Raw genomic sequence first — 225,569 nt, 5'->3', positions numbered from 1 at the left:
GGCTTCCGCTGTTCGCATGTGGTCTGTTCGTGTCTCGCCAGCTGGGACGGGTGGAGCGGGTACGGGCCCGCGCGCTCCTGGGCGTACGGGTGGACGAGCCGACCCCGATGCCCGGACCGGGGCGCGCCGGCGGGTTCTTCCCCTGGCTGTGGGCCAGCCTGAAGGACGCGGTGGCGTGGCGGACCGTCCTGTTCGAACTGGTGCGGCTGCCGTGGGCGGTGCTCACCTTCACCGTGGCGCTGACCGGGCTGTTCGTACTGTGGCCGGTGCTGCCGTGGGTGGCCCGGGGGCTCGCGAACGTGGACCGGGCGATGGTCCGGGGCCTGCTGTCCCCGTCCGACGAACTGGAGCGGCGGATCGCGGAGCTGGAGTCCGACCGCGGCGTCGTGGTGGACACCGCGGCCGCCGACCTGCGGCGCATCGAGCGGGACCTCCACGACGGGGCGCAGGCGCGGCTGGTGGCGCTGGCGATGGGGCTGGGCCTGGCCAAGGAGAAGCTGCTGGAGGACCCCGAGGGGGCGGCGGCGATGGTCGACGAGGCGCACGGCGAGGTGAAGCTGGCCCTCCAGGAGCTCCGTGACCTGGCGCGGGGCATCCACCCGGCGGTGCTCACCGACCGGGGTCTGGACGCGGCGCTGTCCTCGGTGGCCTCGCGGTGCCTGGTTCCCGTGAAGGTGTCGGTGGACCTGCCGACGCGGCCGGCGGAGGCGATCGAGGGGATCGCGTACTTCGTGGTGTCGGAGCTGCTGCAGAACGTCAGCAAGCACGCGGGTCCGCAGGCGCGGGTGGCGTCGGTGGAGGTGTGGCGTTCGGACCGGCGGCTGCTGATCCGGGTGTCGGACGACGGGCGCGGCGGAGCGTCTGCCCTGGCCGGGTCGGGACTGGCGGGGCTGGCGGAGCGGCTGGGGGCGGTGGACGGGGTGCTGGTGGTGGAGTCCCCCGAGGGAACGGGCACCACGGTGACCGCCGAGCTGCCGTGGAGGGGGCGGGGGGTCTAGTGCCGCGTCAGGCAACGTTTGCCCGTTGAGGAGCGGCGTCCGGTGCGTGCTCTCGGTGCGCCGGCCGGAAGCGCTCGTACTGGACGTACTTGGCTTTCGGCCGGTGCGGCGAGAGTGCGTGCCGGGCGTTGCGACGGGGCGAACGTTGCCTGACGCGGCACTAGCGGCTGCGGCCGTGGCCGCGGGCCCGCTGTGGCGCGGGGCCGTTTTCGGCTGCGGCGCCGTGGCCGCGCCTCAAACGCCGGCGGGGCTTGAAGTGGTGCCGCGCCGTGGCCGCGCGCTGGCCCCGTAGGGCAGTTCGGAGAGGGGGGTTAACCCCCCTCCCGGGAGGCCCACCTGCCGGATGGTTCGGGGGTCGGGGGCGCGGGAGGGTTGGGGGACAACGTGGAATGGAAGGGCGGGTCGGGATCATGGGCAGCAGCGCACGGGGCGGCAGCGGTATCGGCAAGGTGTTGCGGGCGCCCGTCGAGGGGCGGATGTGGCGGGAGTTCGGGTACCTGTTGGTCGGGCTGCCGCTCAGCACCCTGTACTTCTCGCTCGCGATCACCGGCGTCAGCCTCGGCGCCGGGCTGCTCGTCACCTTCCTCGGGGTTCCGGTCCTGGCCGGTGTGCTCGCCATGTGCCGCGGGTTCGGGCGGATCGAGCGGGCCCGGGTGCGCGGGATGCTGCGCCAGGACATCGCCGAGCCCGCGCCGATCCGGGCGGAGAAGAGCGGGGCGCTGGCCGGCATGGGGGCGCTGCTCAAGAGCGGGAGCGCCTGGCGGCACGTGCTGTACTCGCTGATCCACTTCCCGTGGGCGGTGTTCGGCTTCTGCGTCGCCCTTGTGTTCTGGGCCTACGGGTGGGCCCTGCTGCTGTACCCCCTCTGGTTCTGGGTCTTCCCGGCGTTCACCGACCAGCCGGGGCTGGTGCTCGTCCAGGACGGGGAGTACACCTTCACCCTGGCCGGGCCCCTGATGATCGCGCTGACCTGCGTGACCGGGCTCGGGTTCACGCTCGCCACCCCCTGGGTGGTCCGCGCCCTGACCACCGTCGACCGCGTGCTCGTCGCCGGGCTGCTCGGCCCGTCCCGGCTGGCGCACCGCGTCAGTGAGCTGGAGTCCGACCGGGGGGTGGTCGTGGACACCGCCGCCGCCGATCTGCGGCGCATCGAGCGGGACCTGCACGACGGGGCGCAGGCCCGGCTGGTAGCGCTGGCCATGGACCTGGGGCTGGCCAAGGAGAAGCTGACCGAGGACCCGCGGGCCGCCGCCCGGATGGTGGACGAGGCCCACGGCGAGGTGAAGATCGCCCTGCAGGAGCTGCGGGACCTGGCCCGCGGGATCCACCCGGCGGTGCTGACGGACCGGGGGCTGGACGCGGCGCTGTCCTCGGTGGCCTCGCGGTGCGCCGTGCCGGTACGGGTGGCCGTGGAGCTGCCCTCGCGTCCGGCGGCGGCGATCGAGGGGATCGCGTACTTCACGGTCTCGGAGCTGCTGCAGAACATCAGCAAGCACGCGCAGGCCCGTACGGCCGGTGTGGACGTGTGGAAGTCGGGCGAGCGGCTGCTGATCCAGGTCTGCGACGACGGCCGCGGCGGGGCCTCTGCCCTGGCCGGGTCGGGACTGGCGGGGCTGGCCGAGCGGCTCGACGCGGTGGACGGGGTGCTGGTCGTGGATTCCGTCGAGGGAACGGGCACCACCGTGACGGCCGAGCTGCCCTGGCGCGCCTGAGTCGCGCCTCGCGGGGTCCGCCGCCCCGGCCACCTGACCGCCGGGCCTCCCGCAGGTCCTGCAACACGGCCGGACCGGCGGCCCCCGTACCCTCCGTTCGGCCCCCTCCGGCGGGGGACAAAGGCCTGACTTTCGGGCCCGCTGCGCGGAGTGCTCCCTTCCACCCCCGAAAACACGGTTCCCACGCCCACGCGTTGATCGCAGTCAGCCTCCATCCCGGTACGAGACTGGGATGCTTGGCTGTGTCAGGGGCAAAGGACACGAGTGGACGCGGGAGCTTCGAAGTCGTGGAAAACAGGGTGCGTGTGGTCATCGCCGAGGATTCAGTGCTGCTGCGTGAGGGCCTGACCCGGTTGCTGACCGACCGGGGGCATGACGTCGTCGCGGGCGTCGGGGACGCGGAAGCCCTGATCAAGACGGTGGCGGACCTGGCGGCCGAGGATGCGCTGCCGGACGTGGTGGTGGCGGACGTGCGGATGCCGCCGACCCACACCGACGAGGGCGTACGGGCCGCGGTGCGGCTGCGGCGCGACCACCCCGGCATAGGGGTGCTCGTGCTGTCGCAGTACGTGGAGGAGCAGTACGCCACCGAACTGCTGGCCGGTTCCAGCACCGGGGTGGGGTATCTGCTCAAGGACCGGGTGGCGGACGTACGGGAATTCCTGGACGCCGTGGTGCGCGTGGCGCGGGGCGGTACCGCCCTGGACCCGGAGGTCGTGGCGCAGCTGCTCGGCCGCAGTCGCAAGCAGGACGTGCTGGCGGGGCTGACCCCGCGGGAGCGCGAGGTGCTGGGGCTGATGGCCGAGGGGCGGACGAATTCCGCGGTGGCCAAGCAGCTCGTGGTGAGCGACGGCGCGGTGGAGAAGCACGTCAGCAACATCTTCATGAAGCTCGGCCTGTCGCCGAGTGACGGGGATCACCGGCGTGTGCTGGCCGTCCTCACCTACCTAAGGTCTTGATCAACTGACACTCTGTCAGTTAAGGCCGGATTCGGACCGACCGCCGAGAGGGCGGTCCAGATAATGAGCACCCCTGGGAAGGAATCCCTACGGACGTAGGGTTGACCTTGGGCAGTGCTCACGCCTCGAAGGAGGTCCAGTTCAGTGACCAGCCAGGTCAGTAGCCCAGCCGAGCATTCCGACGGGGCCGAAAACGCGGTCGTCGGCGAGCAGCGGACGCCCCCGGGCCCGAACAGCGGCGATCCGAGCAGCGGCGATCCGAGCAGCGGCAGCCCCGCGGGCACCGACAGCCCCGCGGGCCACCCCAAGGAAGTACGCAAGCTCGATCGGGTGATCATCCGCTTCGCGGGTGACTCCGGTGACGGAATGCAGCTCACCGGTGACCGTTTCACCTCGGAGACGGCGTCCTTCGGGAACGACCTCTCGACGCTGCCGAACTTCCCCGCCGAGATCCGGGCGCCCGCCGGCACCCTCCCGGGTGTGTCGAGCTTCCAGCTGCACTTCGCCGATCACGACATCCTGACGCCGGGCGACGCCCCGAACGTCCTGGTGGCCATGAATCCGGCGGCACTGAAGGCGAACATCGGGGACGTGCCGCGCGGCGCGGAGCTCATCATCAATACCGATGAGTTCACCAAGCGCCCGATGGCCAAGGTCGGCTACGAGACCTCCCCGCTGGAAGACGGCTCCCTGGACGCCTACAACATCCACCCGGTGCCGCTGACCACCCTCACCATCGAGGCGCTCAAGGATTTCGGGCTCCCCCGCAAGGAGGCCGAGCGCAGCAAGAACATGTTCGCGCTGGGCCTGCTGTCCTGGATGTACCACCGGCCCACCGAGGGCACCGAGAGCTTCCTGCGGCAGAAGTTCGCGAAGAAGCCCCAGATCGCCGAGGCGAACGTGGCCGCCTTCCGGGCCGGCTGGAACTTCGGCGAGACCACCGAGGACTTCGCCGTCTCCTACGAGGTGGCCCCGGCCACCCGGGCCTTCCCGACGGGCACCTACCGCAACATCTCCGGGAACCTGGCCCTGTCCTACGGCCTGATCGCAGCCGGGCAGCAGGCCGACCTGCCGCTCTACCTGGGCTCGTACCCGATCACCCCGGCCTCGGACATCCTGCACGAGCTGAGCAAGCACAAGAACTTCGGCGTGCGCACCTTCCAGGCCGAGGACGAGATCGCCGGCATCGGCGCGGCCCTGGGCGCGGCCTTCGGCGGCGCGCTCGCCGTGACCACCACCTCCGGTCCCGGCGTGGCCCTGAAGTCCGAGACGATCGGGCTGGCGGTCTCCCTGGAGCTGCCGCTGCTGATCGTGGACATCCAGCGCGGCGGCCCGTCCACGGGCCTGCCGACCAAGACGGAGCAGGCGGACCTGCTCCAGGCGATGTTCGGGCGCAACGGCGAGGCCCCGGTCCCGATCGTGGCCCCGCGCACCCCGGCGGACTGCTTCGACGCCGCGCTCGACGCGGCCCGGATCGCGCTGACCTACCGGACTCCGGTGTTCCTACTCTCCGACGGGTACCTCGCCAACGGCTCCGAGCCGTGGCGGATCCCGGACGTGGCGGACCTGCCGGACCTCGCCGTGCAGTTCGCCTCCGGCCCGAACCACGAGCTGGCGGACGGCACCGAGGTGTTCTGGCCTTACAAGCGCGACCCGCACACCCTGGCCCGCCCGTGGGCGGTCCCGGGCACCCCGGGGCTGGAGCACCGGATCGGCGGCATCGAGAAGCAGGACGGCACGGGCAACATCTCGTACGACCCGGCCAACCACGACTTCATGGTGCGCACCCGCCAGGCCAAGATCGACGGCATCGAGGTCCCCGACCTGGAGGTCGACGACCCGGACGGGGCGAAGACCCTGGTCATCGGCTGGGGCTCGACGTACGGGCCGATCACGGCCGCCGTACGCCGGCTGCGGATCGCCGGCGTCCCCATCGCACAGGCCCATCTGCGCCACCTCAACCCCTTCCCGAGGAATCTGGGAGCGGTTCTGGAGCGTTACGACAAGGTAGTGGTGCCGGAGATGAACCTCGGGCAGCTCGCGACCCTCCTCAGGGCGAAGTACCTGGTCGACGCACGGTCGTACAACCAGGTCAACGGCATGCCGTTCAAGGCCGAGCAGCTCGCCACGCATCTCAAGGAGGCCGTCAATGACTGAGCTGACCGACACCCCGACCCTGCTCTCCCTGGTGCCCAAGGCGGCCGCCCAGCAGTCGATGAAGGACTTCAAGTCGGACCAGGAGGTCCGCTGGTGTCCCGGCTGCGGTGACTACGCGGTGCTCGCCGCGGTGCAGGGCTTCATGCCCGAGCTGGGTCTGGCGAAGGAGAACATCGTCTTCGTCTCGGGCATCGGCTGCTCCTCGCGCTTCCCGTACTACATGAACACCTACGGGATGCACTCGATCCACGGCCGCGCCCCGGCCATCGCGACCGGTCTGGCCACCTCGCGCCGCGATCTGTCGGTCTGGGTGGTCACCGGTGACGGGGACGCGCTCTCCATCGGCGGAAACCACCTGATCCACGCCCTTCGGCGCAACGTCAACCTCAAGATCCTGCTGTTCAACAACCGGATCTACGGGCTGACCAAGGGGCAGTACTCCCCCACGTCCGAGGTCGGCAAGATCACCAAGTCCACGCCGATGGGTTCGCTCGACGCGCCCTTCAACCCGGTCTCGCTGGCGATCGGCGCGGAGGCCTCCTTCGTGGCCCGTACGGTCGACTCCGACCGCAAGCACCTCACCGAGGTGCTGCGGGCGGCCGCGGACCACCAGGGCACGGCGCTGGTGGAGATCTACCAGAACTGCAACATCTTCAACGACGGCGCCTTCGAGGTCCTCAAGGACCGCGAGCAGGCCCAGGAGGCCGTGATCCGGCTCCAGCACGGGCAGCCGATCCGCTTCGGCGTGGACAACGCCAAGGGCGTGGTGCGCAACGTGGCCACCGGTGACCTGGAGGTCGTGGAGGTGACCCCGGAGAACGAGGCCCGGATCCTGGTCCACGACTCCTCCTCGACCTCCCCGACCAACGCGTTCGCGCTGTCCCGGCTGGCCGACCCCGACACGCTGCACCAGACCCCCATCGGGGTGTTCCGCAACGTGGAGCGGCCCGTCTACGACACGCTCATGGCCGAGCAGCTGGAGACGGCCGTGGACCGCAGCGGCAAGGGCGACCTGGCCTCGCTGCTGAGCGGGAACGACACCTGGACCGTCGTCGGCTGAGTCCGCCGCGCGGCTCCCGTACGGGTGCGAAGAAGCCCGGACCCCGAGGAGGGGGTCCGGGCTTCTTCTTGTCCTCGGACCCGTCGGTCCGGTCGAGCATCACCTTCGCGGACTTTCTAAAAGTTAGCGCTTACCGTAGGGTGGTGTTTATGAGCGGCCGCGCCCCGAGGCCCCTACCAAGGAGATCCCCATGAGCATCGTCGTCACCGGAGCCACCGGAGCCCTCGGCCGCCTCGTCGTCGCGGACCTGCTGACCCGCGTGCCCGCCGACCGGGTCGCCGTCGTGGTCCGCGACGCCGCCAAGGCCGCCGACCTCGCCGAGCTCGGGGTCGAACTGCGCATCGCCGACTACGACGACGCCGCGAGCCTGGCCGGAGCCTTCCGGGCCGGCGACCGGGTCCTGCTGATCTCCGGCAACGAGATCGGCCGCCGGGTCGCGCAGCACACCGCTGTGATCAAGGCCGCGGGCGAGGCCGGAGTCGCGCAGCTCGCCTACACCGGGATCCTGGGCGGACCCGAGGCCGACTTCGAGCTGGCCGCGGAGCACCGGGTCACCGAGCAGGCGATCCTCGACTCCGGGCTCCCGTACACCTTCCTGCGCAACGGCTGGTACCACGAGAACTACACCCGCAGCCTGGCCTCCCACCTGGAGCAGGGCGCCCTGGTGGGCAGCGCGGGCGAGGGTCGCGTCGCCTCCGCGGCCCGCGCCGACTACGCGGCCGCCGCGGCCGTGGTGCTGACCGGCGAGGGCCACCTGAACCGGGCCTACGAGCTCTCCGGCGACTCGGCGTGGACCCTGGCGGAGTACGCCGCCGAGCTGTCCGCGCAGGCGGGGCGCGAGATCGCGTACACCGAGCTGCCGGCCGAGGACCACCAGAAGGTGCTGATCGGCGCCGGGCTTCCCGAGGGCTTCGCCGCGGTCTTCGTCGACGTGGACGCGGCCATCCGGCGCGGCCGGCTGGGCTCCACCGGAGGCGACCTGGCCCGGCTCATCGGCCGGCCGACGACCCCGCTGGCCGAGGCGATCGCGGGGGCCCTGGCCACCGCGTGACGGCGGGGGCGCCGGGGCGGGTGTCATGAGTATCTCGCTGAGACGGTAATGACTTCCGGCCGCTGCGGCGCTACCTTCATGAGGTTGGCTTGATGTAGCTCTGGAGGACCCGTGAAGGCAGAGAACGACCAGCGCACGGGTTTGCTCTACGGATTCGGCGCATACGGAATGTGGGGCCTCGTGCCCCTGTTCTGGCCGCTCCTGCAGCCCGCCGGAGCCATCGAGATACTCGCCCACCGCATGGTGTGGTCCCTGGCCTTCGTGGGGCTGGCCCTGCTGGCCCTGCGCCGCTGGGGGTGGATCGCGGAGCTGGTGCGCCAGCCGCGCAAGCTCGCGCTCCTCGCAGTGGCCGCCGCCCTGGTCACCGTGAACTGGGGCGTCTACATCTGGTCCGTCAACAACGGCGCGGTCGTAGAGGCGAGCCTGGGCTACTTCATCAATCCCCTGGTCACCATCGCCCTGGGCGTACTGGTCCTCGGCGAGCGGCTGCGCCGCGCGCAGTGGGTGGCGGTCGCGATCGCCGTCACCGCCGTGCTGGTCCTCGCCGTCGGGTACGGGCGGCCGCCGTGGATCTCGCTGATCCTGGCCTTCTCCTTCGCCCTGTACGGGCTGATCAAGAAGAAGCTCGGCATGGGCGGCCTGGAGTCGCTGACCGCCGAGACCGTGATCATGTTCCTGCCCGCCCTCGGCTACCTGCTGTGGCTCGGCGCACGGGGCGAGTCCACCTTCACCGCCCAGGGCCCGGCCCACGCCCTCCTGCTGGCCTCGGCCGGGCTGGTCACCGCGATCCCGCTGGTCTGCTTCGGCGCGGCCGCGATCCGGGTCCCGCTGTCCACCCTGGGGCTGCTCCAGTACATGGCCCCGGTATTCCAGTTCGGGCTGGGCGTCCTCTACTTCCACGAGGCCATGCCGCCCGCGCGCTGGGCCGGCTTCTCCCTGGTCTGGGTCGCCCTGTCGATCCTCACCTGGGACGCCCTGCGCACCGCGCGCCGCAGCCGCGCGACGCGGCTCGAAGCCGTCACGGGCCCGTCGGCGGCCCAGGCGGCGCCTCCGGTCGCTCCTCCGGCCCCGGCGCGCGAGCCCGCGTAACCGTCCCCGGATCCTCGCTCCTCAGCCCGCCGTCGGCTGCTCGTCCCACGGCCGCCCCGTCGCCGCGAGCAGGGTGCCGGGCGCCAGGCGGGCCACCACCAGGGCCACCGCCTCCTCGGCCGTGTCGACCTCTTCGTCCACCGGCGGGTTCGCCCCGAGGACGCGGAACCGGCCGTCGCCCAGCGGCATGACGTACGGGGCCACCCGGGGGTAGATGCGCTCCGTGGTGGGGGCGAAGTGCAGGTTGTAGTGGCTGGTGTGCGGATAGAACTGCCGCAGCACCGGATCCGCCACGGCCGCCTCCATCAGCGCGATGGTGCCGCGCCGGCCCACCCCTGACCCGTACACGGCCCGGTACCACTCCCACGCCAGCCGCAGGCCGAGCCACCGGGCCTCCACCTCGGCCGCGGGGCCGCGCCGGCGCGCCTCGGCCATGTCGGGCAGCTCCGGCTTCGGGGGCAGCGGCCGCCGGGGCGGCCGGGGCGTGTCGGGCTCACTCATCCCCCCAGTGTGCCGACCTCTTCGCGAAATACGACCGGATCCGTTCGGTTTCCGAACAAGGCTGACCGGATTGTGTTCTTGACGAGCAGTCATACTCCCCGTGAACATCAGGCTTGCACTGACGCACCACGCTCACCAGTTCTCCCCGCACGTTCCGCACACATCCCCAGTACGGAAGCCCGGAGCCCCCACATGAGCCCGTCCGTCCCCCGGCGCCTCGCCGCCGTGACCGCCGTCGCGGTCGCCGGCCTGTTCGCCGCCACCGCCCCCTCCGCCCTCGCCGCGCCCGGCACGGTGACCGCACCCGCCGCGGTCTCCGCGGTCGCCGCAGCGCCCACGCCGCCCGACATCCCGGTCGCCAACGTCAAGGCGCACCTGGCGCAGCTGCAGTCCATAGCCACCGCCAACGGCGGCAACCGCGCCCACGGCAAGGCCGGTTACAAGGCTTCGATCGACTACGTGAAGGCCAAGCTCGACGCGGCCGGATTCACGACCACCCTGCAGACCTTCACCTCCAGCGGCGCCACCGGCTACAACCTGATCGCCGACTGGCCGGGCGGCGACCCCAACTCGGTCCTGATGTCCGGCTCGCACCTGGACTCGGTGAACGCCGGCCCCGGCATCAACGACAACGGGTCCGGCTCGGCCGCCATCCTGGAGACGGCGCTGGCCGTCTCCCGCGCCCAGCTCCAGCCGACGAAGCACCTGCGGTTCGGCTGGTGGGGCGCGGAGGAGTTGGGGATGATCGGCTCGAAGTACTACGTGAACAACCTGCCGGCGGCCGAGAAGTCGAAGATCTCCGGCTACCTCAACTTCGACATGATCGGCTCGCCGAACCCGGGCTACTTCGTCTACGACGACGACCCGACCATCGAGCAGACCTTCAAGAACTTCTACGTGGGCGTCGGCATCCCGACCGAGATCGAGACCGAGGGCGACGGCCGCTCCGACCACGCGCCGTTCAAGGACGCGGGCATCCCGGTCGGCGGCCTGTTCTCCGGCGCCGACTACACCAAGACGGCGGCCCAGGCGCAGAAGTGGGGCGGCACCTCCGGCAAGGCCTTCGACGCCTGCTACCACGCCTCGTGCGACACCTCGGCGAACATCGACGACACCGCCCTGGACCGGAATTCGGACGCCATCGCCTACGCGGTCTGGAACCTCGGGGCGGCCACCCCGGTCCCGCCGGGCCCGTCCTTCGAGAACACGGCGGACGTCAACATCCCGGACTCCCCCGGAGCCGCGGTGACTTCGCCGATCACGGTCTCGGGGGTCACGGGCAACGCCCCTGCCACCCTCAAGGTGGACGTGAACATCGTCCACACCTACGTCGGTGACCTGGTGGTCGACCTGGTCGCCCCCGACGGCTCGGTCTACAACCTGCGCAACCGCTCCGGCGGCAGCGCGGACAACATCGTCCAGGGCTTCACGGTCAACGCGTCGAGCGAGGTGGCCAACGGGGTGTGGAAGCTCCAGGTCAAGGACCTGGCGGCGCAGGACACCGGCTACATCAACAGCTGGAAGCTCACTTTCTGAGACTCCCGGCAATGGACTGCCGAATGGTCTAGTCCTCTGGGGCTCCGGCGTGATCTGATCGGATCATGCCGGAGCTCATCGCCGCCCTGTTCACCCTGATCGCGCAGGCCGCCGCCGCCGTCAACCCCGCACTCCTCGTGCGCGGACGACGGCGGCTGCGGCGTCTGTCGGACCACGCGCAGGGCCGGCCCGTCCACGTCCCCTGCGGGCCACCGAGCTGCGGCTGCACCCGGACGAGGCTCCGATGGTCCTACGAGTCCTGCGCGAGGCCCCGTAGCGAGGCCGAGAGCGGCTCCTGGATGCGGGCCCGTAGTTCCTCGGCGACGGCCGCGACATCGGCGCGCCCCAGCTTCGCGGCCTCCACCAGATCGCCGAGCTCCTCGGGCGAGGGCAGCTGCTTGGCCCCGGCCACGCGCAGGTACGAGCGGGTCGCGGCGGCGGCGTAGAACTCGTTCATCGGGGATTCCAGCGCCGGGCACACCGCGAGGGTGTGCAAAAACGCGGCGGCCCGCCACGCGGTGTCCGGGGCGGGCTGTTCGGGGACCAGGACGAGGTCGTTCTGGTGGCGGGCGACGGCGGCGGCCACTCCGGAGGGATCCCACACGGCGGGATCGGACGGGAGGTGGTGGGCCAGAGCCGTCCAGGCCCATTCCATGGTGATCTTCAATGCCCGAACCGCTCCTGGAAGTAGCCCCAGTGGTCGGCGAACTCCTCGATCCCGGACAGGAAGTTCTTCCGGTCCTCGTCGAGCTCGCGTTCCGTGACTTCGGTGATCAGCGCGGTGACCGTCGTGCCCAGGGCCGCCGCGCGCGCCTTCAGGCGTTCGTGGAACTCTTCTTCCAGGCGGATGGTGACGTGTCTCGACATGCTTTTCACGGTACAGCGGGGCCGCTGTACACAGGGCCGGAACGGTCGAAGGGTGGGCAGGGACACAGTCCCCGTCCACCCTTCGGCACCCCCGCGGGCACCCCCGTAGCCACCCGTGGTGCTACGCCTACTTGTTGGCGTCGGCCGCCTTCACCAGCGCGTCCTTGGTGACCGCGCCGACGTAGACCTTGCCGTCGTCCGTGATCAGCGCGTTGACCACGCGGGTCTTGAAGATGCGGCCCTCGCCGAACTTCCCGGAGACCTTGTCCCCGAGTGCGTCGAGGAACTGCTTGGCCTCCTTCGGCGCGTTCTTGTCCTTGGCCTTGTTCTCCAGCTCGGTCAGGCCCTTGGTCTGGCCGGTGTCGATCCGGGCGATCGAGGTCCAGCCCTCGCCGATCACCTTCGTCTCGCCCTTGCCGCCCTCGGCTCCGCCGAGCAGGCCGTCGAGGCCGGGTACGGCGCCCAGGGCGCCCAGCCCCTTGTCCTTGCCGTCCTTGCCGTCCTTGCCGTCCTTGCCGTCCTTGCCCTCGCCCTTGCCGGCCTCGCCCTTGGCGTGGTCACCGGGGCCGCCCTCGTTCACCTTGGCGCCCTTGGGCGGGGTGAAGGCGAAGGTGTCGGCGGCGGGCTTGGCGAAGTCCACCTTGGTGAAGCCGGCGTCCACGATCGGCTTGCCGCCGTCCGTGGAGAGCACCTGCACGCGCAGCGGCACGCCGTTCTTCGCGTCCACCGCGATCTTCACCGAGGAGATCGTGGAGCCGGAGGCCTTCGGCTTGAGGACCAGCTGGTAGGCGTCGCGCCCGGCCACCTGGGCCGTGTCGCCGACGCCGATGTCCGTGGTCGGGCCGGCGGCCTCGATGACCTCCTTGGCGACCTCCTGCGGGGACGCCGCGAGCCGGTCGCCGGTCTTGCGCTCGGAGCTCTTGCCGTCCTTGGCGTCCTTGCCCGCCTCCGCCGGGGCCTTCTCGTGGAAGGCCTCGTTGGACTTGGAGTCGTATCCCCAGACGTCGGCGCCGTTGTGGACGAGCGTGTACTCGTCCTTGCCGTCGACGAAGGTGAGCTTCTGGTGGTCCGGTCCGTCGGCGGCCACCTGGAAGGTGTGGGTGCCGCTGGCGAGCTGCGCGACCTTGTCCTGCGGATCGGCGGAGCCCCCCGTGACCCCCGAGCCGCCGCCGAGGCCGCTGAGCATCCCGGACGCCATGGACGGCAGCCCCAGGTCGGTGCTGATCTTGGCGTTGCCGGACAGCTGCTGGACGTCCGAGGCGGCGATCTTCTCGATGAGCTGCTGGGCAGTCACCTTCGGAAGGTCGGGACCACCGGAGTTCGCGAAGGCCGGAACCATCGCGATCGTGCCGGCGACCACACCGAACACCGCGACCGGTACGGCGTACCGGGCGGCCTTGCGGGTCTTTGCGTTCGTTGCCATGTCTGTCTGCCCTACCTCTGTGTGTACGGCGGCGACCTACCCGTCTTTTCCACCCCGCGCCGCCACTCTCACCCGATCTGGTGGGGATGTGCCTCTATCTGACCAAAGTGCGGGGCCCAAAGCGTCAGACCCGGGAGCCAACTGCGCGTACGCCCCAGGGATGACACGAGGAGGGCCCGGCACCCCCTACCCGTAGGGGATGCCGGGCCCTCGCCCCTGTTCCTTCGGCCGAAGCCCGTACCGCGTCAGTCGGCGTCGGTCGGCGTCAGCCCGCGCGGTGCACCACGGCGTCGCACAGCTCCACCAGGGCCGACTTCGCGAAGCACTCCGGCAGCGGGGCCAGCATGGCCCGCGCGTCCTCGGCGTACTGGACGGTGTCCCTGCGGGCCTGCTCCAGGGCCGGGTGGACCCGTAGCCGCGACAGGGCCTCGGCGTGCCGGGCGTCGTCCGTCAGATCGCTGTCCAGGAGCCTTACGAGGTCCAGGTCGTCGGGGTTGCCGTCGCGGGCGGCCATCTCGCGCAGCCGCAGCACGGGCAGCGTCGGGATGCCCTCGCGCAGGTCGGTGCCAGGGGTCTTGCCGGACTCGTGCGAGTCGGAGGCGATGTCGAGGACGTCGTCGGCCAGCTGGAAGGCGAGGCCGAGCCGCTCCCCGTACTGGGTGAGGATGTCGACGACCATCTCGTCGGCGCCGGACATCAGCGCGCCGAAGCGGCAGGAGACGGCGACCAGCGAGCTGGTCTTGCCGGCCATGACGTCCAGGTAGTGGTCGACGGGGTCGCGGCCGTCGCGCGGACCGGCCGTCTCCAGGATCTGGCCCGTCACCAGCCGCTCGAAGGCCTCGGCCTGGATCCGGACGGCCTCGGGCCCGAGGTCCGCCAGGATGTGCGAGGCGCGGGCGAAGAGGAAATCACCCGTCAGGACGGCGACCGAGTTGCCCCATCGGGCGTTGGCGCTGTCCACGCCGCGGCGCACGTCCGCCTCGTCCATGACGTCGTCGTGGTAGAGCGTGGCGAGGTGGGTGAGCTCCACGACGACGGCGGAGGGCACGATTCCGGGCGAGTAGGGATCGCCGAATCGGGAGGCGAGCATCACCAGGAGCGGCCTGAACCGCTTGCCTCCGGCGCGCACGAGGTGCTGTGCGGCCTCGGTGATGAAGGGGACTTCGCTCTTGGTGGCTTCCAGCAGACCCGCCTCGACGGCGGCCAGTCCGGCCTGGACATCGGTCTCAAGAGCCTGGTCCCGCACGCTCAGTCCGAACGGCCCGACGACGGTCACGAGGGGTACTCCTGTCTGCTGACGATCACGTTGACGATCACATGGATTGTCGATGTGTCGCTGCCATCACTCAAGCCAGCGTATCCGGTCTGTTTTCGATCACCCAGGGCGCCTGCCCGGCCACCGCCCGCGCACCGCCCGCGCATCGCCCCATCTACCCCGGTATGTTCTGGAGAAGCCGAAACAACCGGAGAATGCGTTTTGTCCAGAACTGCGACCGAAATAGACGAGCTTCCGGACCCGGAGGCCGACCAGCCGCCGCCCGGAGACGACCACGCCTTCCTCGGCCACCCCCGGGGACTCGCCACGCTCTCCGGACTGGAGGTCTGGGAGCGCTTCTCGTTCCTGGGCATGCAGGCCATCCTCGTCCTCTACTTCGCGGACACGGTGGCCAACGGCGGCCTGGGGATGAACCCCGGCACCGCGGCCTCCGTCTCGGCGGCCTACGGGACCATGGTCTACCTCGTCTCCGTCGCCGGCGGATGGCTCGCCGACCGGATCCTCGGTTCCTACCGCGCCGTGCTGTGGGGCGGCATCCTGATCGCCTGCGGCCACTACTCCATGGCCGTGCCGACCGCCGCCATGACCTGGGTGGGCCTCGGCCTGATCAGCGCCGGCACCGGCCTGCTCAAGCCGAACGTGGCCAGTATGGTCGGCAAGCTCTACGCGACGGACGACCAGCGGCGCGACGCCGGCTTCGCCCTCTATTACATGGGCATCAACATCGGCGCCTTCGCGGGCCCGCTGATCACCGCCTGGCTCGGTGACCACAAGGGCTGGCACTGGGGCTTCTCCGCCGCCGCCATCGGTATGACCGCGGGCCTGATCCAGTACGTCGCCGGCCGCCGCCACCTCGCCGGGCGCAAGCACTCGGCGGAGTTCGCGCTGGCGCCCGACGCGATGCGCTCCGCCGTCTGGAAGATCGTCGGCGGGATCCTGCTCTTCGCCGTACTCGCCACTCTTTTGGCGGTACTCGGCTGGTTGACGATGGGCCGTTTCGTCGACCTGCTCACCCTGATCTCGGTGATCGCGCCGATCGTCTACTTCGCGGTCATGTTCCGCAGCGACCGGGTGACGTCCGAGGAGCGGGGGCGACTGCGCCCGTACGTGGTGCTCTTCCTGGCCTCGGTCGCCTTCAACTTCATCCTCTTCCAGGCGTACTCGACGATGATGCTGCTCGCCTCGACGAACGCCCGCACCGAGATCCTCGGGTTCACCTTCCCGGCGGGCTGGTACGCCTCCGCACTCGGCGCGTTCGAGGTGCTCCTCGCCCCCGTGGTGGCCGCGCTGTGGGTCAAGATGGGCCCCCGCCAGCCGCATTCCTCCAACAAGATCGCCATCGGCGTGATCCTGGGCGGCCTCTCCTTCCTCCTGATGGTCATCCCGACCTCGGGGCACGGCGGGGACGCGTACAAGATGGCCGCCTGGTGGATCATCGGCTCCTACCTGCTGCTCGGGCTCGGCGACGTCCTGCTGGAGACCTCGGGCATGTCGGCCACCACCAAGCTCGCCCCGAAGGCCTTCGCCAGCCAGACGATGGCGCTGTGGTTCCTCTCGCTGGCCCTGGCCAACGGCATCCAGGCGCAGGTGGTCAAGATCTACGGGCACGTCTCCAACCCCGCCTACTTCGGCGTCAACGGCGCCATCGCCGTGGCCGTGGGCCTGGCCGTGATCGCCGCCGCCCCTTGGCTCAAGCGCACGATGCACCCCGTCCACTGACCGGCCGTCCACCGACCGGCTGTCCACCGACCGGCTGTCCACTGAGCTCCCCGAGGCGATTGGCGAGACATCCCCGATGATCATCCGAACCGATTTCCCCTACGGGACCACCCACGAGGACGTCCGGATCCCCATGCGGGACGGCACCCAGCTCTACGCCCGCATCTGGCGCCCGGTGACCGACGAGCCCGTCCCGGCCCTGCTGGAGTACCTCCCGTACCGCCTCACTGACTGGACGGCGCCGCGCGACTGGCAGCGCCACCCCTGGTACGCGGGCCACGGCTACGCCTCCGTACGGGTCGACGTGCGCGGCCACGGGTGCAGCGGCGGCGACCCGGGCGACGAGTACGACGCCCGGGAGCTCGCCGACGGGGTCGCGGTGGTGGAGTGGCTGGCCGCCCAGCCCTGGTGCACGGGGTCCGTGGGCATGTTCGGGATCTCCTGGGGCGGCTTCAACAGCCTCCAGATCGCGGCGCTGGCCCCCGAGGCGCTCAAGGCGGTGGTCACCGTCTGCTCCACGGACGACCGCTTCGACAACGACGTGCACTACATGGGCGGCTCGCTGCTCGCCGTGGACATGCACGCCTGGGCGGCGACCATGCTCGCCTTCACGGCCCGCCCGCCGGACCCCCTCTACGCGGGCGACGGCTGGCGGAACCAATGGCTCCAGCGCCTGGGCGCGGTCGAACCCCTCGTCCACACCTGGCTCTCCCACCAGACCCGCGACGCGTACTGGAAGCACGGCAGCGTCTGCGAGGACTACGGCGCGATCGGCGCGGCCGTCCTCGCCGTCGGCGGCTGGCACGACCCCTACCGCGACACCGTGCTGCGGCTGGTCTCCGCCCTCCCCGCCGACCGGGTGCGCGGACTGATCGGCCCCTGGTCGCACCAGTACCCCGACCGGGGGCTGCCGCCGGGGCCCGCCATCGGCTTCCTCCAGGAAACCCTGCGCTGGTGGGACCACTGGCTGAAGGACAAGGACACGGGGGTCATGGCCGAGCCGCTCCTCCGCTCCTGGATCTCCGAGTCGCACCCGCCCGCCACCACCTACGAGACCCTGCCCGGCCGGTGGGTCGGCGACCCGTCCTGGCCCTCGCCGAACGTGGACCCGGTGACGTACGCCTTCCAGGGCGCGCCGGTGATCGTGGCCTCCCCGCAGCACACGGGCCTCGACGCGGGCCGCTTCTTCCCCTTCGGCAACGACGCCGACCTGCCGCCGGACCAGCGGGAGGAGGACGCGAAGTCGGCCTGCTTCGAATTCCCGGTGGGCACCGACTCCGGCGGCCCGGTGGAGATCCTGGGCCGCCCGGTGGTCCGGCTGCGCCTACGGATGGACGTCCCGTACGGGCAGGTGGTGGCCCGCCTCTGCGACGTGGCTCCGGACGGCTCCTCGACCCTGGTCACCCGCGGCGTGCTCAACCTCTCCGCACGCCAGGGCCGGGACAAGGCGGTGCCGTGGCCGGTGGGCTCGTACGAGGACGTCCACTTCGAACTGAACGGCATCGGCCACTCCTTCCCGCCCGGACACCGGATCCGCCTGGCCCTGTCCTCGGCCTACTGGCCGTGGATCTGGCCGAGGGCCGGCTCGGAGCATGGCTGGACCCTGGACCCGGCGGGCAGCGCGGTCGAACTCCCGGTCCGCGACCCGTCCCACGACACCGAGCAGATCCTCTTCGAGGCCCCGGAGCAGTCGGAGCCGCTGGGGGTCTCCTACCCGGAGACCCTGGACGCACCGAGGCCGGAACGGCTGGTCGTACGGGACGTCGCGCGCGGGGTGTGGCGCCTGGAGGTGGACCCGAAGTACGGGGGCACACGGGTGTACCCGGACGGACTGGAGTTCAGCGAGGACGCGCGGGAGGTCTACGAGATCCAGGACGACGATCCGCTGTCGGCCCGCACCCACTCGAACTGGACCGTCCGGCTGCACCGCCCGGAACTGGGCTGGGACGTCTCGGTGATCACCCGCTCGGAGATCTCCTGCGACGAGGGCGGTTTCACCACCACGAACGAGGTCGTCTGCCGGGAGGGCGACGAGGTCCTCTTCCACCGCACGTGGGAGCGGAGGCTCCCACGGGTGGCGGTGTAACCGACCCGTGGCCCCGGGCGCACCTGCCCGGGGCCCTGCGGGGCCGTCAGACGGCCTTGACGCCGCCGAGGAATGCGGCGAACGCGGCGGCGGAAACGTCCAGCACCGGGCCGTCGGCCCACTTGGAGTCCCGGACGGGGACGACACCGCGCGAGGCGACGAGGTTGGTGGCGACCTCGACGCACGCGCCGCCGTTCTCGCTGTAGGAGGACGTGAACCAGCGGGGGTTTTCGGTCGTCACGAGGTGCCCTTTCGTAGCTGACGGATCAAGGCCACCGATTCGGCTTGCGACGTGGCCTCGGCCTGAAGTTGATGGTAGGCGGTCAGCAAGGGCACAACAGATGCGCTGTCCCGTTCGAGTCGACCCCGCTGGGCGGACTCCGCATAGGAGACCAGGGAGCGGTTCTGCATGGTCAGGATGTAGAGCGGCAGGCTGAGCGGACGGCGGTCCCCCATGTCGAAGGGCGCGACCTGGAGCACCGTGTTCGGCAGCGCCGCGAATTCGATCAGCTTGTCCAACTGGGCATCCATGGTGGCCCGGTCGCCCACGGGCCGTCGCAGGCAGCTCTCGTCCAGCACCACGAAGACCAGCGGCAGCGGTGTCCGCAGGAGCGCCGCCTGCCTCTCCGCAACGAGCGAGATCCGTTCGTCCGCCTGCTCGGCAGTGCTCGCGCCGCGCTCGACGGCACGTACGTTGAGGGCCGTCGCGTACTGGGGAGTCTGAAGAATTCCCGGCATGACGCCGACCTCGTAGAGCCTGATCTCCGCCGCTCGCGCCTCGTGCGTGACGTACTCCGGGAATCCCTCCAGGAGGGCCGTACTGCGCACGGCCCTGCTCTGACGTTCGAGCCGATCGCCGGTTCCGAAGACCCGGTCAGCACTTGCCGCGAAGCGGCGAGTTGGAGAACGGCGGCCGGTTTCCACAGCGGAAATGTGCGTCCCGGAGCACCCCATGCGCACCCCGAGCTCGTCCTGAGTCCAGCCGCGTTCGTCCCGCAGCGCCCGCAGGCGCTGGCCGAAGGCCGCCCCCGGGGACTTTTCGGGGTCCAGCTCTTTCCGATTCACCGACGATCACCCAACTCCCCGCGCAGATTGCGCAAGTTGAAGACCCTCCGACTCTAGGTCACGCTGAACTCGCTTGGTAGTGGAACAGCTACGGAGAGGCACCGTCATGCACGAAACGGACCTTCCCCCCGCCCCCGGAACCCTCCTGGTGGACACCAGTCGGGACGACCTGATCGGGGAGTTCCGGGGGCTCGCCGGCCCGTACTGGGCCCTGCGCCCCGTCCGCGGCGGGCCCGAGTGGGAGGCGGAGCCTCGCGACGTGCGGCCGGCCGACCCCATGGAGCGGCTCCGCGCGGAGACCGCCCGGGCCAACGCCCGGAGCCTGGAGGGGTTGCTGTGAGCGGCGGCGCCCCGGCGTGCGGAGCCGCCGGCGCGCTGTCGCCCGTACACCTGGACGCACTGGCCCGGCTGGCCCCCGCGCACCCCGGCGCCCTGCGGGAGGTGATCGGGGCGGGCCCGGAGCTGCGGTGCGCGCTGGAGCCGCACCCCGGACCGCACCGGGACGTGCTCCACGAGGGCCCGCCGGGGGCGGCGCTGTGGGCCCGCTGGGGCGGGACGGCCCCGGACGCGGTGGTCCCCGTACGGGACTGCCCGGCCGAGCACGCGGGCGAGGGCTGCGGGCACTACGCGTCCCACCCCGGAGGGCACACCTGGACCCGGCAAGATCCGGAAGAGACGACCTAGGCCGGCGGAGCCGTCCGCGTCGAGCGGTAGCCCGGGTGGACGCCCGGCGTCAGGCCCTGTGCGGCCGCCAGCCGGCCCAGCAGGGACGTCAGTTGTTCGTGTTCCTCCGCCGACAGGGGCTCGCAGAGCTGCTGCTCGTGCGCCGTCGCCACCTCGCGCAGATCGGCCAGCAGGGCGGTTCCGGCGTCGCCGAGGAACAGCGCGTACAGCCGCCGGTCCTCCGGGTTGCGGCGGCGTTCGATCAGTCCGCGCGCCTCCAGGTCGTCGGCGAAGGCCACGAAGCGGCTCGGGGGCATGCCGAGTACGTCGGCCAGCTCGCGCTGACTGCGGCCGGGGGTACGGGCCAGCAGGCGCAACAGCCCCGCCTGGGCGGGGGTCAGGCCGAGCGCGGAGACCCGCTCGGCGAAGCGGCCGGCCGCGTGCGCGCCGAGCTGGGCCAGCAGGAAGGCCGCGCCGCCGTGCGGGCGCGGGTCGCCGCCACCGTCATCCGTCGTTCCCATGGGGAAACCGTAACAGCTTGACAATCGTTTCAGCTTGTAATCATTCTGGAAGGGAACGGACTGGACGGACGAGGAGACGAGAACGCCATGACCGCCGCACCTGCCCCCGTGGAACCGGCCGAACGGACGGGCCGAGGGCCCCAGGCCGGGCCGCCCCTGCTGGCCCCCGTACTGGCCCTGGCCGGCCTGACCATCGCCTACGTGGTCCTGAACCGGGCCACCCCGCACCCAGACGCCACCGGTCTGGAGGTCCTGCGGTACGCCGCCGGACACCGCACCACCGCCGAGCTCGGCGCCCTCCTGCTGCTCGGCGCGGCCGTCCCGATGGCCCTGATCGCGGCCGTCCTCTACCGGCGACTGCGCGCGCTGGGCATCACCGCACCCGGATCCGCGATCACCCTGGCCGGCGGAGTGCTGGCCGCCGCGGCGCTGATGCTGAGCGCCATGTCCGGCTGGGCGGGGGCCCGGCTCACGGACGGCGCCGGACCCGACCTCGCGCGGGCCCTGGCCGACCTGGCGTTCTTCGCCGGCGGACCCGCGTACTCGGCGATGTTCGCCCTGCTGCTCGCCGGGGTCGCCGTCCCCGGACTCCTCGCGGGGCTGCTGCCGAGGCCGCTGGCCTGGGCCGGGCTGGTCCTGGCCGCCGTGGGGATGCTGGCCCTGCTCGGGCTGGTGGTGGACGGGTTCCAGTACCTGCTGCCCGTGCTGCGCTTCGGCGGGCTCGCCTGGCTGGTGTGGGCCGCGGTGAAGCTCCCGCGGACCCGGCACGGCCTCGGCCGGGCGGGGGCGCGCTGAGATGGCGAACTACCCCGAACTGGACGGCCTCACGGTCGTCGTCACCGGCGGCAGCCGCGGCATCGGAGCCGCCACCGCCCACGCCTTCGCCGCCCAGGGCGCCCGGGTCTGCGTCGTCGGCCGCGACACGGCGGCCCTGGCCGGCGTGGTGGACGCGATCGGCGCCGAGGGCGGTACGGCGATGTCCGTGACCGCCGACGCCACGGACGCGGCGGCACTGGCCCGGGTCCGGGAGGAGACCGAGCTGCGGCTCGGCCCGGTGGACGTACTGGCCGCCTTCGCGGGCGGCCAGGGCCGGCCGGTCCCCACCCCCGAACTCACCGAGGAGCGCTGGCGCGAGGTCCTGGACTCGGACCTCACCTCCGCCTTCCTGACCGTACGGACCTTCCTGCCCGGCATGCTGGAGCGCGGCCGGGGCTGCGTGATCACCATGTCCTCCGCGGCGGGCCGCCGGCCCAGCCAGGCGAACCTCGCCTACGGGGTGGCCAACGCCGGGCTCGTGATGCTGACCCAGCACCTGGCGACCGAGCTCGGCCCGCGCGGGATCCGCGTCAACTGCCTGGCGCCCTCGGTGATCCTGACCGAGCGGACCGCGGTCGCGATGCCGGTGGAGATCCGGGAGCAGCTCGCGCAGGCCCACCCGCTGCGCAGGCTCGGCCTCCCCGGGGACGTGGCCGCCTGCGCGCTCTTCCTCGCCTCGGACGGGGCGTCCTGGCTCAGCGGGGTCACCCTGGACGTCGCGGGCGGCCGGATCACGGGGTGACCCGTGAGGACGCTTGGAGCGGCTCTTCAGCCGAAGAGCCGCTCCAGCACCACCGCGATGCCGTCCGCCTCGTTCGAGAGGGTGACCTCGTCCGCGACGGCCAGGAGTTCCCGGTGGGCGCCCGCCATCGCGACCCCGTGCGCGGCCCACGCGAACATCGGGATGTCGTTCGGCATGTCGCCGAAGGCGATCGTCGCGGACCCGGAGACGTCCAGCCGCTCCGCGGCCACCGCCAGCCCGCTCGCCTTGTCGATGCCCGGCGGCTGGAGCTCCACGGTGTGCTCCCCGGCCATGGTGACGTTGACCAGGTCCCCGACCACGGCGCGGGCGACCTCGGTCAGTTCGTCGTCGGAGAGGCGGGGGTGCTGGAGCAGCACCTTGTTGATCGGCGAGGTCCACAGGTCGCTGCGCCGGGCCACCCGGACCGTCGGCAGGTGCGGGTGCCACATCCGGTAGCCCGGCCCTATCAGCATCTCCGCGTCGACGCCCTCCTGGTTGACCGCCGCGTAGACCTCCCCGACCTCCGCTTCGAGTTTCTCGAGTGCGACCTCGGCCAGTTCCTGGTCCAGGGCCACGGAGTGCAGCAGCCGGCCGGCCGCCGCGTCGTAGACCTGTGCGCCCTGTCCGCACACCGCGAGCCCCGTGTAGCCGAGGCCGTCCAGGACGTGTCGGACCTGCGGTACGGGGCGGCCCGTCACGATGATGTGCCGGGCGCCGGCCGCGCGGGCGGTGGCGAGAGCGGCGCTGGAGCGGGCCGACACGGTGTCTCCGGCGCGCAGCAGAGTCCCGTCCAGGTCGGTGGCCACGAGTGCATAGGGGAGGGCGGAAGTCACGTCCCCAAGGATACGGACCCCTTCGGACAAGTCCTACAAATTGCGCCGGAATCCGGCCTCCCGCACGCCCCACCAGCCCCTTAACCTGTCAAGCAGCCCCCGGGACACCCCCGGACCGCGTCGAAAGCGAGGCAGAACCCCATGCCGCAGCAGAGCCCCCTCGATGTTCCCGAGGGCGACCCGTTCGGGCCGCACAACCTCCCCTACGGCGTGTTCACCACCGCCGGTGAGGCGCGGCGCCGGATCGGGGTCCGCATCGGCGGGCACGTGCTCGACGCCGGGGCGGCCGCGGCCGCGCTCGGGTCCCCGTACGCCGGGCTGCTCGGGCAGCCCTCGCTCAACCCGCTGCTCGCGGCCGGCCGCACCGCCTGGCGCGACGTGCGCCGCGCGCTGACCGCCTGGGTCACCGACCCCGGCCACCGGCCCTCCGTGGAGCCGCACCTGCTGCCGCTCGACGAGGTCGTCCTGCACCTGCCGTACGAGGTCGCCGACTACGTCGACTTCTACGCGAGCGAGCACCACGCGACGAACGTCGGCAAGATCTTCCGCCCGGACGGGGACGCGCTGACCCCCAACTGGAAGCACCTGCCGATCGGCTACCACGGCCGCTCGGGAACGATCGTCGTCTCCGGCACGGACGTCGTGCGCCCCTCCGGCCAGCGCAAGGCCCCCTCCGACCCGGCGCCCGTCTTCGGGCCCTCGGTCAAGCTCGACATCGAGGCCGAGGTCGGCTTCGTCGTCGGCACGCCCTCCGAGATGGGCCGCCCGGTGGCCCTCGCCGACTTCGAGGAGCACGTCTTCGGGCTGTTCCTGCTCAACGACTGGTCCGCGCGCGACATCCAGGCCTGGGAGTACGTGCCGCTCGGCCCCTTCCTCGGCAAGTCCTTCGCTACCTCCGTCTCCGCTTGGGTCACCCCGCTGGAGGCCCTGGACGCGGCCCGGGTCGCCCCGCCGGCCCGCGACTTCCCGCTCCTGCCCTACCTCGAGGACTCCGGCGCCGAGCGCCCCGGCGGCTTCGACCTGCGCATCACCGTCTCCATCAACGGGCAGGAGGTGGCCCGGCCGCCGTTCGCGTCGATGTACTGGACCGCCGCCCAGCAGCTGGCCCACATGACCGTCAGCGGCGCCTCCCTGCGCACCGGCGACGTGTACGGATCGGGCACCGTCAGCGGCCCGGACACCGACCAGCGCGGCTCGCTTCTGGAGCTCACCTGGAACGGCCGCGACGCCATCGAGCTCGCCGACGGCAAGCGCACGTTCCTGGAGGACGGGGACACCGTCACCCTCACCGCCTGGGCCCCCGGCGCCGACGGCACCCGCGTCGGCCTCGGCGAGGTCACCGGCCGCATCGTGGGCACCCGCTAGCGACCCCGATCCGCGCGTCCGCGTCCACGTCCCGGACGCGGACGCGCGGGCATACGCCGCCCGCCCCCCCCCCCTGGGACGGCGGGGTCAGCGGATGCTGACGGTGATCTCGGGGAGCGGGATGTCGGAAAGGTTCAGCTGGAGCCCGGTCAGGGTCAGTTGGGTCTGCGAGTCGGCCGCGGTGGAGGCGGAAGCGGAGGACAGCGCCTGGGTCTTCGCGCGCGTGCTCACCAGCAGATACCAGCCCCCGCGCTTGTAGCTGCGGGAGGCTTCGGGGCGGTCTGCCTTCGGGTTCCGGTTCAGCGTCCAGCCCTGGCGCTCCAGGTCGGCGCAGATCGCGTTCATCTCCGACTCCGCGGCGGCCTTCTCGCGGACGACCGTCCAGACCGTCCTGTTCGAGGTGACGCCGGCCGCGACGGGCGGGCGGCCCTGCTCCGGGTCGAGGCCCGCCGCGCTGACCGCGGTCCCGATCGCCTCGTCCACGGCGTCCCGTGTGAGGGGCGGTGACGCGGGCTCCGGTGTGGGCGCCGCCCTGGACAGGGTCGGCGTGGGCGCGGGCGCGCCCAGGTGGACGTGCCCGTCGTCGTCTATCTGGACCTGGTTCGGCAGGACCACGGCGGCCAGACTCACGATCAGGGCCATGGCCAGCCCGATCCACACCCTCTTCAACAGCTCGTTCAACGCAAAACTCCCCCCGAGTGATCATTCAGAGGGAGTTTCACACACACGGCTCGCCGCCCAGCGGCCTTCACCGCCCCGCCGGAGTCCGGTCGGACCACCCGTCCGGCCTGAACCGTCCGCTCCGCACCCCCCGTTCGGAGCCCCGCCGCGTGCAGCCCCGCCGCACCGCCGGGATGGTGGACGAAAGCCCCCGAACGGCAGGAGCACCGATGTCCCTCCGCCCCCGCAAGGCCTTCCTGACCTGCGCGGCCGCCGTGTCCCTCGCCGTGAGCGGGGTCTGCTCGGCCCACGCGGTGGACGGGCCCGCGCCCGACCCCCGCAACCAGCGGGCGATGCGCGACATGGCCACGGCGATCGCGGTGACCGCCAAGTACGTGGACGAGCGGGAGGCCATCAAGGACGGCTACGTCCCGCACGGCATGGAGTGCATGACAAACCCCTTCGGGGTGGGTTCCATGGGCTACCACTACGTCAAGCAGGCCTACTGGGGTCTGCTGGACCCCAGCAAGCCGACCGCGCTCCTCTACAGCACCCAGAAGGACGAGCACGGCCGCCGCAAGCTCCAGACCGTGGAGTGGATGGCCACCGACGGGGACCAGGACCTCAAGACCAGCAACGACCGCCCGAGCATGTTCGGCCTGCCCTTCGACGGCCCCATGCCGGGCCACTGGACGGGCATGCCCAAGCACTACGACCTCCACATGTGGGCCTACGCGGACAACCCGGCCGGCCGCTTCCACAACTGGAACACCGCCCTGACCTGCCCCAAGGGCACCACCGGCCCGGCGAAGCCCGCCGCCGCGCACGACCACGGCCACGGCCGCTGAACCCGGCCCCCACACACGCAACAGGGCCCGGCCCCCCGAGGGGAGCCGGGCCCTGTTGCGTGAACCGCGACGGTCCGGTCAGCGGACGAAGGTGCTCGCCTGGCCCGCCAGGTCCAGGAAGTACTGGGGTGCCACACCCAGGACCAGCGTCACCGCGACGCCCACCGCGATCGTCGTCATCGTCAGCGGGGAGGGCACGGCCACCGTGGGGCCGTCCGCCTTCGGCTCGCTGAAGAACATCAGGACGATGACCCGGATGTAGAAGAACGCGGCGATCGCGGACGAGATCACACCGACCACGACCAGCGCTCCCGCGCCGCCCTCCGCCGCCGCCTTGAACACGGCGAACTTCCCGGCGAAGCCGGAGGTCAGCGGGATGCCGGCGAAGGCCAGCAGGAACACCGCGAAGACCGCCGCCGTCAGCGGCGAACGGCGGCCGAGCCCGGCCCACTTGGACAGGTGGGTGGCTTCGCCGCCCGCGTCGCGGACCAGCGTGACCACGGCGAAGGCGCCGATCGTCACGAAGGAGTACGCGGCCAGGTAGAAGAGGACGGACTTGACGCCCTCCGCCGAGGTCGCGATCACACCGGCAAGGATGAAGCCCGCGTGCGCGATCGAGGAGTAGGCCAGCAGCCGCTTGACGTCGGTCTGGGTCACGGCGATGACCGCACCCGCCAGCATCGTGACGATGGCCACGCCCCACATGACCGGCCGCCAGTCCCACCGCAGGCCCGGGAGGACCACGTAGAGCAGGCGCAGCAGGGCGCCGAAGGCGGCCACCTTGGTCGCGGCCGCCATGAATCCGGTGACCGGGGTCGGAGCGCCCTGGTAGACGTCCGGGGTCCACATGTGGAAGGGGACCGCGCCGACCTTGAAGAGCAGGCCCATCAGGATCAGCGCGCCGCCGATCAGCAGCAGCGCGTCGTTGCCCATGGTGCCGGCGAGGGCCGGATCCACATTGGCCACGGTGCCGTCGACCACGTCGGCGATCGCCGCGTAGGAGACGGAGCCCGCGTACCCGTAGACGAGCGCGATGCCGAAGAGGAGGAAGGCCGAGGAGAACGCCCCGAGCAGGAAGTACTTGACCGCGGCCTCCTGCGACATCAGCCGCTGGCGGCGGGCGACGGCGCAGAGCAGGTACAGCGGGAGGGAGAAGACCTCCAGGGCCACGAACAGCGTCAGCAGGTCGTTGGCCGCCGGGAAGATCAGCATCCCGGAGATCGCGAACAGCGCCAGCGGGAAGACCTCGGTGGTGGTGAAGCCCGCCTTGACGGCCTCCTTCTCGCTCTCGCTGCCCGGTACGGACGCCGCCTGCGCGGCGAAGGAGTCGACCCGGTTGCCGTGGGCGGCCGGGTCCAGGCGCCGCTCGGCGAAGGTGAAGATCGCGACGATCGAGGCCAGGACGATGGTGCCCTGGAGGAAGAGCGCCGGACCGTCGACGGCCACGGCGCCCATGGCCGCGATGTGCGCCTTGGAGCTGCCGTACCCGCCCGCGGCGAGAGCGACGACCGCGGCGAAGGCGGAGGCCAGCGCGGCGACGGCGAGGAACACCTGGACGTAGTAACGGGACTTGCGCGGTACGAAGGCCTCGACGAGGACTCCGACGATCGCCGCTCCCAGCACGATGAGCGTGGGCGAGAGCTGGGCGTACTCGATGTGCGGGGCCGGGATCTTGTCGATCGGCGCCGCGGCCGCCAGGTTCGGCAGCAGGTTCTGGGCAGCGGCAGTCAGGGTGCTCACTTCGCCCCCTCCCCGTTCTTGGCCTGTACGCCCACCTCGGGCTTCGGGTCCGTTTGCTTCACGTCCGACATGGTGTGCTTCACCGCCGGGTTGACGATGTCGGTCAGCGGCTTCGGGTAGACGCCCAGTCCGATCAGCAGCGCGATCAGCGGGGCGACCACCAGCACCTCCCGCAGGTGCAGGTCCGGCATGGTGCGGACCTCCTCCTTCAGCGGGCCGGTCATGGTGCGCTGGTAGAGCACCAGCGTGTAGAGCGCGGCGAGCACGATGCCGAAGGTGGCGATGATGCCGACGACCGGGTACCGGGCGAACGTGCCGACCAGGACCAGGAATTCGCTGACGAACGGGGCGAGCCCCGGCAGCGACAGGGTGGCGAGCCCGCCGATCAGGAAGGTGCCGGCCAGGACCGGGGCCACCTTCTGCACCCCGCCGAAGTCGGCGATGAGCCGCGAGCCGCGCCGCGAGATCAGGAAGCCGGCGACCAGCATCAGCGCCGCCGTCGAGATCCCGTGGTTGACCATGTACAGGGTCGCGCCCGACTGGCCCTGGGAGGTCATCGCGAAGATGCCCAGGATGATGAACCCGAAGTGCGAGATCGAGGCGTACGCCACCAGCCGCTTGATGTCCCGCTGCCCGACCGCGACCAGCGCACCGTAGACGATGCTGATCAGGGCCAGTACGAGGATCACCGGCGTGGCCCACTTGCTGGCCTCGGGGAAGAGTCCGAGGCAGAAGCGGAGCATCGCGAAGGTGCCGACCTTGTCGACGACGGCGGTGATCAGGACGGCGACCGGGGAGGTGGCCTCGCCCATCGCGTTCGGCAGCCAGGTGTGCAGCGGCCACAGCGGGGCCTTCACCGCGAAGGCGAAGAAGAAGCCGAGGAAGAGGAGCCGCTCGGTGTTGGTCGCCATGTCGAGCGTGCCCGCGGCGCGGGCGGCGGTGATCTCCTGGAGCGAGAAGTTCCCGGCGACCACGTACAGCCCGATGACGGCGGCCAGCATGATGAGCCCGCCGACCAGGTTGTAGAGGAGGAACTTGACCGCCGCGTACGAGCGCTGCGCGGCCGCGTTCTCATCGGACCCGGAGTGGGCCCGGTCGCCGAAGCCGCCGATGAGGAAGTACATCGGGATGAGCATGGCTTCGAAGAAGATGTAGAAGAGGAAGACGTCGGTGGCCTCGAAGGAGATCACCACCATCGCCTCGACCAGCAGGATCAGGGCGAAGAAGCCCTGCGTCGGCCGCCAGCGCGAGGAGTGGGTCTCCAGGGGGTCGGCGTCGTGCCAGCCCGCCCCGATGACGAAGGGGATGATCAGCGCGGTGAGCGCGATCAGCGCCACCCCGATGCCGTCGACGCCCAGTTCGTAGCGGACCCCGAAGTCGGGGATCCAGGAGTGGGATTCGGTGAGCTGGTAGCGGTCGCCACCGGGATCGAAGCGGACCGCGACGAGCACGGCCAGGGCCAGGGTCGCCAGTGAGAAGAACAGGGCGAGCCATTTGGCGGCGGTCCGGCGGGCGGCCGGGACGGCCGCCGTCAGGATCGCGCCGACCGCGGGTACCGCGGCCGTCACCGTCAGAAGCGGGAAACTCATCTCACACCGCCCTCATCAGCAGGGTCGCGGCGATCAGGACCGCCGTGCCCCCGAACATCGAGACCGCGTAGCTGCGGGCGTAGCCGTTCTGCAGCTTGCGCAGCCGACCCGACAGCCCGCCGACGCCGGCGGCCGTCCCGTTGACCACTCCGTCGACCAGGCTGTGGTCGACGTAGACGAGGGAGCGGGTCAGGTGCTCCCCGCCGCGCACCAGGACCACGTGGTTGAAGTCGTCCTGGTAGAGGTCCCGTCGGGCCGCCCGGGTGAGGAGCGAGCCGCGCGGGGCGACGACCGGGACGGGCTTCTTGCCGTACATCGCCCAGGCGATGCCGACGCCGATCACGAGGACCACCATCGTGGACAGGGTCACCGTCAGGGCGCTGACCGGCGGGTTGCCGTGCTCGTGCCCGGTGACGGGCTCCAGCCACTTCAGGAACCGGTCGCCGATGCCGAAGATCCCGCCGGCGAAGACCGACCCGAAGGCGAGCACGATCATCGGGATGGTCATGGTCTTCGGGGACTCGTGCGGGTGCGGCGCGTGGCCTTCCGCGTCGGGCTGCCAGCGCTTCTCGCCGAAGAAGGTGAGGAGCATGACCCGGGTCATGTAGAACGCGGTGATCGCGGCGCCCAGCAGGGCCACGCCTCCCAGGATCCAGCCCTCGGTGCCGCCCTTCGCGAAGGCCGCCTCGATGATCTTGTCCTTGGAGAAGAACCCCGACAGGCCCGGGAAGCCGATGATGGCGAGGTAGCCGAGGCCGAAGGTGATGAAGGTGACCGGCATGTACTTCCGCAGGCCGCCGTACTTGCGCATGTCGACCTCGTCGTTCATCCCGTGCATGACGGAACCCGCGCCGAGGAAGAGGCCGGCCTTGAAGAACCCGTGCGTCACCAGGTGCATGATCGCGAAGACGTAGCCGATGGGGCCCAGGCCCGCCGCCAGGATCATGTAGCCGATCTGCGACATCGTCGAGCCGGCCAGGGCCTTCTTGATGTCGTCCTTCGCGCAACCGACGATCGCACCGAAGAGCAGCGTGACGGCGCCGACGACGGTGACGGCCAGCTGTGCGTCCGGCGCCGCGTTGAAGATGGCGCCCGAGCGGACGATCAGGTACACGCCGGCGGTGACCATGGTCGCCGCGTGGATGAGGGCCGAGACCGGGGTCGGGCCCTCCATCGCGTCGCCGAGCCAGGACTGCAGCGGCACCTGCGCCGACTTGCCGCAGGCGGCGAGCAGCAGCATCAGGGCGATCGCCGTGAGCTTGCCCTCGCCCGCCCCGGACACCGAGCCGAGGACCGGTCCGAAGGCGAAGGTTCCGAAGGTGGTGAACATCAGCATGATGGCGATCGAAAGGCCCATGTCGCCGACCCGGTTGACCAGGAAGGCCTTCTTCGCGGCGGTGGCCGCGCTGGGCTTGTGCTGCCAGAAGCCGATGAGGAGGTACGAGGCGAGGCCCACGCCCTCCCAGCCGACGTACAGCAGGAGGTAGTTGTCGGCGATGACCAGGAGCAGCATCGCGGCGACGAAGAGGTTGAGGTAGCCGAAGAAGCGGCGGCGGCGCTCGTCGTGCTCCATGTACCCGATCGAGTACACGTGGATGAGCGTGCCCACTCCGGAGATCAGCAGGACGAAGGTCATCGACAGCTGGTCGAGCTGGAAGCCGAGGTCGGCCTGGAAGCCTTCGACCGGGATCCAGCTGAACAGCCGCTGGTGGAAGGTCCGGTCCTCGGCGCCGCGGCTGAGCATGTCGGCGAAGAGGGCGAGGCCGATGCCGAAGGAGGCGGCGGCGAGCAGGGTGCCGAGCCAGTGGCCGGCCTTGTCGAGGCGGCGGCCGCCGCAGAGCAGCACCACCGCTCCGAGCAGGGGCGCTGCTACCAGCAGCGCGATCATGTTCTCCACAGCGACCCCTTACAGCTTCATCAGGCTGGCGTCGTCGACCGAGGCCGAGTGGCGGGTACGGAACAGCGACACGATGATCGCCAGACCCACCACGACCTCGGCGGCGGCGACGACCATCGTGAAGAACGCGATGATCTGGCCGTCGAGGTTGCCGTGCATCCGGGAGAAGGTGACGAAGGCGAGGTTGCAGGCGTTGAGCATCAGCTCGACGCACATGAACACCACGATCGCGTTCTTCCTGATCAGGACCCCGGAGGCCCCGATGGTGAACAGCAGCGCGGACAGGTACAGGTAGTTGACCGGATTCACTTCGAGGCCTCCTCGCGGCCGAGCCGCTCGGACGACCGCTGCTCCAGCGCCTTCAGGTCGTCCAGCGCCTGGCTGGAGACGTCCCTGATCTGACCGCGGCCGCGCAGCGTCTGGTTGACGGTGAGCTCGGACGGGGTGCCGTCCGGCAGCAGGCCGGCGACGTCCACGGCGTTGTGCCGGGCATAGACACCGGGTGCGGGCAGCGGCGGGAGCTGCACGCCCTCGCGTACGCGGCGCTCGGCGAGCTCGCGCTGAGTGGCGGGCCGCTCGGTGCGCTCGCGGTGGGTGAGCACCATCGCGCCGACGGCCGCCGTGATGAGGAGGGCGCCGGTGATCTCGAAGGCGAACACGTACTTGGTGAAGATGAGCGTGGCCAGGCCCTCGACGTGTCCGCCGGAGTTGATCCGGCCGAGCCCGTTGAAGTGGGTGAGGCGGGCGTTGGCGATGCCGGCGATCAGCAGGATGCCGAAGCCGAGTCCGCACAGGGCGGCCAGCCAGCGCTGCCCCTTGATGGTCTCGGTCAGCGAGTCCGCCGCGGTGACGCCGACGAGCATGACGACGAAGAGGAAGAGCATCATGATCGCGCCGGTGTAGACGACGACCTGGACGATGCCGAGGAAGTACGCCCCGTTGGCGAGGTAGAAGACCGCCAGGATGATCATCGTCCCGGCCAGGCTCAGGGCGCTGTGCACGGCCTTCTTCATCAGGATCGTGGACAAAGCGCCGATGACGGCGACCGTGGCGAGGACCCAGAACTGCACGGCCTCACCGGTGGAGGTGACGGTGGCGGCTGCGGCAATGGCGCTCACGCCCCCACCCCCTCGGAGGCGTCCGAGGAGGCGACCGGGGCGGCATCCTCGGGGGCGGTCTCGCCCTTGGACACGGCGACCTGGCGGACCGTGCCGGGAGCCGCCCCGGTCACCAGCCCCCGGTAGTAGTCCGTGTCCTCGGTGCCCGGGAAGATCGAGTGCGGAGCCTCGACCATGCCCTCGGTCAGCCCGGCGAGCAGCTGCTCCTTGGTGTAGATGAGCGATTCGCGGCTGGAGTCGGCCAGTTCGAACTCGTTCGTCATGGTCAGCGCCCGGGTCGGGCACGCCTCGACGCACAGCCCGCACAGGATGCAGCGGGCGTAGTTGATCTGGTAGACCCTGCCGTACCGCTCACCCGGGGAGTAGCGCTCCTCCTCGGTGTTGTCCGCACCCTCGACGTAGATCGCGTCGGCGGGACAGGCCCAGGCGCACAGTTCGCACCCGATGCACTTCTCCAGACCGTCCGGGTGGCGGTTGAGCTGGTGCCGCCCGTGGAAGCGCGGAGCCGTCGTCTTCTGCTGCTCCGGGTACTGCTCGGTGAGCCTCTTCTTGAACATGGCCTTGAAGGTCACGCCGAAGCCGGCAACCGGGTTCTGCCACTTCTCGTTCTCAGCGTCAGACATTCTCAGCACCCTCCTCTCGGTCACTGTCAGTATTCGCCGCGCCACTGACAATCAGCTCCCGCTCACTGCGAGGCCGCCTGCGCGGTACGGGTGCCAGGTGCTGGCCGGGCTTGGGCGGTACGGGGAATCCGCCCGCCAGCGGATCGAAGGGCTCGGCGGCGGAGGCCTGTTCGGCGTCCTCGGCGGCCGCCTTCTCCTTCTTGTCGCGGAAGACGTCCACGACGAAGGAGAGCAACAGGACCGCGACGACCGCGCCACCGACGTAGAGCACGATCGACTGGAACGCGTAGTTCTCGTTGCGCAGCGCCCGGACGGTGGCGACCAGCATCAGCCAGACCACGGAGACCGGGATCAGCACCTTCCAGCCGAGCTTCATCAGCTGGTCGTAGCGCACGCGCGGGAGCGTGCCGCGCAGCCAGATGAAGAAGAACAGCAGCAGCTGGACCTTGATGACGAACCAGAGCATGGGCCACCAGCCGTGGTTGGCGCCCTCCCAGTACGTGGAGATCGGCGCCGGGGCCCGCCAGCCGCCCAGGAAGAGGGTGACCGAGACCGCGGAGACGGTGACCATGTTGACGTACTCGGCCAGCATGAACAGCGCGAACTTGATCGAGGAGTACTCGGTGTTGAAGCCGCCGACCAGGTCGCCCTCGGACTCCGGCATGTCGAAGGGGGCGCGGTTCGTCTCGCCGACCATCGTGATGACGTAGATGATGAAGGACACCGGCAGGAGCACGATGAACCAGCGGTCGCCCTGCGCCTCCACGATCTTCGAGGTCGACATCGACCCGGAGTAGAGGAAGACCGAGGCGAAGGCCGCGCCCATCGCGATCTCGTAGGAGATCATCTGCGCGCAGGAGCGCAGGCCGCCCAGGAGCGGGTACGTGGAGCCCGAGGACCAGCCGGCCAGCACGATGCCGTAGATGCCGACCGAGGCCACCGCGAGGATGTACAGCATCGCGATCGGCAGGTCGGTCAGCTGCATCGTGGTGCGCTGGCCGAAGATGGAGACCTCGTTGCCCGACGGGCCGAAGGGGATCACCGCGATGGCCATGAAGGCCGGGATCGCCGCGATGATCGGGGCGAGGACGTAGACGACCTTGTCCGCCCGCTTGACGATGAGGTCTTCCTTGAGCATGAGCTTCACGCCGTCGGCGAGCGACTGGAGCATGCCCCAGGGGCCGTGCCGGTTGGGGCCGATGCGCAGCTGCATCCAGGCGACGACCTTGCGCTCCCACACGATGGAGAACAGCACGGTCACCATCAGGAAGGCGAAGCAGAACACCGCCTTGACGACGACGAGCCACCAGACGTCCTTGCCGAACAAGGAGAGGTCTTCGGCAGCGATCTGAACGGTGTTCACGCGCCCACCTCCGCAGTGGCGTCGCTGCTGTCGGCCGGAACAGCCGGACCGATGCGTACGAGGGCTCCCGGGCGGGCGCCGGTATCGGCGAGGACCCCGGAGCCGGTGGAGTTCAACGGAAGCCAGACCACCCGGTCGGGCATCTCGGCGATCCGCAGCGGCAGTTCCACGGAGCCGGCCGGGCCGGTCACCGCGAGGACGTCGCCGTTCTTCACACCCGTCTCGGCGGCCGTGGCGGCCGACAGCCGGGCACTGGCCTCGTGCCGGGTACCGGCCAGGGCCTCGTCCCCGTCCTGGAGCAGGCCCTGGTCGAGCAGGAGCCGGTGGCCCGCGAGGATGGCCTCGCCCGAGCCCGGCCGGGGCAGCGGCGCGGTGTCCGCGGACTGCTCGGCGGCCCGGGTCCCGGCCCACTGGCCGAGCCCGTCGAGCTCCCGGCGCACGGCGTGCACGTCGCCCAGGGCGATCGGCCGGTCCGCCGCGTCGGCCAGCATGTGCAGGACGCGGGAGTCGGCGGGGGCGAGCCGGCGGGTCATCTGCTCGGGCTTCAGCGCGGCCTCGAACGGCCGGACCCTGCCCTCCCAGTTGATGAACGCGCCCGACTTCTCGGCGGCTGCCGCGACCGGGAAGACCACGTCCGCGTGGTCGGTGACCTCGCTGGGCCGCAGTTCCAGGCTGACCACGAAGGCCTCCTGGAGCGCGAGCCGGGCGCGGACCGGGTCCGGCAGGTCGTCGAGCTCCACGCCCCCGACCAGCAGGGCGGACAGCTCGCCGGTGGCGGCGGCCTCGACGATCTGGCCGGTGTCGCGGCCGTACCGGTGCGGGAGCTCGTCCAGGCCCCAGGCGGCGGCGACCTCATCGCGGGCCCGCGGGTCGGTGGCCGGGCGGGCCCCCGGGAGCAGGGACGGCAGGGCGCCCGCCTCGACGGCGGCCCGCTCTCCGGCCCGGCGCGGGATCCACACCAGCTGCGCGCCGGTCGCGGCGGCGGCCCGTACGGCGGCGGTCAGCGCGCCGGGCACCCCGGCCAGGCGCTCCCCGACGACGATGACCGCGCCGGGCAGGCGCAGCGCTTCGGCGGCGGCGTGGCCGCCCTCTTCCAGGCCGGTCCGCGAGGCCAGCGCGTCGAGCCATTCGGGCTCGGTGCCGGGGGCGGCGGCCAGCAGGGTGCCGCCCGCCTTCTCCAGCCCGCGGGTGGCGAAGGTGGCCACGGCGAAGGTCCGCTGCTTGTGCTTGCGGTGGGCCTTGCGCAGCCGCAGGAAGACGCCGGGGGCCTCTTCCTCGGCCTCGATGCCGACGAGGAGCACGGCCGGGGCCGCCTCCAGGGAGGTGTTGGTGACGCCCCGCCCGTCGAGGTCCTTGCCGATGCCGGCCACGCTGGCGGCCAGGAACTCGGCCTCCTCCGCGCTGTGCACCCGGGCCCGGAAGTCGATGTCGTTGGTGTCGAGCACGACCCGCGCGAACTTGGCGTAGGCGTATGCGTCCTCGACGGTCAGCCGGCCGCCGGTCAGGACTCCGGCCCGGCCGCGCGCGGCGGCCAGCCCGTTCGCGGCCGCCTCCAGCGCCTCGGGCCAGCTCGCCGGGGCCAGGACCCCGTCGCTGCCGCGCACCAGCGGGGTGGTCAGCCGGTCGGGGCGCTGCGCGTAGCGGAACCCGAAGCGGCCCTTGTCGCAGATCCACTCCTCGTTGACCTCGGGGTCCTCCGCGGCCATCCGGCGCAGCACCTTGCCGCGGCGGTGGTCGGTCCGGGTCGCGCAGCCGCCCGCGCAGTGCTCGCACACGCTCGGGGAGGAGACGAGGTCGAACGGGCGGGAGCGGAACCGGTAGGCCGCCGAGGTGAGGGCGCCGACCGGGCAGATCTGGATGGTGTTGCCGGAGAAGTACGACTCGAAGGGGTCGCCCTCGCCGGTGCCGACCTGCTGGAGCGCGCCGCGCTCGAGCAGCTCGATCATCGGGTCGCCGGCGATCTCGTTGGAGAAGCGGGTGCAGCGCGCGCACAGCACGCAGCGCTCCCGGTCCAGCAGCACCTGGGTGGAGATCGGGACGGGCTTCTCGTAGGTGCGCTTCTTGCCCTCGAACCGCGATTCGGCGTTGCCGTGCGACATCGCCTGGTTCTGGAGCGGGCACTCGCCGCCCTTGTCGCAGACCGGGCAGTCCAGCGGGTGGTTGATGAGCAGCAGCTCCATCACCCCGCGCTGGGCCTTGTCGGCGACCTCGGAGGTGAGCTGCGTCTTGACGACCATGCCGTCGGTGCAGGTGATGGTGCAGGAGGCCATCGGCTTGCGCTGGCCCTCCACCTCGACGATGCACTGGCGGCAGGCGCCGGCCGGGGAGAGGAGGGGGTGGTCGCAGAACCGGGGGATCTCGATGCCCAGCTGCTCGGCGGCCCGGATGACCAGGGTCCCCTTGGGCACGGACAGTTCGACGCCGTCGATGGTCAGCGAGACCGTGTTCTCGGGCGGGACCGCTGCCGCGCCGCCACCGGAGGCTGACGTGGTGGTCACGGTCATGCGGTCACCTCCGTGTCGGCCCAGAGGGTCGACTTCTTGGGGTCGAAGGGGCAGCCCTTGCCCGTGATGTGCTGCTCGTACTCCTCGCGGAAGTACTTGAGCGAGGAGAAGATGGGGCTGGCGGCGCCGTCACCGAGGGCGCAGAACGACTTGCCGTTGATGTTGTCGGCGATGTCGTTCAGCTTGTCGAGGTCGGACATGACCCCCTTGCCCGCTTCGATGTCGCGCAGCAACTGGACCAGCCAGTACGTGCCTTCGCGGCACGGCGTGCACTTGCCGCAGGACTCGTGGGCGTAGAACTCGGTCCAGCGGGTCACCGCCCGCACCACGCAGGTCGTCTCGTCGAAGCACTGCAGGGCCTTGGTGCCGAGCATGGAACCGGCCGCGCCGACGCCCTCGTAGTCCAGCGGCACGTCGAGGTGCTCGGCCGTGAACATGGGGGTGGAGGAGCCGCCCGGGGTCCAGAACTTCAGCCGGTGCCCGGGACGGATCCCGCCGCTCATGTCGAGCAGCTGGCGCAGGGTGATGCCGAGCGGGGCCTCGTACTGGCCGGGGCCCACGACGTGGCCCGACAGCGAATACAGCGTGAAACCGGGGGACTTCTCGGTCCCCATCGCCTTGAACCAGTCCTTGCCCTTGTTCAGGATCGCGGGAACCGAGGCGATGGATTCGACGTTGTTGACGACAGTGGGGCACGCGTAGAGCCCCTCGACGGCAGGGAAGGGAGGACGCAGCCGGGGCTGACCGCGCCGGCCTTCGAGGGAGTCCAGGAGGGCCGTTTCCTCGCCGCAGATGTACGCGCCCGCTCCCGCGTGCACGGTGATGTCGAGCTTCAGCCCGCTCCCGAGGACGTCTTCCCCGAGGTAGCCGGCCTCGTACGCCTCGCGCACCGCCTCGTGCAGGCGGCGCAGTACCGGCACGGCCTCGCCGCGCAGGTAGATGAAGGCGTGCTCCGACCGGATCGCGTAACAGGCAATGATCATTCCCTCGATGAGGGAGTGCGGGTTGGCGAAGAGAAGGGGGATGTCCTTGCAGGTTCCCGGCTCCGACTCGTCCGCGTTCACGACGAGGTAGTGCGGCTTTCCGTCGCCCTGCGGGATGAACTGCCACTTCATTCCGGTGGGGAAGCCCGCGCCGCCGCGCCCGCGCAGACCGGAGTCCTTCACGTACGCGATGAGGTCGTCCGGGGTCATCGCGAGCGCCTTGCGCAGGCCCTCGTAGCCCTCGTGGCGCCGGTAGGTCTCCAGCGTCCACGACTGCGGTTCGTCCCAGAACGCCGACAGCACGGGTGCCAGCAGCTTCTCCGGGCTGGTTCCGTTCTCATGCATTTCAGCAGTCACCGTCATCACTCCCCCTCCTCGGCCGCGGCCTCGGCACGCGGGTGCACGACCTTGCCGAGCTGCGGGGACTCCCCGCGCGCGATGCGCAGGCCGATCAGCGACGCGTGTCCAGCGCCGCCGCTCGCCTCGACCGCGCCGGGGCGCTCGTCGGGGAAGCCGGCCAGGATCCGCGCGGTCTCCTTGTACGTGCACAGCGGCGCGCCCCGGGTCGGCGCGACCGGGCGGCCGGCCAGCAGGTCGTCCACCATGGCCTTGGCGGACTCGGGGGTCTGGTTGTCGAAGAACTCCCAGTTGACCATCACCACGGGGGCGTAGTCGCAGGCCGCGTTGCACTCGATGTGCTCGAGGGTGACCTTGCCGTCGGGGGTGGTCTCGTTGTTGCCGACCCCGAGGTGCTCCTTGAGCTCGTCGAAGATGGCATCGCCGCCCATGACCGCGCACAGGGTGTTCGTACAGACACCGACCTGGTAGTCGCCCGAGGGCTTGCGCCGGTACATCGTGTAGAAGGTGGCGACCGCCGTGACCTCCGCGGTCGTCAGGCCCAGCACCTCGGCGCAGAACCGGATGCCGGTGCGCGAGACGAAGCCCTCTTCCGACTGCGTGAGGTGCAGCAGCGGCAGCAGCGCGGAGCGGCTGTCGGGGTAGCGGGCGATGACTTCCTTCGCGTCCGCTTCGAGCCGGGCTCGTACCTCGGCCGGGTAGTCGGGGGCCGGCAGCTGGGGCATGCCCAGGCTGGTCGACTGGCTGGCGCTCATCGGTCGACGCCTCCCATCACGGGGTCGATGGAGGCGACGGCGACGATGACGTCGGCGACCTGGCCGCCCTCGCACATCGCCGCCATGGCCTGCAGGTTGGTGAAGGACGGGTCGCGGAAGTGGACCCGGTAGGGGCGGGTGCCGCCGTCGGAGACCACGTGGACCCCGAGCTCGCCCTTGGGCGACTCGACCGCCGCGTAGGCCTGTCCGGCCGGGACCCGGAATCCCTCGGTCACCAGCTTGAAGTGGTGGATGAGGGACTCCATGGAGGTGCCCATGATCTGCTTGATGTGGTCGAGCGAGTTGCCGAGGCCGTCCGGGCCCATCGCGAGCTGCGCCGGCCAGGCGATCTTCTTGTCGGCGACCATCACCGGGCCCGGCTCCAGCCGGTCCAGGCACTGCTCGACGATCCGCAGGGACTGGCGCATCTCCTCCAGGCGGACCAGGAAGCGCCCGTAGGAGTCGCAGGACTCGGTGGTGGGCACGTCGAACTCGTAGTTCTCGTAACCGCAGTACGGGTCGGACTTGCGCAGGTCGTGCGGGAGTCCGGCGGAGCGCAGGATCGGGCCGGTGGCGCCCAGCGCCATGCAGCCGGTGAGGTCGAGGTAGCCGACGTCCTGCATGCGGGCCTTGAAGATGGGGTTGCCGGTGGCGAGCTTGTCGTACTCCGGCAGGTTCTTCTTCATGGTCTTGACGAACTCGCGGAGCTGGTCGACCGCGCCCGGGGGCAGGTCCTGCGCGAGGCCGCCGGGGCGGATGAACGCGTGGTTCATGCGCAGTCCGGTGATCAGCTCGAACACGTCGAGGATCAGCTCGCGGTCGCGGAACCCGTAGATCATGATCGTGGTCGCGCCCAGCTCCATGCCGCCGGTGGCGATGCACACCAGGTGGGAGGAGATCCGGTTGAGCTCCATCAGCAGGACGCGGATGGCGGTGGCGCGGTCCGGGATCTGATCGGTGATGCCGAGCAGCTTCTCGACGCCCAGGCAGTACGCCGCCTCGTTGAAGAACGGCGTCAGGTAGTCCATGCGCGTGACGAAGGTGGTGCCCTGCGTCCAGTTCCGGTATTCGAGGTTCTTCTCGATGCCGGTGTGGAGGTAGCCGATGCCGCAGCGGGCCTCGGTGACCGTCTCGCCGTCGATCTCCAGGATCAGCCGGAGCACTCCGTGCGTGGACGGGTGCTGGGGACCCATGTTGACGACGATCCGCTCGTCGTCCGCGCGGGCCGCGGACTGGACGACCTCGTCCCAGTCGCCGCCCGTGACGGTGTAGACGAGCCCTTCGGTGGTCTCCCGGGAGGAGGCGTGGTTTGACGTTGACATCAGCTGTACGACCTCCGCTGGTCGGGAGCCGGGATCTGGGCGCCCTTGTACTCGACGGCGATGCCGCCGAGCGGGTAGTCCTTGCGCTGCGGGAAGCCCTGCCAGTCGTCCGGCATCATGATCCGGGTGAGTGCCGGGTGCCCGTCGAAGATCAGGCCGAAGAAGTCGTACGTCTCGCGCTCGTGCCAGTCGTTGGTCGGGTAGACCGAGACGATCGACGGGACGTGCGGGTCGCTGTCCGGGACGGACACCTCCAGCCGCACGATGCGGCCGTGGGTGAGCGAGCGCAGGTGGTAGACGGCGTGCAGCTCGCGCCCCTTGTCCCCGGGGAAGTGCACCCCGCTGACGCCGGTGCAGAGCTCGAAGCGCAGGGCCGCGTCGTCGCGCAGGGTCTTCGCCACCCGGGGGAGGTGCTCGCGGGCGATGTGGAGGGTGAGCTCGCCCCGGTCGACCACGACCTTCTCGATCGCGTTCTCGGGGACCAGGTCCTGCTCCTCCAGCGCCCCTTCGAGCTCGTCGACGACCTCGTCGAAGTACGAGCCGTACGGGCGCGCGCTCGCGCCGGGCAGGACCACGGGGCTCACGAGGCCGCCGTAGCCGCTGGTGTCGCCGCCGTTCGCGGCGCCGAACATGCCCTTGCGGACGCCGATCACCTCGGGGCCCGTCGCGCCCCTGGGGGCCGGGACGTTGCCGGCGTCTACGTCGTCACCGGGTTGGGGGCCGTTCTCCACGGCCGGGTCGTCGCTCACCGCAGGAGCCCCTTCATCTCGATCATCGGGAGCGCCTTGAGGGCCGCCTCCTCCGCCTCACGGGCCGCCTCTTCCCGGTTCACGCCGAGCTTCGATCCCTGGATCTTCTGGTGGAGCTTGAGGATCGCGTCGATCAGCATCTCGGGGCGGGGCGGGCAGCCGGGCAGATAGATGTCCACGGGGACGATGTGGTCGACGCCCTGGACGATCGCGTAGTTATTGAACATTCCGCCTGAAGAGGCGCAAACACCCATAGAGATGACCCACTTGGGAGCGGGCATCTGGTCGTACACCTGCCGCAGCACCGGCGCCATCTTCTGGCTGACGCGGCCCGCCACGATCATCAAGTCGGCCTGGCGCGGGGATCCGCGGAAGACCTCCATGCCGAAGCGGGCCAGGTCGTACCGGCCCGCTCCGGTGGTCATCATCTCGATGGCGCAGCAGGCCAGGCCGAAGGTCGCGGGGAAGACGGATGACTTGCGCACCCAGCCCGCGGCCTGTTCGACAGTGGTCAGCAGAAAGCCGCTCGGCAGCTTCTCTTCCAGTCCCATGGAAATTCAGCCCCTCAGTCCCATTCCAGGCCGCCGCGGCGCCACACGTAGGCGTAGGCGACGAAGACGGTGAGCACGAAGAGGAGCATCTCGACGAGCCCGAAGATCCCCAGCGAGTCGAAGGTGACCGCCCAGGGGTAGAGGAAGACAACCTCGATGTCGAAGACGATGAAGAGCATCGCCGTCAGGTAGTACTTGATGGGGAAGCGGCCGCCGCCGGCCGGCACCGGAGTGGGCTCGATGCCGCACTCATATGCTTCAAGTTTTGCCCGGTTGTACCGTTTTGGACCGATCAGCGTGGCCATGACCACGGAGAAGATCGCAAACCCTGCGCCGAGGGCGCCGAGCACGAGGATGGGCGCGTACGCATTCACGCTCCTCGCTCCTTCCAGTCGTCCTTGACCGTTGGACCGCCGCTCCGGCACTTGCATGTGAGGCAGTTCACAAGCCGGGCTGGTGCGCATCTTATGCCTGCTCGTCTGTGATCTGCGACACGGGTTACAACAACGAGTTTGTGATCTCCACCACCTGACGAACGATCATGAAGTCCGATGAGTGGTGATCTTCATACGCGAAGCATCCACATGATCACCAAAGGTGACATCCACCCTCGTAGCCGCAGGTGGAAGCCCTGTCGCACTATCAAATCGTGGCCACTGCACGCAAATTGGCAGCATGGTGCGCATGATGATAAAGGGATCGGCGTCCCCCGGTCGGGGGAGCTCGCGCGTACGGGGGTGGACGCGTGCGCGCGTTCACGAAGTACGGATGTGGAGCCCGGGCCGGGGGTGGTTCGGGGGTCGACCGGGGGGTGGATTCGAGGGGGGAATGTGGCGGCGGGTTCACGGCGGGGTCACAGGAGGGCCTCGGTGTCCGCACAGCGTGATGTCACTGTGACCTGCACCACTCCGGATTCGCGGCAGCGAAAGGGGGCTTGGCCATCTGTCCGGAGGGATGGTAGGCCGAGGATCAATTCGGACTTATTTCGGAAACCCCATGATCACAGGCTTGCGGAAGGGTGTCCGAATCGCCCGTTACGGCGTCAATAAGACGGCCGACGCGCCCGGTTCGTGCCATTCGCGCACAACTGTGGCGCAGACCACGTTTCTTGAAGGGAACCGCAACGCCCTGATAGCGGTTGTACCCATGTCCCTCACCGCTCACATACCCAGCCACCGGAAGCCCCGCCGCAGCGCCTCGAAGCTCGCGGTCCGCGCCGGAGTTGCCGGTGGCGTCCTCAGCACCCTGGCCATGGCCGGCACGGCGAGCGCCACGCCCTCCGAGCCCGTAGCCGAGAGCACCCTCGAGATGCCGGTCCTGAACATGGACCTGGCCGCCGACGTGTCCTCCTCCGTCACCAAGGCCGCGGAGAACACCCGCGCCGCCGCCGTCGACGGCGAGCTCAACGCCCTGGAGCAGAGCGCCCGCACCGGCGCCGCCGCCGAGGCCAAGAAGGCCAAGGAAGACGCGCAGCAGAAGGCCGACGCCGAGCAGCAGGCGAAGGACGAGGCCGACCGCAAGGCCGAGGCCGACCGCGCCAGCCGCAGCACGGCCCGTACCTCGCTGTCGAGCAAGTCCGCCTCCTCTTCGGAGGGCTCCTCCTCCTCGGAGGGCTCCGGCGTCACCGCTCCGGCCACCGGCTCCGCCGCCGCGATCGTGAACTTCGCCCGCGCGCAGGTCGGCAAGGCGTACGTCATGGGCGGCACCGGCCCGTCCTCGTTCGACTGCTCCGGCCTCGTCCAGGCCGCGTACCGCCAGGCCGGCATCAGCCTGCCGCGCATGTCGCAGGCGCAGTCCTCGGCCGGCACCTCGGTCTCCCTGAGCGCCCTTCAGCCGGGCGACATCCTGTACTGGGGTTCCAGGGGCAGCGCTTACCACGTCGCCATCTACGTCGGCGGCGGCAACTTCGTCGGCGCGCAGAACCCCAACACCGGCATCGTCGAGCGCGCCCTGAGCTACGACAAGCCGACGGGCGCCGTCCGCGTCCTCTGAGGCATCCGCTGACCGACGTCAGCGCTGACGCGTCCTGCGACGCGCGAAAGGCCGGTACTCCCCCGCTCGGGGGTGGAGTACCGGCCTTTCGCCGTCCCGGGGCCTCCTGGAGCCTCTGAGGGCCCCCTGAAGGCCGCCTGAGGGCCATGGGGGCGGTGTCCGGGCGGTCCCGGGGGCTCCAGGAGGCGCAGATCTCGCTCGCGCCCAGCGCCTGCTCCGGCGGCGGGAGCCCTCGGTGAGCGACAGACCGAAGCCCTCGGCAAGTGCCGGCCCGACCGGGGCCGACCGGGGCTCACCGGGGCGGGCCGACCTACTGACGGGTCACCATCCCGGCTGGCGGGCAGCTCGTATCGAACCGGGCGAAGCCCTGCGAAGATAGCTGAGGCGCGTTCGCCCGAGTCACCCCAGGAGGTGGTGATCCGTGATCACCAGGCCATCCGACCAAGCCCCCGGCCCCGGTTCCGGTGCCCATCCGACCGCCGATCCCACAGCCGTCCCGGCCGCAGCCGGGCTCTGTCTCCTGTCGCTGGGGGGCTGGCTGCTGAACACCGCCCGCCCGTGGCAGAAGCCCAATTCCTCGATCACGCTCGCCCTCGACTGGACCGCATCGGGCACGCTCCTGATCTGCGGTCTGATGCTGCTGGCCCGCTGTATCCGGACGGTCCACCGATCGGACGAAGCTTCGTACCAACGAGGCCTCGACACCCCCCAGGACCAGACGGGCCGCACCGGGGACAACCCCCCGCCGCAGCCCGCCTGATTCCTCCGCACACCGTCCGCCGCAGCGGCTGCGCGCCGCGTCAGGCCTTCGGGGCCACCTTCGAGAGGCCGTTGATGATGCGGTCCATCGAGTCGCCGCCCGTCGGGTCGGTCAGGTTGGCCAGCATCTTCAGGGTGAACTTCATCAGCACCGGGTGGCTCAGGCCTCGCTGGGCGGCGATCTTCATGATCTTCGGGTTGCCGATGAGCTTCACGAACGCGCGGCCCAGCGTGTAGTAGCCGCCGTAGGTCTCCTTGAGGACCTTCGGGTAGCTGTGCAGGGTCAGTTCGCGCAGGGCGGGGGTGGCGCGGGAGTGCGCCTGGACGATGACGTCGGCGGCGATCTGGCCCGACTCCATCGCATAGGCGATGCCCTCGCCGTTGAACGGGTTGACGAGGCCGCCCGCATCGCCGACGAGGAGGAGGCCCTTGGTGTAGTGCGGCTGGCGGTTGAAGGCCATCGGCAGCGCCGCGCCGCGGATGGGCTGCGTCATGTTCTCCGGGGTGTAGCCCCAGTCCTCCGGCATCGACGCGCACCAGGCCTTGAGGACCTCGCGCCAGTCCAGCTCCTTGAAGGCGGAGGAGGAGTTGAGGATGCCCAGGCCCACGTTGGAGGTGCCGTCGCCCATGCCGAAGATCCAGCCGTAGCCGGGGAGCAGCCGGTCCTCGGCGCCGCGCCGGTCCCACAGCTCCAGCCAGGACTCCAGGTAGTCGTCGTCGTGGCGGGGCGAGGTGAAGTACGTGCGGACGGCCACGCCCATCGGGCGGTCCTCGCGGCGGTGCAGCCCCATCGCGAGGGAGAGCCGCGAGGAGTTGCCGTCGGCCGCGACGACGAGCGGGGCACTGAAGGTGACCGGGGTCTTCTCCTCGCCCAGCTTCGCCTGCACGCCGGTGATGTGGCCGGTGCGGGGGTCGCGGACGGGCTCGCCGACGTTGCAGCGCTCGTAGAGGCGGGCGCCGGCCTTCTGCGCCTGGCGGGCCAGGGTCTCGTCGAAGTCGTCGCGCTTGCGGACGAGTCCGTAGTCGGGGAACGAGGCCAGTTCGGGCCAGTCCAGCTGGAGGCGCTGGCCGCCGCCGATGATCCGCAGGCCCTTGTTGCGGAGCCAGCCGGCCTCTTCGGAGATGTCGATCCCCATGGAGACCAGCTGCTTCGTGGCGCGCGGGGTCAGCCCGTCGCCGCAGACCTTCTCGCGCGGGAACGCCGTCTTCTCCAGGAGCAGGACGTCGAGTCCGGCCTTGGCCAGGTAGTACGCGGTGGTCGAGCCGGCGGGCCCGGCCCCGACGACGATCACGTCCGCGGAGTGCTCGGAGAGGGGCTCGGTCACAGCGGGGTCTCCCGAAGGCTCGATAAGGGGTGCCCAACGGCACAAGACATGTGCAGTCTATGCAGCGAGAGAGATCGCGATCCGAAGGGCTGCCCACTGTGACCACCTCGCCGACCCGGCCGCTCCCCGCCGTCCAGCTCCGTGTACCGACGGACGAGGACGCGCACGCCTGGCACCGGGTCTTCAACGACCCCGACGTCATGGAATTCCTCGGCGGTCCCGCCGAGCCGTCCTTCTACGAGGAGTTCACCGCCCGGCAGCGGCTGCACGACGCACGGCTCGGCTTCTGCCTGTGGACCCTGACGGACGGGGACGGGGAGGTCCTCGGCTTCACCGGGGCCCAGCCGTGGCCGGCGGAAAAGGCGTGGGGGCCGGTCGGGGAGATCGAGATCGGGTGGCGGCTGGGGCGTTCCGCCTGGGGGAAGGGGTACGCGTACGCGGCTGCACTGGCCACTGTGGAGCGAGTGCGGGAGGCGGGGGTCCCGGACGTGGTGGCGATGATCGACGACGCCAACGTCCGGTCGATCGCCGTCGCGGAGCGGCTGGGCATGACCCTGGCGGAGCGGTTCCTGCTGCCCAACGGGATCCGGTACGGCCGCCGCTACGAGCTGGCGCTGCAGTAATCCAGCCCCGCCGGCGTTTGAGGCGCGGGGGTCCGGGGGCTGGCCCCCGGCAACGGCGGGTCAGAAGACCGACAGGCCCGTCAGGGTCGTGAAGCGGTCCAGCGCGGCTACGGCTGCGACCGAGTTGCCCTGGGGGTCGAGGCCCGGGCTCCACGCGGCCAGCGTGCATGCTCCGGGGACCACCGCCACGATGCCGCCGCCCACGCCGCTCTTGCCCGGCAGGCCGACGCGGTAGGCGAACTCGCCCGCCGCGTCGTAGGTTCCGCACGTCAGCATCACCGCGTTGATCTGCTTCGCCTCGCTGCGCGTCAACAGCCGGGAGCCGTCGGCGCGCAGCCCGTGGCGGGCCAGGAAACGGCCCGCGCGGGCGAGGTCGGCGCAGCTCATCTCGATCGAGCACTGCCAGAAGTAGTGGTCGAGCAGCGTCGGCACCGGGTTGTCGACGTTCCCGTACGAGGCCATGAAGTGGGCCAGGGCCGCGTTGCGGTCACCGTGCTCGTGTTCGGAGGCTGCGACGTCCGCGTCGAAGGCGACGTCCGGGTTCTGGCTCTCCTCCCGGAGGAACCGCAGCAGTTCGCTGCTCGCGTCGCCCGTCAGGGTTTGGAGCCGGTCGGTGACGACCAGGGCTCCCGCGTTGATGAACGGGTTGCGCGGGATGCCGTTCTCGTACTCCAGCTGCACCAGCGAGTTGAAGGGGTTGCCGGAGGGTTCCCGGCCCACCCGCTCCCACAGGCTGTCGCCGCCCTCGGCGAGCGCGAGGGCCAGCGCGAAGACCTTGGTGATGGACTGGGTGGAGAACGGGGTCTGCCAGTCCCCCACTCCGAAGACGTTGCCGTCGAGGTCGGCGATGGCCATGCCGAACTGCCGGGGGTCCACGGACGCCAGCGCCGGGATGTACTCGGCGGTGGTGCCGCTGCCGACCAGCGGGGCGATATCGGTCGCGACCTGTTCCAGCAACGCCTGGTAGTCCACCGGGAACTACCCCTTGAAGCCGCGGTGCAGGGCCACGATGCCGCCGCTCAGGTTGCGCCAGGCCACCTTGGACCAGCCGGCCTTCTGCAGCAGCCCGGCCAGCTCCGGCTGGTCGGGCCAGGTGCGGATGGAGTCGGCGAGGTACACGTACGCGTCGGGGTTGGAGGAGACCGCCCGGGCCACCGGCGGCATCGCGCGCATCAGGTACTCGGTGTACACGGTCCGGAAGGGCGCCCAGGTGGGCTGCGAGAACTCGCAGATGACGACCTGGCCGCCGGGCTTCGTGACCCGGTACAGCTCGCGCAGGGCGGCGTCGGTGTCCTGGACGTTGCGCAGCCCGAAGGAGATGGTGACGGTGTCGAAGACCCCGTCCTGGAACGGGAGCTTCGTCGCGTCGCCCGCCGTCAGCGGGAGCCAGGGGTTGCGCTTCTTGCCCTCGCGGAGCATGCCCAGGGAGAAGTCGCAGGGGACCACGTACGCGCCGGTCGCGGCGAAGGGCAGCGAGGAGGTGGCCGTGCCGGCGGCCAGGTCGAGGACCTTGTGCCCGGGGCGCGCACCGACCGCCTTGGCGACTTCCTTGCGCCACAGGCGGGCCTGCCCGAGGGAGAGGACGTCGTTGGTGAGGTCGTAGTTCGCCGCCACGCCGTCGAACATGGAGGCGACTTCGTGCGGCTGCTTGTCCAGGGAAGCGGTGGTCACTGGCGTTGGCCCCTCGGGTCTGCGCGGGCGGGTGCCCTCGGCGGATACGCGATACGCGGATACACGGATACCCGGTCATTCTCGCAGGCCGCCCCCGGCCCGCGCTCGGCGGCACAGCGCCCTCGGCGTCGGCAGCCCCCGGCGTCGGCAGCGCCCTCAGCGGCGGCGGTGCAGCAGCCGGCCGCCGATGACCGTGGCCACGCAGGTGGTCGGGCCCTGCTCCAGCAGTTCCGCCGGGCCGGCCACGGCGAAGACCGCGAACCGGGCCGGGGCTCCCGGCTCCAGGACCCCGTGGAAGGCCTCTTCGGCCCTGTCCCGTCCGGCGAGCGGATTCAGGGAGGCCGGGCCCTCGTAGGGGGTGGGCGGGAGGACGGCGAGTCCGGAGCGGACCACCGCCGTGCGCACGGAGGGGATCGTGAAGCGGCCGGTCACGGCCACCACCCCGCGCGCGAGGAGCTTCTGGGTGCCGCGCCGGGCGCTGTTGCCCCAGCGGGGTTCGGTCATCTTCAGGCCGTCCAGCGCCTCGGCGCCGCTGATCGGTTCGGTTCCGAGCTCGGTGGTCTCGTACGGGTCGTCCGGGTAGTACGTCCGCTCCAGCAGCTCGTCGCCGCCGCGCGCCAGCAGTCCGGGGGTCAGTACCCCCGGCCAGCTGCGGGCCCGCGCGTGCGGGTGGGCCGCGGCGAGCTCCTCGTACGGGCCCACGGCGGCGAGCCGGTCCCCTTCGACCAGGACCGCGCCGCCGCGCAGGGCGGTGGTGCCCTGCCCGGTGACGAGGAGTTCGGCGGTGTGGATCGTGAGCACGGGCGCGTCAGTTCGTGGAGATGAGCTTCAGCTCGGGGTGGGCCGTGCCGCCCTCGATGGCGGTGGAGGAGATGTGCGAGACGACGCGGTCGTCGACCGGGTCGTTCGCCGGGTCCTCGTGCACCAGGAGGTGCTCGTACGTCGTCGCGCGCTGCGCCGGGACGCGGCCCGCCTTGCGGATCAGGTCGATGATCTCCATGCGGTTGGAGCGGTGCTTGGCACCGGCCGAGGAGACGACGTTCTCCTCCAGCATGATCGAGCCGAGGTCGTCGGCGCCGTAGTGCAGGGAGAGCTGGCCCGCCTCCTTGCCGACGGTGAGCCAGGAGCCCTGGATGTGGGCGATGTTGTCGAGGAAGAGCCGCGCGACGGCGATCATGCGCAGGTACTCGAACACGGTCGCCTGGGTGCGGCCCTTGAGCTTGTTGTTCTCGGGCTGGTAGGTGTACGGGATGAAGGCGCGGAAGCCGCCCGTACGGTCCTGCGTGTCCCGGATCATCGCGATGTGCTCGATGCGCTCGGCGTTGGTCTCGCCGGTGCCCATCAGCATGGTGGAGGTGGACTCCACGCCCAGCTTGTGGGCGATCTCCATGATCTCCAGCCAGCGCTCGCCGGACTCCTTGAGCGGGGCGATCGCCTTGCGCGGCCGCTCCGGCAGCAGTTCGGCGCCGGCGCCCGCGAAGGAGTCGAGACCGGCCGCGTGGATGCGCTTGATGGCCTCTTCGGCGCTGACGCCGGAGATGCGGGCCATGTGGTCGACCTCGGACGCGCCGAGGGAGTGGATGACCAGCTGCGGGTAGGCCTTCTTGATGGCGGAGAAGTGGTGCTCGTAGTACTCGACGCCGTAGTCCGGGTGGTGGCCGCCCTGGAACATGATCTGCGTGCCGCCCAGCTCGACGGTCTCCGCGCAGCGGCGCAGGATGTCCTCGAGGTCGCGGGACCAGCCCTTTTCGGTGTCCTTGGGGGCCGCGTAGAAGGCGCAGAACTTGCACGCCGTCACACACACGTTGGTGTAGTTGATGTTCCGCTCGATGATGTACGTCGCGATGTGCTCGGTACCCGCGTAGCGCAGGCGGCGCGCGGCGTCGGCGGCCTTGCCGAGCGCGTGCAGCGGGGCGTGGCGGTAGAGGTCGAGCGCCTCTTCCTTCGTGATCCGGCCCCCTGCGGCGGCACGGTCGAGGACAGACTGGAGATCGGCCTGGTCGGTCACCGGGGCGTCACCTTTCGGCTGGCGGGCTCAGGGGCGGGTCTAAGGTCCGGACCGATCCAGCCTACGCCAGCGGCCGCACCCTCCCTTCAGAGACCCGGCCCCGTCCTCCAGGGACCCGGCCCTTCACAGACCCAGCCCGGCGCCGAGGCCGAGGCCCGCGTACATCACCCCGGCCAGGGCCCCGCCCGCCATGAAGGGACCGAAGGGGATCGGGCTGGTGCGGTCCGCGCGGCGCAGGGCGATCAGGGTGAGGCCGTGGACGGCCCCGGCGAGGAAGGCGGCGAAGGTGCCGGCGAAGAGCACGGGCCAGCCGTACCAGCCGAGGATCTGGCCGACGGCGAGGGCGAGTTTCACGTCGCCGAAGCCCATGCCCCGGGGGTTGATGAGGAAGAGGAGGAAGTAGCAGCCGCCGAGGACCAGCCCGCCGAGCAGCGCCCGCGGCCAGGAGCCGCCGGCCCCGGGGAACAGCGCGGCCACCCCGAGGGCGGCGGCCGTCAGGACGGCGAGCGGGAAGGTCAGCACGTCGGGGAGGCGGTGCACGGCCCGGTCGACGAGGCAGAGCAGCACCGTCAGCGGTGCGAGCAGCAGCCAGGCCACCAGCTCGGGCCGCGCCCCGACCCCGGCCCCGAGGGCGAGACAGACGAGCGTGGTGGCGAGCACGGGCCGGCTGGCGGCCGCGAAGGCGCCGTCGCGCCCGGTACGGGGACCCCGGCCTGGACGGAAGGTGGCCCCCGGGTCGGGCTCCCGCCCGGCCGGGAAGGCAGCGGCCGCGCAGCCGGGGCAGCGGGGACGGCCCAGCCAGCCGCGGGCCGGCCCCGTCAGGGCGTGGCCCCAGGGACAGGCCGAGCGCCACGGGGCACCGGCCTCGACGGAGAGCCGGTAGGCGGCCCGGGGCACGAGCAGCCCGGCCGCCGCGCCCCAGAGCAGGACCCCGGCCACGAACACGGCGATGCCCATGTCAGCCCGCCCCCCTCCCCGCAGACCCGCGTTCCTGCGGCCACGGCAGGTACGCCTCGGGGGCCAGCATCACCCGGACCGGCTCCCCCGGCCAAGGCACCGTCCGGAACACGATCCCTCCGGAACCCGGGGGATCAGTTGTTCTGCGTGGCGTCCGCGTCCGCCTGGGCGGCGTCCTGGTCGGCCTTGTCGAGCTTCTCCTTCATCTCCTGCGCCTGGGCGTCGTCCCCGCCGCCCGTTTGGGCCGTCTGGCCCGCCCGGTCGGGTGCGGCGGCGCCGTCCGTGCCGCAGCCGGTGAGGAGCAGCGCGGCCGTCGCCACCACGACGGCGAGGCCGGTGGCGGTGCGGCGGCGGATCACTTCTTCGCCGCCGGGGCGCCCTGGGCCGCGCACCAGGTGCTGACGGACTTCAGGTCGGTCTGCCGGGTCTGGAGCGTGGGCAGCAGGCTCTTGCGGAAGGTGAGCCGGTCGTTGAGGTAGGTGTAGATCTCCGTGTGACCGTCCGCCTTGGCGTTGGCCACCCGCTGTTCCAGCCGGGCGATCGAGCCGGGCACGGTGGCGTCGCCGCCCAGCCGGGTGATCGAGGCGGCGACCTTCTTCTCGGTCTCCGGCAGGCGCTTGCAGATCGACTTGGCGCCGTCGCCCTTCGGGGCGGCGGGCTTGGCGGACTTGGCGGGCTTGGTGTCCTTGCCGGTCACCGCCAGCGCGGGGGTGGCGGCGAGCAGGGCGCCGGCCAGGGCGAGCGTGCCGATGGCGGCGACGGTCGTACGGTTCGCGCGCATGTGCTGTCTCCTTCGATGCCACGAGGGCCGGACCCGTGAGTGGTCCGACCGGGCAGGAACGTAGCGGGCGTCTTTGTGGCTTCTTTGTGAAACCGCGGACCGGCTCCGGCGGTCAGCCGTTCCGGGAGATCCAGTCCCGCCGGACCGGCAGCCGCAGGGTCTTCGTGTCCTCGACGAGCAGCGGCAGCCGCACCTCGAACCTGCTGCCCGTACCGCCGCCGACCGGTGTCGCGGTGGTGACCTCGCCGCGGTGCAGCGCCGCCTGCTGGGCGACCAGCGTCAGGCCCAGCCCCGAACCCGGGCTGTCGGGGCCGCGGTGGAAGCGGCGGAAGACCGCCGCCCGGTCGGCGGCCGGGATGCCCGGCCCGGCGTCCTCCACGTCGAGGACCGCCCAGCCGCCCTCCGCACGCAACCGGACGGCGATCCGGGCGGGCTCGCCCGGTGCGTGGCCGTGGGCCACCGCGTTGCCCAGCAGGTTGGCGAGCAGGATCCGCAGACCCGCGTCCCAACCGAAGACCTTCAACTCGGCGGGGAGCGCGGTGCTCACCTCCACCTCGGGGTGTCGGCGTCCGGTCTCCACGACCGCCGAGTCGACCAGTTCCGCCAGGTCGAGCGGGCCGAATGCGGAGACCTCCACCAAGTCGCCCTGGGCGAGCGTCCGGAGCGCGGTCAGCAGCTCCAGCAGCCGGGCGTGGTCGGCCTGCAGGTCCCGCACCACCTCGGCGCGTTCGGCGGCGGGCAGGTCGGGGTGGGCGGACAGGACGTCCAGGTCGGTCCGCATGCTCATCAGCGGGGTGCGCAGTTCGTGCGAGGCCGCGGAGGAGAAGGAGCGGGCGGTGTCCAGGGCCTGCGCCGTGCGGCCCGCCTGCTCGTCGTACCGTGCCAGCAACTGCCCGATCGAGGAGGCGAGTTCGTCGACCTCGGTGATGCGTGAGCGTTCGGCCGTGAAGCCCGCCGCCCCCTCGCCCGGGTCCAGCCGGGCGGCCCGGCGGCTGAGCCTGCGCAGCGAGGCCGTCGCCCGGTCGGCCAGGGCGTAGGCGAGCAGTCCGGAGACCGGGGCGGCGAGCAGGGCCACCAGCAGCATCCGGCGGCGTACGGCGCTGAGCTGCGGGTCGGACGCCGAGGTCGGGGAGGAAAGCCAGAGCGTGCCCGGCGAGGCGCCCTCCACCCGCACGGTCAGGACCCGCCAGGTGTGGCCCTTGGCCCGTACGGTCACGGGCCCGCCCGGGGCGGTGGCCGGGGGTTCGGCGGGCTGCGGGCCGCCGGTCAGGACCAGCGTGCCGTCCGCCGCCACCACCCGGACGCCGACGTCCAGCGCGTCGCCGAGCACCTTGCGGTGCTGGTTCTGCTCGACCTTCGGCCGGCCGCTGCGCTCGGCGTTCAGCAGCGTCCGGACGTCCGGGGTGACGGCCTTCGCCCGCTCCTGCAGCCGGATGTCCTGCTGGTGGCGCAGGTCGCGGTTGACGAGCCCGAGCAGCAGCAGTCCGGCCGTGACCACCAGCAGCGGCACGACGACGGTGACCGAGAGCGCGATCCGGGTGGAGAGCTTCACGGGGTGCCCGGCCCTTCGGGGAGGCGCAGGACGAAGCCCACGCCGCGGACCGTGTGGATCATCCGGGGCCGGCCGCCGTCCTCCAGCTTGCGCCGCAGGTAGCTGACGAAGGTGTCGACGACGTCGGAACGCACGTCGAAGTCGTAGCCCCAGACGCGGTCCAGCAGGTGATCGCGGCTGAGCACGATCCCGGCGTTCCGTGCCAGCTGCGCGAGCAGATCGAACTCCCGCCTGGTCAGGCGGAGCTCCACGCCGTCGTGGAGCACCTGGCGGGTGGCCTCGTCGATCACCAGGGGCCCGGCCCGCAGCCGGTCGTGGGCGGGCGGCGCGGCGGGGCGGCGGCGCAACAGGGCCTGGATCCGCAGCACCAGTTCCTCCAGCGCGAACGGTTTGACCAGGTAGTCGTCCGCACCGGCCTGCAGTCCGGCGACCCGGTCGGCGACCTCGTCCAGCGCCGAGAGCATCAGTACGGGCGTCTCGTCGCCCCGGGTGCGCAGAGCGCGGCAGACCTCGATCCCGCTCAGACCGGGCATGGACACGTCCAGCACCACCATGTCCGCCCCCGACCCGGCGAGCCGCTCCAGCGCGCGGGGCCCGTCCTCGGCGAGCAGCACGGTGAAGCCGCTCAGCCGCAGCCCGCGCTCCAGCGAGCGGCGGATCGCGGCGTCGTCGTCGGCGACCAGTACCCGTCCGGTGGTCATCCCGCTCTCCCGCCTTCCCGTGCCCGTCGGGCAGCGACCCTCTCACGGCGCCCGGAGGATCCGGAAGGCAGGGTCCGCGCGACCGGCTGCGGGGAGCGGCGGGGCTCCGCCTTTCCACCCCCGGACTCCCGGAAGGTGAAATGGGAACGGATTACCGGTAAACGGAGTATTCGCCTTTCCGGTATCCGGAAAGGCGAAGCCCATAAGCCGCGCTAATACCCCGCGGCAGCCGTCGCCAGAAGCTCGACCGCCACGTCCGGCGCATACCCCGTCGTCAGTCCCGTCCGCCGCGCGAATTCACGTACACCGGCCAGTTGCTCGGAGCCGAAGCGGAAGTCGAGGGTGGTGAAGTACCGCTCCAGCAGTTCCGCGTCGAAGGCCTCCCAGCGGGCGGCCTGCTCGGCCACCTTGGCGACCTCCTCCAGGGAGACGTCGCGGGAGGCGAGGAAGGCCTCGTGGACCTTGCGGACGACGTGGGGCTCGCGCTCCAGGTAGTCCTTTCGAGCGGCCCAGACGGCGAAGACGAACGGCAGTCCGGTCCACTCCTTCCACATCTGCCCGAGGTCGTGCACGGCGAGCCCGAGCCGGGGCGCGTCGTGCAGCGAGGCGCGCAGCGCGGCGTCGCCGATCAGCACCGCCGCGTCGGCCTCCTGCATCATCACCCCCAGGTCGGGGGGGCAGGTGTAGTAGTCGGGACGCACCCCGTACTGCTCGGCGAGCAGCAGCTGGGCCAGGCGTACGGACGTGCGCGAGGTGGAGCCGAGGGCGACGCGGGCGCCGTCCAGCTGGTCCAGGGGGACCTGCGAGACGATCACGCAGGACATGACGGGCCCGTCGCAGCCGACCGCGAGGTCGGGGAAGGCGACGAGCTGGTCCGCGTTGCGGAGGAACTCCACGAGGGTGATCGGGCCGATGTCGAGGCCGCCCTCGACGAGGCTCGCGCTGAGCTTCTCAGGGGTGTCCTTGGTCAGCTCCAGGTCCAGCAGCGTGCCGGTTCTGGCCAGCCCCCAGTAGAGGGGCAGGCAGTTCAGGAACTGAATGTGGCCGACACGGGGCCGGCTGCGATAGACGTCCACATCGCGAGACTAGCCCCCGCGTCACCGTCAGCCGTCTGGCGGGTCTCAAACGTCCGAGTGACGTGATCTTTCCCTCTGGTCTCGGCCGGGAGGTGCGTGCTAGGCTCGACGCAAGTTGCAGTTTGGTTTCCCTTGCAGTACGAGGCCTGCGGAGAATGTGACCCGCAGGCTTTTGTAGTTTTCAGACTTCTTAGCAGGTTCTGGAGCAGGGCGACCCTTTGGCCCATAGGAGGGCTCATGGCTACCGGAACCGTCAAGTGGTTCAACGCTGAAAAGGGCTTCGGCTTCATCGCCCAGGACGGCGGCGGCCCGGATGTCTTCGTCCACTACTCCGCGATCAACGCCGCCGGCTTCCGCTCCCTTGAGGAGAACCAGCTGGTGAACTTCGACGTCACCCAGGGTCCGAAGGGCCCGCAGGCGGAGAACGTCACCCCGGCCTAGTCGCCTGGGCCAACCAATCGCGGTTGGATATGCAGTACCCAAGGAGCCCTGTCTTCTCTGCGCGAGCAGAGTCGACGGGGCTCCTGCCTTTGCCCTTGCCCTGGCCGGGTCGTTGGACGGGGCCTACGGCAGCGCCCCCCGGCACCGTTTGGACGGTGCCGGGGGGCGCTTTGCCGTAGGCGGTACGGGGCCGGGGGCCCGGGGGCTCCGCCCCTCGGGCCTGGCCCGAGTCCGGGGCCCGGGTTACGCCTGCGGGGCGGCCGCCGGGGTGATCGTGATCTCCAGGAGTACGAACACCTTGTCCGAGACGCGGACGCGCAGGGTGTACTTGCCCGGGGTCACGCCCGTCGTGGAGACCTCCGGAAGGGCGATCTTGCCGTCCGCGGCCGTCGCCGGCAGCTCCAGCTCCGTGAGCTTCTTGCCTTCCTTGTCCGTGAAGTACGGGGTCGCACCCGCCGTCGCCGGGTCCGCCGGGACCCACTTCCCGTCCTTGTCCACCGTGCCGAACCCGGCCGTGGCCTTCGCCCCTGCGACCGGCTTGTCCTTCGCCGTCGCCAGGAACTCGATGCCCTTGATCGCGGTCCCGGTCACCGCGACGACCGGCTTGTCCGCATCTGCCCCGCTGCGGACCAGCAGGTCCGCCTGGGCCGGGGTGACCTTGCCCGTGAACTTCACGGTGACCTCGCGCGAGGCGTCGTAGCCGGTGGCGCGCAGGACGAACGCCCCCGCCTTCTCCCCCGCCTTCAGCCTCGGGACCGTCACCAGGCCGTTCGCGTCGGTGTGGAGCACCGCGAAGTTCTTGCCGTCGGCCGCGAAGACCGTCCCGCCGGTGGTGTCCTCCTCGACCGACAGCACGACGGTCTGGCCGGCCGCCGCCTTGCCGTCGCTGAGCACCGCCTTGACCTGCGGGGCCTGCCCGAACACGGTCCCGGCCTCGGCCGTGAGCTCGGTGGAGCCGACCGCCACCAGCTTGTCCAGGTGCGGGGTCGGGGTCGGGGTGGGCGTCGGGGTGGGGGTCGGCGTCGGGGTGGGCGTCGGCTTGGGAGTCGGGGTCGGCGTCGGGGTGGGCGTCGGCCTGGGCGCGGGCGGCGTCGGGGGCGTCGGCGGCACCGGCGGGTTCGGGGTCGGGTAGTTGCCGGCCGGCGGGTTCGGAACCCCGGCCGCGCCGTCCCCGGCCTGGTACTGCCGCATGTACCCGAGCACGGTGTTCACGTAGTCGCGCGAGTTGTTGTAGCTGAGGACGGCCTTGTCGAGCTGCGCCGGGTCGGTGAGGTTCCTGCCTCCCGCGCACAGGTAGAGGCCCGCGCCGAGCGCCGCGTCGTAGATGTTGTTCGGGTCGCGCTTGCCGTCGCCGTTGCCGTCGGCGCCCCACGTGGCCCAGGTGGAGGGGATGAACTGCAGCGGGCCGACGGCGCGGTCGTACACCGCGTCCGCGTCCCACTCGCCCTTGTCGGTGTCCTTGATCTCGGCGAACCCGTTGCCGTCCAGGCGCGGTCCGCGGATCGGCTTCTCGGTGTACCCGTCCATCTTGAGCCCGTACCCGGAGGCGTGCACGGACTCGACCCTGCCTATGCCGGCCAGCAGTTCCCAGGGCAGCTTGCAGCCGGGGAGCGCGGCGGCCACCGAGGTCTGGGCCCGCTTGTACGCGTCGAGGGCGGTCGCGGGTATCCCGCTCGCCCCCGCCCCGGGGCTGGCCGCGCCAGGGGGCAGCGGCGGGTCGGCGACCAGGTCCGGCAGCTCCAGCCGGGCGTCACCGCGATCGGTGGCCTGGGGACTGTCGGGGGTCGGTTCGGCTTCCCCCGCGCCCGCGATCGGCGTGTTGGTCACGACCGCGGCGGTGGTCAGGCTGGCCGCGAGGGCGGCCGTGCACATGACTTTGCGCGAGGTGTTGACGAGGTGACGGTGAAGTGGCTTCACAGTGCGGCAATCCCCCCAGGGCGACCGGGCGGGCCGCCGTAAAACGTATACGCGTCGAGCTGGTCATCCCGTTGCTCGCCCAACTGCGCCTACGACTGCACGTACGACGGGTCGGGCCGTGGATGTTAACTGTCTATCAGGTCCAGAGGCCCGACTCGCCGTCTCCCCGGGAGATGTGGCACACCATTCGTCTCGTCTTCACCGGTCTCTTGTCCGGTAATGGACAAAGGCCTTAAGTCCCTGCCCCATTCGCCCTAATGGCCCATACTTGACCGCTCTACGGTCTTTATTCTTGGATGATGGCAACCAGCAAGAAGGACCAGCGGCGCGAGGCCCGCGAGCGGATGCGCGAGGAGCGCGAGGCACAGGCCCGGCGTACGAAGCTGCGCGGGCGCATCCTCATCGGCGGCTCGCTGGTAGCCGTACTGGCCCTCGCGGTCGGCATCGGCGTCTACGCCGCGAACTCCTCAGGTTCCTCCGGCTCCGGCGACGAGGCCGCGGGCAAGCCATTCGTCCAGCCGGCCAACACCACCGGCAAGGACGGCATCGTCGTCCCGTACGGCAAGGCCGACGCGAAGAACGTCCTGTCGGTCTGGCTCGACCCCCGCTGCCCCTACTGCGCGGGCGTCGAGATCGGCCTCGGCAAGACCATCAAGGAGCAGGCGGACGCGGGCACCTACCGCGTCGAGTACCACTTCGCCACGTTCCTGGACAAGGCGCTGGGCGGCGGCAAGGGCTCCAAGCGCGCGGTCAACGCCCTGGGCGCGGCGGTGAACGAGAGCCCGGAGAAGTTCATGGAGTACCTCCAAGTGCTCTACAAGAACCACCCGGAGAAGGAGACCGACGACAAGTTCGGCTCCACGGCCACCCTGCTGGAACTCGCCGACCAGGTCCCGGGGCTGCGCACGCCCGCGTTCAACCAGGCCGTCAAGGAACTCACCTACATGCCGTGGGCCGAAAAGGTCGGCCAGGCCTTCTACGACCAGAACATGCAGGGCACCCCGGACGTGTCCGTCAACGGCAAGAAGCTCACGGTCAACTCCGGCCAGGGAATCGACTCGATCACCCCGGACGCCTTCAAGAAGCTGATCTCCGAAAACCTCAAGTAGCCGCGGGCATACCCGAAGGCGGCCCCGAAGGCATCTCCGAAGGCAGCCCCGCGGACAGGGCCCGGGTGATCTCCGCGGTGTGGCGGTAGGCCTCCCGGGCGGCGGCGATGACGGGCTCCTGTGCCTCGGGGGCGGTGAGTGCGGCGTTCATGCGGGCGGTGAAACGCGCCCAGCGCCCGCGGTCGCCGCAGCCGTAGTAGGCCGTCCCGTCCCCGTCGTCCAGCCGGTAGGCCTTGGTCACGTACGGGCTCAGGAGCATGCCGCCGAGCGTGGAGCCCTCCATGACGTACAGGAACCCGAGGAGCGCCCGGGGATCCGCGACCGCCGCGTCGCGGACGGCTCGGGCGAACGCCTTCCCCGCCTCGGCCGCCAGGGCCCTGCCGCCGCCGTGGTCTTCGCCTTCGCCGCCGCCGAAGTGGTTCAGGTCGCGGTCGACGAGGGGAAGTTTGCGCAGCTCCTCGGACCACACCCAGCCGACGGACGGGTCGGTGGCGCGCGACAGTTCCCCTTCGAGCGCCTCCAGCACCACGCGGTAGGCGGCGAGCTGGCCGACGTACCGGTCGAGCGGGAGCGTCCCGTCGGTCATCGCGGTCGAGAACCGGGCGCCCTCCAACCCGTCGTGGGCTCCGCGCGTACCGGCCCGCAGGCGCTCCATCACCGTGGCGCTCATGCGCCGCTGCGCTTCTGGATCGCCTGGAGCAGCCGGTCGATGACGTGGCCCTTGCGTTCGATCGTCACGTCGAAGTACGCGGCGCTGCGCTCGGAACGGCAGACCCCGTGCACGGCCTCCTTCGCCGCCCGCTTCAGCTCGACCGCTTCGGCGGCGAGCCCGAGGAGGGTCTCCTCCAGCTTCGGGTGACCGAGGACGAACGGCTTCAGCCGGGCACCGTCCAGCCCGATCCGCTCGGAGTCGACGAGCTCCAGGGAGACCCGGTTGCCGAGTCCGTCGAAGTCCTCGTGCGTCTTGCCCCGGCCGAACTCCGGCACGAAGTCGGTCAGGTCGTTGAACAGCTGGCTCGCCAGACCGAGTTTGCGCATGGCCTCGTCCAGCGTGCGCCGCTCGTCCTCCACGACGTCCAGCGCCGCCACCGCCGCGTCCAGCGGCATCCAGAACAGCGTCCCCGTCTTGAGCGCGGCCGTCGACTCCCAGAATTCCACCCGCTCCTCGCGGGACGCGGCCGTCAGCTCGGCACGGGTCTGCGCGGAGCGGGCCGATATGTCCACGGCCTGCCCGGCCAGGCCCTGGTGGACCGCCCGCAGCAGGCTCCGTACGACGGCGGGATCGGCCGCGTGCGCGAGCGCGGCCGTGATCAGCCAGGAGCCGGCGTTGAGCGCGAGCGGTACGCCGTGGGTGGCGTGCAGCGCGGGCTCGCCGTAGCGGACGGCGCTGCCGTCCTGGATGTCGTCGAGCACGACGGCGGCCTTCAGCAGGATCCGCACCGCCACGGCCGTCCGGCGGATCGCCGCCAGTTCGGCCGGGGCGGCCTCGCCGTCCGAGCCGTCCGACTCGTCCGGGAACCCCCGGTAATTGCGGTAGGCCCAATAGACCATCGACGGCCGCAGCGGCGCCCCGCCGCCGCCCGGCGCTCCGGCGGCGGGCGGCAGGGCCTCCTGCCCCACCTTGGAGCCGACGGCATCGGAGACCGGCCCGTACAGGGAGCGCCACAGCGCACCTTCGTACACCGACGGCGCCGACGACACCGCCGGCGCCTCCCCGCGCGGGCCGGCCAGCGAACCGAGGAACTCGGCCAGATCGTCTTCGAGCAACGCGGCATCCCCCCGCACCACCGCCTCGACCTCTGACACAGCCGCCATCCCGGTCACCCCGCCTCCGAACACCACGTGCCTCGAACACCACACGCTTCGAGCACCAACGCTTCGAACAAACGCCTCAACAGCCATGAAGAGGGCAGCGTGATGGTAAACGTCCGGTGCCACAAGCCCGTGTCCGGATGCCGGGCAGTAACGGCACGCTTTCGGACACATGCAGCGAAACCTGCCGCCTCCTACCCCAGGTCCTTCACCTCCCCCGCCGGCTTGAGGTCGACGAGCCTGCCCGCGACGCCCTGCGCCTCGAAGGCCTTCACCAGCGACTCGACGTCCTCGGAGTAGATGTTCCAGCTGTCGGTGTGCAGCGGTACCACCTTGCGGGGGTCGAGGTCCTTGGCGACCAGGGCCGCGTCCTCGGAGGTGAGGGTCAGGGGGGCGTTGTCGAGGATCGCGGGGGTGCGGGCGGCGCCGGCGAAGAGGACGGCCGTGTCGATCGGGCCGATCTCCGCCTTGATCCGGTCGCCGACCTCCTTGGCGACCCTGACCGAGGCGTTGTCACCGGAGACGTAGGTCGTGGGGACGCCCGTACCGCTGATCACGAAGCCGGTGACCTCCCCGTCCTCCCCTCGGTCCACTCCGTCGGGCCCGTGCAGGGCGGGCACGGCAGTGATCTTCACGGCGCTGCCGCCGGGGGCCTTCACCTCCCGGGAGGCCCAGCTCTCCAGACCCGTGACGTGCGCACCGAGGCGTCGGCGCGCTCCGGGGGTGGAGAGCACGAGGGGCACCTCGCCCAGCAGCTCGCGGCCGGAGTCGTCGAGGTTGTCGTCGTGCTGGTCGTGGGAGAGCAGTACGAGGTCGATCGCGCCGATCCCCTCGGTCCCGAAGGCGGGAGCCAGGGTCTTCTCCAGCCCGCTCGGGTACTTCTTCGGCTGGTCGAAGGCCGGGTCGATCAGGATGCGCAGGCCGGCGATCTCCAGGATCGCGGTCGGCCCGCCGATGTGGGTGACGGTGAACGCGGAACGGCTCGGGCTCATGGGAAATACCAGCTCTCTCGCTACGAGAACGCATGATCGGTCGGGACGTTTTCAACGCTAACACATCACGTAATCATCGATAACAAACCCATGTGTACAGAGGTCTCCGCCCAGGCCCGAACTGTTAGCGCTGCTAGCATGAGCCCATGTCGACGGCACGAGAGCGCATCCTGGAAGCCACCGCGGAACTGCTCGCGACCAAGGACGCGCTGGCGATCTCGACCCGGGTCATCTGCGAACGCGCCAAGGTCGGCATGCCCGAGATCTACCGCCAGTTCGGCGACAAAGAGGGCCTGCTCACGGCGGTCGCGGACCTCGGCTTCGAACGCTTCCTCGCCAACAAGAGGCGCAACCCCCTCACCGAGGACCCGGTCGCGGACCTGCGCACGGCCTGGGACAGCCACGTCGCCTTCGCGCTCCGCAACCCCCACCTCTACCGGCTGATGTTCACGCCCACCGGAGAGGTCAAACCGCAGGGGATCAAGGAAGCGCAGGCCCTGCTCCTGTCGGCCGTGGAGCGCTGCCGCGACGCCGGGCGACTGCGCACGACCCCCGAGCTGGCCGGCCAGTCGATCCTCTCCGCCAACGTGGGCGTCTGCGTGATGGCCCTGTCCTTCCCCGACCCCTTCGGCAGCCTCGACATCTCCCAGTCGGTCCGCGACGCCGTGATCGGCAAGGCCACCGGCGACGAACACGAGGACTCCCGCATCACCACCGCCACCGTCCTGGCCCAGGCCCTGGTCGGCACCCTCACCGGGACGGCCCCGGCGGACGCGGACGCCGTGGACGAACTGGCCCGCGCACTGCGGCCGAAGACCCCGTAGGGAATCAGAGGCAGGCCCACACCGTCTTCCCCGGCCCGCCCACCCCGCGCGGCCGGACGCCCCACTCCCGCGCCACGGCCTCTACGAGCACCAGCCCGCGCCCGCACTCCGCCGACCAGGGATCCACTGCGGCCACCACCCCCGGCGGCTCCCGGTCCCCCCGGGCGTCACTCACCTCCACCCGGACCCGCAGGCCGTCGTAGCCGAGCCGGACCTCGAAGTCCCGCCCGGCCACCCGCCCGTGCAGCACGGCGTTCGCGGCCAGCTCCCCGACCACCAGCTCCACGTCCTCGGCCAGCGCGCAGCCGTACGGAATCCCCCAGGCGGCGAGCTGCGCCCCGGCGAGCCGCCGGGCGAGCCGGGCCCCGCGCGGGGTGGCGGAAAGGAGCTGCCGGAACTCCACCGGTGCCATGTCACTCAATTCGGTCGTCACCTCACCGAGCGTGGCCGGTCCGCCGTACGCTTTCCAGGAACGGCGGCGCTACGGGGAACCCCCGTAGGACCGGCGGCGATTGCGTGTACGGCCTGTACGGGTGAGGGCGGTTCAGCGTATGAACGACCTGTCGGAGCGCGAGGAGGAGCCGGAGCGACCTGTGGAGGTCGACGGCACCGCGTACCTCTTCAAGGCGCTCGGCAAAATCATCAAGGTGCTGCGGGAACGGGCGGGCTTGCAGCAGAAGGAGCTCGCGTCGCTCGTGCACGTGGGAGAGGACCTGGTGTCCTCCATCGAGCGGGGCGTACGGACTCCACAGCCGGACTTCCTGGAGAACGTCGACCGGGCGCTGAACGCCGGAGGCGTTCTTTGTGCGGCCATCCCGGATGTGAAGGAGGCGCTTAAGCGGGCGCGGACTCGGCATCCGGATTGGTTCCGGGACTACGCGAAGGCGGAGGCCGCCTCCAACGCCATCCACGACTACAGCTACCAGGGCGTGATGGGGCTCCTGCAGACGGAGGCGCATGCGCGGGCCATCTTCGAGAAACGTCGCCCGCTGTTCGACGAGGCGGCGATCGAGAAGCGAGTCGCCGACCGACTCGACCGGCAGCGGATCTTCGAACGGTGGCCGTCCCCCACCTTCAGTTTCGTCCTCGACGAGAGCCTGTTGATGCGCCCCGTGGGTGGCCCTGCCGTTCACAGAGGCCAGCTCCGCCGGTTCCTGGAGATCGGTCGGCTGCGTACGGTGGAGCTCCAGGTGATGCCGTTCAGCCGAGGCGAACACGCCGCGATGGAAGGCTCGTTCAGCCTTCTCCATCCCAAGGGGCGCCAACAGATCGCCTACACCGAGACCTACAACCATCCCAACCTGATCACCGATCCCGAACGGGTCCGGATCTACGCCGAACGCTATGGGATCATCCGGGCACAGGCGCTCACGCCGGACGAGTCCCTGACCCTGATCGAGAAGATGCTGGGAGAAGAGCGATGAACACCACGGACCTGGCCTGGTTCAAGAGCAGCTACAGCGGCGGCGAAGGCGGCCAGTGCCTCGAAGTCGCCTTCGAATGGCGCAAGTCGAGCTACAGCAGCGCCGAAGGCGGCAACTGCGTAGAGGTCGCCGGCTGCGCCACCGCCATCCACATCCGGGACTCCAAGGTCCCGACCGGCCCCCAGCTGGCCGTGGCCCCCACCGCCTGGGCCGCGTTCCTCGGCGGGGTCGCGCGAGCCTGAGCCGCCGACGCCTGCGGGGCCGCAGCCTGACGGCTGCGGCCCCGTTCTCATACGCGGCTCGCGATGGCGCGGGCCAGCGGTATCAGGGAGTCGCGCATCTGGTCCGGCGTCTGGGTGAAGGTCGTCATCTCGACGCCGATGATGGCGACGGCGAACTCGACGGAGCCCTTGCGCACGTACAGGGTGCCGTCCTCCTTGCCCGCCTCGAAGTACGCCGCGTCACCGACCCCGGCCACCTTCTGGGCCTGCGGACGGTCCGTCGTGTCCACCGGCAGGCTCGTGAACTGCACGACGACGTAGCGGTCACGTTCGACGTTCCAGGTGTCGCACTGCCGGATGACGTCGCCCATGCCGTTCGGTGCGCTCTCCCCTGCCGGGCTGCCGAGCGCCGCCGCCACCTCCTCCGTGGTGGCCACCTTGCACGCGTCCGCCGCCTTCTTCGCGGCCGGCTTGTCGGGCGTTCTGGTGTCCGACCCGCCTCCGCCCCCACACCCGGACAGCGTCACCACGGCAAGCAGGGCACCCATCAAGGCGCCACGTATCGATCGGTTCATTCGAGATCCCCCCTTGGATCGCGCCATGCTGACAGGGCGTCGCACAGCAGTGAAGGGATGCCTCGATCTTCTGCACTAAAGGGCACCCGCCGACAGTGAGCGAGTGCTGCGGGGAGGCCTGGGCTGCGGGCTGTTCGGTGGCTTTGAGGGTCCCTGGGGGCGTCCCTCCAGTCCAGTGTCCTTCCGGGCCGGGCCGGTCCCTCAAGGGCGCTCCCTTCGGTCGCGTCGCTACGCGATGGCCTGCGGCCACCCTTGACCGACCGACCCGTCCCGGAATGCCACAAGACTTCCGGGATCCCCCCGGGGGATGGCCGGGGGGATGAGTGGGGAGGGACGGCCGTGGTCGCAGCCCCCGGGGCGGGTCCCGCCGGTCAGCCGACGCCCGGACGGCCGGAAGAGGCCCGCTGATCGGGGCTGGGGGCGCCGGGAAGTTCGGGACATCCACCCGACACCGATCGAGGACCCTTCCCGAGCCCGTCGCCCGCCAACCCGCACCAAAAGGCGATCACCAGCCCCGCAGGGTCGGGGGGCGCAACAGATCGCTACACACTGCCACTCGGCTTAGCGACTGAAGACCGTCTGGGGCTGGACATAGGCCACACGCGCACCCGAGGGGCGATGGACGTCGTTCGGCGACGACGAGACCGTCCGTGGGGGCGGGGTGCTTCGTATGGCGGTGACTTGACCGGCTTTGGGCGACAAATGACAGGAAGTCAGTCGGTCTGGGGCCAGTCCCAGCCCAGCTGGAGGAAGAATCCGAGACGGTCACTGACCGCGCGGATCTCTGAAATCTTCCCCTGGTTCAGGGTGAAGATCCAGATCGCCTCGACCTCGAAGTCCCGGCCGGTCGGCTCGGGCATGCGGGGGTGAGTACCACCGTGGGTGCCTCGCTGGGTGACACGAGCGACGATGCGATCGCCCTCGCCTACGAGTTCGTCGACCTGCACGATCAGCGGGTTGAAGGCGGCCAGCTGCTGACACAGCCCGTCGAAGGCCGCACCCGGTTCGTCGGCCTCACCGTGAATGATCTTGTTGTGGTCGATGACGTCGTCAGCCATGAACTTCGGCAAGTCATCGATCCGGCGCTCACTGACGGCTTCGAAGAAGCCCTCCACCGCCCGCTTGTTGGCACTCACGAGTGTGTCCATGTCTCCCCCTGAATTCGGTGATCGGCGCGAGCATACGACGACGATCAACCGGCCCCCCAAGCACCCCCGTTGCCCGCCAAACCCCCCACAGGCCCACCTCGTCGTCGCCAAACGACGTCGATCGCCCCCGGCGCGTGGGCGGCCCACCTCCAGCCCCGGACGGTGGTCAGCCGCTAAGCCGAGCGCAACTGTGTAGCGATCTGATGCGCCCCCGGTCCCTGGGGGGCTGGTGGTCGTCCTGTCGTGCGGGTTGGCGGGCGACGGGCTCGGGAAGGGTCCTCGATCGGTGTCGGGTGGATGTCCCGAACTTCCCGGCGCCCCCAGCCCCGATCAGCGGGCCTCTTCCGGCCGTCCGGGCGTCGGCTGACCGGCGGGACCCGCCCCGGGGGCTGCGACCACGGCCGTCCCTCCCCACTCATCCCCCCGGCCATCCCCCGGGGGGATCCCGGAAGTCTTGTGGCATTCCGGGACGGGTCGGTCGGTCAAGGGTGGCCGCAGGCCATCGCGTAGCGACGCGACCGAAGGGAGCGCCCTTGAGGGACCGGCCCGGCCCGGAAGGACACTGGACTGGAGGGACGCCCCCAGGGACCCTCAAAGCCACCGAACAGCCCGCAGCCCAGGCCACCCGCAGCCCCCGAACCCCACCCCTACCCGTACAGCCCCTCGATCTCCCCCGCGTACCGCTCCGCCACCGCGCGCCGCCTGAGCTTCAGCGTTGGGGTCAGGGTGCCCGCGTCCACCGTGAACTCCTCGGACAGGATGTGGAAGGCGCGGATGCGGGCCGGGCGGGAGACCGTGGTGTTGGCCGACTCGACCGCTTCCTCGATGAGGGCCCGTACCGCCGGGTGGGCGGCCGGGGAGGTCTCCGACAGGTCCACCGACTCGCGCGCCGCCCAGGCGGCGATCTCTTCCGCGTCCAGGGTGATCAGGGCCACCGGGTGGGGGCGGCGGTCGCCGATCATGACCGCGCGGGAGACGTAGCGGGAGCGCTGGATGGCGAACTCCAGCTCGGTGGGGGTGATGTTCTTGCCCGCCGAGGTGATGATCAGTTCCTTCTTGCGGCCCGTGATGGAGAGGTAGCCGTCGGCGTCGAGTTCACCCAGGTCCCCCGTGTGGAGCCAGCCGTCACCGTCCAGCGCCTCCGCCGTGGCCTTCTCGTTCGCGTGGTAGCCCGGGAAGATCATCGGGCCCCGCGCCAGGACCTCGCCGTCCTGCGCGATGCGGACCTCGCATCCGGCGATCGGCCGGCCCACCGAGCCGTAGCGGATGCCGGCCGGGTGGTTGAGGCTGATGACCCCGCCCGACTCGGTCATCCCGTAGCCCTCGAACACCGCGATCCCGCAGGCCCGTAGGAAGGCGAGAGTGGCCGGGGCGATCGGGGCGCCGCCCGTCAGCGCCCACTTCAGGCGGCCGCCGAAGGCGCCCCTGACCAGGGAGTACAGGGACTTCTCGGCCGCCTCGTAGGCGTCTCGGGATTCCTCCGGCAGGCGGCCCTCCGCCGCCAGTACGCCCAGCCGGACCGCCTCGCCGAAGCGGTCCGCGCCGCCGTCCTGGGCCTCCGCCAGGGAGAGGACCACCGAGTGGAGCTTCTCGAACAGGCGGGGGACGGACGGGAGGTGGGTGGGGCGGGCCTCTGCGAGCTCGCCTATGACGTCTTCGATCCGGCCGCCGAAGTAACAGAGCTCGCCGCCCTCCAGGAGGGTGGTGAACTGGATCAGCTGGGCGAGCAGGTGCGCGAGGGGGAGGTAGAGGTACGTGGAGTCCCCAGGACCCCCCTTGACCAGCGGGAGCGTGGCGTCCTGGATCGCGCCCAGGTTCCCGTGCGTGAGGCGGCAGCCCTTCGGCAGGCCGGTGGTGCCCGAGGTGTAGACGATCGAGGCGTCGGAGCCGGGGTCCACCGAGGCGGCGCGGGCGAGGAGTTCGGCCTCCGGCGCGGCTCCGGGGAGGGAGCGCAGCCCGTCCATGGCCACCACCGCGCGCAGCTTCGGCAGCCCCGCGCGCAGCGCCTCCACCCGGGCGGCCTGGGCCGCGTCGTCGCAGACGGCCACCACCGCCTCGGAGTCCGACAGCACCCAGGCGAGCTCCTCCTCCCCCGCCGTCGGGTACACCGGCACCAGGACGGCCCCCGCCGCCAGGACCCCGAAGTGGGTGTACGTCCACTCCGGGCGGGTCTCCGCGAGCACCGCGACCCGCTCCCCCGCGGCCACCCCCAGGCCGAGCAGGGCGCGCCCGGACTGCCGTACGCGGGCGCGCAGTTCCCCGTAGGAGACGGTGGACCAGCCGTCCGCCGCGTCCGCCGCACCCTTGTGGCGCAGGGCGGTCTCGGCCGCGTACCGCTCGCCCGTCCACTCGGTGAACACCGCCAGCGTCCGCGGCCGCACGGCTTCGTCCACCGGGCCTGTCCGGTCCATCGCGTTCATCGGGCTCGCCTCCCCCTCGGGTCGTACCGATGACGCTAGGCACCGGGAGGCCCGGATCGGCATGACCGGAAGCGTCACCCCCGCTGACCCCAGCGCTCAATGCGGCTACCGTCACCCCCATGGGGAGGCGGACGATCACCGTGCACCACGTGCGCGCCGTGCTCGCGGGCGCGCGCCGCAGCGGCATGGACACCGTGCCGCTGCTGCAGGAGGCGCAGATTCCGCCGCTGCTGCTCGGTGACGACCGGGCGCGCGTGACGCCCGCGCAGTTCGCGCGGCTGTTCCGGGCGCTGTACCGGAGCACGCAGGACGAGTTCCTCGGCCTGTCGGCCGTGCCCAGCCGCCCCGGAACCTTCGCGATGATGTGCTACGCCGCGCTGGGCTGCCGCGACCTCGGCGGGGCGGTGGAGCGGTCGGCCGCCTTCTACGGGCTGTTCCCGGGCGGACCGGAGCTTGCGCTCGAACTGGACGGCGAGCAGGCGCGGTTCACCGTACGGAACGATTTCGCGCGCGACGAGGAGCGGTTCCTCACCGAGTGCGTGCTCGCCATCTGGCACCGGCTGAGCAGCTGGCTGATCGGGCGCCGGATCCCGCTCCTGTACGCCTCCTTCTCGTATCCGGCGCCGCCGCACGAGGAGGAGTACGAGCTCCTCTTCGACTGCCCGGTCCGCTTCGGCGAGCCCCGCGCCGGCGCGGCCGTCGCCTTCGACGCGCACTGGCTGACCGCGCCGCTGGTCCGCGAGGAGCCCGCGCTCGACGCGATGCTGCGGCGGGCCCCCTTCGACCTGCTCTCGCGGCCGGAGTACGGGACCACCGTCGCGGAACAGGTCCGCCGGACCCTGACCCAGCGGCTGCGGAACTCCCCGCGGCTGCCGGAGCTCGGGGAGGTGGCGGGGCGCCTGGCGGTGTCCCCCGCGACGCTGCGGCGCAGGCTGCGGGAGGAGGGCACCTCCTTCCAGGAGCTGAAGGACCACGTCCGGCGGGACGCGGCCATCGCGGGCCTGGCGGAGAGCGGCGAGCCCATCGCGGAACTCGCGGCGCGGCTGGGCTTCTCGGAGGACACCGCGTTCCACCGGGCCTTCCGCCGCTGGACGGGCACGACCCCGGGCGCGTACCGGATCGCCTCGGGCAGCTAGTCGGGGGGCGGGGGGAGTCGGAGGGGCAGTCGGGGGCCCGCCAGGTGCCGTGACCGGGAAGGTTCACCTGCCCGGCGGGTTCGCGTGATTCACCGGACGGGCCTTGCCCTGTTGGCGAGTTGGACTATCTTTCATCCGTGGACGAGCTGCTGGCGGAAGACCCGACCCGGATAGGCCCCTACCGCCTGATCGCCCGACTCGGCGCGGGAGGGATGGGCCTGGTCTATCTGGGTCGCTCCGAGGCCGGGCGCACCGTGGCCGTGAAGGTGGTGCAGGCCGAGTTCGCCGGGAACCCAGAATTCCGCAAGCGCTTCGCGCGCGAAGTGGCCGCCGCGCGGCGGGTGGGCGGCAGCTGGACGGCGGCCGTACTCGACGCCGACCCCGAGGCCCCGATCCCGTGGGTGGCGACCCAGTACATCCCGGGCCCCGACCTGCAGACCGTGGTCGCCAAGGACTTCGGCCCGCTGCCCGAGCACTCGGTCCACACCCTCGCCAACCGCCTCGCCCTCGCCCTGAGCGCCGTGCACGGGGCCGGTCTGATCCACCGGGACCTCAAGCCGTCCAACGTCCTCGTCACCGTCGACGCCCCGCGCGTCATCGACTTCGGGATCGCGCGGGCGATGGACAGCCTGACCGGGGACAGCCTGCACACCCACACCGGCATGCTGATCGGATCCCCGGGCTTCATGTCGCCGGAACAGGTCCGCGGCCTCGAACTCACCCCCGCCAGCGACGTGTTCTGCCTGGGCGCCGTCCTCGTCTACGCGTCCACCGGGCGGCTGCTCTTCGGCGCGACCGACAGCGGTCTCAACGCCCACCTCTTCCGGATCGCGGAGGAGGAGGCGGACCTGACCGGCGTGCCGGAATCGCTCGTCGCCCTCGTCCGCGCTTGCCTGCACAAGGACCCGGCCCAGCGGCCCACCCCCGAAGAGGTGGCCGCACGCACGCCGGCGGACCGGGCCGGGGAATGGCTGCCCGGCGCGGTCCTGGCCCAACTCGGGCGGCACGCCGCCGAACTGCTGGACTTCGCGCCCGCCGGAGCCCCGGCCGCGCCCCCAGCCGAACCCTCCGCCGAACCACTCGACGCGCGGCCCGACCCCCGCGTCGCGTCGGCCCAGCCGTACGCGCCCCCGCCGCCCGCGTACGCCCCCACGACCCCTTCGACCCCTTCACTGCTGATCCCCGGGCAGGGCTTCGGCCCGCCGCCGGGCCCGGGCCCCGGCGCCTGGTCCGCCGCCGCCTCCCCGGGTTTCCTCCAGGACGCGGCGCCCCCGCACCCCCGGCGCTGGTGGGGCCTGGCCGTCATCGCCCTGGCCCAGCTGATGGTGCTGCTCCAGGTGTCGGGCTTCGGCATCCTGCTCCCCGCGCTCCAAGCCGATCTGCATCTGGCCGCCAAGGACCTGAGCGGATTGGGCAACGCCTACGCCCTCGCCTTCGGCGCGCTGCTGCTGCTCGGCGGCCACCTCGCGGACCTCCTGGGCCGCAAACGGATGCTGCTCGCCGGTGTGGTCGGATTCGCGGCGGCCTGCGCCCTCGGCGGCGCGGCCGGTGACGCGGGCGCGCTGTTCTGGGCCCGCGTCCTACAGGGCGTCTTCGGCGCGCTGCTGACCAGCTCCGCACTGTCCCTGGTCGCCGCCGGCTTCACCGATCCGAAGGAACGCGGCAGGGCCTTCGGCGTGTACGCCGCAGTCCTCGGAAGCGGTTCGGTACTCGGGATCTGGACGGATGGCTGGCTCCTGACCAGCCTGACCTGGCGCTGGACGTTCTTCTCCGGCGTCGCCCTCGCCGTGGTCGCCCTGATCGGGGTGCTCACCCTGGTGCACGAAAGCCCGCGCACCGCCCGTGCCCGCCTCGACCCGCTCGGCGTCGTACTCGGCTCCGGCGGCCTCACCGCCCTGACCTTCGGCCTGCTCGGCGCCCAGCCGGACGGCCTTTCCCTCAACCTCCTGCTCCTGATCCAGCTCATCGGCGGCGTACTGCTGCTCGTGGCCTTCGCGTGGTGGCAGAGCGGGACGTCGGCCCCGGTGCTCCCGGCGGACCGCAACCGCCTCGGCGCCTTCCTCGCCATGACCCTGGCCGGTATGGGCCCCGTCACCCTCTTGACGGCCGTGTTCTTCCACCTGCAATACGTCCAAGGCCGCTCCCTCCTCTCGGCGGCGCTGAACCTGCTGCCCATGGTCGCCGCGCATGCCGTCGCCGCCACCCTGATCACCCCCTGGCTGATGCGCCGTGCGGCGCCGCGCGTCCTGATCGTGGCGGGCCTGGTGCTCATGGCTGTCGGCCTGGCACTGCTGGCCGGTCTCTCGATCGGCAGCGGCCACATTGCGCCGGCCCCCGGCAGCCTCGTCGTCGGCCTCGGCTCCGGCCTGGCCCTCACGGTGCTCTTCGCCGTCGCGACCGATTCCGCCCCGAAGCACTCCGGCGGCGCCTCGGGGCTCGTCAGCGCTGCGCTGCAACTCGGCGGAGCGATCGGCACGGCCGTGCTCAGCACCGCCGTCGCGTCCCGCGTGGCAGTCGCGCGCGCCATGTCCGTGCCGCCCTCGATGTTCGTCCCGGAGCTGCTGCACAGCTACTCCACCACCCTCTGGTGGGCATCCGGCGCAGCCCTGCTCGCGGCCGTGCCGACCGCCCTCCTGATCACGGCCGGGCGCGCCCAACGCGACTAGGTGCATTGCCCCGAGAGATCGGTGACGGGGCAGGCGGGTGAATGTGGCCCCGGGTCAGGAAAGGTGAGCTGCGCGGTCAGCGACGTTCCTACCGGTCGGTCACTACGGTCTCCTCACCTACCCCCACACGGACCCCTTGGGAGAGCCGCCCCATGCGTATCCGACACTCCGCGCGCACCGTCCTCGCCGCCGTGGCCGCCCTGGCCCTTTCGGCCGCGGTCCCCGCCACCGCGCGCGCCGCCGCCGACTCCGAGGCCGGTCAGGCCGCAGCCCGTCCCGGCGACATCGTGAGCACCGCGCCGTCCGCGTTCCACCCGCTGCCCGGCCAGCCCACCAACACCAAGGCCTGGAAGATCCTCTACAACTCGACGACCGCCGACGGCGCCCCGAACGTGGTCTCCGGCACCGTCATCGTCCCGCAGGACGGCCGCACCGGCCCGCGCCCCCTGATCACCTACGCCGTCGGCACCGTCGGCCTGGGCGACTCCTGCGCGCCGAGCAACAACCTCCCGTACGGCACCGCCATGGAGGCCAACCTCATCCAGCAGCTCACCCTGCGCGGCTGGGCCGTGGTCGTCACCGACTACGAGGGCCTCGGCACCCCCGGCCTGCACACCTACACCGTCGGCCCGTCCGCCGGCCACGCGATGCTCGACGCCGCCCGCGCGGCCACCCGCCTCCCCGAGGCCGGGCTCGCGGCCAACACCGCGGTCGGCATCATGGGTTACTCCCAGGGCGGCCAGGCCAGCAGCTGGGCCGCCGAGCTGCAGGGCTCGTACGCACCGGAGTTGCAGGTCAAGGGCACGGCGACGGGCGGTGTCCCGGCCGACCTGCTGAAGGTGGCCGACTTCAACAACGGCTCCTACGGCTCCGGGCTCATCTTCATGGCCGCCGCCGGCCAGGACGCCGCCTTCCCGGAGCTCGACCTCGACTCCTACCTCACCCCGGCCGGAAAGGTCCTGGTCAACGGCATGAAGGACAGCTGCGTCGCGATCGACTCCATCGCCGGCTCCTTCAAGCGGATCAGCGACCTGACCACCCGCAACCCGCTCGCGCAGCCCGACTGGCAGGCCCGCCTGAACCAGAGCAAGCTCGGGCGGACCGCCCCGGCCGCGCCCGTGTACCAGTACCACGCGCTCGGCGACGAGCTCATCCCGTACGCCGTCGGGCGCCAGCTGCGCTCCGACTGGTGCGCGAAGGGCGCGAACGTCGAATTCGACACCATCCTGCTCGGCGAGCACGTCAGCGGCGTGATCACCCACTCCCTGGCGGCCGGGAACTGGCTCGCGGACCGCTTCGCGGGCCGCGCCGCGCACCCCAACTGCTGACCGGGGCAAGGTAGTACGGAGCACGGGGGCCGCGCCCCGCCGGAGGGGGCTCTACTCCCCGGCGGGGCAGGCCCGCGTCCCGGGCGGCAGGCGGCCGTCGACGAGGAAGTGGTCGACGTAGCCGCGGACGCAGGGCGAGGCCACGTAGCCGGTGTGGCCGTCGCCCTTGTAGTCCAGGACCACGGTGTTGCCGAGGCGCTTCGCCGTCTCCTCCGTCCACTCGTACGGGGTCGCCGGGTCCCCGCGGGTGCCGACGAGCAGGATCCGCGGGATCCCGGCCGGGCGGTCGATCTTCCGGATGTAGTCGGTGCCGGCGGGGCGCCCGTAGCAGGACAGGACCGTCATCAGCTGGCGCGGCCCGAAGATCGGCGAGGCGGCGAGGAACACCGGCTGGAGCTCCTCGATCTCCCGCTCGACGGCCGCCGGGGACGCCTTGGCGTCACCGCGGTCGGGGTCGTCGGCGCAGCTCACGGCGACGAGCGCGGCCTGGGCGTTGTCGGCGGGCACCTTGTCGGCCGGGTCCTCGTCGGCGGTGTCCGGCGGGGGCGGTTCGGTCGGGCCGCCGAGCTGCATCAGGCCCACCGGGTCGCCGTCGCGCTCGACGAGGGCGAGCGCCTTCGCGAGGGGCGGCCACAGCCTCTGCGAGTACAGGGCGTTGCCGATCGCCTCGGTCACGTCCTGCCCGGTGAAGCGCACACCGCCCTCGCCCACGAGCGGTTCGGCGTCGAGCCGGGTGACGAGGGCCTCGACCTTCTCCTTGGCGGTACGGGTGTTCGTGCCGTAGACGCAGCCCTTCTGGCGCGCGCACCAGGCGAGGAAGTTGTCCAGGGCCCGCTGTTGGCCGACCGCCGAGCGCAGGGCCTGCTCGGTGAGCGGCTCGCCCAGCGTGTCGACCCCGTCGAGCACCATCCGGCCGGTGTTCCGCGGGAACAGGGCGGCGTAGACCGCGCCGAGGCGGGTCCCGTAGGAGAAGCCGAGGAAGTCGAGCTTCTTCTCGCCGAGGGCCTCGCGGATCACGTCCATGTCCCGGGCCACGCTGACGGTACCGATGTACGGGAGCACGGGTCCGGAGGCCTTCGCGCAGCGCCGGGCCTCGGCGCGCAGGGCGGCGAGCTCGGCGGCGGCGGTGTCCGCGCCGGCTCCGCCGGAGGCCGATTCGCCCGCTTCCGGGGCGCCGCCGCAGCTGACTGGCTCGCTGAGGCCGACGCCGCGGGGGTCGAAGGCGACGAGGTCGTAGCGCTTGTTGAGCTCCGAGAAGGCGTTGGGATCGGCGGCGAGGGTGGAGACGGCGGGGGCGCCGGGTCCGCCGAAGTTCAGGAGCAGCGAGCCGAGCGGCTTGCGGCCGCCGGAGCCGCCGGAGCCCGTCTCGGTGGCGGGGAGCTTGGCGAGGGCCAGCTTGACGCTGCCCTTGCCCGGGGCGTCGTGGTCCAGGGGCACGCTCAGGGTCGCGCACCGCATCTCCGGCGGGGCCGACTTCTCGGGGCAGTCGCCCCAGCGGAGCCGCGGGGCGGTGGCGCCGTCGCCCGCGCTCTCGCTCGTACTGGGCTTCGGCGTCGGGCTGGGGCTCGGGCTGGGCCCGGCCGCGAGGCTGCCGCCGAGCAGCAGGGTGGTGGCGCAGAAGCCGGCGGCTATTCGCCGACGGGATCGGGACCGGGAGCGGGAACGAGCAATGGAACGGGGACGGGAACGGTGCACTGCACCCTCCTGAGGCGACCCCCCGAACCAGTCAGCCCACCATAAGCGGGTCCTGGCCGACGCGCTGCTTGACCTCGGCGATCTCCACTTCGGACCGCGCGAGGCGGCGCCCCAGGGGCTCGGGCGCAGTCCGGTGCCCGACGGGTCAGGGCAGAGCCCTGGGAACGGTGGAAGGGCGGGTAGGGGACCAGCCCCGCGCAGCGGCACACCCTCCGCCCCGGCAGCGGCGTCACGGGCGGCGGTACAAGTCCTCGATCTCCCGCTCGTAGTCCCGGGCGACGGCCCCCCGCTTCAGCTTCAGCGAAGGCGTCAAGTGCCCCCGCTCCTCCGTGAATTCGCCCGTCAGCACCGTGAACCGCCGGATCGACTCCGCCCGCGACACCAGCTGGTTCGCCTCGTCCACCGCCCGCTGCACGTCCGCCCGCAGCTCCTCGTCCTCGACGAGCTGCGCGATCGGCAGGCCCTGCTTCTTGCGCATCTGCCGCCAGTGCTGGAGCCCCTCCGGTTCCAGGGTGATCAGCGCGGTCACGTAGGGCCGGTTGTCGCCGACCACCATGCACTGGCCGACCAGCGGGTGGGCCCGTAGCCAGTCCTCCAGCGGGGCGGGGGCCACGTTCTTGCCTCCGCTCGTGATGATCAGGTCCTTCTTGCGGCCGGTGATGGTGAGGTACCCGTCCGCGTCGAGCTCGCCGATGTCCCCGGTGGCCAGCCACTGCTCCCCGCCGACCGGGGCTCCGTTCCAGTAGCCCGCGAACACGTGCGGCCCGCACAGCAGCACCTCCCCGTCGTCCGCGATCCGCACCGCCGTGCCCGGGAGCGGCCAGCCCACCGTCCCCAGCCGGGGCCGCAGCGGCGGGGTGAGGGTGGCGGCGGCGGTCGTCTCCGTGAGCCCGTAGCCCTCGAAGACCTCGATCCCGGCGCCCGTGTAGAACGCGGCGAGGCGCCGCCCCAGCGGGGAGCCGCCGCTCAGGATGTACCGGACGCGCCCGCCGAGCGCCGCCCGGATCCGGCGGTACACGAGCGGCTCGTACAGCGCCCGGGCCGCCCGCAGCCGCATCCCCGGACGCTTGCCCTCGACCAGCTCGCCGAAGCTGCGGGCGACCCGGGCGGCCCGGTCGAAGGACGCGGCCCGGCCCATGCTCTCGGCGGTCGCCCGCGCGGTGTTGTAGACCTTCTCCAGGACGTACGGGATCGCCAGCAGGAACGTCGGCCGGAAACCGGCCAGGTCCGCGAGCAGTTCCTCGCTGCGGATGCTCGGCGCGTGGCCGAGCTTGACCCGCGCCCGCATGCAGCCGACGGCCACCATCCGCCCGAAGACGTGCGACAGCGGCAGGAAGAGCAGTGTGGAGGCCGGGTCCTTGCTGACCGAGTTGAAGACGGGGTGCAGGAGCGCCACCGAATTGTCCACCTCGGCGAAGAAGTTGGCGTGGGTCAGCACGCACCCCTTGGGCTGCCCCGTCGTCCCCGAGGTGTAGATCAGCGTCGCGACGGACTCGGGCGCGCATCCGGCCCGCCGGTCCCGCACGACCTCGTCGGGCACGTGCTCCCCGGCCTTGACCAGCCGGGCCACCGCGCCCGTGTCGAACTCCCAGAGGTGGCGCAGCCACGGCAGGTTGGCCCGCTCGGCGCTGAGGATCCGCGCCTGCGCGGTGTCCTCCACGGCGCAGGCCACCGCCCCGGAGTCCTGGATGATCCAGCGCGCCTGGATCGCGGAGGAGGTCGGGTAGATCGGTACGGTGACCAGCCCGGCCGCCCAGCCCGCGAAGTCCAGCAGCGTCCACTCGTACGTGGTCCTCGCCATGATGGCCAGCCGGTCGCCGGGCCGCAGCCCCTCGGCGATCAGTCCCTTCGCGACGGCGAGCACCTCGGCGGCGAACTCGGCGGCCGTCACGTCCCGCCAGCTCCCGTCCCGCTCCTTGCGGGCGAGCACGGCGTCGCGGGGGGCCTCGAAGGCGTTCTGGAACGGGATGTCCCCGAGCGATCCACTCACCGGCACCGGGGCCAGCGGGGGTACGGCCACCTGGCGCACCCGCCCGTCGACGACGGTTTTGACGGGCTCCACCAGCTTCGGCGCGGCATCCACGGCGGGTCCTCCTCGATCGGACGGAGTGTTACCGCCGGTAATCTACTCACCGGTAATCACCGCTGAACACCCCTGTGCCCCTTTTTTCACGGATGCTCCACGCCTCCACCTCGTATCGGCGGGTAATCCGTGGACAGAGATCGCCGGGTCGGCAGACTGGGTGGATGACCGCATCGGACCCCAAGGCCGACCTGCACTTCTACCTGCAGTCCGCCCGCGACGCCCTCCTCTGGAAGCTCGAAGGACTCTCGGAGTACGACGCCCGCCGCCCCCACACGCCGACCGGCACCAACCTCCTCGGCCTGGTGAAGCACGCGGCGGGCGTGGAGCTGGGCTACTTCGGCGACACCTTCGGCCGGCCCTTCGACGAGGAGCTGCCCTGGCACAAGGAGGGCACCGAGCCGAATTCGGACATGTGGGCCACCGCTCACGAGTCGCGCGCGCACATCGTGGACCTCTACCGCCGGGCGTGGGCGCACGCGGACGCGACGATCGCGGAACTGCCGCTGGACACGGTCGGCACGGTGCCGTGGTGGCCGAGCCACGACAACCAGCTGACGCTGCACCACGCCGCGGTCCGCGTGATCGCCGACACCCACCGGCACGCCGGCCACGCCGACATCATCCGCGAACTCATCGACGGCGCCGTGGGAATGGAGAAGCGCAACACCAGCATGCCGCCGGGCCACCCGTCCTGGTGGGAGGAGTACCGCGACCGCCTGGAGCGGGTGGCCCGCGAAGCGGACGGGGGCACCCGGTAGCGCGGCAGCCCGGCACCCCGCAGTTCCGGCACCCCTCAGTCCCGTAGTCCCGTAGCCCCGTAGTCCCGTAGCCCCGTAGTCGGATCAGTCGGTGTCGAGGCCGTCGATCAGCCGGTTGAGGAACCGGGTGAACGTGGCTTCGGGAGTGGCGGGGCGCCCCAGGGCGGAAACGGCTTCGGCGAGTTCCGGGTGGCGGCCGTCCATGGCGACGGCGACGAGGTAGCGGGCTTCGGCCGCGACCCGTTCGGGGGCTTGTGAGGCTTCGGCCTGCGCGATCTCGTGGCCGACGTGCCCGGCCACGAACCCCGTGAGCTGGGCGAAGATCTCCAGCTTCGCCATGCCGTCGAGCCCCGAGGGCCGCAGGGCGGCGAGCGTGTGTTCCAGGAAGGCCAGGGTGTTGGGCCCGGGGATGCGCCGGGTGGACAGCGCGGCGGGCAGCCAGCGGTGTCGCAGCATGTGGGCGCGCTGGAGGCGGGCGATGGCCTTCAGGTCGGCGCGCCAGTCGCCGGTGAGCGGGTCCGTGGTCGGCAGTTCGCCGCTGACCTGGTCGACCATCAGGTGCAGCAGCGTCTCCTTGTCGGGGGCGTAGCTGTAGAGCGACATGACGCCGGCTCCGGCCCGTTCGGCGACCTTCCGCATGGTGACCGCTTCCAGCCCCTCGGCGTCCGCCAGGGCGATGGCCGCCTCGGTGATCGCCTCCCGGCTGTAGGTGGGCTTGCGGCCCCTGCGCGGCTGGCCGGAGCCCAGCCAGAGCTGCTGGGGGTCGACGCCCGGGGCGTCGGTCCCTCCGTCACGCGGCATGCTCCACGCTCCTTCCTTGATCGACTTCCTTGACCGACAGCCCTTGTGGGCCTCAGTCGAGTATTCTATTCTCGTACACAGTACGAGAACCAAGGAGGGGAACGATGACGTCACGCACGCACGCTTCCGTGCTGAGTCCGACCTGGACACCGCCTTCCGGGAAGCCGCCCCTTTCCTCACGCATGATGAGGGCGACGTGGCGACGCCTCCCCGCCAAGCTCCACGACGTCGGATGGGAGCCGGGGCTGGTGGTGCCGGCCGCCGACGGCAGCCCGCTGATCACGGACCACTACTTCCCGCGCACCGAGGGCGACTTCCCCACCCTCCTGGTCCGCTCGCCCTACGGCCGCGGCCTGCCCTGGTCCCCCATGTACGGCCTGCTCTTCGCCGAACAGGGCTTCCACGTCGTCGTCCAGAGCTGCCGCGGCACCGGCGGCTCGGGAGGCACCTTCGACCTGTGGCGCAACGAGGCCGCCGACGGCCGGGCCACGGTGTCCTGGCTGCGCGAGCAGCCCTGGTTCAACGGCACGCTGGGCACCGTCGGCCCCAGCTACCTGGGCTACGTGCAGTGGGCCCTCGCCGCGGACCCGCCGCCGGAGCTGAAGGCGATGGTCGTACAGGTGGGCCTGCACGACCCCCACGCCCTGTTCCACGCGAACGGCGCCCTCAACCTGGAGACCGCCCTCGCCGTGGGCGCGGGCATGACCTACCAGCACCAAGGCATGGCACCCTTCGTGAAGGCGACCCTGCGCCTGCAGCGACGCCTGAACGAAGCCACCACCGCGCAGCCGCTGCGCGGGGCGCACGTCTCGGCCCTCGGCGGCGAAGTGCCGTGGCTGGACGATGTGATGACGCACCCCGACGCCGAGGACCCGTACTGGCACGGCGCATCCCTGGGCGAGGTGGCGGAGCGGCACACCATCCCCACGAGCCTGATCACCGGATGGCACGACGCACTGGCCGACCAGACCTTCGAGCAGTACGAGCGGCTGCGCCGGGCCGGCTGCGAGACCTCCCTGCTCGTCGGCCCCTGGACCCACACCTCCGCCCTGCAACAGGGATGGCCCGAGGTGTTCGCCGAAAGCCTCGCCTGGCTGCGCGCCCACCTGTACGCCGACCCCTCCGACCTGCGCCCCACCGAGGTGCGCGTACACGTAGGCGGCGAAGACGCCTGGCGGGACCTCGCCGAATGGCCGCCGACCGCGCCCGTCAGCCCCTGGTTCCCCACCGAGCAGGGACATCTCATCCAGCAGGCCCCCACGGACTCCTCACCACTGACCTCCTTCTCCTACGACCCGGGCAACCCCACCCCGTCCCTCGGCGGCCAGCTGCTCTCCCGCACCGCCGGCCCCCGCGACAACGGCACCCTGGAGGCCCGGGACGACGTACTGACCTTCACCGGCCCCCCGCTGACCGAGCCCGTGGACGTCCTCGGCCCCGTCTCCGCACGGCTGAGCATCTCCACGGACACCGGCTACGCCGACGTCTTCACCCGCCTGTGCGACGTGGACCCGGAAGGCCGCTCCACCAACATCTGCGACGGCCTGGGCCAACTGCAAACAACCGGCCAGGACCCGTCACAGATCACCGTCCCGATGAGCTCGACCGCCCACCGCTTCCCCGTCGGCCACCGCATGCGCTGGCAGATCAGCGGAGGCGCCCACCCGCGCTACCCCCGCAACCCCGGCACCGGCCAGTCCCCACTGGACGCCACCACCTTCACACCGGTACGCATCACCCTCCACGCGGACTCGTCCCTGCTACTCACAACACCCACCCCCACTCCCGAACCGACCCCTGCGGAAAACGACTGACCAGCGGGACGACCGGCGGGCGCACGGATGAATGATGGTGACCATGCCGCAGCTTGGTCACCGCCTCCGATCCTTCAGATTCACGCTCGGGCTTGCCCCGACGGGCTTCGCCGCGTGCCGGGAGAGGGGTGGCACGGCTCTGGAGCACGCCTTGGCGGACAGAACGACGCTCTGCGGCATCCCTCGGCGCCAGGTGACGCTCTATCGGCATCTGTTCGTCGCGACGAGGTCCGGAAGGTGCTCGGACTGCAGGGCAAAGGCAGTCGACGCCGCGACGGGCCCCTGAGTGAGGCAGGCCCCGGCTGTCAGGGGACGGTGGGGCAGTCGCGGCAGCGGCCTGGGGTTGGCGCGCGGAAGGCACGGTCGCAGCCGTCGCAGTTCTGGAGCGGGTCCGGTGGCCTGACGAGGCGTACGGGCGTAGCCGCCGGGAGGCGGGGCGGGATCAGCGCCTTGAGCCGGTGGGCGATGAGGCGCGCCGGATGGCGGAGGTCCGCGGGAAGGTCCGAAGCCAGCACATGACGCACGGCCTCGGGCTCCGCCCCACGGTCCAGCCATCGCGCGACGTCGGGGGCCAGTTGCCGCACGTCCCGGTCCGCGAGCAGCAGCCGCGGATCTTCGCACCGCAGCCGGGCCAGCAGCGCGACGGCCTCCGGCGGATGTACGGGCCCGAGCGCGGCCCCGCAGTCCGGCGACTCCGGGGCCGACTCCGGCACCGGGACTGGGACTGGGACTGGGACTACAGCGACCGGCTCGGCTGCGATAAGCGGCGCGGAGGTGGGCACGGCTGCGGGCGCGGGAGCGGGCTCCGGCAGCAGCAGCGGCTCGGGCTCGGAACGTAGTTCCGGTTCCGCGATCGGGTCGGGGGCAGGATCTGCCTCCGCCTCGGGAGCCACCTCCCGCACGGGCTCCGGCTCCGGCTCCGGCACGGGCTCCGACTCCGACTCCGACTCCGACTCCGACTCCGAACGTAGTTCTGGTTCCCCGATCAGGTCGGGGGCGGGATCCACCTCGGGGAGCCCATCCGGCACTGACTCCGGTCCGGTCCCCGGACTTCGCACCGGTTCCGGTCCGGGCAACGGGCTCCGCCCCGGAATCGACGTCGGGGGGCCTCCCGGGGACTGGCGCGCCGACGGGCGGTTGTAGGACACCGTCCGGGTGACCATCTGGCCGCTCGCCAGTCGTACGCGGCTGCGCTCCAGGTACCCGTGCGTCTCCAACTCCCGCAGGGCTCCGGAGATCCGCACCTCCCCCTCCCGGAAGCGCTCCGTCAACCGCTTGATGCCGACCCGCGCACCGGCGGGCAGCGACTGGATGTAGGCGGCGAGGCCGATCGCGACCAGCGACAGCGACCGGTGCTGCGCGAGGTGGTTGCCGATCACGGTGTAGTGGTCCGCGTGCCGGACGTTGACGTGGACGACACCGGAGACGGCACCGGAAGGGGCACCTGATCGGGCGGTCCCGGCATGAACACGGGACGGGCCGCGCGAGGGCGCGCTAGGGTGCTTAAGAGCCATGGGGAAGGGTCTAGCCTTCTGTGTGGTCAGGCCCTCGATCGGGATGCCAGTCCCGGCGGGGGCCGTCTCATGTCTGAGGTTGTGTGAGGCGAGCATATGCCCGGCAACCGCCCCGAAATCCACCCCAGTTGGCACAGTTCACCCTTGCGGGTGACGGGGAGCCGGAGGGGTGGGGTTGGTTGGATTTACCTCACCGGCTTTGAAGTATTTGACGTCCGCCGCCACCGAATCCCGGCCCCCCGCGACCCGGTTCCCCACGACCCGACTCCCCGCGACCCGGTGGACCCTTCCGCCCGCCGCAGCCCTAGGCGTCCGGGAACCAGCTGCGCCCCCGGGCCCAGTGGGTCGCCCAGCCCGTGAAGCCGGGGGTGCCGGGCATCACGGCGTCCGGCGACTCGGGACCGAAAGGCATCGCGCCCTCGCCCGCGATCTGCCAGACGTGGCCGCGCTGCGGCCCGGTGACGATCAAGTGCCAGTACATGCCGCACCCGTCGGTGCCCAGCAACAGCGAACCGTGGTCGAAGACGGGGGCCATCCGGGCCTCGTACTCCTGTACCGACAGCTCCTCCTCGTCGCCGTCCTCCTCCCACAGCCATGCCTCCGCGAGCGGGAAGGGCTCGGCGAGGAGGCGTTCGGGGCGGCCCGAGCCCCAGTCCAGGGGTACTTCGGCGAGCGGGAGCAACCCGTAGTGCGGAGGACCGGCGCGCAGCCCGTCGCAGATCTCCGCCACGAACGTGCGGTAGGGCTCCGGGAGCACGATGTGGTGCTCCGCCTCGAAGGACCGCACCGCCTCCCACCCAGCGGGCGGCGCCACCTCGGGGCGGGACGCGAATATCTCCCGAAGGGCGGCCAGCTCGCCCGGGTCGCATGTTTCCGTGTTCATGCCGGTCATCATGCAAGATCCGGAAGGGAGGACCCAGCTAGTAGCCGTACGGATTGAGCGCCCAGAAGCGGACGGAGTCGCCGCGACTGTCGAACCACAGGTTGGTCCGGTAGCCGGAGCCGTCGCGGTCGAGGTCCTTCGACGAGATCCACCGCGGATCCTTCGGGCCCTGGCCCTTGAGGGGCTTCTCGAACCACGAGGTGAAATCCTCGGTCGGCCCCTCGGAGACGAAGGGGTAGGTCGCCGTCAGCTCGGTCAGCTTCCCCGGCGCCAGCCGGGCCAACCCCGAGATCACCAGCTCCGGCGACGGCAGATCCCGGTCGTTGTCCCGGCTGCTCACCCACTTGGCGTCGGTGAGCGGGCCGAGCAGCGGGAACGCCTGCTCCAGCGGTGCGGTATCCGTGTGCCAGGGGTCCTTGCCGGCCCCGCCCGTCACCTCGCGCAGGGCCCACAGCACGGGCAGGACCGCCAGCCCCACCCCTGTCCCGATCAGCTTCCGCCGTTCCAACGCGTCCCCCTCAAGCCAGACTTCGGCGCACCTTATCCCTGCGGCACGGAATCGAGGAGGAGTTCGAGAAGTCGCGCCGGAGCCCGCAGCGGCAGGTAGTGGTCCGCACCGGCCACCAACTCCAGCCGCGCGCCCGGGATTCCGCCGGCGAGGCGCGCGGCGATGGCGCCGATCTCCGGATGGTCGTGATCTCCGACGACAACCACCGTCGGAACCCCGATCCGGTCCAGACGGTCTACGGCGACCTCGGTCGGGTCGAGCGCGTGCCCCTTCTCGGCGGCGGCCGCGGCCTCGGCGTTCTCCCGCACCATGGGCTCGATGACCTCGAAACCGGGGGCCCGGTCGCCCAGGCCCGCCCAGAGCGTGAGCTCCAGCTCGGCGATGCGGCGCGCGTCCGATGCGCGGTACGCCGCTGCGTACGCGTCCGTCTCAGGGGTGCGGGGCCACACGTGCCCGCCGGCGGACGCCGCGATCAGCATCAACGACCGTACCCGCTCCGGGTGTTCCAGGGAGAAGTCGAGCGCGACCTCACCCCCCATGCTCAAGCCGACGAGACCCGCGGCCCGGAAGCCGAACCGGTCCAGGACGGCCAGCAGGTCGTCCTCGTAGCGGAACGGCGCGGTCGGAGGCGTCGAGCGTCCGTGTCCCCTGGCGTCGTACCGCACCACGGTGTGGTGACGTGCCAGCCCGGCGAAGACCCGGTCCCACAGGCGGCTGTCATGGACCGATCCGTGGAGCAGCACGAGCGGAGGGCCGTCCCCGGCCTTCTCGGCCCAGATACGGCCTCCACCGCCGACGGGGATCAACTCGGTCGCCATACCCCCGATTCGATCACACCCCACCTCCGCCGGGCCAAGCGAAATCGAACCTTCCGCGGCTTCGTTCCTAGACTCCGCGCATGGACATAGTCACGTGCACCCAATGCTCCGCCACCGGCCTGGAGAAGGGCCTCCTGGACGAGATCAGCAGCCCCAGCGGATTCACCCGGTGGGTGGAGGGCGAGCTGCGCACGGGCGCCTTCGGCCGGTTCATCAAGGGCAAGAAGCGCTACCGCGTCGAGGCCGCCCGCTGCCCCCGCTGCGGCCACCTCGAACTCTTCGCCACCCAGCCCAGCGGCTGAACCGCGATGATCTTCCGCCGCGAGAACCGCGAGAACCGCGAGAACCGCGGGAAACGCGAGAACATCGACCTGCCCGAGGACCAGGGGTGTCTGCGGTGGGTGCTGGGGGTGCCCCTCGCCCTCGTCTACCTGCCCGCCGTGTACCTGTTCACGATCCTCCTGGCCGCACCGGTGGACCCGGATGACGACCGCCGTCGCGAGGACGCCGAAGCCCTGGGGTACGCGGTGGTGGGCATCACCGCCGTCGGGCTGCTGCTCTCGCTCCTCCCGGTGTACCGCCGGACCATGGGCCGGTGGTGGTACGTCCTTCCGACCCTGATGGCGGCCATCGCGTACGTCCGCGGCCGGATGCTCTGAACGCGCCGCGGACCGGGGTCACCTGCGGCGTCGGCGCCGGGGCATCAGCCATCCCGTGACGCACCCGAACAGGAGCCAGCACCCGGCGCCCACGCCCAGCGCGCCCGGCACCACGAGTTCCGTCCGGGCCAACAGCAGCCAGGCTGCGAGCACTCCGGCAGCCATTCCCACGTCGCCGGCCAGCACGGCGGCCTCGGACTCCTTCGCCCTCGAGACGGCAATGACCACCCTGCGCATGCCGAAGGCCGCGAACAGGAGCACCAGGAAGATCCCGACGCCCGCCAAGCACGCCTCCCACCACGGGACATGGGGGGCGAGCAGCAGAGAGACCAGCACCACCACGCCCGTCGCCAGCGAGAGCAGCGCTCCGAACGGCGACACCCAGTCCCGCTCCCCCACGAGGAGCGAGCTGAACCACACCACGAACCCGATGGCCAGCCCCATCACGCCTGCCCAGAATCCGGACATGACCCCGAAGCCGACCAGCTGACCCGTCGCGCTCACCGCAGGCAGGAGGAAGCCCAGCCATGACGCCCCGACCGACATGTTGGTCACGATCGGGTCGTTCGGAGCCGCCGCCTCGGCCGGCTTGGACGACTTGGACGACTTGGACGGCTCGGAGGACTTGGGCGGCTCGGACGACGCGGACGGCTCGGACGACTTGGGCGAAGGGGCCCCCGGGCCGGGGCCGGGACGGGAACCCGGCGCCGGACGCGGCACCGGACCCGGCTCACGGACCCGCCCGGGCCGCTCGGCCGCCGTCCGGGTCGTCCGCCCCGCGGCGTCGCGCGCCGTCGGAGTGGGCTGCGGGGCAGGACCCCGCCGGTCGGCGGGCCCCAACACCGCACGCAGCAGCTCGGCCGTGTCGGCGGCGCTCGGCGGCCGGTCGGCCACGTCCTTGCTCAGCAGCTGCAGGACCAGCCGGTTCAGCCCGACGGGCACTTCGGGGCGCCGGGCCCGTGCCGGTACCGGGGCCTGGTTCGCGTGCTGGGCGAGGATCTCCCAGCCCGTCCCGGAGAACGGCGGGGCGCCGGTGAGCAGTTCGTAGAGCACGCACCCCAGCCCGTACAGGTCGCTGCGTGCGTCGAGTTCCTCGCCGCGGGCCTGTTCGGGCGACATGTACGCGGGGGTGCCGGTCACCGAGCCGGTGGTCGTCAGGCCCTGGAGGCCGCTCTGCCGGGCGATCCCGAAATCGCAGATCTTGATCCGTCCCGCGTCGGTGAGCAGGATGTTCGCGGGTTTGATGTCACGGTGGACGATGCCCGCGCCGTGGGCTGCCTGGAGCCCTTCGCAGATCTGCACGCCCCAGCGCACCGCGTCCTCGACCGCCACCCGGCCGCCCTTCTCCCCGAGGGGCCGGCCGTGGACGAGTTCCATCACCAGGTAGACGACGGTCCGGCCGTCGAGGGACGTCTCGCCGACGTCGTGCACGGACACCACGTGCGGGTCCGTGAGGGACGCGGCCGCCCGTGCCTCCGCGCGCAGCCGCAGGGCGAGTTTGTCGTCCCCGGGCCTGGAGATGAGCTTGACGGCCACGTCCCGCTCCAGGGCCAGGTCGCGGCCGCGCCACACCTCCCCCATCCCGCCGGCCCCGATCAGCCCGGCCAGCTCGTACCGGCCCGCTAACTTCGTGCCGTTCACCCACGTACCCCCAACTCGCCCGATCCACCGTGCAATGCGATCCCACGCAATGCGATGCGATGCGATGCACTGTAGGACCTGGCACGGCCAACGCCACAGCCCCCGCCCGGACGGGGGCGGGGGCTGCGGCGAGTTGTGCGGCGCGTGTGCGGCGGGGCGGTGACGTCAGGCGGAGACGAGCACCTTCTCCGAACCGGCACCTGCGTCGGCGTCGGTGTCCGTGGCCGGCTCGGCCGGGGCCGGGTCGTCCAGCGGGGAGGAGGAGGCGGTCGCGTAGGCCACCTTGTCCAGGATGCCCTCGCGGGCCGCGACGATCAACGGCGAGACAATTTGGCCGGCCACGTTGGTGGCGGTGCGCATCATGTCCAGGATCGGGTCGATCGCCATCAGCAGGCCGACGCCCTCCAGCGGGAGGCCCAGCGTGGAGAGGGTCAGGGTCAGCATGACCGTGGCGCCCGTCAGACCCGCCGTGGCGGCGGAGCCGACGACCGAGACGAAGGCGATCAGCAGGTAGTCGCCGATGCCCAGTTGCACGTCGAAGATCTGCGCGATGAAGATCGCGGCGAGCGCCGGGTAGATCGCGGCGCAGCCGTCCATCTTGGTGGTGGCGCCGAACGGGACGGCGAAGGAGGCGTACTCCTTCGGGACGCCGAGGCGCTCGGTGACCTTCTGGGTGACCGGCATGGTGCCGACCGAGGAGCGCGAGACGAAGGCCAGCTGGATGGCCGGCCAGGCGCCCTTGAAGAACTGGAGCGGGCTGACCTTGGCGACGGTGGCGAGCAGCAGCGGGTAGACGCCGAACATCACCAGGGCGCAGCCGATGTACACGTCGGCGGTGAAGGTCGCGTACTTGCCGAGGAGGTCCCAGCCGTACGTGGCGATCGCGGTGCCGATGAGGCCCACGGTGCCGAGCGGGGCGAGGCGGATGACCCACCACAGGGCCTTCTGGAGCAGCTCCAGCACGGATTCGGCGACGGTCAGCACGGGCTGGGCCTTGCTGCCCAGTTGGAGGGCGGCGATACCGGCGACGGCGGCGAGGAAGACGATCTGCAGGACGTTCAGCTCGGTGAACGGCGTGATGATGTCCTTCGGCACGATGCCGGTCAGGAAGTCCAGCCAGGACCCGTGGCGCTTGGGCAGCTTGCCGTCCTGCGGGGTGAGGCCGGTGCCGGAGCCCGGGTTGGTGAGCAGGCCGATGCCGAGGCCGATGGCGACCGCGATCAGCGACGTGATCATGAACCAGAGCAGGGTGCGCGAGGCGAGCCGCGCGGCGTTGTTGACCTTCCGCAGGTTGGTGATGGACACCAGGATCGCGAAGAAGACGAGCGGGGCGACGGCCAGCTTCAGCAGCTGGACGAAGATGTCGCCGATCTGCTCCAGGGTGGTGCCGAGCCAGCTGATGTCCTGGCTGCGGGAGACCCAGCCGAGGAGGACGCCGAGCACGAGGCCGGTGACTATCTGGGCCCAGAAGGGGAATCGGAACGAGGACTTCTTCGCGGGGACCTTGGCCGGGGCCTCGGGGGCCTCTGCGGCAGGGGTCTGCGGTGACGCGGACACGGACACTCTCCGGGTGGTTCTGCGGTGCGTGCGGTGGGGGTGGTGATGCGGTGCGGCAGCACCCGGAAGGACGAAGAGCCGGGCGGCGGACCGCTGCTGCGGCGGGGGCTGGTCGCGGGGACTCAGCGACAGCAGCAACAGGCCGCGGACGCGCGGCGACAGAGGTCGACGTGCAGGCGCGCCACGAGCGGAACGCTCGTGGTCATCGGGTGCGCAGCTGCGGTCAACATGTTGAGCACGCTAACACTTCTTCTTTGGGAATCTCAAAGGGTCCCTTTGAGCAGAGGCCCTGCGAGGGGGCCCAAAAACGCCGAAAACCCCGGCGGTACGGGGTGAACCCGCGGCCGAGGCATTTCGATGTGTGATGCAGCTAACTACAAGCTGCCGGTCCTACTGGCTCAGGCGCGCGGCGTCGTCGGCCACGTCCTCCTGGCTGCGGTTCGCGGCGAGCTTGTCCTTCGCGCCGGCGACGCGCCCGGAGATCGCGGCGGACATCTCGTCACGCTGCTTGCGCAGCAGGACGAAGGAGAGCGGGGCGGAGATCACGAGGGCGAGCAGCACGACCCAGGCGGGGTTGGCGTCGCCGAGGCCGGAGGGCACCCAGCCCAGCCGGACCATGCCCGCGACGAAGACGAGGGACCCGACGAAGATCACCAGGCGCATCGCGGTGTACCGGATCGTCGCGTTGGGCTTGAGGGACACGGTGACCCCTACTCTCTCTTCGTCCGTTCGCCGCTTTTACGTCGGCTCGTTCCCGTCCAGTGAAGCACGCCGGAGTCCCGCTCCGGCCCGCCGGGGTCACCCGGCGGGCAGCCCCGCAGGTCAGTGCGGGGACACGTCGGCGCAGGGGCGGGTCACTACAGGGACAGCAGGAGGGTGACGTCGTCGCGGTCGTCGCCGGGGGCCACGCGGATGGCGCCGGGGACGCGGCCGACCTCCTTGTAGCCGCACGCCTCGTAGAAGCGCTCCAGGCCCGCCCCGCCCCGGCAGCCGAGGAGGAGCCTCTCGATGCCCCCGATCGCGCGGGCGGCGTCGGCGACGGCGGCCATCAACGCGCGGCCGAGGCCGTGGCCCTGGAGGGCGGGGTCGACCATGACGGTGTAGACCCAGGCCCCGTGCTTCTGGAGCCGGTGCTGGTTGGGGACGATGACGGCGGTGGCGCGGACCCGGCCGTCGGTGTCGCGCCCGACGAGCAGCCGGCTGCGGCCCTCAGCGGCGGCGGCGAGGTGCTTGTCCAGCTCGGGGCGGACGTCCTCGACGGTGACGGGCGGCACGAAGCCGACCGCGCCGCCGGCGTTGGACACGTCGGTCCAGAGCTGGGCGAACCCTTCGACCAGGGCGGGGTCGACGACCGGATCGAAGGCAAATGTAAGGGTCATCAGGCCAGAGTAGCCATTACTCAATCCGGTACGCAAAAGGCCCCGGCCCCCCGAAAGGGGAACCGGGGCCCCGGCGTCGGAGGTCAGACGCGCATCGCCTGCGGGGTCTCGCGCAGGTTCGCGTCCGGGCCCGGGTACTCGCGGATGATCTCGTAGCGCGTGTTGCGCTCGACCGGGCGGAAGCCCGCGTCGCGGATCAGCTCCAGCAGGTCCTCGCGGCCCAGCTTGTTCGGGGTGCCGTAGTTGTCGGCGTCGTGCGTGATCTTGTACTCGACGACCGAGCCGTCCATGTCGTCCGCGCCGTGCTGGAGCGCCAGCTGGGCGGTCTGCACGCCGTGCATCACCCAGAAGACCTTGACGTGCGGGACGTTGTCGAAGAGGAGGCGGGAGACCGCGAAGGTCTTCAGCGCCTCCGCGCCCGTCGCCATCGTCGTACGCGCCTGGAGCTTGTTGCGCACCTTGCCGTCCTTCATGTCCACGAAGTCGTGCTGGTAGCGCAGCGGGATGAAGACCTGGAAACCGCCGGTCTCGTCCTGCAGTTCGCGCAGCCGCAGTACGTGGTCCACGCGGTGGCGCGGCTCCTCGATGTGCCCGTAGAGCATGGTCGAAGGGGTCTTGAGGCCCTTCGAGTGCGCCAGGCGGTGGATGCGCGACCAGTCTTCCCAGTGGGTGCGGTGGTCGACGATGTGCTGGCGGACCTCCCAGTCGAAGATCTCCGCACCGCCGCCGGTGAGCGATTCCAGACCGGCCTCGATCAGCTCGTCCAGGATGTCGGAGGCCGACATGCCGGAGATCGTCTCGAAGTGGTGGATCTCGGTCGCCGTGAACGCCTTCAGCGAGACGTTCGGCAGCGCTTCCTTCAGCGCGGAGAGCGAGCGCGGGTAGTACCGCCACGGCAGGCTGGGGTGCAGGCCGTTGACGATGTGCAGCTCGGTGAGGTTCTCGTTCTCCATGGTCTTGGCCAGGCGAACGGCTTCCTCGATGCGCATCGTGTACGCGTCCTTCTCGCCCGGCTTGCGCTGGAACGAGCAGTAGGCGCACGAAGCGGTGCACACGTTCGTCATGTTGAGGTGACGGTTGACGTTGAAGTGGACGACGTCGCCGTTCTTGCGCGTGCGCACCTCGTGGGCGAGGCCGCCGAGCCAGGCCAGGTCGTCCGACTCGTAGAGGGCGATGCCGTCCTCACGGGTCAGCCGCTCGCCGGAGCGAACCTTCTCCTCCAGCTCACGCTTGAGCCCAGCGTCCATGCCGGTCCTCTCCATCTGTCCTCGTGTTCCTCGTGCCCTAGACCGCCCCCACCGTACTCTCAGCCCTCCTCGGGCAGCCCCCCGACCCGGTTCTCCCACTTGGTGGAGAGCACGATCGTGGTGCGCGTGCGCGAGACGCCCTTGGTGCTGGAGAGCTTGCGGATGATCTTCTCCAGACCGTCCACGTCGCCCGCCCGGACCTTGAGCATGTACGAGTCGTCGCCGGCGATGAACCAGCAGTCCTCGATCTCCGTGAGGTCGCGCAGCCGACGGGCCACGTCCTCGTGGTCCGCGGCGTCGGAGAGCGAGATGCCGATGAGCGCCGTGACGCCGAGGCCGAGCGAGGCCGCGTCCACGGTCGCCCGGTAGCCGGTGATGACCCCGGCGGTTTCCAGCCGGTTGATCCGGTCGGTGACGCTGGGGCCGGAGAGGCCCACGAGCCGGCCCAGCTCCGCGTACGAGGCACGTCCGTTCTCACGAAGTGCCTGGATGAGCTGCCTGTCCACCGCGTCCATATACCTGGAGCCTTCCATTATTCGGCGATCCCACCAGTTTACGTATAGAATCAAAGGCACACAGGGTCGACACCCTGTGAATCTTTCAACAGATCAACGATGATCTGACAATTTTCAGGAGTGGTTCACCGTGTACACGATCGAGATGGCCTACGCGCACATGCGACAGCTCCAGGAGCTGGCCAACCGATCCCGCACCGACCAGCCCGCCGCCGCCCACCGCGTCGACAAGACCCGCAAGCCGGGGCGCAGCAAGAAGCGCTAAGCACCGCCGCTTGCCCCGCTTGACCCGCTCGACCCGCTCGACCCCTGAGGAAGGCGGGAGCCTCCGAGCTCCCCCTTCCACCGGCGGTACAGCTGATGCGGCACCCCTGCCGCGTCGAGCACCCGCCCCGCGACGAAATCCACCAGATCCTGGATGTGCGTCGCACCCGCGTAGAACGCCGGAGAGGCGGGCAGCACCACTGCGCCCGCCTCGTCCAGCGTCACCAGATGCTTCAGCGTCTGCCCGTTCAGCGGGGTCTCCCGCACCGCGACCACCAGTCGGCGCCGCTCCTTGAGCGTCACGCTCGCCACCCGCTGGAGCAGGTCCTTCGACAGCCCGAGCGCCACTCCCGCCACACAGGCCGTGGACGCGGGCACGATCAGCATCCCCTTGACCAGATACGAGCCGCTGCTCGGTCCGGCGGCCAGGTCGCCGGCGCCCCAGTAGCGGACGCCGTCCAGTTCCGGCCTCCCGAACGTGGCGGGCTTCCCGTCCGCCCCGCGTTCCAGCCATTCGGCCAGGTCGTCCCGCCAGTGCGCGTCGCGGAAGGCGATCCCCGTCTCGTCCAGCAGCGTCAGGCGCGAGGCCCGGCTCACCACCAGGTCCACGCTCTCGCCCGCCGCCAGCAGCCCGCGGAGCACGGCCGCCGCGTACGGCGTCCCGGACGCCCCGGAAACCCCGACCACCCACGGGGTGCGCTTGCCCTCAGTCATACCTCCGAGACTATCCGGCCACCGGGAATGGGCACTGGCTAAGGTGGCCGGACGTTCAAGGGGTGGACACATGCGGGTGAGAGCGGGGGCGGGGGCGCCATGAGCGACGTGCGAAGGACTCGCGGTACGAGCGACGCGGGCGGCGCGGGCGGCGCGGGCCGTCCCGGCGGCGCGCGCCCGGGAGTCCGGACCGGGCTCGACCGGGCCAAGGCCGCCGGTCTGCTGATGCTGGGCTGGGTCGCGCTGCTGTGGCTGATCGAGCTCGTCGACTACGCCACCGGCCACGCCCTCGACGCCTACGGGATCACCCCGCGCGAAGCGGACGGCCTGACCGCGATCCCCCTGGCCCCGTTCCTGCACTTCGGCTTCGACCACCTGGCCTCGAACAGCGTCCCGCTGCTGGTCCTCGGCTTCGTCACCGCCCTCAGCGGGATACGCCGCTTCCTGGCCGTCTGCGCCGCGATCGTCCTCGCCGACGGGCTGGCGGTCTGGCTGATATCCCCGTCCCACAGCATCACCGCGGGCGCCTCGGGCCTGATCTTCGGCCTCTTCGGCTACCTGCTGATACGCGGCTTCGTGGAGCGCAGCCCGCTCGGCGTCGTGGTGGCCGTGGTGATCGCGACGGTCTGGGGCACCACGTTCCTGGCCGGAGCCCTCCCGGCGGACTCGACGGTCAGCTGGCAGGCCCACCTCTTCGGCCTGATGGCCGGCGCGGGCGTGGCCGCGCTGACTCGCCCGCGCGTGGCGGTGGCGGCCTAGGCGGTGCCGGGGTCGACGGGCAACGCGGCCGTGTCCACCGAGACCTCGCCGATGCCCGTCTCCACGGTGACCGTCCCCCCGTACGGGAAGACGTCGCGTCCCCGGTACCCGTCGGGCCCCGGGTTCCACAGGGTCGTGCACTGGGCCTTGTACGGGTCGAAGATCAGGTAGTGCGGGATACCGCGCCGGGCGTAGGCCCGGTCCTTGACCTCGTAGTCATTGCGCACGCTGCTCGGGGAGACGACCTCGATGACCAGCTCGACCAGGTCGGGCGGGTAGGCGCTGAGGTTCCTGTCCTCCTCCGTGGCGGGAATCACCGCGAGGTCCGGGCAGAACTCGTTGTCGCCGTCGAACGGGACCGCGACGTCGCTGATGAAGCCCCACTCATCGGACAACTGAGCCTCGAACGCCCTCCACACAGCAAAGACGGTGGCGTTGTCGCTCGGCCTCAGCGGAGTCATCACGACGGCGCCCTCGACGATCTCCGTGCGGTGACCGGGAAACATGTCCTCGAACCTGCTGAGTCGTGAGTGCAGAGGCTGACCTTCGGGCGTGGTCACGACCGCACGCTAGCGCCCCGGCAGGCCGCGAACCGCCGGATCCGACAGGCACACACGATCGAGTTACAGGGACAGACCCCGGGACACCAAGTCCGCCAGGGCGCAGACGAAGAGCGCCATGCCGATGAACCCGTTCACCGTGAAGAACGCCCTGTTCAGGCGGGACAGGTCGTGCGGCCTGACGATGGTGTGCTCGTAGAGGAAGGCCCCTACGACGATCAGCAGGCCGAACCAGAACCGCAGCCCGGCGTCCGTCTCAACCGCGTACCAGGCCAGCAGGGCCGTGGTGACGACGTGCGCGCCGCGGGCGCCCCACAGGGCGGCCGGGATGCCGAAGCGGGCCGGGACGGACTTGACGCCCTCCGCCCGGTCGGCGGCCACGTCCTGGCAGGCGAAGATCAGGTCGAAGCCGCCGATCCACACGCCGACCGCGAGGCCGAGGATGACGGCGTCCCACGACCACTCGCCGGTGACCGCGAGCCAGGCCCCGATCGGACCCATCGCCTGGGCGATGCCCAGGATGACGTGCGGGAAGTTCGTGAACCGCTTCCCGTACGGGTACACCACCATCGGTACGACGGCGATCGGCGCCAGCATCAGGCAGAGCGGGTTGAGCAAGGCCGCCGCGCCGAGGAAGACGACCAGGGCGACCCCGGCGCCGGTCCACGCCGAGCGCACCGAGACCGCGCCCGTCACCAGCTCCCGCGTGGCGGTGCGCGGATTGCGGGCGTCGATCTCCCGGTCGATGATCCGGTTGGCGGCCATCGCGAAGGTCCGCAGCCCGACCATGCAGACGGTGACGAGCAGCAGCTTGCCCCAGTGCATGCTCTTGTCGAGCGTGAACATGGCGGTGAGCGCGGCGATGTAGGCGAAGGGCAGCGCGAAGACCGAGTGCTCGATCATCACGAGCCTCAGGAAGGCCTTGACCTTGCCGGCCGGCCGCGGCGCCGGGCCGGACGAGCCGATCAGTTCGTCGGCGGTCGTCATCATGCGAGGGCTCTCCGGAACTCTTCGAGGTCGGCCAGCAGTTCCGCCGCCGCGAGCGCGCCCAGCTCCAGGGTCTGGGGGGCGGCGCCGTCTTCGTGGCCCTCGGGCGGGGTGACGCGGGCGGTGACCACCCAGGTGTCGCCGGCCGGGCGGGCTTCGAGGTGCAGGAAGTTGCCGGCCTCGGCGGTGAAGGGCTCGGCCGCCGCCAGGGAGCGCTGGAGCTGCTCCGCGAAGTCGTCGGCCTCGATGTCGCGGGCTCCGGGCAGTTCGAAGCCGTCGCCCTCGCCGTCCTCGTCGAGCATCAGGGCCCAGACGTTGCCGGGTCCCGCGAACTCCTCCGGTGACACGCCCGCCTGCTCGGCGGCCAGGCGGACGCCCGGGTCCGCCGGGTCGAGCTCCGGGCGCACCAGGGCCACGTAGACCGTGTCGGTGCCGATGAAGAGGGCCGGGCCCCCCATTGCGATCGGGCTCACAGGCCGTACTCCTTCCAGCGACTGTCCACCAGGGCGGCCGTAGCCGGGTCGGACTCGACCATGTCAGGCCAGCCGCCGTCCCGGGTGTAACCCTCCGTCGGCAGCTTCTTCGTGGCGTCGATGCCCGCCTTGCCGCCCCAGAACTGCTGGTAGGAGGCGTGGTCCAGGTGGTCGACCGGGCCCTCCACGACGGTGAGGTCGCGGGAGTAGTCCGTATTGCCCAGCGCCCGCCAGGAGACCTCGTGGAGGTCGTGGACGTCGCAGTCCTTGTCCACCACGATGATCAGCTTGGTCAGCGACATCATGTGGGCGCCCCAGATGGCGTGCATGACCTTCTGCGCGTGCTTGGGGTACTTCTTGTCGATCGAGACGATCGCACAGTTGTGGAAGCCGCCCGATTCGGGGAGGTGGTAGTCCACGATGTCCGGCACGATGATCTTGAGCAGCGGCAGGAAGAAGCGTTCCGTCGCGCGGCCCAGCGGGCCGTCCTCGGTCGGCGGGCGGCCGACCACGATCGACTGGATCAGCGGACGCCTGCGCATCGTCACGCAGTCGATCTTCAGCGCGGGGAAGGGCTCCTGCGGGGTGTAGAAGCCGGTGTGGTCGCCGAAGGGGCCTTCGGGGAGCGTCTCCCCGGGCTCCAGCCAGCCCTCGATGACCACCTCGGCGTTGGCCGGGACCTGGAGCGGGACCGTCTTGCAGTCCACCATCTCGATCCGCTTGCCCGCCACGAACCCGGCGAAGAGGTACTCGTCGATGTCGCCCGGCAGCGGCGCGGTCGAGGCGTACGTCACGGCCGGCGGGCAGCCGAAGGCGATCGCGACCGGCAGCCGCTCGCCGCGGGCCGCGGCGACCGCGTAGTGGTTGCGGCTGTCCTTGTGGATCTGCCAGTGCATGCCGATGGTGCGCTTGTCGTGGCGCTGGAGGCGGTACAGGCCGAGGTTGCGCACGCCCGTCTCCGGGTGCTTGGTGTGCGTCAGGCCCAGGTTGAAGAAGGACCCGCCGTCCTTGGGCCAGGTGAAGAGGGCCGGCAGCTGGTCCAGGTCCACGTCGTCCCCGGTGAGGACGACCTCCTGGACGGGCGCGGACTCGCCCTTCACCTTCTTCGGCGGCACGTGCACCATCGAGCCGAGCTTGCCGAAGGCCTCGCGGACGCCGATGAAGCCCTGGGGCAGCTCGGGCTTGAGCAGGCCGCCGATCTTCTCGCTGATCTCGGCGTACGACTTGAGGCCGAGGGCCTTGAGCAGTCGCCGGTCGGTCCCGAAGACGTTCATGGCCAGCGGCATCGCCGAGCCCTTGACGTTCTCGAAGAGCAGCGCGGGTCCGCCCGCCTTGTTCACTCTGTCGACGATCTCCCCGACCTCTAGGTACGGGTCCACTTCGGCCTTGATGCGCTTGAGGTCGCCCTCCCGCTCCAGGGCCCGGAGCAGCGAGCGGAGATCGTCGTAAGCCATGGGGCCCAGTATCGGTCACCGGCTACGCTTGACGTATCACCGGGGCCGTCGATTCGAGCCCCGCCATTGCTTTCAGGGGGCTGTTCCGCATGATCAGGGCGCTGATGTTCATCCTGCCGCTGGCGCTGACGATCTACGCGTTCATCGACTGCCTCAACACCCCCGAGGACGAGGCCAAGCACCTCCCCAAGGTCGTCTGGGTCATCATCATCCTGCTCTTCTGGATCGTCGGCCCGATCGTCTGGTTCGCCGCGGGCAAGATGCGCACCGTCCCGGCCGGCGGCCGCACCCCCTCCGAGTGGCACCGCGGCCACCGCCACGAGTGGGTCGCCCCCGACGACAACCCGGAGTTCCTCAAGGCCCTCCGCGAGGAGAACAAGAAGGACGAGAGCCTCCTCAAGGACTGGGAGGCGGACCTGCGCCGCCGCGAGGAGGAGCTCAAGCGGCGCGAGCAGGGCGAGGGCAAGGACTGAGCCCTACGGGGCATGGCCCCATGGGGCCCAGCCGGCCGGACAGCCGGACATGCGAACGGGGCCGCAGCCACCCCTCAGGGCGGCCGCGGCCCCGTAAGGGCTGCGGGTCGGACTCCGGCGTCAGACTCCGGCGTACGAGTGCTTGCCGTTCAGCAGGATGTTGACGCCGTAGTAGTTCCAGATCCAGCACGCGAACGCGAACAGCGCCAGGTACGCGGCCTTGCGGCCCTTCCAGCCGGCCGTGGCACGGGCGTGCAGGTAGCAGGCGTAGGCGACCCAGGTGACGAAGGACCAGACCTCCTTGGGGTCCCAGCCCCAGTAGCGGCCCCACGCGTCGCCCGCCCAGATCGCGCCCGCGATGATCGTGAAGGTCCACAGCGGGAAGACGGCCGCGTTGATGCGGTACGAGAACTTGTCGAGCGAGGCCGCCGAGGGCAGCCGCTCCATGACCGAGGTGGCGAAGCGGCCCGGCTGGCCGCCGCCCGCGAGCTTGCCCTCGTAGGAGTCGCGGAACAGGTACAGGACCGCGCCGGCCGCGCCGATGTAGAAGACCGCGCCGCAGAAGATCGCGGTGGAGACGTGGATGTACAGCCAGTACGAGTGCAGGGCCGGGACCAGCTGGTCGCTGTCCGTGTAGAGCACCGTGGTGGCGATGCCCAGGTCCAGCAGGACGGTGGTGACCAGGAGCAGGCCGAGCCAGCGGACGTTCTTCTTCAGCACCAGGAGCGCCAGGTACGTACCGACGGCCACCGTGGAGAAGGTGATCGAGAATTCGTACATGTTGCCCCAGGGGGCCCGCTCCACCGACATCGCGCGGGCGACGACGCCGCCCGTCGCGAGCAGGAAGCCGAGGGTGGTCAGCGAGACCGCGATCCGCCCGTACAGGTCGCCCTGGACCGTGCCGCCGGCCGCGCCGGGGCCGTCCGGGACGTCGCGGGTGCCGGCGGCGCTGCGCGTGACCACCTTCGGCTTGTCGAGGACGGCGGTGCCCCCCTTGCTCCGCACCTGCACGGCGGGCGCCTCGGCCTGCGACGTGGTGGTGAGCGCGGCGGCCGTACGGGCCACCTTGCTGCGGCTGCCGAAGATCCACTCGGCGATGTGGGCGAGGAAGGCGAGGGTGTAGACCGCCATCGACGCATAGATGAGGTTGTTGCTGAGGTGGGCCAGACTCTCGTTGGTTGCGGCCGCGAGCTGCATCACGCGCGCTCCCCTTCGACTACTTCGGCTGCTTCGGCAGGTGCTGCGACAGGTGGGGCGGGCGCCGCGCTCGGCGCCTGCTCGTGGAGCGCGCCGGCCAGCGCCGACAGCTCCTCGGGAAGCTTGGCGGACTCGCTGCGGCCGAGGCCCGCCATCTCGACGACGGTCACGCCGTCCTTCCCGGTGACCGCCCGGACCCAGATCCGGCGGCGCTGGATGAACAGGGAGCCCGCGAGCCCCCCGATGGCGGCGATGGCGCCCGCGAGGGCGAGACCGCTGCCGGGCTGCTGGGTGATCGAGAAGGTGGCCCAGCGCTCGATGCCCTCGAACTTCACGACTCCCTCGCCGCCCGGCAGGTTCATCGACTCGCCGAGGAGCAGCCGCTGGGTGAAGAGCTTGCCGTCCTCGCCCTTGAACATCTCCATCTTGGACGTGTCCAGCTGGTAGACGTTCTGCGGCAGGCCCGAGTCCACGCCGAGACTGCCGTGGTACGCGTTGAGCGCGAGGGCGGGCGAGTCCAGCTCCGGGAACTGGGAGAACATCGTGCCGTGGCCCGCGCCCGCGAACGTCGGCACGAAGACGGCCTGGAAGCCGAGCTGCTCGGACTTGCCGTCCTTGTTCTTGTACCCGTCGGTGACCTTGACGGCTCCCGAGGAGGTCAGGTTGGCGTCCTGCGGCAGCATCGGCACGGCGTCCTTGTAGATCACCTTGCCGGTGGAATCGGTCACCGAGATGATCGGCGCGTAGCCGTGGCCGAGCAGGTAGACCTTGGAGCCGTCCACCTCCAGCGGCTTGTTGACCTGGATCTCGCGCTTCTCCGGCTCGCCGTGCGCGCCGTTGGTGAAGGTGACGTACGCCTTGAAGTCGCGCGGGGTGCCCTTCTGCGGGCCGCTGCGCTCGTAGGTGGAGTCGAACTTGTCCAGGGTGAAGGAGAACGGCGGCAGGTCCTCGGGGTCGAAGAGGCTGCCGGACTTGAAGTCGTCGTACTGGGTGAGCGTGTTCGAGAAGCCCTGGCCGCGCAGGACGAGCTTGCCGCCCTCGGACCTCAGGTACTGGCCCCAGGCGAAGGCGACGAGCATCACGATCAGCGCGACGTGGAACATCAGGTTCCCGGCCTCGCGCAGGTAGCCCTTCTCCGCGGAGACCGATCCCTGGCCGGCCTCCGTCCGGAAGCGGCGGCCGCCGAGCAGGGTCCGGGCGTACGAGAGCACCTCGTCCGGGGACTTGTCCGTACGCCACGTCGTGTACGCGGGCATCCGGTCGAGCCGCCTGGGCGCGCCCGGCGGGCGGCCGCGGAGCTGGCCCACGAACTGCCAGGAGCGCGGCAGGATGCAGCCGATCAGCGAGATGAACAGCAGCAGGTAGATCGCGGAGAACCACACCGAGCTGTAGACGTCGAAGAGCTGGAGCTTCTCGGCGAGCCCGGCCCAGGAGGCGTGCTCCTTCTTCCAGGCGGCGACCTTCATCAGGTCGACCTGGTTCTGCGGGACCAGCGAGCCCGGGATGGACGCCAGGGACAGCAGGAAGAGCAGGATCAGCGCCACCCGCATGGAGGTGAGCTGGCGCCAGAACCAGCGGACCCAGCCGAGCACACCGATGCCCACGGGTCCGCCGGGGGCGTCCTCCAGGGGTGCGGTGGACAGCTGCGCGCCGGCGGCCGCTTCGGCGGAGGCCTCCGCCGAGGCCTCGGCGGAACCGTCGGAATCGTTCGGCGCCCCCAAGGGCGCGTTGTCGGTCGTACTCATGTCCGTGTAGTCCTCAGATCCCCACCGTGAAGCCTTGGGTCCAGCTCTGCATGTCGCTGACGATGCTGCTCCACATTCCTGTGACGAGCAGCAGACCGGTCAGGATCAGCATGCCGCCGCCGATGCGCATCACCCACGCGTAGTGCTTCTTCACCCAGCCGAACGCGCCGAGCGCCTTGCGGAAGGCGAGGGCGGTGGCGATGAAGGGCAGTCCCAGTCCCAGGCAGAACACGGTGGTCAGCAGTGCGCCGCGGCCCGCCGTGGCCTGGTCGAGGGAGAGCGTGTTGACGGCCGCGAGGGTCGGTCCCATGCAGGGGGTCCAGCCGAGGCCGAAGAGCACTCCGAGAACGGGCGCGCCGACCATGCCGGCGGCCGGCTTCTTGTGGAAGCGGAACTCGCGCATCGTCAGGCCGGGGATCGCGCCCATGAAGAACAGGCCGAGCACGATGACCAGGCCGCCCAGGACGCGGGAGATGAGGTCCTTGTTCGCGGCGAGGGTTTCCCCGAAGTAGCCGAAGAGCGCGCCGGTGGAGACGAAGACGGCCGTGAAGCCGAGGACGAACAGGCTCGCGCCGCCCAGCATCCGGCCGCGCCGGGCCTCGGCGAGGTCGGCGCCGCCGACGCCGGTCACGTAGGACAGGTAGCCGGGGACCAGCGGCAGCACGCAGGGCGAGAAGAAGGAGACCAGTCCGGCCAGCAGCGCGAGCGGCAGCGCCAGCAGCAGCGCGCCGTTCAGGACGGTCGTGTTGACGCCGGTGCCGCCGGTCGGGTCGGCGGCGAGGAGTACCTGGGAGAGCTCGGTGACCACGAGGTCACTTCTCCGCGAGGACGGGCTCGATCATCGAGCGCAGCTGCTCCTCGTTGACGGCCGCCAGGGTGCGGGCGGCGATCTTGCCGTCCTTGTCGAGGACGATCGTGGAGGGGATGGCCTGCGGGTTCAGCGCGCCCTTGGGGAAGCGCAGGATCTGCTTGCCGTCCGGGTCGAAGAGGCTGGGGTAGGCGATCTTGTAGGTCTCTTCGAAGGAGACGGCGTTCTGCTTGCTGTTGTCCCGGGTGTTGAGGCCGACGAAGGCGACGTCCTTGCCCGCGTCCGCCATCTCCTGGGAGACCTTGGCGAAGTTCGGGGCTTCGGCGCGGCACGGCGGGCACCAGGAGCCCCAGACGTTGAGGACGACGACCTTGCCCTTGAGGGTGGTGGTGTCCAGGGTCTTGCCGTCGACCGTCTCGCCGTCGAGCTTGGGGGCGTCGATCCGGTCGGCCTTGGCGACGGTGGAGACGCCGTTGGAGCCGGTCACGTAGTTGCCTCCGGCGGAACCGGAGGTTTTGCTGCCGCTGCCCGAATCGCCGCACGCCGTAAGGGTGAGGGCGCTTGCGAGGGTCACCGCGGTCAGCAGGATGGCGCGGCCGCTGGTCGAGCGGCTGCGGCGGGGGGCGCGGCTAAGGCTCATGTGAAAAGTTTCGCATGACCGGTTTGCCGATCTTCCGCGCCCCCCGAAGGTGTGTTAAGCCGCTGGTCAGGTGCGGGTCAGACGCCCGTGAGATACGTGGCCCAGCCACCGGTCGGCGACTGGCCGGGACCCAACGTGCGCAGTTTGTCCAGAACCTTGGGGTTCTGGACGTCCAGCCAGTCGGCGAACTGCCGGAAGGATACGAGCCGTACGTCCTTTTTGTCCGCCATGCCCTTGAGCGCCTCCTCCACGGCGTCCATGTAGATCCCGCCGTTCCACTCCTCGAAGTGGTTGCCGATGAAGAGCGGCGCACGGTTGGTCTCGTAGGCCCGCTTGAAGCCGCCGAGGTAGGAGGCGGTGGCCTGGGAGCGCCAGGCCGGGTAGTTGGACGGGGCGCCCCTGGTGGTGTTCTTGGACTGGTTGGCGAGGATGTTGTAGTCCATCGACAGCACTTCGAAGGAGTGCCCGGGGAACGGCATCGACTGCAGCGGCAGGTCCCACAGGCCCCCGCGCTTGACCGGCCACTGCTGGAGGCCGCCGGGCGAGCTGGAGTCGTAGCGCCAGCCCAGCTTCTGCGCGGTCGGCAGCAGGTTGTCCTGGCCGAGCAGGCAGGGGGTGCGGGAGCCGATCAGCTCCTTGCGGTAGTCGAAGGGCAGCGGTTCGAGGTCGGTGAAGCCGGTGTTGGTCCGCCAGTTGGTGACGAACGACACGGCCTGGTCGATCTCGCTCTGCCAGTCCTCCGGGGTCCACTTGCCGACCGAGCCGGACCCGCCGCAGAAGTGGCCGTTGAAGTGGGTTCCTATTTCGTGGCCGTCCAGCCAGGCCTCGCGCACGCACTTGAGGGTGTTGCGGACGTTCTCGTCCTTGAGGTAGCCGATGTCGGAGGCGCCGACGGGGTTGTTCGGCGGCCGGTAGAGGTCCTTCTTGGACTCGGGCAGGAGGTAGAGGCCCGAGAGGAAGAAGGTCATCCCCGCGCCGTGGTCCTTGGCGAGCTTGAGGAAGCGGGGGAAGAGGCCGTTGCCGATCTCGCCCGCGCCGTCCCAGCTGAACACCACGAACTGGGGCGGGGTCTCGCCCGGCTGGAGGGGTACGGGGGCGGGCGGCTGGTGGGGCTGCGGTCCGGTGTCGGCGGTGGAGCCGTCGCCGATCAGCCTGACCGCAGGCTGGCCCGGCTTCACGGTTCCACCGCCCGCGCCGGGGTCGTTCTTCTTCGGGCCGGGGTTGCCTTGGCCGGAGTCGTCGCCGGAACCGCACCCCGCGATGCCCATCGCGGCGGCAGCTCCGAGTCCCAGGCCGATCGCTCCCCTTCGGCTGAAATCGCGCACATGGCTCATATAAGTCACATAAGCCGACATACGGACGGGAGCCGTCGCGACGCGCGACAACTCCCGTCCAATTTGTATGAAATTAGGGCAAAGCGATGCCGAGGGGTCCGCGGGTTACGCGCCGAACGCCTTCGACTTCCCCTTCACCGGCTTCGCTCCGGCCAGGAGATGCGCCGGGACCAGGTCCCGGGCCGGCTCGCTGTAGCCCACCGACACCAACTTGTCGCCCTGGTACGTGAACGAGGTCAGCGAAGCCAGCGTGCACTGGCGGCGGCGCGGGTCGTGCCACAGCCGCCGCTTCTCCGCGAAGCTCCGTACGATCCAGATCGGCAGCTGGTGGCTGACCGCCACCGCCTCGTGGCCGCGGGCGGCGTCACGGGCGGTCTCGATCGCGCTCATCATCCGGACGACCTGCTCCACGTACGGCTCGCCCCAGGACGGCTTGAACGGGTTCGTCAGGTGCTTCCAGTTCTCCGGCTTGCGCAGCGCGCCGTCGCCGACCCCGAAGGTCTTCCCCTCGAAGACGTTGCCCGCCTCGATGAGGCGGCCGTCGGTCGCCAGGTCCAGCCCGTGCGACTTGGCGATCGGCGCCGCCGTCTCCTGCGCCCGCTCCAGCGGGGAGGCCACGACGTGGGTCACGTCCCGGCCCTCCAGGTGCTCCGCGACCCGGTCCGCCATCTTGCGGCCCAGGTCGGAGAGGTGGTACCCGGGGCGGCGGCCGTAGAGGACCCCCTCCGGGTTGTGCACCTCTCCGTGGCGCACGACGTGGACGACGGTGATCTCGGCACTGCCTTCGGCGCTCATGCGGTGGCCTCCGCGGCGGCTCGGGCGGCGGCCGGCAGGGCGGCCGCGATCCGCTCGATCGCCTTCTCGTCGTGGGTGGTGGAAACGAACCACGACTCGAACGCCGAAGGCGGCAGGTAGACGCCCTGCGCCAGCATCGAGTGGAAGAAGCCGTTGAAGCGGAAGGCCTCCTGCTTCTTCGCGTCGTCGTAGTTGCGGACCTCGTCCTCGGTGAAGAAGACCGAGAACATGTTGGAGGCCGTCTGCAGCCGGTGCGCGACGCCCTCCTTGGTGAGCGCGGCCGTCACCAGCCCCTGGATCTCCTTGGACACCGCGTCGACCTTGACGTACGCCGCCTCGTCCAGCAGCCGCAGCTGCGCGAGGCCCGCGGCGGTCGCGATCGGGTTACCGGAGAGCGTGCCCGCCTGGTAGACCGGACCGGCCGGAGCCAGGTGGCCCATCACGTCGGCGCGGCCGCCGAACGCCGCGGCCGGGAAGCCGCCGCCCATGACCTTGCCGAAGGTCATCAGGTCGGGCTTGACCCCGTCCACGCCGTACCAGCCGGCCCGCGAGGTACGGAAACCCGTCATGACCTCGTCGGAGATGTACAGGGCACCGTTCGCCCGGCACAGGTCGGCGAGGCCCTGGTTGAACCCCTCGCCCGGGGTGACCACGCCCATGTTGCCCGGCGCGGCCTCGGTGATCACGCAGGCGATCTCGCCCGGGTGCGCGGCGAAGGCCGCCCGCACCGCTTCGAGGTCGTTGTAGGGGAGCACGATCGTGTCCCCGGCCTGCGCACCCGTCACGCCCGGGGTGTCCGGCAGCGCGAAGGTCGCGAGCCCGGATCCGGCGGCGGCCAGCAGCGAGTCCACGTGCCCGTGGTAGCAGCCGGCGAACTTGACGATCTTGGCGCGGCCGGTGAACCCGCGGGCGAGGCGGATCGCGGACATGGTCGCCTCGGTGCCGGAGGACACCAGGCGGACCTGCTCCACGGGCTCGATCCGCGCGACGATCTCCTCGGCGAGCGCGACCTCCCCCTCACCGGGGGTACCGAAGGAGGTGCCGCGGACGACGGCGGCCTGGATGGCCTCCACCACGGCCGGGTGGGCGTGGCCGAGGATCATCGGCCCCCACGAGCAGACCAGGTCGACGTACTCGCGGCCGTCGGCATCGGTCAGGTACGGACCGGTACCGGACACCATGAACCTGGGCGTTCCGCCCACGGCGCGGAACGCACGCACGGGAGAGTTCACGCCGCCAGGCGTCACGAGGGACGCGCGGTCAAAGAGAGTCTGCGAGACTTTGGCTTCATACGGGTACGGGTAGCTCACACCAGCCATGGTCTCATCAGGCCGCGACTGACTTGCGGACGGGCGTTTCACCGCGCCGCCCCGGGGGAGGTCACTGCCATGATGATCAGGCTGCGTGGCGGGGGTCACGGGGCCGGGGCAGGCAAGACCAGTCGGGTGGAGATATGCAACGCGGTGGTGGACCGGGCGAGGGCACGGACGGCCTGGATCCGCAGCGCGCCCGCGAACGTCGCCGCGGCAAGCACCGCCGCCGCGTCACGGACGCGGCAGAACCCGTACCGGGCCCCACGCAGGACCCCGACGGCCTCCCCAGGGGCCGCGGCATGGGCGTGACGTACAAGTACTTCGGCGCACCCGACGGCGCCACCGCCGCCCGGGTGCCGGTGACGATGCGGCCCGAGGAACTGGGCGGCGACGAACTCGGCATGGGCGGCCTGTTCAGCAAGATCAAGCCGGAGACCGTCGCGGCGATGGTCCTGACCGGCATCGAGGGCATACCCCTGCACAAGGTGCCCCCGCTGGAGCTGGTCGTCCTGCACCCCGACTACGCCGTCGTCAAACTCCCGATGACCGTGGTCGACCCGCTGCGCGGCATCGGCGAGGAGTCCGTCGGCGCGGCCGCCTTCATCTGGTCCACGGTCCCCGACCGCGGCGGCCCCCGCGACGCCTTCAACGTCTACCAGCTGCTCCACGAGTGGCAGGACTTCTCCCACCGCCTCCACGAGGCCGGGCACCAGCCGTACTGCCTGGTCTGGCCCTGACAGTCGAAATCCGGCCATTGGGCCCGCCCATCGAGGCCGAACGGACGGCGGCGCGGGCCGCACCGATTCGCTAGGCTCGAACCATGTCTGACATGTCTCGCCTTTGCTGGTGGCGCTCCTCTTAGGAGCGGCCACGGCATTCACGTACCCCTGGGCCGCCGAACGGACGGCCCACCGGTATGCACTCCCACGCTGCCGCCGTCGCCGGCCGACCCGTTCGGCGGTCTTCGACCGAGCAGCAGGAGAGCACGCATGACGACCACGCAGACGACAGAGCAGACCACCGAGCAGACCCCCCTCGACATCGTCGGCGGGGCCCGGCGCCGCAGCGCCGGACTGGAAGAGCAGATCCGGCACGATCCCGGGCGGTTCCGGGTCCTGACCGGGGACCGCCCCACGGGCCGACTCCACCTGGGCCACTACTTCGGGACGCTCCAGTCCCGCGTCCGGCTCCAGGACGCCGGAGTCGACACCTTCCTGGTGATCGCCGACTACCAGGTCCTCACCGACCGGGACGTCGCCGAGCGCCTGTCGGAGCACGTGGAGGACCTGCTCCTCGACTACCTGGCCGCCGGGATCGATCCGGCCCGCTCCACCGTCTTCGCCCACAGCGCGCTGCCCGCCCTCAACCAGCTGCTGCTGCCGTTCCTGTCCCTGGTCTCGGTGGCCGAGCTCGGCCGCAACCCGACCGTGAAGGACGAGATCGCGCACTCCCGCCAGGCGGCGGTCTCGGGCCTGATGTTCACCTATCCGGTGCACCAGGCCGCCGACATCCTCTTCTGCAAGGCCAACCTCGTACCGGTCGGCCAGGACCAGCTCCCCCACCTGGAGGTCACTCGGACGGTGGCCCGCCGCTTCAACGACCGCTACGGGCGCCAGGGGGGCCATCGGGGCGAGGCCGGCCAGGTCTTCCCCGAGCCCGAGGCCCTGCTGTCGGCGGCGCCGCTGCTGCTGGGCACCGACGGCACGAAGATGAGCAAGTCCCGCGGCAACGCCATCGCACTCGCCGACACCGCGGACGAGACGGCCCGGCTGATCAAGGGCGCGAAGACCGACGGCGAGCGGCACATCTCCTACGACCCCCTCGCCCGGCCCGAGGTCGGCAGCCTGCTGCTGCTCGCGGCGCTCTGCCAGGGCCGCACCCCCGAGGCGGTCGCGGCGGAGATCGGCGACGGCGGCGCGGCCGCGCTCAAGCGCGTGGTCACCGAGTCCGTCAACGAACACCTCGCCCCGCTGCGGGCCCGCCGCGCCGAGTACGCCCGCGACCTGGGCCACGTGCGCCGGATCCTGCGCGAGGGCAACGAGCGGGCGAACGCGGTGGCCGAGGCCACCTTGGAGGAGGTCCGGGAGGCCATGGGCACCCGGTACTGACCGCCTGCCCCCGGTCCCCCGGCGCCCGACGGTGTCCTGTCCTCAGGACACCGTCAGGACGATGCGGCCGCGGGCTCCGCCCTCCGCCAGGCGGGCGTGGGCCTTGGCCGCCTCCGCCAGGGCAAAGGTCTCGCCCGCCCGGAGCGTCAGCTCCCCCGCGTCGACCAGCGCCACCAGCCGGGCCAGGTGCTCGCCGTCCGCCGCGACCTCCTGTTCCACCACGCGGACGCCCCGCTCCGCCGCCGGGGCGCCGCCGGGGCGCAGGCCCACGTAGACCCCGCCTTCGCGGACGTGGGCCAGGGCCGCCGCGCCCAGTACCGCCGCGTCCACCACCCCGTCCACCGGGCCGGCCGGGGCCGAGCCCCTGGGGACGAAGGCGGTCGCGCCGAGGGTGCGTACGAGGGCCTCGTCGTCCGCTCCCGCCAGGGCGGTCACCGCGTACCCGGCCCGCGCGGCCAGCTGCACGGCGAGTCCGCCGACCACCCCGGCCGCGCCCGTGACCAGGACCGAAGCCCCCGGGGCGAGCCCCAGGAGGTCCACCGCGCGGGCGGCGGTCAGCCCGCTCAGGGGCAGCGCGGCCGCGCTGACCGGGTCGGCCGAGGCGGGGGCCGCCGCTATCGCGGAGGCGTCGAGGACCACGTACTGCGCGTGGGTGCCCAGCGGCTTGACCGGGCCGTAGTGCAGGCCGACCACCGGGTCGGAGAGCGCCCAGCCGCTCACGCCCGCGCCGATCCCGTCGATCTCGCCCGCCACGTCCCACCCGAAGCCGAGCCGCTGCCCCGCGCCGCCGAAGATCCCGGCGCGGACGGCGCCGTCGACCGGGTTCAGGCCGGCCGCCCGGACCCGGACGCGGACCTGGCCGGCGCCGGGCCGCGGGACCGGCACCTCCACGAGCTCGATCTGCTCGGGTCCGCCGAAACCGTCCACGACGACGGCCTGCATGGTGGGGGTGGTCTCGTTGATACTCATGATCGTTTCTCCTGCTCGCTGGTCGGTGCGCTTCGCTGAGCACTAACCTAGGGAGAGTGCTATCGATCCGTAAGTACGCACTTGGAGGTGCGTACCCCACCCGGAAGTGAGCGCCCATGGCCACCCGAACCGCCGCCGACCGCCGCGAAGAGGCCCGCACCGCCTACGACGCCTTCCTCAAGGAGTGCCCCACCAGCCAGCTCCTGGCCCGCATCAGCGACAAATGGGTCGGCCTCGTCCTCAGCGCCCTCGCCCAGGCCGAAGAACAGTCCCTGCGCTACAGCGACCTCGGCCGCAAGATCCCCGCCGTCAGCCAGAAGATGCTCACCCAGACCCTCCGCTCCCTCGAACGCGACGGCCTCGTCACCCGCACCGTCACCGCCACCGTCCCGGCCCGCGTCGACTACCGGCTCACCGAGCTCGGCGGCAGCCTCGGCTGCCTCTTCTCCTCCGTCAAGCAGTGGGCCGAGAACCACTTCGACGAGGTCAGCGCCCATCGCGAGCTCCACGACCGGACCGCGACGGCCCCGTAGACCGCAGGCCGGGAGCGCGGCCCGGCCCCTCGTTCAAATCCAGTGCCGGGGCCCGTCCCGCAATGGCATGCTGGCCCCGTGAACGGACCCGGCATTGAGCTCACCCTCGCCCCCGAACTGCACGTGTTCGCCGCCCCGAGCCGGCGCGGCACGCGCGTACCGACCACGACCGACGGCGCCTCCAGCCTCGGCCACGTCGTCGAATCGGCCGGCGTCCCGCTCACCGAGGTCGGCCGGATCCTCGTCGACGGCGCCGAGGCGCCCGTCTCCCACGTCCCCCGGGCCGGGGAATCCGTCGAGGTCTTCGGCGTCGACCGCCCCCAGCAGATCCCGGGCGTTCCCGCCGTCGCCCCGCTGCGCTTCCTCCTCGACGTCCACCTCGGCACCCTCGCCCGCCGCCTGCGCCTGCTCGGCGTGGACGCGGCCTACGAGAACGAGGACATCGGCGACCCCGCCCTGGCCACCCGCTCCGCCGCCGAGCAGCGCGTCCTGCTCTCCCGCGACCGCGGGCTGCTGCGACGCCGCGAGCTGTTCGCCGGCGCGTACGTGTACAGCGACAACCCCGACGAGCAGGTCCGCGACATCCTGAGCCGCTTCGCCCCCGCCCTCGCCCCCTGGACCCGCTGCACCGCCTGCAACGGCACCCTGCGCGAGGCCGACAAGGACAGCGTCGGCGACCGGCTGGAGCAGGGCACGCAGCGCTCGTACGAGGTCTTCGCGCAGTGCTCCGACTGCGAGCGCGTCTACTGGCGCGGCGCCCACCACGCCCGTCTGGAGCGGATCGTGGACGAGGCCCTCGCCGAGTTCGCCCCGGAGGCGGGAGCCCGGAAGGCGTGAGCCGGGGGCGGTGAGCCCGGGCGGGTCGGTGAGCAGCACTCACCGACCTCGTAGGGCTCACCGACCTCGTAGGGCTCGTAGGGCTCAGAACGCGTACGCGTCGCCCGTGTCCAGCGCCAGCACCACGTGCTCGTTGTTGGTGTGGTTCCGGTCGGTCGCGCCGCCGTTCCACCACGTGTCCACGCGCACGACCACCTCCGGCGTCCGCTCCCGGAGCGCCAGCACCAGCCCGATGTGCCGCCCCCGCCCGTGCAGCGGCAGCGCCCCGGTCTCGCACATCACCTCGCGCAGCCCGGCCCGCACGCAGCCCTCCGCCAGCTCCTGCCGGTCCGCGAGCTCCGCCGACAGGCGCAGCCGTACGGTGGCGTTGGCCAGCGCCGCCGGGCCGTCGTTCTGCGGAACCAGCAGGATCCGCAGCCGCCCGCCGGCCAGGGCGACCCGCCCGTGGTACGCCACGTCGGCCTCCGGGCCGGACCCGGAGTACCTGGAGTACCCGGACTGGGCGTGAGCAGCACCCGCACCACCGCCGAGCAGTACCAGCAGCCCGGCCATCACCACACTCCGTACGGCACCTCGGCGCACCGTGACCACCTCCACGCGCGGACGTTAGCCACCCCGACCGACCGCCGGTCGGACCATCACACGAATGAGGGCGAGCCCTCCCCCCATCTGCGTGCGTAGGCTTCCGGCCATGCTGATCGCCCGCTCCGCCGCCCTCTTCGCCCTCGCCGCCCTCCTGGAGATCGGCGGCGCCTGGCTCGTCTGGCAGGGCGTCCGCGAGCACCGGGGCTGGGCCTGGATCGGCGTCGGCGTCATCGCACTGGGCCTCTACGGGTTCGTCGCCACCCTCCAGCCCTCGGGCGACTTCGCCCGCGTCCTGGCGGCCTACGGAGGGGTCTTCGTCGCCGGCTCACTGCTCTGGGGTGTGGTCGCCGACGGCTACCGGCCCGACCGCTGGGACATCGCCGGCGCACTCGTCTGCCTCGCCGGCATGGCCGTGATCATGTACGCCCCGCGCGGCCGGTGACCCGCGGGCGCGGCCGGTGACCTTCGGCCCGGCCGGCCGTCCGCCCGTCCGGCCTATGCTGGCGAGTAATCGCACGTACGAAGACACGAACGCACGAACGCACGAGGAGCCCGCATGAGCACGGCCATCCGAACCGCCGTAGTCACCGGCGCGAGCAGCGGCATCGGCGCGGCCACCGCCCGACAGCTCGCCGCGGCCGGCTACCACGTCGTCCTCACCGCCCGCCGCAAGGACCGCATCGAGGAGCTCGCCGCCGAGATCACGGCGGCCGGCCACCGGGCCACAGCCCACGCCCTGGACGTCACCGACCGCGCCGCCGTCGACGCCCTCGCCGCCTCGCTCGACCGCTGCGACGTGCTGGTCAACAACGCCGGCGGCGCCATCGGAGCCGACCCCGTCGCCACCGGCGACCCCGCCGACTGGCGCACGATGTACGAGGTCAACGTCATCGGCACCCTCAACGTCACCCAGGCCCTGCTCCCGGCCCTGACCGCCTCCGGCGACGGCACGGTGGTCGTCCTCTCCTCCACCGCCGGCCACGCCACGTACGAGGGCGGCGCCGGCTACGTCGCCGCCAAGAACGGCGCCCGCGTCCTCGCCGAGACCCTCCGCCTGGAGATCGTCGGCCAGCCCGTCCGCGTCATCGAGATCGCCCCGGGCCTGGTCAAGACCGAGGAGTTCGCGAAGACCCGCTTCCGCGGGGACGCCGAGCGGGCCGAGAAGGTCTACGCCGGCGTGGCCGAGCCCCTCTCCGCCGACGACGTGGCCGACACCATCACCTGGGCGGTGACCCGCCCCAGCCACGTCAACATCGACCTCCTGGTGGTCCGCCCCCGCGCCCAGGCCTCGAACACGAAGCTCCACCGCGAGCTGTAACCCGTAGCGCCTACGGCACCAGCCCGGCACTCTTCAGGTGCGGCATCAGGGCCGCCGGCTTCAGCCCGGCGGCCTTCGCCGCGTCCAGGGCCCGCTGCAGGTCCGCGCCGAGCGTCGGCGTGAAGTGCAGCAGCACGATGTCGCCGGAGTGCAGCTGCGGCGTGGCGGGCGTCTCGCTCCACGTGGTGAAGTCATAGGTCCAAGTAATCAGCGCCTTGACCCCGCACGCCTTGGCGGCCAGCCGAACATCATCATTCACGGCCCCGTACGGCGGCCGCAGCAGCTTCGGCGCCCGCCCGAAGGTGGCGGTCAACTGGTCCTCGGCCCCGCACACCTCAGCGTCCTTGCCCGCGGCGTCGAGCGTGGTCAGGTCGGGGTGGTTGACCGTGTGGTTCTCCACGCCCACCCGCCCCTGGTCGACCAGGTCGGTGAAGTACGAGGTGTCGTACGAGGTCGCCCCGGGCAGCAGGAAGAGCGAAGCGGGAATCCGCTGCTCGACGAGTGTCTTCGCGACGCCCGGATCATGCACCCACCCGTCGTCGATGGTGATGAACACGACCTTCTCGTCGGTCGGCACGTGCGACACGACCGGCGGCAGCCCGACGCTCCGCCCGGCAGCCTGAGCGGCCACACCCGGAGCGGGAGCCCCTCCCACAGCACCGGCGGTCCCCACGACCCCGACGGCGAGCGACAACGACGCGAGCGCGGCAAGAACCACGCGAGATCTCCACATGCCGCACACCTTGGTCTAGACCAACTCCCGCCGTCAATCCCCTAGCCCGAGTTCGCTTTACCGAAGTCCACTCCGTCCGGGCCCAGTTGACGACGGCCACCTCGCCGATCTCCACCCGGGAAGCCGTAAGACCCGTATGGGTGAAGTCGAGCGGATTGTCGGCGGGCACGGATACGCTCCGGAAGCGTGAGCCGCGAGAAGGAGGAAGCTATGGCCGTGACACAGCACGAGACCACGATCGCGGAGGCCGCCGATCGACTCTCCAAAGAGCTTCCCGGGCACCGAGTGGAGATTCTCCAGGGGAGGCTCACCGTGACACCACCAGCCGACGGGCGGCACGCCCGGACCTTGACCCGGCTCACCGTGGCCTTCCACGAGGCCGGGGCCGAGAAGGCCGGCCTGGAATTCCTCCAGGGCATCGGCATCTGGCTGCCCACCGGCGAGGACGACTACGCCGTCCCGGATTTCTCCCTCGTCGAGGCCGACTTCCTGGATCACAAGGTCACGAAGAACTGCTACCGGCCCGACGTCTTCCGCATGATCCTGGAGGTCACCTCCTCGAACTGGGCGGACGACACCGGCACCAAGGTGGAGAGTTACGCCCGGGCCGACGTCCCCGTTTACGTCATCGCCGACCGCCACCACGACGAAGTCGTGATCTACGCGGACCCCCGCGGCACGTCCTACCGCTCACGCAGAAGCTTCAAGCGCGGCACGACACTCCACCTGCCCGACCACCTCGGCGTCACCGTCGAGCTGTCGGTGGACATGCTGCTCGACTGACCGGCCCACACAGAAGGGCCCGGACCCATCACGGCCCAGGCCCCTCCATTCCCCCGGCAGCCACACCTGGGCCTCAACCCTTGATGCAGATGACCTGCTTGAGCTTCGCGACGACCTCGACCAGGTCGGTCTGCTGGTCGATGACCTGCTCGATGGACTTGTACGCGCCCGGGATCTCGTCCACGACGCCCGAGTCCTTGCGGCACTCCACGCCCTTGGTCTGCTCCTCCAGGTCGCGCGCCGAGAACTTCCTCTTCGCGGCCGTACGGCTCATCTTCCGGCCCGCGCCGTGCGAGGCCGAGTTGAAGGACTTCTCGTTGCCGAGGCCCTTCACGATGTACGAACCCGTGCCCATCGAGCCCGGGATGATCCCGTAGTCGCCGCTGCCGGCGCGGATCGCGCCCTTCCGCGTGACCAGTAGGTCCATGCCGTCGTACCGCTCCTCGGACACGTAGTTGTGGTGGCAGCTGATCTCCGGCGCGAAGGAGACCTTCGCCTTCCGGAACTCCTTGCGGATCACTTCCTTGGACAGGCTCATCATCACGGCGCGGTTGTACTTGGCGTACTCCTGCGCCCAGAAGAGATCCTCACGGTAGGCCCGCATCTCCGGCGTGTCCGCGAGGAAGACGGCAAGGTCACGGTCGACCAGCCCCTGGTTGTGCGAGAGGTCTCGGGCCACCCCGATGTGGAAGTCGGCCAGTTCGTTGCCGATGTTGCGGGAACCCGAGTGCAGCATGATCCATACCGAACCGGATATATCTAGACAAAGCTCCCAGAAGTGGTTGCCCCCGCCCATCGTGCCCAATTGCCGCAAAGCGCGCTCATGGCGGAACTTCACCGCGTCCGCGAGGTAGTCGAACCGCTTCCACAGGTCGTCGTACCCCTCCACCGAGAACCCGCACAGCCGCCCCGGATCCACCGCCTCCCGGTGCATCCCCGCGCCCACCGGGATCGCCCGCTCGATCTTCGAGCGGAGGCCCGACAGGTCGCCCGGGAGGTCGTTGGCCGTGAGGGAGGTCTTCACGGCCGACATGCCGCAGCCGATGTCTACGCCGACCGCCGCCGGGCAGACCGCGTCCTTCATGGCGATGACCGAGCCGACCGTGGCGCCCTTGCCGTAGTGCACGTCCGGCATGACGGCCAGGCCCTTGATCCAGGGGAGGCCCGCGGTGTTCTGCAGCTGGCGCATCGCGCTGTCCTCGACCGACGCGGGATCGGTCCACATCCGGATCGGGACCTTCGCCCCGGGCACTTCTACATATGACATCTCGGCCTCAATACCCCGTTAACCACAGGAAAGTCTGAATACGCAAAAAGCCTCGCTCATGGGCCCAAATACGACAGGGGACCGGCGCCGGCACCAGCATGTGCGATAGACATTGTTTCCATCCGCGCCCCAGCCGCGGCAACGCAATTTCCCGAAGGGAGCCGGTGGAACGTGCAGCGCAAGACGGTACGTGGAGTCCTGCCAGGCCTCGCGATCCTGACCTTCCTGACGGCCGGACTCACCGCGTGCACCGACGGGGGCGGGGTCGGCATCACCAGCGACGCCAAGGCCGGGGACAGCGCGGGTGCGGTCGCGCAGCCCGGTAAGTACCGCGTCCTGCCGATGCCGTGCAAGGCCGTGGACGCCAAGAAGGTCCGGGCGATGCTCCCGGCCGCCGACACCCTCACCCCCGAGCAGCGCGACGCGCTCTACGCCGGCGTCGCGGACGCCTCGTACGACGCCGACCGGCGCGTCGGGTGCCGCTGGACCGCGCAGACCCCGACCGAGACCAGGCTGCTGTCGGTCGGCTTCGAGCGCGTGGTCTCGTACAACCGGGCCACCACCAGCGACGACGACAAGGCGCGGCAGGTCTACATCCGCCAGCTCACCGACGCCCACCTGCCCTTCCCGGGCCCGGTCAGCAGCCCCACCCCCAGCCCCAGCCAGAGTGCGAGTCCGAGTCCGGCCGCCGGTGGCGGTACGAGTCCCAGCCCGGGTACGAGTCCCAGTCCCGGTGCCTCCGCGTCGCCCTCCGCCCCGCCCGAGCTCGGTTCGCGGGTCCTCGAAGGGCTCGGCAACGAGGCCTTCCTCGACGACAAGCTGAGCGCGGCCGGCGCCACCGCCGTCCAGTCGCGGACGGTCCGGATTGTGTTCCGTACCTCGAATGTCATCGTCACCGTCGAGTACAGCGTCCAGCCCGCGCTCCCCGGCACGGGCCCGGGCACGGTCCCGCCGAGCGGCGAAACACAGGACAAAGCACGACAGTTGGCGCAGGCCCTCGTCGACCGGTTCAACGAATAGCCGCGCCCGCCGACCGGGGGACACGGGGGCCCGGAGCGCCCGGCGTGACGCCGCGCACAGCCGCCGGGCGCCGGGTCGGGCTACCGTTGCCGGGTCCCTCGCCCGTAAATGGGCTCCGTACGAAGCCCCACAACGTCTGAAGGAATCATGCACCGATCAGCCTCGCGTCTCACCCGCGTCCTCGCCTGCGCAGCCGTTCCGGTGATCCTCACGGTCGCCGGCTGCTCGTCCGACTCGGGCAAGGACTCGGGCAGCGGCAGCTCCAAGAAGGCCGACGCGTCCTCGTCCGCCAAGCCCAGCGGCAAGGCCTCCTCCGCGCTGGAGAAGGCCAAGTACGCCAAGCTGCCCGAGCCGTGCAAGGCGATCGCCGCGAAGACCATCGAGTCGCTCGTCCCGAAGGCCAAGGACGCCAACGGCACGGCGGCCAAGTCGAACGACCTGTCCTCCATCGCGAGCTGTACCTGGAACGGCCTGGACGAAGCCGGGCTGAAGGGCTCGCAGTACCGCTGGCTCTCGATCTCCCTGGTCCGCTACGACTCGCTCGCCTCGGTCGGCACCGGCAGCAAGCGCGCCGAGGGCGAGTACGCCAAGCAGGTCGAGAAGGCGAAGACCGTCGAGGGCGCGGAGAACGTGAAGGCGGAGGCGGCGGGCGGCATCGGCGACCAGGCCACTTCCGTCACCTTCACCACGAAGAAGGACGGCGACTTCTTCAACAACTCGATCCTCGCCCGCACGCAGAACGTCGTCATCACCCTCGACTACAACGGTGCGGCCTACGAGGGTGCCGACGCCCCGGACCAGGCGAAGCTGCTCCAGGACGCCATCGCGGCGATGAAGGAGGCCGTGGCCTCGGTGGACGCCGCCAACCAGGCGAACCAGCCGGAGCAGGCACCTTCCGCCTCGGCCTCCGCCTCGCCTTCCCCTTCGGCCTCGTAGCGTTCCCGCGCGGCCCGGCCCCGGGGGGGCGGTGGACCGCTGACGTCCGGTCACCCGTACGCGCGTACGCTGTGCCCTGCCGTAGCTCGACAAGGGGAGGGGATCGCGGGTGGCCGCGATGCAGCTGACTCGTACGCACCGGATATTGATCGGTGTCGTGGTCGCCGGAGCCGTAGTCATCGCCGGGATCGGTTTCGCGGGCTCGTACGCCGCCGTGCGCGCGCTCGCGTTGCAGAAGGGCTTCGGCAACTTCTCGCTGGTCTTCCCCATCGGCATCGACATGGGCATCTGCGTCCTGCTCGCGCTGGACCTGCTGTTGACGTGGATCCGGATCCCGTTCCCGCTGCTGCGCCAGACGGCGTGGCTGCTGACGGCGGCGACGATCGCGTTCAACGGCGCGGCCGCCTGGCCGGATCCGCTGGGCGTCGGGATGCACGCCGTGATCCCGATCCTGTTCGTGGTCACCGTGGAGGCGGCCCGGCACGCGGTGGGCCGGATCGCGGACATCACCGCCGACCGGCACATGGAGGGCGTCCGCATCACGCGGTGGCTCCTCTCCCCCGTCCCCACCTTCAAGCTGTGGCGCCGGATGAAGCTGTGGGAGCTGCGCTCCTACGAGCAGGCCGTCGGCATGGAGCAGGACCGCCTGATCTACCAGGCCCGCCTCCAGGCCCGCTACGGCCGCTTCTGGCGGCGCAAGGCCCCGGTCGGCGCCATGATGCCGCTGCGGCTGGCCCGGATCGGCGTCCCGCTGTCGCAGACGGCCCCCGAGGGCCTGGCGGCGGCCGGTATCGACCCGCTGGTCCTGCCTCCGGCGGCTGCGGAGGTGGCCGGGGTGGCCGAGGTGACGGGTTCGACGCACCCGGCCCTCCCGGCCGGTGCCGTGGACGCGGCTACGGGTACGGGTACGGGTACGGGTACGGACGCCGTGCAGGCACAGGCGCTGGCCCAGGCCCAGACGGCTCAGGCCCAGATGGTCCAGGCCCAGATGCAGGCGCAGGCGCAGGCCCAGATGCAGGCTCAGCTGCAAGCGCGGATGCAGGCCCAGGCGGCGGGTCTCGCGGCCGCCGCCGCGGGTCCGGTTCCGGGGCAGCCCTTCGGTCCCGAGACCGAAGCCGTGGCCGAGGCGCGGTCCCTGGCGCAGGCTCAGGCACAGGCCCACGCGCTGGCGCTGGCCCAGGCCTTCCCTCCGGTCACCCACGGCGACGCCGCTCCCTTCGCGGTGGACCCGACCGCCATGCCCGCCGCGCACAACAGCGCCTGGTTCGCGGGGCCCCTCGCCCCGCAGGCCGCGTACCAGGGCGGCTACAACCCGCAGTACGTGGACGGCCTGGAGCCGACCCCGGTGATGCCCCCGGCCGGCCCCGGCCCGGAGCAGTACGACCAGCAGGGACTCCAGGGAACGCAGGCCCCGGTACCGGCTCCCCGCCAGGAGCAGTACGAGGGCGACCTCGCGGAGCAGGGGCCGGAGTCCGACCCGGGTGCGGAGCCGGAGCCGGACATCGACGACGTGAAGTTCGCCGAGGCCGCGTACGAGGTCTTCCGCGCGTTCCTCGACGAGTTCTCCCAGTTCCCGACCCCGGAGCAGGTGGACATACACCTCTCGGACCGTCACGGGATCGTGCACCCGCGCAGCGCTTCGATGATCCGCCGCCTGATGCCGGAGCTGAAGCAGCGCTACCAGCGCGACCTCGAGAACGAGCACATCGCGTAGCCCCGTACGGCATGCCCCGTACGGCAGACCCCCTATGGCGTACCCCGCACCCCCGGCACCCCGGGCCCGTACCCCCCAACCAGTAGGGGTGGGGAACTGCTGGTTATCTGGTCCACTCGTGTGAGTGATGGTCCATTTGGGCGAGTCCCGTTACGGTCGTCTGTATGGATCTCCAGGAGTCGGCGAGGGCACGGGGGGTACCTCCCGAAGGTGCGTATTGCTGGCTCCGTGAGGGCAGTTGGCTGACAGTGTTCTGTGCCCGCTTGCACGGACAGCGCTCCGTAAAGAACCGGGCGCGCAGGACACTGGAGGCAGCGGCCGACGGTGGCTGAGCCGCCCAAGAAGTTGCGCACTATCGCTCCCTCGTTTGTGGCGCTCGGTCCGTCCGGTGTGGCGATACGCGACCGCCTCAAGCGCCTGAGTGTCGAGGACGAGGAAGTGCTGCGGCTGGTCGGCGCGCATCAGGGCGCCCTGGCCTCCGGTGACCTCAAGCAGCGGTGCGCGGACGGCACGGACCACTCCACCGGCACGTGGGCGGCCCGTAAGCGGGGGCTGACGAAGGCATCCTCGTCGCGGATCGCCGGGGCGATCACCAAGGCCAGCCATGATCAGTGGGCACTCGCCCGCCGCTGCCAGGCCGCGCACATCCAGAACCTGACCGCCGGCATCGAGATGCTCAAGCACCGTCTCGCCCTCCCGATCGGGGAGAAGGGCAGCAAGCGTGCGGCGGGCGGCTACCGCTCCAGAAGCGAGTGGTTTCGCAAGTCACGGCGTCTGGCCACCCTGGAGGCCCGCCATGAAGCGGCTCTCGCCGACTGGCGGGCGGGTCGGGTCCGTGTGGTCCGGGGCGGAAAGCGGCTCGCGAACACCCGGCACAATCTGGCCGAAGCCCAGCTCACCGAGGAGCAGTGGCGTACCCGCTGGGAGGCCGAACGCTGGTTCCTGGCCGCTGACGGCGAGTCCGGGAAGCGGTTCGGGAACGAGACGATCCGCGTCACCCCCGACGGCGAGGTCAGCGTCAAGCTCCCGTCCGCGCTCGCCCACCTGGCCAACGCCAAGCACGGCCGGTACGTCCTGGCCTGCCGGATCGCGTTCGCGCACCGTGGCGCAGAGTGGGCCGACCGCGTCGAAGCGAACCGGGCCGTGGCCTACCGCATCCACCTGGACGTGGAGCGGGGCCGCTGGTACCTGACCGCAGCCTGGCAACGCCCCGTCATCGAGACGATCCCGCTCGCCGCGGCCCGCGCGAAGGGCATGGTCGGTGTCGATACCAACGCCGACCACTTCGCCGCCTACCACCTCGACCCGCACGGCAACCCCGTCGGCGATCCGCACCGTTTCCCCTTCGACCTGTCCGGCACGGCTGATCACCGCGACGCCCAGATCCGGCACGCCATCACCAGGCTGCTGCACTGGGCGGAAAAAGTCGGAGTCACGGCCATCGCGATCGAAGACCTCGACTTCGCGGCCGAGAAGACCCGGGAGAAGCACGGCAGCCGGAAACGATTCCGGCAGCTCATCTCCGGGATCCCGACCGGCAAGCTGAAAGCCCGACTCGTTTCGATAGCCGCCGAACACGGCCTTTCCATCGTTGCGGTCGATCCCGCGTACACCTCCCAGTGGGGAGGCCGGCACTGGCAGAAGCCGCTGGCCACCCCACGCCGCGGAATGTCCCGTCACGATGCCGCCGGCATCGCGATCGGGCGACGCGCCCTCGGACACCCGATCCGGCGTCGGACGGCACCGCCCCGTAGCGACCAGAGTGATCGTTACGGGCATCGGACCGTCCAGGCCGGACCAGGCACCCGCAGGCGTGACGGAAACCGCCCACCCGCCACGGACCACGTCCCCACAGACGTGTCGCCGAGTGGGACGAGAAAGCGGGGACCCAGTGCATCCAAAACCGTTCGGGATGCGCCCAGTAAGCACCAGTGGGTCCAAGACTCACTCCTGCACACTGGCTAGGAACGGTACGGGCCCTTCTCACATCCGTGCGGAACCTCAGACGGCGAGCAGCTTGCGCACCCGCTCAGCGCCGACCGCGAGGAGCAGCGTGGGCAGGCGGGGTCCGGTCTCCCGGGTCACGAGCAGGCGGTAGAGCAGCGCGAAGAAGGTGCGCTGCGCGACCTTGAGTTCGGGCGTGGGCTTGGCGTCGGGCTCGAGGCCGGCCATGACCTTGGGCACGCCGTAGACGAGGGTGGTGAGCCCGTCGAGGGACCAGTGCGAGTCGAGGCCGTCCACGAGGCGGCGCAGTGATTCGCGGCCCTCGTCGTCGAGGGAGGACAGCAGCTCGGTGTCGGGTTCGTCCCGCACCAGGGTCCGCTGGTCGGCCGGGACCTGGGTGGTGATCCAGTTCTCGGCGCGGTCCAGTCGCGGCCGGACCTCGTCGAGGGAGGTCAGCGGCCGGTCGGGCTCCAGGTCGGAGAGGATCCGCAGGGTCTGCTCGTCGTGGCCGGCGGTGATGTCGACGACGGACGCGAGCGTCCGGTACGGCATCGGCCGCTGCGTGCGCGGCAGTTCACCGGCGGCGGTGCGTACGGCCCGCGCGTGCGCGGCGGCGTCGGCGGGCAGGACCGACTCGTCGGCGACCTTGGCCTCCAGCTTGTCCCACTCGTCGTAGAGCCGCTGGATCTCCTGGTCGAAGGCGATCTTGAAGGACTGGTTGGGGCGGCGGCGCGCGTACAGCCAGCGCAGCAGCTGCGGCTCCATGATCTTCAGCGCGTCGGCCGGGGTGGGGACCCCGCCCTTGCTGGAGGACATCTTGGCCATGCCGCTGATGCCGACGAAGGCGTACATCGGTCCGATCGGCTGCTCGCCGCCGAAGATGCCGACGATCTGGCCGCCGACCTGGAACGAGGAGCCGGGCGAGGAGTGGTCGACGCCGGAGGGCTCGAAGATCACGCCCTCGTAGGCCCAGCGCATGGGCCAGTCGACCTTCCAGACCAGCTTGCCGCGGTTGAACTCGCTGAGCTTGACCGTCTCGGTGTACTCGTCCTCGGTGCAGACGTAGGTCAGTTCGGTGGTCTCGTCGTTGTAGGACGTGACCTTGGTGAAGTCCTTGCCGCACTGGCCGCAGTAGGGCTTGTACGGGAAGTACCCGCCCTCGCCGACGCTGCCGTCGTCCTCGGCGGCGGCGCCCGAACCCTCGGCGGCCTCGAGCTCGGCCTCGTCGACCTGCTTCTGCTGGGGCTTCTTGCCGCCCGGCTTCTGCTTGGTGCGGTACTGGTCGAGGATCGCGTCGATGTCGCCCCGGTGCTTCATCGCGAACAGGACCTGGTCGCGGTAGACACCGGTCGTGTACTGCTCGGTCTGGCTGATCGGGTCGTACTCGACGCCCAGTTCGGCCAGCGATTCGACCATGGCGGCCTTGAAGTGCTCGGCCCACGTCGCGTACGCCGAACCGGCGGGCGCGGGGACGGCGGTCAGCGGCATGCCGATGTACTGGCCGTAGGTCTCGGGGTCCACGCCGGGGATGCCGGCCGGCACCTTGCGGTAGCGGTCGTAGTCGTCCCACGACAGGACGTGCCGCACCTCGATGCCCCGGCGGCGGATCTCGTCCGCGACCAGGTGCGGGGTCATGACCTCGCGGAGGTTGCCCAGGTGGATGGGGCCGGAGGGGGAGAGTCCGGACGCGACGACGACCGCTTTGCCCGGGGCTCGGCGCTCCGCCTCGGCGATGACCTCGTCCGCGAAACGGGAGACCCAGTCGGTCTCGGTGCTGCTCTGGGCGCTCTGAGCCACGACACGTCCTTCTATCTCGAATGCTGGCTTCAGCCATTCTCCCAGACGGAAGCAGGCCCTCCGAGGTTGCCTGTCAGCCGGAGGTGAGCGGAGTGTCGGGGCTGAGCCGCTGCACGGCGGCGAGCACCTCGGGTCCGGTCGTACGGATCTGCGCGGGCGTGAAGGCGAGGGGGCTGCCGTAGCGCTTGGTGTAGCGGGCGGCGCGGCCTTCGCTCCGGGCGCGGAACAGCGGTCCGGGCACCGGTGTCAGGACGACCCCGGGGCGGGGCAGGAACACCACCGGCGCCAGGGCCCCGTGCCTCTTGCCCGGGGCCTTGCCCCAGTGGACCGCGCTCAGATCGGCCCAGGGGACGGTCGGCGCGCCCTTGACGGTGACGCCTTCCGTGTCGAGGCGGAGCACGTGGCCCAGGGCCCGCGAACGCAGGCTCGCGACCGTCACGAGCATGAGCGCCATGACCATGACCGAGACGGAGAACACGCCCAGGGCGAAGTCCGCCGTGCCGTGCGGGTGGACCAGCCGCATCACGCCGGGGATCCCCTGCACGAGCGGAAGGAAGGCCGGCAGCGCCATCCCCGCACAACGGAGTTCCAACGGGGTCCCGGCGGACGGGCGGGGGGCGATCGGCGTCATGATCGCAATCTAGGGCCCGGCCGCGGGGAGCGGAAGCCCCTCGTGTCGTGAGCGGGACGCCCCTTGTGCGGCGGGGAAATCTCGGATGCCGGACAGCCCTCCCATGGGATACTCGGGACTTGCCGAACCGGGCCCGTACCAGGCCCGGACCCGGCGGACACCCGTCGGCAGACACCCGGCAAGCACCCGGCACGAACCCTCACAGGAACGGCAGCTCATGGCCTCGGTCCCTTCCCTCGCTTCTTCCGTCAACCAGCGCGTCGCCGACGCACTCGCCTCCGCCCTGCCGGACGCCGGTGCGAGCGACCCCCTGCTGCGACGAAGCGACCGGGCCGACTTCCAGGCCAACGGCATCCTGGCGCTCGCGAAGAAGGCCAAGGCCAACCCGCGCGAGCTGGCGACGACCGTGGTCGAGTCCATCCCGACCGGTGACCTGATCCGGGAGATCGAGGTCTCCGGGCCCGGCTTCCTCAACATCACCGTCACCGACCGGGCGATCATCGAGACCCTGACCGCCCGGGCCGCCGACGACCGTCTCGGCGTGCCGCTGGCCGCGAAGCCCGGGACGACGGTGATCGACTACGCGCAGCCGAACGTCGCCAAGGAGATGCACGTCGGCCACCTGCGTTCCGCCGTGATCGGCGCGGCGATGGTGGAGATCCTCGAATTCACCGGTGAGAAGGTGGTCCGTCGCCACCACATCGGCGACTGGGGCACCCAGTTCGGCATGCTCATCCAGTACCTGCTGGAGCACCCGCACGAGCTGGACCACGGTTCCGCCGAGGAGGTCTCCGGCGAGGAGGCCATGTCCAACCTCAACCGGCTGTACAAGGCCTCGCGCGCCCTCTTCGACTCCGACGAGGAGTTCAAGACCCGTGCCCGCGCCCGGGTGGTGGACCTCCAGGCCGGCGAGCCGGAGACCCTGGCCCTCTGGCAGCGGTTCGTGGACGAGTCGAAGATCTACTTCTACTCCGTCTTCAACAAGCTGGACATGGACATCCAGGACCCCGACGTGGTCGGCGAGTCCGGCTACAACGACATGCTGGTCGAGACCTGCAAGCTGCTGGAGGAGTCGGGCGTCGCCGTCCGCTCCAACGGCGCGCTCTGCGTGTTCTTCGACGACGTCAAGGGCCAGGACGGCAACCCGACCCCGCTGATCGTCCAGAAGTCCGACGGCGGCTTCGGCTACGCCGCGACCGACCTGTCCGCGATCCGCGACCGGGTGGGCAACCTGGGCGCGACCGAGCTGATCTACGTGGTCGACGCGCGGCAGTCCCTGCACTTCAAGATGGTCTTCGAGACGGCCCGCCGGGCGGGCTGGCTGAACGACGAGGTCAAGGCCGTGCAGCTGGCCTTCGGCACCGTGCTGGGCAAGGACGGCAAGCCGTTCAAGACCCGTGAGGGCGAGACGGTGCGGCTGGTGGACCTGCTGGACGAGGCCGTGGAGCGGGCGACCGCCGTGGTCCGCGAGAAGGCGGAGAAGATCGGCCTGTCCGAGGCGGAGATCGTCGAGAACGGCCAGTACGTGGGCATCGGCGCCGTGAAGTACGCGGACCTGTCGACCTCGGCCGCGCGCGACTACAAGTTCGACCTGGACCAGATGGTCTCGCTGACGGGTGACACGTCCGTGTACCTCCAGTACGCGTACGCCCGCATCAAGTCCATCCTGCGCAAGGCGGGCGAGGCGGGCGACCGCAAGCCGGTCGCGCACCCGGAGCTGGAGCTGGCTCCGGCCGAGCGTGCGCTGGGTCTGCACCTGGACCAGTTCGGCGAGCTCATCGCCGAGGCGGCCGCGGACCACGCCCCGCACAAGGTGGCCGCGTACCTCTACCAGCTGTCCTCGCTGTTCGCGACGTTCTACGAGCAGTGCCCGGTCGTGAAGCCCGAGCCCGAGCTGGTCGTCGGCGAGAACCGCCTGTTCCTGTGCGAGCTGACCGCCCGCACCCTCAGCAAGGGCATGTCCCTGCTGGGCATTCGGACCCCCGAGAAGCTCTGACGCACACGGAAAGGGGCCGTGGGGGGCCTGTGCTCCCCACGGCCCCTTTCCGTTTGTCCGATCGCTGCCGGGCATGTGACGCGGCACACAGGGAACCTTCCGCCTCCCCGCCTCCTCTTGGGGGTGTTGGCACGCCACACGGAGGGGGAGCAGTCATGACACACACGGCAGCGGATACGGGGACACGGACGCCCGGGGCTACGGCCACGGAGGCCGCCGCACCGCCCTGGCGGAGGCGTTCGGGCACCGCCCTGGCCGCCCTCCTCGCCGTGGACGGCCTCGCGCACCTGTACTGGGCCACGGGCCGGACCTGGCCCGCCGTCGACGAGCGGGCGCTCTCCCTCGCCGTACTCGGCATGCAGGGGGTGTCCTTCGCCCCGCCCGTGGTGCTGCCGCTCGCCGCCCTCACCCTGACCGGCGCTGCCGCCGTCCTCGCGCACGCCCACGGCCGCGGCGGCCGGCCCACCCGCCTGGTGACGGCGGCCGTCGCCACGGGGCTGGCCGTACGGGGCCTCGCGGGCCTGGGCTGGGCCGCCGGTCTCCTCGACACCCCGCCCGACAGCCCCTTCGCCACCCTCAACCTCGCGCTCTACACCCCCGCCTGCCTGGGCTTCGGCTGGGCCGCCGCCCGTCTGGCGAGAGCCCGGTGAACGTCCCCCCTCCCGGTGGCGGCCCCCTCACCCCCTCCGCCCGCGACCACGGAGTCGCCCTGGCCCGCGCGGCCCGCGCCGGCAACACCCTGGCGCTGCACGACCTCCTCGACCACCTGACCCCGTACATCGCCCGCATCTGCACGCCGATCGCCCTCGCGGACGGCCCGGACGCCACGCAGGAGGCCCTGCTCGCCGTCTTCCGGTCGCTCCGCTCCCTGCGGGATCCGGAGACCCTGTACGGCTGGGTCCGCTCCATCGCGGTCCGCGAAGCCGTCCGCACCGCCCGGCGTGCGGGCCGCGACCGCCCGGCCGAGCTGGCCGACGTACCCGGCCCGGGCGATCCACAGCTCGCCGCCGACATCGAGGACGTCCTGGCCCGACTCTCGCCCGCCCACCGGGCCGTCCTCGTGCTGCGCGACATCGAAGGCCTGGACGAGGAGTCCGCGGCCGCCCTGCTCGGCGTCCCCCCGGGTACCGCCAAGTCCCGGCTGCACCGTGCCCGTACGAGCTTCAGGAAGGCGTGGTTCTCATGACGTACGCAGTGGACCCCGTGGCGCGGCTGCGCATCATGGCCGCCGCGATCCCCGGCGCGAGGGTCGTGGAGCAGACCCTCCCCGCCCCCTTCGAAACCGTCTGGGCGGTGATGTCCGACCTCGAGGGCGAGTTCGGCCGCTTCCAGCCGGACATGCGCAGCGTCCGCGTGCTGCGCGTGACGGGCGACCGCGTGGAAGCCCTGGCCCGCAGCAAGTACGGCCCGCGAGCCCGCTTCCGCGGGGTCCTGCGCCCGGGCTGGTGCTGGCTCCAGAGCCGCTTCCTGATCATCGGCATGGCCGCGACACCGGAGCCGGGCGGCGGCACCCGCATCGCCCTGACGGGCGGGGTCCGGGTGCCGGGTCGGGGGGCGATCGTCCCGTTCGGGGCGAAATCGGAGCTGGAGGAGGCTGCCTGTCGGCTGAAAGAAAGGCTTTCGTGACCTCTCACCGCTCCCGAACCCCGCCAGCCTCCTTATTCTGATCATGTTCAAAATTAAACGTACTGGGGGGCCGGTCGGCATGTGCGCCGTCCGGAGCCAGTAAATGGGGGGACCCAAATGAAGCTCAAGCGCATGACCCTCGTCGCCGCCGCGGCGATGGTCGGCCCGACCCTGCTCTCGGCCACCCCGGCCATGGCCGACGACCAGCCGGCCGTGACCGTGCCGGACTCGGCCCCGAAGGACGACGCGGCGCCGGTCGCCGACCCCGCACCGGCGACGAAGCCCGCTCCCGAGACGGCCCCGGTCGTCCCCGTCACCCCGGTGACCCCGGTGGTCGAGCAGCCCGCCGTGGCCGCTCCCCCGCCGGTCACCCCGGGCCCGGCCCCGGTCGCCGAGCAGGCTGGCGAGACCAAGGATGCCCCGGCGGACTCGGAGCTGCTGGGCCCGGACGTCAGGATCACGGGCATCCCGAAGGACGGCTTCACGCCGGGCGGCGGCTGGACCCCGCTGACCGTGACCGTGGACAACTCGGCCCACATCGAGGTCAAGAACCTCACCCCCCTCATCGACATCGGCCGGGTCGGCGGCAAGCTCAAGGCTGAGCACTACAAGCTCGAGTACCTCGCTGAGGACCATTCCTGGAAGCCCGCCAGGTGGCTCAACCCTGATGAGCCCTCCCTCGTGAACAACTTCTCCGTCGGAGAACCCAGGACCGTCGCGCGCGGCGGAAGCTACACCGTCCAGGTACGGATCAGCTTCACCGCGGATACTCCGGTCGTCGCCTTCGACATGACGTCCGCAGGCCTGAGCATCCGCCCCGACGGTGGACGGGCTTGGGGTGGCGGCAACTCGTACAAGGCCAAGATCGCTGGCGCCGCAGATATCCCCGACGACTTCGTGGAAGGCCCGGGGATCAGCCTCGAGGGCGTGCCCGAGAACACAAAGGTGGGCGGCTGGCAGCAACTCAGCATCCACATCGACAACGCCGGCAAGAGGGCGCTGGGCCGGTTCGACGTCTACCTCGGCGTCGTCCGCCCCGACTGGGTCAAGACCAAGTCCTCCGACTTCCAGGTCGAGTACTACGGCACGCAGGGCTGGGAGCGCGCCGAACTGCGCTATGAGGACGGCTACTTCGTCGTCAACCAGGTCGGCGGAATCCCGGTCGCGGCGGGCCAGAGCCTCGATCTCAAGATCCGTGTCCGCTTCAACACCAATGCCACGCTCGGAGACCTGGACTTCTACCTCTTCGGTGACGCCCAGACCGGCCCGAACGGATCCGAGTTCGTGAGCAGCCGCGGGGCAATGCGGCTGACCCGACTCGTCGCCGCCGACCCGGCCACGGGGGAGGCGGGGAACGACCCCGCCCCCAACGGCGGTGCCACGCCGATCAGCGACACCGGCACGGGTACCACCACCCAGACCGGCGGCGAGCTCGCCGCCACCGGTAGCTCGCCCGCCACCACCTGGGCCCTCGGCGGAGCCGGCGTGGCTCTGGCCATGGGAGCGGCCCTGGTCGCCGGGACCGGGCGGCGCCGCCGCCCGACCGCCTGAGTCGGCGGAAGCGGAAGCGGAACTCGCACCGGACGACCTTGCCCGGCGCCCGGGGCAGCACGCCCCAGGCGTCGGCGAGGCCCGGGTCCACGTCCGGGACTCCAAGGTCCCCCACGGACCCGTGCTCGGCCTGGCCCCCGCCGCCTGGGTCGCCCTTACGGAGTGGACCGCTCGCTGATCAGTTCGGCCAGGCCGTCCAGCAGGCGGCCCAGGGCGAAGCGGAACTGGAAGTCCGGCTCGTCGGAGCCGGTGAACGCGTCGGATTCCAGGAGCCGGGTCACCGCCGGATGGGTGTCCGGGCCGGTGAGCAGCCGCAGCATGCGTACGTACTGGCCGACGACCTGGTCCGGTGAGACGCCGGACTTCACGATGGCTTCCATCATGTCCGCGGCCATGGTGGCCTCGTTCCGCACGAGTCCGCCGATCAGGATGATCGTCGAGAGCTTCTCGGATTCCCGCAGTGCGGTGCCGGCCATCGCCGCCAGCCCGCGGTCCATCCAGGCGAGCTGGTTCGGACTCACCGGTGCTCCGGTGATCGGGATGCGCAGGATCCAGGAGTTGGCCATCAGGACGGCCCGCTGTGCGTAGGCCCAGTCCGACAGCAGTTCCCGCCAGCTGCGGCCGTCCGCGTCCGGGGGGAGCGGTGGCGGGGTGCCGACGCCCGCGTCCGACATCAGGATGTAGAGCTCTTCCTTCGCCGTGACGTACCGGTAGAGGGACATCGTCGAGACGCCGAGTTCCTTGGCCACCCGGCCCATGGAGACGGCGTCCATCCCCTCGGTGGCGGCGAGGGAGACGGCCGCGTCCACGATCCGGGCGAGCGTCAGCGTGGGGCGCGGCCCCTTGCCGGGGCGTTCGCGCAGGCCCCAGGCCATTTCCAGGCTCGCCGGAAGCCCGGTGCCTTCCACCGGTTCCCTCTCCGGCTCCTTCGCCATGGCCGCCCGCTCCCGCTTTCGTCGTTGACCCACATCCTAGTTCTGTGTATTACTTACACAGAAGCGCGTACGGCATACGCAGAAGACAGAGAGAAGGGAGCGTGGTCCGCGATGGCCACGAACGACCTCGGCATCCACGCCACCGCCCTGACCAAGTCCTACGGCGACCTCCGCGTCCTCGACGGCGTCGATCTGGCCGTCCCGCGCGGCAGCGTCCTCGCCCTCCTCGGCCCCAACGGCGCGGGCAAGACCACCACAGTCCGCCTCCTCGCCACCCTCACCGCACCCGACCCCGACTCCGGCACCGCCCTCGTCGCGGGGTACGACATCACCGCCGACCGGGCGCTCGTGCGCCAACGCATCAGCCTCACCGGGCAGTTCGCCACCGTCGACGACCTCCAGACCGGCTCCGAGATGCTCCGCACGACCGGCCGGCTCTGCGGACTCTCCGCCCGCGCCGCCCGGTCCCGCGCCGACGAACTCCTCGCCCGCTTCGGGCTCGCCGAAGCCGCCGGACGCACCGCGAAGAGCTACTCGGGCGGCATGCGCCGCCGCCTCGACCTCGCCGCGAGCCTGATCGCCCGGCCCGAGGTGATCTTCCTCGACGAGCCGACCGCCGGGCTCGACCCGCGCAGCCGCCAGGACCTGTGGGACCTCGTACGGGAACTGCGTGCCGACGGCACGAGCGTGCTGCTCACCACCCAGTACCTGGAGGAGGCCGACCGGCTCGCCGACCGCGTGGCCGTCCTGGCCGGCGGACGGATCGCCGCCGAAGGCACCTCGGCGGAACTCAAGTCCCGCGTGCCCGGCCACCGCCTCGACCTGACCCTCGCCAGCCGGGCCGCCTACGACGCACTGGCCCCGCGAGCGGCCCGGCTCGCGGCGGGCGAAGGCGCCCCCGCCACGGAGGACCTCACCCTCACGCCGGAGGAGCTCGGCCTCAGCCTGCCCACCGACGGCAGCGCCGCCCACGTCCGGTCCCTGCTCGACGCACTCGACCCCGACCACACGGCCGTGGACCGCTTCTCGGTCCGCGGCGCCACCCTCGACGACGTGTTCCTCACCCTGACGGGAGCCGCTCCGTGACCACCTCCGCCACCACCACCGCCACCGCCACCGCCACCGCCACCGCCACGACCGTCGCGGCCCGCCCCGGCGTCCTCCTCGCGGCCCGCACCCTCGCCGGGCGCAGCCTGCGCATCAGCAGCCGCCAACCGGACGTCCTGATCGGGGCGTTGATGCTGCCGGTCATGCTGATGCTGATCTTCGTCTACTTCTTCGGCGGAGCCATCGACACCGGGACGGCCTACGTGACCTACGTGGTCCCGGGAGCGATGCTGCTCTGCGCCGGCTTCGGCGCGGCGAACACCGCCGTCAGCGTCGCCACCGACATGAAGGAAGGCGTGATCGACCGCTTCCGTTCCCTGGACATCGGCGGCGTCCCGATCCTGGCCGGGCACGTCGCGGCCTCGGTCCTGCGCAACCTCGTGTCCACCGGCCTGGTCCTGGCCGTCGCGCTCGCCATCGGCTTCCGCCCCCGGGCCTCGCTGTCCGGCTTCCTGGCCGCGGCCGCGCTCCTGGTCGCGTACATCACCGCGATCTCCTGGCTGGCCGCGACGCTCGGGCTGCTCGCCGGTACACCGGAGGCGGCGGGCGGCTTCACCTTCCTGATGATGTTCCTGCCGTACCCGTCCAGCGCGTTCGTCCCCATCGACACCATGCCCGGCTGGCTCCACGGCTTCGCCGACCACCAGCCGCTGACCCCGGTGATCGAGTCCCTCCGGGCCCTGCTCCTGGCCCAGCCGGCGGGCGACGCCCCCTGGGTGGCCCTGGCCTGGTGCGCGGCCATCGGCGTGGTGTCCGTGGCCCTGGCGGCCGTCCTCTTCGAACGGCGGACGCGGTAGGCGAACCGGACGACGCGGACAGCACGGACCGCACGAACGGGCCCGGTGCGCCGACCCGGCGCACCGCGCCCGCATCCCGACGTGTCAGTGCAGCGGGTACGAGTGCCGGCCCGTAGCCGCGTCGATCTCCGTGTGGGCCTTCTGCAGCATCTGGGACGCGATGTCCATCAGCGCGCGAGCGCCCGCGATCTCTTCCCCGACCCGCAGCTGCTCCGGGTCGGAGGGGTGACGCATGGCGTAGCCGTGCGCCCGTACCTCGGAGCCGTCTCCGAGTCTGACCAGGGCCGCCGCACTGGTGCGGTGGCCCTCCTCGGTGAATTCGAGCTCCACATGCCACCCGACGAGCGTGGTCATGGCACATCACCTCCAGGGTTCCGTGCACCCTGCCTCCAGGGTGCACCTGAGCCGGAGGCGATGCGAGTCGGCCGGGAACGCGCCCCGGACCGACACGGGAACGCGCTCCGGCTCAGCCCTGTCGCTCGGCCCTACCGCTCGGACCGCAGCCAGCCCGCGACCTCCGTGGCCCAGTAGGTCAGGATCGTGTCCGCGCCCGCGCGCTTGATCCCGAGGAGGGTCTCCAGGATGGCGCGGTCGCGCTCGATCCAGCCCTTCTCCGCCGCCGCCTCGATCATCGCGAACTCGCCGCTGATCTGGTACGCGGCCACCGGGACGTCCACGGACTGCGCGACCCGGTAGAGGATGTCGAGGTAGGGGCCGGCCGGCTTGACCATCACCATGTCGGCGCCCTCCTCCAGGTCGAGGGCGAGCTCGCGCAGCGACTCGCGGGCGTTCGCCGGGTCCTGCTGGTAGCTCTTGCGGTCGCCCTGGAGGGACGAGGCGACGGCCTCGCGGAAGGGCCCGTAGAAGGCGGAGGAGTACTTCGCCGTGTAGGCGAGGATCGACACGTCCTCGTGCCCGGTCTCGTCCAGCGCGTCGCGGATCACACCGACCTGGCCGTCCATCATCCCGCTCGGGCCCACCACGTGGACGCCCGCGTCGGCCTGGACCTGCGCCATCTCCGCGTAGCGCTCCAGCGTCGCGTCGTTGTCCACGCGGCCGTGCTCGTCCAGGACACCGCAGTGGCCGTGGTCCGTGTACTCGTCGAGGCACAGGTCGGACATGATGACGAGATCGTCGCCGACCTCCGCCTTCACGTCGCGGATCGCGACCTGGAGGATCCCGTCGGGCTCGGTGCCCGCCGTGCCCCGCGCGTCCTTGTTCTCGTCCGCCGGGACCCCGAACAGCATGATCCCCGAGACCCCCGCCTCGACCGCCTCCACCGCGGCCTTCCGCAGCGTGTCCCGGGTGTGCTGGACCACGCCCGGCATCGCCGAGATGGCGAGCGGCTCGCTGATGCCCTCCCGGACGAACGCCGGGAGGATCAGGTCCGAGGGGTGCAGCCTGGTCTCAGCGACCATCCGCCGCATCGCCGGGGTGGTGCGCAGCCGACGGGGCCGCGAGCCGGGGAAGGATCCGTACGCGCTCATCTTCAGGTCGCCTCTTCGAGCTTCGACAGCAGTCGGCACAAGCCTAGAGCCCTCCCCGCCCCGGCCCCGCCCGGCCCGGCCATCACCGCCCCGGCCCCGCCCGGCCCGGCATCCGCCCGTCCCCGGCGTCCGCCCGGCTACTCGGCCCCGCCCGGGGAAGGTGTACCACCACGGCCTGGGTCGTTCCGCTCCCGCCACTGCCCGAGCGCCCGGGCCCGGTGGTCGAACGGGTGCGGCGGGCCGAGTTCCTCCACCCGCGCGTACGCCTGCGGGGTGCCCGGATGGTCCCGCAGGGCCAGCCCGTAGGCGCCGATCGACCGCGTCAGCCACGCGTCCGCGTCCAGGAGGGACAGCAGCAGCTCCGTGGCATCGGCCGTGCGGTCGTCGGACTCCGCCAGGAAGTCCGCGGCCCCGTCCCGCACGGGGCTCCGCGGGTCCCGTGCCAGGTCCCGGACCACGGCACGGAGCCCGTCCACGTCGCCGTCGCCATGCCCGAGCAGGACCGCGGCGGCCGCGAACCTCACCTCGCCGTCGGGGTCCTGCGTCAGGGCGCGCAGGGCTTCGCGCCCCGAGGCCGTGATCGGCCGGTCGTACCCGTACAGGCAGTCCACCGCCTTCTGGCGGACCCGGGGATCGCGATGGCCGACGTGCTCGAGGCCGATGCCCTCCAGCCCCGGGTGTGCCACGTCGTGTTCGGTGAGGGCCGCCAGCACCTGCGCGAGCACCACGGAGTCCGGCTCCAGAACCGCCCAGGCGGCGAGGAGTTCACGGTCCTCCTCGTGATGCGGGTACGCGTCGGCCCCTACGCCGAGCTGCCTGGTCCACAGCCAGTCCGCGGCGAAGAGGCGGTGGTCCGCCGCCGGGTGGTGCCGCAAGGCCGTCACCACCTCCCGGGCCCCTTCGAGCCCGATGCGGGACGCGGCCCAGTCCACGTGCGAGGGGTCGGGGTGACGCAGGGCACGGGCCACCAGCTCCTCCGGCGGGACCGGAACGCCGAACACCCGCTCCAGAGTGGTCAGGACGGCGCCGTGACCGCCGCGCACCGTCGACCCGCCGAGCACGACCTCCTCGACCTCGCACCACTGCTCCTCCACCGACGAGATCCGCGCCGGGCCCACCGCCCCCGTCCGGCGCCGCAGCTCCGCCTCCGCGCCCGCCCCGTACCAGTGCCGGGCCGCCTCCAGCAGCCGTACCCGCTCCGCCTCCGCCAGCCGCTGACCCGGTGCGGGCAGGTCCTGGGACCACAACAGCGCGCCGACCATCGCCGGGGAGCCCCCCTCGACGGCCCGCAGCAGCGGCGTCGTACCGTCCGCCAGCACCCGGTCCGGGTCGGCGCCGGCCGCCACCAGCACCCCGGCGGCCTCGTAGGCGTACGCCGCCAACGCCGCGCACAGCGGCGGCAGTCCGTCCCGGCCCGGGGCGTTCGGATCCGCGCCCTCCCCCAGCAGCGCCCGTACCGCTTCGAGGTCCCCCGACCGAACCGCTTCCCCCAGTGCCGTCATGCCCCGAACATGCCACAGGGCCCGGGCGCGCACTGCGCCCGGGCCCTGCGAATGAAACCGGCTGCCTCACATCACGTCGTACGACGCCTGCGCGCCCCCGGGCGCCGCTCGCTCGGCCGGTAGACGTTCTCCCCGGCCTCCTTCGCCGCCTCGCGGCGCGCGGCCCCGTACGCGGCCAGGGCTTCGGCGAGCTTGCCCACGCTCGGCTCCGGCGACAGGACGTCGACCCGCAGGCCGTGTTCCTCCGCCGTCTTGGCGGTGGCCGGGCCGATGCACGCGATCACGGTGACGTTGTGCGGCTTGCCCGCGATGCCCACCAGGTTGCGGACGGTGCTCGACGAGGTGAAGAGCACGGCGTCGAAGCCGCCGCCCTTGATCGCCTCGCGGGTGTCCTGCGGCGGCGGCGAGGCGCGCACGGTCCGGTAGGCGGTGACGTCGTCGACCTCCCACCCGAGCTCGATCAGCCCGGCGACCAGGGTCTCGGTGGCGATGTCGGCGCGCGGCAGGAAGACGCGGTCGATCGGGTCGAAGACCGGGTCGTACGGCGGCCAGTCCTCCAGCAGACCGGCGGCGGACTGCTCCCCGCTCGGTACGAGGTCGGGCTTGACCCCGAACTCCACCAGCGCGGCGGCGGTCTGCTCGCCCACGGCGGCGACCTTGATGCCCGCGAAGGCACGGGCGTCGAGCCCGTACTCCTCGAACTTCTCCCGTACGGCCTTGACCGCGTTGACGGAGGTGAAGGCGATCCACTCGTAGCGGCCGGTCACCAGCCCCTTGACCGCGCGCTCCATCTGCTGCGGGGTGCGCGGCGGCTCCACCGCGATGGTCGGCACCTCGTGCGGCACCGCGCCGTACGAACGCAGCTGGTCGGAAAGCGAAGCGGCCTGCTCCTTGGTGCGCGGTACGAGCACGCGCCAGCCGAACAGCGGCTTCGACTCGAACCAGGACAGGTCCTCGCGCCGCGCGGCGGCGCAGTGCTCCCCGACCACGGCTATGACGGGCCGCGAACCCTCCGGCGAGGGAAGGATCTTGCCCTGCTTGAACACCTGGGCGATGGTCCCCAGGGTGGCGCTCCAGGTCCGCTGGCGGGTGGTCGTGCCGGCCACGGTCACGGTGAGCGGGGTGTCGGGCTTGCGCCCGGCGCTCACCAGCTCGGCGGCGGCCGCCGACACCGTCTCCAGTGTCGCGGAGACGACGAGGATGCCGTCGCTGGCGCCCACCTCGCTCCAGCAGCGCGCGGAGGCGTTGCGGGCGTCCACGAACCGGACGTCGGCGCCCTGCTTGCCGCTGAGCGGCACACCGGCGTACGCGGGCACGCCGACGGCGGTCGCGACACCCGGGACGACCTCGAAGGGGATGCCCTCGGTCGCGCAGACGAGCATCTCGTCGGCCGCGTTCCCGTCGAGCCCGGGGTCACCGGTGACGGCACGGACGACCCGCCTGCCGGAGCGCGCGGCCTCCATGACAAGATTGGCGGCGTCTCGGATCACCGGGACTCCGGCGGCTGCTGACTTCTCGTCAGCGACCGTCAGCTGAGGCGTGTCCACCCCCGCGCGCGCATGCGCACGTACGACCTCGAGCACCTCGGGCTCGGCGATCAGTACGTCCGCGGCCGCCAGGGCCTCCACGGCGCGAAGCGTCAGCAGTCCCGGGTCGCCCGGGCCGGCACCGAGGAAGGTGACGTGCCCGTGGACGGCGACTGCCGCACGTGCGGAGGTGGTTGGGCTTGTGGGGTTCAAAGCGACCGCTCCCCCATCAGACCGGCCGCACCCTTCGCCAGCATCTCGTCCGCGAGTTCGCGGCCGAGCGCCATGGCTTCGTCATACGACTGGGGCACGGAACCGGTGGTGGACAGCTGCACCAGCGTGGAACCGTCGAGGGTTCCCACGACTCCACGCAGGCGCATTTCATTGACAGTCTGCCCGTCGGCCAAAAGGTCGGCGAGCGCGCCCACGGGGGCACTGCAACCGGCCTCCAGGGCGGCGAGCAGGGCACGCTCGGCAGTCACGGCGGCCCGCGTGTACGGGTCGTCGAGCTCGCCGAGCGCGGCGATCAGGTCCGTGTCGGACGCGAGGCACTCCACGGCCAGGGCACCCTGGCCGGGTGCGGGCAGCACGTTGTCGACGGACAGCAGGTCGGTGGCTTCGTCTCCGCGGCCGATCCGGTTGAGCCCGGCGGCGGCGAGGACGACGGCGTCGAGCTCCCCGCTGCGCACGAAGCCGATCCGGGTGTCGACGTTGCCGCGGATCGGGACGGTCTCGACGACCTTCCCCAGGCTCCGGGCGTACGCGTGGATCTGCGACAGCCGCCGCGGCGAACCGGTACCGATGCGCGCACCGTCGGGCAGCTGCTCGAAGGTCAGGCCGTCGCGGGCGACGAGCGCGTCCCGGGGGTCCTCGCGCTGCGGCATCGCCGCGATGACGAGTTCGGCGGGCTGCGTGGTGGGCAGGTCCTTCAGCGAGTGCACGGCGAAGTCGACCTCACCGCGTACGAGGGCCTCGCGCAGGGCGGTGACGAAGACGCCGGTGCCGCCGATCTGCGAAAGGCTCTCGCGGGACACGTCGCCGTAGGTCGTGATCTCCACGAGCTCGACGGGCCGGCCGGTGATCGCCCGTACCGCCTCGGCGACATGCCCGGACTGGGACATGGCCAGCTTGCTGCGCCGCGTGCCGAGCCTCAGGGGCTGGTCGAGACGTGGATTCATGATGCCCGTCCTGAGTCGTCGTTCTTGTCTGCCGCGTCCGCCCGGCTGACGGAGGCCACCGTCTGCGGGTCGAGATCGAAGAGTTCGCGCAGCGCCTCGGCGTACCCGGCGCCGCCGGGCTCGCTCGCGAGCTGCTTGACGCGCACGGTCGGCGCGTGGAGGAGCTTGTCGACGACGCGCCGCACGGTCTGAGTGACCTCGGCCCGCTGCCGCTCGTCGAGATCGGGCACGCGCCCGTCGAGCCGCGCCACTTCCATGGCGACGACCTCGGCCGCCATGGCGCGCAGGGCGACCACGGTGGGCGTGATGTGTGCGGCGCGCTGGGCGGCCCCGAACGCGGCCACTTCCTCGGCGACTATCGCACGCACGGCATCCACGTCGGCCGCCATCGGCGCGTCCGCGGAAGCCTCGGCCAGCGACTCGATGTCGACGAGCCGCACGCCCGGGATCCGGTGCACGGCGGCGTCGATGTCGCGCGGCATGGCGAGGTCCAGCAGCGCGAGCCGTACGGGCTGCGCGTCCACCTGGCTACGGGCCCCCTTGCGCGGCTGCCGCTGCGCGGCCGCCTCGCCCTGGTCGGCCCAGGTCCCGTGGAGCTCCAGCGAGCTGGCGTCGACCCCGGTCAGCGCGGCCCGCCCGTCGGCGGTCCGCGCCGGATCGGCGGCGAGCGCGTCGAGCCCGACGGGACACCCGTCCCGCTCCTCGACGACCACCTTGCTCCGCACGGCCCCGGCATCGGCGATCCGCTGCCCACCGGCGGAAGCGGCGGCAAGCCGCGCGACGAGCGCGGAATCCAGCCCGGCCGTCACTGCATCCGGCCCGGCCGGCGTTCGAGGCGCGGGGGTCCGGGGGCCGGACCCCACGGCGACGGCCACGTCATCCCCGGTCAGCACCAGCCCGGTCGCGCCCGTGCACGAGACGACCACATCGACTCGTGTCAGCTCATCCGCGACCAAAGACATCGGCACGGCCGAAGCCGCCACCCCGGTGCCCGAGGCAACCAGAATCTCGGCCAGCCGCTCCGCCCGCTCGGCGGTCCGGTTCGCCACGACGATCTCGGCGACGCCGACCCGCGCGAGCGTCGCCGCCGCCAGCGAGGACATCGACCCTGCGCCGATGACGAGCGCCCGCTTCCCCGCGGCCCACTCCCCCACCGGCACGTGCACCGCGAGCTGTTCCAGCCCGAAGGTCACCAGCGACTGCCCGGCCCGGTCGATCCCGGTCTCGGAGTGCGCCCGCTTGCCGACGCGCAGCGCCTGCTGGAAGAGGTCGTTGATGAGACGCCCAGCAGTATGGAGCTCCTGCCCCAGCGCCAGCGCGTCCTTGATCTGCCCGAGGATCTGGCCTTCGCCGACCACCATCGAGTCCAGTCCGCACGCCACCGAGAAGAGGTGGTGGACGGCCCGGTCCTCGTAGTGCACGTACAGATAAGGAGTGAGCTCCTCCAGAGCCACTCCACTGTGCTGCGCCAGCAAGGTGGAAAGCTCGGCAACGCCCGCGTGGAACTTGTCCACGTCCGCGTACAGCTCGATGCGGTTGCACGTGGCGAGCACCGCCGCCTCGGCCGCCGGCTCGGCGGCCAGCGTGTCGTGCAGCAGCTTGATCTTGGCATCGGCGGACAGCGAGGCCCGCTCCAGCACGCTGACGGGCGCGCTGCGATGGCTCAGCCCTACGACGAGCAGACTCATGCCGGCATCACCGCCGGTACGTCGCCCTCGGGGCCGTTCTTGCGCGCGACGGCGGCCGCGCGCCCGGCGGGCGGCACGACGGCCGCGGCCGGGGCCGCGCCGGTACCGGCGCCGCCGACCGCGGCGGGGCCGCCGGCGGCTGCGGCCGCGGCGGCTTCCTCGCCGGCCTTGCGCTGCTCGTGGAAGGCCAGGATCTGCAGCTCGATCGACAGGTCGACCTTGCGCACGTCGACGCCGTCCGGCACGGAGAGCACCGTCGGCGCGAAGTTCAGGATGGAGGTGACGCCCGCGGCGATGAGCCGCTCGCTGACCTGCTGGGCCGCTCCGGCGGGGGTCGCGATGACCCCGATGGAGACGCCGTTCTCCTCGATGATCTTCTCGAGGTCATCGGTGTGCTGTACGGGCATGCCGGCGACGGGCTTGCCGGCCATGGCCGGATCGGCGTCGATGAGCGCGGCGACGCGGAAACCGCGGGAGGCGAAGCCGCCGTAGTTGGCGAGGGCCGCGCCGAGGTTACCGATGCCGACGATGACGACCGGCCAGTCCTGGGTCAGTCCGAGCTCGCGGGAGATCTGGTAGACGAGGTACTCCACGTCGTATCCGACCCCGCGGGTCCCGTAGGAACCGAGGTAGGAGAAGTCCTTGCGGAGCTTCGCGGAGTTGACTCCGGCGGCCGCCGCGAGCTCCTCGGAGGAGACCGTGGGTACCGATCGCTCGGAGAGCGCCGTGAGGGCGCGCAAGTACAGCGGAAGCCGGGCGACAGTGGCCTCGGGAATACCTCGGCTGCGGGTCGCCGGTCGGTGAGTTCGGCCAGTTGCCACGATGCTCCTGCGGGATGAGCGGGGCTGCAGGTGGCCACTTGTCCCAGGACCACCCCGTCGAATGCAGGCTATGTCTTTGTGAACGCGTGCACAAAGATTGTGTCCGCTTTGTCCGAGCAAAGTGACCGGGGTCACGCGCCCCGGACGCGCAGGACGGGAACCGTCGACACGCCGAACCCGTTCAAATCCCAAAGGGGGCAAAACCGTACACACTCCTCACCGAAACGCCCCCGAGACCCTATAAATCGCCCACGATCGTAACCGGCTGAGCGGTCAAGCCTGCAATGCCCGTCGGAGCCGGTCAGGGTTCACCCGCCAGAAGGTGTGCTGTTCACCGTCCACCAGCACCACGGGAATCTGCTCCCAATGCAGGCGGTAGAGCTCCTCGTCCTGCGAGATGTCCTTCTTCTCCCACTGTGCACCCGTCTCGGCGCACACCTTCTCGACCACTTCCTGGGCTTCATCACAGAGATGACACCCCGGCTTCCCGATGAGCGTGACCACCCGCTCCTCGGGACGCTTCTTTCCGGCACGGCGCAGCAAAGGACTCATGTCCCCATTCTCCCGCGCCCGCGCACCGCCCGGTCCTGCCCCGAAACCCGGTACATACGAAGAGTTCACGCCGCTGATTCGCAGCGGTTCGGGAACTCCCGAACACAGTGGCTATGCTCGCGTCATGGCCGCTCTGGGATGGCTCACCCCCCGTAGGCGCTCCGCGACCGCGCGGAGCGTGCTGGCAGGCGAGGCCTCGGCCGAGGCCGCCCGCAAGACCGCACTGGCCGAGGACGATCTCGACGCCCTGGGCCCGGACGCCCGAGGAGCCGAGGCCGTACAGGCCCCGCAGGCCGTCGCACCCGAGGCCGTCGAGCTCGAGGACGAGCCCGAGGACGAGCCCGAGTTCCCCGTAGCCGGGGACGACCTGGCCGCCGCCTTCTTCGACCTCGACAACACCGTCATGCAGGGCGCCGCGATCTTCCACTTCGGCCGCGGCCTCTACAAGCGGGAGTTCTTCCGCCGCCGCGAGCTCGCCCGCTTCGCCTGGCAGCAGGCCTGGTTCCGGCTCGCCGGGGTCGAGGACCCCGACCACATGCAGGACGCCCGCGACAGCGCGCTGTCCATCGTCAAGGGCCACAAGGTCTCCGAGCTGATGTCCATCGGTGAGGAGATCTACGACGAGTACATGGCGACGCGGATCTGGCCGGGCACCCGCGCCCTGGCCCAGGCCCACCTCGACGCCGGGCAGAAGGTGTGGCTGGTGACGGCCGCCCCCGTGGAGACCGCCACGATCATCGCCCGCCGGCTCGGCCTGACCGGGGCCCTGGGCACCGTCGCCGAGTCCGTGGACGGGGTCTACACCGGCCGGCTGGTCGGCGAGCCGCTGCACGGCCCCGCGAAGGCGGAGGCGGTGCGCGCCCTGGCCGCGGCCGAGGGCCTGGACCTCGAACGCTGCGCCGCGTACAGCGATTCGCACAACGACATTCCGATGCTGTCGCTGGTCGGACATCCTTACGCGATCAATCCCGACACAAAACTGCGCAAGCATGCCCGCGCCCACGACTGGCGCCTGCGCGACTATCGGACCGGTCGCAAGGCCGTGAAGGTCGGCGTCCCGGCCGCCGCCGGAGTCGGCGCGATCGCGGGCGGCGCGGCCGCCGCGATCGCCCTGCACCGCCGCCGCAAGTAGCTCCTACGGGGCCCTGCCCGGCCCCCGCCCGGCCTCCCGGCCCGCCACCCCCGGCCCGCCCCGGGGGCAGGGGCATTCGCTCACCTCTACCCGCGCCCCCGGCACGGCACTCCGCCCTGCCCGACTCGGTCGTGAGCACCTGCGGAAGCAGCCATTCCGCGTACCCAACCGATCAAGAAACGATCACCAACTGCTACTGAATATGCCCTCGACACGCAACAGAAGTGTCGGAACCGGTGATTTGAGCAACTGGGTGTAGCGCTGCCTGTACGAAGCGTTATTCTCCTCAAACGCATGCCACCGCCCATCTGTCGCCACGACGGGTGAACGGTCCCGCACTGCACGTGATGGAAGCTCTGCCACTGGGAGTCCCGTGTACCCACCTGTCGGGGTTGACGCCTCGGGCCTGGCTACGCTGCGCGCAACGGTCATCGACCACCTGCGCGGCTTCGTCCCCACCGCGTACGCCGTCCCCGCCTTCGCCACCGCGGTCCCCGCCGGACTCGGCCCGGCCGGTCCTTGCTATGCCCTGACCGACGGCGGAGCAACGGTGGGCAGACGTGGGCGCACCGGCGCCTCGGCCACCGGAAGCTCAGCCGCCGGGACCACCGCCCCTGCCGCCCGCCGACCCACCGCGGACAGCGACCAGGCCCGCATGATGGACCTGGTCGAACGCGCCCAGGCCGGCGAGGCCGAAGCCTTCGGCCGCCTGTACGACCAGTACAGCGACACCGTGTACCGCTACATCTATTACCGCGTGGGCGGCAAGGCGACCGCGGAGGATCTCACCAGCGAGACCTTCCTGCGTGCGCTGCGCCGCATCTCCACCTTCACCTGGCAGGGCCGCGACTTCGGCGCCTGGCTCGTGACGATCGCCCGCAACCTGGTCGCCGACCACTTCAAGTCGAGCCGCTTCCGCCTGGAGGTCACCACAGGCGAAATGCTCGACGCCAACGAGGTGGAAAGGTCCCCCGAGGACTCCGTCCTGGAGTCCCTCTCCAACGCGGCCCTGCTGGAAGCCGTACGGAAACTCAATCCGCAGCAGCAGGAGTGCGTGACTCTGCGCTTCCTGCAGGGCCTCTCGGTCGCCGAGACGGCCAGGGTGATGGGGAAGAACGAGGGCGCCATCAAGACGCTCCAGTACCGGGCGGTCCGCACGCTGGCCCGCCTCCTCCCCGACGACGCCCGCTGACGCCGCCTCTCCTCTCACACCCGGTATCCCTCCCTGATGACATTGATGACACCGACGACGCTGTGGTCCGATCATCCTTCGTCCGTAACCCAAGTGCCGCGCCGCTCGTTGTGGGGAATGCAGGCTCCCTGTGGACAAGCCCTACCCGAAGCCGCTCACTCGAAAGGGTGGATGTGCTCAAGGAAGGCAACCTTCCGGACACCTTGGGGAGTCGATCGTCATGACGAGAGGAGGTGCCGCCAGTGATCGCGAACGTGACTCCGCACCGGCGGGCGAACGCCTTCGCCCAGGCCCTGGAGGATCGGACCCCGTCCGACCTTTCGGAACCGGACCCGGCGGCCGAGCAGTCCGAGGCACCTGCCGAACCTGCCGACCACGACCGGTTGTTGGCCCTGGCGAGCGTGCTCGGCGAAAGAATGCCGCGCCCGGTGCTGGATCCCGAGGTCAAAGTGGTGCAACGAGCCCAGCTCATTGCCGCCATGGAGACCATGGTGATGGAGGAAAGGGCCGGGGGCAGTGCCGCCTCGGACCCTCAAGTGCCCGAACAGCGGACCGGCCGCGGCGCCCACCGGGCGACCTCGCTCCGGAAATTGCGGCCCCGCTCCCGCTGGTCCAAGGGCATCGCAGCGGGCGGCCTCACCGTAGGTGTGGCCGCGGGGGCCTTCAGCGGCGTGGCCGCTGCGAGCACGGACGCCCTGCCGGGTGATCACCTGTACCCCGTGAAGCGGGGCATGGAGGACATCCGGCTCGGGATGGCCGCGGACGATTCGGACCGGGGCGAGCTCTATCTCGACCAGGCCTCGAACCGCCTGTCGGAAGCCCGGAGGCTGATGGAGCGCGGCCGGCTGGGCCCGCTGGACCACGAGTCCCTCGGCGAGATCCGCCGGGCGCTCGCGGGCATGAAGCACGATGCCTCGGAGGGCCACCGGCTGCTCCAGGCCGCGTACGAACGGGACGGCTCGCTCGGCCCGATCCAGACGCTGTCCTCGTTCTCCCGCTCGCACCGCGACGCGTGGGACAAGCTCCGGGGCAACCTCCCCATGCAGCTCACGGACGTGGGCGGCGAAGTGGAGTCGGTCTTCCAGGCCATAGACGAAGACGTGGCGCCGCTCCAGAGCCTGCTCCCCAAGCCTCCCGAGCAGACCCGCGGCTCCGGCCCCGCCACGAAGCCGAGCACTCCGGCGGGCAAGCAGCAGACGGCACCCTCCCCGGGCGCCCCGTCGGCAGCCCCCGCCCCGTCCTCGGGGGCGACCACCGGATCCACCCAGACCCCGCCCCCCGGCGGCGGCCTCCTGGGCGGTACGGGGAACCTGCTGAACCCGCCCGCGGGCCAGCCGACCCCGTCCACGGCCGGTACCCCGGACCTCCCGCATCCGGACATCACCCTCCCGCCGCTCCTCCCGGGCCTCCTCCCGGGCCTGGGCATCAAGGCGGAGGACGCGGACTAGCAGCACCAAGAACGCCGGCGAGGCAATTCCAGCCTCGCCGGCGTTCGGCGTGCGCCTACGGGTCCGCGCCAGAAGAAGCGCGTCAGAAGAAGCGCGTCAGAAGAAGACGGACCGCCGCTGCACCAGCAGCTTGTACAGCGTGTGCTGAATCTGCTCGCGTACCTGGTCGGTCAGGTTGAACATCAGCATCGGATCCTCCGCCGCCTCAGCCGCATAACCCGCGGTGGCGATCGGCTCCCCGAACTGGATCGTCCACTTCGTCGGCAGCGGCACCGCCCCGAGCGGCCCCAGCCAGGGGAACGTCGGAGTGATCGGGAAGTACGGGATCCCCAGCAGCCGCGCCAGCGTCTTGGCGTTGCCGATCATCGGGTAGATCTCCTCGGCCCCCACGATGGAGCAGGGCACGATCGGCGTCCCCGCCCGCAGCGCGGTCGACACGAACCCGCCCCGCCCGAACCGCTGGAGCTTGTACCGCTCGCCGAACGGCTTCCCTATCCCCTTGAAGCCCTCGGGCATCACGCCCACCAGCTCCCCGGCCTCCAGCAGCCGCTGCGCGTCCTCCGCGCAGGCCAGCGTGTGGCCGGCCTTGCGCGCGAGTTCGTTCACCCCGGGCAGCATGAACACCAGGTCCGCCGCCAGCAGCCGCAGGTGCCGCTCCGCCGGGTGGTGGTCGTGCACGGCCACCTGGAGCATCAGCCCGTCCAGCGGCAGCGTCCCGGAGTGGTTGGCCACGATCAGCGCGCCGCCCTCCTTCGGGATGTTCTCGATGCCCTTGACCTCGACCCGGAAGTACTTGTCGAACAGCGGCCGCATCAGGGACATCAGGACCTGGTCCGTCAGCTCCTTGTCGTAGCCGAAGTCGTCGACCTCGTACTCCCCGGTGATCCGGCGCCGCAGGAACGCCAGCCCGCCGGCGATCCGCCGGTCCCAGCCCTCGCCGGCCGGACCCGAGGGCTCCGGCGCGGCCGCCACCGCCGGCTCCGCCACGGGCTCCACCGCCGCAGCGGTCCCCGGCGCCTCCGGTGCGACCCGCACCCGCCGCTGCGGCCGGCGCCGCGGCCGGTCCTCGTCGAACGGAATGACCTTGGCGTCCGCCACTATCGCTTCGCTCCCTCAGCCACATCACCAGCAGTCACATCACCAGCGTCTACCGCGTCTACCCCCAGCAGCTCCGCCACCCGGTCCACGGCCCGCCCGGCCCGCTCCGGCGGCAGCAGCCCGCTCCCCCGGCTCCGCGTGAAGTCCGCGAAGGTCTCGGCGGTCGTGTACATCGGCCGGAATCCCAGCACTTCGCGCATCTGGGTGGTCTCCACGACCCGCCCGTGCGTGAGGAGCCTTATCTGTTCCGGCGAGAAGTCCGTCGCCCCGATCGCCCGCAGCGCCGAGCCCACCCAGGTCACCCCGGGCAGCGGCAGCGGCAGGGCCGGCCGCCCGAGCCGCCGCGTGCACTGGGACAGCAGCAGCACCCCGTCACCCGCGATGTTGAAGGTCCCGCTGTTCAGTGTCCCCCGTTCGGGCTCCCCCGCGGCGAGCCGCAGCACGTCCAGGACATCGTCCTCGTGCACGAACTGCAGGCGCGGGTCGTAGCCCAGCACGGTCGGGATCAGGGGCATCGAGAAGTATTCGGCGAGCGCCGAGTCAGCGAAGGGGCCGAGGATGTTCGCGAGCCGCAGGACGCACACGGCGACGTCGGGCCGCCTGCGCGCGAAGCCGCGTACGTACCCTTCGACCTCCACCGCGTCCTTGGCGAAGCCGGCCGCGGGCAGCGATTTGGGCTGCGTGGTCTCGGTGAAGACGGCCGGATCCTTCGAGGTGCCCCCGTACACACTGGTACTGGACTTCACCACGAGGCGGCGTACCGTCGGGGACTTCTGGCAGGCCCCGAGGAGCTGCATCGTCCCGATGACGTTGGTTTCCTTGACGGTGCTGTACGAACCCGAGCCGGCGCCCGTCGCCGCGCCTCCGGTCACCGCCAGGTGGACGACCGTGTCCACGTTGTTCTCGGCGAGCACGCGGGCGATCGCCGACTGTCTGATGTCCGTACGGACGAACTCGGCCGATCCCAGCCGGTGCGGCGGCGTCACCGCGTCGACCGCGATCACCCGCTCGACCTCCGGGTCCCGCTGGATCCGCCGTACGAAACGGCCCCCCAGCTGCCGGGCAGCCCCGGTAACGAGCACGACCTTCCCCACGAGCTCAGCGCCTCCCTCGAAGAAGTCCCCCGGCTGCACCGCAGCCCCTCCACCAGGATGGTGGAGGGGCTGCGGAGAACACGTACAGCTGCCGTTTACTTCTTGTTACGACGCTGGACGCGGGTGCGCTTGAGCAGCTTGCGGTGCTTCTTCTTAGCCATCCGCTTACGCCGCTTCTTGATAACAGAGCCCACGACTACCCTCGCTCATCTCTCACTCGGTGCGGGGCGTCTGGGCCCACACGACCTACGTCGGCCTAGCCTACCCGCCAGAGCTCTGAGCTTGTAATCCGAGTGCTTCGGAGGGGTCGCCAGGTGCTCCCGGCCCTTGCCCTCAGGCCGATTCCACCCCCACGAAGGACTCGCGAAGGTACTCGTGCACCGCGTTTTCCGGGACCCGGAAGGACCGGCCCACCCGGATTGCGGGCAGATGTCCGTTGTGCACCAGGCGGTACACGGTCATCTTCGACACTCGCATCACCGAGGCGACCTCCGCCACGGTCAGGAACTGAACCTCACTGAGAGGCCTCTCGCCAGCAGCCATGACACACCTTGACCTTCCGCGCATGACGGGCACCGGCTTCCCCTCCGGTTACGCCCCGTCGTCGCACGCTCACTCCCCAGAGTAGGGGCGTGTGATACGAGTGGGGAAGAGGAGCTACGGCCACTCCTGCCCGCCCGGCAGCCGGGCCCGGTCGAGCACGTACCGAGTCAGCGGCATGTAGTAGTCCGCGCGCACCGCGTCATCAAGCGGAACGGCCACCGACACCCGCCCCTCGGCCTCCCCGACAAACAGCGCCGGATCATCCGTATCGGCCAGCCCGATCGCCTCCACACCGAGCTGACCTGCGCCGCAGACCCACCCGTGATCCCCCACCACCAGCGCAGGAAGCGGCCCTCCGGCCTCCGCCAGCGCCCCCAGCGCGATCCGAACCGGCAGCGGCGAATGGGTGTGCGCGCCGGTCGCACTCCCGGGCCCGCGCGCGCCGCCTTCCCGCACCAGTGCGACCCCCCGTACGTAATCGATCCTGTGTCGGCGTACGCCGAACCGGGTCTGCACGTCGACGCCGACCCCCCGCGCCGGGGTGAGGACATCACATCCCGCCGCCGACAGCGCCTGGGCCAAAGTGGCGTAGAACCCCAGGAGCCGGTGCGGGTGACCGGTCCCGAACAGTACGGGCGCCCGTGCCCCGGCGGCCGCGCGCAGCCGCCCCGCGAAGGCCTCCAGCCCCGCCACCGTGCGCTCCGGATCGATCACGTCCGGCCCGCTGACGTGCGTCGGATCCGCCGAGACCCCGCACTTGTCCGCCATCAGCCGCAGGAGGTCACCCTCGCCCCAGCCCCATTCCGGATCCAGCCCCAGCAGCACCCGTGGATCGCGCGCCGCGAACAGCCGGTAGCTCCGCAGGCTCTCCTCCCGTGAAGTGGCGACGGGCCCGGCCAACCGGGCGGCCAGCAAATGCGCACGCAGCGCGCCGGTGCTCAACACGCTCCGATGCTGCCCCAACACATCTGCCGGATCATCAATTCCTGGCAAGAGCCCCACAGTTGGCCTAAGCCCTGTAGGGGTCAGGTCAGCATCCCCCGCAGCGGGAACACGGCCCGCCGGGTGGCCAGTACGGCCTGGTCGATCCGGTCCGCGGGGTCGTACCCGGCGTCCCAGTCCCGCCAGGACACCGCCCGGCCGTCGGTCATCCGGGCCGGGGCCACCTGCCGGGTCCGCGCGTACGCCTCGTCCCGCCAGGACGCCGGGACCGCCGTCTCGGGATCGATCGGCTTGTGCCCGGCGATGGCCACCAGGTGCGTCCACGACCGCGGTACGACGTCCACGACGGCGTACCCGCCGCCGCCCAGCGCCAGCCAGCGGCCGTCCGCGTACTCGTGCGCCAGCGCGTGGCACGCCTCCTGGACCGCCCGCTGCGCGTCCAGCGACACCGCCAGATGGGCCAGCGGGTCCTCGAAGTGGGTGTCGGCCCCGTGCTGGGTGACCAGCACCTGCGGCCGGAAGTCGGCCAGCAGCTCCGGCACCACGGAGTGGAAGGCCCGCAGCCACCCCTCGTCACCCGTCCCGGCCGGCAACGCGATGTTGACCGCGGAGCCCTCGGCTGCCGGCCCGCCCGTCTCCTCGGGCCAGCCGGTCTGCGGGAACAGCGTGCGCGGATGCTCGTGCAGGGAGATGGTCAGTACCCGCGGGTCGTCCCAGAAGGCCGCCTGCACGCCGTCCCCGTGGTGCACGTCCACGTCCACGTACGCGACCCGTTCGGCCCCCAGCTCCAGCAGCCGGGCGACGGCCAGGGCCGCGTCGTTGTACACGCAGAACCCGGCCGCGCCCCCCGGCATCGCGTGGTGCAGCCCGCCGGCGAAGTTCACCGCGTGCGCGGCGTCCCCGCGCCAGATCGCCTCGGCACCGGCCACCGACTGCCCGGCGATCAGCGCGGACGCCTCGTGCATCCCGTGGAAGGCCGGATCGTCGGTGGTCCCGAGCCCGTACGAGCCGTCCGCGACCCCGGGGTCCGCGGACACTTCGCGCACGGCCGCCACGTAGTCCTCGCGGTGGACCAGGCGCAGCGTGGACTCACCCGCCTGCCGCCCGGCCCGCACCTCCAGCTCCCGGTCGAGCCCGAAGGCCCGTACCAGGCCCATGGTCAGCGCCAGGCGCACCGGGTCCATCGGATGGCTCGGTCCGAAGTCATACTTCGTTACCGCCTCGTCCCACATCAACAGCCCTGTCACCGACTCGCCGCTCATGCCCGACACCGTATCGGGCCTCCTTCGCCCCGAACGAGCGGGCGTAGAAAAGAGTGACGAGGACGAGCACCATCGGCACGAGCATCGCGCCCCGGTAGTTCCAGGCGTCGCCGATCCCGCCGACGAGCGGCGCTCCGATCAGGAAGCCGACGTAGTTGAAGATGTTGAGCCGCGCGATCGCGGTGTCGGAGGAGTTCGGGAACAGCCGCCCCGCGGCGGCGAAGGTCTGCGGCACGATCACGCACAGCCCGATCCCCAGCAGCGTGAAGCCGAGCATCCCCGTCCAGGCCCCGGGCGCGACCGCGACCACGGCGAACCCGAGGGCGGCGACGACGGATCCGATCCGTACGACGCTCACGGCCCCGAAGCGGCGCACGCCCTGGTCCCCGACGGCCCGGCCGAGCAGGGTGGTCACCATGTAGACGTTGTAGGGCACGGTCGCGAGCTGCTCGGAGGATCCGAGGACGTCCTGGAGGTACTTGGCGCTCCAGTTCGACACCGTGGAGTCCCCGATGTACGCGCAGGCCATCACCAGGCACAGCGGCAGCAGCAGCTTGAACCCGCCGGCCCCCAGCCCCTTCCCGTCGCCCGCGGCGGCCACTCCCGCCTCCTGGTCCACGTAGAACCGGCTGGCGAAGAGCGCGAGCGGCAGCAGGATCACCACCGCCGGCAGGTACGAGGTGAACAGCGCGAGGTGCCAGTGGGCCCCGGCCCAGGCGGCGGACGCGCCGACGATCCCGCCGAGGCTGTACGAGGCGTGGAAGCCCAGCATGATGCTGCGGCCGTAGGCGCCCTGGAGGCTCACCCCGAGCATGTTCATGGAGGCGTCGAGCGACCCCACGAACAGCCCGAACGCCCCCAGCGCCAGCGCGGCCTGCCACATCTCGCCGCCCGCGCCGACGCCGAGCAGCGCCAGCAGGACGAGCGGCTGCGCCCACCGCAGTACGGCGCTGGGCGCGACCCGTTTCACCAGGTGCTCGGTGGCGACGCTGGAGAGCCCGGCGAGGATCGGCACGGCGGCCAGGAAAGCCGGCAGCAGCGCGTCGGATATGCCGTACCGGTCCTGGATGGCGGGGATCCGGGTCACGAGCAGCGCGAAGGTCACGCCCTGCACGAAGAAACTGAACCCCAAGGCCCCGCGCCCGCGGCTCAGCCGCGCGTCTGCTGTCATGGCGGCTCAGCGTAGGCGCCGGTCCTACCGGTGGGTAGAGCGATCACATATCGATTGGGTCAGTGATCGAATCCGCCGGTGTAGCCGCCTTCGAGGCCGAGCAGTCCGAGCAGTTGGGCCATGTCCCCGAAGTATCCGGTGGCGCCGGGCAGCCGGTCCGCGGGCATCATCGCGGTGTAGGCGAAGACGTCCATGCCCGCGGCGACGGCGGCCTGGACGCCCAGCGGGCTGTCCTCGACGACCACGCAGCGGTGGGGCGCCACCCCCATCTGGTCGGCGGCGTGCCGGAACAGGTCCGGGGCCGGCTTGCCCTTGCCCACGTCCTCGGAGCTGAAGATCCACTCCTCCTCGAACCACTCGTCCAGCCCGGAGGCCCGGTGCCCGACCCTGATCCGCTCGTGGCTCCCGGAGGAGGCGAGGCAGTAGGCCGTGCCCGTCTCGACGAGCGCGGCCAGCACGTCCCCGACCCCCGGCACGGGCTTGAGCTCCCGCTCGAAGGCCGCGAAGGTACGTGCGTGCAGCGTCTCGTCGAAGTCGTCCGGCAGCACCCTCCCGGTCCGCTCCCGCACGAGGTCGTGCACCCGGTGCACCGCGGCTCCCATGTAGTCGCGCAGCGACTCCTCGTACGAGGTCGGGTGCCCCAGCTCGGTCAGATACCCGGCGAGGATGCTGTTGGCGAGCGGCTCACTGTCCACCAGCACGCCGTCGTTGTCGAAGATGACGAGGTCGTAGCCCATGCGACAACCCTACGAGCCGTCAGCACGAATCCATCCGGACCCCATGCCGGGCATCCGCAGGACATCCAAAGATCCTCGCCGCCCGAACGGACCGCGCCCAGCCCCTCGGGTCAGCCCTCGAGTCAGCCCCTCGCGCCGGCCGCGACCGAGTCGATGACGCCCTGCCAGGAGCGGCGGTAGCCCTCGCGGAGCGGCCCGCCGGCCAGGTCGAGGACCTCCTGTGCCGCATCGATCAGCGCCGCCGGGTCCCCCGAGACGCACAGCCACAGGTGCCCGTCCAACAGCGCGGCCCCCCGCTCGCCGTCCGCCTCCCGGAGCCGCCTCGGCAGCCACTTCCCGCCTCCACCCCAAGCCCGGTGGTGGTCGAAGAGCAGATCGGCGGCGCCGCCCAGGACCACCCCGGCCACGGCCAGCCGCTCCACGGGATCCTGCACGTCACCCAGGTCGTCCAGCGCATCGGTGAGCCCGTACCGCTTGGTCTCCAGGGTCTGCGGATCCAGCGCCGCCGGCCCCCGCCCCAGGTCCGCCTCGGCCAGCGCCCGCGCCCGGCCGGCCTCCCCGTCCCGGTCGACCAGGACCAGGCCGGTGGCGTACATGGCTTGCAGGACGGCCCGCCGGGAGGCGAGATCCGCCGCGAAGAGCTCTTCGAGGCCGGTCCGGGTGTGGACGAACAGCTCCACGACCCGCCCTTCGATGCGGAGCGTCTCCCGGTAGGTCTCGCCGCCGTCGGCGACGAGCACCGCGATGTCCAGGTCGCTGCTCGCGGTCGCCCGCCCCGCGGCCGTGGATCCGGCCAGGATCACGGCCAGTGCTTCGGGGAAGCGGTCCCGCGCGATGCCTCGCGCCAACTCGATGGGGTCTACATCCAGGTCGTCCATGCCGGTCAGACTTCCACGAACCCCGCCCGCAGGCCACAGATTTTGGACCGCCTCTTTGAAAAGGTCCGTAAACGCAGAAAAGCCCCGTACCAGTTCCCTGGTACGGGGCTCTCTACAATGATTGTTCGGCGGCGTCCTACTCTCCCACAGGGTCCCCCCTGCAGTACCATCGGCGCTGAAAGGCTTAGCTTCCGGGTTCGGAATGTAAACCGGGCGTTTCCCTAACGCTATGACCACCGAAACACTATGAAGTTAACCAACCGGATATGAACACAGTTCGTTACTTCAGAACTAACACAGTGGACGCGAGCAACTGAGGACAAGCCCTCGGCCTATTAGTACCAGTCAGCTCCACCCGTTACCGGGCTTCCACATCTGGCCTATCAACCCAGTCGTCTACTGGGAGCCTTACCCTCTCAAGGAGGTGGGAATACTCATCTTGAAGCAGGCTTCCCGCTTAGATGCTTTCAGCGGTTATCCCTCCCGAACGTAGCCAACCAGCCATGCCCTTGGCAGGACAACTGGCACACCAGAGGTTCGTCCGTCCCGGTCCTCTCGTACTAGGGACAGCCCTTCTCAATATTCCTACGCGCACAGCGGATAGGGACCGAACTGTCTCACGACGTTCTAAACCCAGCTCGCGTACCGCTTTAATGGGCGAACAGCCCAACCCTTGGGACCGACTCCAGCCCCAGGATGCGACGAGCCGACATCGAGGTGCCAAACCATCCCGTCGATATGGACTCTTGGGGAAGATCAGCCTGTTATCCCCGGGGTACCTTTTATCCGTTGAGCGACGGCGCTTCCACAAGCCACCGCCGGATCACTAGTCCCGACTTTCGTCCCTGCTCGACCCGTCGGTCTCACAGTCAAGCTCCCTTGTGCACTTACACTCAACACCTGATTGCCAACCAGGCTGAGGGAACCTTTGGGCGCCTCCGTTACTTTTTGGGAGGCAACCGCCCCAGTTAAACTACCCATCAGACACTGTCCCTGATCCGGATCACGGACCGAGGTTAGACATCCAGCACGACCAGAGTGGTATTTCAACGGCGACTCCACCATGACTGGCGTCACAGCTTCAAAGTCTCCCACCTATCCTACACAAGCCGAACCGAACACCAATATCAAACTATAGTAAAGGTCCCGGGGTCTTTCCGTCCTGCTGCGCGAAACGAGCATCTTTACTCGTAGTGCAATTTCACCGGGCCTATGGTTGAGACAGTCGAGAAGTCGTTACGCCATTCGTGCAGGTCGGAACTTACCCGACAAGGAATTTCGCTACCTTAGGATGGTTATAGTTACCACCGCCGTTTACTGGCGCTTAAGTTCTCAGCTTCGCCACACCGAAATGTGACTAACCGGTCCCCTTAACGTTCCAGCACCGGGCAGGCGTCAGTCCGTATACATCGCCTTACGGCTTCGCACGGACCTGTGTTTTTAGTAAACAGTCGCTTCTCGCTGGTCTCTGCGGCCACCCCCAGCTCACGGAGTAAATCCGATCACCAGGACTGGCCCCCCTTCTCCCGAAGTTACGGGGGCATTTTGCCGAGTTCCTTAACCATAGTTCACCCGAACGCCTCGGTATTCTCTACCTGACCACCTGAGTCGGTTTAGGGTACGGGCCGCCATGAAACTCGCTAGAGGCTTTTCTCGACAGCATAGGATCATCCACTTCACCACAATCGGCTCGGCATCAGGTCTCAGCCTTATATGAGGGACGGATTTGCCTACCCCTCGGCCTACACCCTTACCCCGGGACTACCACCGCCCGGGCTGGACTACCTTCCTGCGTCACCCCATCGCTTACCTACTACAAGTCTGGTTCGTCGGCTCCACCACTTTCCTTTCCCCGAAGGGTCCGGAACGGCTTCACGGACTTAGCATCGCCTGATTCGATATTGGGCGTTTCAAAGCGGGTACCGGAATATCAACCGGTTGTCCATCGACTACGCCTGTCGGCCTCGCCTTAGGTCCCGACTTACCCTGGGCAGATCAGCTTGACCCAGGAACCCTTAGTCAATCGGCGCACACGTTTCTCACGTGTGTATCGCTACTCATGCCTGCATTCTCACTCGTGAACCGTCCACAACTAGCTTCCGCTGCTGCTTCACCCGGCACACGACGCTCCCCTACCCATCACAGCGGGCGTTGGCCCTATTGCTGCAATGACACGACTTCGGCGGTACGCTTGAGCCCCGCTACATTGTCGGCGCGGAATCACTTGACCAGTGAGCTATTACGCACTCTTTCAAGGGTGGCTGCTTCTAAGCCAACCTCCTGGTTGTCTCTGCGACTCCACATCCTTTCCCACTTAGCGTACGCTTAGGGGCCTTAGTCGATGCTCTGGGCTGTTTCCCTCTCGACCATGGAGCTTATCCCCCACAGTCTCACTGCCACGCTCTCACTTACCGGCATTCGGAGTTTGGCTAAGGTCAGTAACCCGGTAGGGCCCATCGCCTATCCAGTGCTCTACCTCCGGCAAGAAACACGTGACGCTGCACCTAAATGCATTTCGGGGAGAACCAGCTATCACGGAGTTTGATTGGCCTTTCACCCCTAACCACAGGTCATCCCCCAGGTTTTCAACCCTGGTGGGTTCGGTCCTCCACGAAGTCTTACCTCCGCTTCAACCTGCCCATGGCTAGATCACTCCGCTTCGGGTCTAGAGCGTGCAACTCAATCGCCCTATTCGGACTCGCTTTCGCTACGGCTTCCCCACACGGGTTAACCTCGCTACACACCGCTAACTCGCAGGCTCATTCTTCAAAAGGCACGCAGTCACGACCGTTATTCCGAAGAATAACGGCGACGCTCCCACGGCTTGTAGGCACACGGTTTCAGGTACTATTTCACTCCGCTCCCGCGGTACTTTTCACCATTCCCTCACGGTACTATCCGCTATCGGTCACCAGGGAATATTTAGGCTTAGCGGGTGGTCCCGCCAGATTCACACGGGATTTCTCGGGCCCCGTGCTACTTGGGAGATTCTTAAGCAAGCCGCTGATGTTTCGTCTACGGGGGTCTTACCCTCTACGCCGGACCTTTCGCATGTCCTTCGACTACATCAACGGTTTCTGACTCGCCGACCGGCCGGCAGACCGATCAAAAGAATTCCCACAACCCCGCATGCGCAACCCCTGCCGGGTATCACACGCATACGGTTTGGCCTGTTCCGGTTTCGCTCGCCACTACTCCCGGAATCACGGTTGTTTTCTCTTCCTGCGGGTACTGAGATGTTTCACTTCCCCGCGTTCCCTCCACACTGCCTATGTGTTCAGCAGTGGGTGACAGCCCATGACGACTGCCGGGTTTCCCCATTCGGACACCCCCGGATCAAAGCTCAGTTGGCAGCTCCCCGGGGCCTATCGCGGCCTCTCACGTCCTTCATCGGTTCCTGGTGCCAAGGCATCCACCGTGCGCCCTTAAAAACTTGGCCTACAGATGCTCGCGTCCACTGTGTAGTTCTCAAGCAACGACCAGCCACCCATCACCCCACCAGACAAGCTGGCGAGTTCACTGGGGCCGGCATCGCAGAAGGCATGACCATACGGCCGTACCCTCAGATACCCAACAACGTGCCAAGCACGATCCCCGCCACTCAAACCGTTTTCCACGCCGAAGCAGTACTCACAGAAGGTTTTGGAAACCGTGCCAACTAATCAACGTTCCACCCTGAGCTGACCGTGCAGAACGTTTGTCTGCAATCGGTACTGTGCTCCTTAGAAAGGAGGTGATCCAGCCGCACCTTCCGGTACGGCTACCTTGTTACGACTTCGTCCCAATCGCCAGTCCCACCTTCGACAGCTCCCTCCCTTACGGGTTGGGCCACCGGCTTCGGGTGTTACCGACTTTCGTGACGTGACGGGCGGTGTGTACAAGGCCCGGGAACGTATTCACCGCAGCAATGCTGATCTGCGATTACTAGCAACTCCGACTTCATGGGGTCGAGTTGCAGACCCCAATCCGAACTGAGACCGGCTTTTTGAGATTCGCTCCACCTCACGGTATCGCAGCTCATTGTACCGGCCATTGTAGCACGTGTGCAGCCCAAGACATAAGGGGCATGATGACTTGACGTCGTCCCCACCTTCCTCCGAGTTGACCCCGGCGGTCTCCTGTGAGTCCCCATCACCCCGAAGGGCATGCTGGCAACACAGGACAAGGGTTGCGCTCGTTGCGGGACTTAACCCAACATCTCACGACACGAGCTGACGACAGCCATGCACCACCTGTATACCGACCACAAGGGGGGCACTATCTCTAATGCTTTCCGGTATATGTCAAGCCTTGGTAAGGTTCTTCGCGTTGCGTCGAATTAAGCCACATGCTCCGCTGCTTGTGCGGGCCCCCGTCAATTCCTTTGAGTTTTAGCCTTGCGGCCGTACTCCCCAGGCGGGGAACTTAATGCGTTAGCTGCGGCACCGACGACGTGGAATGTCGCCAACACCTAGTTCCCAACGTTTACGGCGTGGACTACCAGGGTATCTAATCCTGTTCGCTCCCCACGCTTTCGCTCCTCAGCGTCAGTAATGGCCCAGAGATCCGCCTTCGCCACCGGTGTTCCTCCTGATATCTGCGCATTTCACCGCTACACCAGGAATTCCGATCTCCCCTACCACACTCTAGCTAGCCCGTATCGAATGCAGACCCGAGGTTAAGCCTCGGGCTTTCACATCCGACGTGACAAGCCGCCTACGAGCTCTTTACGCCCAATAATTCCGGACAACGCTTGCGCCCTACGTATTACCGCGGCTGCTGGCACGTAGTTAGCCGGCGCTTCTTCTGCAGGTACCGTCACTTTCGCTTCTTCCCTGCTGAAAGAGGTTTACAACCCGAAGGCCGTCATCCCTCACGCGGCGTCGCTGCATCAGGCTTTCGCCCATTGTGCAATATTCCCCACTGCTGCCTCCCGTAGGAGTCTGGGCCGTGTCTCAGTCCCAGTGTGGCCGGTCGCCCTCTCAGGCCGGCTACCCGTCGTCGCCTTGGTGGGCCATTACCCCACCAACAAGCTGATAGGCCGCGGGCTCATCCTTCACCGCCGGAGCTTTTAACCCCCGCCCATGCAGGCAGGAGTATTATCCGGTATTAGACCCCGTTTCCAGGGCTTGTCCCAGAGTGAAGGGCAGATTGCCCACGTGTTACTCACCCGTTCGCCACTAATCCACCCCGAAGGGCTTCATCGTTCGACTTGCATGTGTTAAGCACGCCGCCAGCGTTCGTCCTGAGCCAGGATCAAACTCTCCATGAATGTTTACCCGTAATCGGGTGCACACGCACTTAGAGCGGGACAGTCATGTCGGAATAAGACCGACCGTCCACTGCGTCCTCGCTGTGTAATTGCCTGCAAGCACCACGGCAGAACCGCGACCTCACAGGTCTTTTTTCAAAGGAACCTCATCCACCGAGGTGGACGGGGTATCAACTTTTTGGCGTTGATTTTTGGCACGCTGTTGAGTTCTCAAGGAACGGACGCTTCCTTTGTACTCACCCTCTCGGGCTTTCCTCCGGGCGCTTCCTTCGTTCTGTTCTTGCGTTTCCGACTCTATCAGAGTCAGTCCCGCTTGTTTTCCGCCTTCCAGGTCCTGCGCTTTCGCGCTTTTCCCTTTCCGGCGATTCCGACTCTATCAGATCCTTTCGGGCCTGACTCCCAGTCAGCTGGGCTTGTCGTTTGGGCTGTTGGGCCCTTGCGACGAGTGAGACAGTAGCGGATTCCTTGCCCCCGAACCTAATCGGGGGCCGCGTTCGAGAACGCGGATTCCTCATTCGCAAATACGCATGAAAACGGGGACGACGGAGTACGTCGCTCGTTCGAATGTGTAGTGCGGGATGGCTGTCCGGGGACCGACCGGGGTCGGCGCTCACTTCGGACAACTCGAAGAACCTTACGGATCCGGCACAGGTGTGTCAACCCCAGCCCGTGCGTCACCCCGAGGGGGGCCTCGCGGCCGGTACGGGGCGGCGCGCAGCCCCGTACCGGCCGGGTGTCAGCTGTTGCCGGAGGCGAGTTCGCGGCTGCGGTCGCGGGCCGCTTCGAGGGCGGCGATGAGGGCGGCGCGGACTCCGTGCTTCTCCAGCTCCACGATCGCGTTGATGGTGGTGCCCGCCGGGGAGGTGACGGCCTCGCGGAGCTTGACCGGGTGTTCCCCGCTGTCGCGGAGCATGACGGCGGCGCCGATGGCGGCCTGGACGATCAGGTCGTGGGCCTGGGCGCGGGGCAGGCCCAGGAGGATGCCGGCGTCGGTCATGGCTTCCACGAGGAAGTAGAAGTAGGCCGGGCCCGAGCCGGAGAGCGCGGTGGCCGCGTCCTGCTGGGACTCCGGGACGCGCAGGGTCTTGCCCACGCCTCCGAAGATCTCCTCGGTGTGCAGGAGGTGCGCGGAGGTGGCGTGGCTGCCGGCCGAGATGACGGACATGGCCTCGTCGACCAGGGCCGGAGTGTTCGTCATGACGCGGACCACCGGAGTACCGGGGGCGAGCCGCTCCTCGAAGAAGGAGGTCGGGATGCCGGCCGCGCCGCTGATGACCAGGCGGTCGGCGGGGACGTGCGGGGCGAGCTCCTCGAGGAGCTTGCCCATGTCCTGCGGCTTCACCGTGAGGATGAGGGTGTCCGCGCGCTTGGCGGCTTCGGCGTTGGAGACCGCCTCGACTCCGTAGCGGGTGCGGAGCTCCTCGGCGCGCTCCGCCCGGCGGGCCGTGACGAGGAGCTTGGAGGCGGGCCAGCCGCCGCGGATCATCCCGCTGAGCAGGGCCTCGCCGATCTTGCCGGTACCGAGGACTGCGACTGTCTGGGTCATGCCCGATTCACCTCGCCGAACTGTTCGTGCACGCGTGCATGGTCTTCTTCCTCATCCTTGCACTCGGGCACGGCACCGCGACGGGCTGTCCGCAGTGCGGTCAGGGTCGGGGCGAGCCGTCAGTGTCGGGGCGAGCCGTCAGGGCGTGCGGCGGCGCAGCGTGGCGGCGCCGAGGGTCAGGACCAGGAGGGCGCACCCGGCGACGACGACGGCGTCGCGGACGAAGTCGGCGGTCATGTCGGTGTGGGTGAGGACCTGGGTCATGCCGTCGACGGCGTAGGACATGGGCAGGGCGTTCGAGATCCCCTCCAGGACCGGCTGCATGGTGTCGCGCGGGGCGAAGAGCCCGCAGAGCAGCAGCTGGGGGAAGATCACGGCCGGCATGAACTGGACGGCCTGGAACTCGGACGCGGCGAAGGCGGAGACGAACAGGCCGAGGGCCGTGCCGAGGAGCGCGTCGAGCAGGGCCACGAGCAGCAGCAGCCACGGGGAGCCGACCACGTCGAGGCCGAGGACCCAGAGGGCGACGCCGGTGGCGAGCAGGGACTGGACGACGGCCACGGCGCCGAAGGCGAGCGCGTAGCCGGCGATGAGGTCGCCCTTGCCCAGCGGCATGGCCAGGAGGCGTTCCAGGGTGCCGGAGGTGCGTTCGCGCAGGGTGGCGATGGAGGTGACCAGGAACATCGTGATCAGCGGGAAGATGCCGAGGAGGCTGGCGCCGATGCTGTTGAAGGTCCCGGGGCTGCCGTCGAAGACGTAGCGGAGCAGGATCAGCATCAGGACCGGGACCAGCAGCATCAGGGCGATGGAGCGGGGGTCGTGGCGGAGCTGGCGCAGGACGCGGGCCGCGGTGGCGGTGGTGCGGGCGGTGCTCATCGGGTGCCCCCCTGGGCGTCGGCGGCGGCATGGGCGGCGGCGGCGTCGGCTTCGTCCACGAGGCGCAGGAAGCCCTCCTCGACGGTGTCGGCGTGCGTACGGGTGCGCAGTGCGTCCGGGGTGTCCTGCGCGAGGATGCGGCCCTCGCGCATGAGGAGCAGGTCGTGGCAGCGCTCGGCTTCGTCCATGACGTGGGAGGAGACGAGGAGGGTGGCGCCGCGGGTGGCGGCGAGGTCGTGGAAGAGGTTCCACAGGTCGCGGCGCAGGACGGGGTCGAGGCCGACCGTCGGTTCGTCGAGGACCAGGAGCTCCGGGCTGCCGAGGAGGGCGACGGCGAGGGAGACGCGGCTGCGCTGGCCGCCGGAGAGGTTCCCGGCGAGGGCGGTGGCGTGGGTGGTGAGGTCCACGTCGGCGATGGCGCGGGTGACGGTCTCCCGGCGGCGGTCGGCGGCGGCGCGGCCGGGGTCGAGGATCGCGGCGAAGTACTCGAGGTTCTGCCGGACGCTGAGGTCGTCGTAGACGGAGGGCGCCTGGGTGACGTAGCCGATGCGGGAGCGGAGTTCGGGGTGGCCGGCGGGGTGGCCGAGGACCTCGAGGGTGCCGGTGACGTGGGCCTGGGTGCCTACGACTGAGCGCATCAGGGTGGACTTTCCGCAGCCGGAGGGGCCGAGGAGGCCGGTGATGCGGCCGCGGGGGACCTCGAAGGTGAGGGTGTCGAGGACGGTGCGGGGGCTGCGGCCGGTGCCGCGGCGCACGGTGAGGCCGCCGGCTCGGACGGCTGCGGCCTCTGGGTTATTCATCATGTGATGAATAATGCTCCCGGCTGTGCTCGGGGCGCAAGCCTGGAGCAGAAGACCGGGGCGACGGAGCCTGAGGCGGCCGGGCCGGAGGCGGCCGGGCCGGAGACAGCCGGGCCCGAGGCGGCCGGGCCCGAGGCGGCCGGGCCGGGGGGTTACTTCTTGCGCTTGGGGCGGCGGGCGGCCGGGTTGCCGGTACGGGAGCTGCGGCGCCGGGCGAATTCGGCCGAGGCGTGCTCGTACTCGGTGCGGCGCAGCTTCTCGCCGGGCGCTTCGACGAAGCAGCGCAGGAAGTACGCGATGAGGCTGCCGATGAAACCGATCGCCTTGAGGCCCTTGAGGGCGGCCTCGTCGGAGGACGGGGCCGGGCGGCGGCTGAAGGAGTCCCAGGTCTTGGCGAAGGCGATGGAGCTCGCGATCGCGAAGAGGACGATGACCGAGATGCTGAGGAACGGTCCGACGTTGCCGATCTCCAGGCCCTCGTAGGAGAGGCGGAGCAGGAAGGCTCCGATGACCGCGATGGCCAGTGCGCCGACCGCCACGCCGACGCGGCGCAGTCCGTAGCCGCCGTCGTGGTTCACCCAGGTGGTGCCGAAGAACCGGATCGGCTCGGGCTCGGGGCCGGTGGGTACGGGCGGCTGCGCCGGGGCCGCGGCCTCGGCGGCCGGCTCGACGGGGGTCTGGTCTCGCTGGTCGTCGCTCACACCAGCGATTATCCCCCGCCGGCCGGTGCCGGCCCGGGGCGTCTCACAGGTCAGACCCCGAGAGGGACCCGGATGGACCTCAGGCGCGGGCGCCGGTCGGACCTCAGGCGCAGCGGTTGACGACGTAGCCGTCGGCGCCGGTCTTGACGTAGGCGTCGGCGACGAAGAGGCCGTTGCCGATGCAGTCCCAGATGTTCGAGGTCCCGTACGGGCCGCTGACGCTCTGGCCGTCCGTCTGGCAGCGGATCGTCACGGAGGCGTCGTACGGCAGGACCTTCTCGATCGAGTAGTTCGTGCCGGGGCCGCTGCGGACGTTCACCCGGTAGCCCGGCGCGACCGGAAACGTCGGGTAGCCCGACCCCCCGGTCAGGCTCTCGATCTGGCTCATTTCGTTCTCAACGGACATGCGAAATCTCCCCCCTTGGGTGTTGCTGTGCGCAACTCGCGCAGGGTAGCAGGACCTTGGAGATTCGCACGGACCATCGACTAGGCTCCGGCGGGGGTGGTGAGCGGTGCATTCGCTGCGGACGGACTACGTGGGGTTCCCGGAGTACGCCGGGCAGTACCGGCTTGAGTCCGTGCTGGGTTCCGGCGGCATGGGCGTCGTCCACCTGGCCACCTCCGAGTCGGGGCTGAAACTCGCCGTCAAGATCGTGCACGCCCAGCACGCCGTGGACCCCGAGTTCCGGGCCCGGTTCCGGCAGGAGGTCACGGCCGCCCGGCGGGTGAGCGGAGCCTTCACCGCGCCCGTCGTGGACGCGGACCCCGATGCCGAACGGCCTTGGATGGCCACGCTGTTCATCGACGCCCCGACCCTTTCCGAGCGGGTACGGGAACGCGTGCTCGGCCCGAGGGCGCTGGCCCGGCTCGCCGCCGGACTGGCGGAGGCCCTGCGGGACATCCACCGGGCCGGTGTGGTCCACCGGGACCTGAAGCCCAGCAACGTGCTGATGGCCCCGGACGGGGTGCGGGTGATCGACTTCGGGATCTCGCGGCCGGCCGACAGCGATCTGCGCACCGAGACGGGCAAGCTGATCGGCACCCCGCCGTTCATGGCCCCGGAGCAGTTCCAGCGGCCGCGCGAGGTGGGGACCGCGGCCGACGTGTTCGCCCTGGGGGCCGTACTCGTCTACGCCGCGACCGGACGGGGGCCCTTCGACTCCGACAGCCACTACCTCGTGGCGTACCAGGTGGTGCACAGCGAACCCGATCTGACCGGGCTGCCGGAGCTGCTCGTACCGCTCGTCGCCCAGTGCCTGGCCAAGGATCCGGCCCAGCGGCCCACCGCGGACTCGCTGATCGCGGCGTTGCGGGCGGTGGCGTACCCCACCGACGAGGACACCCACGGCTTCATCCCCCGGCCGCGGCCCCCGGTGGGCGAGGAGCAGGACACGCACCGGCGGGACCGGATCGACACCGGGTCCGCCGACGGCGCCCCGGCACCGGCCCCCGCCACGGCTCCGGGGCGCCGTCGGCGGACCCGGGTGGCGCTGGCGGCGGGGCTGGGGCTGCTGCTGGCGGGCGGATCCACGGCCGGCTACCTGTGGGACGGCGCGGAGGACACCCCGCCGGGGCACCTGACCACGCAGGACATCGGCGCCCAGGTGCCGGTGGCGCGCAGCGTCACCCCGTGGGCACGGTCGATGGGCGACCGCGCGTCGGCGTGTTCCTGGCAGGCGGCCGCCCTCTACTGCTCGGGCTCCGGCCTCACGGCCGCACGGATCAACCCCGCCGACGGGACGGTGCTGTGGTCGCTGCCCGCGTCGCAGGCCGCCGGGAAGACGGGTGCGCCGCAGTACGGCGGCGGGCTCGTCCTCGCCGCGCCCGCGGGCAGCCGGCTGCTCCAGGCGCTCGATCCGGCGACGGGCGCGGAGCGGTGGCGGCGCACCCTGCCGTCGGGCGCGAAGGTCGTGGCCGCCGGGTCCCGCGCGCTGGTCACGGGCTCGGACGGGAAGACCACCGCGCTGGACGCGGCCACCGGGACCGTGCAGTGGACCAAGGAGATCGGCGGGGTGGGCTCCGTCTGGTGTGCGGGCGAGGAGCAGGCCGGCGCGGTCGCCGCGCTCTACGTCTCCACCCCGGCCGGTGACGGGAAGTCCACGCAGGTCGCGGAAGTGGACCCGGCGAGCGGGGCGGTACGCACGCAGGTGCGGGTACCCGGGACCGTGGAGCCCTTCGGGGTGGCGGGCGGCAGCCTCCACCTGCTCGACAGCGATGCGGCCATGCTGACGCACTCGGTCGTCCGCATCGACCTGCGGTCCCACGCGGTCCGCACGACCCGGCTGGCGGTGCCGATGCTCCAGGCCCAGGCGTCGGCCGGACCCGACGGGGTGGCGTACGTCTTCGGCACCTCGGGCGCGCTGGTCGCGGTGGACGGGGAACGGGAGCGGTGGCGGCTGGAGACCGGGGTCACCGCGGCCTCCCGGCCCGTGCCCGCCGACGGCCGGGTGTACCTGACCGCGCTCGACGGCCGGCTGCTGGCCGTGGACACGGCGACCGTGCGGCTGAGCGGGCAGACGAAGCCCCGTATGGGCGGCGACCGGCAGGCCGCCAGCCTGCCCGCGCCCGTCGTCGGCGACGGCCGGGTCTACGCCTCCGCGCCGGACGGGACCGTCTTCGCCGTGCCCTCGGGGGATCCCGCCGGGTGGTGAAACAGGTCCGGTGAAACGGGTCCGGCCCCGCCCTGGGGTTTCGGGGCGGGGCCGGATCGTGCGTGGTGCGTCGTACCTGGTTGGTGGGTCTGCGGGTCAGCGCTCCAGGAGCGAGACGTCGCGGACGGCGCCCTTGTCCGCGCTCGTCGCCATCGCGGCGTAGGCGCGCAGCGCCGCCGAGACCTTGCGCTCGCGGTTCTTCGGGGCGTAGACCCCGCCGAGGGCGGCATGGCGGGCCGCGACGGTGGCTTCGTCCACGAGGAGCTCGATCGAGCGGTTCGGGATGTCGATCCGGATGCGGTCGCCGTCCTCGACGATCGCGATGTTGCCGCCCGAGGCCGCCTCCGGGGAGGCGTGGCCGATGGAGAGGCCGGAGGTGCCGCCGGAGAAGCGGCCGTCCGTGACCAGGGCGCAGACCTTGCCCAGGCCGCGGCCCTTGAGGAAGGACGTCGGGTACAGCATCTCCTGCATGCCGGGACCGCCGCGCGGGCCCTCGTAGCGGATGACGACCACGTCGCCCGCCTTGATCTCCTTGCGGAGGATCTTGTCGACGGCCTCGTCCTGCGACTCGCAGACCACGGCCGGGCCCTCGAAGGTCCAGATGGACTCGTCGACGCCGGCCGTCTTCACGACGCAGCCGTCGACCGCGATGTTGCCGCGCAGGACGGCGAGGCCGCCGTCCTTGGAGTACGCGTGCTGGACGGAGCGGATGCAGCCGCCCTCTGCGTCGAGGTCCAGGGTGTCCCAGCGCTCGGACTGGGAGAAGGCGGTGGCGGAGCGCTGGCAGCCGGGGGCCGCGTGCCACAGCTCCATGGCCGTGTCGCTGGCGGTGCCCGAGCGGGCGTCCCACTCCGCGAGCCAGTCCTCGAGGTTGTCCGAGTGGACGGAGGTGACGTCCTTGTTCAGGAGTCCACCGCGGTGCAGCTCGCCGAGGATGGCGGGGATGCCGCCGGCGCGGTGGATGTCCTCCATGTAGTACGTGCCGCCGGGCGCCACGTTCGGCGCGACCTTGGACAGGCACGGGACGCGGCGCGAGACGGCGTCGATGTCGGTGAGGTCGTACTCCAGGCCCGCTTCCTGGGCCGCGGCCAGCAGGTGCAGGATCGTGTTCGTGGAGCCGCCCATCGCGATGTCGAGGGCCATGGCGTTCTCGAAGGCCTCGCGGGAGGCGATGTTGCGCGGGAGGACGGAGTAGTCGTCCTGCTCGTAGTGGCGCTTGGTGATCTCGACGATCGTGCGGCCGGCGTCCTCGTACAGGGCGCGGCGGGCGGTGTGCGTGGCGAGGACCGAGCCGTTGCCGGGGAGGGCGAGGCCGATGGCCTCGGCGAGGCAGTTCATCGAGTTGGCCGTGAACATGCCGCTACAGGAGCCGCAGGTGGGACAGGCGTTCTCTTCGATGCGCAGGACGTCTTCGTCGGAGACGTTCTCGTTGGAGGCGTCGACCATGGCGTCGATCAGGTCGAGCTTGCGGACGGTGCCGTCGACGAGGGTGGCCTGGCCGGCCTCCATCGGGCCGCCGGAGACGAAGACGACCGGGATGTTGAGGCGCAGGGCGGCCATCAGCATGCCGGGGGTGATCTTGTCGCAGTTGGAGATGCAGATCAGCGCGTCGGCGCAGTGCGCCTCGACCATGTACTCGACCGAGTCCGCGATGAGGTCGCGGGAGGGCAGGGAGTACAGCATCCCGGCGTGGCCCATGGCGATGCCGTCGTCGACCGCGATGGTGTTGAACTCGCGGGGGACGGCGCCGGCGGCCAGGATGGCGTCGGAGACGATGCGGCCGACCGGGGCCAGGTGGGTGTGGCCGGGGACGAACTCCGTGAAGGAGTTGGCGACCGCGATGATCGGCTTCCCGATGTCCGCGCTCGCTACGCCCGAGGCGCGCATCAGCGCACGTGCGCCGGCCATGTTGCGGCCGTGGGTGACGGTGCGGGACCTCAGCTCGGGCATCGGGTTCACTCCCCATGGGTGCGGCGGCGCCGGAAGGCCCGCCGCGCTGTGGATATGGCTCGGTTACGAGGCTACGCCCCCGGCCCGGGATGCGGACAGGGTGTCCGGATGCCGGGACGGCTGGCTCACTGCTCGGTCACTGCTCGCTGACGGCTGCCGATCCCCTATTCCCCTATTCCTCGGTCAGGTAGCGCTGGAGGGTCGGGGCCACCAGGGCGACGATCCGCTCCGGGTCGGCGGACGCGAGGGGCTCGACCTGGAGCACGTACCGCAGGATCGCGATGCCGATCATGTGCGAGGCGGCCAGCTCGGCGCGGAAGGTCGGGTCGGGGACGTTGAGCTCGGCCGCGACCCGCTCCAGGACCCGGCGCAGGATCAGCCGGCGCAGTACCGCGGCGGCGGCCTCGTGGGTGAGGGCCGAGCGGATGACGGCGAGGAGCGGGGCGCGGCTGACCGGGTTCTCCCAGATGCCCAGGAAGTAGCGGGCCAGCCGCTCGCCGATGCCTTCCGGACCGGAGCCGAGGATCTGCGGGATGACGAGGGCGGGCTCCATGGTGAGCTCGATCGCGGCGGCGAAGAGGTCGTCCTTGGAGCCGAAGTAGTGGTGCACCAGGGCCGGGTCCACGCCGGCGGCCTTGGCGATCCCGCGCACGGAGGTCTTGTCGTAGCCCCGCGCCGCGAACTCGGAGCGCGCGGCGAGGCGGATCCGCTCCTGGGTGCCGGGGCCGTCGTCGGCCTCGTCCTGGCGGGGGCGGCCGGGGCCGCGGCGGGGGCGCTGCGCGGGCTGCGTCACGGGCGCGGGGCCTCGACCGGGGCGGCACTGGCCGCCAGGTGCAGACGGGTGAAGGCCAGGGCCTCGGCGAGGTCGGCCTCGCGCTCCGCGGAGGACATCGCGCGGCGGGTGTTGACCTCGATGACCACGTGCCCGTCGAAGGAGGTGGTGGCGAGCCGCTCCAGCAGCTCGGCGCAGGGCTGGCTGCCGCGGCCGGGGACGAGGTGCTCGTCCTTGGCGGAACCGTTTCCGTCGGCGAGGTGGACGTGGGCGAGCCGGTCGCCCATCCGGTCGATCATCGCGGTGGCATCGGTCCGGGCGGTCGCGGTGTGGGAGAGGTCGACGGTGAAGTGCCGGTAGTCGTCCTTGGTGACGTCCCACTCGGGCGCGTACGCCAGCATCTCCCGATCCCGGTACCGCCAGGGATACATGTTCTCGACGGCGAACCGGACGTCGGTCTCGTCCGCCATCCGCCAGATCCCGGTCACGAAGTCCCGGGAGTACTGGCGCTGCCAGCGGAACGGCGGATGCACGACGACCGTGGACGCGCCGAGCTTCTCGGCCGCCGTCTGGGCGCGCTGGAGCTTGGTCCACGGGTCGGTGGACCAGACGCGCTGCGTGATGAGGAGGCAGGGCGCGTGGATGGCCAGGATCGGCACCTGGTGGTGGTCGGAGAGCCGGCGCAGTGCGTCGACGTCCTGGCTCACCGGATCCGTCCAGACCATGACCTCCACGCCGTCGTACCCGAGGCGCGCGGCGATCTCGAAGGCGGTCGCCGTCGACTCCGGATAGACGGAGGCGGTGGAGAGGGCGACTTTCGCGGTCGGGATCCGGACTGGTTTTGCCACGGGGACAGGGTATCGGGGTCCCTCTCCCCCAACGCCGTGACGCCCGCCACCCGGGGACGGCGGGTCAGACCCCGACGATGTGGACCCGGTTCCCGCAGAGCTTCGTCATGTCGTCGACATCCGACGTAAGCAACACGACGGGGCGCAGCTGGCGCAACGCGGCTTCGGCCGCTACTGGGCGGCATGGGCCGACTGGCTGCGCGTGCCCCGGCACACCCTGTCCGCGCTGGTGGGTGCGGTGGTCGTCGACGGCCGGGACAACGCGGACACGATCCGCCTCCTGCGCCCGAACATCGACATCTCCGCCGAATACGCCGCGCGCGACGCGGCGGGCCTCGGCGAGCGCCTTGATGAGTCAGACCTCTATGAGGACGTCCGGCCGGCGCTGGCCGCTCTCCGCGCCGCCGGGGCACGCGTCATCGTCGCGGGCAACCAGAGTCCACGAGCCGGTGACCTGCTGCGCACGCTGGACCTGCCCGCAGACCTGATCGTCACCTCGGGCGAGTGGGGGGGGTGGCCAAGCCGTCGCGCGAGTTCTTCGAGCGAGTACTCACGGTGTCCGGCAGCCCGGCCGCCCAGCGATCGTGCGGTGGCGGCTTATGAGCAACCACAGACGGCCGGTGGTCGCCGTCGATGAGGAGCGTGTAGCGATCTGGGGCGCCTGACCTCCCGCCAGGCTGATCCGGGCGCCGCTCGGGGCAGGTCGGGCTGCTCTTCGTGCCGCTCGGCGGTGCTCCCGCCCCCGACATCCGAGGTGGGAGGTGGTGGCTCCCTGCCCCGTGACCGTCCCTTTGGGGGCTTCCCGGCGGTCTGATGGCATTGCGTGGCGGGTCGGTCAGTCAAGGGTGGCCGAAGGCCATCGCGCAGCGACGCGACCGAAGGGAGCGCCCTTTACGGACCGGCCCGCCACGGAAGGACAGTGGACCGCCGGGAAACCCCCAGTCCCTCCCTGATCCCGCCCAGCCGGAGCCCCGTCACCCCCGCCCCCGACCCGCGCTGCGGTCCGCCTCGGCCGCGCCACCTAGGAGGCGGGTGGGCAGCCACCGCCCCGGGGTGGCTGCTCGAGGGGGCGAGGGCCCCCTACGCCGGGAGGTGGTCCAGGCGGCGGAGGATGACGCCCTCGCGCAGGGCCCAGGGGCAGATTTCGAGGGTGTCGACGCCCAGGAGGTCCATCGCGCCCTCCGCTACCAGGGCGCCCGCCAGGAGCTGGTTGGAGCGGCCCTCCGAGACGCCCGGGAGGGCGGAGCGCTGGGCGGTGGTCATCGCGGCGAGGCGCGGGACCCACTCCTCCAGGGACTTGCGGGTCAGGTCCCGCTGGACGTAGAGGCCGTCCGCGGAGCGGGCCGCGCCCGCGATGCGGGCGAGCTGCTTGAACGTCTTCGACGTCGCCACCACCCGGTCCGGGGTCCCGAAGCGGCTGAACTCGCCGACCGTGCGGGCGATCTGTGCCCGCACGTGGCGCCGTAGGGCCCGGATGTCGGCCGGATCCGGCGGGTCGCCCGGCAGCCAGCCCGAGGTCAGACGGCCCGCGCCCAGCGGGAGGGAGACGGCCGCGTCGGGGTCCTCGTCGATGCCGTAGGCGATCTCCAGCGAGCCGCCGCCGATGTCGAGGACCAGCAGCTTCCCGGCCGACCAGCCGAACCAGCGGCGGGCCGCCAGGAAGGTCAGGCGCGCCTCGTCCTCGCCGCTCAGGACGGGCAGGTCGATGCCGGTCTCGGCCTTGACGCGGCGCAGGAGCTCGTCAGCGTTGGTGGCCTCCCGTACGGCGCTGGTCGCGAAGGGGAGCAGGTCCTCGCACCCCTTGTCCTCGGCGGCCTGCACGGCGCCCCCGATGACGGAAACCAGCCGCTCGACGCCCTCCGGGGTCACCGCGCCGTGTTCGTCGAGCAGTTCCGCCAGCCGCAGTTCCACCTTGTGCGAGTGCGCGGGGAGCGGGCGCGCGCCGGGGTGCGCGTCCACCACCAGCAGATGGATCGTGTTCGAACCCACATCAAGGACACCGAGTCTCATGGGAGGAAACGCTACTGGGCCGAAGGCGTAGGGGTGGAGTAAGGGGCGCTTAGGCTGGGGTTTGTGCCAAATACGAAGAAGGCCAACAAGTCCAAGTCCCGGTCGGACAAGACGAAGCCCCCGAAGCCCGAGAAGGGCGCGCAGGCCTCGAAGGCGAAGAAGGACCTCGCCGAGGCCCTCGTCGCCGATGAGAAGGGGCTCGACTTCCCCCGGGCCTGGGTGGAGTTTCCCGACCCCGGCGACGAGGAGCAGATCTTCCGCTGCGACCTGACCTGGCTGACCTCCCGCTGGACCTGCATCTTCGGCAGCGGCTGCCAGGGCATCCAGCCGGGGCGGGCCGACGACGGCTGCTGCACGCTCGGCGCGCACTTCTCCGACGAGGACGACGAGAAGCGGGTCGCCGAGAACGTGGCGCGGCTGACGCCCGAGGTGTGGCAGTTCCACGACGTCGGCAGCGAGACGGGGTGGACGCAGCACGACGACGACGGGGAGAAGCAGACCCGGCGCTGGGACGGCGCGTGCATCTTCCTCAACCGGCCCGGGTTCGCGGCCGGGGCCGGCTGTTCGCTGCACATCCTGGCCGTGCGCGAGGGCAAGGAGCCGCTGGAGACCAAGCCGGACGTGTGCTGGCAGCTGCCGATCCGGCGGACCTACGACTGGATCGACCGGCCCGACGACACGCGCGTGCTCCAGGTGACGATCGGCGAGTACGACCGGCGCGGCTGGGGTCCGGGCGGCCACGACCTGCACTGGTGGTGCACCTCGGCCACCTCCGCGCACGGCGCCGGCGATCCGGTCTACGTGTCCTACCGCCCCGAGCTGACGGAGCTGATGGGCAAGGAGGCCTACGAGGCCCTGGTCGCGCTGTGCGAGGCGCGGCTGGCCTCGCTCCTGCCGATGGCCCCGCACCCGGCGGATCCGGTGCCGCCCGCGTAGGCGGGCTACCCCCTACGCCGCGGGTGCGGAGGGGGCGGCCGGTGAGGCCGCTCCGTCCGTCGGGCTCGGTGTGGGGGTCGGCGTCGGGGTCGGCGTCGGGGTCGGCGTGGGGGTGGGTGTCGGGGTCGGCGTGGGAGTCGGGGTCGGGGTGGCGGTCGGCGTCGGGGTCGGCGTGGGGGTGGGTGTCGGCGCCGGGCGGCCGCGGCCCTGGATGGAGATCACCGCGCCACCCGGATCCACTCCGACCCGGGCCGTCCAGGCCCCGACGGGCTGGGCTTCGGAGTCCACGTTGATCCGCAGGGTGACCGATTCTCCTGGCGCGAGCCGCCCCGAGGTCTGGCTGGCCCGCAGCCACGGGGCGTCGGACCACAGCCGCCAGTCGACGGGGGCTCCGCCCGAGGCGGTGAGCGTCAGCAGGGTCGTCGAGCCCTGGGAGGAGGCGCTCGCGCTCAGACGGCCGGGGGTCCCGGGTCCGGCGGGGGTGGCGGACGGCAGGGCGCCGCTGCTGATGACCTCGACGGAGACGTCGGGTGCGGCGCTGCCCGGGGCGAAGCCGGGGCCGTCGGAGACGACGGCGGCGTTGCCCGCGTTCTCGTAGGCGGTCAGCGGGCGGCCGTCGGTGCGCGGCTGCGGGAGCTCCGCCTCGCTCGCCGAGATGCGGGTGGCTCCGTTCCCGACGGGTTCCCCGGTGCTCGGGGCCGCCCGGTACGCCGCCCACAGGGCCAGGACCGGGGCCGCGACGACGGTGGCGACCACGGTGGTGGTCACGGCGCGGGCCCGCAGCCGGTCGCGGCGCGCGACTCGGTCCTTGGGGTCCATGGGGAAGCCGGTGCGGTCGAAGCGGGGGCCCGCTCCGCTGCCCCGGCGGCCGGTGCCGGAGCCGAGCATCGCGGCGCGGACGGCGGTGCGCGGGGCCGGGACCAGCGGGAGGCCGGCGGTGTTGATGCCGCCCGAGCCGGGCCAGGGCGCGCCGACGCCGACGCGTTCGGCGACCCGGCGGCAGCGCGGGCAGTCGTCGACGTGGCGTACGAGTTCGGCGCGCAGGGAGGAGGACAGCAGCACGTTGCCGTCTCCGCCGCCTTCCCCGTCGTCGCCGGTGAGCCGGGAGACGGTCGGGCAGTTGCCGGTTTCCACGACGGCGAGGGCGGCGCGGGTGCGCTCCACTTCGCAGGCGGCTCCGGAGAGCAGTTCGCGCGCGGCTGCGGGGGGCGTGCCGAGGACGGAGGCGAGCTCGCCGATGCCGAGCCGGTGGCGGACGGCGAGTTCGAGGGCCTCGCGCTGCTCGGGGGTGGTGCCGGCCGCCTCGGGCCAGGCGAGCCGGGCGAGCTCGCTGCGGCGGTGGGCCGCCGAGGCGTCGGAGGCGGCGGCGGAGGCCGAGGCGGCTGCAGCCGAGGAGGAGGAAGCGGAAGAGGAGGAAGCGGAAGAGGAGGCGGCCGAAGCGGAGGAGGCGGTCGCGGTCGCCGGATCCGGCGCGCGGTCCCGGCTCATGTGCTCCGGCGCACGCCGGGCGGAATGCGCTCCCCCGTGGCTACGGCCGTGGCCCGGCCCGTACCCGTACCTCGTGCGCCGCCGCTCCGCCAGCCGGCGCAGGCAGGCCCAGCGGGCCAGGGCGTAGAGCCAGGCGCGCCGGACCCCTTCGTCGGGGCAGCGGCCCGGGTGCCGTTCGGCGACGGCGAGGACGTCGCCGAGCACGTCGGTGGCGGTGTCGTGGTCGCACAGGACCGAGAGGCAGTACGTGAACAGGCCGTCCAGGTAGGGCTCGTGCCGGAACGGTGGCGGCGGCTGCTCCGCCTTCGTCCCCTCGGTGGGCGTGCGCCCGTGCGCCCGGTGTGCGCCGGTGCGTGATGCGGGGTCTCCCTGGTTGCTGCTGTTCACTCGGCGACCGTAGGCGGCGCGCCGGTGGTGCCCCGGAAGCCTTCACCAGTTTTAGCCCTTACGGGTGAACAGATCGGCATCGCGCTGACAGGGCCCCTGACGCCGCACGCCACGGCGCGCACCGGAAGGTGCACGCCGGTGAACGGCGCAAGGTCCACGGCGGTGGCGGCGGGAGGGCTGCCGGTGGACGGCGGGAGGGGCTGCCGGTGGACGGCAGACGGGGCTGCCGGTGGACGGCGGGAGGGCCTGTCGGTGGCGGCGGCTACGGTGGGCCGCATGGCTGCCCGTACATCTCGTTCATCCGCCAAGGACCGGCCGTCCTACCGTTGTACCGAGTGCGGGTACTCCACCGCCAAATGGCTCGGCCGGTGCCCCGAGTGCCAGGCCTGGGGCACCGTGGAGGAGCTGGGCGGCGCGCCCGCCGTGCGGACCACCGCGGCGGGCCGGGTCACCACGGCCGCCGTGCCGATCGGGCAGGTCGACGTGCGGACGGCGACCGCGCGCAGCACCGGCGTCAGCGAGCTGGACCGGGTGCTGGGCGGCGGGCTGGTCCCCGGGGCGGTCGTGCTGCTCGCGGGCGAACCGGGCGTCGGCAAGTCCACGCTGCTCCTCGACGTCGCGGCCAAGGCCGCCTCCGAGGAGCACCGCACGCTCTACGTCACCGGCGAGGAGTCGGCGAGCCAGGTCCGGCTGCGGGCCGACCGGATCAACGCGCTCAGCGACCACCTCTTCCTGGCCGCCGAGACCGATCTCTCCGCCGTCCTCGGGCACCTCGACGCCGTGAACCCCTCGCTCCTGATCATGGACTCCGTACAGACGGTGGCCTCCCCCGAGATCGACGGCGCGCCCGGCGGCATGGCCCAGGTCCGGGAGGTGGCCGGGGCGCTGATCCGGGCCTCCAAGGAACGCGGGATGTCCACGCTGCTGGTCGGCCACGTCACCAAGGACGGGGCGATCGCCGGTCCCCGGCTGCTGGAGCACCTGGTCGACGTCGTACTGAGCTTCGAGGGCGACCGGCACGCACGGCTGCGCCTCGTACGCGGTGTGAAGAACCGGTACGGCACCACGGACGAGGTCGGCTGCTTCGAGCTCACCGACGAGGGCATCAACGGGCTCGCCGACCCGAGCGGGCTGTTCCTGACCCGCCGCGCCGAGGCCGTCCCGGGCACCTGCCTGACGGTGACGCTGGAGGGCAAGCGGCCGCTGGTCGCCGAGGTGCAGGCCCTGACGGTGGACTCGCAGATCCCCTCGCCCCGCCGGACCACCTCGGGGCTGGAGACCTCGCGCGTCTCGATGATGCTGGCGGTACTGGAGCAGCGCGGCCGGATCACGGCGCTGGGCAAGCGGGACATCTACACCGCGACCGTGGGCGGCGTGAAGCTGACCGAGCCGGCCGCCGACCTGGCCGTCGCGCTGGCGCTGGCCTCGGCCGCCAGCGACGTACCGCTCCCGAAGAACCTGGTCGCCATCGGCGAGGTCGGGCTCGCGGGCGAGGTGCGGCGGGTGACGGGCGTCCAGCGGCGGCTCGCGGAGGCGTACCGGCTGGGCTTCACGCACGCGCTGGTGCCGGTGGATCCGGGGAAGGTGCCGGCCGGGATGAAGGTGACCGAGGTCGCCGACATGGGCGACGCGCTACGGGTCCTGCCGCGCGGCCGGTCGCGTACGGCGGAGAAGGACCGGGACGCGGGCTAGCCGGTCGGGCCGGGTCCGAGCCGGACCGCTCAGCTCCGCTCCGCGCCGCGCCGCGCCGCCGATATCTTCCGGCCAACGCCTTCCGGCCGACCGGCCGGAAGGTCCGAATCCGGCGCTGAGGGGCAGGTCAGGGGGTCCGTACGGGGGCCTCCCCGGGCGATGCCGGTCAAGGGACGGCGGGCGCACGGGCCGCGCCGGTAGACTTTGCGCTGGTCCGCCCGGCCGTACGCAGGCGGTACAACCCGCGACCGGAGGAGTGCAGTGGCAGCCAAGGACGGGGCAGCAGCATCCGGGAAGTCGGGCGCGAGCTCCAAGCAGGAGGCCATGATGCGTGCCTCGCTGAGCGCGGTCGCACCCGGTCAGCCGCTGCGCGACGGCCTCGAACGGATCGTCCGCGGCAACACCGGCGGGCTCATCGTGCTCGGCATGGACAAGTCCGTGGAAGCGATGTGCACGGGCGGTTTCGTCCTGGACGTGGAGTTCACCGCGACCCGGTTGCGCGAGCTGTGCAAGCTCGACGGCGCGCTGATCCTGGACAAGGACCTCACCAAGATCCTGCGGGCGGGCGTGCAGCTGGTTCCGGACGCGTCCATCCACACGGAGGAGACCGGCACCCGGCACCGCACCGCGGACCGCGTCTCGAAGCAGTGCGGGTTCCCGGTGGTCTCGGTGTCGCAGTCGATGCGGCTGATCGCGCTGTACGTGGACGGCGAGCGGCGCGTGCTGGAGGAGTCCGGGGCGATCCTGTCGCGGGCGAACCAGGCGCTGGCCACGCTGGAGCGGTACAAGCTCCGCCTGGACGAGGTGGCGGGCACGCTGTCCGCGCTGGAGATCGAGGACCTGGTGACGGTCCGCGACGTCGGCGCGGTGGCGCAGCGGCTGGAAATGGTCCGCCGGATCGCGACGGAAATCGCGGAATACGTGGTGGAACTGGGCACGGACGGCCGACTGCTCTCGCTCCAGCTGGACGAGCTGACGGTCGGGATCGAGCAGGAGCGCGAGCTGGTCATCCGGGACTACGTGCCGGAGCCGACGGCGAAGCGGTCGCGGACGGTGGAGGAAGCTCTGCCCGCGCTGGACGCGCTGACCCACCCGGAGCTGCTGGAACTGGCGATCGTGGCGAAGGCGCTGGGGTACACCGGTTCGCCGGAGACGCTCGACTCGGCGGTGTCCCCGCGGGGCTACCGGCTGCTGGCGAAGGTTCCCCGGCTGCCGGGCGCGATCATCGAGCGGCTGGTGGAGCACTTCGGCGGGCTGCAGAAGCTGCTGGCCGCCTCCGTGGACGACCTGCAGACGGTCGACGGGGTCGGCGAGGCCCGTGCCCGTAGCGTCCGCGAGGGGCTGTCGCGGCTGGCGGAATCCTCGATCCTGGAGCGGTACGTCTAGGACTCGGCCTAGCGCCGCTCCCGGGGCTCCGCCCCGGACCCCGCTCCTCAAACGCCGGAGGGGCTGGATTGCCCGTAGCGCAATCCAGCCCCTCCGGCGTTCGTCAGTCCTGCTTCAGCACGAACGAGGTCCGCGCCACCGGCATGCCGGGCGACTTGACCTCGACCACGTACGTGTCCGCCGCCGCAGCCCCCGCCGGGGGCGACTGGCACTGGTCCGCCGCACTGAAGTGGCGGTTCCATTCCAGGGATTGCTTGGTCTCGCCCTGCGAGGGGACGCGGAAGAACACGTTGCCCGCGCCCGTCGGGCAGTCCGAGGAGGACCAGACCGGCTTCGCGTTGCTCGCCTGAGTGATGGTCAGGACCGCCTGCTTCGGGCCGAGATCGACCTTGCAGGTGGTGCCGGAGACGTTGCGCGCGATGAGTTCGAGGCGGGGCTTCTCGTTCGCCTCGTACTCGTTCTTCACGCTCTTGACCTCCCACTGCAGCGCGCCCGCCGCGCACGTGGGCAGCGGCGAGTCCGCCGGGACGGTCTGGCCGGCGCCGGAGCCGGCGGAGCCCGCCGAGCCGCCGCCGTCCGCCGAGCCCGGGTCACCGCCCGGTTCGCCGTTCTTGCCGGGGCCCGTGCCGGGGCCCGTGCCCGGGTCGGCGCCCGTGCCCGTACCGCTGCCGGCCGTGCCCGACTCGCCGCGGCCGCCCGGGGCCTGACTGATCGCCGGACCGGAACCGGAGGGTCCGGGGGTGATCTGGGTGACGGGGTCGGAGCCGCCGCGGCCCTTGCCGTTGGTACTCGACGTCCCTCCGCCGGAGCTGACGGTCCATACGGCGAGGAGTGCCAGGAGCGCGGCAACGGACGCCAGCACGGCCCTCCGTCGCCAGTAGATGGAGGAGGGGAGCGGCCCGACCGGATTGCGCAGAGATCCCACGGACGGAACTTTACGAGAGTCCGGGGCGCGATCCGTGCCCCACATGCCGCGCGGACGGCTTGTTTTGCCGATGATCATCTCGCCGGGGGGCGGCAGGGCCTCCCGGAACGGACCGGAATCGGCCAGAGCTTGATGAGGGCGTTATTCCGCTTTGGGTACCGTCGGTGACCATGGACAGCTCCGGCCTCTACCTCGACATCACCGATTTCGCCCACTCGACCCCCGCGTGGGTGCAGTCGGCCTTCGAGGTCTGGACGGAGTACGGGCTCTTCGTCTTCGGCGCCCTCTTCATAGCCGTCTGGTGGCGCGCGCGCGGCGCGCGCGACCCCCGGACCGTCGCGCTCGCCCTCCTCGCACCGCTGGCCACCGCCCTCGCGTACGTGGCCTCGGAGCTGGTGAAGTCCAGCGTGGACGAGGAGCGCCCCTGCCGGGCCGTCGCCGGGGCGGCGGCCTCGCTCGTCAAGTGCCCGGCCACCGGCGACTGGTCCTTCCCGAGCAACCACGCCACCATCGCGGGCGCCGCCGCCGTCGCACTGGCCATGGTCGTGGGGAGGCTCGCGCTGCTGACCGTGCCGCTCGCGCTGCTGATGGCCTTCTCCCGCGTCTTCGTCGGCGTCCACTACCCGCACGACGTGGGGATGGGCCTGCTGCTGGGCGCCTCTCTCGCCGCGCTCGCCGTCCTCGCCCTCACCGGTCCGACCAGTAGGATCATCGCCGCCATGCGGGCGAACGGCAGCCGCGCCGCTGTCCTGATCGCCGGGCCCGGCCCGGCACGGTAGGGGCGAAACGTGCCAGGATGCCGTCTGCCATGACTGCATCCTCATCCTCGACTTCCCCCTCCGCCGCCGCGCTGCACTCCCCCGTCATCGCGTGGTTCGACGGACACGCCCGCGACCTGCCCTGGCGCCGCCCCGAGGCCGGCCCCTGGGGGGTGATGGTCAGCGAGTTCATGCTCCAGCAGACCCCGGTCAACCGGGTCCTGCCGGTGTACGAGCAGTGGCTGGCCCGCTGGCCCCGCCCCGCCGACCTGGCCGCCGAGGCCCCCGGAGAGGCCGTACGGGCCTGGGGGCGGCTCGGTTATCCGCGCCGGGCCCTGCGCCTGCACGGGGCGGCCGTCGCGATAACGGAGCGGCACGGGGGCGACGTACCGCGCGAGCACGGGCACCTGCTGGCGCTGCCGGGGATCGGCGAGTACACGGCGGCCGCCGTGGCCTCCTTCGCGTACGGGCAGCGGCACGCGGTCCTGGACACCAACGTGCGCCGGGTCTTCGCGCGCACCGCGACCGGGGTCGAGTACCCGCCGAACGCCACGACCGCCGCCGAGCGGCGCCTCGCGCGGTCCCTGCTCCCCGAGGACGAGGAGACCGCGGCCCGCTGGGCGGCGGCCTCGATGGAGCTCGGGGCCCTGGTCTGCACGGCCAAGAGCCCGGACTGCGCGCGCTGCCCAGTGGCCGGGCTGTGCGCGTGGCGGCTGGCCGGGAAGCCCGCGCACGAGGGGCCGCCGAGGCGCGGGCAGACGTACGCCGGTACGGACCGGCAGGTGCGCGGCAAGCTCCTCGCGGTCCTGCGCGAGGCGGTCGGCGCGGTGCCGCAGTCGGTCCTCGACACGGTCTGGGACGAGCCCGTACAGCGGGCCCGGGCCCTGGACGGGCTGGTCTCGGACGGGCTGGTGGAACCGCTGGCCGGGCGGATGTACCGGCTTCCGGCGGGGCCCGCGGCCGCCGGAAGCTGACTCCGGGATTCCGCTTGTCCCGGAGAAACCCCAGCTCACAGCCTCTGTTACATAACCTATGGGTGTCCGTGCGCCCACCGAAGGCTCACCCGCACAGGCCCGTGACACGGCCTCCGTAACGTCGAACCCGTAAGACAGCGGATGTACGGGTGGACGGCAGCGGAGGCGGTCTGAGATGGCGCACGGCGAGGTACTCGAATTCGAAGAGTACGTACGCACTCGGCAGGACGCGCTGCTGCGCAGTGCCCGTCGCCTGGTCCCGGACCCGACCGACGCGCAGGACCTCCTGCAGACCGCCCTCGTGCGCACCTACGGCCGCTGGGACGGCATCGCCGACAAGTCCCTCGCCGATGCCTACCTGCGCCGTGTCATGATCAACACCCGTACCGAGTGGTGGCGCGCCCGCAAGCTCGAAGAGGTCCCCACCGAGCAGCTCCCCGACGCCTCCGTCGAGGACGGATCCGACCAGCGCGCCGACCGCGCCCTGCTGATGGACATCCTCAAGGTGCTCGCGCCCAAGCAGCGCAGCGTGGTCGTGCTGCGACACTGGGAGCAGATGAGCACCGAGGAGACGGCCGCGGCGCTCGGCATGTCGGCGGGAACCGTGAAGAGCACTCTGCACCGCGCGCTGGCCCGCCTCCGGCAGGAACTGGAGAGCCGGGACCTGGACATGCGCGCGCTGGAGCGCGGGGACCACACCATCAGGTACGAAGGACGTGAGCGGTGCGCGGCCTGACTGGCCACAAGGGCTCGGTAGTACTCATGTCGGCGGGGACGGTCGTCCTCGCCGGCACCGTGCTGTTCGCGGCCGGCTGCTCCACCGGGGGCACCGGTCTGCGCGACGGCGGCCCGGCCCGAACCGAATCGGTGGCCAAGACCGGCGCGCCCTCCTCCGCCCCCGCCGATCACGACGCGGCGGCCAGCACCACTCCACTGGCTCCCCTGGCCTCCGGCAAGGCGGGCAAGAAGATCGACCCGGTCGAGCTGCTCAAGGCGGATCCCAAGGTCAGCGCCGAGATCAAGCGGGACCTCAAGCCCTGCACGGGCAAGGAGTACCCGGTCGACGTCAGCTACGGGAAGGTGACCGGCGGCCCGGCCGTCGACATCGTGGTCAACGTCCTGTCCTGCGCCGACGCCCTGGGCCGCGGCACGTACGTGTACCGCGCGGACGACGGGAAGTACGAGAATGTCTTCGCCGACGAGCAGCCGCCCGTCTACGCCGAGATCGACCGCGGGGACCTGGTCGTGACCAAGCAGGTCTACGCGAAGAGCGAGGCGCTCGCCTACCCCTCGGGCGAGGACGTGATCACGTACCGCTGGAACGGGGAGAAGTTCACCGAGCAGGACCGGGTGCACACCGACTACAGCAACGTGGTCGACGGCGGGGTGGCCCCCGCTCCGGCCGTCAGCCCGAAGAGCTGACGACCACAGAACCGAGAACGAGTACGAGTACCGAGGCGAGGCGAGGCTCCCGAATGGCCGAGACCCATGTCCTGTTCGTGGAGGACGACGACGTCATCCGTGAGGCCACGACCCTGGCACTGGAACGCGACGGGTTCGTGGTCACCGCCATGCCCGACGGACTGTCCGGCCTGGAGTCCTTCCGCGCGAACCGGCCCGACATCGCCCTGCTCGACGTGATGGTGCCCGGCATGGACGGCGTGAGCCTGTGCCGCCGCATCCGCGACGAGTCCACGGTGCCGGTGATCATGCTGTCGGCCCGCGCCGACTCCATCGACGTGGTCCTGGGCCTGGAGGCGGGCGCCGACGACTACGTCACCAAGCCCTTCGACGGCTCCGTCCTCGTCGCCCGCATCCGCGCGGTCCTGCGCCGCTTCGGCCACGCCGGCGGCCCGCAGGGCGGCGGATCCGGCGCCGACGGCGAGGGCGGCGACGACGAGCGCGGGGTCCTGGTCTTCGGCGACCTGGAGGTCGACACGGAGGGCATGGAGGTGCGCAAGGCGGGCGCCTCGGTGGCGCTGACGCCCACCGAGATGCGGCTGCTGCTGGAGTTCTCCACCTCCCCCGGTACCGTCCTGTCGCGGGACCGGCTGCTGGAGCGGGTCTGGGACTACGACTGGGGCGGCGACACCCGCGTGGTGGACGTCCACGTCCAGCGCCTGCGCACCAAGATCGGGCAGGACCGGATCGAGACGGTCCGGGGTTTCGGATACAAGCTGAAGGCCTGATGCCTCGAGAAGAACGGACGCGGGGATGAGCACGGCGACGACCACGGGGATGCGGCGGGCATGAGGCGTTTCACCCTCCGCACCGGAATCCGCTGGAAGATCACGCTCGCCATCGCCTCCGTCGGCGCGCTCACCGCCATCGCCCTGAGCCTGGTGGTGCACAGCGCTGCCCGCGTGTCGATGCTGGAGAGCGCCCGCGAGGTACAGCTGGACCGCGTCCAGTTCATCTCCCGCAACGCCGAAGCCGGCCGCAAGCCGCCCATGGGCGCCAAGCTGAACGACCCCGACCTGCCGGCGGACCTGCGCGAGAAGGCCCGCTCCGGGCGGCGCGGCACCTACATCCAGGAGAACCCGCGCGGGCTCCCCGAAGTATGGGCGGCCGTACCGCTGGGCAACGGGCAGGTGCTCTCGCTGCACACCCAGTTCCGGGAGAGCGCCAACATGGTGCGCGACCTGGACCGGGCCCTGGTCGTCGGCTCCCTCGCCGTGGTGATCGGCGGCTCCGCGCTCGGCGTGCTCATCGGCGGACAGATCTCGCGCCGGCTGCGCAAGGCCGCCGCGGCCGCGCAGCGGGTGGCGCACGGGGACCCCGAGGTACGGGTGAGGGACGCGGTCGGCGGCGTCGTGCGCGACGAGACCGACGACCTCGCACGGGCCGTCGACGCGATGGCGGACGCGCTCCAGCAGCGGCTGGAGGCCGAGCGGCGGGTGACCGCCGACATCGCGCACGAACTGCGCACCCCGGTGACCGGCCTGCTCACGGCGGCGGAACTACTGCCTCCGGGTCGGCCGACCGAGCTCGTACGGGACCGCGCGCAGGCCCTGCGCGCGCTGGTCGAGGACGTACTGGAGGTGGCCCGGCTGGACAGCGCGTCCGAGCGGGCGGAGCTCCAGGACGTGGCACTGGGCGAGTTCGTGAGCCGCCGGGTCAACTCCCTGATGCCGGAGGCGACCGTACGGATCGTCGCGGACGAGATCGTCAGCACCGACCCGCGCCGCCTGGAGCGGATCCTGGGGAACCTCCTCGCCAACGCCGCGCGGTACGGGCGGGCGCCCGTCCAAGTCGACGTAGAGGGCCGGGTCGTACGGGTCCGGGACCACGGGCCGGGCTTCCCCGAGGCGCTGCTGCGCGAGGGGCCGAGCCGGTTCCGGACCGGGTCGACGGACCGCGCCGGGGTGGGACACGGGCTGGGCCTGACCATCGCGGAGGGGCAGGCGCGGGTGCTGGGTGCCCGGCTGACGTTCCGCAACGTGGCGGCCCCGGGCGGCTTCGTCCAGGGCGGCGCGGCGGCGGGGGCGGTGGCGGTGCTGTGGCTTCCGGAGCAGGCACCGACGGCCACGGGCAGCTTCCCGATCGTGCGGGTGCCCTAGCCGGGCGGAAGCGGATCCCGGCCGGGGCGGGTCCTGGGCGGGCCCCGATCGGCTCCGTATCGCGACCGACGCCTGTTCGAATGCGGACGCCGATGTTTTAGCATCCGATCCATGACTGACGGTACGGATCGCCCGCAAACCCCCCAGCGCGAACCCGGCGCCCCCGACAACGGCGGCTACGGATACCCGCAGGGGCAGATACCCGCAGGCGGGTACGGCTATCCGCAGGCCGGCCGGCCCGGGGGCAACGGCTACCCGCCCGCGCCCGGCGCACCCGGTGCAGCCGGCTTCGGCCCGCCGGCCGACGGCCAGGCGCCGCCCGCCGGTTACGGCTACCCGCAGCCGGGCCCGTACCAGCAGGGTCCCTACCAGCCGGCGCCGCCCGTACCCGGGCCGTTCGAGCCGCCGGCCGACGAACCGGACTGGAACGCGCTGGCGGAAGGGGCCGAGCAGGACCGGCACAAGAAGCGGCAGTGGGCGGTCATCGGCGGGGCGACGGCCCTGGTCCTGCTGGTGGGCGGCGGGGCGTTCCTGCTGCTCGGCAACGACGACGGGGGCTCCGACGACGCGAAGCCCCTGGCCAGCGGCTCGCCCTCGGTCTCCGCCTCGCCCTCCCCCTCGGTGAGCGGGTCCAAGGCGCCGGTGGACAACACTCCGACCGTCGCGGGCGACCCGACGGTGCTGCGCGACCGCAGCGGCAAGGCCGGGCTGAAGATGGGTCCGGAGGCTTCAGCGGTCCCGATCGAGAAGCGGTTCGAGTTCCGCGCGACCGGCACCCCGAACTCGTACGCCGAGTCCCAGAAGGGCCTCGTCGACGTGTCGAAGAGCTTCACCGTCACGGCGCGGATCTCGAACAGCGCCTCGAAGGGGCGGCAGATCGCCGTCAGCCAGGGCAACGAGAAGACGTTCTCCTTCGAGCTGGGCTCGGACGAGGTGAACGGCAAGCCCGCGTGGATCTTCCGGGTCCAGACGAACAAGGAAGGCGCGGACAACACCACGGCGACGGTCGTGGCGGAGGGCCGCACGATGGACAGCACCATGACGGAGCTGACCGGCACCTACAACTACTCGACCAAGATGATCACGCTGTTCGTGGACGGCAAGCAGATCAACGAGGCCAAGGTCCCCGGCGTCCACAACGCCCCCGGACCGCTGGAGCTGGGCCGCACCCGCTCCCAGGGCAACTGGGCCGGGGCCTGGGCCGGAGCCATGGACAGCCTGCGGGTCTACCGGATCGCGCTGTCGCCGGAGCAGGTGGACGACCAGAAGCCCGGCAAGCTCGACGCCTCGATCAAGCCGGTCGGGTCCTGGCTGCTGTTCTGACCGGCAGGGCCGGTCAGGAGAGCAGGGCAGGTCAAACGGGTCAGACGGTGACACCGACCTTGCGCAGGAAGGCCACCGGGTTCACGGCCGAGCCGTAGTTCGGGGTGGTCCGGATCTCGAAGTGGAGGTGCGGGCCGCTCGAATTGCCGGTGTTGCCGGAGAGGGCGATCTGCTGGCCCATCGAGACCTTCTGGCCGATCTTGACCTGGATCTTCGAGAGGTGCGCGTACTGCGAGTACGTGTTGTTCGCGTGCTTGATCACGACGGCGTTGCCGTACGCCGGGCCGTCGCCGCCGCCGTTCGGGCCGGCCTTGACCACGGTGCCCGCCGAGACGGCGTCGACCACGGTGCCGACGGGGACGGCGAAGTCCTGGCCGGAGTGCTTGTGCGACCACATGGCGCCGCCCTTGCCGAAGGTGGCGGAGAGCGTGTAGCTCGTCACCGGCTTCTCCCAGGCGACGGCGGGCTTCGCGGCGACCGCCGCGGCCTGGGCGGTGGCCTGCTCGGCCACGAGCTCGGCGGTACCGGCCAGGGCGGTCTGGGCCTCGTCGGCGAAGGCGGCGGTCGTCCCGGCCCCGAGCGCCAGGGCCGCACCGAGAGCGGTGGCGCCGATGGCGATACGGGTACGACGGGTGATGACGCGCTTCGCGGACATGAAGGAGACCTCCGGGCCGGGGACAGGGACGGTGCTGCGGGTACTGCGGGTGCTGCGGGTGTTGCGGGTGTTGCGGCTGCTGCGGCTGCTGCGGGCAAGAAAGGACCCGGCACGCTGGCTGAGCGGGGCGCCGGGCTTGCTTGCCCCACCTTGGTAACCCGGGCCCCCCGGCTTCCCCAAACCCCCCGATTACTACCCGGCCTCGTAGGTACTGCGGGGGCTGTCGGTCCTGTTGACCGCGGATTCACTGGGGTTGGGGTGGGGCAAATCGGACCCTTGGATCTACGAATGCTCCTAGTAGGTCCGATTTGCCCTGTGCGGCTTGTCACCGGCGCGGGACCTCTGGCGCCCCCGTTCCGGGACCAAAGCCCTGCGACCCGTTCCGCCCGGCGCTACGCTCACGGCTCGTGGACGCATCCGTGATCGGGATCCGGCTGGCCTCGGGGGTCGTGACCCCCCTCGTGAAGCAGCTCTTCCGGGGGGAGGGAGCGGGCGCCGGCCTCGTGGACCGGCCCGTACGGATCTCCTCGTACTTCTCCCTGCGCGAGCAGCGCATGCTGTCCCGGTACGACCTGCGCCGGCTGGCCGACAAGCTCGTCGCGGAGGCCTTACAGGCCGACGGCGAGCAGCCGCTGCCACCGGGCGAGGAGGCGGGGGTCGCGGCCGCGCTGGCCGCCACCCTGTACTCCCTGGGGACCCTGGCCCTGGAGGACGCCCAGGCGGTCAAGATGGGCGCGCAGGCCTTCGCCGCCGAGCTGCGCAAGGCGGCTCCGGCCACGGGCCTGGGGCGGGACGCCGAGCTCTTCCACGACCGGCTGCTGGAAACCGCCTGCCTGCACATCCTGCAGTTCTTCACGACCCGCTCCACCTACATCCCGGCCGCCCTGGTCGCGCAGGCCCACCTACAGGCCGAAACGATCGCCAAGATCGACGCCCTGATCGCCCGGATCCCCCGCCAGGACGCCCGGGACGCGGAGTTCGAGGCCAAATACCTGGAGTACCTCGTCAAACGGCACAGCAGCCTGACGATCTTCGGGCTGGACCTGCCGCCCGGGTCGGCCCGCTGGCCGCTGGACACGGCGTACGTGAGCCTGGAGGCGACCTCCCGCTCGCGCCGCATCGGCGGCGAGGGCAGCGCCACGGTCCCGGCGCAGGGGGCCGCCCACGGCCCGGCCGCCGTTCTGCGCACCGAAGACGTACTGGCCCTCGAACCCCGCGTGATGCTGCGCGGCGAGGCAGGCTCCGGGAAGACCACCCTGATCCAGTGGCTGGCCGTCTCCACCGCCCGCAACGGGCGCGAGGGCGGCCCGATCCCCTTCGTACTGCCCCTGCGGAACCTGACCCGCTACGGGGAGCGGCTGCCCGCCCCCGAGGACTTCCTGGTCGCCACACCGCTGAAGGGCCTGGCCCCCGACGGGTGGGAGAGCCGGGTCCTGGGCGCGGGACGCGGCCTGGTCCTGGTAGACGGCATCGACGAGATCCCGAAGGCGGAGCGGGCCCGTGCCCGCGAATGGCTCACCGATCTGCTCACCGCCTACCCGGGCAACCGCTGGCTGGTCACCTCCCGCCCCTCGGCCGTCCGGCAGGACTGGCTCGCCTCCGAGGCGTTCGACGAGCTGACACTCTCCCCCATGACCCGGGCCGACGCGGCCGGCTTCGTCACCCGCTGGCACCGGGCGGCCGAAGCCGGCGAAGACCTGCGCGACCAGCTGCTGGCATCCCTGCGCGCCAAGCCGGAACTGTCCCGGCTCGCCACCAATCCGCTGCTGTGCGGGCTGATCTGCGCCCTGCACCGCGAACGCCGGGGTTTCCTGCCCTCGGGCCGCAAAGAGCTCTACACGGCGGCCCTGTCGATGCTGCTGCACCGCCGCGACCGCGAACGCGAGCTGCGTCTGCCCGAGCTCGCCGAGGAGCCTCAGCTCCAGCTGCTCCAGCGGCTCGCGTACTGGCTCATCCGCAACGGCCGCACCCAGATCAGCCAGAGCCGGGCCCAGGAGCTGATCGCGGCCGCGCTGCCCGCCGTAACGGCCGCCCAGGTGCTCGGCGAGGCCCCGGACGTACTGAGGCACTTCCTGGAGCGGACCGGACTCCTGCGGGCCCCCACCGAGGACACCCTCGAATTCGTCCACCGCACCTTCCAGGACTTCCTCGGGGCCCGTGCGGCCCTGGACGAGGGCGGCCTCGGCGAACTGACCCGCCACGCGGACGACGACCAATGGGAGGACGTCATCCGCATGGCCGTCGCCCAGGGCCGACCCAACGACCGCGTGGGAATCATCGGCGACCTGCTGGTCCGCGACTCCGACCGGTCCGTCCTGCTGGCCCTCGCATCACTGGAGTACGCGGCCGAGCTGGATCCCGGGCTGCGCCAGGACGTCCACAAGGCCGCCCTGCGGCTCATACCTCCGCGGAACGAGGAGGCTGCGCGAACGCTCGGCCGGATCGGACCGCTGGTCCTGGAGCTGCTGCCGTACGGCGGGGAGTCGGTCCGCGCCGCCCGCCTCGCGGTGGTCGCGGCGGCGGAGACCGGGGCCGAGGCGGCCATCGGATATCTCGCCGGCTTCAGCCACCACCCCGACGAACAGGTCCGTGCGACGCTGACCCGGGTCTGGGAGCGGTTCGACCTCGACCATTACGCGGCCGAGGTGCTCGCGCGCATGGTCCCGCCGCCCGGCGACCTCTTCATCGACTCGGACGCCTCCCTCGCGGCGCTGACGCGCTTCACCGGCCCGCCCGGCCTGTTCATCCGCAGCGAGGTCACCCGGGCCGCCCTGACGCGCTTCCTGGCCCGCCAGCCGGTGGCGGGCCTGACCCTGTGGAACTTCGAAGGTGGGAGCGACGCGGAGTTCCTGCGCGGCCACACGTCGCTGCGGGAGCTCAGCATCGACACCTGGCCCGGTCTGCGGGACCCGAGCGCGCTGTACGGGCTGCCCCTGGAGGCTGTGGACCTCCGCCTCGGCCGCGACCTCCCCCTCGGCCCGGCCCTGGCGTCCTGGCCCCGGCTGCGCGAGCTCAGGCTGCACGACGCGGACCGCCGTGCGTGGTCCTTCGCCGACTTCGCCCCCGAAGCCCGCCCGGAGGTGCTCGACCTGGCCGACGCGGACCCGGACCTGGCCGGACTGGGACGGCTCACGAGCCTGACGCGGCTGTATCTCGGCTACGACTGGCGCCCCGGCGAGAAGAGCGCATGGGCGGAGCTCTCAGCGCTGGAGAACCTGCGGGAGATCGCCCTGCCCACCGAGGCGCTGACCGGGCTCGCCGCGCACGCGGACCTGCCCTCGCTCAGGACCGTCATGTTCCACGACAACGGCCAAGGGCTGGACCCGGACCTCCACGCCCGGGTGGCCCACCGCTTCCCACTGGCGCAGCTGCAGATGGTGCCGCTGTCGTCCGACGACATCTGACCGGCCCGCGGAAAAGGGGCGGCCCCGGAACCTTACGGTTCCGGGGCCGCCCCTTTGCACGGTCGATCCGCGGCTATCGGCTACGCACCCTTGGACAGGTCCGGGCCGGAGCCGGTGGCCTCGATCGGGGGAAGGTCCGAGATCGGGGTCTTCTCCTCGCCGCGGAAGGTGAACTTGGCTTCTTCGCCTTCACCCTCCTTGCCGACGACCACGATGTGGCCGGGGCGCAGCTCGCCGAAGAGGATCTTCTCCGACAGGATGTCCTCGATCTCGCGCTGGATCGTGCGGCGCAGCGGACGCGCACCCATGATCGGGTCGTAGCCGCGCTTGGCGAGCAGCGCCTTGGCCTCGGCACTGAGCTCGATGCCCATGTCGCGGTCCTTGAGGCGGTCGTCGACCTTGGCGATCATCAGGTCGACGATCTGGACGATGTCTTCCTCGGTGAGCTGGTGGAAGACGACGGTGTCGTCGACGCGGTTGAGGAACTCGGGCCGGAAGTGCTGCTTGAGCTCTTCGTTGACCTTCGCCTTCATCCGGTCGTATCCGGTCTTCGTGTCGCCCTGGGCCGCGAAGCCCAGGTTGAAGCCCTTCGAGATGTCCCGCGTACCCAGGTTGGTCGTCATGATGATGACCGTGTTCTTGAAGTCCACGACCCGGCCCTGGGAGTCGGTCAGACGACCGTCTTCCAGGATCTGGAGAAGGGAATTGAAGATATCCGGGTGCGCCTTCTCGACCTCGTCGAAGAGGACGACGGAGAACGGCTTCCGGCGGACCTTCTCGGTCAGCTGGCCGCCCTCTTCGTAGCCCACGTAGCCGGGGGGCGAACCGAAGAGGCGGGAAACCGTGTGCTTCTCGCTGAACTCCGACATGTCGAGGGAGATCAGCGCGTCCTCGTCGCCGAAGAGGAATTCGGCGAGCGTCTTGGAGAGCTCGGTCTTACCGACACCGGACGGACCGGCGAAGATGAACGAGCCACCGGGACGCTTCGGGTCCTTCAGACCCGCACGGGTACGGCGGATGGCCTGGGAGAGCGCCTTGATGGCGTCCTTCTGGCCGATGACGCGACGGTGGAGCTCGTCTTCCATGCGGAGCAGACGCGAGGACTCCTCCTCGGTCAGCTTGAAGACGGGAATGCCGGTCGCGGTCGCGAGGACTTCGGCGATGAGCTCGCCGTCGACCTCGGCGACGACGTCCATGTCGCCGGCCTTCCATTCCTTCTCGCGCTTGGCCTTCGCCGCCAGCAGCTGCTTCTCCGAATCACGGAGGGAAGCCGCCTTCTCGAAGTCCTGGGAGTCGATGGCCGACTCCTTGTCGCGACGCACGTTCGCGATCTTCTCGTCGAACTCGCGGAGGTCCGGCGGCGCGGTCATCCGGCGGATGCGCATCCGGGAGCCGGCCTCGTCGATCAGGTCGATCGCCTTGTCCGGGAGGAAGCGGTCCGAGATGTACCGGTCGGCCAGGGTGGCCGCCTGCACGAGGGCCTCGTCCGTGATGGAAACACGGTGGTGGGCCTCGTAGCGGTCGCGCAGGCCCTTGAGGATCTCGATGGTGTGCTGGAGGGAAGGCTCCGCCACCTGGATCGGCTGGAAGCGGCGCTCGAGAGCGGCGTCCTTCTCAAGGTGCTTGCGGTACTCGTCGAGCGTCGTGGCACCGATGGTCTGGAGCTCACCACGGGCCAGCATGGGCTTCAGGATGCTGGCGGCGTCGATCGCGCCCTCGGCGGCACCCGCACCCACGAGGGTGTGGAGCTCGTCGATGAACAGGATGATGTCGCCGCGGGTGCGGATCTCCTTGAGAACCTTCTTGAGGCGCTCTTCGAAGTCACCGCGGTAGCGGGAACCGGCAACCAGGGCACCCAGGTCAAGCGTGTAGAGGTGCTTGTCCTTGAGGGTCTCGGGGACCTCGCCCTTGACGATCGCCTGGGCCAGGCCCTCGACGACGGCGGTCTTGCCGACGCCGGGCTCGCCGATGAGGACCGGGTTGTTCTTGGTCCGGCGGGACAGCACCTGCATGACCCGCTCGATCTCCTTCTCGCGCCCGATGACCGGGTCGAGCTTGGATTCGCGAGCGGCCTGCGTGAGGTTGCGGCCGAACTGGTCCAGGACGAGCGAGGTCGAGGGCGTGCCCTCGGCCGGGCCGCCGGCAGTGGCCGACTCCTTGCCTCCGCCGGAGTAGCCGGAGAGCAGCTGGATGACCTGCTGCCGGACTCGGTTGAGATCGGCGCCCAGCTTCACGAGGACCTGGGCGGCGACGCCCTCGCCCTCGCGGATCAGGCCGAGCAGGATGTGCTCGGTGCCGATGTAGTTGTGGCCGAGCTGGAGGGCCTCTCGGAGCGAAAGCTCCAGGACCTTCTTCGCCCGCGGGGTGAAGGGGATGTGGCCGGACGGGGCCTGCTGCCCCTGGCCGATGATCTCCTCAACCTGCTGGCGAACAGCCTCGAGCGAAATCCCGAGGCTCTCCAAGGCCTTAGCGGCGACACCCTCACCCTCGTGGATCAAGCCCAGGAGGATGTGCTCAGTGCCGATGTAGTTGTGGTTGAGCATCCGGGCTTCTTCCTGAGCCAGGACGACAACCCGCCGCGCGCGGTCGGTGAACCTCTCGAACATCGTTTATCGCTCCTCAGAGCGGTCGGGCAGTTCGGGGTCGGTCCCCGCCCTGTCCTTCCGCATGCTAGTCCCGCGGGGCGGGACAGCTCATTCCAACTGCCGACATCCGTCCGCGGCTCACCCTCACGTCCGTGGGAAAACCCGGCTGTAAGTGCCGACAACTGCTCCAACCCGATGGTGGGAGACGATGTTCCCGCAGGCCAGGCAGATACCCGTCACATGTGTACGCCGATGGCGAACGGAAGCCGGTCCGGGACCCCGAAAATCAGCGTGTCGCCCCGATCCACTAGGAATGTCTTACCCGTAAGGACTGACACTCCATGCAGGTGACGCCGGTTCCCTCCGCTACGGGCGAACACGTTTCCGTCCCGAATGTGAGACTCCGGCCCCACGGAGGTTTACGTTCCGCATTCAAGCGAGTGCGGCACGTCACATCGTGCGTAACCCCGGAGCGTTTCGGGAGTTGCTCCGGTCATGGCTCTCACCGTGCCGCCCGTCCCCCTCCCGCTCCCCTGCGCCCCGTTCGGGGGCGAGGACGACCCGGCGTCCTGGTACGAGCGCGTGCTCGGCTGGACCGTCGCCGGAGGACCGCCCGCGCAGCTGGTGACCGGGGTGCGGTTCGACGTACTGGAGCTGCCGGCCGATGCCGGGACCGCGGTGCTGCGCAGACGCGTCGCCACGGGTCCGGTGGCGGTCATGGGCCGCAGGATGCGCTTCCTGGTGGCCGCGGGGGCCGCCGACGAGCTGGACGGGCTGCTCGACTGGCTGGAATGGGGCGGGGTCGCCCTGGATCTCGCCGCCCTGGGTGCGGGTGGCCGGATCACGGCTCCGGTGCCTCCGGGGCACCCTGTGGGGCCGGAGGGAAGCCCTCGGGGGGCCGCCGTGTGGCTGCGGCCCCCCGAGCAGGGGTGTGAGGTACTGCTACCCGCCCTGCCCGCTGCGGGGCAGGACTCCGGGCCCGCGGGCGGGCCCGATCTCGTACGCCTGGTCGCGGCCGCGGCGACGGAATGCCACCGGGCGCGACTTCGGCGCACCGTCCGGACCGGCCGGACCGATCAGGCCGAAGCCTTCTCGTAGGCGTCGCGGATCTCGGCGGGAACGCGACCGCGGTCATTCACGCTGTAGCCGTTCGTCTTGGCCCAGGCGCGAATGACAGCGGTGTCCGGGTTACCGGTCACCGCCGCGGCACGCCCCTTGGCGCGGCCGGTGGCGGCGCCGCGGCCACCGGTACGGCGACCGCCCTTGGTGTACGGGTCGAGCAGGCCGCGGAGCTTTTCAGCGTTGGCGGTGGTGAGGTCGATCTCGTAGGTCTTGCCATCCAGAGCGAACGTCACCGTCTCGTCCGCCTCGCCGCCGTCGAGGTCGTCGACAAGAAGGACCTGAACCTTCTGTGCCACCGGGATTTCCTTTCATCGAAAAGCAGTACGCGGAAAGGAAACCGCTTTTGCCTGGAAAACACAAACCCCCGGCGAGAGGTTCGGGTCCGCAACGGGTTGGGAAACGTGCGCGATTCGGACATAGGCCACACGTACGGGGGCCCGGGGGAAATCGCGCTTGATCGGTCAGAGGTGCAGAAGCATCCGGCTGTTGCCCAAGGTGTTCGGCTTCACTCGTTCGAGACCGAGGAACTCGGCGACGCCCTCGTCAAAGGAACGCAGCAGCTCCATGTAGACATCGGTCTCGACCGGGGTCTCGCCGATCTCGACGAACCCGTGCTTGGCGAAGAAGTCCACTTCGAAGGTCAGGCAGAAAACCCGGCTCACACCGAGCCTGCGGGCCGTCTGCAACAGTTTGTCGAGCACCTGGTGACCGACTCCGGCGCCCTTCAACTCCCGGTCGACCGCGAGAGTGCGGACTTCGGCGAGGTCTTCCCACATCACGTGGAGTGCGCCGCAGCCCACGACCTGGCCGTCGGTTTCGCGTTCGGCGACCCAGAACTCCTGGATGTCCTCGTAAAGGACGACCGGGGCTTTGTCGAGCAGGATCCGCTCCTGCACGTACTGGTCGAGCAGGCGGCGCAGCGCGGGAACATCACCGGTGCGCGCTCGGCGGATCGTCACTGTTTTTGCATGTGCAGCGGAAAACTCACCCATGGCCCGGACGTTATCGTCCCCGGTCGGCCGACGCTCCGCCGGAGTCGCCTTCGGCCGGTTCCGCGGGATCGGGGGTCTCCTCGGCCGGCTGCACGATCCGTACGGCGTCCCGGAGGGACTCCCGCTGCTCGGCCGACATCATGCCGAAGAAGGCCACCAGGGCGGCGGCGGGGTTGTCGCTCGTCGACCAGGCTTCGTTCATCAGTGCGGCCGAGTAGGCGGCGCGGGTGGAGACCGCCGTATATCGATAGGCGCGGCCTTCCGCTTCCCGGCGGACCCAGCCCTTCTGATGAAGATTGTCCATAACGGTCATGACCGTGGTGTACGCGATGGAGCGTTCCTGCTGAAGGTCTTCCAGGACTTCGCGAACGGTGACCGGGCGGTTCCACTGCCACACCCGCGTCATGACTGCGTCTTCGAGTTCTCCCAAGGGGCGAGGCACAGCAGCACGATAGTGCGGGATGTGGGGAATTGCCCGGCCATTCGGGCGGCAAGGCGCAACAAAAATTGGGCGCACGGCTGCGAAGCCGTACGCCCGGCCCTCTCGCGGGGGCCTTACTGCGGGGTGGGAGATGCCTGCGACTGCCGGGCGCCTTCGGCGCGGGAGAGCACGGCGTCGACCACCGCGTCCTCCTTGGCCTTGTTGGCGCCGCCCTGACTCTTCACGATCGTCACGACGAGAGCGATGAAGAACACGGCCATCACGAAGGGGGGCACGAGCGCGGAAACGTAGTCCATGCCCCCAGCGTAGCTAGCCTGCCGCGCGCCCGGCCTCCGGGGGCGGGGTGGGCTTGCGGCGCGGCGGGAACACCTCGCCCGGGGTCGGAATGGGCCGCGCGGGCCGCTCGTCGGGCTGCGGCTGCGCGGGCTCCTTCTCCTTGCCGGAGCCTGAGCCGGAGCCCGAGCCTCCGCCCGAGCCGGAACCCGACCCGGCGTCCGCACCCGCGCCGCCCGCCAGGGCCAGCAGCCGGGTGCGCGGCGCGGGCGTCGTGGACAGCCGGCGGCGCACCGAGCGCTCCGCGATGCCCTGCGCCCGGTCCAGCAGGGCGGCCGCGACCGGGTTGGCGCGCAGCGCCCGCAGGGCGGCGAGGTCGTCCGGCACCGGCTCGTACCCGGCGGCCAGGGCGTCCTGGAGCAGCTCCAGGTAGCCGGTCAGGCTCCCGGGCAGCGCGGCTCTGTACCGGGCCAGGTCGGCGAGGAGGAACTCTCTGAGCCGCCCCGCCTCCTGGACGGCGTCGTCCACCGACGCCGCGAGGCGCAGGCAGTCCTGGACCTCGACGGCCGTCAGGGGGGCCGTAGAGGACTGAAGGGCGTGAGCGAGCGAACGCCTGAGCACGTGAAGCTCATCAGCGCTGAACGCCATGCCGCCGCGGGATCCGTAGGGCGTGGGCATGGGCCGAAGATACGCGCTAATCGGACAAAATCCCTTGAGTGGACACGCGCGCGGCGCGGCGTATTCCGCCGGTCAGGGCTGGCCCGAGGTCCTCAGACCGGCTCTTTGACCGTCTGGAGGAATTCCGCCCAGGCCGCGCGGGTGGTGGCCATGACCAGATGGGCCGGGTCGGCCCGGTCCGCCACCCGCACCAGGGCCCCGGGGGCGGCGGCGACATACACGCAGGCGGCGCCGTCGCCGCAGTAGGACGACTTCTGCCATTCGGGCCGAGCGGGCCGAACTGTCATCGTGTCTCCTCCGTTCACAGGCGCGGTCGGCGCCGTGGACGAGCTCCCGGTATTTCTCGTGGGGCGACCGTATCCCCGGGACGGGCTCACTCCGGCCATTTCCCCGGAAATTACTGCGCCCGACCTCAACGGGGGGTAAGGGCCGGCCCCGGGCAGCGCCCGGCCCCGCCGGGGCCTCGCGGGTGGGTGCGGGTCCGGCCGGGGCGGGGCGGGCGGTTCGGGAGCGGGCGGTGCGGCTACTCGAAGGTGGGCGCGTTGCGCTCGTAGACCAGCCGCAGGCCGATCAGGGTCAGCCAGGGCTCGTGGTCGTCGATGACCGAGGCCTCGCCCAGGACGATCGGGGCCAGGCCGCCCGTGGCGATGACGCGGACGTCGTCCGGGGCGCCGTTCGGGCCGGCCAGCTCCTTGGCCATGCGGGTCACGATCCCGTCGACCTGGCCCGCGAACCCGTAGACCACGCCCGACTGCATCGCCTCGACCGTGGACTTGCCGACGACGTTGCGCGGGCGGGCCAGCTCGATCTTGCGGAGCTGGGCCCCGCGCACGCCGAGGGCCTCCATGGAGATCTCGATGCCCGGGGAGATCACCCCGCCCACGTACTCGCCCTTCGCGGACACCGCGTCGAAGGTGGTGGCGGTCCCCAGGTCGACCACGATCGCCGGGCCGCCGTAGAGCTCGACCACCGCGACCGCGTTGACGATGCGGTCGGCGCCGACCTCCTTCGGGTTGTCCATCAGGATCGGGACGCCCGTCTTGGTGCCGGGCTCCACGATCACCGCCGGAACGTCGCCGTAGTAGCGGCGGGTCACCTCGCGCAGCTCGTGCAGGACCGCCGGCACCGTCGAGCAGATCGCGATGCCGTGGATCCCGTCGCCCAGCTCGTTGCCGAGCATCGGGTGCATGCCCATCAGGCCCTGCATGAGCACGGCCAGCTCGTCGGCCGTGCGGCTCGGGTCGGTCGAGATCCGCCAGTGCTCGACGATCTCGTCACCGTCGAACAGGCCCAGGACCGTATGGGTATTGCCCACGTCGATGGTGAGGAGCACGGGTTACACCGCCTCGCGCAGATCGAGGCCGATGTCCAGGATCGGGGAGGAGTGCGTGAGGCCGCCGACCGCGAGGTAGTCGACGCCCGTCTCGGCGTACGCGCGGGCGTTGTGCATGGTGAGGCGGCCCGAGGACTCCAGCACCGCGCGGCCGTGGACCAGCGCCACCGCCTCCGCGGTCTCGATCGGGGTGAAGTTGTCGAGCAGGATCAGGTCGGCGCCCGCCTCCAGGGCCTCGCGGACCTGCTGGAGGGTGTCCACCTCGACCTCGACGGGCAGGTCCGGGAACTGCTCGCGCACGGCCTTGAACGCCTCGCGGACGCCGCCCGCCGCGATGACGTGGTTGTCCTTGACCAGCGCCGCGTCGGAGAGCGACATCCGGTGGTTGACGCCGCCGCCGCAGCGCACCGCGTACTTCTCCAGGCAGCGCAGGCCGGGGGTGGTCTTGCGGGTGTCGCGGACCTTGGCCTTGGTGCCCTCCAGCTCGTCGGCCCAGGCGCGGGTGGCCGTGGCGATGCCCGACATCAGGCAGAGCAGGTTCAGGGCGCTGCGCTCCCCGGTGAGCAGGTCGCGGGTGCGGGCCCGTACCGACAGCAGGACCTGGCCCGGCTCGACGCGGTCCCCGTCCTCGGCGTGCCGCTCCACCTCGAAGGCGTCGGTGCACACGACGGACAGGACGGCCTCGGCGACGCGCAGGCCGGCGACGGTGCCCACCTCGCGCGCGGTGAAGTCGGCGGTGGCCACGGCGTCTTCGGGAACGGTGGCGACGGTGGTCACGTCGACCCCGCCGTCCAGGTCCTCGGAGATCGCCATGTGCGCGATGTCCTCGACCTCGATCGGGTCCAGGCCGGCGTCTTCGAGCAGCTGGGCCAGGGCCGGGTCGAGACCGGTCTCCTCGCCCTCGCCGCAGGCGCAGTCGTCGCCGCAGCCGCCCTCGCTCTGGCCGACGAGGGGGAGTTCGTTGTGCTCGTGGGTGTCGTGCTCGTGCGTGCTCACGGTTACTGCTCCAGGCTGTCGGTGCTCAAGGGGATCTGTACGGAAGGGAAGTCCGCCGACTCGGTGGGCGTGACGACCAGGGCCCGCCGCTCGGCCGCCGACAGGCGTACGACGAGGTGGCGGCGCCAGTCGGCGTCGTCCCGGTCGGGGTGGTCCTCGCGCCAGTGGCAGCCACGGGTCTCCGCGCGCCGCTGGGCGGCGGCGACCAGGACCCGGGCCACACACAGCAGGTTGGTGGCCTCCCAGGTCTCGGTGCCGGGGACGGCCGTCTTGCCCTGGGTCTCCAGCTCGGTGAGGGCCGTCGCGTACAGGGCTTCGAGGGCGGCCGCGGCCCGGTTCAGCGACTCGGCGGAACGGAGCACGCCCGCGCCGTCGGTCATGATGCGCTGGACCTCGTAGCGCGCCTCGGCGGGCTGGAGGGGGCCGCTGGCCGGGACGGGAATGCCGGGGCCGTTGCCCGCGGGCTCGCCGGCCGCCGCGATGATGGTGTCGGCGATCCGCTCGGCGAAGACCAGGCCCTCCAGCAGGGAGTTGGAGGCGAGCCGGTTCGCGCCGTGCACTCCGGTGCAGGCGACCTCACCGCACGCGTACAGGCCGGGGACCGTGGTGCGGCCGTGCAGGTCGGTCCGGACGCCGCCGGAGGCGTAGTGCGCGGCCGGGGCGACGGGGATGGGCTCGGTGACCGGGTCGATGCCGTGCGAGCGGCAGGCGGCGAGGATGGTCGGGAAGCGCTGCTCCCACATCTGAGCGCCGAAGTGCCGGGCGTCGAGGTACATGTGCTGCGTGCCCTGCTCCTGCATGCGGCGCATGATGCCCTTGGCGACGATGTCGCGGGGCGCGAGCTCGGCGAGCTCGTGCTGGCCGGTCATGAAGCGGACGCCGTCGGCGTCGACGAGGTACGCGCCTTCGCCGCGGACCGCCTCCGACACCAGGGGCTGCTGGCCTTCGGCGTCGGCGCCGAGGAAGAGCACGGTGGGGTGGAACTGCACGAATTCGAGGTCGGAGACCTCGGCTCCGGCGCGCAGCGCGAGCGCCACCCCGTCGCCGGTGGAGACGGAGGGGTTGGTGGTCGCGGAGAAGACCTGGCCCATGCCGCCGGTCGCGAGGATCACGGCGGGCGCGTGGACGGCGCCCACCCCGTCGTGCTGGCCCTCGCCCATGACGTGCAGGGTGACGCCCGCGGTACGGCCCTGCGCGTCCTGGAGGAGGTCCAGGACGAGGGCGTTCTCCACGGTCTCGATGCCGGCCGCCTGGACGGCTTCGACGAGGGCGCGGGAGATCTCGGCGCCGGTGGCGTCGCCGCCCGCGTGCGCGATGCGGCGGCGGTGGTGGCCGCCCTCGCGGGTGAGCTCTATCTCGCCGGTCTCGGCGGAGGTGTCGAAGACGGCGCCGGCCGCGATGAGGCGGCGTACGGCGCCGGGGCCCTCGGTGACCAGGAGCCTGACGGCGGCCTCGTCGCACAGGCCCGCGCCCGCGACCAGGGTGTCCTCGAGGTGCTGCTCGGGGGTGTCGCCGTCGCCGAGGGCGGCGGCGATGCCGCCCTGGGCCCAGCGGGTGGATCCGTCGTCGAGGCGGGCCTTGGTGACGACGACGGTACGGCGGCCCGCGGCGGCGCAGCGCAGTGCGGCGGTCAGGCCCGCGACTCCGGATCCGACGACCACGACGTCGGCGTCCACGGACCAGCCGGGGGCCTGGGCGTGCAGTCGTATGCCGGTGCCGGTGCTCCGGTCGGTGCCGGTGCTGGTGCCCGCCGGTGCGGGACCTCTGCCTGGGGTGCTCACGCGTGTGCTCCGAACTCCAATGGAATGTTGTCGATCAGCCGGGTCGTGCCCACCTTCGCGGCGACGGCCAGCACGGCCTGCCCGCTGAAGCCGGGACCGGCGTCGGTGAAGTCCTGCGGGTCCACCAGCGCCAGGTAGTCCAATACCAGGGGCGGCTCGTGGCGGCCCGCCTCCACCAGGACGTGCCGCGCGGCGGCCCGTACGGCGTCGGGCAGTCCGGCGCCCGGGAGCCCCGCGACGGCCGCCGAGACGGCGTGCGCGTCGGCGGAGGCCCGGATCTCGCCGAGCCGGGCCAGGCCGGTGGCCCGCTCGTCTCCGGCCGGGGGCCCCTGGGCCTCGGCGCGGTCCAGCAGCGCCGCCTGGGCGGCGAGCCGGTCGCGGCCCGCGAACAGGGCGCGGGACAGGGCCAGGGCCGTGCGGCGCTCCACGGGCGAGAGGTAGCGGTTGCGCGAGGACAGCGCGAGCCCGTCCTCCTCGCGGACGGTCGGTACGCCGACCACCTCCACGGGGAAGTTCAGGTCGGTCACCATCCGCCGGATCAGGGCCAGTTGCTGCGCGTCCTTCTGGCCGAAGAGAGCCAGGTCGGGGCGGGTGAGGTGGAGCAGCTTGGCGACGACGGTCAGCATGCCGTCGAAGTGGCCGGGGCGGGTGGCGCCTTCGAGGCGCTCGCCCATCGGGCCGGCGCTGACCCGCACCTGGGGGTCGCCGCCGGGGTAGACCTCTTCGACGGCGGGGGCGAACACGGCGTCGGCGCCCGCCTCTTCGGCGAGGGCCAGGTCGGCGTCGAGGGTGCGGGGGTAGCGGTCGAGGTCCTCGCCCGCCCCGAACTGGAGGGGGTTGACGAAGACGGTGACCACGACCTGCCCGTCGGGGCCGGCCTGGGCGCGGGCGGCGCGGACCAGGGTGGCGTGGCCCTCGTGGAGGGCGCCCATGGTCATGACCACGGCGCGGCGGCCGGTGGCGGTGCCCGTGCCGGCAGCCGTGCGGGGGAGCTCGTGCAGCTCGGCGGCGGTGTCGAGGAGGATCACCGGGCACCGCCTTCGAGGCCGTCGAGCCCGTCGGGCTCGTCGGTGCCTTCGGGGTCGTTGAAGCCTTCGCGGCTCCCCCGGTCTCCGCGTCCCGCCCCCGCGAGGTCCTCCGCGCTGTCGGCGAGGACGCCGAGGAGGTCCTCGGCGAGTTCGGGCTTGAGCAGGCCGTGCGCGAGCGCCCGGTCCGCGGTCGTACGGGCCATCGCGAGGTATCCGGCGACCGTGCCGGGTGCGTGCTTGCGCAGCTCCGAGACGTGCGCGGCGACGGTTCCGGCGTCGCCCCGGGCCACCGGGCCGGTCAGGGCGGCGTCACCGGAGCGCAGGGCGTTGTCGAGGGCCGCGCCGAGCAGCGGGCCGAGCATCCGGTCGGGGTGCTCGACGCCCGCCTTGCGCAGCAGTTCCATCGACTGGGCGACCAGGGTGACCAGGTGGTTCGCGCCGAGGGCGAGGGCCGCGTGGTAGAGCGGGCGGTTCACCTCGGCGATCCACTCGGGCTCCCCGCCCATCTCGATGACCAGGGCCTCCGCGGCGAGCCGCAGCTCGTCGGGGGCGGTCACGCCGAAGGAGCAGCCGGCCAGGCGCTGTACGTCCACCTCGGTGCCGGTGAAGGTCATCGCGGGGTGCAGGGCCAGCGGGAGCGCGCCCGCGCGGCGGGCCGGGTCCAGCACGGCGACCCCGTAGCGCCCGGAGGTGTGGACGAGGAGCTGCCCGGGGCGGACCGCGCCGGTCTCGGCGAGGCCCTGGACCAGCGACGGCAGGGCGTCGTCGGGGACGGTCAGCAGGACGAGGTCGGAGGCCTGGAGGACCTGCTCGGGCGTGACGACCGGCACGTCCGGCAGCATCCGCTCGGCGCGCCGGCGCGAGGCGTCGGAGACTCCGGACACGGCGACCGGCCGGTGGCCGCTCTGCTGCAGGGCACGCGCCAGCGCGGGGCCGACGCGGCCTGCTCCGACTACACCGACGGAGAGCCTGGCCGGGCGCTCCGCCTGGGAGGTTGTGTTCACGCGGGGAAGGCCTTCCGTTCCAGTCCGCGGGGGGTACCGGACGATACGTCGCCATGCTAGCTCCTGGCCGTGTTGGTGGTCGGCGATGATCGGGGCATGAACGAGGACACGGAAGCGGTGGCGGAACGGCTCGTGGCGGCCGGGCGGGCGGCAGGGCGCAAGCTCTCGCACAGCCTGCGGGAGGCGACCCTCGCCGGGCTGCTGGCGGACCTGGGCGGCCTGGCCGGGCCCGGCGGCCCGGCCGCGGACCCCGACGAGCCGGGCGACATCTACGGCGACGGGGTGGTGGCCCGGCTGGAGCGGCGGGTGGCGGAGCTGCTGGGGACCGAGGACGCGGCGTTCTTCCCGACCGGGACCATGGCCCAGCAGATCGCGCTGCGCTGCTGGGCCGGCCGGACCGGGAACCCGGTGGTCGCCCTGCACCCGATGAGCCATCCGGAGCGCTGGGAGGGCGGGGCGCTGTCCACGGTCTCGGGGCTGCGGGTCGTCCACACGACGGGCGAACCGCGCCAGCCGACGGCCTCGGAGATCGCGGAGCTGCCTGAGCCGTTCGGGACGCTGATGCTGGAGCTGCCGCTGCGGGACGCCGGTTTCCTGCTGCCCACGTGGGAGGAGCTGTCGGCCGTGGTGGCCACCGCCCGGGAGCGCGAGGCGGTCGTCCACATCGACGGTGCCCGGCTGTGGGAGTCCACGGTGCACTTCGACCGCACCCTGCCGGAGATCGTGGAGCTGGCCGACTCGGTGTACGTCTCCTTCTACAAGTCGCTCGGCGGCCTCAGCGGCGCGGCCCTCGCCGGGTCGGCCTCCCTGGTCTCGGAGGCCAGGGTCTGGCGCCACCGGTACGGGGGCCAGATCTTCCGCCAGTTCCCCGCCGCGCTCTCCGCCCTGGCCGGGCTGGAGCGGGAGCTCCCGAAGCTCCCTTCCTACGTCGCCCACGCGCGCGTGGTGGCCTCCGCCCTCTCCGCGGCCCTGGGCTCCTCCCCCGAGGTCCCCTGGTTCCGGATCAACCCGGAGGTTCCGCACACCCACCAGTTCCAGGTGTGGCTCCCGTACGACGCGGACCGGCTCACGGAGGCGGGCGTCCGGCTGGCGGAGGAGACGGGCACGCTCCTCTTCCGCCGCTGGTCCCCCGACGGCCCGCCGGGCCTGTCGGTGACGGAGCTGGAGGTCACCGAGCCGGGCCTGTCCTGGACGGAGGCCGACGTGGCCGAGGCGGTACGGGGCTTCGTGGCCCGGCTCTAGCGCGGCGGCCCGGGTGTCGGCCGTGCGGGCGAAGGGCGCGTGCCCTGTCCACCGCGCGGCCGACGTCCCGGCATGATGATGCGATGAGCGTGACCATCGACATCACCGGGCTCCCCGCGGAGCGGATCGGCTTCGCGCCGTCCCCGCTCGCGGAGCTCTGCATGGCGTTGCACGCGCTCTCCCAGCCCGGCCACCACCCCGGGCTCGCCTCCTGGACCGCCACCACCACCGCCTCCCTCGACCCGGACATCGCGGACCGGCTGCTGGAGGGCGATTTCATGTGGCGCAGCTCCTTCGCCGACATCTTCATGGCGTACGCGGGGATCCCGGGCGGCTCCGGCCGGCCGGGCGCGACGCTGGCCGCCGAACTCGACGTACTCGACCGGCTGGATGACGAACGGTTCGTGACGGCGGCGCTGGAGTACTGCCGGCTGTCCTTCTACGGCGAGGGCGGCGGGCGGTCCCCGCTCTCCGACCCCCTCGCCCGGGCCAAGGCGCTGGAGTCGGCCTCCGCGCGCGGGCCGCGCCAGCTGGACTTCGCGATGCGGGTGCTCGACGACACCGCCTCGGTCCGGGTGTGGCTGCGGCGGCTGGTGGAGGACTGCGACGAGGCCTTCTTCGCGGAGACCTGGCGGCGGATCGAGCCCCGGCAGAGCGCGGACGCCCGTCACAAGACGGAGCTGCTGCGGCACAAGGGGCTGCCCGCGGTGCTCAAGGAGGTCTCCTCGGCGCTGAGCGTCGACGAGGGGCTGACCACCGTCACGGTGGACAAGATGACGAACGGGTCCACGACGGCCACCGATCCCCGAATAGGCGACGGGCTGCTGTTCGTGCCGACCAATTTCGGCTGGCCGCACCTGCTGGTGCTGCACGCCCCCGGCTGGCGTCCGGTCATCCACTACCCGCTCGGCTCTCCCGAACTGGCCTCTTCCCCGGGGTCGGTGGAGCTGCTGCAGCGGCGCATGGAGGCCCTGGCCCATCCGATGCGGATGATGCTGTGCCGCAGCATGGCGCGCGCTCCCTACACGACGGGCGAGCTCGCGGCGGCGTACGGGATCACCGCGCCGGAGGTGTCGCGCCATCTGGCGGTGATGAAGAAGGCCGGACTGCTCAAGACGTGCCGTCAGGGCCGTTATGTCCAGCACCAGTTGGATCTTGCGGCGGTTGCGCGGATCGGTTCCGATTTCATCGAGGGCATTCTGCGCTAGCGCCACCGACTCGGCGACACCCGTACGGACAGCGGGCGTTGGCCGGTTTCCGGCGGCCCGGATTTCACCGATATACGGATTTCACAAACCGGAATCAGCGAAAACCCTGGCTTTACCGGCTGTTTGCTGTTTAACGTGCGTCCACTGCTCCTGCTCCCCCACGTATCGCGCCTCATCTGCACCCGCCGTGGAAGGACTCTGCATGCCCGCACGCCGTACAGCCGCAGCCACCGCCGCCCTGGTCGCCGCGGCCCTCGTCTCCCCTCTGCTCCTCGCCGGGCCGGCCGGCGCCACCGGCAGCCCCCAGAGCGATGCCGCCAGGGGCGAGGCGCTGGCCAGGAAGCTGGTCAAGGACTCGACCGGCAGGGGCGCCTACACCCACCTGCAGGTCCTGCAGGCCATCGCCGACCACAACAAGGGCACCCGCGTGGCGGGTTCCAAGGGCCACGAGCAGTCGGCCCAGTACGTCGAGGCCGTGATGAGGGCGTACGGGTACAAGGTCACCACGAACGAGTTCGACTTCGTCTTCGTCCAGACGATCGCCGAGACCCTGAAGGTCAACGGCGCCGGCGGCCGCGACATCCCGGTCAAGCTGATGACGTACACCGCCAGCGGCCCGGAGAACGGCGTGACGGCCCAGGTCGCCGTCGCCCCCGTCGACGCGGACGGCACGAACGGCTGCGACCCCGGCGACTTCGCCGCGGGCGCCTTCACCGGCAGGATCGCCCTGATCAAGCGCGGCGGCTGCACCTTCGCGGCCAAGCAGCAGAACGCGGCGGCCGCCGGCGCGGTCGGCGCGATCATCTACAACAACACGGCGGGCGCCCTCAACGGCACCATCGGCGGGCCGGACGCGGGCAAGGTCCCGACCGGTGGTGTCACCCAGGCGGAGGGCGAGAAGCTCGCCGCCGAGGCCACGGCCGGCCCTGTCCAGGTCACCCTCGACATCCGGGAGTTCCGGGAGAACCGCAAGACGTTCAACGTCGTCGCGGAGACCCGGGGCGGCGACGAGAACAACACCGTCTTCCTCGGCGCGCACCTCGACTCCGTCGCGGCGGGTCCGGGCATCAACGACAACGGCTCGGGCTCGGCCGGCATCCTCCAGGTCGCGCAGAACCTCGCGAGCAGCCAGACGAAGATCAAGAACAAGGTCAAGTTCGCCTGGTGGTCGGCGGAGGAGTTCGGCCTGCTCGGCTCCGAGGCGTACGTCGGCGGTCTGACGGACGCGCAGAAGAAGCAGATCAGGCTCTACCTCAACTTCGACATGATCGCCTCGCCCAACGCCGCGTACTTCGTCTACGACGGCGACGACTCGGACAAGGTCGGCTCGGGCCCCGGCCCCGAGGGCTCGGCGCAGCTGGAGAAGGGGATAACGGACTTCCTCGACGGCCGCGGCATCCCGCACGAGGGCTCCGACTTCACCGGGCGCTCGGACTACGGCCCGTTCATCGAGGCCGGGATCCCCTCGGGCGGCACCGACACGGGCGCGGAGGGCATCAAGACGGCCGCGCAGGCGGCGAAGTTCGGCGGCCAGGCGGGCGTCGCGTACGACGTGAACTACCACGGCAAGGGCGACACGATCGCGAACATCGACCAGAAGTCGCTCGACATCAACGTCGACGTCATCGCGAACGCGGTCGGCCACTACGCCTTCGACCTCGCACCCCTGTCGCAGCCGGTCGCCTCGAAGCCGACCACCGGTTCCGGCGAGAACGGCGGCCTGCGTCCGGGCCACGACCACGACGTGACGGAGTAGCCGCCGCAGGCGGTAGCGGTGCGTGTGACCGGCGCCCGCGTCAGGCAATGCGCCTGGCGCGGGCGCCGGTGCACTACCGGACACCCCCTAGAACAGCGGGAGCTGGCCCGGGTGCGGGGACAGGGCGAACCCGTCCAGCGTCGGGGCCGAGGCGCCGAGCATCACCCGGGCGCGGGAGCCGGGGCAGGACACCAGGTCGCCGCGGACCCGCCCGGACGGCGGGTCGTGGCGGGCGATCCGCCCTGCGGTGACGGCGCAGTCGCGACCGCAGGTGGGGCAGGCTCTGCGCGGTGAGTGGGACATGGCCCCAAGTCTGCCCTCAGGTCGTCCCTTTCGGATCCTGTCGGTCAGGTCCGCGCCGTCCGGTGCCGTGCCTCGCCGTGCTGCCGGGGCTCCCGTGTACTGGACGTACTCGGGTGCCGCGGCAGTGCGGCGGGGTGCGGTGCCGGGCGGCGCGGACCCGGCAAGATCCGAAAGAGACGGCCTAGCCGCGGCGGGTCTCCAGCCAGGCCTCGTGGGCGGCGTCCACCCGCGTCCACAGCGCGGCCCGGTCGGCCGGGGTCAGGTCGTCGAGCTCCCGTCCGAAGACGCCTTCCAGCACGGCGTAGAACTCCTCCGGCCCCTCCAGCACCCGTTCCGTGGTCCCCTCCACCGGGTCGATCCGGCTCAGCACCCGGCCGCGCAGCACGTCGATGCCGTCCGCGTCGCGCCGCAGGGCCGCGAAGGCCCGTACGAAGCCGGAGTCCTCGGAGGTCGACAGCCGCAGGTGCTCGGCCTCGAAGTCGGCCGTCTTCGCGGGCGCGGAGAGGAAGTCGACGACGGCGGCGGAGCTGCCCGGGTTGCGGTAGGTCCAGCCCACCGAGTCCAGCCGCTCCAGGGAGTAGCCGAACCCGCCCTGCCGGTACGGGCCTTCGCGCAGCGGCAGCGGCTCGTACGGGCCGTCGCCCAGCCCGGCGTCCACGAAGTACTCCTGCCCGCCGACGCGGACGGTCAGCGCGAGGTGGTTGCCGCTCACGCGCCGGACGTCGGCGTCGGCCCCGGGTACGGGGGACACCGCCTCCGCGACCGGATCCGCCTCGGGGTCCGGCTCCGGGACCACCCCGCCGAGGTGCCGCGTGACCGCGTAGCCGAGGTGCTCCAGGAGCGCCGCGAAGGCCCCGTTGAGGTGGAAGCAGTACCCGCCGCGCCCGGCGGCGAAGCGGCGTACCGACAGCCCCGGGTCGATCCCGGCGGACCGGCCGAGCTGGATGTCGACGTTTTCGTACGGGACGCGCTCCAGGTGCGCCCGCTGGAGGGCGAAGAGCTCCTCGGCGGACGGCGCGCCGAGGGGTCCGGTGATGCCGAGCCGGCGCAGGTAGGACGCGAACGCGCCGTCCGATATGCCGGCGTTCATGCCTGAGGTCATGGCGGCAGCCTAGGACCTCGGCCCTGTCACTTGTCGATGTCGCCGACCACGAAGAACAGCGAGCCCAGGATCGAGACCATGTCCGCGACCAGCTGTCCCGGCAGCAGTACGGCCAGGGCCTGGATGTTGTTGTACGAGGCCGAGCGCAGCTTGAGCCGGTACGGGGTCTTCTCGCCCTTCGAGACCAGGTAGTAGCCGTTGATCCCGAGCGGGTTCTCGGTCCACGCGTACGTCTCGCCCTCGGGCGCCTTCAGCACCTTGGGCAGGCGCTGGTTGATCGGGCCGGGCGCCAGGTCGTCCATCCGGTCCAGGCAGGCGACCGCCAGGTCGAGCGCGTTGTGGGTCTGCTCCAGCAGGACCTCGAAGCGGGCCAGGCAGTCGCCCTCGGTGCGGGTGACGACCTTCAGGACGTCCTGGAGCTCCCCGTAGGCGAGGTACGGCTCGTCCCGGCGCAGGTCGAAGTCGACGCCGGAGGCGCGGGCGATCGGGCCGGAGACCCCGTACGCGTGCACGGCCTCGGCGGAGAGGATGCCGACGCCGCGCGTGCGGCCGCGGAAGATCTCGTTGCCGCGGACCAGGTCGTCGTAGATGTTCATGCGGGTGCGGACGTCGGCGATGGCCTCGCGGGCACGGCCGAGCCAGCCGGCCGGGAGGTCCTCCTTGAGGCCGCCGACCCGGTTGAACATGTAGTGCATGCGGCCGCCGGAGATCTCCTCCATGACGGCCTGGAGCTCCTCGCGCTCGCGGAACGCGTGGAAGATCGGGGTGATCCCGCCCAGCTCCAAGGGGTACGAGCCGAGGAACATCAAGTGGTTGAGCACCCGGTTCAGCTCGGCGAGCAGGGTCCGCATCCACACGGCCCGCTCGGGGACCTCCATGCCGAGCATCCGCTCGACGGCCATGACCACGCCCAGCTCGTTGGAGAACGCGGACAGCCAGTCGTGGCGGTTCGCGAGCATCACGATCTGCCGGTAGTCGCGGGCCTCGAAGAGTTTCTCGGCGCCGCGGTGCATATAGCCGACCACCGGCTCGGCGCTGACGATGCGCTCGCCGTCCAGGACGAGCCGCAGGCGCAGCACGCCGTGCGTGGAAGGGTGCTGGGGGCCGATGTTGAGCACCATGTCGGTGCTCTCCGCAGCTCCGCCGATGCCGACCGTGGTCTCCGTCATGGCGGCATTCTCTCAGCCATAGGCTGGGGGAATGGAAACGGGGACAACGGGTGAGACGAGCCGACCCGAGTGGGTGGGGCTGCCGGGCGGGCTGCTCACCCTGCGGCGGCTGCTGCTGGTGTGGTGGATGGGGCTGTTCACCCTGGTGACGGCCCTGGTGCTGGGGCTGGCGGTCGGTCCGATGTGGGCGGCGGTCGGCGGGTTCTGGCTGCTGGTGCTGGCCTGGGGCTGGTGGCTGCTCGGCCGGAACTGGCGCTCCTGGCGCTACGCCGAACGCGCCGACGACCTCCTGATCACCCGGGGCGTGATGTGGCACGCCGAGACCGTGGTCCCCTACGGGCGGATGCAGCTGGTCGAGGTGACCTCGGGACCGCTGGAGCGGCGCTTCAAGCTGGCCTCCCTCCAGCTGCACACGGCCGCCGCGGCGACCGACGCGAAGATCCCCGGGCTGGCGCCCGAGGAGGCCGAGCGGCTGCGCGACCGGCTGACCGAGCTCGGCGAGGCAAGGTCGGCGGGCCTGTGACCCCGGAGACCTCCGAGATCTCGGAGTCCGGAGCTCAAGGGGCGCCTCCCGTCGAGCGGCGGCTGCACTTCCTCACGCCGCTGCGCCGCGCCTGGGTGCCGATCGCCGCGATCCTGGGCGTCGCCGTCCAGCAGGGCGAGAACGTCGCCGAGTGGGTCACCGCCCTCTCCCTCCTCCTGCGGGCCGTCGCCCTGGTCTCGCTGGTCCTCGTCTTCGGCCTGTACGGGTTCCTCAGCTGGTGGTTCACGCACTACGCCGTCACCGACACCGAACTGCGCATCCGCAGCGGGCTCCTCTTCCGCCGGACCGCGCACATCCGCCTCGACCGGATCCAGGCGATCGACGTCACCCGCCCGCTGCTGGCCCGCGTGGCCGGGGTGGCCAAGCTCCGCCTCGACGTCATCGGCACCGACGCCAAGGACGAGCTGGCCTTCCTCGGCGAGGACGACGCCGGCCGGCTGCGCGCCGAGCTGCTGGCCCGCGCGGCCGGCTTCACCCCGGCCGAGGCCGTGGTCCTGGGCGAGGCCCCCGAGCGGGAGCTGCTGCGCGTGACCCCGCGCGACCTGGCGGTGTCGATGCTGCTGACCCTCTCCGCCTCGGCGGCCGTGGTCGCGGGGCTCGCCGTCCCCGTGGTGGTGTGGTGGTTCAGCTCCAACCCCTGGGCGGCCGCCGCCGCACTGCTCCCGGTCCTGGGGGCGGTCTGGTCGGTCAGCGGGGGCCGGTTCCTCACCGAGTACGACTGGACCGTCGCCGAGTCCCCGGACGGGCTGCGCCTGGACCACGGGCTGCTGGACCGGGCCCACGAGACGGTGCCGCCGGGGCGCGTGCAGAGCATACGGATCGTCGAGCCGCTGCTGTGGAGGCGGCGCGGCTGGGTCCGGGTGGAGCTGTCGGTGGCCGGCTCGCACAACGACGTCCTGGTCCCGGTGGCCACCCGGGCCGCCGCCCACGCCGTCGTCGCCCGCGTGCTGCCCGGCGTGGACCTGGCCGGACTGGTCTTCGACCCGTCGCCCCGGCGGGGATCGCGCTGGGTGGTGCCGGTGTGGTGGAAGGGGTACGGGCTGGCCGTCTCCGAGGACGTGTTCGCGACCCGCAAGGGCCGCCTGTGCCGGCGTACGGAGATCGTCCCGCACGCCAAGGTGCAGAGCGTGCGCTACTCCCAGGGCCCGTGGGAACGGGCCTGCGGCGTGGCCGACGTCCACGTGGACACCGGCGCCAACGGGACCGTCACGGCCCGCCTGCGCCCGGCGGACGAGGCCGCCGGGCTGCTCCACGCCCAGGCCGCCCGCTCCCGTACCTCCAGGGCCTCGGCACGGCCGGACCGCTGGATGACGTAGGGGGACGTAGAGGAGGTCGCAGGGGGTGCTCCTCGGCTACAGGGACCCGCCGCCGCCCGCGCGGACCAGGCCCGTCTCGTAGGCGAGGACCACGACCTGGACGCGGTCGCGCAGGCTCAGCTTGGTCAGGATGCGGCCCACGTGGGTCTTCACCGTGGCCTCCGACAGGACGAGCCGGGCGGCGATCTCACCGTTCGACAGGCCCTGCGCGACCAGCAGCATGACCTCGCGCTCGCGCTCCGTCAGCCGCTCGACCTCCTTGTTCTTCGGCTCCGAGGAGGTCGACGGCAGCATCGGCGCGAAGCGGTCCAGCAGCCGGCGCGTCGTGGACGGGGCCACGACCGCGTCCCCGCTGTGCACCGAGCGGATCGCGGCCAGCAGCTCGCCCGGCGGGACGTCCTTGAGCATGAACCCGCTCGCGCCCGCCTTGAGACCCGAGAACGCGTACTCGTCGAGGTCGAAGGTGGTCAGGATGATGACCTTGGGGTGCTCCTCGGGCTCACAGATGCGGCGCGTGGCCTCGACCCCGTCGAGCCGGGGCATGCGGACGTCCATCAGCACCACGTCCACCTTGGTGGCCCGCAGCACTTCCAGCGCCTCCAGGCCGTCGCCCGCCTCCGCGACGACCTCCATGTCGGGCTGTGCGGCGAGCACCATCCGGAAGCCGGTGCGCAGCAGCACCTGGTCGTCGACCAGCATCACGCGGATGGAGGGGCTGGAGGGGTAGGACATGATCACCTTTTCTTGAGCGGGAGCAGGGCACTGATCCGGAAACCGCCACCGGGCCTGGGGCCCGCGTCCAGGGTGCCTCCGACCATACCGATGCGTTCGCGCATACCGATGAGTCCGTGTCCGGCACCGTCCGCACCGCCGTCCTCGTACAGCTCGTGGGCCGCGCCCCGGCCGTCGTCCTCGACGAGCAGGCCGAGTCCGTCGTCGAAGTAGACGAGCCGCACGCTGGCCCTGGCCTCGGGGCCGCCGTGCTTGCGCGTGTTCGTCAGCGCCTCCTGCACGATGCGGTACGCCGTCAGCTCGACCCCGCTGGGCAGTTTGCGCGGGGCTCCCTCGACCTCGAAGTCCACCGTGAGCCCGGCCGCCCGCACCTGCTCGACCAGCACTTCGATCTGCTCGACGTCGGGCTGCGGCACGTAGTCCTCGGACTCCTGCGGCTCGCCGGTGCGCAGGACTCCGAGCAGCCGGCGCATTTCGGCGAGCGCGAGGCGGCCGGTGGCGGAGATGGTCTGGAGGGCCTCCTTGGCCTGCTCCGGGGCCACGTCCATCACGTAGGCGGCCCCGTCGGCCTGGACCACCATCACCGAGACGTTGTGCGCGACGACGTCGTGCAGCTCTCGGGCGATCCGGGCGCGCTCGGCGGCCACGGCCACCTTGGCCTGGGCCGCGCGCTCGTTCTCCAGGCGCTGGTTGCGCTCGACGAGCTGGGCGTAATAGGCGCGGCGGGTCCGCAGGGAGTCGCCCATCACCCAGGCGAGGGCGAAGGGGATCGCCATGAACAGGACGAAGAAGACCTCGCCGGTGCCCGACTCCCCCTTGTCCACGCCGAAGCGCAGGAAGTACAGGGGTGAGGCGAGCAGCCCCCAGCCGAGGGCGGTGCGCGAGAGCCAGCGCGGTACGTCGGCGGCGGCGACCGTGAAGAGGACCACCAGCATCGCGAAGTCGTAGGCGTTCACCTCGCCTCCGACGGCCAGCTGGTAGAGGCCCGCGGCGACCGCGAGCCAGAACATCGGCACGGTGTGCTTGCGGCGCAGGGCCACGGCGGTGCACAGGGCGACCACGCCCGGGACCACGATCAGGTTGTGGCTTCCGGGGCCGCTCTGCGACGACGCCACGGCAGCCATCGAGAACCCGAAGAGGAGGACAGCCCAGAAGCTGTCGACGCCCGTCGGGTGTCTGCGGAGGAAGTCGTAGAGGCGCTGCACGTAACCCAGAGTAGGGAAAGCCGATAGGTGCTGGAGTCAACCACAGGGGCGATCCGCATCCCGGGTGAGTACTACCGGAGGTGGAGGCGACCATAACCTTTCAGCGATGAGCACTCAGGGTGAAGCCAGGGATCCGATCGATCCGACGCTGCCGCCCGTCCGCTGGCGGACGGCGATGGAGCGTGCGCTGTACGGGCCGGACGGGTTCTACGTACGCCCCGGCGGACCCGGTCCCGCCGGGCATTTCCGCACGTCCGTGCACGCCTCGCCGCTCTACGCGCGGGCCGTGGCCCGGCTCCTGCTGTGGGTGGACGAGCAGCTCGGCCTTCCGGAGGAGCTGGACCTGGTCGACGTAGGGGCCGGCCGGGGCGAGCTGCTGTCCGGGGTGCTGGCGGCGCTGCCGCCGCAGACGGCCGCGCGGGTGCGCCCGTACGGGGTGGAGCGCGCGGGGCGACCGCAGGGGCTCGACCCGCGGATCCGGTGGGTCCAGGAGCCGCCCGGGGGCACCACGGGGCTGCTGTTCGCCAATGAGTGGCTCGACAACGTACCCCTGGACCTCGCCGAGAACGGGCGTTACGTGGAGGTCGCGCGGGACGGTGCGCAGAGCGAGGGCGGCCCCGTGGACGGGCGGGACCGGGCCTGGCTGGAGCGGTGGTGGCCCGGCGCGGGCCCGGCCGAGATCGGCAGGCCGCGCGACGAGGCCTGGGCGGCGGCCGTCGCGACCGTGGAGCGGGGACTCGCGGTGGCGGTGGACTACGCCCACACCCGCGCCGCCCGGCCCCCGTACGGCACGCTCACCGGATTCCGGGCCGGCCGGGAGGTCCCGCCGGTCCCGGACGGCAGCTGCGACGTCACGGCCCACGTGGCACTGGACGCCTGCGCGGGCCCCGGCGCGGCCCTGCTGACCCAGCGCGAGGCCCTGACAGCCCTGGGCGTCTCGGGGTCGCGCCCCGCGCTGGCCCTGGCCTCCACGGACCCGGCGGCCTACGTCCGCGCCCTGTCGGCGGCGGGCGAGGCGGCGGAACTCACCGCCCGCGGCGGCCTCGGCGACTTCGGCTGGCTGATCCAGCCGGTCGGCATCGGGGACTGGCCGCCGCAGTGAGGCGGCGGCCCGACGGGGCTGCCGCGTACGGGGGTTGGCCCCCGTAGCGGGAGTGGGGGCGGCCGGATGTCGGGGGCGCCGGGGCGGCCGTAGCTTCGGGGCATGCCGATCAAGACGACGAACACGCAGCAAGAGAGCACGCCGCAGCAGAACCGCCGCCAGTGGCTGCGCCGCAGCGCCGCGGCCGTGGCCCTCACCGCCGTCCTCGGCGGCCTCGCCGCCCCGGCCTACGCCGCCGTCGGCACCGGCACCGGCACCTCCACCGGCACCCACGCCGACGCCGGTGCCGACGCCGCGCAGCGCGACCGCGGCCGCCTCGTCTCCGTCACCCCCGTGGAAACCCTGACCCGCGCCGAGGTCGTCTCCCGGCTCTCCGAGCTCGGCATCGACGGATCCACCGTCCGCTACGGCATCACCGCCCACCGGCTCACCTACGCCACCGTCGACCCCCGGGGCCGGCCCACCACCGCCACCGGGCTGCTGGTCCTCCCGCAGCGCGGACCCGCCCGCCTCGACCTGGTCTCCGACACGCACGGCACGACCGCGTACCGCGCCTCGGCGCCCTCCGCCGGCCCCGGGGACAACCGGCTCACCCCGTACCTGCACGCCGCCTCCGGCCGGGCCGTCTCCGCCCCCGACTACCTCGGCCTCGGCGGCGGGCCCGGCAGCCACCCGTACATGGACACCGCGTCCGCCGTCACCGCGTCCGTGGACATGCTCAAGGCCACCCGCAGCGCCGCCGACCGGCTCGGCCGGCCCGTCACCCGGGACGTGTACGCGACCGGCTTCTCCCAGGGCGGCCAGGTCGCCATGGCGCTGGGCCGCGAGCTGTCCAAGGGCCGCGACGGCTTCCGGCTGCGCGCGCTCGCGCCCATGGCCGGTCCGTACGACCTGTCGGGCTCGGAGATACCCGGGATCGTCGACGGCCGCGTCGAACCGCGGACGGCCGTCTTCTACCTCTCCTACTTCCTGACCGCGCAGAACCGCCTGCACCCGCTCTACAAGGACCCGGCCGAGGTGTTCCGCGCACCGTATGCACAGACTGTGGAAAACCTGTTCGACGGGAACCACACGGAGGAGGAGATCGTCGCAGGGCTCCCGGCCACGCCCGACGAGCTGCTCACCCCGCAGTGGGCCGCGAACCTCCGCGATCCGCGCGGAGCCTTCCGTACGGCCCTGACGGCGAACGACGGCAGCTGCGACTGGAAGCCCGCCGTCCCCGTGCGCCTCTACACGGGCGCGGGCGACACGGACGTCCCGATCGCCAACGCCCGCGCCTGCGCGGCCGACCTGGCCCGGCACGGGGTCCGGGCGACCGTCGTGGACCAGGGAACCGACGCCACCCACGTGGTCACGGCCGTCCGCTCCGCCCCGCAGGCGGTCCGCTGGTTCGACAGCCTGCGCTGAACGGTCCGGCGAGATCCGCAAGAGAAGCCGGGAGAGAAGCCGGAAGAGAAGGCTGGTGGCGCGGCCCTAGGAGATCGCGGTCCGCAGCTGCGCCACGTCGATCGGCTCCGTCTCGTCGTGGGCCGTCAGGTCGATGACCTGGCCCACGGCGCGGTGCTCGGCGGTGGCCGCCTTGAACTCCGGCTCCGCGCCGCCCTGCGCGGACTCCGCCTTGTGCGCCGCGAGGACCTCCGCGCCGACCACGTCGGCCAGGTCCTCGTTCTGGACGGACTCGATGACCGCGCGGGCCTGCGCCGCGGTCTTGGTGCCGAAGAAGTCGAAGCCGCCCAGGGCGCGCGAGGCGGAGCGGCGCTGCTGGGCGTACGGGGCCACCGCGGCCGCGAGGCGCCGTGCGGGGACGGCGGCCGCCGGACCGGCGGGCACGGGCCGGGCGTGCGCCTCCGGCGCGGGCGCGGGCGCGGCGGAGCCCGCGGGGAGCTCGCGCGCCGAGGTCGGCGGCGGCGTCGGCTTTTGCGTGCTGCGGCTCAGCGCCGCCAGCGCGGCGTTGGCGCGGGCGAAGCCGACCGCGGTGGGCGCGCCGGCCGAGGTGCGCTCCTCGGAGACGGGGGGAAGTGCCTTGGGTGCCGTGGGGGCGGGTGCGGCGGCGGCCTCGATGGCCAGCAGCCGGCGGCGCTCCAGGGCGCTCGCCCGCTCGGTCTCGGCGGTGGCGTACCGGCGCAGCAGCGCGGCGTGCTCGCCGCGCAGGCCCGCGAGTTCGACCCGCTTGGCCCGCAGCTTGGCGTCGAGCTTGCCGCGCAGCACCCGCGCCTCTTCGAGGTCGGATTCGAGCTCGGCTATCCGCTCCTCGGTGCGCCACTCGTCCTTGATCCGCTCGCGCCCGAGCTCCGCGACCCGCCGCCCGGCCGCGCGGTCCCAGGACCGCATGACGACGGCCCCGGCGACCCCGGCGGCCGCGGTGAACACGACGAGCAGCCGCAGGGCCATCGGTTCCGCGAGCAGCCAGGCCGCGCCCGCGCCGGCGGCGGACACACCGGCCACGGTCGTCGGCGTGAGCAGCCGGTGAAGAGGTTCGGGATTGCGGTGGCGTCCACGGGGCATGGCCTGAAATTTACAGGGCGTGGACAGGGTGTTGGGTAGCCGCCCGGCAATCTGTTTCCGAGCAGTTACCCGTTGCCCCGCTCGACTTTCCGCACCAAAGGCCCAACTCCTACTTCTTCACCAGTCCCTTGGACTCCAGGTAGGCCTTCGCGACATCCGCCGGCTTGGCGCGTTCGGCGTCGACCTTGCGGTTCAACTCGACCAGGTCGGCGGTGGTCAGGGCCTTGGTGATCTTGTCGAGGGCGGCCGCGATCTCCGGGGCTCCGGCGTCCTTGGCATTGACGACCGGGAGGACGTTGTCGGCGTTCTGGAGCTTCTTGTCGTCCTCCAGCAGGACCAGGCCGAAGCTGTCGAGCGTGGCGTCCGTGGTGGTGGTGAGGACCAGTTGGTCCGCGCCGTCCTTGACCGCCTGCTTGGCCTGCGGGGTTCCGACGCCCTTCGGGTCAATACCGGAAACATCGATTCCGTATGTCTTCTTCAGGCCGGGTGCGCAGAACGGCCGCACGGCGCATTCGTCGCCCGCCGCGATCTTCACCTTGAGCCCGGACTTGCCGAGGTCGGAAAGGGTCTTGAGATTGTTCTTCTGCGCGAATTCCTTGCTCACCGCGAAAGCGTTCTGGTCGACCGCGGATCCGGCCGGCAGCGCCTTGAGGCCCAGCGGGGCAGCCAGCTTGTCCAGGGCCGCCACCGTGGCCGCCACGTCGCTCGACGCGACCGGCTTGTCGGTGGGCGCCTTCGCGCCGTTCACCTTGGCGTTGAGGAACTCGGCGAGGGTGGCCGCGTACTCCGGGACCACGTCGATCTCGCCCTTCTCCAGCGAGGGCTCGTACAGCTCGCGGTTGTTGACCGTGGTGATGGAGGTCGAGTAACCGGCGTCCTTGAGGACCTGCGCGTACAGCTCGGCCAGAACGTTGGACTCGGTGAAACCGGCCGCGCCGATCACCACCTTGCCGCCCTTGCCGGCCTCGGCCGAGGCCGGCGCGGAGGAACCGCCGTCCTTGGACTTCTCCAGGCTGTCACCGCCGCACGCGGTGAGCGAGACGGTCAGGGCCACGGCCCCCAGGGCCGCGCCGAGGACGCGCGTGGACTTGCTCATGTGTCTACTCCTTCGAAGAACCGGGGAAAGGTCAGCGGGCGGCCGCGCCCGGCAGCAGCCGGTCCACCGCGACCAGCGCGCCCTCCACCAGCAGGGCCAGCGCCGCGACCAGCAGGGCGCCCGCGACGACCTGCGGGGTGTTGTACGTGTTGAAGCCGGCGGTGATGATCCGGCCGAGGCCGCCCTGGCCGACCATCGCGGCGATGGTGGCCGTGGCGATGACCTGGACGGCGCCCGAGCGCAGCCCCGTCATCACCAGAGGGCGCGCGAGCGGCAGTTCCACCCGCCACAAGAGCTGGCCGCCGGACATGCCCATGCCCCGCGCGGCCTCCACCACCGAGCGGTCGACCTCGCGCATGCCCACGTAGGCATTGGTCAGCAGCGGCGGGATCGCGAAGAGGACCAGCGCGGCGATGGTGGGCACGTACCCGGCATTGCGCAGCGGGGAGACCATGAACAGCGCCAGCACCGCGAAGACCGGGACGGCCCGGCCGATGTTGGAGACGTTGACGGCGAGGCCGCCGCCCTTGCCGAGGTGGCCGAGCCACAGCCCGGTCGGGAGGGCCACCGCGCAGGCCAGGGCCAGGGCGATGCCGCTGACGTACACGTGCTCGCCCAGCCGGTGCCAGACCCCGCTCTCCCCCGCCCAGTTGGCGCCGTCCGCCAGCCAGTCCCAGGCCTGTCCCAGTACTCCCATCAGCCTTCCCCGTTCACGCGGGCCGCCCGCGTCCAGGGCGTCAGGAGCCGCTGGGCGCCGAGCAGCAGCAGGTCCGCGACCAGCGCGAGCAGCACGCACAGCACCGATGCGGTGAGCACCTGGGCCTTGAAGGAGCTGTTCACGGCGGGGGCGATGAGGTTGCCCAGGCCGCCCTTGCCCACGATGGAGCCGACGGTGGTCAGCGCGACCGTGGAGACGGTGGCGATCCGGACACCGGCCAGCAGCGCGGGCAGCGCCAGCGGCAGTTCGACCTGCCAGAGCAGCCGGCCCGGCCCGTACCCCATCCCGCGCGCGGCTTCCCGTACCTCCTCGGGGACGGCTTCCAGGCCTGCCAGCACGTTGCGGACCAGGATGGTCAGCGAGTACAGGACCAGGCCGGTCACCACGAGGGCCGCCGAGAGGCCGAACACCGGCAGCAGCAGGGAGAACATGGCGAGCGAGGGGATCGTGTAGAGCAGGGTGGTGATGCCCAGCACGGGGGCCGCCCAGCGGCGGCCGCGGCGGGCCAGCAGGGCGAGCGGGACGGATACGGCCAGGCCGATCAGCACCGACACGCCCGTGATCCAGACGTGTTCGAGGGTGGCGTCGGTGAGCTCCTGGGACCGGGACGTGACGTACTCCCAGCAGATCCAGTCGTTCGCCACCAGGCAGCTCTGCCCGGCCATGCGCTCTTCACCCCCGGTCACCGAACGTACGTAGGAGCGACCATAACCCGCACCACTGTCAATGGCCGGAAACCTTCGCACTCGGGCAACACGCCCTTTACAAACCGGCCGGGCGGGTAGGGAAGGATGGCGATGTGATCCGATTCGAGCAAGTGACCAAGCGCTACCCCGACGGGACCACGGCCGTCGCGGACCTGTCCTTCGAGGTCGCCGAGGGGGAACTGGTCACCCTGGTGGGCCCGTCCGGCTGCGGCAAGACGACCACGATGAAAATGGTCAACCGCCTCATCGAGCCGACCTCCGGCCGGATCCTGCTGAACGGCGAGGACATCGCGGCCGCCGATCCGGTCGAACTGCGCCGCCGCATCGGCTACGTCATCCAGCAGGTCGGGCTCTTCCCGCACAAGACGGTGCTGGAGAACACGGCCACCGTGCCGCAGCTGATCGGCACCCCCAAGGCCAAGGCCCGCGCGCGGGCGGCCGAGCTGCTCGAACTGGTCGGACTGGATCCGGCCGTCTACGGGGGCCGCTACCCGGAGCAGCTGTCCGGCGGGCAGCGCCAGCGCGTCGGCGTGGCCCGCGCGCTCGCCGCGGATCCGCCGGTGCTGCTGATGGACGAGCCGTTCGGCGCGGTGGACCCGGTGGTGCGCGAACGGCTCCAGAACGAGTTCCTGACCCTGCAGAAGACGGTGCGCAAGACGATCCTGCTGGTCACGCACGATCTGGAGGAGGCCATCCGGCTCGGGGACCGCATCGCGGTCTACGGAGCGGGCACCATCGAGCAGTTCGCCCGCCCGGCGGAGGTACTGGCCGCTCCGGCGACGGAGTACGTGGCCGGGTTCGTCGGCGCCGACCGGGGGCTCAAGCGGCTCTCCGTCACCCAGGTGGCCGCAGCCGACCTGAGCCCCGCAGGGGCCGGCGCCGGCCCCGACGCGAAAGCCCCCACCGCCGAAGTGGCGCTGGGGGCGACGCTGCGCGAGGCGCTCGCGCTGCTGCTCCAGGAGGACTCGGGCCGGATCGGGGTCACGGATCCGGACTCGGGCGCGCTGATCGGCGTACTCACCCCGGAGGGGGTCCACCGGGCGCTGCGCCGGGCCGACCTGCAAGAGGCCTGACGGGAGCCGACCCGCAGGAGGCCTGACGGGAGAAGGTCAGGCCTCGATGCGGTTGCTCATCCACACCAGCATCGGCGGGATCTCACGGCGCCACGTGTTGAAGTTGTGGCCGCCGCTGTCGAGGATGATCGACGAGACCCGGTCCGGGGCCTTGACCAGCTTGACGAACTTCCTGGTGTCCCCCAGGTTCGGCTCGCCCTTCTCGCTGCTGGTGACGAGGAAGGACGTACCGGTCGGCTTCTTCGCCTTGATCGACTCCAGAACGTTCGCGCGAGCCTTCAGCTTCGCGTCCCCGTGGAACAGGTCGCCGGTCGTCGCGTCGTCCGCGGCCTCGTAGTACGCGGACAGACCCGCGGCGGCGCCGAAGGTCTCCGGGTAGTGCGCGGCGATCTTCAGGGCGCAGTAGCCGCCGGTGGAGTTCCCGATGAAGCCCATGTTCTGCGGCTTCTTGCCGACCCGGAAGGTGTCCTTGATGGCCTGCGGGAGGTCCTGGGCGAAGAAGGTCTCCGTCTGCGGGCCGTCCGGGATGTCCACGCACTCGGTGTCGCGCGGGGGCGCCACCGTCGGGCGGAGCATGACCAGGATCATCGGCTTCATCTTGCCCGCCTTGGCCTCCTTGAAGGCCGTCATCGGGTAGTTCAGCCCTTTGATGAGGTTCTCGGCCGTTCCCGGGTAGCCCGTGAGGACGATGGAGGCCGGGAAGTTCTGGTCCTTGTGCTGCGGCTGGAAGTACTCCGGCGGCAGCCACACGTACCCGGGGCTCGTTATCTTCGACTTCTGGCCCGTTATGGCCACTTTGAGGATCTGTCCGGCGACCTGCGGCTTGGCGCCGCCGGGGACGTCCAGCTTCTGCTTGTCGACGACCTTGATGTCGGCGCTGCTCATGCCCCGGTCGACGACCTTGCCGATCGAGGTCTCCTGGCCGAAGAGGTCGGCCCAGGACCCGTAGAACAGGAAGGACTTGTTGGCGGCGAGACCCACCGCCGAGAACAACGCCAGCTGGGTCGCCAGCAGGAGGCCGACCCGGCCGAGGACCGAGCGCCAGGAGCGGCCCGAGAGCTTCGGCCAGAACCACACCGTGGCCGCGAAGAGCAGCACACCGGCGATGATGGCCAACGCCAGGACCGTATTACTGGTGAGACCCATGAGCAGTCAGTCGACTTTCTATGGCAGGACTAGTTTTTTTCTCGAGGATGAGTGAACCCGCTCCCCCTCGATGTCGTCCTAGGGGACGCACCACACACCGGAGGCTGTCGCGGCCTTCGGCCACATGATCTCTCGCGGAGCAACGGGAAGCGATGTCTAGCAGGATAGATGGCGATAAGTCGGGACAGGTTCCGGAGCGGGTCCGCCGAATCTTCCGGGGCCCACGACCGGAGTCCGTCCCGGGTCTGGTGGGTACGGCCGTCATGGTCGTCGGCCTGCTCGACATCGCCGCGGGGGTCTTCCCCCGCTTCAGGCACAGCCGCATCCATGCCGTCACCGAAGTGCTGCCGGGCTCCCTCGGCCCCTTCGCCGCGGCCCTGTCCATCAGCGCGGGCGTACTCATCCTGCTGCTGGCCCACGGCCTCAAGCGCCACAAGCGCCGCGCCTGGCGAGCCTCCGTCGTGCTGCTGCCCGCCGGCGCCGTGGCGCAGTTCGCCTACCGCCACTCCTTCATCGGCGTGATCATCGCGGCGGTGCTCCTGGCGCTCCTCCTGCGCCACCAGAGTGAATTCAAGGCGCTCCCGGACCCCCGCAGCCGCTGGAAGGCCCTCGCCAACTTCGTGCTGATGAGCGCCGGGTCCATCGGCCTCGGCCTGATCATCGTCAACTCGCACCCCAGCAAGGTCGTCGGCAATCCGGGTGTTTACGAGCAGATCAGCCACGTCGTCTACGGGCTCTTCGGCTTCGAGGGTCCCGTCGACTACGCCGGCCGGGTGTCCTGGACCGTCGGCTACTCGCTCGGCGCCCTCGGCATGCTGACCGCCGTCACCACCATCTACCTGGCCTTCCGCCCCGAGCACCCCGCCGCCCGGCTCACCGCCGACGACGAGACCAAGCTGCGCGAGCTGCTGGCCCGCCACGGCGGCCGCGACTCGCTGGGCCACTTCGCCCTCCGCCGCGACAAGGCCGTCGTCTTCTCCCCCAGCGGCAAGGCCGCCGTCACCTACCGCGTCGTGTCCGGCGTGATGCTCGCCTCCGGCGACCCCGTAGGCGACGTCGAGGCCTGGCCCGGCGCCATCGAGCGGTTCATGGCCGAGGCCAAGGCCCACTCCTGGACCCCGGCCGTCGTCGGCTGCAGCGAGACCGGCGGCGAGGTCTGGACCCGCGAGACCGGGCTCGACGCCCTGGAACTCGGCGACGAGGCGATCGTCGACGTCAAAGACTTCTCCCTCGCCGGCCGACCCATGCGCAACGTCCGCCAGATGGTGAAGCGCATCGAGCGCAACGGCTACACCACCAAGGTCCGCCGCGTCAGCGAGCTCACCGAGGAAGAGCTCGAGCAGGTCCGCGGCGCGGCCGAGGCCTGGCGCGGCACCGACACCGAGCGCGGCTTCTCGATGGCCCTGGGCCGGGTCGGCGAGGAGGGCGACGGCGACTGCTTCATCGCCACCGCGCACCGCGTGGAGGAGGGCGACACCAGCCCGTACAAGGACCTCAAGGCCGTCCTGCACTTCGTCCCGTGGGGCAAGGACGGCATGTCGCTGGAGCTGATGCGCCGCGACCGCGCCGCCGACCCCGGCATGAACGAGCTGCTGATCGTCGCCTCCCTGGAGGCCTCCCCCGCGCTCGGCATCGAGAAGGTCTCGCTGAACTTCGCGATGTTCCGCGCGGCCCTGGCCCGCGGCGAGAAGATCGGCGCCGGCCCCGTCCTGCGGATGTGGCGCGGCCTGCTGGTCTTCCTGTCCCGCTGGTTCCAGATCGAGTCGCTGTACAAGTTCAACGAGAAGTTCCGCCCCCGCTGGGAGCCGCGCTTCATGGTCTACCGCAACAGCCGCGACCTGCCCCGCATCGGCTTCGCCGTGATGCAGGCCGAGGGCTTCGTGACCCTGGCCCTGCCCCGCCTGTTCGCCAGCCGCCGCCGGCCCAAGCCGGTCCGCACCTGCACGCACGACCACGTCCACGCGGTACCCGCCCAGGCCGACCGCAAGGTCCGGGCCGCCTGAGCACCCCCAGGGGCCGATCCGAGCCCCCGTACGGCCTCCAGGGCCCCCGCAGCCGCCCGGCTGCGGGGGCCCCGCGCCGTCCAGGGCGGGACATCGAAGGCAAGCCATACCCTGGACCCATGAACACGAAGCACGCGGGCGCCGGCCGGGGCCGGGTCACAGGGCTGCCGGAATGGGACCGCTGCGGGGTCATGGGCGTCGTCAACGTCACCCCCGACTCCTTCTCCGACGGCGGCCGCTGGTTCGACACCACCGCAGCCGTCAAGCGCGGCCTCGACCTCGTCGCCCAGGGCGCCGACCTCGTCGACGTCGGCGGTGAGTCCACCCGCCCCGGCGCCTCCCGCGTCGACGAGGAGGAGGAGCTGCGCCGCGTCGTCCCCGTCGTACGGGGCCTCGCCTCCGAGGGCGTCGCCGTCTCCGTGGACACCATGCGCGCCTCCGTCGCGGCCCAGGCCGTCGCCGCGGGCGCGGTACTGGTCAACGACGTCAGCGGCGGCCTCGCCGACCCCGGCATGATCCCGGCCGTGGCCGCCGCCGAAGTCCCGTTCGTCGTCATGCACTGGCGCGGCTTCAGCGACGGCATGAACAGCCTCGCCGTCTACGAGGACGTCCTCGCCGAAGTCACCGTCGAGCTGCGCTCCCGCATCGACGCCGTGGTGTCCGGCGGGATCTCTCCCGGGCGGATCCTCGTCGACCCCGGCCTGGGCTTCGCCAAGAACGCCGAGCACGACCTGGCCCTGGTCGCCCACCTCGCCGAGCTGCGCGCACTGGGCTTCCCGCTGCTCGTGGCCGCCTCGCGGAAGCGTTTCCTCGGCCGGGTGCTGGCCGGAGCCGAGGACGCCTCCCCGCCGCCCGCCCGCGAGCGCGACGCCGCCACCGCGGCCGTCACCGCGATCGCCGCCCACCAGGGCGCCTGGGCCGTACGGGTCCACGAGGTACGGGCGAGCGCCGACGCGGTTCGGGTGGCCCGCGCCGTGGAAGGGGCACTGCGTACCCACCGCAGCACCGAGGAAGGGGAAAGGTGAGCCGTACCGACATCGAAGCCGTCGAAGAGGTCAACACGGCCTTCTACGAGGCCATGGAGCAGGGGGACTTCGACGCACTGTCGGCGCTCTGGCTCGAAGACGAGATCTCCTGCGTGCATCCGGGCTGGCCGGTGCTCTCGGGACGCGGCGAGGTGCTGCGCTCCTACGCCCTGATCATGTCCCACACCGAGTACATCCAGTTCTTCCTCACCGACACCAAGGTCGCCGTCATCGGCGACACCGCCCTGGTCACCTGCACGGAGAACATCCTCAGCGGCGGACCCGCCGAGGAGGGCGGGGAACTGGGCCCGCTCGTCGGACAGCTCGTCGTCGCCACGAATGTGTTCCGACGCACATCGGAGGGCTGGCGGCTGTGGTCGCACCACGGTTCTCCCGTGCTCACGGACTCCGATGAGGACGACGAGGAGGAGCCCTCCTGACCCCTCCGTCGGGGTCCCGGGTATTTCGCAGGTAAATTCGAAGATGGACGACGCCGACCGCACTCGGCGTAGGCCCATGGATCCGGGGAGTCCCGGACCGGAAGAACCTACGAAAAGCAGGAGTGATTCGCGTGGATCGTGTCGCGCTGCGCGGCCTCAAGGCTCGCGGGCACCACGGCGTCTTCCCCCGGGAACGCGAGGAAGGCCAGACCTTCATCGTCGACCTGGTGCTCCACCTCGACACCCGCCCCGCGGCGGCCGGCGACGACCTGGCTAAGACCGTGCACTACGGGGTAGTCGCGGAAGAGGTGGTCCACGTGGTCCAGGGAGAGCCGGTCGACCTGATCGAGACCCTCGCCGAGCGGATCGCCCAGCAGTGCCTCAAGCACGAGGCGGTCGCCCAGGTGGAGGTCGTCGTCCACAAGCCGGACGCGCCCATCACCGTCCCCTTCGACGACGTGACCATCACGATCACCCGGAGCCGCGCATGAACAACGGAATGAACGCCCAGAGCGACCCCACAGTCCAGCCGGTACCCGCCTCCGTCGTCGCAGCCGTCGACGCCGCGGACATCACCCTGTCCAACCCCAAATGGGCCGTCGTCGCGCTCGGCGCGAACCTCGGCAACCGGCTGGAGACCCTGCAGGGCGCCATCGACGCCCTCGGCGACACCCCGGGCCTGCGGGTCAAGACCGTCTCCCCGGTCTACGAGACCGCACCGTGGGGCGTGGACCCGGGCTCGCAGCCCTCGTACTTCAACGCCGTCATCGCGGTGAAGACCACCCTGCCGCCCGGCTCCCTGCTGGAGCGCGGGCACGCCATCGAAGAGGCCTTCGACCGCGTCCGCGAGGAGCGCTGGGGACCCCGCACGATCGACGTCGACATCATCGCGTACGCCGACGTGGTCTCCGCCGACCCCGACCTCACCCTCCCGCACCCGCGCGCCCACCAGCGCGCCTTCGTGCTGGCCCCGTGGAACGACATCGACCCCGAGGCGCAGATCCCGGGCCACGGGCCGGTGGCGGAGCTGCTGGCCGCCGTGGGCCTGACGGGCGTCACGCGCCGCCCCGACCTGGAACTGCGGCTCCCGGAGTAACCGGCCCCCGCCGGACCGAACACTTAAGATCGGCTGGTACGTACGGAGAGCGGGGAGAGGCGCACGTGAAGCAACTGAGGCCGGCGGTCCTGGCGGGAATCTTCGCGGTCGCCGGGGTCCTGTCGTGGGCCGGCGCACGCATGCTGAACTCCTACGGCTCGCTCCCCGGCGTCCCGCTCGCCGCGCCCATCGTGCTCGGCGTCATCGCGGTGGTCCTGCTGGCCACGGCCCTCTCCCTGCGCGCCCGCCTGAAGGCCCAGCGCGAGCGCGTGCCGGGCGCCAAGGGCGTGGAGCCGCTGATGGCGGCCCGCGCGGTGGTCTTCGGCCAGTCCAGCGCCCTGGTCGCGGCCCTGGTCGCGGGCGGCTACGGCGGCGTGGGCGTCTTCCTCCTCACCACCGCCCTGGACGTCCCGGCCCGCCGCGACCAGGCCTGGTACGCCGGCTTCTCGGTCCTGACGGGCGCCGCAGTCATCGCCGCGGCCCTCTTCCTGGAACACGTCCTCAAACTCCCGGACGACGAAGACCCCACCAAGGCCCCCGCGAGCGCCTGAGCCGTCACCCGGGGGCCCGCACGAGGTGCCCGCTCACCAGGAACCCCGGGTAGGGGTCGAGGCGGTAGGTGTAGAGGGTGAAGGGCTTCGCGCCGGTGGCGGCGCGGGGGCGGACCTCCAGCACCCTGGAGTGCATCGACTCCACGAGCAGCAAGGGGTGCTCCTCGCGCTGGAAGGTGCCGCGCTGCCTCCAGGTATCGGAGATGTAGAGGCGGGACGCACGGCCGGGCACTCCGGAAGGTGTGAACCTCGCGCCGATGACCCCGGCCCACTCACGGAGGAAGGGGACGTTGGCACTCGTCACGACCCGGCACCCCCAGTTGCCCCGGATCCGATGTCCGTCCCCAGCCACATAGCCGTCCAGGAAGCCCTCGAAGGTCACCTCGTCGCGCAGCACCACACGGGGAAAGCCCTGCCGCATGTGGTGTGCGTCCCCACCCACGTACTGCCTCATCAGATCAGCGAGGTACGAAGCGACCACCCGCACCCGGAAGCCCGGGAGGTCCCGCTGGAGGTAGCCGGATGGGCGGGTGACCGGCTCCAGACGGGCAGGGAGGCCGGTCGCCGCCGTCAGACATTCCGCATACCGGTCGGCGAAGCCCTCGTCGTTCACGATGAGGGACAGGTAGTTCTTGCCGACCGTCCCATCGGCACAGGTTGCACCCACCCAGTAGCCGAACTCGTAGCCGGGCTTGATCTCGAGGCGCTGGCGGCACAGCTTGCGCGGCGGAGTCCATGTCAGAGCGCCGCCCACGGCCTCCGCGGCAGGCACCCAGCCTGCAGAGGTGGCCAGGAGGTGTTCCGGGGCGGCACTGAACGTCTGCCGGTCCGTAACCACGTCCACGACCGCACGGGCCTTGGCCGCCGTCACCACAGTGACGACGGTCTGAACCGTCCGCGATCCGTCGAGGGTCCAGAGCCGATCGCCCACGCCCACGGTTCTCGCCTGGGCCTGGCCGTCCACCCCGTTCACCATCTGCTTGCTCGGCAGCCCGCCCATCCCGCCCCCTGACCAAGTGAAATCACCTGATCACCGACGTTATCGGGCGGGTCTGACAATCCGGCTAGCGAGCGATGATCAGGCTCATGGCCTCGCTGCGGGTCGCGGGGTCGCGGAGCTGGCCGCGGACCGCCGAGGTGATGGTCTTCGCGCCGGGCTTGCGGACACCGCGCATGGTCATGCACATGTGCTCGCATTCGATGACCACGATGACCCCGCGCGGCTCCAGGATCTCCATCAGGGAGTCCGCGATCTGGGTGGTCAGCCGTTCCTGGACCTGGGGTCGGCGGGCGAACACGTCCACCAGGCGGGCCAGCTTCGACAGGCCGGTGATCTTGCCGTCGGTGGATGGGATGTACCCCACATGGGCTACACCGTGGAACGGGACGAGATGGTGTTCACAGGAAGATTGGACCTCGATGTCCTTCACGAGGACCATCTCGTCGTGCCCGAGGTCGAACGTCGTCGTCAGGACCTCCTCGGGCTTCTGGTACAGCCCCGCGAATATCTCCTTGTACGCCCGCGCCACCCGCGCCGGCGTCTCCAGGAGCCCCTCGCGGTCCGGGTCCTCGCCGACCGCGATCAGGAGCTCGCGGACGGCCGCCTCGGCGCGCTTTTCGTCGAACTCGCCGATCGTGCCCTCGCCACCGGTCAAGGTCACTGGGTCGGTCATCTCTTCCTCGTTCCTGTCTGCGCAGTCGCGGCCAAATAAGTAGGACCAGATGAAAGTGCCGCGCCCCCCAGGCTAGAACCTGGGGGGCGCGGCATCCATTCCGGGAGGGATCAGGCCTCCGGGCGCTCCTCGGGAGAGGGCTCCGGGGTCTTCTCCACCGATACGGCGGTCGAGGAAGCGGCCGCCGTACCGTTCGCCGAGTTCGTCAGCTGGAGCTCCTTGGGAGAGAGCACCGGCGGGCGGGTCGACGGGGTGCGGTGCGAGGAGCCGGTCCACGCCGGGCGGGCCGGGCGCTTCACGATCGTCGAGAAGACCTCGGCGATCTGCTCCTTGTTGAGCGTCTCCTTCTCGAGGAGGGCAAGGACCAGGTTGTCGAGCACGTCGCGGTTCTCGACCAGGATTTCCCAGGCCTCGTTGTGCGCGGTCTCGATGAGCTTCTTGACCTCTTCGTCGACCAGCGCCGCGACCTCTTCCGAGTAGTCCCTCGGGTGCGACATCTCGCGTCCCAGGAACGGCTCGGTGTTGTCTCCGCCGAACTTGATCGCGCCGAGGCGCTCGGTCATGCCGTACTGGGTGACCATCGCGCGGGCCGTTGCCGTGGCCTTCTCGATGTCGTTCGCGGCGCCCGTGGTCGGGTCGTGGAAGACCAGTTCCTCGGCCGCGCGCCCACCCAGCATGTACGCCAGCTGGTCGAGCATTTCGTTGCGCGTGGTGGAGTACTTGTCCTCGTCGGGCAGGACCATGGTGTAACCCAGGGCCCGACCGCGGGACAGGATCGTGATCTTGTGGACCGGGTCCGAGTTCGGGGAAGCCGCCGCGACCAGGGCGTGGCCGCCCTCGTGGTACGCGGTGATCTTCTTTTCCCGGTCCGACATGATCCGGGTCCGCTTCTGCGGGCCCGCCACGACGCGGTCGATCGCCTCGTCCAGCGCGTGGTTGTCGATCAGCTTCCCGTCCGAGCGGGCCGTGAGCAGCGCGGCCTCGTTCAGCACGTTGGCGAGATCGGCACCCGTGAAGCCGGGCGTACGACGGGCCACCGCACCCAGGTCGACGTCCGGGGCGACCGGCTTGCCCTTCTGGTGGACCTTGAGGATCTCCAGACGGCCCTGCATGTCCGGGCGGTCGACCGCGATCTGGCGGTCGAAGCGGCCGGGGCGCAGGAGGGCCGGGTCGAGGATGTCCGGACGGTTCGTGGCGGCGATCAGGATGACGCCGCCCTTCACGTCGAAGCCGTCCATCTCGACGAGCAGCTGGTTGAGGGTCTGCTCGCGCTCGTCGTGACCGCCGCCGAGGCCCGCACCGCGGTGCCGGCCGACTGCGTCGATCTCGTCGACGAAGACGATCGCCGGTGCGTTGGCCTTGGCCTGCTCGAACAGGTCGCGGACACGCGAGGCACCGACACCGACGAACATCTCGACGAAGTCGGAACCGGAGATCGAGTAGAAGGGAACACCGGCCTCGCCCGCGACGGCACGCGCGAGCAGGGTCTTTCCGGTGCCGGGCGGGCCGTAGAGCAGCACGCCCTTGGGGATCTTGGCGCCGACGGCCTGGAACTTCGCCGGCTCCTGGAGGAACTCCTTGATCTCGTGGAGTTCTTCGACGGCCTCGTCCGAGCCCGCGACATCCGCGAACGTCGTCTTCGGGGTGTCCTTGGTGATGAGCTTGGCCTTGGACTTCCCGAACTGCATGACCCGGGAGCCGCCGCCCTGCATCTGATTCATCAGGAACAGGAAGACGACGACGATGAGGACGAAGGGCAGCAGCGAGAGCAGCACGCTGAGGAACGGGCTGGTCTTGTCCGGAGTGACGGAGTACCCGTCAGGGATCTGACCGGCTTCGTACTTGGTCTGGAGGTTCTGGGCGAGCTGGACGCCCTGGTCCCCGATGTAGTTGGCCTGGAACTTGGAGCCGGAGTTGTCTCCGAGCTTCTGGTCCTTCTTGAGGTCGATCTTGACCATCTGGCTGTCGCCGGTGGTCAGGCGCGCCTGCTGCACCTGGCCGCTGTTGATCGCCTTGATGACCTCGCTCGTGTCCACCGACTTGTAGCCGCCGCCGGAGCCGACGACATTCATCAACACGACCACGGCGAGGACGGCCAGCACGATCCACATGACCGGCCCACGGAAGTATCGCTTCACGTCCATCCATACGGGGCGCCAGGCACCCCGTCCCTCCTGCCCGTAGGTAAATGCTGCTGTGAGTAAAGACTGTTCTTCGGAATGTACCCCTGTATTGTCACCCGCTGCCTCATGGGACGGCTGACAGACCCGCCTTTCCATGCTCCAACGGCGGGAATCGCTCCAGGGTTCCCCTGCCGGACGGTTGGTCCGGGTCGGGGTCAGCCTCCGTAGACGTGCGGGGCGAGCGTGCCCACGAACGGCAGGTTGCGGTACTTCTCCGCGTAGTCCAGGCCGTAGCCCACGACGAACTCGTTGGGGATGTCGAAGCCGACCCACTTCACGTCGATCGCGACCTTCGCGGCGTCGGGCTTGCGCAGCAGCGTGACGACCTCGAGGGAGGCCGGCTCGCGCGAGCCCAGGTTCGACAGCAGCCACGACAGGGTCAGGCCCGAGTCGATGATGTCCTCGACGATCAGGACGTGCTTGCCCTTGATGTCGGTGTCCAGGTCCTTGAGGATCCGGACCACGCCCGAGGACTGGGTTCCGGCGCCGTACGAGGACACCGCCATCCAGTCCATGGTGAGCGGGGTGGACAAGGCGCGCGCCAGGTCCGCCATCACCATCACCGCGCCCTTGAGGACGCCGACGATGAGCAGGTCCTTGCCCGCGTACTCCGCGTCGATCTTCGCGGCCAGCTCGGCCAGCTTCGCGTCGATCTCTTCTTTGGTGATGAGCACCGACTGGAGGTCGCTGCCCATGTCCTTCTCGTCCACCCGCATCACTTTCGTTTGCGGCCGGGGCTCCGGGGAGTGACCCCGGAGGACT

General features: G+C 71.1%; 213 protein-coding genes, 3 rRNA genes and 3 pseudogenes (1 of these 219 only partly in view). 84 read left to right on the top strand and 135 right to left on the bottom strand.

The annotated features are described in order from the left end of the window. From OG490_RS22125 to rarD, 7 genes are all read left to right on the top strand, one after another. Window positions 1–998: the 3' portion of a sensor histidine kinase gene (locus OG490_RS22125; RefSeq protein WP_330298036.1), read on the top strand. The gene continues 181 nt to the left of window position 1, outside the view; the window shows 998 of its 1,179 coding nt (coding positions 182–1,179); the start codon falls outside the window, past its left edge; it ends in the stop codon at window positions 996–998. Between the two features lie 410 nt (window positions 999–1,408). Beyond that, entirely contained in the window at window positions 1,409–2,710 is a 1,302-nt protein-coding gene (locus OG490_RS22120) for a sensor histidine kinase (protein WP_330298035.1), read from the top strand. Between the two features lie 299 nt (window positions 2,711–3,009). Beyond that, on the top strand, window positions 3,010–3,669 hold the full coding sequence (locus OG490_RS22115; protein ID WP_330301009.1) for a response regulator transcription factor: 660 nt from the start codon (window positions 3,010–3,012) through the stop codon (window positions 3,667–3,669). Between the two features lie 144 nt (window positions 3,670–3,813). Further along, the gene (locus tag OG490_RS22110) at window positions 3,814–5,826 is read left to right on the top strand and encodes a 2-oxoacid:acceptor oxidoreductase subunit alpha (protein ID WP_330298034.1); all 2,013 of its coding nucleotides are present in this window, start codon (window positions 3,814–3,816) and stop codon (window positions 5,824–5,826) included. After that, on the top strand, window positions 5,819–6,886 hold the full coding sequence (locus OG490_RS22105; protein WP_330298033.1) for a 2-oxoacid:ferredoxin oxidoreductase subunit beta: 1,068 nt from the start codon (window positions 5,819–5,821) through the stop codon (window positions 6,884–6,886). The genes OG490_RS22110 and OG490_RS22105 overlap by 8 nt, the downstream gene beginning before the upstream one ends. Before the next feature lie 190 nt (window positions 6,887–7,076). Then, window positions 7,077–7,937 carry an SDR family oxidoreductase gene (locus OG490_RS22100; protein ID WP_330298032.1) on the top strand — a complete coding sequence of 287 codons (861 nt, stop codon included), beginning with the start codon at window positions 7,077–7,079 and terminating at the stop codon, window positions 7,935–7,937. A 111-nt stretch (window positions 7,938–8,048) separates the two neighbouring features. After that, window positions 8,049–9,026, top strand: coding sequence for an EamA family transporter RarD (gene rarD, locus OG490_RS22095; protein ID WP_330298031.1), 978 nt, complete (start codon window positions 8,049–8,051; stop codon window positions 9,024–9,026). A 21-nt stretch (window positions 9,027–9,047) separates the two neighbouring features. On the opposite strand, the gene OG490_RS22090 is transcribed toward rarD, so the two are convergent. Further along, the gene (locus OG490_RS22090) at window positions 9,048–9,527 is read right to left on the bottom strand and encodes a DUF6193 family natural product biosynthesis protein (protein WP_330298030.1); all 480 of its coding nucleotides are present in this window, start codon (window positions 9,525–9,527) and stop codon (window positions 9,048–9,050) included. A 192-nt stretch (window positions 9,528–9,719) separates the two neighbouring features. Here OG490_RS22090 and OG490_RS22085 point away from each other — a divergent pair, with 192 nt between their 5' ends. Then, the gene (locus OG490_RS22085) at window positions 9,720–11,063 is read left to right on the top strand and encodes a M28 family metallopeptidase (protein ID WP_330298029.1); all 1,344 of its coding nucleotides are present in this window, start codon (window positions 9,720–9,722) and stop codon (window positions 11,061–11,063) included. 250 nt (window positions 11,064–11,313) lie between these two features. On the opposite strand, the gene OG490_RS22080 is transcribed toward OG490_RS22085, so the two are convergent. The 4 genes from OG490_RS22080 to OG490_RS22065 all read right to left on the bottom strand — a co-directional run bounded on the left by OG490_RS22080 (window position 11,314) and on the right by OG490_RS22065 (window position 14,629). Next, entirely contained in the window at window positions 11,314–11,730 is a 417-nt protein-coding gene (locus tag OG490_RS22080) for a hypothetical protein (protein ID WP_330298028.1), read from the bottom strand. Continuing rightward, window positions 11,727–11,930 carry a ribbon-helix-helix domain-containing protein gene (locus OG490_RS22075; protein ID WP_239516343.1) on the bottom strand — a complete coding sequence of 68 codons (204 nt, stop codon included), beginning with the start codon at window positions 11,928–11,930 and terminating at the stop codon, window positions 11,727–11,729. Before OG490_RS22075 ends, OG490_RS22080 begins: the two co-directional genes overlap by 4 nt. Before the next feature lie 127 nt (window positions 11,931–12,057). Beyond that, window positions 12,058–13,353: a LolA family protein gene (locus tag OG490_RS22070; RefSeq protein ID WP_330298027.1), complete on the bottom strand. Its 1,296-nt coding sequence runs from the start codon at window positions 13,351–13,353 to the stop codon at window positions 12,058–12,060. A gap of 265 nt (window positions 13,354–13,618) precedes the next feature. Continuing rightward, window positions 13,619–14,629 carry a polyprenyl synthetase family protein gene (locus tag OG490_RS22065; RefSeq protein WP_330298026.1) on the bottom strand — a complete coding sequence of 337 codons (1,011 nt, stop codon included), beginning with the start codon at window positions 14,627–14,629 and terminating at the stop codon, window positions 13,619–13,621. 201 nt (window positions 14,630–14,830) lie between these two features. Here OG490_RS22065 and OG490_RS22060 point away from each other — a divergent pair, with 201 nt between their 5' ends. Together OG490_RS22060 and OG490_RS22055 are read left to right on the top strand one after the other, a co-directional pair. Further along, the gene (locus OG490_RS22060) at window positions 14,831–16,348 is read left to right on the top strand and encodes a peptide MFS transporter (protein ID WP_330298025.1); all 1,518 of its coding nucleotides are present in this window, start codon (window positions 14,831–14,833) and stop codon (window positions 16,346–16,348) included. A gap of 76 nt (window positions 16,349–16,424) precedes the next feature. Beyond that, window positions 16,425–18,434, top strand: a complete 2,010-nt coding sequence (locus OG490_RS22055; protein WP_330298024.1) for a CocE/NonD family hydrolase — start codon at window positions 16,425–16,427, stop codon at window positions 18,432–18,434. A 46-nt stretch (window positions 18,435–18,480) separates the two neighbouring features. On the opposite strand, the gene OG490_RS22050 is transcribed toward OG490_RS22055, so the two are convergent. Both OG490_RS22050 and OG490_RS22045 read right to left on the bottom strand, forming a co-directional pair. Beyond that, on the bottom strand, window positions 18,481–18,675 hold the full coding sequence (locus tag OG490_RS22050) for a DUF397 domain-containing protein (RefSeq protein ID WP_330298023.1): 195 nt from the start codon (window positions 18,673–18,675) through the stop codon (window positions 18,481–18,483). Continuing rightward, window positions 18,672–19,499 (bottom strand): helix-turn-helix domain-containing protein, encoded by an 828-nt coding sequence (locus tag OG490_RS22045; protein ID WP_330298022.1) that lies wholly within the window; start codon window positions 19,497–19,499, stop codon window positions 18,672–18,674. The genes OG490_RS22050 and OG490_RS22045 overlap by 4 nt, the downstream gene beginning before the upstream one ends. Window positions 19,500–19,605: 106 nt before the next feature. Between OG490_RS22045 and OG490_RS22040 the strand changes: the two genes are divergently transcribed. Continuing rightward, window positions 19,606–19,839, top strand: coding sequence for a hypothetical protein (locus OG490_RS22040; RefSeq protein WP_330298021.1), 234 nt, complete (start codon window positions 19,606–19,608; stop codon window positions 19,837–19,839). Further along, on the top strand, window positions 19,836–20,183 hold the full coding sequence (locus OG490_RS22035; RefSeq protein WP_330298020.1) for a hypothetical protein: 348 nt from the start codon (window positions 19,836–19,838) through the stop codon (window positions 20,181–20,183). The genes OG490_RS22040 and OG490_RS22035 overlap by 4 nt, the downstream gene beginning before the upstream one ends. Here the strand turns inward: OG490_RS22035 and OG490_RS22030 are convergent. After that, a complete protein-coding gene (locus tag OG490_RS22030; RefSeq protein ID WP_330298019.1) occupies window positions 20,180–20,683 on the bottom strand; it encodes a MarR family winged helix-turn-helix transcriptional regulator in 504 nt (167 codons plus the stop codon). The two genes, OG490_RS22035 and OG490_RS22030, sit on opposite strands and share 4 nt — an antisense overlap. 87 nt (window positions 20,684–20,770) lie before the next feature. Between OG490_RS22030 and OG490_RS22025 the strand changes: the two genes are divergently transcribed. After that, window positions 20,771–21,478 carry a DUF4386 domain-containing protein gene (locus OG490_RS22025; RefSeq protein WP_330298018.1) on the top strand — a complete coding sequence of 236 codons (708 nt, stop codon included), beginning with the start codon at window positions 20,771–20,773 and terminating at the stop codon, window positions 21,476–21,478. Window position 21,479: 1 nt separating this feature from the next. Further along, on the top strand, window positions 21,480–22,241 hold the full coding sequence (locus tag OG490_RS22020) for an SDR family NAD(P)-dependent oxidoreductase (RefSeq protein WP_330298017.1): 762 nt from the start codon (window positions 21,480–21,482) through the stop codon (window positions 22,239–22,241). Window positions 22,242–22,267: 26 nt separating this feature from the next. On the opposite strand, the gene OG490_RS22015 is transcribed toward OG490_RS22020, so the two are convergent. Beyond that, window positions 22,268–23,074, bottom strand: a complete 807-nt coding sequence (locus OG490_RS22015) for an HAD family hydrolase (protein WP_330298016.1) — start codon at window positions 23,072–23,074, stop codon at window positions 22,268–22,270. Between the two features lie 141 nt (window positions 23,075–23,215). Between OG490_RS22015 and fahA the strand changes: the two genes are divergently transcribed. Then, window positions 23,216–24,439 carry a fumarylacetoacetase gene (gene fahA, locus OG490_RS22010; RefSeq protein ID WP_330298015.1) on the top strand — a complete coding sequence of 408 codons (1,224 nt, stop codon included), beginning with the start codon at window positions 23,216–23,218 and terminating at the stop codon, window positions 24,437–24,439. An 87-nt stretch (window positions 24,440–24,526) separates the two neighbouring features. On the opposite strand, the gene OG490_RS22005 is transcribed toward fahA, so the two are convergent. Further along, entirely contained in the window at window positions 24,527–25,120 is a 594-nt protein-coding gene (locus tag OG490_RS22005; protein ID WP_330298014.1) for a hypothetical protein, read from the bottom strand. A 209-nt stretch (window positions 25,121–25,329) separates the two neighbouring features. On the opposite strand from OG490_RS22005, the gene OG490_RS22000 reads away from it, so the two are divergent. Further along, the gene (locus tag OG490_RS22000) at window positions 25,330–25,947 is read left to right on the top strand and encodes a hypothetical protein (RefSeq protein WP_330298013.1); all 618 of its coding nucleotides are present in this window, start codon (window positions 25,330–25,332) and stop codon (window positions 25,945–25,947) included. A gap of 78 nt (window positions 25,948–26,025) precedes the next feature. Here the strand turns inward: OG490_RS22000 and nuoN are convergent, their stop codons facing one another. Genes nuoN through OG490_RS21930 form a run of 14 tightly spaced genes read right to left on the bottom strand, consistent with a single transcriptional unit; the run spans window position 26,026 to window position 41,872 of the window. Then, complete coding sequence (gene nuoN / locus OG490_RS21995) at window positions 26,026–27,678, bottom strand: NADH-quinone oxidoreductase subunit NuoN (protein WP_330301008.1); 1,653 nt, start codon at window positions 27,676–27,678, stop codon at window positions 26,026–26,028. A 5-nt stretch (window positions 27,679–27,683) separates the two neighbouring features. Further along, window positions 27,684–29,276: an NADH-quinone oxidoreductase subunit M gene (locus tag OG490_RS21990; protein WP_330298012.1), complete on the bottom strand. Its 1,593-nt coding sequence runs from the start codon at window positions 29,274–29,276 to the stop codon at window positions 27,684–27,686. Between the two features lies 1 nt (window position 29,277). Continuing rightward, window positions 29,278–31,173 (bottom strand): NADH-quinone oxidoreductase subunit L, encoded by a 1,896-nt coding sequence (gene nuoL, locus OG490_RS21985; protein WP_330298011.1) that lies wholly within the window; start codon window positions 31,171–31,173, stop codon window positions 29,278–29,280. Window positions 31,174–31,182: 9 nt separating this feature from the next. Continuing rightward, window positions 31,183–31,482 (bottom strand): NADH-quinone oxidoreductase subunit NuoK, encoded by a 300-nt coding sequence (gene nuoK / locus OG490_RS21980; RefSeq protein WP_215025182.1) that lies wholly within the window; start codon window positions 31,480–31,482, stop codon window positions 31,183–31,185. Further along, a complete protein-coding gene (locus OG490_RS21975; RefSeq protein ID WP_330298010.1) occupies window positions 31,479–32,291 on the bottom strand; it encodes an NADH-quinone oxidoreductase subunit J in 813 nt (270 codons plus the stop codon). Before OG490_RS21975 ends, nuoK begins: the two co-directional genes overlap by 4 nt. Continuing rightward, window positions 32,288–32,914, bottom strand: a complete 627-nt coding sequence (gene nuoI / locus OG490_RS21970) for an NADH-quinone oxidoreductase subunit NuoI (protein ID WP_330298009.1) — start codon at window positions 32,912–32,914, stop codon at window positions 32,288–32,290. Before nuoI ends, OG490_RS21975 begins: the two co-directional genes overlap by 4 nt. Beyond that, window positions 32,907–34,277 (bottom strand): NADH-quinone oxidoreductase subunit NuoH, encoded by a 1,371-nt coding sequence (gene nuoH / locus OG490_RS21965; RefSeq protein WP_330298008.1) that lies wholly within the window; start codon window positions 34,275–34,277, stop codon window positions 32,907–32,909. The genes nuoI and nuoH overlap by 8 nt, the downstream gene beginning before the upstream one ends. Then, on the bottom strand, window positions 34,274–36,781 hold the full coding sequence (locus tag OG490_RS21960) for an NADH-quinone oxidoreductase subunit G (RefSeq protein ID WP_330298007.1): 2,508 nt from the start codon (window positions 36,779–36,781) through the stop codon (window positions 34,274–34,276). The genes nuoH and OG490_RS21960 overlap by 4 nt, the downstream gene beginning before the upstream one ends. Beyond that, a complete protein-coding gene (gene nuoF, locus OG490_RS21955; protein WP_330298006.1) occupies window positions 36,778–38,127 on the bottom strand; it encodes an NADH-quinone oxidoreductase subunit NuoF in 1,350 nt (449 codons plus the stop codon). Before nuoF ends, OG490_RS21960 begins: the two co-directional genes overlap by 4 nt. Then, the gene (gene nuoE, locus OG490_RS21950) at window positions 38,127–38,876 is read right to left on the bottom strand and encodes an NADH-quinone oxidoreductase subunit NuoE (RefSeq protein WP_330298005.1); all 750 of its coding nucleotides are present in this window, start codon (window positions 38,874–38,876) and stop codon (window positions 38,127–38,129) included. The genes nuoF and nuoE overlap by 1 nt, the downstream gene beginning before the upstream one ends. Continuing rightward, window positions 38,873–40,198: an NADH-quinone oxidoreductase subunit D gene (locus tag OG490_RS21945; protein ID WP_330298004.1), complete on the bottom strand. Its 1,326-nt coding sequence runs from the start codon at window positions 40,196–40,198 to the stop codon at window positions 38,873–38,875. Before OG490_RS21945 ends, nuoE begins: the two co-directional genes overlap by 4 nt. Beyond that, on the bottom strand, window positions 40,198–40,947 hold the full coding sequence (locus OG490_RS21940; RefSeq protein WP_330298003.1) for an NADH-quinone oxidoreductase subunit C: 750 nt from the start codon (window positions 40,945–40,947) through the stop codon (window positions 40,198–40,200). Before OG490_RS21940 ends, OG490_RS21945 begins: the two co-directional genes overlap by 1 nt. After that, window positions 40,944–41,498 (bottom strand): NuoB/complex I 20 kDa subunit family protein, encoded by a 555-nt coding sequence (locus OG490_RS21935; RefSeq protein WP_112449167.1) that lies wholly within the window; start codon window positions 41,496–41,498, stop codon window positions 40,944–40,946. The genes OG490_RS21940 and OG490_RS21935 overlap by 4 nt, the downstream gene beginning before the upstream one ends. Before the next feature lie 14 nt (window positions 41,499–41,512). Then, entirely contained in the window at window positions 41,513–41,872 is a 360-nt protein-coding gene (locus OG490_RS21930; RefSeq protein WP_008738438.1) for an NADH-quinone oxidoreductase subunit A, read from the bottom strand. Window positions 41,873–42,644: 772 nt separating this feature from the next. Here OG490_RS21930 and OG490_RS21925 point away from each other — a divergent pair. Together OG490_RS21925 and OG490_RS21920 are read left to right on the top strand one after the other, a co-directional pair. Further along, window positions 42,645–43,490, top strand: a complete 846-nt coding sequence (locus tag OG490_RS21925) for a C40 family peptidase (RefSeq protein ID WP_330298002.1) — start codon at window positions 42,645–42,647, stop codon at window positions 43,488–43,490. Between the two features lie 421 nt (window positions 43,491–43,911). Beyond that, window positions 43,912–44,250, top strand: a complete 339-nt coding sequence (locus OG490_RS21920; RefSeq protein WP_330298001.1) for a hypothetical protein — start codon at window positions 43,912–43,914, stop codon at window positions 44,248–44,250. A 40-nt stretch (window positions 44,251–44,290) separates the two neighbouring features. Here the strand turns inward: OG490_RS21920 and OG490_RS21915 are convergent, their stop codons facing one another. Continuing rightward, window positions 44,291–45,574, bottom strand: a complete 1,284-nt coding sequence (locus OG490_RS21915) for a geranylgeranyl reductase family protein (RefSeq protein ID WP_330298000.1) — start codon at window positions 45,572–45,574, stop codon at window positions 44,291–44,293. Window positions 45,575–45,633: 59 nt separating this feature from the next. Here OG490_RS21915 and OG490_RS21910 point away from each other — a divergent pair, with 59 nt between their 5' ends. Beyond that, entirely contained in the window at window positions 45,634–46,197 is a 564-nt protein-coding gene (locus tag OG490_RS21910; RefSeq protein WP_443065853.1) for a GNAT family N-acetyltransferase, read from the top strand. Window positions 46,198–46,257: 60 nt separating this feature from the next. Here the strand turns inward: OG490_RS21910 and OG490_RS21905 are convergent, their stop codons facing one another. The 10 genes from OG490_RS21905 to OG490_RS21860 form a co-directional block, all read right to left on the bottom strand. Next, the gene (locus tag OG490_RS21905; RefSeq protein WP_330297998.1) at window positions 46,258–47,169 is read right to left on the bottom strand and encodes a glutaminase; all 912 of its coding nucleotides are present in this window, start codon (window positions 47,167–47,169) and stop codon (window positions 46,258–46,260) included. Between the two features lie 6 nt (window positions 47,170–47,175). Further along, window positions 47,176–47,868, bottom strand: a complete 693-nt coding sequence (locus tag OG490_RS21900) for a demethylmenaquinone methyltransferase (protein ID WP_330297997.1) — start codon at window positions 47,866–47,868, stop codon at window positions 47,176–47,178. 156 nt (window positions 47,869–48,024) lie between these two features. After that, the gene (locus tag OG490_RS21895) at window positions 48,025–48,669 is read right to left on the bottom strand and encodes an imidazolonepropionase-like domain-containing protein (protein WP_330297996.1); all 645 of its coding nucleotides are present in this window, start codon (window positions 48,667–48,669) and stop codon (window positions 48,025–48,027) included. A gap of 7 nt (window positions 48,670–48,676) precedes the next feature. Beyond that, window positions 48,677–49,876: a cyclic dehypoxanthinyl futalosine synthase gene (gene mqnC / locus OG490_RS21890; RefSeq protein ID WP_330297995.1), complete on the bottom strand. Its 1,200-nt coding sequence runs from the start codon at window positions 49,874–49,876 to the stop codon at window positions 48,677–48,679. Window positions 49,877–49,999: 123 nt separating this feature from the next. Further along, on the bottom strand, window positions 50,000–50,833 hold the full coding sequence (locus OG490_RS21885) for a prepilin peptidase (protein WP_330297994.1): 834 nt from the start codon (window positions 50,831–50,833) through the stop codon (window positions 50,000–50,002). Window positions 50,834–50,967: 134 nt separating this feature from the next. Continuing rightward, entirely contained in the window at window positions 50,968–51,192 is a 225-nt protein-coding gene (locus OG490_RS21880; RefSeq protein ID WP_330297993.1) for a hypothetical protein, read from the bottom strand. Beyond that, a complete protein-coding gene (locus OG490_RS21875; protein ID WP_330297992.1) occupies window positions 51,189–51,614 on the bottom strand; it encodes a hypothetical protein in 426 nt (141 codons plus the stop codon). The genes OG490_RS21880 and OG490_RS21875 overlap by 4 nt, the downstream gene beginning before the upstream one ends. 112 nt (window positions 51,615–51,726) lie before the next feature. Next, window positions 51,727–53,166 (bottom strand): sensor histidine kinase, encoded by a 1,440-nt coding sequence (locus OG490_RS21870; protein WP_330297991.1) that lies wholly within the window; start codon window positions 53,164–53,166, stop codon window positions 51,727–51,729. Then, window positions 53,163–53,867 carry a response regulator transcription factor gene (locus tag OG490_RS21865; RefSeq protein WP_330297990.1) on the bottom strand — a complete coding sequence of 235 codons (705 nt, stop codon included), beginning with the start codon at window positions 53,865–53,867 and terminating at the stop codon, window positions 53,163–53,165. The genes OG490_RS21870 and OG490_RS21865 overlap by 4 nt, the downstream gene beginning before the upstream one ends. A gap of 212 nt (window positions 53,868–54,079) precedes the next feature. Continuing rightward, window positions 54,080–54,943, bottom strand: a complete 864-nt coding sequence (locus OG490_RS21860; RefSeq protein ID WP_330297989.1) for a menaquinone biosynthetic enzyme MqnA/MqnD family protein — start codon at window positions 54,941–54,943, stop codon at window positions 54,080–54,082. A 237-nt stretch (window positions 54,944–55,180) separates the two neighbouring features. Here OG490_RS21860 and OG490_RS21855 point away from each other — a divergent pair, with 237 nt between their 5' ends. Then, window positions 55,181–55,384, top strand: coding sequence for a cold-shock protein (locus OG490_RS21855; RefSeq protein ID WP_112451444.1), 204 nt, complete (start codon window positions 55,181–55,183; stop codon window positions 55,382–55,384). 243 nt (window positions 55,385–55,627) lie between these two features. Here OG490_RS21855 and OG490_RS21850 read toward each other — a convergent pair whose 3' ends face one another. Next, complete coding sequence (locus OG490_RS21850) at window positions 55,628–57,301, bottom strand: lytic transglycosylase domain-containing protein (RefSeq protein ID WP_330297988.1); 1,674 nt, start codon at window positions 57,299–57,301, stop codon at window positions 55,628–55,630. Between the two features lie 299 nt (window positions 57,302–57,600). Between OG490_RS21850 and OG490_RS21845 the strand changes: the two genes are divergently transcribed. Continuing rightward, window positions 57,601–58,410, top strand: coding sequence for a thioredoxin domain-containing protein (locus OG490_RS21845; protein ID WP_330297987.1), 810 nt, complete (start codon window positions 57,601–57,603; stop codon window positions 58,408–58,410). Here OG490_RS21845 and OG490_RS21840 read toward each other — a convergent pair. The 3 genes from OG490_RS21840 to OG490_RS21830 form a co-directional block, all read right to left on the bottom strand. Beyond that, window positions 58,403–59,080 carry a biliverdin-producing heme oxygenase gene (locus tag OG490_RS21840; protein WP_330297986.1) on the bottom strand — a complete coding sequence of 226 codons (678 nt, stop codon included), beginning with the start codon at window positions 59,078–59,080 and terminating at the stop codon, window positions 58,403–58,405. The genes OG490_RS21845 and OG490_RS21840 overlap by 8 nt on opposite strands. Further along, window positions 59,077–60,225, bottom strand: a complete 1,149-nt coding sequence (locus OG490_RS21835; RefSeq protein WP_330297985.1) for a polyprenyl synthetase family protein — start codon at window positions 60,223–60,225, stop codon at window positions 59,077–59,079. The genes OG490_RS21840 and OG490_RS21835 overlap by 4 nt, the downstream gene beginning before the upstream one ends. Window positions 60,226–60,416: 191 nt before the next feature. Further along, complete coding sequence (locus OG490_RS21830) at window positions 60,417–61,214, bottom strand: MBL fold metallo-hydrolase (RefSeq protein ID WP_330297984.1); 798 nt, start codon at window positions 61,212–61,214, stop codon at window positions 60,417–60,419. A gap of 146 nt (window positions 61,215–61,360) precedes the next feature. On the opposite strand from OG490_RS21830, the gene OG490_RS21825 reads away from it, so the two are divergent. Next, window positions 61,361–62,038: a TetR/AcrR family transcriptional regulator gene (locus OG490_RS21825; protein ID WP_330297983.1), complete on the top strand. Its 678-nt coding sequence runs from the start codon at window positions 61,361–61,363 to the stop codon at window positions 62,036–62,038. A gap of 4 nt (window positions 62,039–62,042) precedes the next feature. Here the strand turns inward: OG490_RS21825 and OG490_RS21820 are convergent, their stop codons facing one another. Next, a complete protein-coding gene (locus tag OG490_RS21820) occupies window positions 62,043–62,450 on the bottom strand; it encodes an ATP-binding protein (RefSeq protein WP_443065968.1) in 408 nt (135 codons plus the stop codon). Between the two features lie 139 nt (window positions 62,451–62,589). On the opposite strand from OG490_RS21820, the gene OG490_RS21815 reads away from it, so the two are divergent. Together OG490_RS21815 and OG490_RS21810 are read left to right on the top strand one after the other, a co-directional pair. Then, window positions 62,590–63,462, top strand: coding sequence for a helix-turn-helix domain-containing protein (locus OG490_RS21815; protein ID WP_330297981.1), 873 nt, complete (start codon window positions 62,590–62,592; stop codon window positions 63,460–63,462). Next, window positions 63,459–63,704: a DUF397 domain-containing protein gene (locus OG490_RS21810; RefSeq protein WP_330297980.1), complete on the top strand. Its 246-nt coding sequence runs from the start codon at window positions 63,459–63,461 to the stop codon at window positions 63,702–63,704. Before OG490_RS21815 ends, OG490_RS21810 begins: the two co-directional genes overlap by 4 nt. A gap of 47 nt (window positions 63,705–63,751) precedes the next feature. On the opposite strand, the gene OG490_RS21805 is transcribed toward OG490_RS21810, so the two are convergent. The 3 genes from OG490_RS21805 to OG490_RS21795 all read right to left on the bottom strand — a co-directional run bounded on the left by OG490_RS21805 (window position 63,752) and on the right by OG490_RS21795 (window position 67,826). Then, on the bottom strand, window positions 63,752–64,231 hold the full coding sequence (locus OG490_RS21805) for a hypothetical protein (protein ID WP_330297979.1): 480 nt from the start codon (window positions 64,229–64,231) through the stop codon (window positions 63,752–63,754). A 740-nt stretch (window positions 64,232–64,971) separates the two neighbouring features. After that, on the bottom strand, window positions 64,972–65,406 hold the full coding sequence (locus OG490_RS21800; protein ID WP_330297978.1) for an ester cyclase: 435 nt from the start codon (window positions 65,404–65,406) through the stop codon (window positions 64,972–64,974). A 647-nt stretch (window positions 65,407–66,053) separates the two neighbouring features. Then, on the bottom strand, window positions 66,054–67,826 hold the full coding sequence (locus OG490_RS21795) for an AMP-dependent synthetase/ligase (protein ID WP_330297977.1): 1,773 nt from the start codon (window positions 67,824–67,826) through the stop codon (window positions 66,054–66,056). Between the two features lie 119 nt (window positions 67,827–67,945). On the opposite strand from OG490_RS21795, the gene OG490_RS21790 reads away from it, so the two are divergent. The 3 genes from OG490_RS21790 (at window position 67,946) to OG490_RS21780 (ending at window position 72,956) form a co-directional block, all read left to right on the top strand. Further along, window positions 67,946–68,962 carry an AraC family transcriptional regulator gene (locus OG490_RS21790; protein ID WP_330297976.1) on the top strand — a complete coding sequence of 339 codons (1,017 nt, stop codon included), beginning with the start codon at window positions 67,946–67,948 and terminating at the stop codon, window positions 68,960–68,962. A 137-nt stretch (window positions 68,963–69,099) separates the two neighbouring features. Beyond that, window positions 69,100–71,628 carry an MDR family MFS transporter gene (locus OG490_RS21785; RefSeq protein ID WP_330297975.1) on the top strand — a complete coding sequence of 843 codons (2,529 nt, stop codon included), beginning with the start codon at window positions 69,100–69,102 and terminating at the stop codon, window positions 71,626–71,628. A 152-nt stretch (window positions 71,629–71,780) separates the two neighbouring features. Then, window positions 71,781–72,956, top strand: a complete 1,176-nt coding sequence (locus OG490_RS21780; RefSeq protein ID WP_330297974.1) for a lipase family protein — start codon at window positions 71,781–71,783, stop codon at window positions 72,954–72,956. A 51-nt stretch (window positions 72,957–73,007) separates the two neighbouring features. Here the strand turns inward: OG490_RS21780 and OG490_RS21775 are convergent, their stop codons facing one another. Both OG490_RS21775 and OG490_RS21770 read right to left on the bottom strand, forming a co-directional pair. Beyond that, window positions 73,008–74,651: an alpha/beta hydrolase gene (locus OG490_RS21775; protein ID WP_330297973.1), complete on the bottom strand. Its 1,644-nt coding sequence runs from the start codon at window positions 74,649–74,651 to the stop codon at window positions 73,008–73,010. A 229-nt stretch (window positions 74,652–74,880) separates the two neighbouring features. Then, window positions 74,881–76,734 (bottom strand): AMP-dependent synthetase/ligase, encoded by a 1,854-nt coding sequence (locus OG490_RS21770; RefSeq protein WP_330297972.1) that lies wholly within the window; start codon window positions 76,732–76,734, stop codon window positions 74,881–74,883. A gap of 164 nt (window positions 76,735–76,898) precedes the next feature. Here OG490_RS21770 and OG490_RS21765 point away from each other — a divergent pair, with 164 nt between their 5' ends. Further along, a complete protein-coding gene (locus OG490_RS21765) occupies window positions 76,899–77,495 on the top strand; it encodes a DinB family protein (protein WP_330297971.1) in 597 nt (198 codons plus the stop codon). A gap of 84 nt (window positions 77,496–77,579) precedes the next feature. Here OG490_RS21765 and OG490_RS21760 read toward each other — a convergent pair whose 3' ends face one another. Then, on the bottom strand, window positions 77,580–78,296 hold the full coding sequence (locus tag OG490_RS21760; RefSeq protein WP_330297970.1) for a TetR/AcrR family transcriptional regulator: 717 nt from the start codon (window positions 78,294–78,296) through the stop codon (window positions 77,580–77,582). A 185-nt stretch (window positions 78,297–78,481) separates the two neighbouring features. Between OG490_RS21760 and OG490_RS21755 the strand changes: the two genes are divergently transcribed. Further along, window positions 78,482–80,110 (top strand): CocE/NonD family hydrolase, encoded by a 1,629-nt coding sequence (locus OG490_RS21755; RefSeq protein ID WP_330301007.1) that lies wholly within the window; start codon window positions 78,482–78,484, stop codon window positions 80,108–80,110. Window positions 80,111–80,415: 305 nt separating this feature from the next. Here the strand turns inward: OG490_RS21755 and OG490_RS21750 are convergent, their stop codons facing one another. From OG490_RS21750 to OG490_RS21735, 4 genes are all read right to left on the bottom strand, one after another. Further along, window positions 80,416–81,489 carry a helix-turn-helix domain-containing protein gene (locus tag OG490_RS21750; RefSeq protein ID WP_330297969.1) on the bottom strand — a complete coding sequence of 358 codons (1,074 nt, stop codon included), beginning with the start codon at window positions 81,487–81,489 and terminating at the stop codon, window positions 80,416–80,418. A 439-nt stretch (window positions 81,490–81,928) separates the two neighbouring features. Further along, window positions 81,929–82,519: an SMI1/KNR4 family protein gene (locus tag OG490_RS21745; protein ID WP_330297968.1), complete on the bottom strand. Its 591-nt coding sequence runs from the start codon at window positions 82,517–82,519 to the stop codon at window positions 81,929–81,931. Window positions 82,520–82,544: 25 nt separating this feature from the next. Further along, window positions 82,545–83,015 (bottom strand): hypothetical protein, encoded by a 471-nt coding sequence (locus OG490_RS21740; RefSeq protein WP_330297967.1) that lies wholly within the window; start codon window positions 83,013–83,015, stop codon window positions 82,545–82,547. A gap of 32 nt (window positions 83,016–83,047) precedes the next feature. Further along, a complete protein-coding gene (locus OG490_RS21735; protein ID WP_330297966.1) occupies window positions 83,048–83,833 on the bottom strand; it encodes an alpha/beta fold hydrolase in 786 nt (261 codons plus the stop codon). 80 nt (window positions 83,834–83,913) lie between these two features. On the opposite strand from OG490_RS21735, the gene OG490_RS21730 reads away from it, so the two are divergent. Then, window positions 83,914–84,135, top strand: coding sequence for a hypothetical protein (locus OG490_RS21730; RefSeq protein ID WP_330297965.1), 222 nt, complete (start codon window positions 83,914–83,916; stop codon window positions 84,133–84,135). A gap of 6 nt (window positions 84,136–84,141) precedes the next feature. Further along, entirely contained in the window at window positions 84,142–84,492 is a 351-nt protein-coding gene (locus OG490_RS21725) for a hypothetical protein (RefSeq protein ID WP_330297964.1), read from the top strand. 18 nt (window positions 84,493–84,510) lie between these two features. Here OG490_RS21725 and OG490_RS21720 read toward each other — a convergent pair whose 3' ends face one another. The 7 genes from OG490_RS21720 to OG490_RS21690 form a co-directional block, all read right to left on the bottom strand. Next, window positions 84,511–86,133 carry a serine/threonine-protein kinase gene (locus tag OG490_RS21720; RefSeq protein ID WP_330297963.1) on the bottom strand — a complete coding sequence of 541 codons (1,623 nt, stop codon included), beginning with the start codon at window positions 86,131–86,133 and terminating at the stop codon, window positions 84,511–84,513. Between the two features lie 165 nt (window positions 86,134–86,298). Next, window positions 86,299–87,696 (bottom strand): dicarboxylate/amino acid:cation symporter, encoded by a 1,398-nt coding sequence (locus OG490_RS21715; RefSeq protein WP_330297962.1) that lies wholly within the window; start codon window positions 87,694–87,696, stop codon window positions 86,299–86,301. A 116-nt stretch (window positions 87,697–87,812) separates the two neighbouring features. Next, a complete protein-coding gene (locus tag OG490_RS21710) occupies window positions 87,813–87,896 on the bottom strand; it encodes a putative leader peptide (protein WP_330301006.1) in 84 nt (27 codons plus the stop codon). 184 nt (window positions 87,897–88,080) lie between these two features. Continuing rightward, window positions 88,081–88,353: a DUF4229 domain-containing protein gene (locus OG490_RS21705; RefSeq protein ID WP_371619752.1), complete on the bottom strand. Its 273-nt coding sequence runs from the start codon at window positions 88,351–88,353 to the stop codon at window positions 88,081–88,083. Window positions 88,354–88,547: 194 nt separating this feature from the next. Next, window positions 88,548–89,069 carry a GNAT family N-acetyltransferase gene (locus OG490_RS21700; protein WP_330297960.1) on the bottom strand — a complete coding sequence of 174 codons (522 nt, stop codon included), beginning with the start codon at window positions 89,067–89,069 and terminating at the stop codon, window positions 88,548–88,550. An 83-nt stretch (window positions 89,070–89,152) separates the two neighbouring features. Then, window positions 89,153–90,316 carry an aminofutalosine synthase MqnE gene (gene mqnE / locus OG490_RS21695; protein WP_330297959.1) on the bottom strand — a complete coding sequence of 388 codons (1,164 nt, stop codon included), beginning with the start codon at window positions 90,314–90,316 and terminating at the stop codon, window positions 89,153–89,155. 59 nt (window positions 90,317–90,375) lie between these two features. After that, the gene (locus OG490_RS21690; protein WP_330297958.1) at window positions 90,376–90,831 is read right to left on the bottom strand and encodes an Lrp/AsnC family transcriptional regulator; all 456 of its coding nucleotides are present in this window, start codon (window positions 90,829–90,831) and stop codon (window positions 90,376–90,378) included. 130 nt (window positions 90,832–90,961) lie between these two features. Here OG490_RS21690 and OG490_RS21685 point away from each other — a divergent pair, with 130 nt between their 5' ends. Beyond that, window positions 90,962–91,096, top strand: coding sequence for a hypothetical protein (locus OG490_RS21685; protein WP_266785800.1), 135 nt, complete (start codon window positions 90,962–90,964; stop codon window positions 91,094–91,096). Here OG490_RS21685 and OG490_RS21680 read toward each other — a convergent pair. Continuing rightward, on the bottom strand, window positions 91,093–91,809 hold the full coding sequence (locus tag OG490_RS21680) for a UbiX family flavin prenyltransferase (protein WP_330297957.1): 717 nt from the start codon (window positions 91,807–91,809) through the stop codon (window positions 91,093–91,095). The genes OG490_RS21685 and OG490_RS21680 overlap by 4 nt on opposite strands. 99 nt (window positions 91,810–91,908) lie before the next feature. Here OG490_RS21680 and OG490_RS21675 point away from each other — a divergent pair, with 99 nt between their 5' ends. Then, entirely contained in the window at window positions 91,909–92,568 is a 660-nt protein-coding gene (locus OG490_RS21675) for a rhomboid family intramembrane serine protease (RefSeq protein WP_443065852.1), read from the top strand. On the opposite strand, the gene OG490_RS21670 is transcribed toward OG490_RS21675, so the two are convergent. The 4 genes from OG490_RS21670 to OG490_RS21655 form a co-directional block, all read right to left on the bottom strand. Further along, window positions 92,565–93,074 (bottom strand): Uma2 family endonuclease, encoded by a 510-nt coding sequence (locus OG490_RS21670; RefSeq protein ID WP_330297956.1) that lies wholly within the window; start codon window positions 93,072–93,074, stop codon window positions 92,565–92,567. The genes OG490_RS21675 and OG490_RS21670 overlap by 4 nt on opposite strands. A gap of 117 nt (window positions 93,075–93,191) precedes the next feature. Then, window positions 93,192–94,118, bottom strand: a complete 927-nt coding sequence (mqnP, locus tag OG490_RS21665) for a menaquinone biosynthesis prenyltransferase MqnP (protein ID WP_330297955.1) — start codon at window positions 94,116–94,118, stop codon at window positions 93,192–93,194. Continuing rightward, complete coding sequence (locus OG490_RS21660) at window positions 94,115–94,588, bottom strand: hypothetical protein (protein WP_330297954.1); 474 nt, start codon at window positions 94,586–94,588, stop codon at window positions 94,115–94,117. Before OG490_RS21660 ends, mqnP begins: the two co-directional genes overlap by 4 nt. After that, the gene (locus OG490_RS21655; protein WP_330297953.1) at window positions 94,585–96,042 is read right to left on the bottom strand and encodes a menaquinone biosynthesis decarboxylase; all 1,458 of its coding nucleotides are present in this window, start codon (window positions 96,040–96,042) and stop codon (window positions 94,585–94,587) included. Before OG490_RS21655 ends, OG490_RS21660 begins: the two co-directional genes overlap by 4 nt. Before the next feature lie 89 nt (window positions 96,043–96,131). Here OG490_RS21655 and OG490_RS21650 point away from each other — a divergent pair, with 89 nt between their 5' ends. After that, window positions 96,132–96,515 carry a PLD nuclease N-terminal domain-containing protein gene (locus OG490_RS21650; protein WP_330297952.1) on the top strand — a complete coding sequence of 128 codons (384 nt, stop codon included), beginning with the start codon at window positions 96,132–96,134 and terminating at the stop codon, window positions 96,513–96,515. A gap of 120 nt (window positions 96,516–96,635) precedes the next feature. Here the strand turns inward: OG490_RS21650 and ccsB are convergent, their stop codons facing one another. The 7 genes from ccsB to hemL all read right to left on the bottom strand — a co-directional run bounded on the left by ccsB (window position 96,636) and on the right by hemL (window position 104,353). After that, a complete protein-coding gene (ccsB, locus tag OG490_RS21645) occupies window positions 96,636–97,712 on the bottom strand; it encodes a c-type cytochrome biogenesis protein CcsB (protein WP_330301004.1) in 1,077 nt (358 codons plus the stop codon). Continuing rightward, a complete protein-coding gene (resB, locus tag OG490_RS21640; protein WP_330297951.1) occupies window positions 97,712–99,457 on the bottom strand; it encodes a cytochrome c biogenesis protein ResB in 1,746 nt (581 codons plus the stop codon). The genes ccsB and resB overlap by 1 nt, the downstream gene beginning before the upstream one ends. A 13-nt stretch (window positions 99,458–99,470) precedes the next feature. Then, entirely contained in the window at window positions 99,471–100,265 is a 795-nt protein-coding gene (locus OG490_RS21635) for a cytochrome c biogenesis CcdA family protein (protein ID WP_330297950.1), read from the bottom strand. Between the two features lie 4 nt (window positions 100,266–100,269). Next, on the bottom strand, window positions 100,270–100,905 hold the full coding sequence (locus OG490_RS21630) for a TlpA family protein disulfide reductase (RefSeq protein ID WP_330297949.1): 636 nt from the start codon (window positions 100,903–100,905) through the stop codon (window positions 100,270–100,272). Window positions 100,906–100,982: 77 nt separating this feature from the next. Further along, window positions 100,983–102,230, bottom strand: a complete 1,248-nt coding sequence (locus OG490_RS21625) for a hypothetical protein (RefSeq protein WP_330297948.1) — start codon at window positions 102,228–102,230, stop codon at window positions 100,983–100,985. Window positions 102,231–102,344: 114 nt separating this feature from the next. Next, window positions 102,345–102,992, bottom strand: a complete 648-nt coding sequence (locus OG490_RS21620) for a histidine phosphatase family protein (protein ID WP_371619749.1) — start codon at window positions 102,990–102,992, stop codon at window positions 102,345–102,347. Between the two features lie 38 nt (window positions 102,993–103,030). Next, window positions 103,031–104,353 (bottom strand): glutamate-1-semialdehyde 2,1-aminomutase, encoded by a 1,323-nt coding sequence (gene hemL / locus OG490_RS21615; protein WP_330297946.1) that lies wholly within the window; start codon window positions 104,351–104,353, stop codon window positions 103,031–103,033. A gap of 293 nt (window positions 104,354–104,646) precedes the next feature. Here hemL and OG490_RS21610 point away from each other — a divergent pair, with 293 nt between their 5' ends. Next, window positions 104,647–105,084, top strand: a complete 438-nt coding sequence (locus tag OG490_RS21610) for a hypothetical protein (RefSeq protein WP_267724140.1) — start codon at window positions 104,647–104,649, stop codon at window positions 105,082–105,084. A 252-nt stretch (window positions 105,085–105,336) separates the two neighbouring features. After that, window positions 105,337–106,455, top strand: coding sequence for a tryptophan--tRNA ligase (trpS, locus tag OG490_RS21605; protein ID WP_330297945.1), 1,119 nt, complete (start codon window positions 105,337–105,339; stop codon window positions 106,453–106,455). 42 nt (window positions 106,456–106,497) lie between these two features. On the opposite strand, the gene OG490_RS21600 is transcribed toward trpS, so the two are convergent. Then, on the bottom strand, window positions 106,498–107,397 hold the full coding sequence (locus tag OG490_RS21600) for an NADP-dependent oxidoreductase (RefSeq protein ID WP_330301003.1): 900 nt from the start codon (window positions 107,395–107,397) through the stop codon (window positions 106,498–106,500). Window positions 107,398–107,540: 143 nt separating this feature from the next. Between OG490_RS21600 and OG490_RS21595 the strand changes: the two genes are divergently transcribed. Next, window positions 107,541–107,957 carry a winged helix-turn-helix transcriptional regulator gene (locus tag OG490_RS21595; RefSeq protein WP_330297944.1) on the top strand — a complete coding sequence of 139 codons (417 nt, stop codon included), beginning with the start codon at window positions 107,541–107,543 and terminating at the stop codon, window positions 107,955–107,957. A 78-nt stretch (window positions 107,958–108,035) separates the two neighbouring features. Further along, window positions 108,036–108,794 (top strand): Mut7-C RNAse domain-containing protein, encoded by a 759-nt coding sequence (locus OG490_RS21590; protein ID WP_330297943.1) that lies wholly within the window; start codon window positions 108,036–108,038, stop codon window positions 108,792–108,794. A gap of 84 nt (window positions 108,795–108,878) precedes the next feature. Here OG490_RS21590 and OG490_RS21585 read toward each other — a convergent pair whose 3' ends face one another. Beyond that, window positions 108,879–109,391, bottom strand: a complete 513-nt coding sequence (locus tag OG490_RS21585; protein ID WP_330297942.1) for a hypothetical protein — start codon at window positions 109,389–109,391, stop codon at window positions 108,879–108,881. Window positions 109,392–109,485: 94 nt separating this feature from the next. Here OG490_RS21585 and OG490_RS21580 point away from each other — a divergent pair, with 94 nt between their 5' ends. Together OG490_RS21580 and OG490_RS21575 are read left to right on the top strand one after the other, a co-directional pair. Beyond that, complete coding sequence (locus tag OG490_RS21580) at window positions 109,486–109,821, top strand: YnfA family protein (protein WP_330297941.1); 336 nt, start codon at window positions 109,486–109,488, stop codon at window positions 109,819–109,821. A 114-nt stretch (window positions 109,822–109,935) separates the two neighbouring features. Continuing rightward, window positions 109,936–110,697: an SDR family oxidoreductase gene (locus tag OG490_RS21575; protein ID WP_330297940.1), complete on the top strand. Its 762-nt coding sequence runs from the start codon at window positions 109,936–109,938 to the stop codon at window positions 110,695–110,697. Window positions 110,698–110,707: 10 nt separating this feature from the next. Here the strand turns inward: OG490_RS21575 and OG490_RS21570 are convergent, their stop codons facing one another. Then, window positions 110,708–111,430: a polysaccharide deacetylase family protein gene (locus OG490_RS21570; RefSeq protein ID WP_330297939.1), complete on the bottom strand. Its 723-nt coding sequence runs from the start codon at window positions 111,428–111,430 to the stop codon at window positions 110,708–110,710. A 210-nt stretch (window positions 111,431–111,640) separates the two neighbouring features. Between OG490_RS21570 and OG490_RS21565 the strand changes: the two genes are divergently transcribed. After that, complete coding sequence (locus OG490_RS21565; RefSeq protein ID WP_330297938.1) at window positions 111,641–112,213, top strand: Uma2 family endonuclease; 573 nt, start codon at window positions 111,641–111,643, stop codon at window positions 112,211–112,213. 73 nt (window positions 112,214–112,286) lie between these two features. Here the strand turns inward: OG490_RS21565 and OG490_RS21560 are convergent, their stop codons facing one another. Then, the gene (locus OG490_RS21560; RefSeq protein ID WP_330297937.1) at window positions 112,287–113,480 is read right to left on the bottom strand and encodes an RtcB family protein; all 1,194 of its coding nucleotides are present in this window, start codon (window positions 113,478–113,480) and stop codon (window positions 112,287–112,289) included. A 171-nt stretch (window positions 113,481–113,651) separates the two neighbouring features. Here OG490_RS21560 and OG490_RS21555 point away from each other — a divergent pair, with 171 nt between their 5' ends. From OG490_RS21555 to OG490_RS21540, 4 genes are all read left to right on the top strand, one after another. Further along, window positions 113,652–114,500, top strand: coding sequence for a DUF3558 domain-containing protein (locus OG490_RS21555; RefSeq protein WP_330297936.1), 849 nt, complete (start codon window positions 113,652–113,654; stop codon window positions 114,498–114,500). 147 nt (window positions 114,501–114,647) lie between these two features. Then, entirely contained in the window at window positions 114,648–115,436 is a 789-nt protein-coding gene (locus tag OG490_RS21550; protein ID WP_330297935.1) for a DUF3558 domain-containing protein, read from the top strand. Window positions 115,437–115,545: 109 nt separating this feature from the next. Continuing rightward, window positions 115,546–117,150, top strand: a complete 1,605-nt coding sequence (locus OG490_RS21545) for a DUF2637 domain-containing protein (protein ID WP_330297934.1) — start codon at window positions 115,546–115,548, stop codon at window positions 117,148–117,150. Between the two features lie 324 nt (window positions 117,151–117,474). After that, window positions 117,475–119,115, top strand: a complete 1,641-nt coding sequence (locus tag OG490_RS21540; protein WP_330297933.1) for a transposase — start codon at window positions 117,475–117,477, stop codon at window positions 119,113–119,115. A gap of 36 nt (window positions 119,116–119,151) precedes the next feature. Here the strand turns inward: OG490_RS21540 and lysS are convergent, their stop codons facing one another. After that, window positions 119,152–120,891, bottom strand: a complete 1,740-nt coding sequence (gene lysS, locus OG490_RS21535) for a lysine--tRNA ligase (protein WP_330297932.1) — start codon at window positions 120,889–120,891, stop codon at window positions 119,152–119,154. Window positions 120,892–120,964: 73 nt separating this feature from the next. After that, on the bottom strand, window positions 120,965–121,522 hold the full coding sequence (locus OG490_RS21530) for a hypothetical protein (protein ID WP_330297931.1): 558 nt from the start codon (window positions 121,520–121,522) through the stop codon (window positions 120,965–120,967). Between the two features lie 217 nt (window positions 121,523–121,739). On the opposite strand from OG490_RS21530, the gene argS reads away from it, so the two are divergent. From argS to OG490_RS39220, 6 genes and pseudogenes are all read left to right on the top strand, one after another. Continuing rightward, entirely contained in the window at window positions 121,740–123,518 is a 1,779-nt protein-coding gene (argS, locus tag OG490_RS21525; RefSeq protein ID WP_330297930.1) for an arginine--tRNA ligase, read from the top strand. A 155-nt stretch (window positions 123,519–123,673) separates the two neighbouring features. Beyond that, on the top strand, window positions 123,674–124,168 hold the full coding sequence (locus OG490_RS21520; RefSeq protein WP_330297929.1) for a DUF3995 domain-containing protein: 495 nt from the start codon (window positions 123,674–123,676) through the stop codon (window positions 124,166–124,168). Beyond that, window positions 124,165–124,704 carry an RNA polymerase sigma factor gene (locus OG490_RS21515; RefSeq protein ID WP_443065851.1) on the top strand — a complete coding sequence of 180 codons (540 nt, stop codon included), beginning with the start codon at window positions 124,165–124,167 and terminating at the stop codon, window positions 124,702–124,704. Before OG490_RS21520 ends, OG490_RS21515 begins: the two co-directional genes overlap by 4 nt. Next, window positions 124,701–125,144, top strand: a complete 444-nt coding sequence (locus tag OG490_RS21510; protein WP_330297928.1) for an SRPBCC family protein — start codon at window positions 124,701–124,703, stop codon at window positions 125,142–125,144. The genes OG490_RS21515 and OG490_RS21510 overlap by 4 nt, the downstream gene beginning before the upstream one ends. A 117-nt stretch (window positions 125,145–125,261) precedes the next feature. Continuing rightward, window positions 125,262–126,695, top strand: a complete 1,434-nt coding sequence (locus OG490_RS21505) for a hypothetical protein (RefSeq protein WP_330297927.1) — start codon at window positions 125,262–125,264, stop codon at window positions 126,693–126,695. A 97-nt stretch (window positions 126,696–126,792) separates the two neighbouring features. Continuing rightward, window positions 126,793–126,873 (top strand): annotated as a pseudogene (locus OG490_RS39220) (DUF397 domain-containing protein); the annotation flags it as partial. Here the strand turns inward: OG490_RS39220 and OG490_RS21500 are convergent. Continuing rightward, window positions 126,851–127,630, bottom strand: coding sequence for a TetR/AcrR family transcriptional regulator (locus tag OG490_RS21500; RefSeq protein ID WP_330297926.1), 780 nt, complete (start codon window positions 127,628–127,630; stop codon window positions 126,851–126,853). The pseudogene OG490_RS39220 and the gene OG490_RS21500 sit on opposite strands and share 23 nt — an antisense overlap. Window positions 127,631–127,741: 111 nt before the next feature. Here OG490_RS21500 and OG490_RS21495 point away from each other — a divergent pair, with 111 nt between their 5' ends. Both OG490_RS21495 and OG490_RS21490 read left to right on the top strand, forming a co-directional pair. Further along, window positions 127,742–128,716: an ABC transporter ATP-binding protein gene (locus OG490_RS21495; RefSeq protein ID WP_330297925.1), complete on the top strand. Its 975-nt coding sequence runs from the start codon at window positions 127,742–127,744 to the stop codon at window positions 128,714–128,716. Beyond that, window positions 128,713–129,534 carry an ABC transporter permease gene (locus tag OG490_RS21490; RefSeq protein ID WP_330297924.1) on the top strand — a complete coding sequence of 274 codons (822 nt, stop codon included), beginning with the start codon at window positions 128,713–128,715 and terminating at the stop codon, window positions 129,532–129,534. The genes OG490_RS21495 and OG490_RS21490 overlap by 4 nt, the downstream gene beginning before the upstream one ends. Before the next feature lie 84 nt (window positions 129,535–129,618). Here the strand turns inward: OG490_RS21490 and OG490_RS21485 are convergent, their stop codons facing one another. From OG490_RS21485 to OG490_RS21450, 8 genes are all read right to left on the bottom strand, one after another. Continuing rightward, the gene (locus OG490_RS21485) at window positions 129,619–129,888 is read right to left on the bottom strand and encodes a DUF1876 domain-containing protein (RefSeq protein ID WP_330297923.1); all 270 of its coding nucleotides are present in this window, start codon (window positions 129,886–129,888) and stop codon (window positions 129,619–129,621) included. Between the two features lie 131 nt (window positions 129,889–130,019). After that, complete coding sequence (gene hemB, locus OG490_RS21480) at window positions 130,020–131,021, bottom strand: porphobilinogen synthase (RefSeq protein ID WP_330297922.1); 1,002 nt, start codon at window positions 131,019–131,021, stop codon at window positions 130,020–130,022. A 137-nt stretch (window positions 131,022–131,158) separates the two neighbouring features. After that, window positions 131,159–132,523 carry a HEAT repeat domain-containing protein gene (locus OG490_RS21475; protein ID WP_330297921.1) on the bottom strand — a complete coding sequence of 455 codons (1,365 nt, stop codon included), beginning with the start codon at window positions 132,521–132,523 and terminating at the stop codon, window positions 131,159–131,161. Between the two features lie 71 nt (window positions 132,524–132,594). Beyond that, on the bottom strand, window positions 132,595–134,262 hold the full coding sequence (locus OG490_RS21470; RefSeq protein ID WP_330297920.1) for a bifunctional uroporphyrinogen-III C-methyltransferase/uroporphyrinogen-III synthase: 1,668 nt from the start codon (window positions 134,260–134,262) through the stop codon (window positions 132,595–132,597). Then, window positions 134,259–135,227, bottom strand: coding sequence for a hydroxymethylbilane synthase (gene hemC, locus OG490_RS21465; protein ID WP_330297919.1), 969 nt, complete (start codon window positions 135,225–135,227; stop codon window positions 134,259–134,261). Before hemC ends, OG490_RS21470 begins: the two co-directional genes overlap by 4 nt. Next, window positions 135,224–136,915 carry a glutamyl-tRNA reductase gene (locus tag OG490_RS21460; protein ID WP_330297918.1) on the bottom strand — a complete coding sequence of 564 codons (1,692 nt, stop codon included), beginning with the start codon at window positions 136,913–136,915 and terminating at the stop codon, window positions 135,224–135,226. Before OG490_RS21460 ends, hemC begins: the two co-directional genes overlap by 4 nt. After that, window positions 136,912–137,736, bottom strand: a complete 825-nt coding sequence (locus OG490_RS21455) for a redox-sensing transcriptional repressor Rex (RefSeq protein WP_330297917.1) — start codon at window positions 137,734–137,736, stop codon at window positions 136,912–136,914. The genes OG490_RS21460 and OG490_RS21455 overlap by 4 nt, the downstream gene beginning before the upstream one ends. Before the next feature lie 273 nt (window positions 137,737–138,009). Further along, a complete protein-coding gene (locus OG490_RS21450) occupies window positions 138,010–138,288 on the bottom strand; it encodes a glutaredoxin family protein (RefSeq protein WP_330297916.1) in 279 nt (92 codons plus the stop codon). 124 nt (window positions 138,289–138,412) lie between these two features. Between OG490_RS21450 and OG490_RS21445 the strand changes: the two genes are divergently transcribed. The 3 genes from OG490_RS21445 (at window position 138,413) to OG490_RS21435 (ending at window position 142,060) form a co-directional block, all read left to right on the top strand. After that, entirely contained in the window at window positions 138,413–139,420 is a 1,008-nt protein-coding gene (locus OG490_RS21445; RefSeq protein ID WP_330297915.1) for an HAD family hydrolase, read from the top strand. Between the two features lie 373 nt (window positions 139,421–139,793). Then, complete coding sequence (locus OG490_RS21440) at window positions 139,794–140,612, top strand: ECF subfamily RNA polymerase sigma factor, BldN family (protein WP_330297914.1); 819 nt, start codon at window positions 139,794–139,796, stop codon at window positions 140,610–140,612. Window positions 140,613–140,854: 242 nt separating this feature from the next. Further along, on the top strand, window positions 140,855–142,060 hold the full coding sequence (locus tag OG490_RS21435) for a DUF5667 domain-containing protein (RefSeq protein WP_330297913.1): 1,206 nt from the start codon (window positions 140,855–140,857) through the stop codon (window positions 142,058–142,060). Window positions 142,061–142,156: 96 nt separating this feature from the next. On the opposite strand, the gene OG490_RS21430 is transcribed toward OG490_RS21435, so the two are convergent. The 17 genes from OG490_RS21430 to OG490_RS21350 all read right to left on the bottom strand — a co-directional run bounded on the left by OG490_RS21430 (window position 142,157) and on the right by OG490_RS21350 (window position 159,347). Next, complete coding sequence (locus OG490_RS21430; protein WP_330297912.1) at window positions 142,157–143,158, bottom strand: lysophospholipid acyltransferase family protein; 1,002 nt, start codon at window positions 143,156–143,158, stop codon at window positions 142,157–142,159. Next, window positions 143,158–144,252 (bottom strand): NAD-dependent epimerase/dehydratase family protein, encoded by a 1,095-nt coding sequence (locus OG490_RS21425; RefSeq protein WP_330297911.1) that lies wholly within the window; start codon window positions 144,250–144,252, stop codon window positions 143,158–143,160. The genes OG490_RS21430 and OG490_RS21425 overlap by 1 nt, the downstream gene beginning before the upstream one ends. A 95-nt stretch (window positions 144,253–144,347) precedes the next feature. Further along, window positions 144,348–144,446 (bottom strand): 30S ribosomal protein bS22, encoded by a 99-nt coding sequence (locus OG490_RS21420; RefSeq protein ID WP_003948845.1) that lies wholly within the window; start codon window positions 144,444–144,446, stop codon window positions 144,348–144,350. Between the two features lie 139 nt (window positions 144,447–144,585). Further along, entirely contained in the window at window positions 144,586–144,795 is a 210-nt protein-coding gene (locus OG490_RS21415) for a helix-turn-helix domain-containing protein (RefSeq protein WP_162688852.1), read from the bottom strand. A gap of 114 nt (window positions 144,796–144,909) precedes the next feature. After that, window positions 144,910–145,740: a phosphatase gene (locus OG490_RS21410; protein ID WP_330297910.1), complete on the bottom strand. Its 831-nt coding sequence runs from the start codon at window positions 145,738–145,740 to the stop codon at window positions 144,910–144,912. Window positions 145,741–145,820: 80 nt separating this feature from the next. Then, complete coding sequence (locus tag OG490_RS21405; RefSeq protein WP_443065967.1) at window positions 145,821–146,969, bottom strand: acetoin utilization protein AcuC; 1,149 nt, start codon at window positions 146,967–146,969, stop codon at window positions 145,821–145,823. Beyond that, on the bottom strand, window positions 146,941–148,170 hold the full coding sequence (locus OG490_RS21400; RefSeq protein ID WP_330297908.1) for an MFS transporter: 1,230 nt from the start codon (window positions 148,168–148,170) through the stop codon (window positions 146,941–146,943). The genes OG490_RS21405 and OG490_RS21400 overlap by 29 nt, the downstream gene beginning before the upstream one ends. Before the next feature lie 59 nt (window positions 148,171–148,229). Continuing rightward, complete coding sequence (locus tag OG490_RS21395; protein WP_330297907.1) at window positions 148,230–148,907, bottom strand: HAD family hydrolase; 678 nt, start codon at window positions 148,905–148,907, stop codon at window positions 148,230–148,232. 122 nt (window positions 148,908–149,029) lie between these two features. After that, window positions 149,030–149,785, bottom strand: coding sequence for a nucleotidyltransferase domain-containing protein (locus OG490_RS21390; protein ID WP_330297906.1), 756 nt, complete (start codon window positions 149,783–149,785; stop codon window positions 149,030–149,032). A gap of 123 nt (window positions 149,786–149,908) precedes the next feature. Further along, window positions 149,909–150,026 (bottom strand): 5S ribosomal RNA (rrf, locus tag OG490_RS21385). 74 nt (window positions 150,027–150,100) lie between these two features. After that, a 23S ribosomal RNA gene (locus OG490_RS21380) occupies window positions 150,101–153,224 on the bottom strand. 287 nt (window positions 153,225–153,511) lie between these two features. Beyond that, window positions 153,512–155,036: ribosomal RNA gene (locus OG490_RS21375) — 16S ribosomal RNA — on the bottom strand. Together the 16S, 23S and 5S rRNA genes form the textbook arrangement of a ribosomal RNA operon. Before the next feature lie 736 nt (window positions 155,037–155,772). After that, the gene (gene proC / locus OG490_RS21370) at window positions 155,773–156,582 is read right to left on the bottom strand and encodes a pyrroline-5-carboxylate reductase (protein ID WP_330297905.1); all 810 of its coding nucleotides are present in this window, start codon (window positions 156,580–156,582) and stop codon (window positions 155,773–155,775) included. 138 nt (window positions 156,583–156,720) lie between these two features. Next, entirely contained in the window at window positions 156,721–157,458 is a 738-nt protein-coding gene (locus tag OG490_RS21365) for an ABC transporter permease (RefSeq protein WP_330297904.1), read from the bottom strand. Then, window positions 157,455–158,261, bottom strand: coding sequence for an ABC transporter ATP-binding protein (locus OG490_RS21360; RefSeq protein WP_330297903.1), 807 nt, complete (start codon window positions 158,259–158,261; stop codon window positions 157,455–157,457). The genes OG490_RS21365 and OG490_RS21360 overlap by 4 nt, the downstream gene beginning before the upstream one ends. A 149-nt stretch (window positions 158,262–158,410) precedes the next feature. Then, the gene (locus OG490_RS21355; RefSeq protein WP_443065850.1) at window positions 158,411–158,959 is read right to left on the bottom strand and encodes a hypothetical protein; all 549 of its coding nucleotides are present in this window, start codon (window positions 158,957–158,959) and stop codon (window positions 158,411–158,413) included. A gap of 103 nt (window positions 158,960–159,062) precedes the next feature. Beyond that, entirely contained in the window at window positions 159,063–159,347 is a 285-nt protein-coding gene (locus OG490_RS21350) for a peptidase (RefSeq protein WP_330301000.1), read from the bottom strand. Between the two features lie 124 nt (window positions 159,348–159,471). Here OG490_RS21350 and OG490_RS21345 point away from each other — a divergent pair, with 124 nt between their 5' ends. Further along, the gene (locus tag OG490_RS21345) at window positions 159,472–161,610 is read left to right on the top strand and encodes a serine/threonine-protein kinase (RefSeq protein WP_330297902.1); all 2,139 of its coding nucleotides are present in this window, start codon (window positions 159,472–159,474) and stop codon (window positions 161,608–161,610) included. Window positions 161,611–161,706: 96 nt separating this feature from the next. On the opposite strand, the gene ilvD is transcribed toward OG490_RS21345, so the two are convergent. The 4 genes and pseudogenes from ilvD to OG490_RS21325 all read right to left on the bottom strand — a co-directional run. After that, complete coding sequence (ilvD, locus tag OG490_RS21340) at window positions 161,707–163,560, bottom strand: dihydroxy-acid dehydratase (protein WP_330297901.1); 1,854 nt, start codon at window positions 163,558–163,560, stop codon at window positions 161,707–161,709. A 172-nt stretch (window positions 163,561–163,732) separates the two neighbouring features. Beyond that, window positions 163,733–164,353 carry a TetR/AcrR family transcriptional regulator gene (locus OG490_RS21335; protein WP_330297900.1) on the bottom strand — a complete coding sequence of 207 codons (621 nt, stop codon included), beginning with the start codon at window positions 164,351–164,353 and terminating at the stop codon, window positions 163,733–163,735. Continuing rightward, complete coding sequence (locus tag OG490_RS21330) at window positions 164,350–165,180, bottom strand: sugar phosphate isomerase/epimerase family protein (RefSeq protein ID WP_330297899.1); 831 nt, start codon at window positions 165,178–165,180, stop codon at window positions 164,350–164,352. Before OG490_RS21330 ends, OG490_RS21335 begins: the two co-directional genes overlap by 4 nt. 64 nt (window positions 165,181–165,244) lie before the next feature. Continuing rightward, window positions 165,245–165,352 (bottom strand): annotated as a pseudogene (locus OG490_RS21325) (DNA-binding protein); the annotation flags it as partial. Here OG490_RS21325 and OG490_RS21320 point away from each other — a divergent pair. Then, a pseudogene (locus OG490_RS21320) lies at window positions 165,329–165,753 on the top strand (HAD family hydrolase); the annotation flags it as partial. The pseudogenes OG490_RS21325 and OG490_RS21320 sit on opposite strands and share 24 nt — an antisense overlap. Before the next feature lie 507 nt (window positions 165,754–166,260). Here the strand turns inward: OG490_RS21320 and OG490_RS21315 are convergent. Next, window positions 166,261–167,190, bottom strand: a complete 930-nt coding sequence (locus tag OG490_RS21315) for a Ppx/GppA phosphatase family protein (protein WP_330297898.1) — start codon at window positions 167,188–167,190, stop codon at window positions 166,261–166,263. Between the two features lie 63 nt (window positions 167,191–167,253). Here OG490_RS21315 and OG490_RS21310 point away from each other — a divergent pair, with 63 nt between their 5' ends. Next, the gene (locus OG490_RS21310) at window positions 167,254–168,126 is read left to right on the top strand and encodes a hypothetical protein (protein ID WP_330297897.1); all 873 of its coding nucleotides are present in this window, start codon (window positions 167,254–167,256) and stop codon (window positions 168,124–168,126) included. Between the two features lie 12 nt (window positions 168,127–168,138). Here OG490_RS21310 and OG490_RS21305 read toward each other — a convergent pair whose 3' ends face one another. Further along, window positions 168,139–170,001, bottom strand: a complete 1,863-nt coding sequence (locus tag OG490_RS21305; RefSeq protein ID WP_330297896.1) for a BACON domain-containing protein — start codon at window positions 169,999–170,001, stop codon at window positions 168,139–168,141. 276 nt (window positions 170,002–170,277) lie between these two features. Between OG490_RS21305 and radA the strand changes: the two genes are divergently transcribed. Then, window positions 170,278–171,693, top strand: a complete 1,416-nt coding sequence (radA, locus tag OG490_RS21300; RefSeq protein ID WP_330297895.1) for a DNA repair protein RadA — start codon at window positions 170,278–170,280, stop codon at window positions 171,691–171,693. Between the two features lie 261 nt (window positions 171,694–171,954). Further along, the gene (gene disA / locus OG490_RS21295; protein ID WP_330297894.1) at window positions 171,955–173,079 is read left to right on the top strand and encodes a DNA integrity scanning diadenylate cyclase DisA; all 1,125 of its coding nucleotides are present in this window, start codon (window positions 171,955–171,957) and stop codon (window positions 173,077–173,079) included. Between the two features lie 103 nt (window positions 173,080–173,182). Here disA and OG490_RS21290 read toward each other — a convergent pair whose 3' ends face one another. Then, a complete protein-coding gene (locus tag OG490_RS21290) occupies window positions 173,183–174,004 on the bottom strand; it encodes a hypothetical protein (RefSeq protein ID WP_330297893.1) in 822 nt (273 codons plus the stop codon). Between the two features lie 170 nt (window positions 174,005–174,174). Here OG490_RS21290 and OG490_RS21285 point away from each other — a divergent pair, with 170 nt between their 5' ends. From OG490_RS21285 to OG490_RS21255, 7 genes are all read left to right on the top strand, one after another. After that, the gene (locus OG490_RS21285) at window positions 174,175–174,783 is read left to right on the top strand and encodes a phosphatase PAP2 family protein (RefSeq protein WP_330297892.1); all 609 of its coding nucleotides are present in this window, start codon (window positions 174,175–174,177) and stop codon (window positions 174,781–174,783) included. 29 nt (window positions 174,784–174,812) lie between these two features. Then, window positions 174,813–175,736: an A/G-specific adenine glycosylase gene (locus tag OG490_RS21280; protein ID WP_330297891.1), complete on the top strand. Its 924-nt coding sequence runs from the start codon at window positions 174,813–174,815 to the stop codon at window positions 175,734–175,736. A 175-nt stretch (window positions 175,737–175,911) separates the two neighbouring features. Continuing rightward, window positions 175,912–176,472 carry a SigE family RNA polymerase sigma factor gene (locus tag OG490_RS21275; RefSeq protein ID WP_069920779.1) on the top strand — a complete coding sequence of 187 codons (561 nt, stop codon included), beginning with the start codon at window positions 175,912–175,914 and terminating at the stop codon, window positions 176,470–176,472. Window positions 176,473–176,498: 26 nt separating this feature from the next. Beyond that, window positions 176,499–177,158 (top strand): hypothetical protein, encoded by a 660-nt coding sequence (locus OG490_RS21270; protein ID WP_330300999.1) that lies wholly within the window; start codon window positions 176,499–176,501, stop codon window positions 177,156–177,158. 53 nt (window positions 177,159–177,211) lie between these two features. Then, complete coding sequence (gene cseB / locus OG490_RS21265; protein WP_330297890.1) at window positions 177,212–177,925, top strand: two-component system response regulator CseB; 714 nt, start codon at window positions 177,212–177,214, stop codon at window positions 177,923–177,925. A 60-nt stretch (window positions 177,926–177,985) separates the two neighbouring features. Then, window positions 177,986–179,296, top strand: a complete 1,311-nt coding sequence (gene cseC, locus OG490_RS21260; protein WP_330297889.1) for a two-component system sensor histidine kinase CseC — start codon at window positions 177,986–177,988, stop codon at window positions 179,294–179,296. A 111-nt stretch (window positions 179,297–179,407) separates the two neighbouring features. Beyond that, the gene (locus OG490_RS21255) at window positions 179,408–180,619 is read left to right on the top strand and encodes a LamG domain-containing protein (protein ID WP_330297888.1); all 1,212 of its coding nucleotides are present in this window, start codon (window positions 179,408–179,410) and stop codon (window positions 180,617–180,619) included. A gap of 40 nt (window positions 180,620–180,659) precedes the next feature. Here OG490_RS21255 and OG490_RS21250 read toward each other — a convergent pair whose 3' ends face one another. After that, on the bottom strand, window positions 180,660–181,274 hold the full coding sequence (locus OG490_RS21250; protein ID WP_330297887.1) for a M23 family metallopeptidase: 615 nt from the start codon (window positions 181,272–181,274) through the stop codon (window positions 180,660–180,662). 407 nt (window positions 181,275–181,681) lie between these two features. On the opposite strand from OG490_RS21250, the gene OG490_RS21245 reads away from it, so the two are divergent. Continuing rightward, window positions 181,682–184,678, top strand: a complete 2,997-nt coding sequence (locus OG490_RS21245; protein WP_330297886.1) for an NACHT domain-containing protein — start codon at window positions 181,682–181,684, stop codon at window positions 184,676–184,678. Window positions 184,679–184,758: 80 nt separating this feature from the next. Here OG490_RS21245 and OG490_RS21240 read toward each other — a convergent pair whose 3' ends face one another. Beyond that, window positions 184,759–187,284 carry an ATP-dependent Clp protease ATP-binding subunit gene (locus OG490_RS21240; RefSeq protein WP_330297885.1) on the bottom strand — a complete coding sequence of 842 codons (2,526 nt, stop codon included), beginning with the start codon at window positions 187,282–187,284 and terminating at the stop codon, window positions 184,759–184,761. A 474-nt stretch (window positions 187,285–187,758) separates the two neighbouring features. Between OG490_RS21240 and OG490_RS21235 the strand changes: the two genes are divergently transcribed. Then, a complete protein-coding gene (locus OG490_RS21235; protein ID WP_330297884.1) occupies window positions 187,759–188,361 on the top strand; it encodes an SCO3374 family protein in 603 nt (200 codons plus the stop codon). Here OG490_RS21235 and OG490_RS21230 read toward each other — a convergent pair. The 11 genes from OG490_RS21230 to OG490_RS21180 form a co-directional block, all read right to left on the bottom strand. Further along, a complete protein-coding gene (locus OG490_RS21230; RefSeq protein ID WP_330297883.1) occupies window positions 188,340–188,681 on the bottom strand; it encodes a histone-like nucleoid-structuring protein Lsr2 in 342 nt (113 codons plus the stop codon). The two genes, OG490_RS21235 and OG490_RS21230, sit on opposite strands and share 22 nt — an antisense overlap. A gap of 165 nt (window positions 188,682–188,846) precedes the next feature. Beyond that, window positions 188,847–189,377: an amino-acid N-acetyltransferase gene (locus tag OG490_RS21225; RefSeq protein WP_330297882.1), complete on the bottom strand. Its 531-nt coding sequence runs from the start codon at window positions 189,375–189,377 to the stop codon at window positions 188,847–188,849. A gap of 10 nt (window positions 189,378–189,387) precedes the next feature. Further along, the gene (locus OG490_RS21220; protein ID WP_330297881.1) at window positions 189,388–189,819 is read right to left on the bottom strand and encodes a BlaI/MecI/CopY family transcriptional regulator; all 432 of its coding nucleotides are present in this window, start codon (window positions 189,817–189,819) and stop codon (window positions 189,388–189,390) included. A gap of 113 nt (window positions 189,820–189,932) precedes the next feature. After that, window positions 189,933–190,115, bottom strand: coding sequence for a hypothetical protein (locus OG490_RS21215; RefSeq protein ID WP_330297880.1), 183 nt, complete (start codon window positions 190,113–190,115; stop codon window positions 189,933–189,935). A gap of 13 nt (window positions 190,116–190,128) precedes the next feature. Beyond that, window positions 190,129–190,770, bottom strand: coding sequence for a hypothetical protein (locus OG490_RS21210; protein WP_330297879.1), 642 nt, complete (start codon window positions 190,768–190,770; stop codon window positions 190,129–190,131). A gap of 92 nt (window positions 190,771–190,862) precedes the next feature. Then, window positions 190,863–191,057 (bottom strand): DUF397 domain-containing protein, encoded by a 195-nt coding sequence (locus OG490_RS21205; RefSeq protein WP_330297878.1) that lies wholly within the window; start codon window positions 191,055–191,057, stop codon window positions 190,863–190,865. A gap of 236 nt (window positions 191,058–191,293) precedes the next feature. Beyond that, on the bottom strand, window positions 191,294–192,103 hold the full coding sequence (locus OG490_RS21200; RefSeq protein WP_330297877.1) for a type III pantothenate kinase: 810 nt from the start codon (window positions 192,101–192,103) through the stop codon (window positions 191,294–191,296). A 3-nt stretch (window positions 192,104–192,106) separates the two neighbouring features. Further along, window positions 192,107–193,099 carry a carboxylating nicotinate-nucleotide diphosphorylase gene (gene nadC, locus OG490_RS21195; RefSeq protein WP_330297876.1) on the bottom strand — a complete coding sequence of 331 codons (993 nt, stop codon included), beginning with the start codon at window positions 193,097–193,099 and terminating at the stop codon, window positions 192,107–192,109. 2 nt (window positions 193,100–193,101) lie between these two features. Continuing rightward, a complete protein-coding gene (locus OG490_RS21190) occupies window positions 193,102–194,880 on the bottom strand; it encodes an L-aspartate oxidase (RefSeq protein ID WP_443065849.1) in 1,779 nt (592 codons plus the stop codon). Further along, window positions 194,877–195,908 carry a pantoate--beta-alanine ligase gene (gene panC / locus OG490_RS21185; RefSeq protein WP_443065848.1) on the bottom strand — a complete coding sequence of 344 codons (1,032 nt, stop codon included), beginning with the start codon at window positions 195,906–195,908 and terminating at the stop codon, window positions 194,877–194,879. Before panC ends, OG490_RS21190 begins: the two co-directional genes overlap by 4 nt. Next, entirely contained in the window at window positions 195,905–196,912 is a 1,008-nt protein-coding gene (locus OG490_RS21180; RefSeq protein WP_330297875.1) for a Rossmann-like and DUF2520 domain-containing protein, read from the bottom strand. The genes panC and OG490_RS21180 overlap by 4 nt, the downstream gene beginning before the upstream one ends. Window positions 196,913–197,008: 96 nt before the next feature. Here OG490_RS21180 and OG490_RS21175 point away from each other — a divergent pair, with 96 nt between their 5' ends. From OG490_RS21175 to OG490_RS21165, 3 genes are all read left to right on the top strand, one after another. Further along, complete coding sequence (locus OG490_RS21175) at window positions 197,009–198,154, top strand: threonine aldolase family protein (protein WP_330297874.1); 1,146 nt, start codon at window positions 197,009–197,011, stop codon at window positions 198,152–198,154. Window positions 198,155–198,237: 83 nt separating this feature from the next. Next, entirely contained in the window at window positions 198,238–199,362 is a 1,125-nt protein-coding gene (locus OG490_RS21170) for a DUF5937 family protein (RefSeq protein ID WP_330297873.1), read from the top strand. A gap of 202 nt (window positions 199,363–199,564) precedes the next feature. Beyond that, entirely contained in the window at window positions 199,565–201,118 is a 1,554-nt protein-coding gene (locus tag OG490_RS21165) for a M28 family metallopeptidase (protein WP_330297872.1), read from the top strand. An 87-nt stretch (window positions 201,119–201,205) separates the two neighbouring features. On the opposite strand, the gene OG490_RS21160 is transcribed toward OG490_RS21165, so the two are convergent. The 3 genes from OG490_RS21160 to OG490_RS21150 all read right to left on the bottom strand — a co-directional run bounded on the left by OG490_RS21160 (window position 201,206) and on the right by OG490_RS21150 (window position 203,692). Beyond that, window positions 201,206–201,421 carry a hypothetical protein gene (locus OG490_RS21160; RefSeq protein ID WP_330297871.1) on the bottom strand — a complete coding sequence of 72 codons (216 nt, stop codon included), beginning with the start codon at window positions 201,419–201,421 and terminating at the stop codon, window positions 201,206–201,208. A gap of 181 nt (window positions 201,422–201,602) precedes the next feature. Then, window positions 201,603–202,523: an arylamine N-acetyltransferase family protein gene (locus OG490_RS21155; RefSeq protein WP_330297870.1), complete on the bottom strand. Its 921-nt coding sequence runs from the start codon at window positions 202,521–202,523 to the stop codon at window positions 201,603–201,605. A gap of 26 nt (window positions 202,524–202,549) precedes the next feature. Continuing rightward, window positions 202,550–203,692 (bottom strand): NADH-quinone oxidoreductase subunit D, encoded by a 1,143-nt coding sequence (locus OG490_RS21150; protein ID WP_330297869.1) that lies wholly within the window; start codon window positions 203,690–203,692, stop codon window positions 202,550–202,552. A 31-nt stretch (window positions 203,693–203,723) separates the two neighbouring features. Here OG490_RS21150 and OG490_RS21145 point away from each other — a divergent pair, with 31 nt between their 5' ends. Both OG490_RS21145 and OG490_RS21140 read left to right on the top strand, forming a co-directional pair. Beyond that, window positions 203,724–204,215 carry a PH domain-containing protein gene (locus OG490_RS21145; protein ID WP_330297868.1) on the top strand — a complete coding sequence of 164 codons (492 nt, stop codon included), beginning with the start codon at window positions 203,724–203,726 and terminating at the stop codon, window positions 204,213–204,215. Further along, complete coding sequence (locus tag OG490_RS21140; protein ID WP_330297867.1) at window positions 204,212–205,552, top strand: PH domain-containing protein; 1,341 nt, start codon at window positions 204,212–204,214, stop codon at window positions 205,550–205,552. Before OG490_RS21145 ends, OG490_RS21140 begins: the two co-directional genes overlap by 4 nt. 36 nt (window positions 205,553–205,588) lie before the next feature. Here OG490_RS21140 and OG490_RS21135 read toward each other — a convergent pair whose 3' ends face one another. After that, window positions 205,589–206,284 (bottom strand): response regulator transcription factor, encoded by a 696-nt coding sequence (locus OG490_RS21135; protein WP_330297866.1) that lies wholly within the window; start codon window positions 206,282–206,284, stop codon window positions 205,589–205,591. A gap of 2 nt (window positions 206,285–206,286) precedes the next feature. Continuing rightward, entirely contained in the window at window positions 206,287–207,489 is a 1,203-nt protein-coding gene (locus tag OG490_RS21130) for a sensor histidine kinase (RefSeq protein WP_330297865.1), read from the bottom strand. Window positions 207,490–207,595: 106 nt separating this feature from the next. Here OG490_RS21130 and OG490_RS21125 point away from each other — a divergent pair, with 106 nt between their 5' ends. Beyond that, window positions 207,596–208,591 carry an SAM-dependent methyltransferase gene (locus tag OG490_RS21125; RefSeq protein ID WP_330297864.1) on the top strand — a complete coding sequence of 332 codons (996 nt, stop codon included), beginning with the start codon at window positions 207,596–207,598 and terminating at the stop codon, window positions 208,589–208,591. A gap of 102 nt (window positions 208,592–208,693) precedes the next feature. Further along, complete coding sequence (locus OG490_RS21120; protein WP_330297863.1) at window positions 208,694–209,998, top strand: lipase family protein; 1,305 nt, start codon at window positions 208,694–208,696, stop codon at window positions 209,996–209,998. 66 nt (window positions 209,999–210,064) lie between these two features. Here OG490_RS21120 and OG490_RS21115 read toward each other — a convergent pair whose 3' ends face one another. From OG490_RS21115 to OG490_RS21100, 4 genes are all read right to left on the bottom strand, one after another. Continuing rightward, a complete protein-coding gene (locus tag OG490_RS21115) occupies window positions 210,065–211,096 on the bottom strand; it encodes a hypothetical protein (RefSeq protein ID WP_330297862.1) in 1,032 nt (343 codons plus the stop codon). Window positions 211,097–211,205: 109 nt separating this feature from the next. After that, entirely contained in the window at window positions 211,206–212,192 is a 987-nt protein-coding gene (locus tag OG490_RS21110; protein ID WP_330297861.1) for an ABC transporter substrate-binding protein, read from the bottom strand. Between the two features lie 31 nt (window positions 212,193–212,223). Next, a complete protein-coding gene (locus OG490_RS21105) occupies window positions 212,224–212,889 on the bottom strand; it encodes an ABC transporter permease (RefSeq protein WP_330297860.1) in 666 nt (221 codons plus the stop codon). Continuing rightward, window positions 212,889–213,575, bottom strand: a complete 687-nt coding sequence (locus tag OG490_RS21100) for an ABC transporter permease (protein ID WP_330300996.1) — start codon at window positions 213,573–213,575, stop codon at window positions 212,889–212,891. The genes OG490_RS21105 and OG490_RS21100 overlap by 1 nt, the downstream gene beginning before the upstream one ends. A gap of 134 nt (window positions 213,576–213,709) precedes the next feature. Between OG490_RS21100 and OG490_RS21095 the strand changes: the two genes are divergently transcribed. Then, window positions 213,710–214,690 carry an ABC transporter ATP-binding protein gene (locus tag OG490_RS21095; RefSeq protein ID WP_330297859.1) on the top strand — a complete coding sequence of 327 codons (981 nt, stop codon included), beginning with the start codon at window positions 213,710–213,712 and terminating at the stop codon, window positions 214,688–214,690. 36 nt (window positions 214,691–214,726) lie between these two features. Here the strand turns inward: OG490_RS21095 and OG490_RS21090 are convergent, their stop codons facing one another. Next, window positions 214,727–215,836: an alpha/beta hydrolase gene (locus OG490_RS21090; protein WP_330297858.1), complete on the bottom strand. Its 1,110-nt coding sequence runs from the start codon at window positions 215,834–215,836 to the stop codon at window positions 214,727–214,729. 152 nt (window positions 215,837–215,988) lie between these two features. Between OG490_RS21090 and OG490_RS21085 the strand changes: the two genes are divergently transcribed. The 6 genes from OG490_RS21085 (at window position 215,989) to OG490_RS21060 (ending at window position 220,951) form a co-directional block, all read left to right on the top strand. Beyond that, window positions 215,989–217,839 (top strand): phosphatidylglycerol lysyltransferase domain-containing protein, encoded by a 1,851-nt coding sequence (locus OG490_RS21085; RefSeq protein WP_330297857.1) that lies wholly within the window; start codon window positions 215,989–215,991, stop codon window positions 217,837–217,839. Between the two features lie 119 nt (window positions 217,840–217,958). After that, window positions 217,959–218,864, top strand: a complete 906-nt coding sequence (folP, locus tag OG490_RS21080) for a dihydropteroate synthase (protein ID WP_330297856.1) — start codon at window positions 217,959–217,961, stop codon at window positions 218,862–218,864. Continuing rightward, the gene (locus OG490_RS21075; RefSeq protein WP_330297855.1) at window positions 218,861–219,304 is read left to right on the top strand and encodes a nuclear transport factor 2 family protein; all 444 of its coding nucleotides are present in this window, start codon (window positions 218,861–218,863) and stop codon (window positions 219,302–219,304) included. The genes folP and OG490_RS21075 overlap by 4 nt, the downstream gene beginning before the upstream one ends. Window positions 219,305–219,435: 131 nt before the next feature. Continuing rightward, a complete protein-coding gene (gene folB / locus OG490_RS21070) occupies window positions 219,436–219,795 on the top strand; it encodes a dihydroneopterin aldolase (RefSeq protein ID WP_330297854.1) in 360 nt (119 codons plus the stop codon). Continuing rightward, a complete protein-coding gene (gene folK, locus OG490_RS21065) occupies window positions 219,792–220,400 on the top strand; it encodes a 2-amino-4-hydroxy-6-hydroxymethyldihydropteridine diphosphokinase (RefSeq protein WP_330297853.1) in 609 nt (202 codons plus the stop codon). The genes folB and folK overlap by 4 nt, the downstream gene beginning before the upstream one ends. 65 nt (window positions 220,401–220,465) lie before the next feature. Beyond that, complete coding sequence (locus OG490_RS21060) at window positions 220,466–220,951, top strand: DUF3180 domain-containing protein (protein ID WP_330297852.1); 486 nt, start codon at window positions 220,466–220,468, stop codon at window positions 220,949–220,951. A gap of 4 nt (window positions 220,952–220,955) precedes the next feature. On the opposite strand, the gene OG490_RS21055 is transcribed toward OG490_RS21060, so the two are convergent. The 4 genes from OG490_RS21055 to hpt all read right to left on the bottom strand — a co-directional run bounded on the left by OG490_RS21055 (window position 220,956) and on the right by hpt (window position 225,523). Then, on the bottom strand, window positions 220,956–221,951 hold the full coding sequence (locus OG490_RS21055) for a hypothetical protein (protein ID WP_330297851.1): 996 nt from the start codon (window positions 221,949–221,951) through the stop codon (window positions 220,956–220,958). A gap of 64 nt (window positions 221,952–222,015) precedes the next feature. Further along, window positions 222,016–222,624, bottom strand: a complete 609-nt coding sequence (gene folE, locus OG490_RS21050; RefSeq protein WP_330297850.1) for a GTP cyclohydrolase I FolE — start codon at window positions 222,622–222,624, stop codon at window positions 222,016–222,018. A gap of 110 nt (window positions 222,625–222,734) precedes the next feature. After that, complete coding sequence (gene ftsH, locus OG490_RS21045) at window positions 222,735–224,768, bottom strand: ATP-dependent zinc metalloprotease FtsH (RefSeq protein ID WP_330297849.1); 2,034 nt, start codon at window positions 224,766–224,768, stop codon at window positions 222,735–222,737. Between the two features lie 194 nt (window positions 224,769–224,962). Next, window positions 224,963–225,523, bottom strand: coding sequence for a hypoxanthine phosphoribosyltransferase (hpt, locus tag OG490_RS21040; RefSeq protein WP_330297848.1), 561 nt, complete (start codon window positions 225,521–225,523; stop codon window positions 224,963–224,965). Between the last annotated feature and the right edge of the window lie 46 nt (window positions 225,524–225,569).

It is taken from the genome of Streptomyces sp. NBC_00503 (genome assembly GCF_036346895.1).
GTDB lineage: Bacteria > Actinomycetota > Actinomycetes > Streptomycetales > Streptomycetaceae > Streptomyces.
This window is presented reverse-complemented; position numbering and strand designations above follow the sequence as displayed.

What these genes read in the sequence shown, in the direction of transcription:
- OG490_RS21275 (WP_069920779.1), top strand. Translation starts at nt 175,912, where the DNA reads ATGGCGCACGGCGAGGTACTCGAATTCGAAGAGTACGTACGCACTCGG.
- trpS (WP_330297945.1), top strand. Translation starts at nt 105,337, where the DNA reads ATGACGACCACGCAGACGACAGAGCAGACCACCGAGCAGACCCCCCTC.
- OG490_RS21445 (WP_330297915.1), top strand. Translation starts at nt 138,413, where the DNA reads ATGGCCGCTCTGGGATGGCTCACCCCCCGTAGGCGCTCCGCGACCGCG.
- OG490_RS21250 (WP_330297887.1), bottom strand. Translation starts at nt 181,274, where the DNA reads ATGTCCGCGAAGCGCGTCATCACCCGTCGTACCCGTATCGCCATCGGC.
- OG490_RS21475 (WP_330297921.1), bottom strand. Translation starts at nt 132,523, where the DNA reads ATGACGGCACTGGGGGAAGCGGTTCGGTCGGGGGACCTCGAAGCGGTA.
- proC (WP_330297905.1), bottom strand. Translation starts at nt 156,582, where the DNA reads ATGACCCAGACAGTCGCAGTCCTCGGTACCGGCAAGATCGGCGAGGCC.
- OG490_RS21710 (WP_330301006.1), bottom strand. Translation starts at nt 87,896, where the DNA reads ATGACCACGAGCGTTCCGCTCGTGGCGCGCCTGCACGTCGACCTCTGT.
- OG490_RS21255 (WP_330297888.1), top strand. Translation starts at nt 179,408, where the DNA reads ATGACTGACGGTACGGATCGCCCGCAAACCCCCCAGCGCGAACCCGGC.
- OG490_RS22020 (WP_330298017.1), top strand. Translation starts at nt 21,480, where the DNA reads ATGGCGAACTACCCCGAACTGGACGGCCTCACGGTCGTCGTCACCGGC.
- OG490_RS21240 (WP_330297885.1), bottom strand. Translation starts at nt 187,284, where the DNA reads ATGTTCGAGAGGTTCACCGACCGCGCGCGGCGGGTTGTCGTCCTGGCT.
- OG490_RS21875 (WP_330297992.1), bottom strand. Translation starts at nt 51,614, where the DNA reads ATGCGCGCGAACCGTACGACCGTCGCCGCCATCGGCACGCTCGCCCTG.
- OG490_RS21700 (WP_330297960.1), bottom strand. Translation starts at nt 89,069, where the DNA reads ATGACCCTTACATTTGCCTTCGATCCGGTCGTCGACCCCGCCCTGGTC.
- ccsB (WP_330301004.1), bottom strand. Translation starts at nt 97,712, where the DNA reads ATGCAGCTCGCGGCCGCAACCAACGAGAGTCTGGCCCACCTCAGCAAC.
- OG490_RS21510 (WP_330297928.1), top strand. Translation starts at nt 124,701, where the DNA reads ATGACGTACGCAGTGGACCCCGTGGCGCGGCTGCGCATCATGGCCGCC.
- OG490_RS21675 (WP_443065852.1), top strand. Translation starts at nt 91,909, where the DNA reads ATGAGCGACGTGCGAAGGACTCGCGGTACGAGCGACGCGGGCGGCGCG.
- OG490_RS21780 (WP_330297974.1), top strand. Translation starts at nt 71,781, where the DNA reads ATGCGTATCCGACACTCCGCGCGCACCGTCCTCGCCGCCGTGGCCGCC.
- OG490_RS21630 (WP_330297949.1), bottom strand. Translation starts at nt 100,905, where the DNA reads ATGAGCCTTAGCCGCGCCCCCCGCCGCAGCCGCTCGACCAGCGGCCGC.
- OG490_RS21090 (WP_330297858.1), bottom strand. Translation starts at nt 215,836, where the DNA reads ATGGGTCTCACCAGTAATACGGTCCTGGCGTTGGCCATCATCGCCGGT.
- OG490_RS21365 (WP_330297904.1), bottom strand. Translation starts at nt 157,458, where the DNA reads ATGAGCACCGCCCGCACCACCGCCACCGCGGCCCGCGTCCTGCGCCAG.
- OG490_RS21270 (WP_330300999.1), top strand. Translation starts at nt 176,499, where the DNA reads ATGTCGGCGGGGACGGTCGTCCTCGCCGGCACCGTGCTGTTCGCGGCC.
- OG490_RS21650 (WP_330297952.1), top strand. Translation starts at nt 96,132, where the DNA reads ATGATCAGGGCGCTGATGTTCATCCTGCCGCTGGCGCTGACGATCTAC.
- OG490_RS22040 (WP_330298021.1), top strand. Translation starts at nt 19,606, where the DNA reads ATGCACGAAACGGACCTTCCCCCCGCCCCCGGAACCCTCCTGGTGGAC.
- folP (WP_330297856.1), top strand. Translation starts at nt 217,959, where the DNA reads ATGAACACGAAGCACGCGGGCGCCGGCCGGGGCCGGGTCACAGGGCTG.
- OG490_RS21960 (WP_330298007.1), bottom strand. Translation starts at nt 36,781, where the DNA reads ATGACCGTGACCACCACGTCAGCCTCCGGTGGCGGCGCGGCAGCGGTC.
- hemC (WP_330297919.1), bottom strand. Translation starts at nt 135,227, where the DNA reads ATGAATCCACGTCTCGACCAGCCCCTGAGGCTCGGCACGCGGCGCAGC.
- OG490_RS21705 (WP_371619752.1), bottom strand. Translation starts at nt 88,353, where the DNA reads ATGCGCCTGGTGATCTTCGTCGGGTCCCTCGTCTTCGTCGCGGGCATG.
- hemB (WP_330297922.1), bottom strand. Translation starts at nt 131,021, where the DNA reads ATGAGCGCGTACGGATCCTTCCCCGGCTCGCGGCCCCGTCGGCTGCGC.
- OG490_RS21390 (WP_330297906.1), bottom strand. Translation starts at nt 149,785, where the DNA reads ATGGACGACCTGGATGTAGACCCCATCGAGTTGGCGCGAGGCATCGCG.
- cseC (WP_330297889.1), top strand. Translation starts at nt 177,986, where the DNA reads ATGAGGCGTTTCACCCTCCGCACCGGAATCCGCTGGAAGATCACGCTC.
- OG490_RS21450 (WP_330297916.1), bottom strand. Translation starts at nt 138,288, where the DNA reads ATGAGTCCTTTGCTGCGCCGTGCCGGAAAGAAGCGTCCCGAGGAGCGG.
- OG490_RS21085 (WP_330297857.1), top strand. Translation starts at nt 215,989, where the DNA reads ATGTCTAGCAGGATAGATGGCGATAAGTCGGGACAGGTTCCGGAGCGG.
- OG490_RS21110 (WP_330297861.1), bottom strand. Translation starts at nt 212,192, where the DNA reads ATGAGCAAGTCCACGCGCGTCCTCGGCGCGGCCCTGGGGGCCGTGGCC.
- OG490_RS21810 (WP_330297980.1), top strand. Translation starts at nt 63,459, where the DNA reads ATGAACACCACGGACCTGGCCTGGTTCAAGAGCAGCTACAGCGGCGGC.
- OG490_RS22025 (WP_330298018.1), top strand. Translation starts at nt 20,771, where the DNA reads ATGACCGCCGCACCTGCCCCCGTGGAACCGGCCGAACGGACGGGCCGA.
- OG490_RS21935 (WP_112449167.1), bottom strand. Translation starts at nt 41,498, where the DNA reads ATGGGACTGGAAGAGAAGCTGCCGAGCGGCTTTCTGCTGACCACTGTC.
- OG490_RS21360 (WP_330297903.1), bottom strand. Translation starts at nt 158,261, where the DNA reads ATGATGAATAACCCAGAGGCCGCAGCCGTCCGAGCCGGCGGCCTCACC.
- OG490_RS21120 (WP_330297863.1), top strand. Translation starts at nt 208,694, where the DNA reads ATGCCGATCAAGACGACGAACACGCAGCAAGAGAGCACGCCGCAGCAG.
- OG490_RS21315 (WP_330297898.1), bottom strand. Translation starts at nt 167,190, where the DNA reads ATGAGACTCGGTGTCCTTGATGTGGGTTCGAACACGATCCATCTGCTG.
- OG490_RS21795 (WP_330297977.1), bottom strand. Translation starts at nt 67,826, where the DNA reads ATGAACGCGATGGACCGGACAGGCCCGGTGGACGAAGCCGTGCGGCCG.
- OG490_RS21670 (WP_330297956.1), bottom strand. Translation starts at nt 93,074, where the DNA reads ATGTTTCCCGGTCACCGCACGGAGATCGTCGAGGGCGCCGTCGTGATG.
- radA (WP_330297895.1), top strand. Translation starts at nt 170,278, where the DNA reads ATGGCTGCCCGTACATCTCGTTCATCCGCCAAGGACCGGCCGTCCTAC.
- OG490_RS21530 (WP_330297931.1), bottom strand. Translation starts at nt 121,522, where the DNA reads ATGACGCCGATCGCCCCCCGCCCGTCCGCCGGGACCCCGTTGGAACTC.
- OG490_RS21225 (WP_330297882.1), bottom strand. Translation starts at nt 189,377, where the DNA reads ATGGGTGAGTTTTCCGCTGCACATGCAAAAACAGTGACGATCCGCCGA.
- OG490_RS21845 (WP_330297987.1), top strand. Translation starts at nt 57,601, where the DNA reads ATGGCAACCAGCAAGAAGGACCAGCGGCGCGAGGCCCGCGAGCGGATG.
- OG490_RS21820 (WP_443065968.1), bottom strand. Translation starts at nt 62,450, where the DNA reads ATGGCACCGGTGGAGTTCCGGCAGCTCCTTTCCGCCACCCCGCGCGGG.
- OG490_RS21155 (WP_330297870.1), bottom strand. Translation starts at nt 202,523, where the DNA reads ATGACCTCAGGCATGAACGCCGGCATATCGGACGGCGCGTTCGCGTCC.
- OG490_RS21945 (WP_330298004.1), bottom strand. Translation starts at nt 40,198, where the DNA reads ATGTCAACGTCAAACCACGCCTCCTCCCGGGAGACCACCGAAGGGCTC.
- OG490_RS21885 (WP_330297994.1), bottom strand. Translation starts at nt 50,833, where the DNA reads ATGGGCATCGCCGTGTTCGTGGCCGGGGTCCTGCTCTGGGGCGCGGCG.
- ilvD (WP_330297901.1), bottom strand. Translation starts at nt 163,560, where the DNA reads ATGCCCGAGCTGAGGTCCCGCACCGTCACCCACGGCCGCAACATGGCC.
- OG490_RS21800 (WP_330297978.1), bottom strand. Translation starts at nt 65,406, where the DNA reads ATGGACACACTCGTGAGTGCCAACAAGCGGGCGGTGGAGGGCTTCTTC.
- OG490_RS21105 (WP_330297860.1), bottom strand. Translation starts at nt 212,889, where the DNA reads ATGGGAGTACTGGGACAGGCCTGGGACTGGCTGGCGGACGGCGCCAAC.
- OG490_RS22090 (WP_330298030.1), bottom strand. Translation starts at nt 9,527, where the DNA reads ATGAGTGAGCCCGACACGCCCCGGCCGCCCCGGCGGCCGCTGCCCCCG.
- folE (WP_330297850.1), bottom strand. Translation starts at nt 222,624, where the DNA reads ATGACCGACCCAGTGACCTTGACCGGTGGCGAGGGCACGATCGGCGAG.
- OG490_RS21560 (WP_330297937.1), bottom strand. Translation starts at nt 113,480, where the DNA reads ATGTCATATGTAGAAGTGCCCGGGGCGAAGGTCCCGATCCGGATGTGG.
- OG490_RS21730 (WP_330297965.1), top strand. Translation starts at nt 83,914, where the DNA reads ATGGACATAGTCACGTGCACCCAATGCTCCGCCACCGGCCTGGAGAAG.
- nuoF (WP_330298006.1), bottom strand. Translation starts at nt 38,127, where the DNA reads ATGACGGTGACTGCTGAAATGCATGAGAACGGAACCAGCCCGGAGAAG.
- nuoE (WP_330298005.1), bottom strand. Translation starts at nt 38,876, where the DNA reads ATGAGCGCCAGCCAGTCGACCAGCCTGGGCATGCCCCAGCTGCCGGCC.
- OG490_RS21600 (WP_330301003.1), bottom strand. Translation starts at nt 107,397, where the DNA reads ATGCAGGCCGTCGTCGTGGACGGTTTCGGCGGACCCGAGCAGATCGAG.
- folK (WP_330297853.1), top strand. Translation starts at nt 219,792, where the DNA reads ATGAACAACGGAATGAACGCCCAGAGCGACCCCACAGTCCAGCCGGTA.
- OG490_RS21595 (WP_330297944.1), top strand. Translation starts at nt 107,541, where the DNA reads ATGGCCACCCGAACCGCCGCCGACCGCCGCGAAGAGGCCCGCACCGCC.
- OG490_RS21150 (WP_330297869.1), bottom strand. Translation starts at nt 203,692, where the DNA reads ATGACGGAGACCACGGTCGGCATCGGCGGAGCTGCGGAGAGCACCGAC.
- OG490_RS21790 (WP_330297976.1), top strand. Translation starts at nt 67,946, where the DNA reads ATGGGGAGGCGGACGATCACCGTGCACCACGTGCGCGCCGTGCTCGCG.
- mqnE (WP_330297959.1), bottom strand. Translation starts at nt 90,316, where the DNA reads ATGGACGCTGGGCTCAAGCGTGAGCTGGAGGAGAAGGTTCGCTCCGGC.
- fahA (WP_330298015.1), top strand. Translation starts at nt 23,216, where the DNA reads ATGCCGCAGCAGAGCCCCCTCGATGTTCCCGAGGGCGACCCGTTCGGG.
- OG490_RS21910 (WP_443065853.1), top strand. Translation starts at nt 45,634, where the DNA reads ATGCAGCGAGAGAGATCGCGATCCGAAGGGCTGCCCACTGTGACCACC.
- OG490_RS21165 (WP_330297872.1), top strand. Translation starts at nt 199,565, where the DNA reads ATGCCCGCACGCCGTACAGCCGCAGCCACCGCCGCCCTGGTCGCCGCG.
- OG490_RS21235 (WP_330297884.1), top strand. Translation starts at nt 187,759, where the DNA reads ATGGCTCTCACCGTGCCGCCCGTCCCCCTCCCGCTCCCCTGCGCCCCG.
- OG490_RS22000 (WP_330298013.1), top strand. Translation starts at nt 25,330, where the DNA reads ATGTCCCTCCGCCCCCGCAAGGCCTTCCTGACCTGCGCGGCCGCCGTG.
- OG490_RS21550 (WP_330297935.1), top strand. Translation starts at nt 114,648, where the DNA reads ATGCACCGATCAGCCTCGCGTCTCACCCGCGTCCTCGCCTGCGCAGCC.
- OG490_RS21825 (WP_330297983.1), top strand. Translation starts at nt 61,361, where the DNA reads ATGTCGACGGCACGAGAGCGCATCCTGGAAGCCACCGCGGAACTGCTC.
- OG490_RS21725 (WP_330297964.1), top strand. Translation starts at nt 84,142, where the DNA reads ATGATCTTCCGCCGCGAGAACCGCGAGAACCGCGAGAACCGCGGGAAA.
- OG490_RS21655 (WP_330297953.1), bottom strand. Translation starts at nt 96,042, where the DNA reads ATGGCTTACGACGATCTCCGCTCGCTGCTCCGGGCCCTGGAGCGGGAG.
- argS (WP_330297930.1), top strand. Translation starts at nt 121,740, where the DNA reads ATGGCCTCGGTCCCTTCCCTCGCTTCTTCCGTCAACCAGCGCGTCGCC.
- OG490_RS21565 (WP_330297938.1), top strand. Translation starts at nt 111,641, where the DNA reads ATGGCCGTGACACAGCACGAGACCACGATCGCGGAGGCCGCCGATCGA.
- OG490_RS21805 (WP_330297979.1), bottom strand. Translation starts at nt 64,231, where the DNA reads ATGGGTGCCCTGCTTGCCGTGGTGACGCTGTCCGGGTGTGGGGGCGGA.
- OG490_RS22070 (WP_330298027.1), bottom strand. Translation starts at nt 13,353, where the DNA reads ATGGCAACGAACGCAAAGACCCGCAAGGCCGCCCGGTACGCCGTACCG.
- OG490_RS21125 (WP_330297864.1), top strand. Translation starts at nt 207,596, where the DNA reads ATGAGCACTCAGGGTGAAGCCAGGGATCCGATCGATCCGACGCTGCCG.
- OG490_RS21100 (WP_330300996.1), bottom strand. Translation starts at nt 213,575, where the DNA reads ATGGCCGGGCAGAGCTGCCTGGTGGCGAACGACTGGATCTGCTGGGAG.
- cseB (WP_330297890.1), top strand. Translation starts at nt 177,212, where the DNA reads ATGGCCGAGACCCATGTCCTGTTCGTGGAGGACGACGACGTCATCCGT.
- resB (WP_330297951.1), bottom strand. Translation starts at nt 99,457, where the DNA reads ATGAGTACGACCGACAACGCGCCCTTGGGGGCGCCGAACGATTCCGAC.
- OG490_RS21735 (WP_330297966.1), bottom strand. Translation starts at nt 83,833, where the DNA reads ATGGCGACCGAGTTGATCCCCGTCGGCGGTGGAGGCCGTATCTGGGCC.
- OG490_RS21460 (WP_330297918.1), bottom strand. Translation starts at nt 136,915, where the DNA reads ATGAGTCTGCTCGTCGTAGGGCTGAGCCATCGCAGCGCGCCCGTCAGC.
- OG490_RS21815 (WP_330297981.1), top strand. Translation starts at nt 62,590, where the DNA reads ATGAACGACCTGTCGGAGCGCGAGGAGGAGCCGGAGCGACCTGTGGAG.
- ftsH (WP_330297849.1), bottom strand. Translation starts at nt 224,768, where the DNA reads ATGGACGTGAAGCGATACTTCCGTGGGCCGGTCATGTGGATCGTGCTG.
- OG490_RS21520 (WP_330297929.1), top strand. Translation starts at nt 123,674, where the DNA reads ATGACACACACGGCAGCGGATACGGGGACACGGACGCCCGGGGCTACG.
- OG490_RS21760 (WP_330297970.1), bottom strand. Translation starts at nt 78,296, where the DNA reads ATGCCGCGTGACGGAGGGACCGACGCCCCGGGCGTCGACCCCCAGCAG.
- OG490_RS22075 (WP_239516343.1), bottom strand. Translation starts at nt 11,930, where the DNA reads ATGTCGAGACACGTCACCATCCGCCTGGAAGAAGAGTTCCACGAACGC.
- OG490_RS21855 (WP_112451444.1), top strand. Translation starts at nt 55,181, where the DNA reads ATGGCTACCGGAACCGTCAAGTGGTTCAACGCTGAAAAGGGCTTCGGC.
- OG490_RS21830 (WP_330297984.1), bottom strand. Translation starts at nt 61,214, where the DNA reads ATGAGCCCGAGCCGTTCCGCGTTCACCGTCACCCACATCGGCGGGCCG.
- OG490_RS22100 (WP_330298032.1), top strand. Translation starts at nt 7,077, where the DNA reads ATGAGCATCGTCGTCACCGGAGCCACCGGAGCCCTCGGCCGCCTCGTC.
- OG490_RS21145 (WP_330297868.1), top strand. Translation starts at nt 203,724, where the DNA reads ATGGAAACGGGGACAACGGGTGAGACGAGCCGACCCGAGTGGGTGGGG.
- OG490_RS21505 (WP_330297927.1), top strand. Translation starts at nt 125,262, where the DNA reads ATGAAGCTCAAGCGCATGACCCTCGTCGCCGCCGCGGCGATGGTCGGC.
- OG490_RS22120 (WP_330298035.1), top strand. Translation starts at nt 1,409, where the DNA reads ATGGGCAGCAGCGCACGGGGCGGCAGCGGTATCGGCAAGGTGTTGCGG.
- OG490_RS21205 (WP_330297878.1), bottom strand. Translation starts at nt 191,057, where the DNA reads ATGACAGTTCGGCCCGCTCGGCCCGAATGGCAGAAGTCGTCCTACTGC.
- OG490_RS21990 (WP_330298012.1), bottom strand. Translation starts at nt 29,276, where the DNA reads ATGAGTTTCCCGCTTCTGACGGTGACGGCCGCGGTACCCGCGGTCGGC.
- OG490_RS21285 (WP_330297892.1), top strand. Translation starts at nt 174,175, where the DNA reads ATGGACAGCTCCGGCCTCTACCTCGACATCACCGATTTCGCCCACTCG.
- OG490_RS21745 (WP_330297968.1), bottom strand. Translation starts at nt 82,519, where the DNA reads ATGATGACCGGCATGAACACGGAAACATGCGACCCGGGCGAGCTGGCC.
- OG490_RS21925 (WP_330298002.1), top strand. Translation starts at nt 42,645, where the DNA reads ATGTCCCTCACCGCTCACATACCCAGCCACCGGAAGCCCCGCCGCAGC.
- OG490_RS21175 (WP_330297874.1), top strand. Translation starts at nt 197,009, where the DNA reads ATGAACGAGGACACGGAAGCGGTGGCGGAACGGCTCGTGGCGGCCGGG.
- OG490_RS21680 (WP_330297957.1), bottom strand. Translation starts at nt 91,809, where the DNA reads ATGACTGAGGGCAAGCGCACCCCGTGGGTGGTCGGGGTTTCCGGGGCG.
- mqnP (WP_330297955.1), bottom strand. Translation starts at nt 94,118, where the DNA reads ATGATGACGACCGCCGACGAACTGATCGGCTCGTCCGGCCCGGCGCCG.
- nuoI (WP_330298009.1), bottom strand. Translation starts at nt 32,914, where the DNA reads ATGTCTGACGCTGAGAACGAGAAGTGGCAGAACCCGGTTGCCGGCTTC.
- OG490_RS21485 (WP_330297923.1), bottom strand. Translation starts at nt 129,888, where the DNA reads ATGACCACGCTCGTCGGGTGGCATGTGGAGCTCGAATTCACCGAGGAG.
- hemL (WP_330297946.1), bottom strand. Translation starts at nt 104,353, where the DNA reads ATGGCTGGTGTGAGCTACCCGTACCCGTATGAAGCCAAAGTCTCGCAG.
- OG490_RS21500 (WP_330297926.1), bottom strand. Translation starts at nt 127,630, where the DNA reads ATGGCGAAGGAGCCGGAGAGGGAACCGGTGGAAGGCACCGGGCTTCCG.
- OG490_RS21690 (WP_330297958.1), bottom strand. Translation starts at nt 90,831, where the DNA reads ATGGACGCGGTGGACAGGCAGCTCATCCAGGCACTTCGTGAGAACGGA.
- hpt (WP_330297848.1), bottom strand. Translation starts at nt 225,523, where the DNA reads ATGCGGGTGGACGAGAAGGACATGGGCAGCGACCTCCAGTCGGTGCTC.
- OG490_RS21215 (WP_330297880.1), bottom strand. Translation starts at nt 190,115, where the DNA reads ATGGACTACGTTTCCGCGCTCGTGCCCCCCTTCGTGATGGCCGTGTTC.
- OG490_RS21400 (WP_330297908.1), bottom strand. Translation starts at nt 148,170, where the DNA reads ATGACAGCAGACGCGCGGCTGAGCCGCGGGCGCGGGGCCTTGGGGTTC.
- OG490_RS21405 (WP_443065967.1), bottom strand. Translation starts at nt 146,969, where the DNA reads ATGTGGGACGAGGCGGTAACGAAGTATGACTTCGGACCGAGCCATCCG.
- OG490_RS22105 (WP_330298033.1), top strand. Translation starts at nt 5,819, where the DNA reads ATGACTGAGCTGACCGACACCCCGACCCTGCTCTCCCTGGTGCCCAAG.
- OG490_RS21840 (WP_330297986.1), bottom strand. Translation starts at nt 59,080, where the DNA reads ATGAGCGCCACGGTGATGGAGCGCCTGCGGGCCGGTACGCGCGGAGCC.
- OG490_RS21835 (WP_330297985.1), bottom strand. Translation starts at nt 60,225, where the DNA reads ATGGCGGCTGTGTCAGAGGTCGAGGCGGTGGTGCGGGGGGATGCCGCG.
- OG490_RS21415 (WP_162688852.1), bottom strand. Translation starts at nt 144,795, where the DNA reads ATGGCTGCTGGCGAGAGGCCTCTCAGTGAGGTTCAGTTCCTGACCGTG.
- OG490_RS22085 (WP_330298029.1), top strand. Translation starts at nt 9,720, where the DNA reads ATGAGCCCGTCCGTCCCCCGGCGCCTCGCCGCCGTGACCGCCGTCGCG.
- OG490_RS21395 (WP_330297907.1), bottom strand. Translation starts at nt 148,907, where the DNA reads ATGGGCTACGACCTCGTCATCTTCGACAACGACGGCGTGCTGGTGGAC.
- OG490_RS21765 (WP_330297971.1), top strand. Translation starts at nt 76,899, where the DNA reads ATGACCGCATCGGACCCCAAGGCCGACCTGCACTTCTACCTGCAGTCC.
- OG490_RS21210 (WP_330297879.1), bottom strand. Translation starts at nt 190,770, where the DNA reads ATGCCCACGCCCTACGGATCCCGCGGCGGCATGGCGTTCAGCGCTGAT.
- OG490_RS22055 (WP_330298024.1), top strand. Translation starts at nt 16,425, where the DNA reads ATGATCATCCGAACCGATTTCCCCTACGGGACCACCCACGAGGACGTC.
- OG490_RS21610 (WP_267724140.1), top strand. Translation starts at nt 104,647, where the DNA reads ATGGGCGTGACGTACAAGTACTTCGGCGCACCCGACGGCGCCACCGCC.
- OG490_RS21115 (WP_330297862.1), bottom strand. Translation starts at nt 211,096, where the DNA reads ATGCCCCGTGGACGCCACCGCAATCCCGAACCTCTTCACCGGCTGCTC.
- OG490_RS21135 (WP_330297866.1), bottom strand. Translation starts at nt 206,284, where the DNA reads ATGTCCTACCCCTCCAGCCCCTCCATCCGCGTGATGCTGGTCGACGAC.
- OG490_RS21160 (WP_330297871.1), bottom strand. Translation starts at nt 201,421, where the DNA reads ATGTCCCACTCACCGCGCAGAGCCTGCCCCACCTGCGGTCGCGACTGC.
- OG490_RS21495 (WP_330297925.1), top strand. Translation starts at nt 127,742, where the DNA reads ATGGCCACGAACGACCTCGGCATCCACGCCACCGCCCTGACCAAGTCC.
- OG490_RS21055 (WP_330297851.1), bottom strand. Translation starts at nt 221,951, where the DNA reads ATGGGCGGGCTGCCGAGCAAGCAGATGGTGAACGGGGTGGACGGCCAG.
- OG490_RS21865 (WP_330297990.1), bottom strand. Translation starts at nt 53,867, where the DNA reads ATGACCACCGGACGGGTACTGGTCGCCGACGACGACGCCGCGATCCGC.
- OG490_RS22030 (WP_330298019.1), bottom strand. Translation starts at nt 20,683, where the DNA reads ATGGGAACGACGGATGACGGTGGCGGCGACCCGCGCCCGCACGGCGGC.
- OG490_RS21570 (WP_330297939.1), bottom strand. Translation starts at nt 111,430, where the DNA reads ATGTGGAGATCTCGCGTGGTTCTTGCCGCGCTCGCGTCGTTGTCGCTC.
- OG490_RS21575 (WP_330297940.1), top strand. Translation starts at nt 109,936, where the DNA reads ATGAGCACGGCCATCCGAACCGCCGTAGTCACCGGCGCGAGCAGCGGC.
- OG490_RS21755 (WP_330301007.1), top strand. Translation starts at nt 78,482, where the DNA reads ATGAGGGCGACGTGGCGACGCCTCCCCGCCAAGCTCCACGACGTCGGA.
- OG490_RS21170 (WP_330297873.1), top strand. Translation starts at nt 198,238, where the DNA reads ATGAGCGTGACCATCGACATCACCGGGCTCCCCGCGGAGCGGATCGGC.
- OG490_RS21350 (WP_330301000.1), bottom strand. Translation starts at nt 159,347, where the DNA reads ATGAGCCAGATCGAGAGCCTGACCGGGGGGTCGGGCTACCCGACGTTT.
- OG490_RS21280 (WP_330297891.1), top strand. Translation starts at nt 174,813, where the DNA reads ATGACTGCATCCTCATCCTCGACTTCCCCCTCCGCCGCCGCGCTGCAC.
- OG490_RS21580 (WP_330297941.1), top strand. Translation starts at nt 109,486, where the DNA reads ATGCTGATCGCCCGCTCCGCCGCCCTCTTCGCCCTCGCCGCCCTCCTG.